Raw genomic sequence first — 200,965 nt, forward strand, 5'->3', positions numbered from 1 at the left:
GGCTTCCCCGCCTGGACGACCGTGCCCAGCTACCGCGACCTGGCGAGCGGCCGTCGGTGGCACTTCTTCTTCGCCTGGCTGTTCGTCATCAACGGCCTGGTCTACCTCGGCTCCGGGCTCCTCGGCGGCCACCTGCGGCGCGACCTCCTGCCGACGCGGGACCAGCTCGCGCCGCGCAGCATCCGGCAGGACATCGTCGATCACCTGAAGCTGCGCTTCCCGAAGGGGGAGGCGGCCCGCACCTACAATCTCCTGCAGAAGCTCACCTACCTGGCCATGATCCTCGTGGTCCTGCCGCTCATGCTGCTCACAGGGCTCTCCATGTCGCCGGGGTTCAACGCCGCCGCGCCCTGGCTCGTCGACCTGTTCGGCGGCCGGCAGTCGGCCCGCTCGATCCACTTCATCTGCGCCGGGCTCGTCGTGCTCTTCGTGCTCGTCCACGTGGCGCTGGTGGTGCTGTCGGGCTTCTGGAACAACATGCGCGGCATGATCACCGGCCGCTACGCCATCGAGACCGAGGGAGGCCGCCCGTGAGCGACGCCAACCGCCGGGGCTGGCTGCGCGGTGCAGGCGCGGCGCTGGGCGGGCTGATGCTGGGGGCCTGCGATCGGCTGAACGCCGATCCGCGTTTCACCGCCATGCTGCAGGGCGCCGAGGGCCTGACGCGGCGGGCCCAGCGGCTGGTCACCGACCGCAAGGCCCTGGCCCGGGAGTTCTCGGCCGCCGACATCTCCCCGGACTTCCGCGCCAACGGCACGCGCCACCCGGGCGGGCCCGACTATGCCCGCCACCTGGCCTCGAACTTCGCCGACTGGCGGATCCAGGTGGATGGGCTGGTGGAACGGCCGCTGTCCCTTAGCCTGCCGGAGCTGCGCGCCCTGCCGGCCCGGACCCAGATCACCCGGCACGACTGCGTGGAGGGCTGGTCCTCGATCGGCAAGTGGACGGGGGCGAGGCTGGGGCCGCTGCTCGACCGCGCCGGGCTCAAGCCCGAGGCGCGCTACATCGTCTTCCACTGCGCCGACCAACTCGGGGTCGGGCCGGACGGCATGTACTACGAGAGCATCGACCTCATCGACGCCTACCACCCGCAGACCCTGCTGGCCTACGAGATGAACGACCAGGTCCTGCCGGTGGCGCACGGCGCGCCGGTGCGGCTGCGGGTCGAGCGGCAGCTCGGCTACAAGCACGCCAAGTACGTTCACCGGCTCGAGGCCGTGGCCGACTTCGCCCACCTGGACGGCGGCAAGGGCGGGTTCTGGGAAGACCGCGGCTACGAGTGGTACGCGGGAATCTGACCTAGTTGTCGCCGCCCTGGCCGAGCGCGCCGGCCAGCAGGGCGCCGATGCGGTCGCTGGAGTCGGCGGCCTGGCCCAGCATGGCGAGGGGGCCGGCGCCGGGGCGCATGGCGGCCGACACCTGGCTGGCGGCGGATTGCGCCATGGCCAGCGCCGTGGCGCCCGCGTTGTTCCAGTTGGAGGCCGCGATCTTCTGGGCGTTGGCGTCCTGATAGATGAAGCCGTAGGTGGGATAGGTGGAGCCGCCGAGATCTCGGCTCGGGTCGTACCAGACCTTCACCTGGCTCCAGTCGCCCTGCGGCGAGACGTCGATCAGGGTGACGTCCTTCTCGACCTTGCCGCGCGAGCCGCCGATCGGCGACCAGTTGGCGTGGGTGATCTGGACCACGCGGTCGGTGAGCACCTGGCTCACCACGGCCACGTGGCCGAGACGCATGCGGTCGGTGGGCTTGAAGCAGAGGACGGCGCCGGCCTTCGGCTGGAAGCCGGTCTCGTACTTGCCGATCGCCTGCTGCCACCAGGTGCGCGCGTCGCCGAAGATCTGGATGCCCGAGAGCAGGCGCGCGAACGGCACGCACTGCCAGTAGGTGTCGGCGGCGGCGCTGACGGGGGCCATGCCGACGAAGGCGGCGACGGCCAGGGAACCCAGAAGGGTCCGCATCCGTTTACGCATACTTGGGCACTCCCCACGCAACAGCGAAAGGGATAACCCTAGCCTGCCTCCAGTGAAAAGAGGGTTTACGCGGCTGCGGCCGTGGCGTGGCGCACGTCATCGCGGGGCTGAGCCCCTGGACGATCGACAATATCCCCCGGCACCAAGAGCTTAGAAGAAAAATATGTTAATGCGAGCGCCGGCGTTAAGGCAACTATGCCACCCGGGGGCGGGATCTCGTCGTTCATAAGCTCATCTATGCTGTAACCGGGCGCGGTGACGTCTCGACGGCCCGGAGCGGTCATTCGGGCTCACGCGCCTGCAATGATCTGAAACAAGTCCTCGGCTCCGCTCGAGGCGCTGCGGCCAAGTGCTCGCGCCGGCAAACTCGCCTCATTCACGAAAACGAGAGGGCAGCAATCGCCTGTGGATAAACGCCCGGCCGCGGCTGCGGACTAGGCAGGACCGCCACGGCCACTAGATATGGCCGAGCCACAAGCGACGGAGAGAGACAGCCCCCCGATGGACAGCATTCCGGCCCTCTTGAGCGACCCCGCCGCCTGGGCGGCGCTGATCACCCTGATCGTCATGGAAGTGGTCCTCGGGATCGACAACCTGATCTTCATCTCGATTCTCTCGAACAAGCTGCCCGAGCACCAGCGCAGCAAGGCCCGCCGGGTCGGCATCTCGCTCGCACTGATCATGCGGCTGGGCCTGCTCTCCACCATCGCCTTCATCGTCACCCTGACCCAGCCGGTGTTCTCGCTGCCCTGGCAGGGGCCGCTGAACGCCCACGGCGAGCCCGCCTTCGAGCTGCAGTTCTCCTGGCGCGACCTGATCCTGATCGCCGGGGGCCTGTTCCTCGTGTGGAAGGCCACCACCGAGATCCACGAGAAGACCGCGCCGGCCGACGGCCACGGGGTGATGGACACCACCGGCCCGGTGGCCCGCAACTTCGCCTCGGCCATCGTCCAGATCCTGCTGCTGGACCTGGTGTTCTCGGTGGACTCCATCCTGACCGCCGTCGGCATGACCGAGCACCTGCCGATCATGGTGGTGGCCGTGGTCTTCGCGGTCACCGTCATGATGTTCGCCGCCGATCCGCTGGCGAACTTCATCAACCGCAACCCCACCGTGGTGATGCTGGCCCTGGGCTTCCTCCTGATGATCGGGGCGGTGCTGATCGCCGACGGTTTCGGGGTGCACGTGCCCAAGGGCTACATCTATGCGGCCATGGCCTTCTCGGCGCTGGTAGAGGCCCTCAACATGGCCGCCCGCCGGGCGTCGAGCCGCAAGGCCGGGAGCGGCGGCGGGGACACGCTACACTAGGCCGCGAGGCGCTCGGACGCAGGCGGAAGGGCAGGTTTCGTTAAGCCCGTCCTTCCGCCTTATCTTAAGCTTGCCGTGCGAATCACCTGGCGCGCCGACGACGCGGCGCCCGGGGCCGTGCGCCAAGGGTCAGCATGCCGATCAACTACCTCTCGGCCGCTCAGATCTCAGGACTTACCGAGACGCGCCTGCGCAGCCTCAACGAGACCCAGCTGGGCTCGCTGCGCTCCACCCAGGTGGGCGCGATCAGCACGTCCGGCATCGAGGCGCTCACCACCACCCAGGTGAACGCGCTCTCCAGCACGGGGGTGAGGGGCCTCTCCACCACCCAGATCCAGCATTTCGCGCCGGCGGTGGTGTTCGACACCGACCAACTCATGGCGCTCTCCGGCGCCCAGATCAGCGCCTTCAGCACGACCCACATCGGCGCGCTCGACGAGACCAGGCTCGACGTGCTGACCGCCACCCAGCTCGGCGGCCTGTCAGGGGTGAAGTTCTCGCACCTCAACGCCACCCAGGTGGCCTCCCTGACGACGACCCAGCTGCGCGGCCTCTCGTCGGTGCAGCTCTCGTTGCTGTCGACCACCGATATGGGCGAGCTGAGCGCAACCCAGCTCGGCGGCTTCACCACCACCCAGATGGCCGGCCTGGCGGCCGGCGCCGTGGCGGCCATGAGCGTGACCCAGGCGGCGGCGCTGGCCTCGACCCAGGTCGGCGCCCTGTCGGCGACCGCCTTCTCGGCGCTGAGCGAGACCCAGGTCGCGGGGCTCACCACGACGCAGTTGGCCGGGCTCACCGCCACCGTCCTGCGGACCCTCTCCGCCACCGACTTCGCCGAACTGACCGAGACCCAGATCGGTGCGCTGTCGTCCACCCAGCTCGGGGCGCTGGCGGCGACCCACCTGGGCTCGCTCTCCACGACGCAGATCCAGGGCCTGACCACCACCCAGGTCGCAGGGCTGAGCGCGACCCAGCTTGGCGGCCTCTCGTCGACCGACTTCGGCAAGTTCAGCGACACGCAGGTGGCCGGCCTCTCGGCGGCCCAGCTCAGCGGCCTGTCGGTGGAGAACCTGTTCAGCCTCTCCGACACCCAGATCCAGGCGCTCTCGACCACCAAGATCCAGGGCCTGGCGGCCTGGCAGATCAGCGCGCTGACGCCCACCGACTTCAGCCGGCTCGCCGACACCCAGGTGCGGGCGCTGACCGCCACCCAGATCGGGGCGCTGTCGACCACCAACTTCTCGTCGATGGACGCCACCATGATCCGGTCCTTCGGGACCGCCCAGATCAAGGGCCTGTCGGCCTACCAGGCGTGGAGCCTGAACGCGACCGACGCCGGGGAATTCACCGCCACCCAGCTGGCGGCCCTGTCGGCCGACCAGATCGGGGCCTTTTCGGTGACGGCGCTCACCTCGCTCTCCACCACCCAGATGGCGGCCCTGTCCTCGTCCCAGGTGGGCGCGATCTCGGCGACCAAGTTCTACCAGCTCTCCACCACCCAGATCGGCGGCCTCTCCGCCGCCCAGGTGAAGGGCCTGACCTCACCGGTGCTGAGCGGCATGTCGGCGGCGGACTTCAGCAAGTTCAGCGCCCTGCAGATCGCCGCCCTGACCACCGGCCAGGTGGGCGCGCTCTCGACGACGGTGGTCGGCGCGCTCGAGGCGACCCAGATCTCGGCGCTCACCACCCTGCAGATCCCGGCCCTGACGGTGACCCAGATCCGGTCCCTCTCGACCACGCAGGTGGGCTACATGAGCGCCTCGCAGCTTAACGCGCTCACCGCCACCCAGGTCGCCAACCTGCCGACCTGACGCCCTACAGGAAGCTGTAGGGGTCGATGTCGATGGCGACGCGGACGGAGGCCGGCGGGCGGACGCGCGCGCGCCAGGTGGCCATGTAGGCCGAGAGGTCGACGTTGCGGTCGGCGCGCACCAGGAAGCGCTTGCGGCGGCGGCCTCGCACCAGGCCGAGCGGCGCGTCGGCGGGACCGTAGACCTCCACCCCCTCGGCGTTCGGCGCGGCCTCGGCCATGGCGCGCACGAAGGCGTCGAGCTGGCCGGGATCGGTCCCGGAGGCGATCACCGCCGCCAGCCGCCCGAACGGCGGCAGCTTGGCGAAGGCGCGCTCCTCCATCTCGGCGGAGACGAAGGCGTCGCGGTCCTGGGCTGCGAGCGCCTGCATGACCGCGTGGTCCGGCGCATAGGTCTGCAGCAGCGCCTTGCCGGGCCGGTCGCGTCGCCCCGCCCGGCCCGTGGCCTGGGCGAGGAGCTGGTAGGTGCGCTCGGCCGCCCGCAGGTCGCCGCCGCGCAGCCCGAGGTCGGCGTCGACCACGCCCACCAGGGTGAGCTTGGGGAAGTTGTGGCCCTTGGCGGCGGCCTGGGTGGCCACCAGGATGTCGATCTCGCCGGCCGCCATGCTCTCCACCAGGCGCCTGGCCTCGCGGGCGTCGAAAACGGTGTCGGACGAGAAGACCGCGACCCGCGCGTCGGGGAACAGCAGCCGCGCCTCCTCCTCCACCCGCTCCACGCCGGGGCCGATGGAGACCAGGCTGTCCTTCGCCCCGCAGTGCGGGCAGGCCTGCGGCTTGGGCATGGAAAAGCCGGTCAGGTGGCAGACCAGGCGGCCTGAGTAGCGGTGCTCCACCAGCCAGGAATCGGTGTCGGGCGCGGTCATCCGCTCGCCGCAGGCCCGGCAGAGCACCAGCGGCGCGTAGCCCCGGCGGTTGAGGAACAGCAGGGTCTGCTCGCCCCGGTCCAGGGTCTCGCGCATAGCCGCCACCAGCGGGGGCGAGAGCCAGCGGCCCGGCTCCGGCGGTGTCTGGCGCAGGTCGATGAGCTCGATGTCCGGCAGGCGCGCGATCCCGTGGCGGGCGGAGAGGCGCAGCCAGCGATAGCGGCCGGTCTCGGCGTTGCGCAGGCTTTCCAGCGAGGGGGTCGCCGAGGCGAGGACGACGGCGGCGTTCTCGATCTTGCCGCGCACCACGGCGAGGTCGCGGGCGTGGTAGATGAAGCCCTCTTCCTGCTTGAAGGAGCTGTCGTGCTCCTCGTCCACCACGATGAGCCGCAGGTTGCGGAACGGCAGGAACAGGGCCGAGCGGGCGCCCACGACGATGCGGCAGCGGCCGGTGGCCACCGCCTCCCAGACGCGCCGGCGGGCGGGCGGGGCGACGTCGGAGTGCCACTCGCCGGGCCCGGCGCCGAAGCGGGCCGCGACGCGGCCGATCACCGCCTGGGTGAGCGCGATCTCCGGCAGCAGGATCAGGACCTGGGCCGCAGGATCCGAGGCCAGCGCGGCGGCGGCCGCCTCCAGGTAGACCTCGGTCTTGCCGGAGCCCGTGACCCCGTCGAGCAGGGCGGCCTTGTACCCGCCCTCGGCCAACATGGCCTTCAGCGCCTCGGCCGCGGCGGCTTGGCTGGGGTTGAGCTCGGAGCCCCGACGGGAGAGGTCGGGTTCGTCGAACCGGGCGACCGCCTCGACGAGGCGGACCGCCAGGACGCCTTCCTCCACCAGCCCCTTCACCACGCCCGACGACACCCCGGCGGCGCGCGCGAGGTCGGCCGGGCTCATGGGGGTGGCCTTTGCCGTCTCGATGACCTTCAGGCGCGCGGGCGTCGGTCTGGCCGGCTGAACGCCGGTGGGCTCCACCACCTTGACCGGCCGGGGCTTCGGGCAGCGGGCGCCGCGCAGCGCGATGGCCAGCGGTCCGCCCGGCGCGTCCACGGCGTAGCGGGCCGCCCATTCCACGAACGCGATCGTGCCGGGCGGCAGGGGCGGCTCGTCCAGCCGCTCGGCGACCGGCTTCAGCGGACGGTTGCCGCCGGCCCCTTCGCGCAGGGCCACGACCACGCCGCGCAGCAGGCGAGGTCCGAGCGGCGCGGCCACCTGGTCCCCCACGGCGAGCGCCATGCCCTCCGGCTCCGCATAGTCGAAGGCCTCGGGCAGGGGCATGGGCAGGAGGACGGAAGCGATGCGGCTCATCGGGAGCCTTTTGCGCTTTCCCGCAAGGCGGCTACAAGCGTCTCCCTCACTCGTAAGGTCTTATCGATGCAGCTCTTCCTCGACACCACCGACGTGGCCGTGCTGAAGGACCTGGCCGCCACCGGCCTGGTCGACGGCGTCACCACCAATCCCTCCCTGATCGCCAAGTCCGGCCGCAAGATGCTGGACGTCATCGCCGAGATCTGCGGGGTGGTCGAGGGGCCGGTCAGCGCCGAAGTCGCCGCGGCCGACACCGCCGGCATGCTGGACGAGGGCCGCAAGCTCTCCACCATCGCGCCCAATGTGGTGGTGAAGGTGCCGCTGACCCGTGACGGCCTGATCGCCACCCGCGAGTTCGCCCGCGAGGGCATCCTGACCAACGTCACCCTCTGCTTCTCCGCCGCCCAGGCGCTGCTCGCCGCCAAGGCGGGGGCCAGCTACATCAGCCCGTTCATCGGCCGCCTGGACGACCATGGCGCCGACGGCATGGACCTGATCACCGAGATCCGGACGATCTACGACAACTACGGCTTCGACACCGAAATCCTCGCCGCCTCGATCCGCAGCCCGGGCCACGTCACCCAGGCGGCCATGGCCGGGGCCGACTGCGCGACCATCCCCCCCGACGTCTTCCAGGCGCTCTTCAAGCACCCGTTAACCGAGAAGGGGCTTGATCAATTCCTCAAGGACTGGGCGAACACGGGCCAGTCCATCCTGTAATCTTCGAGGGCGACATGGACGGGGCCGAGGCCAGGGCGGACGACATCACGCTGGAGGCCGAGGTCCGGCGCTTCCTGGTGGAGCACCCTGGGCTGGTGCGGGACGATCCCTCCCTGCTTTCGGAGCTGGGCCTGAAGCCCGCCGACAATGTGGTGGAGTTCGGCCACGCCGCGCTCGCCCGCGTCCACGCCGCCCACAAGCACGAGGCCTCGATCCGCCAGCAGCTGGAGGCGACGGCGCGGGAGAACTACGCCGCCCAGGGGCAGACCCACGGGGCGGTGATCGACCTCCTGGAGAGCCGCAACCACGCCGACCTGGCCCGCCGGGTGGACGACCTGGCCCAGCTGCGCTTCGGCCTGCTGGCCGGGGTCGTCGCGCTGGAGGGCCCGGAGAACACGCCGGCCGGCTGGCGCGTGCTGGTCGAGGGCCAGGTGGACATGATCCTGGGCGGCCACCAGCGGCTGCACGCCATGGGCTTCTCGCCCACGGCGCTGGGCCTGTTCGGCGAGCGGGCGGAGCTGGTCAGGTCCATGGCGATGGTCCGGCTGGCGATCTGGGAGCCGGCGCGCCAGGGGCTGATCGCCTTCGCCTCGGCCGACCCGGAGGGCTTCACGCCGGACATGGGCGCCGAACTGGTCGTCTTCCTCGCCCGCGTGGTCGAACGCACCGCCGAGCGCTGGCCGGTCCTGTGACGGGCTTCGTCCCGTGACTGCCGCCGAGGCCCGGGCGCTGTGGCTGGAGCACCTGGCCCACGAGCGCCGGGCCTCGCCGCGAACGCTGGAGGCCTACGGCTTCGCCGCCCAGCGCTACATCGCCTTCCTGGAGCAGCACCGGGGCGAAAGCCTGACGGTGAAGGGCCTCTCCGAGGTCACCGCCGGCGAGGTGCGCGCCTGGCTGGCGCACCTGCGGCAGGGCGATCATCCCCTGTCGCCGCGCTCGCTCTCCCAGGCGCTCAGCGCCATCCGCACCTTCCACCGCTTCCTGGACCGCCGGCTCGATGCGCCCAACGCTGCCATCGCCCTGGTGCGCGGGCCGCGGGTGAAGCCCGGCGCGCCGCGACCCATGACCGAGGACCAGGCGCGCGGGATAATCGCCGAACCGGCGCTCGACCCCGACCGGGAAGACTGGGAGGTCGCCCGCGACCAGGCGGTGCTGACCCTGCTCTACGGCTGCGGCCTGCGGATCTCCGAGGCCCTGTCGCTGACGCGGGCCGACGCCCCGCTGGGCGACAGCCTGCGGATCACCGGCAAGGGCTCCAAAACCCGCATCGTGCCGGTGCTGCCGGCGGTGCGCGAGGCGGTGGACGTCTATGTGGCCGAGGCGCCGTTCGCGCTCGCGCCCGATTGGCCGCTGTTCCGGGCCAAGCGCGGCGGGGCGCTGTCCCCGCGCCACGTCCAGGCGACGGTGCAGACGCTCCGGAGCCGGCTGGGCCTGCCGGCCAGCGCCACGCCGCATGCGCTACGCCATTCGTTCGCGACCCACCTGCTGGGCGCGGGCGCCGACCTGCGCTCGATCCAGGAGCTCCTGGGCCACGCCTCGCTGTCGACCACCCAGCGCTACACCGAGGTGGACGCCGCCGCCCTGCTCAGCGCCTACGCGAGCGCCCATCCGCGGGCATAGGGGCTAGCGCCGCGGCGCCGGGAAGCGGCCGTCGCCCTGCACGTTGCGCCGCACGATGACCGGTTTCGAACAGCCGTTCTCGTCCAGCCGGAGCACCGTCAGCTCCATGTGGGCGGGCGGCAGTTCGCCGAGCGACTGGATCCGTGGCGGCTGGGGCGCGCGGCGATTCACCGGCTGGGCGTCCCACAGGCCGCAGTTCACCGCCTCGCGCATGACCATCCTGGCGCCGAGCTGGACGGGACGGTCGGCCGGAGGCGCGGCGACGGCCTGGGCGGCCAGGAGTAGGGCGATCATGACAGCCTCCTCGTGCGAGGCGCAAAGGTGCCGGATCAACCGGCCCGGGTCACGTTAAGTTTCCGCCACCCGGGCGTGCGAGCCGCAGCCAGCTCACGTCGGCGCCCGGGTCGCGGCCGCGCTCGACGCAGGTGAAGCCCTCGCGGGCGTAGAAGGCCTGGGCCCGGCGGTTGGGCTCCTGGACCTTCAGCGACAGCGGCCCGTCGGCGACGCTCGCCAGATGGTCGACCAGGACCTTGCCGATCCCCCGGCCGCGCTCGTCGACGTACAGGGAGTGGATGAAGTTCTGCGGCCGGTAGAAGCCGGCGAGGCCGAGGATGCGGCCGTCCTCGACGGCGACGTAGATCTCCTCCTCGCGAGCCGCGCGCAGGAACTCGTCGCGCCGGTGCCGCTCGGGCGGCAGCCAGGTGAAGGTCTCGCGCAGGACGCGCACATAGAGGTCCGCACAGGCGGCCAGCTCTTCCGGCCGGGCCCGGCGGACCTCCAGCGCCATGGTCAGGCCTGCATCGTCCAGCCTTCGACGCCCATGGCCGCCTGGCGAAGGGCTTCGGAGCGGGTCGGGTGCGGGTGGCAGGTGCGGGCGACGTCCTCGGACGCGGCGCGGAAGGCCATGGCCACGCAGTACTCGCCGACCATCTCGGAGACCTGCGGCCCGATCATGTGGACGCCCAGGACCGCGTCGGTGGCCGCATCGGCCAGCACCTTCACGAAGCCCTCGGTCTCGTGATTAATCTTGGCGCGGCTGTTGGCGCTGAACGGGAACTTGCCGGCCTTGTAGGCGCGGCCCTCTTCCTTCAGCTGCTCCTCGGTCTTGCCGACCCAGGCCACTTCGGGGCTCGTGTAGACCACGCTCGGGACCAGGTTGTAGTCCACGTGGCCGTACTTGCCGGCGATCAGCTCGATGCAGGCGACCGCGTCCTCTTCGGCCTTGTGGGCGAGCATGGGGCCCAGGATCACGTCGCCGGTCGCCCAAACGCCGGCGGCCGAGGTCTTGAAATGGTCGGTCGGGATGAAGCCGCGCTTGTCGGTCTCGATCCCCACGGTCTCCAGGCCCAGGCCCTCCGTGAAGGGCCGGCGGCCGATGGCCACGAGGACGTAGTCGGCCTCCAGGGTCTGGGCGGCGCCGCCGGCGACCGGTTCCATGGTGAGGCTGACGCCCTTCTTCGACGCGGTCGCGCCGGTGACCTTGGTCCCAAGCCGGAACTCCATGCCCTGCTTGGTGAGCGATCGCTGGAAGGTCTTGGCGACCTCGGCGTCCATGCCGGGCGTGATGCGGTCGAGGAACTCCACGACGGTGACCTTCGCGCCCAGGCGTCGCCAGACCGAGCCCAGCTCCAGGCCGATGATGCCGGCGCCGATGACGACGAGGCTCCTGGGCACTTCCGGCAGGGAGAGCGCGCCGGTGGAATCGAGGATGCGCTCGTTGTCGACGGTGACGCCGGGCAGCGGGGTGGGCTCCGAGCCGGTGGCGATGACGATGTTCTTGGCCTCCAGGGTCTGGACCGCCCCGTCCTCGCCGGTGACCTCGACCTTGCCGGGCCCCGCGATCCGGCCGCGGCCCTTCACCCAGTCGACCTTGTTCTTCTTGAACAGGAACTCGATGCCCTTGGTGAGCGCGGCCACGGACTCGGCCTTCTGCTTCATCATCTGCACGAGGTTGAGCTTCGGCTTCACCTCGATGCCGAGGGTCGCGAACTCGGTGTTGGCCGCGTCGTAGAGTTCCGAGGCGTGCAGCAGGGCCTTGGAGGGCATGCAGCCGACGTTCAGGCAGGTGCCGCCCAGGGTCCCGCGCATCTCGACGCAGGCGGCCTTCAGGCCGAGCTGGCCGGCGCGGATCGCCGCGTTGTAGCCGCCGGGGCCGCCCCCGATGATGACGACGTCGTACTGGGCCATGGATCCTGCCTGCCTGGGAGTTGCAGCGGCCCAGATACAGGTTTGCGGTCGCCGGGGCGAGGCTTCGCGGGCCGCGTCGGGCCTCGCCCCTGCGTCGGATCAGACGTCCAGAAGCAGGCGCTGCGGGTCCTCGATGGCGTCCTTGACGTGGACCAGGAAGGTCACTGCGCCCTTGCCGTCGACGATGCGGTGATCGTAGCTCAGCGCCAGGTACATCATCGGCCGGACCACGATCTGGCCGTTCACCACCATCGGCCGCTCCTGGATCTTGTGCATGCCCAGGATGCCCGACTGCGGGGCGTTGAGGATCGGCGTCGACATCAGCGAGCCGTAGACCCCGCCGTTCGAGATGGTGAAGGTGCCGCCCTGCAGGTCTTCCAGCGCCAGCTGGCCGTCGCGGGCCTTCTTGCCGAGCGCGCCGATCTCCTTCTCGATCTCGGCCAGGCTCATCAGGTCGGCGTCGCGGACAACCGGTGTCACCAGGCCGCGCTCGGTGCCGACGGCGACCGAGATGTCGTAGTGGTTCTTGTAGATGATGTCCTGGCCGTCGATCTCGGCGTTGACCTCGGGCACCTGCTTCAGGCCGTAGATCACCGCGCGGACGAAGAAGCTCATGAAGCCGAGCTTCACGCCGTGCTTCTTCTCGAACACGTCCTTGTACTGGTTGCGCAGGGCCATGACGCCGGACATGTCCACCTCGTTGAAGGTGGTCAGCATGGCCGCGGCGTTCTGGGCCTCCTTCAGGCGGCGCGCGATGGTCTGGCGCAGGCGGGTCATGCGGACCCGCTCCTCGCGCTCGTCGACGGCGCGCGGCGCGGCCGGAGCCGGGGCGGGCGCGGGCGCCTTCGCGCGGGCTTCCAGGGCGGCCAGGGCGTCGCCCTTGGTGATGCGGCCATCCCTGCCGGTGCCGGAAATGGCGGCGGGGTCGAGCTGGTTCTCGGCGGCGATGCGCTGGGCGGAGGGCGCAAGCACCGCCTCGGATTTCGCCTTGGCGGACGGGCTGGTGTCGGGCACCGGGGCCGAGGTCGGCGGAGCCTTGCCGGGCGTGGCCTCGGGCTGCAGCTCGCCGGCCGGGACCGGGGTGGGCGTCGAGGACGGGGCGGCCGCCTTCGGCGCAGCGGCGGGCTTGGCGGCCCCGGCCGAAGCGCCCTCGGCGATGCGGCCCAGGATGGCGCCGGGCTCGACGGTGGCGCCCTCGTCAGCGGAGATGCTTTCCAGCACGCCGTCGGCGGGGGCGGCCACTTCCAGGCTCACCTTGTCGGTTTCCAGCTCGACGAGGATCTCGTCCTTGCGGACGGCGTCGCCGGCCTTCTTGGTCCAGCGCGCCACCGTGGCTTCCGTGACGGACTCGCCCAGGGCGGGAGTCATGATGTCGGCCATTCGGGGTGCGCTCCTCAGTCTCTCAACACAAACACAAGTCGGATCGGATCGTTTACGTCTAGGCGAAGGCTTCGGTGAGGAAGGCTTCGAGTTCCTTCAGGTGGCGGCTCATCAGGCCCGCGGCGGTGGACGCCGAGGCCGGGCGGCCCACGTAGCGGGCGCGCTTGGCCTTGATGTTCAGGCGCTCCAGCGTCAGCTCCAGCCAGGGGTCGACGAACTGCCAGCCGCCCATGTTCTTGGGCTCCTCCTGGCACCACACCAGCTCGGCGTTCTTGAACCGCTTCAGCTCGTTCGAGAGCGACTTCAGCGGCCACGGATAGAACTGCTCGAGGCGCAGCAGGTAGATGTCGTCGCGGCCGGTCTTCGCCCGCTGTTCCAGGAGGTCGAAGTAGACCTTGCCCGAGCAGAGGATGACGCGGCTGATCTCGGCGTCCGGCTTCAGGGTCACGCCGCCCACGTCGCAGCCGGCCTCGGCGCCGTCCACCATCACCCGGTGGAAGCTGGAGCCGCCGGCCATGTCGGAGAGGTTCGACACCGCCCGCTTGTGGCGCAGCAGGCTCTTGGGGGTCATGACGATCAGCGGCTTGCGGAACTCCCGCAGCACCTGGCGGCGCAGGGCGTGGAAGTAGTTGGCCGGGGTCGTCGGGTTGATGACCTGCAGGTTGTCCTCGGCGCAGAGCTGCAGGAAGCGCTCGAGGCGGGCGGAGGAGTGCTCCGGACCCTGGCCCTCGTAGCCGTGCGGCAGCAGCATCACGAGGCCGCTCATCCGCAGCCACTTGCGCTCGCCCGAGGAGATGAACTGGTCGATGACCACCTGGGCGCCGTTCACGAAGTCGCCGAACTGGGCTTCCCACATGGTCAGCGTGTTGGGGTCGGTCAGCGAGAAGCCGTACTCGAAGCCGAGCACCGCCTCTTCCGACAGAGCCGAATCCAGCACCTCGAAGTGCGCCTGGCCGGGGCCCAGGTTGCGGAGGGGGAAGTAAACCTCCTCGCTCTTCTGGTCGATGATCCCCGAGTGGCGCTGGGTGAAGGTGCCGCGCACGCTGTCCTGGCCGGACAGGCGCACGGGATAGCCCTGGTCGAGCAGGGTGGCGAAGGCCAGGTGCTCGCCCGTGGCCCAGTCGATCCCCTCGCCCTTCTCGATCGCCTCGCGACGGCCCTGGATCACCCGCTCCACGGTCTTGTGGACGGTGATCCGCTCCGGGATGGTGGTGATCTTGCGGCCGAGGTCGAGCAGCTTCTGCTTGGCCACGCCCGTGGTGTGGCGGTCGTCGCCGGCCGGCAGGGTCAGGCCCGACCACTTGCCGTCCAGCCAGTCGGCCTTGTTGGGCTTGTAGCCCTTGCCCGCGTCGAACTCGCGGTCGAGGAAGTCGTTGAATTCCTTCACCCAGCCGTCGACCTCGGCCTGGGTGGCGACGCCCTCGGCGACGAGGCGCGTGGCGTAGAGGTCGCGCACCGACGGGTGGTCCTTGATCTTCGCGTACATCAAGGGCTGCGTCATCGTCGGATCGTCGCCCTCGTTGTGGCCGAACCGGCGGTAGCAGAACATGTCGACGACGACGTCCTTGCCGAACAGCTGCCGGTACTCGGTGGCCACCTTGGCGGCGAAGGTCACGGCCTCGGGGTCGTCCCCGTTCACGTGGAAGATCGGCGCCTCGACCATCAGCGCCACGTCGGACGGATAGGGCGAGGAGCGGGAGTTCTTCGGGCTGGTGGTGAAGCCGATCTGGTTGTTGACCACGAAGTGCATGGTGCCGCCGACGCCGTAGCCCTTCAGGCCGGACAAGGCGAAGCACTCGGCCACCACGCCCTGGCCCGCGAAGGCGGCGTCGCCGTGCAGCAGCAGCGGCAGGACGTGGCCGCGGCCGGCGGTGGGCTGCTCGCGCAGGGTGAAGGCCTGTTTGGCGCGGGCCTTGCCGATCACCACCGGGTTGACGATCTCCAGGTGCGACGGGTTGGCGGTGAGCGACAGGTGCACCGAGTTGCCGTCGAACTCGCGGTCCGACGAGGCGCCCAGGTGGTACTTCACGTCGCCCGAGCCTTCGATGTCGGAGGGCACCGACGAGCCGCCCTGGAACTCGTGGAAGATCACCTGGTAGGGCTTGCCCATCACGGCGGCGAGCACGTTCAGTCGGCCGCGGTGCGGCATGCCGACGACGATGTCCTTCACGCCCATGGCGCCGCCGCGCTTGATGATCTGCTCGAGCGCCGGGACCATGCTCTCGCCGCCGTCGAGGCCGAAGCGCTTGGTGCCGGGGAAGCGGCGGTGCAGGAACTGCTCGAAACCCTGGGCTTCGATCAGCTTCTTGAGGATGGCGATCTTGCCTTCCTTGGTGAAGGCGATCTCCTTGTCGCGGCCCTCGATGCGCTCCTGCAGCCAGGCCTTCTCCTTGGGATCGGAGATGTGCATGTACTGCACGCCGACATTGCCGCAGTAGGTGCGCCGCAGGATCTCCAGGATCTCGCGCAGGGTGGCCGTCTCCAGCCCGAGGACGAAGTCGAGGAAGATCGGCCGGTCGAAGTCCGCCTCGGAGAAGCCGTAGGTGGCCGGATCGAGCTCAGAGGCGTCGCCCGGCGTGGTGGCGATGCCGAGCGGATCGAGGTTGGCCTTCAGGTGGCCGCGCATCCGGTAGGCGCGGATCATCATGATGGCGCGCAGGCTGTCGAGGGTGGCGGCGCGGACCTCGTCCTGGCTGGCGGCAGGCTTGCGCTCGGCGACCTTGGAGCCGAGCTTGGCCTCGACCGCGGGCCACATGCCATCGATCGCCGAGAGCCAGTCGGGGCGGGCCTGCGGGGCCGCGGGCCGGGTCCAGGCGGGCTTCTGGGCCGCGCGCTTCACCTCGTCGGCGCGGTCGGCGAGCGAGGCGAAGAAGGCCTGCCACGAGGGCTCGACCGAGCCGGGGTCGGCGGCCCATTTCGCGTAGAGGTCCTCCACGAAAGCCGCATTGCCGCCGTAGAGGAATGAGGTCTCGGCGAGCACCTCGTTGATCAGACCTGCGTCGTCCGCCATTTCGTCCGCTTCCCGGATGGACCGCGGAGCTTCTGATCAAGGAGCCGAGCGCGGACCGCCCATACGCTTAAACAGTGTTGTGTCAGGCGCCCTTGAGCACCTCGACCAGGGTTTCGCCGAGCTTCGCCGGAGACGGCGACACGCGGATGCCCGCGGCCTCCATCGCGGCGATCTTGTCCTCGGCCCCGCCCTTGCCGCCGGAGATGATCGCGCCCGCGTGGCCCATGCGGCGGCCCGGAGGCGCCGTACGGCCCGCGATGAAGCCGACCATAGGCTTCTTGATTGCTGAATTCTTGATGAACTCGGCCGCGTCTTCCTCGGCCGAGCCGCCGATCTCGCCGATCATGATGATCGACTCGGTCTCCGGGTCCTTCAGGAACATGTCGAGCACGTCGATGAACTCGGTGCCCTTCACCGGGTCGCCGCCAATGCCCACGGCCGTCGTCTGGCCGAGGCCCACCTGAGAGGTCTGGAACACGGCCTCGTAGGTAAGCGTCCCTGACCGCGACACAACACCCACAGAGCCCTTCCGGAAGATGTTGCCCGGCATGATGCCGATCTTGCACTCACCGGGCGTGAGGACGCCCGGGCAGTTCGGGCCGATCAGGCGGGACTTCGAGCCGGAAAGCGCGCGCTTCACCTTGATCATGTCGGTCACCGGGATGCCCTCGGTGATGCAGACGATGAGCGGAACCTGGGCGTCGATGGCCTCCAGGATGGAGTCCGCGGCGAACGGCGGCGGCACGTAGATCACGCTGGCCTCGGCGCCGGTCTCCTTCACCGCCTCGCCGACGGTGTCGAACACGGGCAGGTCCAGGTGCTTCTGGCCGCCTTTGCCGGGGGTCACGCCGCCGACCATCTTGGTGCCGTAGGCGATGGCCTGCTCGGTGTGGAAGGTGCCCTGGGCGCCGGTGATGCCCTGGCAGATGACGCGGGTGTCTTTGCCGATGAGGATGGACATGTCTCTTACGCGGCCCCTCGCACGGCCTTGACGATCTTTTCCGCGCCGTCCGACAGGTCGTTGGCCGCGATGACGTTCAGTCCGCTCTCGTTGATGATCTTCTTGCCGAGCTCGACGTTGGTGCCTTCCAGGCGGACCACGAGCGGCACCTGCAGGCCGACCTCCTTCACCGCGGCGACCACGCCCTCGGCGATGATGTCGCAGCGCATGATGCCGCCGAAGATGTTCACCAGGATGCCCTTCACGTTGGGATCCGCGGTGATGATCTTGAAGGCCGCCGTCACCTTCTCCTTCGAGGCGCCGCCGCCCACGTCGAGGAAGTTGGCGGGCTCGGCGCCGTAGAGCTTGATGATGTCCATGGTGGCCATGGCCAGGCCCGCGCCGTTGACCATGCAGCCGATCTCGCCGTCCAGGGCGATGTAGGACAGGTCGTACTTGGAGGCCTCGATCTCCTTCGGGTCCTCCTCGCTCTCGTCGCGGAGCGCCACCACGTCCTTGTGGCGGAAGAGCGCGTTGGAATCGAAGCTGACCTTGGCGTCGAGGACGCGCAGCTGGTCGTCGGCGGTGACGATCAGCGGGTTGACCTCCAGCATGCTCATGTCCTTGGCCATGAAGGCCGCGTAGAGCTGCGTGAGGAGCTTGCCGGCCTGCTTGGCGAGGTCGCCCTTCAGGCCCAGGGCCGAGGCCAGCATCAGGCCGTGGTGCGGCCACACGCCGGTGACCGGATCGACGGAGAAGGTGGTGATCTTCTCGGGCGTGGCGTGCGCCACTTCCTCGATGTCCATGCCGCCTTCGGTGGAGGCCACGACCGAGACCCAGCTCGTCTCGCGGTCGACCAGCAGCGACAGGTAGAATTCCTTGGCGATGGCGGCGCCTTCCTCGATGTAGAGGCGGTTCACCTGCTTGCCCGCGGCGCCGGTCTGGTGGGTCACCAGCACCCGGCCGAGCATCTCCTCGGCGTTGGCGCGGACCTCGTCAACCGACTTCACCACGCGCACGCCGCCCTTGGCGTCGGGGCCGAGGCCCTCGAACTTGCCCTTGCCGCGCCCGCCGGCGTGGATCTGGGACTTCACGACGAAGACGGGACCGCCGAGCTGCTCGGCCGCCTTGACCGCCTCGTCGACGGAAAAGGCCGGATAGCCGCGCGGGACCGCGACGCCGAACTCTGCGAGGACGGCTTTGGCTTGGTGTTCGTGGATGTTCATGAGGCCGTGGCGCTGAAATCGCCTCGCCCGGGGCGGCGAGTGGGCGCGGTTATAGGCGCCCCCCTCCGCGATGACAACCGCGTGAGGGGGTCAAAACCACCCTCTTTTCCGCTAGGTGAGCCCGGTCATCGAGCCGCTCAGGGTCGGGCCATAGAGGGGGTCTATTCCGGGCCTAGCCGAGGAACATGGCCCAGAGGGTGCGGCCGGGGATCAGGGCCACGAACAGGTTGATGGCGAAGCCGCCGTAGAACAGGCCCATCATCCGCCGCCGGTGCTGGGCCACCGACCGGCGCCGCGCCGCGATCACCGCCAGCGGCAGGATGATCAGCACCCAGCCGGTCAGCAGGTGGAGGAGCGACCAGCGGCCCGGCGTCAGGCTGGTGATGAACAGCGTCGACCCGGCGGTCACGGCGACCAGCGCCACCCAGGTCCAGCCGGCCACCCGGTGGAAGCGGCGGCCCTTGCGGAACGCCATCAGCAGGGCGCCGAGAACCAGGGCGGCGAGCGCCGCGAACAGGTGCACCTTGATGGCCGGGGAGAGTTCGGCGAACAGCGCCAGGTCCGGCGCGTGCGGGCGCGCCTGGCCGATGGCGCGGACGATCGGCCCCCAGAGCGGCCCGAGCGCCAGGACGACCACCAGGGCCGCGGCCGCCATGCTCAGGGCGAAGCGCGGCCCGAAGCCCCAGCGCAGCGGCGCGCGGGTCCTGGGCTGCGTTTGCGATTGAAGCGACATCCTTTATCTCCGACGCATGGGCGCGGCCTTCCACCGGCCGCGCTTCCTTCAGGCCGCAGCAGTCGGGGCGGACGCAGCGATGGTCGAGCGCGGATGCGCCGGATGACGTCGGGGGTTCGCGAAACGCCGGGCGGCGCCGTTCGCGCTTCGCGGACGGCGGGGCGGACGTGGGCCCTGCTGCGCACGACGCTGCTGCCGGGCGTGCTGGTGGGCGCCTTCCTGGGCTTCACCGGGGCCTTCGACACTGACGACATGCCGCTGGCCCTGCGGATCCCCTTCATGGTTGCCATCTCCTGGATCGCCACCTTGATGGGCGTGGCCGCCTTCCGCGCAACCTCGAGGTTCGGTTTGTCGCGGACGCTCTACTGGCGGCGGGGACTGGCGGCGGGGCTTCTGATGTTCGCGCCGATGGGCCTCGTCGTCTGGGTCGCAGTGCGACTGGTGGCGGGCCCGTACGGGCCGCGGGCGGAGGCGATCCCCGGCTACCTGCTCGTCTCCCTGGTGACCTCCCTGTTCTTCTGTCTGCTGGTGGCGTGGATGCGGCGGGACACGGACAGGCCGCCAGCGACGTCGCCGGCTCCCCCGAAGTTCCTCGAGCGGCTGCCGCTGAAGCTGCGCGGGGCGGAGGTCTGGGCCGTCGAGGCCGAGGACCACTACCTGCGGCTCCACACCTCCAAGGGCCAGGACCTGATCCTCCTGCGCCTGGCGGACGCCGTGGCCGAGCTGGAGGGCGTCGAGGGCATGCAGGTGCACCGATCCTGGTGGGTGGCCCGCGACGCGATCACCCACGCCCGCCGCGGCGACGGCCGCGCCACCCTGACCCTGAAGGACGGCGCCGAGGTCCCGGTCAGCCGCACCTACGCCGGCCAGCTGCGCGAGAAGGGCTGGATCTAGCCGTTCCGCCGCCGGGCCAGCCACTGCTCGCGGGACTGACCCCACACGTCGAGCACCTTGTCCTGGAACGGCGCGGGCATGCGGGCCTGGCGCAGGATGGTGGAGCCGAGCCGCTCGGCCACCTTCTGCGAGTCCACGTTGGCGGGCTCGATGGTGTGGATCACCTCACGCCAGCCGAGGGTGTCGAAGGCCCAGTCGATGGCGGCGGTCGCGCCCTCCGTGGCGTAGCCCTTGCCCCAGCAGTCGCGGGAAAGCCCCCAGCCGACCTCCGTGCCGGGCCAGCCCTCCGGCTCCCAGGGCCCCAGCCGGCCCACCCACCGTCCGCTGGCCTTCTCGACCACCGAGAACATGGAGAAGCCGCGGATCGTCCAGGCCCCGGTCACGGTGCAGATGCCCCGCCAGGCCATCGCCCGGTCCTGCACGCCGCCCAGGTGACGGGCGGCCTCCTCGTCGGCGGCGAAGGCCGCCCACGGCTCGAAATCCTCCGCACGCGGCGCACGCAGGATGAGGCGATCTGTCTCAAGCACGGGTGTTGGCGAAGTCACGGTTATGGCCTCATTGTGGCGGTGGGAGAGACGTCGGGGTGGGCTCCAGCTTAGCCGTGGGCGCGGCGGGCTGCGACATGCCTCGACTTTCGAGGGGCTGAACCTGGTGAAGGACAGGCCCCCGATGGCGAAAGACTCGTCTGAAGACATGTCCACGCAGCTCGTGGCGCAGCCCGGCTTCCTCGGCCGGCACGTGCTGCTGGCCGGCGTGGTGGGCGCCTGCGCGCTGGGGGTTGGCGCGGGGCTCTGGGCCCGGCCGGCCGCCGACGAGCGCCGGATGACGCCGGTCCAGGCCCGGCCGACGGCCGCGCCCAAACCAGCCGGCCGGCTGGAGATCGTCCTCGACGACAGCCCTGCCCCGATTGGCGCGCCCATCGAGGTCCTGCCCGCCCTGGTCGGCCAGGCGCCGTCGGCCCCGTTGCTGGCCGCCCCCCTGCCCCCGGTGGAGGCGACCCCGCTCGCCCCCGTCCGCCCGCCTGCCGGTCTCGTCCGCGTGCAGGCGGTGGAGCCGCTCGTGGTCGAGCCCGAACCGCTTCCGCCGCCGCCGAAGCCGGTGGTGAAGGCGGCTCCGAAGCCCGAGACCAAGCCTGTGAAGAAGGCGGTCGCCGCGAAGACGCCGCACCCGGCCGAAGCGACCGCCAAGGCGAAGAAGCCCACCTCCGAACGCAGGGTCGCCAAGGCGGAGGCGGCTGCGAAGAAGGCCCGGAAGGCCGCGAAGGTCCGCGACGAGAAGCCCGCAACGTCGAAGCTCGCGCAGGCCAGGCCTGCCAAGGAGAGGACCGGCAAGGCCGCGAAGGCGGCCGAGGCGAAGAAGACCGGCAAGCTGGGCAAGGCGCTGGCCAAGGTCGCGCCCAAGAAGGTCCAGGACGCGGCGAAGACCACGAAGGTCAAGCTCGCCGAGAGCCGCAAGGCTCGCGCCGAGAAGACCCGGCTCGAGAAGGCCAAGATCGAGAAGGCCAGGGTCGAGAAGGCTCGCGTGGAGAAGGCGAAGCTCGAGAAGGCGCGGCTCGAGAAGGCCCGCGTCCAGAAGGCCAAGGCCGCCAAGGCCCGGTCCGACCGGGCGAAGGTGGTGAAGGCCGCCGCGCCCAGGCCCGCTCCGCCCGCCGCCCGTCCCAAGGTCCCGAAACCCACCCGCGACAACCCCATCCGCAAGGCGTCGAACCGCTGCGCATCGGCCGATCCGGGCGAGGCCATCGTCTGCGCCGACCCGTCGCTGGGCGCTGCCGACCGGCAGCTCGCCCGCGCCTACCGCCAGGCGGAGGCCGCCGGCGTCTCGGCCGGGCAACTGGCCCGTCAGCAGCAGCGGTGGCTGGCGGCCCGCGCCCAGGCGGCGCGCGAGGCGCCGTGGGCGGTGCGCGACGTCTACGAGGCCCGCATCGCCGAGCTCAACGACATGACCCGCGGAGCGCGCAGCGAGTACTGAGGCGAGCTGCGCCGTTGCAACTGCCAGGGCGGCGAAGGGGTTAGCCGGCGCGAGGGACGCGCTGGAGACCACTGACCATGCCGAAGGACCCCATCGGGGAGCCCTGGGCGGGAACCACCTACAACGGCTTCGCCGGCCAGGCCGCCGTTTCCCCGCCGGCCGCTTCCCGACCGCCGCAGGACCGCATCCCCCGCAAGCTCGTGATCGGCGGGGTGGCTGGAGCCGTGGCGCTCGGCCTGGTCTTCGGCCTCTGGGCCCGCCCTGACTTCGGCGACGACGGCCGCGCCCGCGAGCCGATGAAGGCGGTGACCCAGGCGGAGGCGGTCTCGCCGCCGGTGCCCGTCGAGGTGGCCGCCCCGGTTCCGCCGCCGACGCCCCGGGCCGACGGCCCGCTGGAGGTCCTGCCGCCCGAGCTCGCCCGCGCCGCGCCCGCGCCGGCGGCAGGGCCGGCCCCGATGGTCCGGGCGGAGGCGCCGCGCCCGCCGGTGGTGGTCGCCCCCTCGGCCAGCGAGAGCTCGGCCCCCGTCGTGGCGCGCGCGCCGGAGCCTGCGCCCTTCGTCCCGCCGCGCCGCCGGGCGGACGCCAACCCGAGCTTCAACTGCCGCTACGCGCGCTCCACCTCGGAAGAGATGGTCTGCGCCGATCCGCAGCTGGCCGCCGCCGACCGCCGGCTGAACCGGGCCTACGAGCGGGCCATCGCCTCGGGAATCCCGGCCCGCGAGCTGCGCGCCGAGCAGGACGACTGGCTGGGCATCCGCGAGGACGCCGCGCGCCGCTCCCCGCGCGCCGTGGCCAGCGTCTACGAGCAGCGCATCCGCGAGCTGAACGCCCTGGCCGAGGACGGGGAGTACTAGGGCCCGGAACGGCGAAGGGGCCTCGCGGCGACGCCGGGAGACCCCTCATCCGGCCCGTCCAGGCCACCTTCTCCCGCGAGGGGGAAGGACGATGTTGCCGGACCTTAGCCCAGCATATCCTTCACGGTGTCCCGCTCGCCGACCAGCTCGTCGTTGGTGATGGCGATCTTGGACTTGGCGAACTCGTCCATCTCGTAGCTGGTCACGACCTCGTAGGCGCCGGGCGCCGTGGTCTTCACCGGCATGCCGGCCCAGACGCCTTCGGCGAAGCCGTAGCGGCCTTCCGAATTGACGGCCACGGAGTGGATCGCGCCCGGCGTGACCAGGTCGCGGACGTGGTCGATCAGGGCGTTGGCCGCCGAGGCCGCCGAGCTCTGGCCGCGGGCCTCGATGATCACCGCGCCGCGCTTGCCGACCGCCGGCAGGTAGTCGTTCTGCAGCCAGGCCTGGTCGCCCACCACCTCGGCCGCCGGCTTGCCGCCGATCTTGGCGTGGGTGAAGTCGGCGAACATGGTCGGCGAGTGGTTGCCGTAGATGAACAGGTCGGAGACGTCGTTGATCGACACGCCGGCCTTCTTGGCGAGCTGAGCGCGGCCGCGGTTCTGGTCCAGGCGGACCATGGCGGTGAACCGGTCCGGCGTCAGGCGCTTGGCCTGGCTGGCGGCGATCATGCAGTTTGTGTTGCAGGGGTTGCCCACCACCGCCACGCGAGCGTCGTCGGCGGCCACCGCGTCGATGGCCTTGCCCTGGGCGATGAAGATCTTGCCGTTGTCCTTCAGCAGGTCGGCGCGCTCCATGCCGGGGCCGCGGGGCTTGGAGCCCACCAGCAGGCACCAGTTGGCGTCCTTGAAGGCGACGTTGGCGTCGTCCGTCAGCACCATGTCCTGCAGCAGCGGGAAGGCGCAGTCCTCCAGCTCCATGGCCACGCCCTTGAGCGCCTTCTGCGGGCCCTCGGCCGGGATCTCCAGCAGCTGCAGGATGACCGGCTGGTCCTTGCCCAGCATTTCGCCGGAGGCGATGCGGAAGAGGAGGGCGTAGCCGATGTTGCCGGCCGCGCCGGTCACCGCCACGCGGATGGGGGACTTCGCCATGGGTCACTCTCCAGAAGGGCGTTTACGGCCGCCGGCCGTGGTCGGCGGGTGGCGTAGCCAATTGACGGGCATGCTGCAATGCCGCAGACGGCCTTGATCCGCATGGCCGACCTCGACCCCGCCTTCGTTTCGACCTCCGAACCCCTCGGCGAGCTGGCCCTGAGCCACGTGCGCCTGCACCGCGACGCCCGCTATCCCTGGATCGTGCTGATCCCCAAGGTCGGCCGCGCCGTCGAGCTGGAGGACCTGACGCACGGCGAGCGCGACGTGCTGATGGAGGAGATCGTCCGCGCCGGCCATTCGGTCCGGGCGATCGGTCAGGCGCTCGGCCGCCCGGTCGCCAAGCTCAACGTCGGCCAGCTCGGCAACGTCACCCCGCAGCTGCACGTGCACGTCGTGGGGCGCCGGTCGGACGACGCGGCCTGGCCCGGTCCGGTCTGGGGCGTCGGCGCGGCGGAAACCTACGAGCCCGAGGCGCTGAAGGCCGCGCTGGCCGTCGCCCGCCGGGCGCTGGGACTTTAGCCGCTCAGGGCTGCGGCGGGTCCTTGCGCAGGGTCGCGGGGCGGCGCTGGCCGGCCTCCTGCAACTCGCCGGACCACTGGCCGCCGTAGCCGCCGGTGAAGGTGGCGACCGCCGGCCCGAAGCGCAGGGTCAGCGAGCCCGCGTCGCGGCGGATCTCCTCCACGAACCCCGAGGCCGCGGGCGCGCCGGGGCGGCGCAGGTCGCGCCACGCGCCCTCGGGCGGCGCGCTGCTGCGGTCGACCAGCTTCAGGGCGTAGAGGGCGGCGCCGTCGGCGCCGGTCAGGGTCCAGCTGCCGTCGAGCGGGCCCTGGAACGCCTGGGCCGAGGCGAAGGAGGCCCGCAGCCGGGATTCGTAGGCCAGGTCGTTCACGGTCGGCGGCGCGTCCGGCGTCTTGCCGGTCTCGTCCACGAACACCGGGGCGGTGAGCTGCGGGCGGGCGACGCGCGGCGTGTAGGGGATCGGCGCCGACGGCAGGGCCACGGCGGGCTCCGGTTCGGGCGCGACGGGCTGGCCGGCGGTGTCCGGCTCCTCCGGATCGGGTTCGGCGGCCGGCGCGGGAGCCCGCTCGAGCAGCGCGCCGATCGGATCGGCCGGCTGGGCGGCGGCGGGCGCGGACGCCCAGCGCAAGAGCAGCGGGGCGGCGAGGAGCGCGGCGGCGGTTCTGACCCTCATCTGGCCTTCTGGTTTCCTTCCGATCCTTCGTGGGCGGCGATGGCGTCTGCGACGGCGATCAGACGCCGCGCCTGCCCCAGATGCAACCGCTCCACCATCCGCCCCTCCACCTTCAGAACGCCCTTGCCGGCGTTCTCGCTCCGGTCGAAGGCCTCGCAGACGGTCCGCGCCCAGGCGACGTCCCCCGGGTCCGGGCTGAAGGCGGCGTTGGCGGCGTCGAGATGGCTGGGATGGATCAGGGTCTTGCCGTCGAAGCCGAAGTCGGCGCCCTGGCGGCACTCCCGCGCCAGGCCCTCGATGTCCTGGATGGCGTTGTAGACCCCGTCCAGGACGGACAGGCCGTGGGCCCGGGCGGCCATCACGGCCATGGCCAGCGCCGGCTGCAGCGGGGCGCGGTCGGCGACCGGCCGGCAGCGCATCTCCTTCACCAGGTCGTTGGCGCCGATCACCCAGACGTCGCAGCGGTTGGCGAGGCTGGCTGCGCCGATCGCCTCCAGCCGGAACATGGCCGCGCAGGTCTCGATCATCGCCCACAGCCGGGTGTCGCCCTCCAGCGCCCGGGCGTAGCGCGGCAGGTCGTCGGGCCCGGCGATCTTCGGGACCAGGATGGCGTCTGGCCCCGCCTCGGCGGCGGCGGCGAGGTCGGCTTCGCCCCAGGGGGTGTCGAGGCCGTTGACCCGCACCACCACCTCGCGCCCGCCGAAGCCGCCGTCGCGCACGGCGTCCACGGCCAGGCCGCGGGCCTCGTCCTTGGCGTCCGGGCCGACGGAGTCCTCCAGGTCGAGGATCACCACGTCGCAGGGCAGGGTGCGGGCCTTGTCGAGGGCGCGCGGGTTCGAGGCGGGCAGGTAGAGGGCGCTGCGGCGGGGACGGACCATCGGGGCTCCAGATCGCGACATGGGGCGCATGGCGGAGGCCCAGTCTTAGCGGTTAGGATGGGGCCATGACCACACGCTACGACCCGCGCGCGAGGAACGTCCTGGGCGGCGAGCTGAAGCCCTGTTCCACACAGCCGCTGACCGGCTTCTTCCGCAACGGCTGCTGCGAGACGGACCACAACGACTTCGGCATGCACACGGTCTGCGCGGTGATGACGGCGGAGTTCCTGGCCTTCTCCCGTTCGGTCGGCAACGACCTCTCGACCCCCGTGCCGGAGGCCATGTTCCCGGGCCTCAAGCCGGGGGACCGCTGGTGCCTCTGCGCGCCCCGCTGGAAGGAGGCGCTGGACGCCGGCGCCGCGCCGAAGGTGGTGCTGGAGGCCACCCACGAGGAGACGCTGGCGATCGTGCCGCTCGGCGTCCTCAAGGACCACGCGGTGGAGGCCTAGGTCAGCCCAGCGGGTATTCCGCCTCCAGGCGGTAGGCGGAGCCGTCCTTGGTCTGGTGGCTGGAATAGAGGCCGAAGCGGTCGACCCAGAGACCGGGCGACTTCAGCAGGTTGTTCGACTGGATCCAGGCGGCGACCTCGGCGGGATCGGGCCGGCGCAGGTAGGCGAGCGTCACGTGCGGCCGGTAGTGGCGGCTCTCGGCCTTCAGGCCGGCCCGCCGGGCCGCGGTCTCGCAGGCCCGGGCCAGGTGGCGGAGCTCGGCGCTCTCGCCGACGCCTGCCCAGACGGCGTGAATGTCGGGGCCGTCGCCGAAAGAGCCGGCGCCCTCCAGCACGATCTCGAAGGGGCGGCCGCCGACGGTGGAGAGCTCGGTGTCGAGGTCGCGGGCGACGTCCTCGCGCAGCTCGCCGAAGAAGCGCAGGGTGATATGCAGCGCCTCCAGCGGACGCCAGCGGGCGGCCTCGATGCCCTGCTGGCGGCGGACGAGCGCCTGGGCGATGTCGTCGGGGATGGCGATGGCGGCGAACAGGCGGACCATGCCCTTCCCTTAGCCCGCCCGCAGCCCCCGCGCCACGAGGGGCGCCAGCCGCCGGGCGATCAGGGAGACGCCGGCGGCGTTGGGGTGGATGCCGTCGCGCTGATTGAGGTTCGGATTGAGCGCCACGCCTTCCAGGAGGTCCGGCAGGAAGAGCACGCCGTGGGTCTTGGCCACGCTGGCGAAGGCGCCGTTGAACTCGCGCGCATAGGTTCCGCCCAGCAGGGCCGGCACGCGCACGCCGGCCAGCACGACGGTGACGCCGCGCCCCTTCAGCCGGCGCACGATACGGTCGAGGTTGGCCCGCACCGCCTTGGGCTCGGCCCCCAGCAGGAGGTCGTTGCCGCCGAGGGCCACGACGCAGACGTCCACGTCCCTCGGCACGGCGCGATCGACGCGCGCGGCGCCGCCGGCGGTGGTGTCGCCGGTGACCCCCGCCGGGATGACCCGCACCGGCTGGCCCATGCGCGCCAACTCGGCCTGCAGGCGCGCAGGCAGCGCCTGGCTGGCGGGCAGGCCGTAGCCGGCGGTTATGGAATCGCCCAGCACGGCCACGCGCCGCGCCGGCGCGGCCCGGGCCTGCGGGTTGAGGGCGGGCGTCATGGCGAGCACGGCCCCGGCCGCCAGCAGTCCGCGACGGGTCAGGAGAGAAGAAACCATGAGGGGCATGTAAGTCCGCCCGGAATTACGCCAAGCCCCTGCGTCAATTGGGTTTTGCTGCACCCGCGAAGAGCAGAGTTGCTGCTGGATTTTTCGGAACGCTTTACGTTCCAAGGCCTTGCTTAGACCTCCCGCGACCCCGATATTCCGGACTGCGTCCAATCCGGACGGACTAGACAAGGGCTTTGCCTCTCATGAGCGACTTCAACCGCGGCTACGCGCGCACGATCCCCGCGGATCGCGCCGACATGTCGGTGGACGCGGGTCTTCGCAGCTTCATGCTCGGCGTCTACAACAAGATGGCGCTGGGCCTGGTGCTTTCCGCCGCCCTCGCGTGGATCACCAGCTCGTTCCCGCCCGTGCGGGACGCCATGTTCACCGTGGCCAATGGCCGGGTCGGCTACAGCATCCTGGGCATGGTCGTGGCCTTCGCGCCTCTGGCGGTGCTGCTGTTCTCGGGCTTTGCGCTCAAGAACCAGAGCCCGCGCACGGCCAGCATCACCTACTGGTCGGTGGTCAGCCTGATCGGCGCCTCGCTGGGCGTCCTGGCGCTGCGCTACACGGGCACCTCGATCGCCTCGACCTTCCTGATCACGGCCACCGCCTTCGGCGCGCTCAGCCTGTTCGGCTACACGACCAAGAAGAACCTGACCGGCTTCGGCAGCTTCCTGATCATGGGCCTGATCGGCCTGATCGTGGCCAGCATCGTGAACATCTTCCTGCAGTCCTCGATGATGGCCTTCATCATCAGCCTGTTGGGCGTGGGCATCTTCGCGGGCCTGACGGCCTACGACACCCAGCGTCTGAAGATGCAGTACTACGAACTCGGCGGCGACCAGGCGGCGATGGGCGTGGCGACCAGCTACGGCGCGCTCAGCCTCTACCTGGACTTCATCAACATGTTCCAGTTCCTGCTCGCGCTGTTCGGCGACCGCCGCTAAGCCCCAGCAGGATCCAAGTATCCTCGGACCCCGGCGGGAGACCGCCGGGGTTTTTCTTTGCGCTGCGGCGGCCTAGAGCTTGGCCATGGTCGAGCTGGTCACCGAGAGGCTGAGGCTGCGCCGGGCGCGCCCCGACGATCTGCACGCCCTGCATGCGGTGCTGAGCCATCCGGCCGCGATGCGCTACTGGTCCACGCCGCCGCACACCGAGCTCGCGCAGACCGAGGCCTGGCTGGCCGACATGATCGAGGCCACCGACGAGGACTTCGTGGTCGAGCATCGGGGTTCGGTCATCGGCAAGGCCGGGGCCTACCGCCTGCCGAGCGTCGGCTACATCCTGCATCCGGAAAGCTGGGGGTCCGGCCTCGCGTCGGAGGCGCTCTCGGCGGTGATCGCCCACGTCTTCGCCACCCGCGCCGTCGACCGGCTGACGGCGGACGTCGATCCGCGGAACGCCGCCTCGATCCGGCTGCTGCAGAAGCTCGGCTTCGTGGAGACGCACCGGGCGCCGCGGACCTGGCTGGTGGGCGAGGAGTGGTGCGACAGCGTCTACCTGGCGCTGGACCGGCCCGCGGCTATTCCACCACCTTGAAGCGGCCCTTGTCGAAGAAGCGCAGCACCTGCTCCAAGTCCTGTCCGCGGCGCAGGATCATGCCGCCCTCGCCGATGATCGCCCAGGCGCCCTGCCGCCGGGCGAGCGCCGGACGCTTCTCCACGCGGTAGAGCGGCTGTTCGGAGGCCCGGCGGAAGACGGAGAAGACGGCGGCGTCGGACAGGCCGTCGATGGCGTAGTCGCGCCACTCGCCCGCGGCCACCATGCGCCCGTAGAGGCGGAGCAGCCGTTCCAGCTCCGGTCGTTCGAAGAAAACCCGCCCCTGGCGGGGCGCCGCGTAGGGCGGATCGAAAGCCATCGGGTCGAAGCCTAGACTGAATCTTCCACGAAATGCGAGCGCAAGCCGTGGCCGATGGGTTCCCGACGCCCCAGGTCCCGGATGGCGCGCCCCGAAATGACCTTATTTCGGTCCCGCGAGAGCCTGATGCCCCCCGTTTATTGGGGGTGTCGGTTGGACAGAGCCCGGTGGTCCCGGATCCTGAACAGCCCCCCCAGCCCCCCTGGATCGGCGGACCTGGCCAACCGACACACTACATCCCATCCCAACGTGAACCCGCGCGGGCCTCTCCAGCCGCGCGGGTTTTCGTTTGCGTATCAGGTCAGGTCTTCGGCTGGCCCACGGCGATGACGCGGCCGCCCTTGGCCGCCTGGACGACGAGCGCGGTGGCCAGGCCGTCGTCCTCGGTGGCGGGGATCCGGTAGGCGGTGGGCCGGCCGCGCCAGGCGCCCAGCCTGTGGATCTCCCGCACCACGTTGCGGTGGGTGATCGTCTGGCCGCGGTTGTCGCCGCTTTTGACGGCGACGTCCTGCTCGCGCGGATCGTAGCGGATCAGCCAGACCTCGGCGCCGCCCCGCGGCACGCGGCCGGAGCCGACGTCAACCCGGCGCGGGCTCATGAACTGGATGTCCGGCGGATCGCGCGGCGCGCGGGCCGCCTCGCGCAGGAGCTGCTCGACCCGCTCGGTGCGCAGGCCGGCCGCCTGGGCGCGGCCGTCGACCACTACCTGCGGCGTATAGGGCTCGCGAAGCTTCAGCTTGGCGACATAGGCCTTCTGCCGTTCGGCGAACTCGGGCTCGGCGAAGGTGTCCTCCCAGCCGAGGTAGTCCCAGTAGTCCACGGGGAAGGTGAGCGCGAGCACGCCCGGCCGCTCGGCGAGCTTGGCGACATATTCGTTGGCCTCCCCGCAGGAGGCGCAGCCCTGGGCCGTGAACAGCTCCACGACCACCGGCGGCCTTGCGGACGCGGCGACGGGTACGGCGAGGAGCGAGAGGGCGACGAGCGCGGCGATCCGCATCGGGGGGAACTTACCCGGAGTTGAGCGGCGGCCTGGGTTCAACAAGGCGTGAGGAGCGGCGGGCGGCCTGCGCATGTGCTGACCGCCCGCCATTCCCCTTAGGCCTGCGGCCGCGCCAGGCTGCGCAGGACGTAGTTCAGGACGCCGCCGTGCTTGAAGTACTCGAGCTCGGTGGGCGTATCGATCCGGCAGCGGACCGGGAAACGGGCGATGCGGCCGTCGCTCGGACGGTACATCTCCACGATCAGCTGCTTGCGCGGCGCGAGATCGGTGAGGCCGCGGATGGTGACGATCTCCTCGCCCGTGAGGCCGAGCTTGTGCCAGCCTTCCTGGGTGAACTGCAGCGGCAGCACGCCCATGCCGACCAGGTTCGAGCGATGGATGCGCTCGAAGCTCTCGGCGACCACGGCGCGGACGCCGAGCAGCTTGGTGCCCTTGGCCGCCCAGTCGCGCGACGAGCCGGTGCCGTATTCCTTGCCCGCGAAGACCACCAGCGGCCGGCCCTCGCCCTGGTAGCGCATGGCCGCGTCGTAGATCGACATGGTGTCGCCGGAGGGGAAGTGCTTGGTCACCCCGCCCTCGATGTCGGGCGTGATCTTGTTGCGGATGCGGATGTTGGCGAAGGTGCCGCGCATCATCACTTCGTGGTTGCCGCGGCGCGCGCCGTAGGAGTTGAACTCCGAGGTCGGCACCTGGCGCTCACGCAGGTAGACGCCCGCCGGCGAGGTGGCCTTGATCGAACCGGCCGGCGAGATGTGGTCGGTGGTGATCGAGTCGCCGAAGACGCCCAGGACGCGGGCCTCGACGATGTCCGTCACCGGCGACGGCTCCATCTGCATGTCCTGGAAGTAGGGCGGGTTCTGCACATAGGTGGAGCCCATGTCCCAGGCGTAGGTCTGGCCGCCCGCGACCTTGATGCCCTGCCAGTTCTTGTCGCCCTTGAAGACGTCGGCGTAGCGCGTGGCGAACATCTTGTTGGTCACGTGCTTGCGCTGCAGGGCGGCGATCTCAGCCGAGGTCGGCCAGATGTCGCGCAGGTAGACCGGCTTGCCGTCCTTGCCCTCGCCCAGCGGCTCGTTCGCGAGGTCGAGCTTCATGGAGCCGGCCAGGGCGTAGGCCACCACCAGCGGCGGCGAGGCCAGGTAGTTGGCCCTGACGTCCGGGTTCACGCGGCCTTCGAAGTTGCGGTTGCCCGACAGCACGCTCACGGCCACCAGGTCGTTCTTGGCGATCGTCTCGGAGATCGCCTCCGGCAGTGGGCCGGAGTTGCCGATGCAGGTCGTGCAGCCGTAGCCGACCAGGTTGAAGCCGAGCGCGTCGAGGTGCTTGGTCAGGCCCGCGGCCTTCAGGTAGTCGGTGACCACCTGCGAGCCGGGCGCCAGGGACGTCTTCACCCAGGGCTTCACCTGCAGGCCCTTCTCCACCGCCTTCTTTGCCACCAGGCCGGCGGCGATCAGGACCGAGGGGTTGGAGGTGTTGGTGCAGGAGGTGATCGCGGCGATCACCACGTCGCCGTTGCCGAGGTCGAAGTTCTCGCCCTCCACCCGATAGCGCTCGGCCAGGCCATCGGCCTTGCCGAAGTCGCCGGCCAGGGCGGCCTTGAACTCGGCGGCCGCGTCGGTCAGCACCACGCGGTCCTGCGGACGCTTCGGGCCGGCCAGCGAGGCGGTCACCGCGCCGAGGTCGAGCTCCAGGGTGTCGGTGAACACCGGATCGGGATCGGTCGGGTCGCGCCAGATGCCCTGTTCCCTGGCGTAGGCCTCGACGAGGGCCACGCGGTCGGGATCGCGGCCGGTGGCCGTCAGGTAGGCGATGGTCGCCTGGGTGACCGGGAAGAAGCCGCAGGTGGCGCCGTATTCCGGGGCCATGTTGGCGATCGTCGCCTGGTCTTCCAGGGTCAGGCTCGCCAGGCCCGGGCCGTAGAACTCGACGAACTTGCCGACCACGCCCTTCTTGCGGAGCATCTGGGTGACGGTGAGCACGAGGTCGGTGGCGGTGGCGCCTTCCGGCAGCGCACCGTCCAGACGGAAGCCGATGACTTCCGGGATCAGCATCGGGATCGGCTGGCCCAGCATGGCCGCCTCGGCCTCGATGCCGCCGACGCCCCAGCCCAGCACGGCCAGGCCGTTGACCATGGTGGTATGGCTGTCGGTGCCGACCACGGTGTCGGGATAGGCGACGGTCATGCCCTCGTTGTCATTGGTCCAGACGGTCTGGGCCAGGTACTCGAGGTTCACCTGGTGGCAGATGCCGGTGCCGGGCGGCACGACGCGGAAGTTGTTGAAGGCCGAGGAGCCCCAGCGCAGGAAGCGGTAGCGCTCCATGTTGCGCTCGTACTCGCGCTCGACGTTCTGCTGGAACGACTTGGCGCCGCCGAAGTAGTCGACCATCACCGAGTGGTCGATGACGAGGTCGACCGGGTTCAGCGGGTTGATCTTCTCGGGGTTGGCGCCGAGGTGGGTCATGGCGTCGCGCATGGCGGCCAGGTCCACGACCGCCGGCACGCCGGTGAAGTCCTGCATCAGCACGCGGGCCGGGCGGAAGCTGATCTCGTGCTCGACCGCGCCCTTGTTCTCGAGCCAGGCGGCCACCGCCTTCAGGTCGTCCGCGCCGACGGACTGGCCGTCCTCGTTGCGCAGCAGGTTCTCCAGCAGCACCTTCATCGAGATGGGCAGGCGGGAGACGCCCGAAAGTCCCGCTTCCTCCGCCGCGCGGAGGCTGTAGTAAGCATAGGTCTTGTCGCCCACCACGAGCTCGCGGCGGGTTTTCAGGCTGTCTACTGACGCCATATGGGAGATCCTCTCTCTGTTCCCGGCCGCCCCACGTCTGACCCAGGGATCGCGCGTCTTTGAAGGCGGACACACAGGTTCCGCCCCCGCGCGGCGTACGTCCCCCGAGGCGACGGCGGCCGGGCGCTTCATATGCCGAACCGTCTTGCGCGTCCATGCAGCGGAGGGTTGCGAGTGATTCGCACCTTGGAGCTGCGCGGGGTGTCGGTGCGCCGCGGCGGCCGGCTGCTGTTCGAGGGCGTGGAGCTGGCGCTCGCCGCCGGCGAGGCCTGCGCGCTGACGGGCGCCAACGGAGTGGGCAAGACCAGTCTCCTCAGGGCCGTGGCCGGGCTCGTCCGGATCGAGGTCGGCGAGGTGGCCTTCGGCGGGACGGACCCCTCCGAGGCGCGCGGCGCGGGCCTGCACTTCGTCGGCCATCACGACGGGCTGAAGCCGGCCCGCACGGCGCGCGAGGAACTGGACTTCTGGACCCGCTGGTGCGGCGGGACCGACGGCGATGCGGCCGGCGCCGCCGAGGCCCTGGAGCTCGGTCCCCTGCTCGACCTCGAGATCCGCAGGCTGTCCGCCGGCCAGCGGCGGCGCGTCGCGCTCGCCCGGGCGCTGGCCGCGCCCAGGCCGCTGTGGCTGCTGGACGAGCCCCTGAGCCCGCTGGACGCCGGCTGGCGCGCCCGTTTCGGCGCCCTGATGCAGCGCCACCTGGACGGCGGCGGCCTGATCCTGGCGGCCGTCCACGATCCCCTGCCGATCCCGGCCCGCAGCCTTGAGCTCACCGCGTGAGCCGGCTCTTTACCCTGCTCGCCCGGGAGACCGCGCTGGCCTGGGGCCGCGGCGGCGGGCCGCTGGTGGCCGTGGGCTTCTACGCAGGCGTCGCCACCCTCCTGCCGCTGGCCATCGGGCCGGAGCCCGACCGGCTGGCCGCCGTCGCTCCGGGGCTCGCCTGGGTGGCCCTGGCGCTCGCCTCCCTGCTGTCGCTCGAGCGGCTGTTCGAGCGCGACTACGAGGACGGGGCGCTGGACCTGCTGGTCCTCTCGCCGGTCCCGCTGGAGCTGACCTGCGCGGCCAAGTGCCTGGGGCAGTGGCTGGCGACGGGCGCGCCGCTCGCCCTGGCCTCGCCGGTGGCCGCCATCGCCCTCGGCGCCGCGCCGGCCATGGCGCCGCTGATCTTCGCCTGCGCCCTGCTGGGCGGGATCGCCTTCGCCTTCGTAGGCGGCATCGGGGCGGCGCTCAGCCTAGGCGCCCGGCGGGGCGGACTGCTCACCGCCGTCATCGTCCTGCCGCTGTTCACGCCGCCGGTGATCTTCGGCGGCGGGGCGCTGGACGCCTTCGCCACCGGCGTGCCCTGGCAGGCGGGCTTCGCGCTGTTGGGCGCCTATGCGCTCGCCGCGCTGGCCTTGGGCCCCCTGGCCATGGCCGCGGCCTGCCGCAACGCCCTCAGCTAGCCGGCGCCGGCCGGGGCTTCGGGTACCAGAGCGCGTTGACGATCACCCACCGCTCCCCGAACCGGCCGAGGTGGAAATAGTCCACGAACCAGGGCGTCTCGACCCGGGCCACCGCCGCGTTGCCGGTGACGTCCAGGACCTTCACGGAGCGGCTCCACTGGGCCTTCGGCGTCTTCAGCACGCCCTGGCGGGTGAGGTCGACCAGCTCCTCCTTGGTCATCCGGCGCAGGCCGAGCGGCTCGTCGGGGTCGCCCATCTCCACCGCGCGCTTGGCGAGATCAGGGTGCAGGGCGCGGGCGACCCGGGCGGCGTCGCCCTCCAGCTGGCCGTCCACATAGTCGTAGGCGACCGCCTCGATGGCGCCGACGTCGGATGGGGCAGGGGCGGGCTGGGCCGCGGCGAGGGCCGCGGCGGCGGCGAGGGCGCTGAACAATCGGACCTCCTGATCTCGAAGCGGGGCCGTATCGTCGCCTCCGCCGCGGCCGGCAAGCCCCGTTCGCCGAACATGAACAAAGCTTCACGCGAAGCGGCGCCGTTTCGCCCACTTTGCTCAGGAGCTTGAGCGTGGGGACTGCCCCACCACGATCACGGAGGACGGGATGTCACGCGTTTCGAGAACAGCTCTGGCGGCCGCCCTGGCCGTTTCCCTGGCCGGCGGCGCGGCCGTCGTGGCCGCCCACGCGCAGCCTGGAGCGGACGAGGCCGTGCGGCAGGCCCGGCAGGACGCGCGCAAGGCCGAGCGCAACGCCCGCGACGCCCAGATGGAGGCCCGCAGGGCCCAGCGGGAGGCGCATCAGGCGCGGCAGAAGGCGCACCGGGTGATCGTCCACCGCTTGGGCCATGACGGCGATCATTCGGAGCACCTGCGCAACCTCCTGCAGCTGCGGCCGAACCAGGAAGCGGCGCTTACCGCCTACCTCGACGCGATGAAGCCGAAGCACGATCATCTGGTCAGCTTCGAGGAGGGCGGCGGCCGCAAGTCGACGCCGGAGCGGCTGGCCGAGATGGAGAAGCAGATCGCCGAGCGCGAGGCCGCCGGCCGCGCGCGGATCGAGGCGACGCGCCGCTTCTACGCCCAGCTCGACGACAAGCAGAAGAAGGCGTTCGACGAGTTGCCGCTGATGATGGGGCCGGGTCATTTCGGCCCGATCCCGATGCGGCCCATGAAGATCATTCACGACGGCGGGCCCATGCCGGAGCCTTTCCGCTTCCCGGCCGAGATCATGCCGCCGCCGCCCGCGCCCCCGGCTCCGCCGGCCCCTCCCGCGCCGCCGGCCCCGCCGTCGCCGCCGGCCGGAGTGTAGGCCCGCTTGCAGGGCGGGCCGCCGGGCTCTAAGCGAGGACCATGATCCCGGCGCCCGCCTTCCTGGCGAATCCTGAGCGGTTCATGGCCTTCTCGCGGTGGGCCGCCCCGCTGTTCGGGGCGCTCGCCGTGGCGCTGGCCGCCGCCGGCCTGTGGCTGACCTTCTCCGTGCCGGAGGACTACCAGCAGGGCGACACGGTACGGATCATGTTCATCCACGCGCCGGCCGCCCAGCTCGGCCTGTTCGTCTACGCCTGCCTCGGCGCGGCGAGCTTCCTGGCGCTGGTCTTCCGCCACGTGTTGGCCGACGCCGCGGCCCAGGCCGCCGCGCCGCTGGGCGCGGCCTTCACCCTGCTGGCGCTGATCACCGGTTCGCTGTGGGGCCAGCCGATGTGGGGGACCTGGTGGGTGTGGGACGCGCGCCTGACCTCGGTGCTCGTGCTGTTCCTCTTCTATGTCGCCTACATGGCGCTCCGCGCCTCCCTGGACGACGAGACCAAGGCCGCCCGGGCCGCGGCGATCCTCGCCCTGGTGGGGCTGATCAACCTGCCGGTGGTCTATTTCTCGGTGGAATGGTGGAACACCCTGCACCAGGGCTCCTCCACCTTCGCCGGCGAAGGGCAGGGCCTGGCGCCCGTCTACCGCCCCCCCTTCTACCTGATGAGCCTGGCCTACATGTCGGCGTTCGGCTCGCTCTGGCTCGTGCGCATCCGCGGCGAGGTCTGGCGCCGCCGCGCCGAGGCCGCCGCCCTGCGCGCGGCGCGGGCTTAGAGGCGCGCCATGCTCGACCTCGACGCCAGCCCCTACGCCGCCTACGTCTGGCCCGCCTTCGCCATCACCGCCCTGGTGTTCGCCTGGATGGTGGCGGGCGCGCTCACCCACTCGCGCCGGTGGAAGCGCCGCGCGCAGCAGGGGGACCGCAAGTGAGCCGCTGGCTGGCGCTCGCCCCGCTGATCGTCCTGGTGGCTCTGGGGGCGCTGTTCGGCCTCTATGCGCTGAACCGCAACCCGCAGGTCCAGCCCGAGGCCATGGTCGGCAAGCCCTTGCCGAACCTCACGCTGCCGACGCTCGCCGAGGGCCAGCCCGTGCCGCTGCGGGAGGCGGCCGCGGAAGGGCCGATGCTGGTCAACTTCTTCGCCTCCTGGTGCGCGCCCTGCGAGATCGAGCACCCGGTGCTCATGCAGATGAAGGCGGAGCGCGTGCGGCTGGTGGGCATCGCCTACAAGGACGCGCCGCAGAACACCGAGGCGTTCCTGACCCGCCTGGGCAATCCGTTCTCGGAGATCCTGGTCGACCGCGACGGCCGCGCCGGCATCGAGTTCGGCGTCACGGGCGTGCCGGAAACCTATGTGGTCGGCCGCGACGGCGTGATCATCGCCAAGCACACCGGGCCGCTCACCCTCGAGGCGGCCCGCGCGCTCGCCGCCCGCGCCCGCTGAGCGGGTATGGTTAGCGCGCCGTTAACCATGACGCGGCGAGGTTGTCGGCTGTGAACCCGATCCGTCCCTCCGGCGTGCCGGCCGCACCCACGGCCTCCCAGGTCCAGCGTCCCGACGCCGCCCGGCTGGAAGCCCAGAAGGCCTTCTTCGAACTGGCGTTCGGCCGCACTTCGGCGCCCGCCGCCGCGCAGACCGCTCCTGCAGATTCGGCCCAGGTCGCCGCGCGTCCGCAGCGAACGCCGCAGGCGAGCGCCGAACCGCCCGCGAAAATCCTGCGCCCCGGGTCGCTGCTCGACATCCGCGTCTGATCGACGAACGGCGTTCTGCCGTTAAGCTATTCCAAAAATTGCCTTATTTGAATCCGGAACGGCTCGCGCATCACGCGAGTTAGCCCCGCCGTGATGGCAAATGTTACCCAGGACAGGGAAGAACGGCTCCAGGCCGAGGCCACCGCGCTCTGGCGCGAGCTGTTCGGCGAACCGCCCCCGATCCGCGCGGACGGGGCGATGATGCTGGACGCCATCATGAAGAGCCTGCCGGAGAAGTCCTACGACCGGCTGGCCTCGCCCTACTTGCGGCCCTCGCTGATCGCGGGGCCGGGCGGCGACGGTGGTTCGGCTCGGGCCTAGTCGGCCTTCCGCACCTTCTTCTTCTTTCCGGTGTCTGTCTTCGCCGGCTTAGCGGCCTTGGCCTTGCGCGGCGCGGGCGGCGGCGCGAGCGCCGCCTCCTGCGCCTTCAGGAGATCGCGGAGCAGGCCCACGAACGCGCTGCGGCGGCCGCCACCCGACAGGAGCTTCAGGAGACGGGAGTCGGCCTCGGCCATCTTCGGCCGCACGGCCTCCAGCGTCTCGCGGCCGAGATCGGTCAGGCGCACGGCGTTGGCCCGCGCGTCCGCCGCCGAGCGCTCACGCTCCAGCAGGCCCTTGCGGATCATCCGCGCGGCCATGTCGGCCAGGGTGGAGCGGTCGATGCCGGTGATCCGCACCAGGTCGGTCTGGGTCGCGCCGGCGTGGGTCGCGGCGGCCTCCAGCACGGCGTACTGGCGCTGGGTCACTCCGGCCGGTCCGAGCTCCTCGGCATAGATGTCGAGCGCGACCTGCTGTGCGCGGTGGAGGAGGTGGCTGGGCGAGCGGTCGAGCGCCGCGACACCCTTCGTCACTGACTTTGTCCTGGCCATGATTTTCCGTAGACGCCCCACACATACAGAGTAACGGCGTTATACGAGAAACTATGTCGGCTTTACGATATAAATTACACGGGACTTGGGTATTCGCTCACTCGGTGGGCGGCGGCGGCAGGTCTTCGGCCTTCATGTACCGCATCAGCAGCGGCAGCTGGCTGAAGGTGAACAGCACCATCAGGATCGACAGGCCCGGGAAGCGGAACAGCACCCACACCGAATCGGACTGGGTGCGCCAGACCGCCTCGTTGAGCGCCGCCAGCGCCAGGAACATGAGGGCGTAGCGGACCGTCAGCCGCCGCCAGATCTCGTCGGGCATCCGCAGGCTGTCGCCGAGGATCAGCTTCAGCGGGTTCTTGCGCATCGCCAGGCCGACCAGCAGCGCCAGGCCGAAGATCCCGTTCATCACCGTGGGCTTGATCTTCAGGAAGCGCGGGTCGTCGAAGACCAGCGTCAGGCCGCCGAACACCAGGGCCGCGCCGCCGGCGATGGCCGGGAAGGGCGCCACCCGGCGCTCCACGGCGATCCCCACGACCAGCGCCAGCGCCGAGCCGGCCACCAGCGCCCAGGTCGCCTTGGTCAGGTCCCGGCCGGTGACGAAAAACGCCACGAGGAAGATCGCCAGGGCCGAATAGTCGACAAACCAGCGGACCCAGTGGCGGCGGGATTCGGCGCTCATCGGACCGGCTCCGCGAGACCGACCAGCGAGCGGGCGAAGGCCCGGGCGTCGAACGGCTGCAGGTCGTCGATCCCTTCGCCGACGCCGACCAGCTTGATCGGGCTGTCCGACGCCTGGGCCACCGGCACCAGCACCCCGCCGCGGGCGGTGCCGTCCAGCTTGGTCATCACGATGCCGGAGACGCCGATCTGGTTGCCGAAGATGTTCTCCTGGGCGAGCGCGTTGCGGCCCACGGTGGCGTCGAGCACCAGCAGGGTCTCGTGCGGCGCGTCGGGATCGACCTTCTTGACGACCCGGATGATCTTCAGGAGCTCGTCCATCAGGCCCTGCTTGTTCTGCAGCCGGCCCGCGGTGTCGATCAGCACGACGTCGTAGCCCTCGGCGCGGGCCTTCTCTACGGCGTCGAAGGCGAGGCCCGCCGCGTCGGAGCCGGTCGGGCGTGACATGAAGTCGGCCTTGGCCCGGTCGGCCCAGACGTGCAGCTGCTCGACGGCGGCGGCGCGGAAGGTGTCGCCGGCGACGATCAGCACCTTGGCCCCGCGCGCGGTGAGGTCGGCGGCGATCTTGCCCAGCGTGGTCGTCTTGCCCGAGCCGTTCACGCCGATGAACAGCACGATGTAGGGCCGGGGGCCCGACAGCGGGTCGAAGTCGCCCTGCCGCGTGGCCAGTTCGTCGCCTATCGCCTGGGCCAGCGCCTCCTTGATCTCCTCCTCGGAGACCGTCTTGCCGAACTTCTCGTCGGAGAAGCGCTGGGTGATCCGGGCGGCCGAGTGCGGACCGAGGTCCGCCTCGATCAGCATCTCCTCAAGCTCGTCGAGCTTGGCCTGGTCGAGCGGGGCTCGCTGGACGAAGGCCTGGGTGATCTGGTCGCCCATCTGCTTGGACGAGCGCGAGAGGCCTTCGGTGAGCCGCTGGAACCAGCCGCGTTTGGGTTCTGCCATGGGGCGGGGTTCTAGCGGCAGGCTTGCGCCCCGTCACCTGCGACCGCAGAAGGAGGCATGGACGGGCTCCCCGCGACCCTGGTCATCCTCGACTACGCCGCCGTGGCGGTGTTCGGCGCGTCCGGCGCGCTGGCCGCCGCGCGGCGCAAGCACGACATCGTCACCTTCGGCTTCTTCGCCGCCATCACCGGCGTCGGCGGCGGCACCCTGCGCGACCTGCTGATCGGGGCGCCGGTCTTCTGGGTGGGGCGACCGGGCTACATCCTCGTCTGCCTGGCCGCGGCTGCGGCGGTCTGGTCGTTCGGCTGGGGCCGGCGGCGCGAGGTCTCGCTGCTCTGGCTCGATGCGGTGGGGATGGCCGCCTACGCCGTGGTCGGGGCCCTGAAGGCGCTGTCGCTCGGCGTGCCGCCCTTCTCGTCCGTGGTGATGGGGGTGCTGACCGCCACCTTCGGCGGCGTGCTGCGCGACGTGCTCGCCGACGAGCCCTCGGTCCTGCTCAGGCGCGAACTCTATGTGACGCCGGCCCTGGTCGGGGCCGCGGGGTTCGTCTTCCTGCGCTGGATCGAGGTTCCCGTGATGGTGGCGGGGCTGGCGGGCTTCGCCGCCGCCTTCGCGCTGCGCGCCGCCGCGATCCTGTTCAACTGGAGCCTGCCGGGCTTCCCCGGCCGCGGCCCGCCCGAGGACGAGCGCGCCTAGGTGTCGTGATCCGGGTGCTGCCGGGAGACGACGCTGGAATAGTAGGCCGCCAGGTGCGGCTCGCTCGCCGCCTCGCGAACCGGCAGGTCGCCAATGTGGCGCACCCAGTCGGCGGCGTTGTGGGCCTCGAGCTGCACCGTGGGAACGATCTCGCCCGCCCGGTCGAAGGTGTAGAAGGCGAAGTCGATGACGTCCTCGCTCCACTCGAACGTGAGCGGCGTGCCGCAGTCGCCACAGAAGCCGCGGTGGACCTTGTTGGAGCTGGCGAACCGCTTCCGCTCCCCACGCGTCCAGGTGATCTGGTCCACCTTCGCCGAGACGAAGGGACCGAACGGGCCGCCCATAGCCTTCTGGCACATCCGGCAGTGGCAGAGGCTGGCCCGGCCGAGCTCGCCCTCGATGCGGTAGCGCACGGCCCCGCACTGGCACCCACCCGACCAGCTCATTCCGCGGCCTCCAGCATGGGCAGGCAGGCCAGGACCCGCTTGCCGTCATGGCCTGTGACCTCCAGGGCGACCACGCCGCCCACGGCCGCCTCGCCTGCGAAGGCGATCTCGGTGAAGTCCTCCGCGCGGGCGACGCCCGGCCGCTCCACGAGCGCCGAGAGGGTGCGACCCGCCTGGCGCTCCAGGTGGCGGACCAGCGCGGCCTCGCCGGCGGCGCGCAGGCGGGCGGCGCGGTCCTTCACGACCGGGCGGGGAAGCTGCGGCATCCGCGCCGCCGGCGTGCCGGGCCTGGGGCTGAACGGGAAGACATGCAGGAAGGCGAGCTCCGCCTGCTCCACGAGCCGCAGCGTGTTCTCGAACATCTCGTCGGTCTCGGTCGGGAAGCCGGCGATCAGGTCGGCCCCGAAAGCCGTGTCCGGCCGCACCGCGCGCACCTCGGCCACCAGCTTCAGCGCGTCCGCCCGGCTGTGCCGGCGCTTCATGCGCTTCAGGATCATGTCGTCGCCGGCCTGCAGGGACAGGTGCAGGTACGGCATCAGCCGCGGCTCCTCGGCCAGGCAGCGCAACAGGTCCGGGTCGATCTCGGCGGCGTCGATGGAGGAGAGCCGCAGCCTGGGGAGCTCGGGGACCAGCCTGAGGATCCGGGCCACCAGCTGACCGAGGGTCGGCTGGCCGGGCAGGTCGGCGCCCCAGCTGGTGATGTCCACCCCGGTGAGCACCACCTCGCGGTAGCCCTGGGCGGTGAGCCGGCGCACCTGCTCCACCACCTCGCCCGCCGCGGCCGAGCGGGAGTTCCCGCGGCCGTGGGGGATGACGCAGAAGGTGCAGCGGTGGTCGCAGCCGTTCTGCACCTCCACATAGGCCCGCGCGCGGTCCTTCAGCCCATCGATCAGGTGACCGGCGGTCTCCCGCACGCTCATGATGTCGTTGACCCGCACCCGCAGGGGCTCGGCGGTCGGAGCATAGGCGCCGGCCTGCGCCTTCTCGGCATTGCCGAGCACGAGGTCGACCTCGGCCATGCCGGCGAAGGCGGCGGGGTCGATCTGGGCCGCGCAGCCGGTGACGATCAGCTTGGCGCCCGGCCGCTCGCGACGCGCCTTGCGGATCGCCTGCCGCGCCTGGCGCACCGCCTCGCCCGTCACCGCGCAAGTGTTGAACACCACCGCATCCGTCAGCCCGTCCTCCGCCGCCCGTTTGCGGATGACCTCGCTCTCGTAGGCGTTCAGCCGGCAGCCGAAGGTGACGATGTCGACGTCACCGCCGCCCGGTCCTTCCGGCGGCGGGGTCGAGGGGAAGTCGAGCGCCTTGCCGCTCACGGCAGCTCCCCCACGAAGTCCACGGCGGCGGGGCCGGTCATGATCACGTGGCCGTCGTCGCGCCACTCGATGAACAGCTCGCCGCCATCCAGCTCGAGGGTGGCGGCGCGATCGGTGAGGTCGCGGCGGGCCGCCGCCACCAGGGCGGCGCAGGCGCCGGTGCCGCACGCCTTGGTCAGGCCCGCGCCGCGCTCCCAGACGCGCAGCCGGATGCGGTCGCGGCCCCGGATCTCGGCGAAGCCCACGTTGACGTGCTCCGGGAACAGCGGGTGGCGCTCGATCACTGGTCCGGCCTTGCGGATCGGCGCGGCGTCCACCTCCGGCACGAAGAACACCACGTGCGGATTGCCCATGGACACGCAGCCCGGCGGGGCCATCAGGGAGGCGTCGTCACAGAGCACGACGCCGAGCTCGCGGGTGTCCTGCTCCGACGCCAGCGGGATCTCGTTCCACGCCAGGCCAGGCTCGCCCATGTCCACGCTGACCAGCCGCTCGCCGGCGCGGGTGGCGACCAGCCGGCCGGCCTTGGTCTCGATGACGGCCTCGTCCTTGCCGCTCGACTGCATCAGCAGCCAGCCCACGCAGCGGGTGCCGTTCCCGCAGGCCGAGACCTCCTCGCCATCGGCGTTCCAGAAGCGGACGCGCGCGTCCACGCCCGGCTGGTCGGCGGCCGGCGGCTCGATGAGGATCAGCTGGTCGCAGCCGACGCCGCCTTCGCGATCGGCGATCGCGCGCACCTCCGCGGCCGTGGGCGCGAAGGGGGCGGAGCGGGCCTCGACCACGACGAAGTCGTTGCCGAGCCCGTTCATCTTGAGGAACGGACGGCTCATGGGGGCGGACATATAGGCGAGAACGGCCTTGCGCGCACGTCGGGCGAGACAGGGCCGTTCCGGGCTCGCTAGAAAAGCGGCATGAAATCCCTCGCCGCCGCGCTCCTCGCGCTCGCCGTCGCCCTGCCCGCCGCGTCCCAGACCCCGCCGGGCGCGACCCCCGACAACGATCCCTACATCTGGCTGGAGGACGTCGACGGCGCCCGGGCCATGCAGTGGGTGGAGGGCCAGAACGCCAAGTCGGCCGCCCGGCTGGAGAAGGACCCGAGGTTCGAGACCTTCCTGGCGGAGGCCCGCGGCATCTTCACCGCTAAGGACCGGATCCCGACGCCGCGCTTCCGGGCCGGCGGGATCGACAACCTCTGGCAGGACGACGCCCATCCGCACGGCCTGTGGCGGCACACCAGCGTCGAGAGCTACCGCACGGCGAGCCCCGCCTGGACGACGATCCTCGACGTGGACGCCCTGGCCAAGGCCGAAGGCAAGCGCTGGTTCTACAAGGGCGCGGTCTGCCTGAAGCCGGCCGAGACCACCTGCCTGGTGCGGCTCTCCAACGGCGGCGGCGATGCGGTCGAGCTCCGCGAGTTCGACACGCGCTCCAGGGCCTTCACGGCCGGTGGCTTCCGCTTCGCCGAGGGCAAGCAGTACGTCGAGTGGCTCGATCCCCAGACGCTGATCGTCGGCCGCGAGTGGGCGCCGGGGGAGCTCACGGAGTCGGGCTATCCGATGGTGCTGAAGACCGTCTCGCGCACTGGCGAGACGAAGGAGGTGTTCCGCAGCCAGAAGAGCGACGTGTGGGCGCAGCCGGTGGTCCTGCGCGGCGAGGGCGGCCGCACCGACGGCGTCATCGTCCAGCGCGGCCTGACCTTCTACGAGAGCGAATACAGCCTGCTCACCGACCGCGGGCTCGTCCGCATCCCGCTGCCCGCGAAGGCCCAGCAGCAGGACTACGTCGACGGCCAGGTGATCTTCACCCTGCAGGAGGCCTGGGGCGGCTTCCAGCCGGGGGCCCTGATCGCCTACGAGCTCGCCGCGCTGAAGGCCGGGACCGCGAAGCCGCAGCTGATCTTCGCGCCGGGCCCGCGCCAGGCGATCCAGCAGGTGGCCGCCACCGACGGCCAGCTGGTCGTGGCCCTGCTGGAGGACGTAAAGGGCGCCGTGGACGTGTGGGACTACGCTGGCGGCCGCTGGACGTCGAAGCGCCTGCCGCTGCCGAAGGACGCCAACGTCACCCTCGTCGACACCTCGCCCAAGGACGACCGGCTGTTCGTCAACGTGGAGAGCTTCCTCGAGCCCAACAGCCTGTGGCTCGCCGACGGCGCGGCCGGGACGGCGGCCCAGGTGAAGGCCCTGCCCGCCCGCTTCGCCGCGAAGACCCACCTGGTGGAGCAGTTCTGGGCGACCTCCTCGGACGGGACGAAGATCCCCTACTTCGTGGTTCGGCCGAAGGCGGCGAAGCTCGACGGCTCCATCCCCACCCTGATGTACGGCTACGGCGGCTTCGAGGTCGCCAAGCCGCCGATCTACATGCCCGAGGCCGGCAAGCTCTGGATGGAGCGCGGCGGCGCCTACGTCATCGCCAACATCCGCGGCGGCGGCGAGTTCGGCCCGGCCTGGCACCAGTCCGTGCTGCGCGAGAAACGCCAGCTCGCCTTCGACGACTTCGCCGCCGTGGCCCGCGACCTCTTCGCCCGCAAGATCACCTCGGCGCGCCGCCTGGGCATCTACGGCCGCTCGAACGGGGGGGTGCTGACCACCGTCTCCATGACCCAGCATCCGGAGCTGTGGAACGCGGTGGTGGTGGAAAGCCCGCTGATCGACATGCTGCGCTACCACAAGCTCTCGGCCGGGGCGTCCTGGGTGGGCGAGTACGGCAACCCCGACGTGGCCGAGGACCGCGCCTTCATCGCCAGATACTCCGGCTACCAGAACCTGAAGCCGGGCGTGCGCTACCCCGAGGCCTACATCACCACCAACACCCGCGACGACCGGGTGCATCCGGGCCATGCGCGGAAGTTCGCCGCGCGGCTGGAGGAGATGGGCGTCCCCTACCTCTATTACGAGCAGACCTTCGGCGGTCACGCCAACGACGCCGACCCCGAACTCAACGCCCGCCGCTGGGCGCGGCACTACGTCTACCTGGCCCAGAAGCTGATGGACTGACCGTCAGGCGACGGCCGCCGCGTCGCTGTCGTCGGCTGCGGCCAGCACCTGCTGGATGGTGGCGAGGAGCTGGGGGAGCTGGATCGGCTTGGGCGACAGGGCGTCCATGCCGGCGGCGGTGTACTCGGCCACCTGGTGGGCCATGGCGTTGGCGGTGAGCGCCACGATCGGCGTGCGGGGCCGGCCCTGCTCCCCCTCTAGCCGGCGGATCTGGCGGGTCGCCTCGACGCCGTCCATCTCCGGCATCTGGATGTCCATCAGCACCAGGTCCCAGCGGCCGGTGCTCCAGGCCTCCACCGCCTCGCGGCCGTTCTCCACGAAGCTGGCGGAGAGGCCGACCTGCTCCAGCAGGGTCTTCAGCACCAGGCGGTTGGTGGCGTTGTCCTCGGCGGCCAGGATGCGGACCTGGCCCTCGGCCGGCTCCTCCGCCGGGGCCTGGGCCCGCAAGGGCGGCGCGGACGGGACCGGCGGCGGCGGGATGACCGGCGCGGCGACTTCGTCGGTCTGCGGCAGCACCATGCGGGCCGTGAAGGTGGAGCCGTGGCCCACCGCCGAATGCACGGTGATGTCGCCGCCCATGATCCGGGTCAGACCGCGGGCGATGGAGAGGCCCAGCCCCGAGCCGCCGTAGCGTCTGGCGTCAGAGGCGTCGGCCTGGGTGAAGCGCTCGAACAGGGTGGAGAGCACGTCGGGGGCGATGCCCGGCCCGGTGTCGGCCACCTCCACGACGAGCTCGGGGCCGGTGGCGGTGATCCGGGCGGTGACGCGGCCCTGCTCGGTGAACTTCACCGCATTGCTCATCAGGTTGTAGATCACCTGGCGCACGCGCATGGGATCGCCGCGCCGCACGCCGCGGGCGCTGTCGGCGACCCAGACCTTGACGCCGACGCCCTTGGCCTCGGCCAGCGGCGCGAAGGCCGCCTGGGCCTGGGCGGCGAGCTCGGCCACGTCCACGAGCCCGTCCTCGAGCTGCAGGCGGGCGGCCTCGATCTTGGAGAGGTCAAGGAGGTCGTTCAGAAGGGTCAGCAGCACCTCGCCGGACTGCCGGATGACCTCCAGGCGCTCGCGCTGCTCGTCCTCCAGCCGCCCGGCGGCCATGGCCTGGGCCATCCCCAGCACCCCGTTGAGCGGCGTGCGGATCTCGTGGCTCATGACGGTCAGGAATTCGCTCTTCGCGCGGTTCGCCCGTTCGGCCCTCAGGCGCTCGACCTTGGAGGCCCTGAGCGCCCGTTTCAGGCCGTGCTCGTTGGTCTCCCACTTGCGCACGGCGATCGCCAGGTGGGCGACGAACAGGCCGATGCCGAGCGTCAGGAAGGCCATGCCGCCGATGGAGGTCCCGGGCTCCACCAAGAAGGTCAGCGCGGGCAGGGCGAAGATCGCCAGGATCACCGGCGCGAGGCCCGTGATCACGAACTTCAGGGAGGCGTTGCCAAGCACGGCGAGGTTCAGCACCCCGCCCAGCAGGATGACCAGGGCCGCGAGCCGCCCGGCCTCGCCACCTGCGAACCAGCAGAACGGCGCGATGCTGGCGAACACCATACCGTTCAGCACCTGGGTGCCGAGGTAGCCGAGCTCCAGCGCCCGGGTGACCGGCCGGTCGGGATCGCGGCGCAGCGGGGCGGCCACGACGTGGTGCAGGTATTGGCTGCCGACCTGCAGCACGAACCACAGCGCCGGCCACAGGGTGTGGCTGACATAGGCCGCGCCTAAGGCGATCACCACGGCGAAGGCCACCCGGCTGGGGAACTCGCGGGCCCGGGAGACGGCCAGCGCATGGTAGGTGTTCTTGACCATGGCGGGCCTCAGGCGGCCTCGTCCGCCGCGCCGGCCTGGGCCTGCGCCAGCACCTGTTCCAGGGTGGCGATCAGCTGCGGCAGCTGGATGGGCTTGGGCGACAGCGCGTCCATGCCGGCGGCGGTGTATTCGGCGAGCTGGTGGGCCATGGCGTTGGCGGTCAGGGCGACGATCGGCGTGCGGGCCAGGCCCAGGTCCGCCTCGAGGCGGCGGATCTCGCGCGTGGCGGCGACGCCGTCCATCTGCGGCATCTGGATGTCCATCAGGATCACGTCCCAACGCGCCGTGCGCCAGGCCTCCAGGGCCTGCTCGCCGTCCTCGACGAAATCGGCGGCCAGGCCGACCTGCTCCAGCAGGGTCTTCAGCACCAGCCGGTTCGTGGCGTTGTCCTCGGCCGCCAGGATCCGCAGCACGCCGGGCTCGGCGACGGGGGCCTCGCAGCTCACCCCCGTGGCGGGCGAGGCGGCGGCGCCTTCGCCGGTCTCCGGGAGCCGCAGGCGGGCCGTGAACGTGGAGCCGTGCCCCACCACCGAGTGGACGGCGATGTCGCCGCCCATCAGCCGGGTCAGCCCCCGGGAGATGGAAAGCCCGAGTCCCGAGCCGCCGTAGCGCCGGGCGTTGGAGGCGTCGCCCTGGTTGAACCGCTCGAACAGCGTGGCCAGCCGGTCGGGGGAGATGCCCGGCCCGGTGTCGGCCACCTCGATCACCACCTCCTCGCCGCTGGCGGTGATGCGCGCCGCCACGCGGCCCTGGTCGGTGAACTTCACCGCATTGCCGATGAGGTTGTAGAGCACCTGGCGCACCCGCATGGGATCGCCCCGGCGCAGGCCGACCGCCCCCTCGGACACCCAGACCTTGAGGGTCACGCCCTTGCCGCCGGCCAGGCCCTGGAAGGCCGCATCGGCCTGGGCGCCCAGTTCGGTCAGGTCGACCCGGCCGTCCTCCAGCTCCAGCTTGGCGGCCTCGATCTTCGACAGGTCGAGCAGGTCGTTCAGCAGGGTGAGCAGCACCTCGCCCGACTGGCGGACGACCTCCAGCCGCTGGCGCTGGCGCTCGGGCAGCTCGTCGGCCGCCATGGCCTGGGCCATGCCCAGCACGCCGTTCAGCGGCGTGCGGATCTCATGGCTCATCACGGTGAGGAATTCGCTCTTGGCGGCGTTGGCGCTCTCGGCGCGCAGGCGCTCGGTCTTGGCGCCGCGCAGCGCCTTGCGCAGCGCCTGCGAGGTCTGCTGGGTGCGGCGCACCATCATGATCAGGTGGCCCACATAGGTGAGCGCCCCGACCACCAGGAAGCCCATCGCCCCCAACCGCACGTTCGGCTCGGTGAGCGCGCTGACCAGCGGCAGGCCGGCGAGCAGCAGGGCGAAGGGCCCGCATCCGGCCACCAGCAGGCGCGGCGCCACCTGGCCCTGGATGGTCACGTTGAGCATCCCGCCCATCAGGATCACCAGGGCGAACAGCCGCCCCTCCATCCCGCCGTCGAACCAGCAGAGCGGGGCGATCGCGCCGAAGGCGGCGGCGTTCAGCACCACCGTGGCGAGGTAGAAGGCCTCTCGGCCGGCGGTCAGCTCCAGGTCCGGGCTGCGGCGCAGCGGCCCCCCGGCCCAGTGGTTGAGGGCCTGGGTGGCGACCACGGCCGCCATCCAGGCGGCCGGCCACAGCGGCCCGACCACATAGGCGGCGGCCACGGCGATGAGCGCGGAGAAGCTCAGCCGGCTCACGAACTGCCGCGCCCGCGCGGCCGCCACCTCGTGATAGTTCAGGTTCCTGGGCACACGGCTCCCCCCAGGGAACCCTGCACCCGGCGCAGTTAATAGAACGCTGATACTGCTGGATTTTTTCGGCGGGCGGCCGCGCATACGAAAACGGCCGGGGATCGCTCCCCGGCCGTTCCGTGTCGGTCCCCGCGCGGGCGCGGGCGCTAGGCGGCGCTCTTGGCGAAGAGGCTGTTCCAGTTGCGCTTGCGGCGGGCCTTGTGGGCGCCGTGGTGGAAGGCGTTGGAGGCGATCAGCGGCACCACGGTGGTGGCTTCCGCGAACACCATCTGCTCCCAGGTCACGTCCACCTTGCCCCAGGAGCAGGCCTCCTTGAGGGTCGAGGACGAGCAGGCGCCGTCGCGCACGTCGGCCACCGTGATCTGGATGGCGTACTTGTGCATGTCCACCTCGTGGCCGAGGATCTCGGCGCAGACGACGGTGTCCTGGGCGAAGTTCTTCGGCACCCCGCCGCCGACCATGAAGAGGCCGGTGGCGCCCGCCTTCAGCTTGATCTCGGTGAGCTCGCGGAAGTCGGCCACGGCGTCGATGGTGAGGTAGGGCTTGCCCGCCTTCATCCGCTCCACCTGGTGCTTCACGAGGCCGAAGCCGGCCGAACTATCCACGAAGGCCGGGCAGAAGATCGGCACGCCCTCGCGGTAGGCCACCTCGACCAGGCTGTTCGGCTTCTTGGCGTTACCCGCCGCCAGCCACTTGCCCATTTCCCAGATGAACTCGCGGCTGGAGTACGGACGCGGCTCCAGGATCTCGCAGAGGTCGTAGATCGTGGCGTCGCAGGCCTGCAGCTCTTCCTCGTCGATGTAGGTGTCGTAGATGCGGTCGATGTACATCTCCCGCAGCTCGCGATCGTCGACGCTGGAATCGGCCTGGTAGTGCTTGAAGCCCAGGGCCTCGAAGAAATCCATGTCGACGATCGAGGCGCCGGTGGCGACGATCGCGTCGATCATCCCGTGCTGGACCATGTCGCGGTAGATGTGCATGCAGCCGGCCGCGGAGGTGGAGCCCGCGAGCGTCAGCCAGGTGGAGCAGTCGGCGTCCTCCAGGCTCATCTTCCAGATGTCGGCGGCACGGGCCGTGTCGCGGCTCGTGAAGCTCATCTTGCGCATGGAATCGATGATCGGGCGGGCGTCGTACTGGTCGATCGCCACGTGCTCGACGGTGTTGGCGAGCAGCTCGGCCTTGCGGTTGGTGTTCTGAACGGGAGCGTTCATCGTCGGAAGTTCCCTTCTGAGGGTGATCGCCCGTCCATAGGAAAGGCGCGACCGGGACGGAGCGACCGGCCGCGCCTATAACATTTCACCGGGTGCGGTGGTTACCGCCGGCGGCCCTTCTTGCCCGCCGCGCCCTTGGGACGCGACAGGCGGACCACCTTGCGATCCTCCGACTGCTGCTCGCGCGGCAGACGGATGTGCCGTCCGGCGAGGCCATACATGGAGGCCATGGGCGCATCTTCAACTGCGACAGTCTCGGCGTCGCCGAAGCCGTTGAAGCGCGTGTTCATGGCGATCCCGTAGGCGCCCAGCATGCCGATCTCGATGTAGTCGCCCTCGCGGACGTCCTCCGGCAGCCAGAACGGCCCCGGCATCTGATCGATGGAGTCGCAGGTCGGTCCGTAGAAACGAAAGGGCCGCAGGGGTCCTTCCAGCTCGCGGGGCTCGCCGTTCTCCTGGCCGCGGTACAGCTTCACCGGGAAGGGCCACTTGGCGTGGGCCGCATCGAACAGGCTGCCGTAGCTGCCGTCGTTGAGGTACAGCGCGTCGCCCTTCTTCAGCTCCACCTTGGTGAGCACCGAGGAGGCTTCGGCCACCAGCGCCCGGCCGGGCTCGGCCCACAGCTCGGTGTCCTTGTGGACGCTCATCTCCGCGAAGCCGCGGTGGATGGAGTCCACGTAGTCGGCGAGGTCCGGCGGCACCATGCCCGGATAGACCGAGGGGAAGCCGCCGCCCACGTCCACGACGTCGACCATGACGCCGGCGCGCAGGATGGCGCGGTTGGCCTGGGCCATGGCCGCCTGGAAGGCGGTCGGCCGCATGCACTGGCTGCCCACGTGGAAGGAGACGCCCATCCGGTCCTGGGTGGCGCGCCGGGCGGCCAGCATCAGCGCCGGCGCCTGGTGGCTCTCCACCCCGAACTTGCCCGACAGCGAGTAGGCCGCGCCTTCCGCCGAAACGCCCAGGCGGACGATCAGCGACAGGTCGTCAGCGCCGCCCGTGGCGTCGAGGATCTTCTGCAGCTCCTCGTGCGTGTCGAAGGAGAAGGTCTTCACGCCGTGATCGAAGTAGGCCTGCGCGATCGCGCGGCGGCTCTTCACCGGGTGCATGAAGGCCATGCGGGAGCCCGGCGCGTGCTGCGCGACCAGCTCGATCTCGGGGATCGAGGCCACATCGAAGGACGCCACACCGTTCGCCGCGAGGGTTTCGATCACCCACGGCGAAGGGTTCGCTTTGACAGCGTAGAAGACGTCGCCTTGAAAACTATCCTGGAACCAGCGCGCCGCTACGGCCACCACGCCCGGCCGCGCAAAGGCGACAGGACGCTCCGGGGACCGCTCGCGGACCAGGTCCAGGGGCGTATGGTACGTATGCACCTCACGCAACCCCCAACGGATTGTTGAACCCAGACCGGCGTTAGCAGCGCTTTTGAGGACATCGGGTCCGCCGGAAGCCGCGCAAATAGGGGCATACGCCCGGGATGTAAAGGGCGTTGGACGTGCGACGACACGTCTCTACTCGCCAGAGCCCGTGATTATTCTTCGAGCTGTGGCGCTTGTGGCGCGGTAACGGCGTTCGCCGCCCGGCGGTTCCGCACCGCGCCTGCCGGCTGGACCGACCGCGGGAAGGCGTGTCATGAAGCCGTCGCAACGGCCGGCGAGTTTCGTCCGCTTGCGCGCGCAACTTGAGGAAATTTCGCCGTCCATGCCTGACGCCGCCGTTCTGTCGATACGGAACGTGTCCAAGACCTTTGGCGCGCGACGCGCCCTCGAAGGGGTCTCCCTCGACGTCTCGAAGGGCGAGATGATCGCCCTGATCGGGCCCTCGGGTTCGGGCAAGTCCACGCTCCTGCGCTCCATCAGCGCCCTGCAGACCATCGATTCCGGCGCCGGCCGGATCGAGGCGTTCGGCGGACCCGTGCAGGAGAACGGCCGGATCGCCGCCAATGTGCGCAAGACGCGCACCCGGATCGGCATGATCTTCCAGCAGTTCAACCTGGTGGGCCGCCTGTCGCTGTTCTCCAACGTGGCGCTGGGCTCGCTCGGCCGGATCGACCCGCTGCGGGGTCTGTTCGGCCTCTGGCCCGCCGAGACCAAGCAGGCGGCGATGGCCGCGCTCGCCCGCATGGGCGTGGCCGACTACGCCGCCCAGCGGGCCAACACCCTGTCCGGCGGCCAGCAGCAGCGCGGCGCCATCGCCCGGGCGCTGGTCCAGAAGGCCAAGATCATCCTCGCCGACGAGCCGGTGGCCTCGCTTGATCCGGTCTCCGCGCGCCGGGTGATGGACGCGTTGCGGACCCTGAACAGGGAAGACGGCCTCACCGTCGTCGTGACCCTGCACCAGGTCGACTATGCGCTGCGCTACTGCGACCGCGTGGTCGCGCTGAAAGCGGGCAAGGTGGTCTATGACGGCCCGTCCACGGGCCTGAAGCGCGAACAGCTCATCGACATCTACGGGCCGGAGTTCGAGGACGTGTTCTGGGAAGGAGCCCCGCAATGATCGGTCGCCGCCTACTGACCGGACTTGGGCTGGCCGCCCTGCTAGGCCTCTCCGCCTGCGGGGGCGAGCCCTCGAACCAGAAGGGCGAGACGCCCAAGGAGCTGACCTTCTCGATCCTGTCGGCCGAGAACCAGCAATCCATGGGCCCGCTCTGGCAGCCCCTGCTGGACGACATGTCCAAGCAGATCGGCGTGCCGGTGAAGCCCTACTTCGCCACCAACTACACCTCCCTGATCGAGGCCATGCGCTTCAACCAGGTGCAGGTGGGCTGGTTCTCGGCCCTGCCGGCGCTGGAGGCCACGCGCCGCGCCGACGCCCAGGTGCTGGGTCGGGTGGTGGACGCCGGCGGCGAGGATTCCTACCGCTCGGTGCTCATCGTGCAGAAGGGCTCGGGGATCACCCTCGACAAGGTGCTGGCCTGCGACAAGAGCCTCACCTTCGGCCTGGGCGACGCCAAGTCCACGTCGGGCACGCTGGCGCCGATGACCTACCTGTTCACGCCGCGCAACATCGAGCCGGCCAACTGCTTCAAGGCGGTGCGCTCGGCCAACCACCAGGCGAACGTCTTCTCCGTGGCCAACGGCCTGGTGGACGTGGCGACCAACAACACCGTGGGCCTGCTGTTCGCCGGCCGCCAGAACCCGCAGATCGCCGCCAAGGTCGAGGTGATCTGGCGCTCCCCGCCGATCCCGGAATCCTCCATCGTCGCCCGCCGCGACCTGGATCCGGCGATCAAGGAGAAGATGCGCCAGTTCTTCCTGACCTACGGGACGGGGACGGGGCCCGAGGCCGACCGCCAGCGCGAGGTGCTCAAGGGCCTGGCCTACGGCGGCTTCCGCGCCGCCGACGACAGCTACCTCGATCCGATCCGGGAGATGGAGGCCGCCGAGGCGCTCGCCAACGCCCGCCGCAGCGGCGACCAGGCCGCCGTCCGGAAGGCCCAGGCCGAGTTCGACAAGGTCCGCGCCGCCGCGGCCCAGAAGCGCGCCGTGGAGCCGGACGTCTGATGTCGCCGGTCGACACGGTTCCGCCCGCGGCGCAGCTGACGCCGCCCACCCGTTCCATGGCCCAGCGCGCGCCCGACGCCCTGGTCTGGGGCGCGGTGATCGTGCTCCTCATCCTGGCGTTCGGGCCGGTGGAGATGCGCAACTTCGGCCGGCTGTTCACCAACGCCGAGAACATGCGGATCTACGGCCGGCAGCTCCTCGATCCGGAGTGGGGCAACCTCGGCATCTACGTCCGGCAGATGTGGCTGACGATCCAGATCGCCATCTGGGGCACCTTCCTGGCGATCATCGTGGCCGTCCCGTTCGGCCTGGCTTGCTCGCGCAACATCGCGCCCGCGTGGCTTCAGCAGCCGATGCGGCTCCTGATGAACCTGCTGCGCTCGATCCCGGACCTCGTGATCGGCACCATCTTCCTGGTGGCCGTGGGCCTGGGGCCGTTCGCCGGCGTCATGGCGCTGGCCATCTCCACCGCCGGCGTGCTGGCCAAGCTGTTCTCCGAGGCCGTGGAGTCCATCGACAAGGGCCCGGTCGAGGGCGTCCGGGCGACGGGCGCCAGCCGGCTGCAGGAGATCGTCTGGGGGGTGATCCCCCAGGTGGCGCCGCTGTGGACCTCCTACGCCCTCTACAGGTTCGAATCGAACTCCCGCTCGGCCACCGTGCTCGGCCTGATCGGCGCCGGCGGCATCGGCCAGGTGCTGTTCGAGAGCCTCAACGCCTTCAACTACGGCGAACTGTCGGCGATCGTCATCGTCATCGTCGTGGCGGTGTCGCTCATCGATCTCCTGTCGCAGGCGATGCGCAGCCGGCTCCTGTAGCGGCGTCGCGCAAGCTTCACCGCAACGACGTCGCAACGTCGCAGAACTGTCGCGCGCCTGTCATCGAGCCCGTCTACCTCCTCGCGCCCACAGGCACAGGAGAACGGACATGGACGGCAGGCAGATGGCGGCGGCGGCGGGCGTTCTCCTGGCGGCCCTGGGCGCGGCCTCGAGCGCCGCGGCGGTCGAGCCGCCGAAGGTGTTCGGCCGCATCTACCTCGACTACGTGGGCCAGGACGTGGACCGCGCGACCGGCCTCGACTTCGACGCCGACGACCGGCGCGTGCGCACCGCGCGGATCGGCGCCGAGGGCAAGCTGTCGTCGAAGTGGAGCTACAAGGGCGAGCTCTCGATGACGGACGACAGCGCTCCGCAGTGGGAGGACATCCTGATCGAGTACCGGCCGGTCGCCTCGACCGCGATCACGGCGGGCAACTTCAAGTCGCTGGGCCTGGAGAACATTACCTCCTCCCGCTACTCGACCTTCCTCGAGAAGGGGCCCTACACCGACGCGCTCGACATCGGCCGGGTGCTCGGCGTGCGGGTGAAGACCGGCGGTCCCGACTGGACGCTGGCGGCGACGGTCGTGGCGGACTCGATCAACGCCTCGGACCCGGTGCAGGTGGCCGAGGGCGACTCGGCGATGACCGGCCTTGCGGTGCGCGGCACCTGGGCTCCGGTGAACACCGCCCAGACCAAGGCGCACCTCGGCGCCTGGGCCCGGGTGCGCGAGCGCCAGGACGGGCGGGCCTTCACCTACCGGACCCGCAACAACACCAACTTCGGCGACCGCTACACCTCCTCCGGCGCCATCGGCGACGGCGACACCATGGTGGGCCTGGAGGGCCTGGTGATCCGCGACCGCTTCTCGCTGCAGGGCGAGTGGGCGCGCGCCGAGGTGGATCGCGTCACCGGCGGAAACGAGGACTTCTCCACCTGGTACGTGGCCGCGGCCTGGTACCTGACCGGCGAGATGCGGGTGCTGGACGCCAAGAAGGGGGAGCTCGGCCGGACCAAGGTGCTGCGCCCGGTCACCGAGGGCGGCGGCGGCGCCTGGGAGCTGGCGGCCCGCTACGACAACCTGGACCTCACCGGGATCAGCGGCGCGCCGCGCACGGCCGGCGAGTACTCGGCCTGGACGCTCGGGGCCAACTGGCACCTGACGTCGCACATGCGGGTGATGGCCAACTACACGACCTCGAAGAACGACAACCCGGCGGTGGGCGCCGACGTGGACGTCGACACCTGGCAGTTCCGCTTCCAGTACGACTTCTAGGCGGCTTCCGGCCGGCGGCGGCGGACGCGTGCCAGCCTGCGCAGCCGCCGCCAGAAGCGGGTCTTCTCCGGCTCCGGATAGGGCTGCAGGTTCTTCAGGAAGTCCTCGGCGCAGGCGCGCCAGGAGAACTTTTCGGCGAAGGCGCGGACCTGCTTGCGGTCCAGCTTCAGACAGTCGAGGCAGGCCTCGCGCAGCCCCTCGGTGGCGCTGGCGGCGAGCACGCCGGCGCCGGAGTTCGGGATGATGTCGATGGGCCCAGGCGCCGGATAGGCCGCCACCGGCGTCCCCGAGGCCATGGCCTCCAGGATCACAAGGCCGAAGGTGTCGGTGAGCGAGGGGAAGACGAAGACGTCGGCGCAGGCGTAGGCCGCGGCGAGGTCGTCGCCCGACTTCGAGCCGGTGAACACCGCCCTGGGGTACTTGGCCTTCAGCTCCTCGAGCTGCGGGCCCGGCCCGACCACGACCTTCGTGCCCGGCAGGTCGAGGCCCAGGAAGGCCTCGATGTTCTTCTCCACCGCGACGCGGCCGACATAGAGGAAGACGGGGCGCGCCAGGCCCTCGAACATGTCGGGCTCGCCGTCCCTGCGCGGGCGGAAGACCTCGGTGTCGACGCCGCGCGACCAGGACGAGATGTTGCGGAAGCCGTGCTGGGTCAGCTCGTCGCGCATGGTGGGGGTGGCCACCATCAGCCGGCCCGACGGCTTGTGGAACCACTTCATGTAGGCGTAGCCGGCGGCCAGCGGCAAAGGCAGGCGGGCCGAGACGTACTCCGGGAAGCGGGTGTGGTAGCTGGTGGTGAACGGCAGCTTCCACTCCACGCAGATGCGCCGCGCCGCGAGGCCGATAGGGCCCTCGGTGGCGATGTGGATGGCCTCGGGTTCGAAGGCCTTGAAGCGCTCCTGCACCGGCTCGTAGACGCCGATCGCCACCTTGATCTCGGAATAGGTGGGCAGCGGGAAGGTCTTGAACTGGTTGGGGTGGATCACCTCCACCGTGTGGCCCATCTCGCCCAGCTCCTTGACCACCCGGGTCAGGGTGCGGACCACGCCGTTGACCTGCGGCTCCCAGGCGTCGGTGGCCAGCAGGATGCGCATCGGCCGCTGGGTGTCGCGAGCCGCGGTGATCGCCTCGCGCACGCGCGGCATGGCCCGGGGCTTCGGCTTGTCGGGGGCGGAGGCCACCGCCTGGTTCTGCATCCAGGCCCAGAAGGCGCCGAGCAGCGCCTCCTTGGTGGGGAAGTAGCGGTAAACCGTGCGTTCGCCGAGGCCCGCGTCGCGCGCGATCTCCGCAAAGCTCAGGTCTTCCAGGGAATGACCGCCCTCCAGCTGCCGGCCCACGGCCTGGAGGATCTGCTCGCGGGTTTCCGCCCGCTGCCGGTCACGCAGGCTGGGGGGCATGGGCGGTTTCATGGCAGCCGCACTGTCATCAATTCGCCCGGGGTGTCAAACTGAACCGCGTTACGCCGCGATCGCCTCCGGCTCCGCCGGGGCTGGCGGAAGAAGCACGCGGTCCAGCGCCGACCAGTGGCGGAGCTTCGCCCACTCCAGGATCTCCAGCCGCCCGTCCGGATGCTCCACGAGCGCGGTGCAGCTTTCCACCCAGTCGCCGTCGTTCACATAGGTGATCCCGTCGATCTCGCGCATCTCGGCCTTGTGGATGTGGCCGCAGATCACCCCGTCGACGCCGCGCCGGCGGGCCTCCTCGGCCACCGCCGCCTCGAAGTTCTCGATGAAGTGGAGCGCGTTCTTCACCCGCGTCTTGAGGAAGGCGGAGAAGCTCCAGTAGCCGAAGCCGAGCCTGCGCCTCGCCCGGTTCATCAGGGTGTTGGCCGAGAGCAGGGCGCGGTAGGCCCAGTCGCCCAGGAAGGCCAGCCACTTGGCGTGCTGCACCACCCCGTCGAACTCGTCGCCGTGGGTGACCAGGAAGCGCCGCCCGTCGGCCGTCTCGTGGATCGCGTCGCGCGCCACGACCACGCCGCCGAAGTGGACGCCGCAGAAGTCGCGCACCCGGTCGTCGTGGTTGCCGGGGACGTAGGTGACCGTCACGCCCTTGCGGGCCAGCCGCAGGATCTTCTGGACCACGTCGTTGTGGCTCTGCGGCCAGTACCAGCCGCCCTTCATCTTCCAGCCGTCGACGATGTCGCCGACCAAATAGAGCTGGTCGCACTCCATGTGCCGGATGAAATCGAGCAGCAGCTCGGCCTGGCAGCCGCGCGTGCCCAGGTGGATGTCGGACAGGAAGACCGTACGGTAACGCCGGATTCCAGGATCGCCCACGATGCGCTCCCAACGCCTGGATTTTGAACAGCCGCTAGGCTGATTGCATGTCGGTTTCGTGAAACCTCGCAGGTGCGGCCTTGAAGCTCTGGTTCGAACTCCCCTTCTCCTGGTAGGTATTCAGCTAGAGCAGACCCTCCCCAGGTCGCCGAAACATTGGTCCCGATGGACGCCAGAACCTATCCGGCGAAGGCGACGCCCAAGTCGCTGCGCACGCGCGCGCGCATCCTCGATGCGGCGATGCGGCTGTTCGCGGAGGTGGGCTACCACGCCGCCACCAACGCCATGATCGCCGACGCCGCCAAGCTGACCCGTGGCGCGATGCTCTACCACTTCGCCAGCCGCGAGGAGCTGGTGGAGGCCGCCGTGGCCCATATCGAGCTGGAGCGCGCCCGCCTGTTCGAGGAGGCGGGCTCCAGGCCCCATCCGCCGGGCGTCGACGCCGCCGAGCACGCCATCGACGCCTACTGGTCCCTGCTGCACGAGACGCCGTTCGTGGCGTTCGCCGAGCTGGAGGCGGCGGCCCGCACCGACCCCATGCTGCGCGAGCGCCTGGCGGCGGCCCAGAGCGCCTTCGACCACGCCCAGGTGGGCGCCCGCTTTGGGGCCATGGTGCAGGCCGGCGCCGACCCCCGCTTCCAGACCAGCCGCGATCTCGGCCGCTTCCTGCTGGAAGGCCTGGCCAAGGGCGCGATGACCTACGACGAGGAGGCCCGCCGCGAGCGTCTGCTGGCCGTCGTCAAGCGCGCCGTGCGCATCCTCAACCGCAAGGGCGACGGCCAGGATCTCTGGGCGGAGTAGGGCCTAGCGCCCCGCCAGCACGTCCCTCGGGTCCGCGGCGTTCAGCAGCGGCCCGCCGCGGACGAACCGGCCCAGGTTTTCCAGGAACAGGGCGTCGTTGCGGGTCCCCTGGCCCGAGGTGATCCCGGAGGCGTGGGGGGTCAGCATCACCCGCGGGTGATCCCAGAAGGGGTTCTCGGGCGGCAGGGGCTCGGTCTCGAAGACGTCGAGCAGGGCGTGCTCCGGCTTGCCGGCGTCGAGGACCGCGAGCAGGGCCGGCTCGTCTACCAGGCCGCCCCGGCCCACGTTCACCAGCACCGATCCGTCCTTCATGGCCGAGAGGAAACGCGCGTCGACCAGGTGGCGGCTCTCCGCGGTCAGAGGGATCGACAGCACCACCACGTCGGCCTGCGGCAGGAGCCGCGGCAGGTCGGAGAGCGCGGCGATGGCGTCGGCGTCCGGATGCGGCGCCTGGCTGCGGCGGACGCCGGTCACGCGGGCGCCGAAGGCCCGCGCCCGCTGGGCGACGCCCTGGCCGATGGCGCCGAAGCCTATGACCAGCCAGTGGGAGCCGGTGATCTCGCGGAAGGCCAGCCGGTTCCAGGCGCGGTTCGCTTGGGAGGCCCGGCGCTCGGCGCCCCGCTGGAAGTGGTCGAGCACGCCCCACAGCACGTACTCCGCCATGCCCACCGCCTGGCCGTGGCTGGTGGTGAGCGTGACGCCCTTCTCGATCAGCTTGCCGAAGACGGGGTTGTCGAAGCCCGCGGCGCCGCTCTGCACCCAGCGCAGCTTCGGCGACTTCAGTAGGGCCACCGCGTACTCCCGCCCGGGGCCGCCGGCCCACAGGTCGGCGTTCATCCAGCCGGCCTCGACGCCCGCGTCCTCGACGGTCACCGCCCGCCCGGCGAGCGTGAGCTCTCCCGCGTCGCTCATGAGAACGGGCTCGACCTCGGAGGAGATCGAGCCCGCCAGCCTCCGGTAGGAGGGTTCGTAGATCAGCAGTCGCATCCCGGCCGACTATGGCCGGGCGGACGCCGCGTGGCTAGCGCCCGCCCGGGTTCGGCTGGGCCGGCGGCATGGCCGCATTCTCGGAGCCGCCGCGACGCCCGCGGCCCATCATGGCCTGGGCCGCCGCCATCTCGGTCTTGTCGAGCGAGGCGTCGGCGTTCTTGTCGAGCATGGCCCAGTACTTGCCGAGCATCTCGCCGGCCCGCCCGCGCAGCTCGGCCTTCTGCAGCTTGCCGTCGATGTTGTCGTCCATCATGCCGACCATGCGGGTCTGGTTCATCAGCTCGTCGTAGTTGACCTGCTTGACGGCCGTCTCGTCGGTCCAGCGGAAGCGGAGCGCGGTGTAGAACATCTCCTCCCAGGACTGGTCGCCCCAGACGATCTCCTTACTGGGATCGGGGTTGGCCGGGTTCCGCTTGGAGTTGTCGTACCAGTAGTGGGCGATGACCTTGGAGCCCGCCGGGACCTTCAGCGGCTCGGCGAAGGTGTACTCGCGCTGCCAGTTGAAGTCGTACCGCGGCATGGCCAGCAGCAGCTTCTTCTCGCCGTTCGGGTACTCGATCCACAGGTCCGAGGCGTAGCCGCGGTAGTGGGCGTGCGGGAAGGCCGAGTAGAGCAGGGCTTCCTTCGGGAACTCGACGTAGGCGGTTTCCTTGTGACGCGCCGCGCCGGGCGGGATGACGATGGAATTGTCCACCACCACCGTGCTGCGCATCATCAGGTCGGGCTTCTCGTTGTCCTTGTAGAAGTAGAGCCCGATCTGGGACTTCTCGGTCACTTCCTTGCCGTAGGGCGTGTAGTGCGCCTGGAAGCCGACCGCGCCGCCGGGCGGCAGGTAGGTGCCGACGTTCTTCGGCCAGAAGGTGGACTCGGCGCCCACCGCATAGCCGCCGACGCCCGCGCCCCAGCGGCTCTCGTTGGCCTGGGCCCCCGGAGCCGGCACGTCCTTCAGGTAGCCCGACAGGTAGTGGTGCACCGCCTGGCGCGCCCCGATCTTGTAGGTCGACGCCTTGATCCACTTGCCCTCGGTCAGCGGGTTGGCGACGAACGGCCGCTGGTACTCGACCACGCCGGAAGCGGGGATCTTATAGGCCGGGATGTCGAGGATCAGGTCGGGCTTGCCGAGCGGCCATTCCGCCGCCTGGTGACGGGTCATGGCCAGCGGGTCGGGGCCGTCGCCGCGCTGGGCGCCGGCCTCGATCCAGTGGACCAGGGTCTTGATCTCGGCCTTGGTCAGGCTCTTGTCGTCGGCGAACTTGCTGACGTGCGGGTCAGCGTTCCACGGCGGCATCCGGTCGGTGCGGATCACCTCGCGGATCATCGGCGAGAAGCCCTTGACCATCTCGTAGCTGGTCATGGCGAAGGGGCCGATGGAGCCCGGCTGGTGGCAGCCGACGCACTTCGCCTCGAGGATCGGGGCCACGTCCCTGGCGTAGGAGATCTGCGCGTGCTGCGCCTTCTTAGCCCGCTCGGGGAAGTCGATGAGGCAGCCCTTGGTGGACAGGCTGGCGTGCTGCACGGTCGGCTTGCCGGCCAGGAGGCCGTCGAGCGCGTTGGCGGCGAAGGGCGTGACCTTGGCCTTCTGGGCGCCGCCGTAGTCGATGCGGTCGTCGAGCGGCCCGCGGTAGATCACCTTCCAGGTCTTCGGATCGATCACGAAGACCTCGGCGGTGCGGGTCACGCCGAGCTGCTCGCCGACCAGCTGGTTGGAGTCCATCAGCACCGGGATGTCGAGGCCGAACTCGGCGGTCTCGGCCTTCACCGCGGCGTGGTTGTCCTGCAGGGCGGAGTTCAGCATCAGGAACTCGACGCCCTTGTCCTTGTAGGCGTCCCGCAGCTGCTTCAGCGCCGGCGTCATCGAGCGCACGATCGGGCAGCCGTTCATGTGCGAGACGATCACGATCGCCTTGGCGTCGGCCATCCGGTACAGCTCGTGGCCCATGAAATCGGCGTCCGACAGCATGAAGTTGTCGACCTGCGCCGGCAGGGCCGCGGCAACGACGCTTTCAGTGGCGGAAGCGGCCTCGCCGCTGGCGAGCGCGCTGGGCGCGCCGTCGGTGGTGCAGCCGAACAGGAGCGCCGAGCTCCCCAGGGCCGCGAGCACGGAAATGCGTGCAGCGTTCATCCCATAGTCCTCCCAATATCCCCGGAGCATTTCTCGTCGCGAAAATCGTCGCGTCGGCGCGCCTGCCCCAAACTTAACGCCGGTTAGCAGCGATTTCCAGCATACCGACGTTTCAGGAATGTTTCCGTGACGGGGGCGTCACCGAGCCTGTTCGGCGGCGATCCAATCCGTGATCCGGCGGTCGAGGACGTCCATCGGCAGGGGGCCGGCGAGCAGGACGGCGTCGTGGAACCGGCGCACGTCGAAGCGGGGACCGAGCGCCTTCGTCGCCCGCTCGCGCAGCTCCACGTACTTGCGCTCGCCCACCTTGTAGGCCAGCGCCTGGCCGGGCCAGGAGACGTAGCGGGCGAGCTCCACCTCGATGTTCAGGGGACTGAGCGCCGTGTTCTCGGTGAAGCACGCCCGCGCCTGGTCCAGGCTCCAGCCCTTCCAGTGGATGCCGGTGTCGGCCACCAGCCGGCAGGCGCGCCACATCTCGTAGGAGAGCTGGCCGAACCGCTCGTAGGGCGTCCGGTAGATGCCCATCTCCCCGGCCACCCGTTCGGAATAGAGCCCCCAGCCCTCGACGAAGGCGGTGAACGCCGGCGCCTCCCGGCGGAAGGCGGGCTTGCCCTCCAGCTCCTGGGCGAGCGCGATCTGCAGGTGGTGGCCCGGCACCGCCTCGTGGGCGGTGAGCGCCGGCAGCTCGTAGAGCGCCCGCTGGTCGAGGGCGTAGGTGTTGACCATGTAGCCGCCGGCGACGCCCTGGGCCGGCGAGCCCTGGAAGTAGCGGCCGGTGGTGTAGGCCTGCTCGATCTCCTGCGGCACCGGGCGCACCCCGTAGGTCAGGCGCGGCAGGGTCCCGAACCAGCCCGGCAGCCGGTCGTCGATCCGCTTGGCGATCTCGGAGGCCTTCTCGAGCAGGTCCTCGCGGCTGGTGGCGTAGAACCGCGGGTCCTTGCGCAGCATCGCGATGAAGCCGGCGAGGTCGCCGGTCCAGCCGGCCGCCTTCATCACCCCGTCCATCTCCGCGCGGATGCGGGCCACCTCGGCGCGGCCAAGCTCGTGGATCTGGTCGGGGGAGAGGTCCGTGGTGGTGTGGTCGCGGACCAGCCAGCGGTAGTAGCGCTCCCCGTCGGGCAGGGTGCGGGCGCCGAGCTGCGGCCGAGCGGCGGGCAGGTACTCCCGCTCCAGGAAGGTGATGAACTCCCGCTGGATCGGCCGCAGCGCCGCGACGGCGGCCCGGCCGCGCGCCCGCAGCGCGGCCTGCTCGGCGGCCGGGACCGAGTCCGGCAGCCTGGCCAGCGGCTGCAGCAGCGGGTCCTGGTCCACGGGCGTGGCCACGGTCTCGCGCATCTGCTTCAGGACCACCTCGACGCTGGAGCGCGGCTGGGTGAAGCGGGTCTTCACGCCGCGGCGGGTGTTCTCGATGTTGTCGCGCCAACTCTTCGGCGCCGCCTCCAGGCGGTCCACCCAGGCGCGCGCGTCGCCGGCCGAGCGGATCGGGGTGGTCTGCGCCAGGTAGCCCAGGGTGTCGTAGAAGCCGCCGTCGGAGGAGAGCGGCATGCGGGCCGTGTCGAAGGCCAGCCCCTGCAGCTGGCTGTCGACGATCCAGGCCAGGAGGTCCCGGTTGAGCTTCGCCTCCGCCGAAAGCCCGGCGTCGGGGATCGCCTTCAGCCGGCCCTGGAAGCCTTCGAGCGCGGCCTTGCGCCTCGCGTCCGCGGCGGGGGTGACGTCCGGCAGCTTCGACAGCGCCGCCCGGTCGCCGAGCCGGCCGGCGGTGATCGGATCGTCGGCGAGCCAGAAGGCCTCGTAGTCGGCGATCACCCGCGTGACGGCGGACTCCTGGGCGAAGGCGGGCCCCGCCAGCAGCACGAGGACTAAGGCCAGGACCAGGCGACGCATGCGGAACACTCCCCCACCGATTGCGCGGCCAAGCTGGCGCCCGCCGGCCCCGGCGCCAAGGCTTGTCTGGGGGTGAGGACCCGGGCAAAGGTGGCGCTTCGCCGGGGAGGGCCTCCATGAGCTTCGTCACGCGCCGCAAGGCCATCGAGGCGCCGCAGCATCACGCGGACGGCCACCGGCTGAAGCGGACGCTGGGCTGGCCGCATCTCGTGGCGCTCGGTGTGGGCGCCATCATCGGCACGGGCATCTACACCCTGATTGGCGTCGGGGCCGGCCAGGCGGGGCCCGCCGTGATCCTCTCGTTCGCGATCGCCGGCGCCGTCTGCGCCTTCGCGGCGCTCTGCTACGCCGAGATGGCGAGTCTGATGCCCCAGGCGGGCTCTGCCTACACCTACTCTTACGCCGGCATGGGCGAGTTGGTCGGCTGGATCATCGGCTGGAGTCTGATCCTGGAGTACACCGTCGTGTGCTCCACGGTCGCTGTGGGCTGGTCAGGGTACGCGCAAGGCTTTCTGGTCAGCCGCGGATGGGGGTTGCCAGAGATGCTGGCGGCAGGCCCCTGGGGCGAGCCCGCCGGTGCGGTGAACCTGCCGGCCGTCTTCATCACCCTGGTGGTGACCGGCATGCTCCTCGTGGGCACTCGCGAGAGCGCGACCCTCAACTTCTATCTGGTGATCTTCAAGGTGCTCGCCTTGGGCGCGTTCGTTGTCCTGACGCTGCCGGAGTTCAACGCCGCCAATTTCCAGCCCTTCATGCCCTACGGATTCAGCGCTCACGTAGACGCCGATGGGGTGAAGCGGGGCGTCATGGCGGCGGCTGCGGTCATCTTCTTCGCATTCTACGGCTTCGATGCGATCTCCACCGCCGCCGAGGAGGCCAAGAACCCAGGTCGTGACCTCACCATCGGCATCGTCGGCTCCATGATGGCTTGCGCGGCCATCTACATGCTGGTCGCGGCCGCCGCCCTCGGCGCATTCCCTTTCCAGGCCTTCGCCAAGAGCGGTGAGCCTCTCGCCTTCATCCTGCGCGAACTGGGTCATCCGCTCGTCGCGACCCTGATCGCGGCCGCCGCGGTGATCGCGCTGCCGACGGTCATCATGGCTTTCATGTACGGCCAAAGCCGGGTGTTCTTCGCGATGTCTCGGGACGGGCTTCTGCCGCGGCGCCTGTCGGCGGTGAACCCGCGGGGGGTGCCGGCCGCCGTCACCCTCCTGACCGGGCTGTGTGCTGCGGCGATGGCGGGATTCCTCCCGCTAAGGTTCATCGCCGAGGTCGCCAACGCGGGCACTCTGGCGGCGTTTGTCGCGACCGCCATCGCCATGATGATCCTGCGTGTTCAGCGGCCCGACCTTGAAAGGCCCTTCAGGACGCCCCTCTGGTGGCTGGTGGGTCCGGCCGCCGTGGCAGGCTGCATCTACCTCTTCGCCAGCTTGGCCCAGGTGACCCAGATCATGTTCTTCGTCTGGAACGCCGTGGGGGTGGCCGTCTACCTGCTCTACGGCCGGGTGAAGAGCCGGCTGGCCTAGGCCCTACTCCGCCTCGTCGAAGCCGGGCGGGCGGTCGGCGAGTTGGCGCAGGTAGCGGCCGTACTCGCTCTTGGCCAGGCGGTCGGCCAGCGCGATCAGCTGCCCACGGTCTATCCAGCCCTGGTGGAAGGCGATCTCCTCGAGGCAGCCGATGCGCAGGCCCTGGCGCTGCTCGAAGGTGCGGATCAGCTCGCCCGCCTGGATCAGGCTGTCGTGGGTCCCGGCGTCCTCCCAGGCGAAGCCGCGGCCGAGCAGCTCGACGTGCATCTCCCCGGCCTCCAGGTAGAGCTGGTTCAGCGCGGTGATCTCGAGCTCCCCGCGGGCGGAGCGGGTCAGCGTCTTGGCGAGCTCGCTGGCCCGGCCGTCGTAGAAGTAGAGGCCGGTCACCGCGAGGTTCGACTTCGGGGCGGCAGGCTTCTCCTCGATGGAGACCGCCCGGCCGTCGGGCCCGAGCTCCACCACGCCGTAGCGCTCGGGATCATGCACGGGGTAGCCGAAGACGGTGGCCCCGCGCTCGCGGGCGTGGGCGTTCTTCAACATCTGGCTGAAGTTCTGGCCGAAGAAGATGTTGTCGCCGAGGATCATGACGCTGGGCTCGCCGGCCACGAACTCCTCGCCGAGCAGGTAGGCCTCGGCCAGGCCGCCCGGGTGCGGCTGCACGACGTACTCGAACCGCACGCCGAGCTGCGAGCCGTCGCCCAGCAGGCGCTTGAAGCCGGCCTGGTCCTCGGGCGTGGTGATGATCAGGATCTCGCGCACGCCGGCCAGCAACAGGACCGACAGCGGATAGTAGATCATCGGCTTGTCGTAGACGGGCAGCAGCTGCTTGGAGACCGCGAGCGTCAGAGGGTGCAGCCTGGTGCCGGATCCGCCGGCGAGCACGATCCCGCGCCTCATGCGGCGGCTCCTTCGGTCTTCAGGTCGGCGACGATCTCGGCGAGCGCCGCGCGCCAGGGGCGGGGCGTGACTCCGAAGACCCGCTCCAGCTTGCCGGTGTCCAGCGTGCCGCGCAGGGGGCGGCGGGCTGGCGCGGGGCGGTCGGCGGTGGCGATGGCCTCCACCTTCGGCGCCCGCTCGCCGAGCGCCTCGGCGAAGATCCCCTCGGCGAAGCCCTTCCAGCTGGTCTCGCCGTCGTTGGCGAAGTGGAAGAGGCCGAACACCGGGTCGCCGGCTTTCGCGGCAGCCAGCCGGGAAGCCTGGGAGAGCACGAAACCCGCGAGGTCGGCCGCGGCGGTGGGGCGGCCGAACTGGTCGTCCACCACGCGGATCGGGTTCCCCTCGCCGGCCAGCCTGAGCATGGTCTTCACGAAATTCCTGCCGTGCGAGGACACCACCCAGGAGGTCCGCAGCACCAGCGCCCGCGGACAGGCGCTCAGCACGTTGTTCTCGCCCGACAGCTTCATCTCGCCATAGACGTTGATCGGGTGCGGCCGGTCCTCCTCCACGTACGGGAACCCCTTGTCGCCGTCGAACACATAGTCGGTGGAGAAGTGGACGATCGCCGGCCCGTTCAGGCCGCACACGCCGGCTATGGCCCCGGGCGTCTCGGCGTTGATCTCATAAACCCGCTCCGGCTCCTCCTCGGCCTTGTCGACGGCCGTGTAGGCGGCGGCGATGACCACCAGGTCGGGGTGGTGGTGGTTCACCAGGCGGGCGGCCTTCTCCGGATCCTCGAAGTCGCAGTCCTCGCGGGAGAGGGCGGTGAGCGCCACGTCGTGCGCGGGCGCCTGGCGGATCATCTCGCGGGCGACCTGGCCGGTGGTCCCGAACTGCAGGATGCGGACGGTCATGACGCCTTGACGAGGCCCAGCCGCTCGGAGTGGAAGCCGCGCTCGCGGATGCGCTCCACCCAGCCGCGGTTCTCCACATACCAGCGCACCGTGTCCTCGAGCCCCGCCTCCAGCGGCATCTTCGCCTGCCAGCCGAGCTCGGCGCGCAGCTTGCTGTCGTCGATGGAGTAGCGGAAGTCGTGGCCCGGCCGGTCGGTCACGAAGGTGATCTTCTCGGCGTGGTGGGTGTTGGCGGGGGCGAGCCGGTCGAGGTGCTCGCAGAGCATGCGGATCACCTCGATGTTGCGCTTCGAGCTGTCCCCGCCGATGCAGTAGGTCTCGCCGAGGCGGCCCTTGGCCAGCACCAGCAGCAGGGCGTCGGCGTGGTCGTCCACGTGCAGCCAGTCGCGCACCTGGCGGCCGTCGCCGTACACCGGGATGGTCTTGCCCTCCAGCGCCCGGGTGATCACGGTCGGGATCAGCTTCTCCGGGAATTGGAACGGGCCGTAGTTGTTGGCGCAGTTGGTGATCACCACCGGCAGGCCGTAGGTGCGGCCCCAGGCGCGCACCAGGTGGTCGGCCCCGGCCTTCGACGCCGAATAGGGCGAGTTGGGGTCGTAGGGGGTCTCCTCGGTGAAGTCGCCCTCGTCGCCGAGCGCGCCGAACACCTCGTCGGTGGAGACGTGGTGGAACCGGAAGGCGGCCTTCTGCGGCTCCGGAAGGCCCGCCCAGTGTTCGCGGGCGGCCTCCAGCAGCACGGCGGTGCCCACGACATTGGTGCGCACGAAGTCCAGCGGGCCCTCGATGGCGCGGTCGTTGTGGCTCTCGGCGGCCAGGTGCATCACCGCGTCGGGCCGATGCTTCGCGAAAATGCCGCGCACCCGGACCTGGTCGCAGATGTCGGCCTGCTCGAAGGCGTAGCCGGGCTGGCCGGCGACGCTCGCGACGTTTTCCAGGTTAGCGGAGTAGGTCAGGGCGTCGAGGTTGACCACCTCATGGCCGTCGGCGACGGCCCGGCGCACCACGGCCGATCCGATGAAGCCGGCGCCGCCCGTAATCAGGATCTTCATGCGGTCTTTCTAGTCTCGTTGCGGCCCCAGCCGCCGCGGCGGTCGACCATCCCCCGCGCCCTCTTACAACGAAAAGTCGCCGGCTCAACCCTCGCGCGGCGGCGCGCGAGGGCCCAGTGCGCCGGGCTCAGCGCCGCCAGCGGCCGGTGCGCTCGTCCCAGTAGCCGTAGCGGCGGTCGATGGGATAGCCGCCGAAGCCATAGCCGCAGGGATCGTCGCGCCGGGCGAGCTGGTTGGCGATCAGCCCGCCGGCCGCCGCCCCGATGGCCGCGCCGGCCGCGTCGTCCCGGGCGATGGCCGCGCCCGCCGCGCCGCCCAGCACAGCGCCGGCCGCGGTCGCGGCGGCGCGGTTGCGCTCATAGTCCCGCTGGCAGGCGGAGGCGTAGCTGTCCGTCGTCGCGCAGCCCGCCAGGGACGCCGCCGCGACGGCGGCCCCCGCCAGGATGATCATCTGTCGCATCTGGATCTCCTCGTGTCGGTCTCCCGACCGAACGGCTGCGTCGTAACGCCGTTCCGTTCCGCAGCGGCGCCGCTTGAACGCCCCGAGCGCCGCCCCCTACAATCGGCCGAATCCCCGCGGAGACAGGGGGCGGGGGACGGGGACGTGACAGCCAGGACGAACACCGCCGCGGGCCGTGACCTGACCACGGGCCCGATCGGCAAGACCCTGCTGCTGTTCGCCCTGCCCGTGATGGGCTCCAACATCCTGCAGTCGGTGAACGGCTCAGCCAACGCCATCTGGGTCAGCCACGTGCTGGGCGAGGCGGCGCTGACCGCCATCTCCAACTCCAACCAGATCTATTTCCTGATGCTGGGCGCGGTGTTCGGCATGAGCATGGCGGCCAACATCATGATCGGCCAGGCGGTGGGCGCCGCCGACCGGGCGCTCGCCACCCGCGTGGTGGGCACGGCCACCCTGTTCTTCATCGCCATCTCGGTCGTGGTGGGCGTCGCCGGTTTCACCCTGACGCCGGCGATCCTCGGCGGCATGGGGACGCCGATGGACGCGCGGCCCGACGCCATCGCCTACCTCCGGGTGATCTTCGCGGCCCTGCCGGTGCTCTACTTCTTCGCCTTCATGATGATGGCCCAGCGCGGGGCGGGGGACTCGCGCACGCCCTTCCTGTTCTCGCTGGGAGCCGTGGGCCTGGAAGTGACCCTGAACCCGCTCCTGATCATGGGCGTCGGCCCGCTGCCCCGGCTCGACATCGTGGGCTCGGCCACCGCCACCCTGATCGCCCAGACCACGGCGCTCACCGTGATGCTCGTCCACCTCTACCGGAAGAAGAGCCTGCTGGTGCTGACGCCGGCGGAATGGCGGACCTTCCGGCCGGACTTCACCGTCGTGCGGACGCTGGTCTTCAAGGGCACGCCCATGGCCTTCCAGATGATGGTGGTGAGCCTGGCGGCCGTGACCATGATGAGCCTGGTCAACGGCTACGGCTCCCAGACGGCGGCGGCCTACGGCGCGGCGGTGCAGGTCTGGACCTATGTGCAGATGCCGGCCATGGCGCTGGGCGCGGCGGTCTCCTCCATGGCCGCCCAGAACGTTGGGGCGGGCCGCATGGACCGGGTGGACAAGATCGCGCGGGTGGGCGTGCTCTACGCCTTCCTGTTCTCCGCCGGGCCCATCGCCCTGATCTACTGGCTGGACCCGATCATCCTGAAGGCCTTCCTGCCGGCCGGCAGCCCGTCGCTGCCGATCGCGGTGCACATCAACGCCGTGGTGCTCTGGGGCTTCGTGCCGTTCGGCGTGGCCTTCATCTTCAACGGCCTGGTGCGGGCCACGGGTGCGGTCTGGCCGCCGCTGCTGGCCATGGTCATCGCGCTGTGGGTGGTGCGGATCCCGCTGGCCAACGCCCTGACGCCGATGCTGGGCGCCGACGCCATCTGGGTCAGCTTCCCGGCCGGCAGCGTGGTGATGGTCCTGCTGGCGGGCGGGTACTACCTCTGGGGCGGCTGGCGGACGGCCAAGATGCTGCCCACCGCCACCCCGCACGGCGAGGCGCTCGACACCGGCATGGGCCCGCCCGCCGGCCTGGAGGAGACGGAAGCCGCCGCCGACGCCCTCAGCCGTACGACTGCGTCAGGGCCGCGTAGGTCAGGGTCCTGAGCTCGCGCCGGATGGCGTAGGTCGATGAGGGGATGAGCTGGGTCATGAACACCGCCGTGACCCTCTCCACCGGGTCCACCCAGAAGGCCGTCGAGGCCATGCCGCCCCAGTAGAACTCGCCCGTGGAGCAGGGGATCAGGGTCTTCGGCGGATCGAAGACCACGGCGAAGCCCAGGCCGAAGCCGATGCCGGCGTTGGTGCTCTCCGAGAACAGCGAGCGCGACATCTGAGTGAGGTCGCCGCCGCCGGGCAGGTGGTTGGCGGCCATCAGCCGGACGGTCTTGGGCGACAGGATGCGCGCGCCGTCCAGCTCGCCGCCGTTCAGCAGCATGTTGGAAAAGCGCAGGTAGTCCGCCGCGGTGGAGACCAGGCCGCCGCCGCCGGAGACGAGTTTCGGGGCGCGCAGGAACGGGCTCTTCGCCGGATCGTCCTGCAGCTTCATGCCGCCGCCGAGCTTGGCCTCGTAGCAGGCGGCGAAGCGGGCCTGCTGGTCCTCTCGCACCGAGAAGCCGGTGTCGGCCATCTTCAACGGCTGGAAGATCCGCTCGGCGAGCACCTGGTCCAGCGGCTTGCCGGCCACCTTCTGCACCAGGTAGCCGACCACGTCGGTGGCCACCGAGTAGTTCCAGGCCTCGCCGGGCGAGAACTCCAGCGGCACGCGGGAGAGCTGGTCGATCATGCCCTCCAGGTCGGTCCCGCCCCAGGTCGCCTCGATCTTCAGCTCGCGATAGGCGGCGTCGACGTTGGTGCGGTTCTGAAAGCCGTAGGTCAGGCCCGCGGTGTGGCGCATCAGGTCCACCACCTGCATGGGGCGGGCCGGCGCCGTGGTGGCGAACACCGGCCAGACGCCGGCCGAGAACACGCCCAGGTCCTTCCACTCCGGGATGTGCCGGGACACCGGATCGTCCAGCGCGATCAGCCCCTCCTCGACAAGGGTCATCAGGGCGACCGAGGTGACCGGCTTGGTCATGGAGTAGATGCGGAAGACCGTGTCCTCGCCGAGGGGGACGTTCCGCTCCGGGTCCTGCTGGCCGACCACGCTCTGGTGGACCACCTCGCCATCGCGGGCCAGGACGAACTGCGCCATCGGAAGCCGGCCCGGGCCGACGTACTTCTCCTGCAGGAAGCGGTCGATCCGCTGCAGGCGCTCGGGCGAGAATCCCTGGGACGTGGCCTTGCTCATGCGCGCTCCTTCCGGCTCGGGCCATCTCTTTGCCCTTGCCTTCCTGCGCGTCGCAAGCGCGACGATGCCCAGAAGGAGGAGGGCCCATGAGCACCGTCAGCTATCAGACCGACGGCCGGACGGCCGTGGTCACCATCGAGCGGCCAGAGCGCCGCAACGCCGTGGACGGCGAGACCGCCCACGCGCTCTACGAGGCGTTCAAGCGCTTCGACGCCGACGCGGATCTCGACGTGGCCGTCCTGCAGGGCCGCGACGGCCACTTCTGCGCCGGAGCCGATCTGAAAGGTGTGGCCGGCGGCCGGGGCAATCCCGGCCATGCGGAGGGCGACCTCGGCCCCATGGGCTGCACGCGCCTGCGGCTGGGCAAGCCGGTGATCGCCGCCGTCGAGGGCTACGCCGTGGCCGGCGGCCTGGAGGTGGCCTGCTGGGCGGACCTGCGGGTGGCCGCCGAGGGCGCGGTGTTCGGGGTCTTCTGCCGCCGGTTCGGGGTGCCGCTGATCGACCTCGGCACCGTGCGCCTGCCCCGGCTGATCGGCCACTCGCGCGCCATGGACCTGATCCTCACCGGACGACCGGTGTCCGCCGAGGAGGCGCTCCAGATCGGGCTCGCCAACCGGCTGGTTCCCAAAGGGACGGCGCTCGACGCCGCCCTGGAGCTGGCCCGGCAGCTGTCGGTGTTTCCGCAGGCCTGCCTGCGCGGGGACCGGCTCTCGGCCATCGACCAGTGGGGGATGGATTGGGACGCCGCCCAGGCCAACGAGTTCCGCATCGGCTGGGAGACCGTGCGCTCCGGCTCGAGCCGCGAGGGCGCCGCCCGCTTCGCCGCCGGCGAGGGCCGCGGCGGGGCGTTCTGACCTAAGTTCCTGTTTGTTCCACTCGATGAAGGGCTGAGGCCATCGCCTCCTCCCCCCCGCGAAGCGGAAAGGGAGAGGGTCTACTTGCCCAACGCTTCGAAGCTGACGTTGCCGATCCCGTACTCGCGCCAGTCCTTGTGGTCGAAGTGCCACCACTCCTGCGGATAGACGCTGAAGCCCTGCGCCTCCATCTCGCGGCGCAGGAGGTCGCGCAGGGCGCGCTGGCGCGGGGTTCCGCCGGCGTAGTCGGGATAGGCCCGCTCGCTGAAGTCGTCGTAGGCTGAGGGCATCTCCACGGCCCTGCCGGTCTTCAGCTCGTAGAGCGTGAGGTCCACGGCGGCGCCGCGGTTGTGCCGCGAGCCCTGGGCCGGATCGGCGACGAACCCGCGCTTCTCCGGCGGGGTCGCCTCCCAGAACATCCAGGTCACGAACCAGGGCCGGTAGGCGTCGTGGATGAGCAGGCCGTAGCCCTGCGGCCGAAGCGATGCCGCCACCCGTCCCAACGCGGCCGCGGCCGGCCGCTGCAGCCAGGCCCCCGCGCGTTCGTAGAGCGGGAAGCCCATGAAGTTGTTCGCCGTGGCGTAGCGGATGTCGAGGCGGACGCCGGGGTCCACGGTGCGCAGGTCCACGAGGTCGAAGGGCCGCTTCGGCTCCTCGGCGGGCGGCGTGGCGGCCATGGCCGCGGCCCGCCGCGCCGTCGCATCGGGCTGCGCGGCCAGGCCGGCCGCGGGCGCGGCCCAGAGCAACAGCAGCACGGCGACGGCGGCGGCGAGCGGTCTCATGCGTAGAGCTTAGGCGGGCGGAGATCGCTGGCAAGCCGCCAACAGGTGTTTGACAATGGGCCGGGGACGCGAAATCGTACCGAAGATACGAAAATCGGGCGCCCGCCGGGAGGACCAGATGGCCTGGGATTTTGAGACCGATCCGGAGTTCCAGAAGAAGCTGGACTGGATCGAGGACTTCATGCGCGAGGAGGTCGAGCCCCTCTCGCACCTGGGCCTCGTGGCGCACAGCACCCAGGGGCGGGAGAAGTTCATCCGGCCGCTGCAGCAGAAGGTGAAGGACGAGGGCCTGTGGGCCTGCCACCTGGGCCCCGAGCTCGGCGGCCAGGGCTTCGGACAGCTGAAGCTCGCCCTGATGAACGAGAAGCTGGGACGCAACAGCCTGGCCCCCACCATCTTCGGCTGCCAGGCGCCCGACACCGGCAACGCCGAGATCATCGCCCACTACGGCACCGAGGCGCAGAAGGCGCGCTGGCTCCAGCCGCTGCTGAACGGCGAGATCCGCTCGGCCTTCTCCATGAGCGAGCCCACCGGCGGCTCGGACCCGCTGACCTTCCAGACGCGCGCCGTGCTGGACGGAAAGGAGTGGGTGATCAACGGCGAGAAGTGGTTCTCGACCAACGCCAAGTACTCGAAGCTGCTGGTGGTCTATGCGATCACCGACCCGGACGCGAAGGACCCCTACCGGCGCACGTCGATCTTCCTGGTGCCGACCGACACCCCCGGAGTGGAGATCGTTCGCAACGTCGCGGTCGGCGGCGGCGGAGAGATCGGCGGCGGCAACGAGGGCTACGTCCGCTACACCGACGTGCGCGTGCCCTACGAGGCCCTCCTGGGCGATCGCGGCGCGGCCTTCGTCATCGCCCAGACCCGGCTGGGCGGCGGACGCGTCCACCACGCCATGCGCACCGTCGGGGCCTGCAAGCACGCGCTCGACCTGATGTGCCAGCGGGCCGTGTCACGCACCACCCGCGACGGCCGGCTCGCCGACCTGCAGATGGTGCAGGAGCAGATCGCCGACTCCTGGATCCAGCTCGAGATGTTCCGCCTGCTGGTGCTGCGCACCGCCTGGCTGATCGACAAGCACAAGGACTACCAGAAGGTCCGCAAGGACATAGCCGCCATCAAGGTGGCCATGCCCAAGGTCTATCACGACATCGCCACCAAGGCCGCGCACCTGCACGGGGCGCTGGGCGTCTCCAACGAGATGCCGTTCATGCACATGGTGACGTCGAGCCTTGTCATGGGCATCGCCGACGGCCCGACCGAGGTGCACAAGGTCACCGTCGCCAAGCAGGTCCTGAAGGACTACCGGCCCGACAACGACCTCTTCCCCGGCTACCATATCCCGAAGCTGCGGGAGGAGGCGGAGAAGCGCTACGCCAAGGAGCTGGGCGAGATCCGCGAGCACTACGCGGGCCGGCGCGAGAAGAAGTCCGAGCCCGTCTAGACCTATCGGCTATAACACCCGTCATCCCGGACGGCGGCCGGCCGGCCCGGGACCCGTGGCGCAACGCCCGGGTCCCGGCTCGCGCCGCGCCGCAGCCGGGATGACCTGTCTTCTGGAGCATCCCCTTGGCTGACACCTGGCCGGTCATGTCCATCGCCGAGGCGCACGCGCAGCTCACCGCGCCGGGCGCCCGTTTCGAGATCACGGAGACCGTCATCCGCGGGATTCCGACGCGGGTCTGGAAGAACGCCCCGCCCACGCTGCGCGACGTGTTCCTGAACGGCCGCGCCTTCGGGGGCCGCGAGTTCATGGTCTACGAGGACGACCGGGTCACCTACGAGGCCTTCGCCCGGGCGACCATCACCCTGGCCCGCCAGCTGCAGGCCGATGGGGTGCGCAAGGGCGACCGGGTGGCGGTGATCATGCGCAACCTTCCGGAATGGCCGGTGGCCTTCTTCGCCGGGATCCTCGCCGGCGCCATCGTCACCCCGCTGAACGCCTGGTGGACGGGCGCGGAGCTGGAGTACGGCCTGGCCGATTCCGGGACCAAGGTCGCCCTGGTGGACGACGAGCGGCTGGAGCGCATCCTGCCGCACCTGGACGCCTGCCCCGAGCTGAAGCGGGTCTATGTGGCCCGGCTGAAGGGCGGGCCCGCCGACCCGCGGGTGCGCCCGCTGGACGACGTGGTGGGGCCGGTGGGCGGCTGGGGCGCCCTCGAGGATCTTCCGCTCCCCGACGTTCCGCTCGACCCCGACGACGACGCCACCATCCTCTACACCTCCGGCACCACGGGAAAGCCGAAGGGCGCGCTGGGGACCCACCGCAACATGACCTCGAACATCGGGGCCGGCGGCATCTCGGCGGCGCGGAACTTCCTGCGGGCGGGCGAGCCCCTGCCGGAGAGCGACCCGCACAAGCTGCCCCAGCGCTGCACCCTCCTGGTCGTGCCGCTGTTCCACGCCACCGGCCTGTCGGCGACGCTCGGCCCATCCATGAACGCCGGCGGCAAGCTGGTCTTCATGCGCCGCTTCGAGGCCGAGGCGGCCATGCAGCTGATCGAACGGGAGAAGGTCAACGCCACCGGCGGGGTGCCGACCATCGCCTGGCAGATCATCGAACATCCGAACCGGACCAAGTACGACCTGTCGTCCCTGCAGGCGGTGACCTACGGCGGCGCGCCGTCGGCCCCGGAGCTGGTGCGCAAGATCGCCGAGGTTTTCCCCGGCTCCCAGCCCGGCAACGGCTGGGGCATGACCGAGACCACGGCCACCTTCACCTCGCACATGGGTCGCGACTATCTGAACCGGCCCGACAGCGCCGGCCCCGCAGCCCCCGTGGGCGAGATGCAGATCCGCGACCCCGCGGACGGGAGGACGGTGCTCCCGACCGACGCGGTGGGCGAGCTCTGGGTGAAGGGTCCGCAGGTGGTGAAGGGCTACTGGAACAAGCCCGAAGCGACCGCCGAGACCTTCGTCGACGGCTGGCTGCGCACGGGGGACCTGGCGCGCCTCGACGAGGAGGGATTCCTGTTCATCATCGACCGCGCCAAGGACATGCTGATCCGCGGCGGCGAGAACATCTATTGCGTGGAGGTGGAGAACGTCCTCTACGATCACCCCGACGTGATGGACGCAGCGATCGTGGGCGCGCCCCACAAGACCCTGGGCGAGGAGCCCGCCGCGGTGGTTCACCTGCGGCCCGGCGGCTCGGCCACCGAGGCCGAGCTGCGCGACTTCGTGCGCGCCCGGCTGGCTGCGTTCAAGGTCCCGGTGAAGGTCGCCTTCTGGCCCGAGCCCCTGCCGCGCAACGCCAACGGCAAGATCCTCAAGACCGAGCTGAAGAAGGTGTTCGCCGCCGAGACGGAGAGCGCATGACCGCTGCGGCGAAGCGCCCGCTGATCGTGGGCCTGGGCGGCACCATCCGTCCGGGCTCGTCCAGCGAGAAGGCGCTCGCCTGCTGCCTGCGCGCCGCCGAGGCGGCCGGCGCCGAGACCCGCCTGCTGGGCGGCGAGTTCCTGAGCCAGCTGCCGGTGTTCGACCCGCGGCCGGGCGAGTCCAGCGAGCCGCAGCGGGCGCTGGCCGACGCCATGCGGGCGGCCGACGGGGTGGTCATCGCCACGCCGGGCTACCACGGCTCCATGTCGGGCCTGGTGAAGAACGCCCTGGACACCCTGGAGCTGACCCGCGAGGACCCCGCGCCCTATTTCCAGGGCCGTCCCGTGGGCGTCATCGTCACCGCCGACGGCTGGCAGGCCGCGGGCACGACTTTGATGGCGGTGCGTGCGATCATACATGCCATGCGGGGCTGGCCGACGCCGTTCGGCGCAGCCCTGAACGCGACGACCGGCCTGTTCGACGAGGCGGGCGCGTGCCGCGAGGCGAAGGACGCCTGGCAGCTCACGACCGTGGCCGAGCAGGTGATGGACTTCGCCACCATGCGAGTTACCCGATGAAGCGCCCGTACCTGGTCACCCCTTCCGACGCCGCCAAGGAGGATGACTCCGTGTCGTCCGCCATCAGCCCCATCGAGGACATCATCGAGGACGCCCGCAACGGGCGGCCCTACATCCTGGTGGACGCCGAGGACCGGGAGAACGAGGGCGACGTCATCATCCCGGCGCAGTTCGCCACGCCCGACCAGATCAACTTCATGGCCAAGCACGCGCGCGGCCTGATCTGCCTGTCGATCACCGCCGAGCGGGCCCGGCAGCTTCGCTTGCCGCCGATGGCCACCGACAACCAGTCGGGCCACGGCACGGCCTTCACGGTCTCGATCGAGGCCAGCGAGGGCGTCACCACCGGCATCTCGGCCCACGACCGGGCGCACACCATCGCCGTGGCCGTCGACCCCACCAAGGGCTGCGACGACATCGTCTCGCCCGGGCACGTGTTCCCGCTGGTGGCCAAGGACGGCGGCGTGCTGGTCCGCGCCGGCCACACCGAGGCGGCCGTCGACATCTCGCGCATGGCCGGCCTCAACCCGGCGGGCGTGATCTGCGAGATCATGAAGGACGACGGGTCCATGGCGCGCCTGCCGGACCTCGTGGCCTTCGCCCAGCTGCACGGCCTGAAGATCGGCACCATCGCCGACCTGATCGCCTACCGCCGCCGCACGGAGCGGCAGGTGGAGCGGGTGCTGGAGACGCCGTTCGACAGCGCCTACGGCGGCCGCTTCCGGATGGTCATCTACCGCAACGTGATCGACCAGACCGAGCACGTGGTGCTGACCCGCGGGCGCATCGACCCGGACAAGCCGACCCTGGTGCGCATGCACCGGGTGGACATGGCCTCCGACATGCTGGGCGCGGACGAGGCCCGGCGCGAGTACGTGCCCAAGGCCCTGAAGGCGCTCACGGAATACGACGGGGCCGGCGTGGCCGTGTTCATCCGCGATTCCAACCCCCACTGGCTCTCCGAACGCTACGGCCAGGCCCAGGCCGACCACAGCCAGAACGTCCTGCGCGACTACGGCATCGGGGCCCAGATCCTGATCGACCTGGGGGTGCGCGACATGCTGCTGCTGACGTCCTCGAAGACCATCCTTCCGGGCTCGGCCGGCTACGGCCTGCGGATCGTCGGCCGCGTCCCGCTGGAGTAAGGCCGCCCTGAACCGCTTTTGCCCTGCCGCATTCCGTCGGCATGAGCCAACTGCGCATCGGCTGCTCGGGGTGGGTGTACAAGGACTGGACCGGCCCCTTCTATCCGGCGGGGACGAAGGACCGGGAGCGGCTCGAATACTACGCCACCCGCTTCGACACCGCCGAGATCAACGCCAGCTTCTACCGCCTGCCGTCCGAGAAGATGGTGGAGGGCTGGCGTGAGCGGGCGCCCGAGGGCTTCCTCTACGCCTGGAAGGTCAGCCGCTTCATCACCCACAACAAGAAGCTGAACGACTGCGGCGACAGCGTCGCCCTGGTGTTCGGGCGCATGGCGCCGCTGGCCGAGCACTACGGCCCGGCGCTGATCCAGCTGCCGCCGCAGCTGCGCCGCAACGACGAGCGGCTGGCGGGTTTCCTGAAGCTGCTGCCGAAGGGCCGCCGGCACACCGTCGAGTTCCGCCACCCCTCCTGGTACGACCCGACGGTCTTCCGGATCCTTTCGGATTTCGACGCCAGCCTGTGCATCTCCGACCACCACCATGCGCCGGCGCCCTGGGAGGTCACCGCCTCGTGGGTCTATGTGCGCGGCCATGGCCCCGGTGGGCGCTATCACGGCCGCTATCCGGACGACGAGCTCGCCATGTGGGCCCAGCACATCGCCCGCTTCCGGGCGGAGGGCCGCGACGTCTACGCCTACTTCGACAACGACATCAAAAGCGCCGCGCCGTTCGACGCCGAGACGCTGAAGCGGATCACGGGTACGGCGGCCTACCGCTTCGCGGCCTAGCCTTCCCCTGCGTCAACCGGCCGCGACGGGCGCGGGGTGAAACCCGGGACGTCCACCACATCTAGGGCTGCGCGTATTCGCCGCTGGCCCGGGCGCTTGCCGGGCGGGCCCATGTCCCGTAAGTCTTTGATGGGGATGGGTTTTGTAGCAGAGCTTGCTTGCCCATGTCCGAGTCCCTGCTGGCGGTCGCCGGCGATCCGTCCCTGACCTACGCCCACGAGCCGATGACCCTGCGCTGCGCCTGCCCGGTGTGCGCCGGCCAAGCCGTCGTCGTGGACGAGCCCATCGCGGCGCTCACCGACGCCGACGACGTCTTCGGCCCGCAGGCCTACCTCAACGCCGACCAGCGCGACGGCATCGCCACCAACGGCAAGACCAGCTTCTCCATCGACGAGGCGGCCTGGCAGATCGTTCGCGGGGATCCGGGCTGGTCGGGCGCCCTGCGCACGCCTTTCACCGTCAGCTACGGCTTCCGCTCGACCGCGCCCACGACGATGCCGGACGACGCGGGCGGCTTCCAGCGGTTCAACGCCGCCCAGATCACTCAGGCCGAACTGGCTCTGCAGGGGTGGTCCGACGTGGCCAACATCACCTTCGTCCGGGTAGGCGCCGGCGCGGTGGGCGAGGGAGCCTATTCCAACAGCGCCGCCATCCTGTTCGCCAACTACACGACGGGCGTCTCCGGCGCGTCGGCCTTCGCCTCGTACCCGGGCTCCACCAGCCCGACCGCGCGGGCCGGCGACGTCTGGGTCAATTCCTCGATCGCCTACAACGCCAGCCCGATGGTCGGGAACTACGGCGGCACGGTGCTGGTGCACGAGATCGGCCACGCGATAGGCCTGGCCCATCCCGCCGACTACGACGCCGGCGATGGTGTGACCATCACCTATTCGGCGAACGCCACCTATTACGAGGATTCCCGCCAGTACACGGTGATGAGCTACTTCGGGGAGTCCAACACGGGGGCGAACTTCGCCGGGACCTATTCCGCCGCGCCGCTGCTGGACGACATCGCCGCGGCCCAGCTCGAGTACGGCGCCAACATGGCCACCCGGACGGGCGACACGGTCTACGGCTTCAACGCCACGGCCGACCGCCCCTGGTTCGTCGCGGGCTCCAGCGGCGCCAAGCTGGTGTTCGCCGCCTGGGACGCCGGCGGCACGGACACCTTCGACTTCTCGGGCTTCTCCAACAGCCAGGTGATCGACCTGCGCGCGGGCTTCTTCTCCGACGTCGGCGGGCTACGCGGCAATGTCGCCGTGGCCCAGGGCGTGGTCATCGAGAACGCGAAGGGCGGGCTGGGCTCGGACCGCATCACCGGCAACGAGGCGCACAACAGCCTGCAGGGAGGCTCCGGGAACGACACCCTGGGCGGCGCGGGCGGGCGCGACTACCTGCGCGGCGACGACGGGACGGACTCGATCTCCGGCGGCGCGGAGTTCGACGACATCAACGGCAACCGCGGGAACGACACGGCGGCGGGCGGCGCGGGCGACGATTGGGTGGTCGGCGGGCAGGACCAGGACGTCCTGATGGGCGACGACGGCGCCGACATCGTCTACGGCAATATGGGCGACGACGTGCTCTACGGCGGCCTCGGCGCCGACCTGATGCGCGGCGGCCAGGGCGCCGACACCGTGCGCGGCGAGGACGGCGCCGACTGGCTCTCCGGAGACCGCGGCGACGACACCCTCATCGGCGGCGCCGGGGCGGACATCTTCCACGGCTCCCAGGACGCCGGCATCGACCGGGTGCTGGACTTCAACCTCGCCGAGGGCGACCGGGTGCAGCTCGATCCGGGCACGACCTACGTCCTGCGCCAGGTGGGCGCCGACGCGGTGCTCGACATGGGCGGCGGCCACCAGATGATCCTGGCCGGCGTACAGGTCTCCTCCCTCGCCGCCGGCTGGGTGCTTTAGGCGCATTGCCGGCCCACGGCGGCCCGCCTAACAATCTCCCCCGGGTTGTGTCGGGGGCGGAGCATGGACGGGTCGCAAGCGGCTCTGGATAGGGCGGGCCACGAGCTCCACCGCTATGTGGCCGGCCTCGATGAGGGCCTCGGCGGGCGCTATCTCAACGCCGAGCAGCGCGGCGTGGGCCAGGTCGGCGGCAAGGAGAACTTCTCCATCGACCGGGCGGCCCTGCAGATGACGGGCTTCACCGAGGTCACCAACCCGGACGGTACGGTGAGCCTGCAGGCCGCTCCCGGCTGGTCGGCCGCGGCGGGCCTTCCCTACACCGTCACCTACGCCTTCCGCGCCAGCGCGCCGCCGGTGATGCCGGACGACGCGGCGGGCTTCGAGCGCTTCAACGCCGCCCAGATGGCGCAGGCCGAGCTCGCCATGCAGGCCTGGGCCGACGCCGGCCGCATCACCTTCGTGCGCGTGGGGACGGGGACGGCGGGGGAGGAGGCCTATTCGGACGCCGCCTCCATCCTGTTCGGCAACTACACGAGCGGCGTGGACGGCGCCTCGGCCTTCGCCTCCTATCCGGGAAACCCGGCGCATTCCTCCTCGTCGGGGGACGTCTGGATCAACAGCTCGATCGGCTACAACGCCGCGGCCTCGGCGGCCAATCGCGGCGGACTGGTGCTGGTCCACGAAATCGGCCACGCCATCGGCATGGCCCACCCGGGCGACTACGACGCCGGCGATGAGGGCGGGCGTCAGATCACCTATGTGGCCGACGCCGAGTACTACCAGGACACCGTCCAGTACACGGTGATGAGCTATTTCGGGGAGGGGAACACCGGGGCCAGCTTCGGCGGCCGCTACCCGTCCGCCCCCATGCTCGACGACATCGCCGCCATCCAGGTGGAGTACGGGGCCAACATGACCACCCGCACCGGGGACACGGTCTACGGCTTCAATTCCAACGCGGCCCGACCCTGGTTCGAAGCGACGTCGAACTTCACCAAGGTGATCTTCGCGGTCTGGGACGCCGGGGGGACGGACACCTTCGACTTCTCCGGCTATTCCAACAGCCAGGTCATCGACCTGCGGGCCGGGTTCTTCTCGGACGTGGGCGGGCTGGTCGGTAATGTGGCCATCGCCCAGGGCGTCACGATCGAGAACGCCAGGGGCGGGCTGGGATCGGACCGGATCACCGGAAACGCGTCGGACAACGCCATCCACGGCGGGTCAGGCAATGACACCCTCGACGCCGGCGCAGGCGGACGGGACTACCTGCGCGGGGACGACGGCTGGGACTCCCTGTCGGGCGGGGCGGAGTTCGACGACCTCAACGGCAACCGCGGCAACGACACCGTCGCCGGCGGCGCGGACGGCGACTGGGTGGTGGGCGGCCAGGACAACGACCTGCTGATGGGCGACGACGGCGACGACATCGTCTACGGCAACCTCGGCGACGATGTCCTCTGGGGCGGCCCCGGCGCGGACCTGATGCGCGGCGGCCAGGGTGGCGACCATCTCAGGGGCGAGGCGGGCGGCGACTGGCTGTCGGGGGACCGCGGCGACGACACCCTGGCCGGCGGCGCGGGGGCCGACGTCTTCCACGGCTCCCAGGACGCGGGGGTCGACCGGGTGCTGGACTTCAGCTTCGCCGAGGGCGACCGCGTGCAGCTCGACCCGGGCACGACCTACGCCCTCTCGCAGGCGGGCGCGGACACGGTCATCGACATGGGCGGCGGCCACCAGATGGTGCTCGTGGGCGTGCAGCTTTCCGCGCTGGGGTCGGGCTGGATCTTCGGGGCGTGACGCGGAATCCCGTTCCCTCGACGGCGGATCCGGCCTATATGGGAACCCTCACCGCCCGGCCGAAAGGCCGGGCGCCTTCATTTCCGGACGACCCCCCAGGATACCACCATGACGACTGACATCCTGATGCCGAAGGCGACCGCGGTCTGGCTGGTGGACAACACCTCGCTGACCTTCGACCAGATCGCCGACTTCTGCGGCCTGCACCCGCTCGAGGTGAAGGGCATCGCCGACGGCGAGGTGGCGCGCGACATCCGCGGAGCCGACCCGATCGCCAACGGCCAGCTCTCCCGTGACGAGCTCGACAAGGCCGAGAAGAACGACAAGTACCGCATGGTGGCCCAGAAGAGCCGCCACGCCGAGCTTCTGAAGCCGGTCAAGAAGGCCCCGCGCTACACGCCGGTGTCGCGCCGCCAGGATCGCCCGGACGCGATCGCCTGGTTCATCCGCAACCATCCGGAAGTGGCCGACAGCCAGGTCGCCCGCCTGCTGGGCACCACCAAGGCCACGATCGAGCAGGTCCGCAACCGCCAGCACTGGAACTCGGCCAACATCAAGCCGGTCGATCCGGTGACCCTCGGCCTCGCGACCCAGCTGGAGCTGGATGCGGTGGTGAAGAAGGCGGCCGAGAAGAAGGCCAAGGACGACGCCCGCAAGGGCATCACCGAGCCCGAGGGCCCGACGCTCCGCCCGGCCTCGGAGACCGGCGTCGTCGAGGACGAGGCCCCGGCGCGCGCCGACCTTACCGCCGCCGACGTGTGGGCGGACCAGGACGACGGCGACGAGGACTAGACACACCGCTCACCCCGGCGAGAGCCGGGGATGAGCGGCCGTGGCCCTAGTGGAGATGGCCCCGCAGGGCCTCCATCTCCTCCTTGAGCCTGAGCTTCTGTCGCTTGAGTTCCTTCAGCTTGAGATCGTCGGTGGCGGGCCTGCGCAGCTCTTCCTGGATCGCGAGCTCCAGGGACTGATGGCGAGATCCGAGTTCACGGATCCTGGCTTCCACGGCCATGACGTTACGTCTCCTCGCTGTTGAGCATCCGAAAGGAAACACCCGCTTTCCGCGGCTGTCAGATCACATATGTTTGCAGGCGGCGAAGCTGGAGCGGCGCCTCCCGCTGGGCGTTGGGGACCTTCCGCATGACCAAGAGCGAGCGCCCGAGACTGGTCGTGGGCCTCTCCGGAGCGTCCGGGATCGTCTACGGCCTGCGTGTCCTGGACGCCTGCCGCGAGCTGGGCGTCGAGAGCCACCTGATCGTCAGCAAGGCCGCGGCGCTGACGCTGACCCAGGAGACCGGCCTTTCCGTGGCCGAGGCCGCGACCCGGGCCGACGTGGTCCATAAGGTCTCGGACATCGGGGCGTCCGTGGCGTCGGGCTCCTTTCCGACGCTCGGCATGATCGTGGCGCCCTGCTCGGTGCGCACCATGAGCGAGGTCGCCACCGGCGTGACCTCCTCCCTGCTCACCCGCGCCGCCGACGTGGTGCTGAAGGAGCGCCGCCCCCTGGTGCTGATGGTTCGCGAGACGCCGCTGCACCTGGGCCACCTGCGCACCATGGTCCGGCTGGCCGAGATGGGTGCGGTGATCGCCCCGCCGCTGCCGGCGTTCTACGCCCGGCCGGCGACCATCGAGGAGATGGTGGACCAGTCGGTGGGCCGTGCGCTCGACCTCTTCGGCCTCGCCTGGGAGCCGGTGAAGCGCTGGGGCCGGGACGTCGGTCCAACGCCGGCCGAGGCCTGAGCGATGGGGCTCTGGGAGTGGGCGCTCGAGGCCTATGCGCGCCCTGGCGTCCCCGACGCCTGCCTCGAGTTGCAGGACCGCTACGGCCAGAACACCTGCCTGCTGCTCTGGGCCGTGTGGGCCGAGACGGCCGACGCCGCCCTCCTGGCCCGCGCCGCGGAGGCCGCCTACCGCTGGGACCGTACGGCGCTCCTGCCGTTGCGCCAGGCGCGCCGGGCGCTGAAACCGGCCTGTCCGCCGGTGGACGACGGGGCCCGCGAGGCGCTGCGCGAGGACGTGAAGGCCGCCGAGCTGCGGGCCGAGCGCCTGCTGCTCGAGACGCTTGCCAGCCTCTCCGGCGACACGAGGGGCGGAACACCCGCGCTGCCGGCCCTGAAGGCCGCCTCGAAGGCCTGGGGCCCGCCGGCGCCCGACCCGGCCCTGGCTGCGCTCGCGGCGGCCTTAGGCTAGGATCGGACGCGTATGGACGACCTCGATTACACTTCCGAAGAAGCGCTGGAGGCGAGGCTCGCCGAGTTGCGCCAGGACCATGCCGACTTCGACGCGGCGATCCAGGCGCTCGCCCTGTCGCCGCTGCCCGACATGATGCTGATCGGCCGCCTGAAGCGGAAGAAGCTCGCCCTCAAGGACGAGATCGCGCGGCTCGAGGACATGCTCACCCCCGACATCATCGCCTGAGGCTCAGGGCAGGGCGCGGCGGGCCCGCTTGCGCGCGTACATCACCGCGTCGGCGCGGGCGACGATCTCCTCGGGCTCCAGGTCCTCGGTGATCTCGCAGACCCCGTAGGCGACGCGCAGCACCGCCTGGCCCGCGCCGATGTCAACCGGTCCGGCCTCGACCGCCCTGGCCAGCGCCTGGGCCTTGGCCTCCGCCGTCTTGGCGTCGGCCTGCACCAGGATCACCGCGAACTCGTCGCCGCCCATGCGGCCGACGACGTCGCTCTCCCGGACATTGGCGGCGAGCCGATCGGCCGCCGCCTTCAGCGCCGCGTCCCCCGCCCCGTGGCCGAAGCGGTCGTTGACGTCCTTCAGCTCGTCCAGGTCGAAGTAGACGAGGCTCGCGGCGCTCCCATAGCGCAAGGCGAAGGTGCGGATGCGCGAGAGCTCCCGCATCAGGGCGCGCCGGTTCAGCACCGGGGTGAGGACGTCGCGGTCCGCCAGACCCTCGGTCTCGGCCAGCTTGGCCTTCAGCCGGCCGACCTCGGCCCGCAGCTCGTCCATCTCGGCCAGCAGGGTGTCCATCGCGCCCTTCACCTGGGGCGTCAGGTCGGCTTCGCGGAGGCCGAGGAAATCGGTGCTGTCCGCACCCCGTGTCGCGGGGGTGCGGACCCGGGCCGCGGCGGCCTTCTCCGTCGCCCGCGGACGCGGGGCGGCGAAGGGCTCGGGACGCGCGCCGAAGATCTTCATGGGGTCCGCCGTTCGTTGACGTGCAGGAATCCTATGCCACTCGGTTGCGGGCGCAAAGCCGGCGCCTATACTCCGCCGCCTTCCGGGCCGGGGCCCGCTTACGGAAACGCCAGCACATGAGCGCCGCCGCCGCGCCCGTCGCCATCATCATGGGCAGCCGTTCCGACTGGCCGGTGCTGCGCCACGCCGCCGAGATGCTGGAGAGCCTTGGGGTCGGTTACGACGCCAAGGTGGTCTCCGCCCACCGCACCCCGGAGCGGATGTACAGCTTCGCCAAGGGCGCCAAGGCCGCGGGCCACAAGGTGATCATCGCCGCCGCCGGCGGGGCCGCCCACCTGCCGGGGATGACCGCTTCGCTCACCGAGCTGCCGGTGCTGGGCGTGCCGATCGAATCCAAGGCGCTGAAGGGCATGGATTCCCTGCTCTCCATCGTCCAGATGCCGGCCGGCATCCCGGTGGGGACCCTGGCGATCGGCGAGGCGGGCGCGAAGAACGCCGCCCTGATGGCGGCCAAGATCCTGGCGCTCTCCGATCCCGCGCTCGCCGAGCGCATGGCCGCCTTCACGGCGCGCCAGACGGCGAGCGTCGCCGAGACCGTCGAGGACGCGTAAGAGCCGCCATGCCCAGCTTCCCGCTCGCGCCGGGCTCCACCATCGGCATCCTCGGCGGCGGCCAGCTCGGCCGCATGCTGGCGCTCGCCGCCGCCCGGCTCGGCTTCGACGTCGCCATCCTCGAGCGCGACGCCGACAGTCCCGCCGGCCGCTCGGCCACCCACCTGATCGTCGGCGGCTATGACGACGAAGCCGCGCTGGCCAGGCTCGCCGAGCTCACCGACGTGGTCACCTACGAGTTCGAGAACGTGCCCGCCGCCTCGGTGGAGCGGCTGGCCGCCCGCGGCGTCGACGTGGCCCCGGGCCCCCGCGCCCTGGCCGTCGCCCAGGACCGGGTGAACGAGAAGACTTTCCTCAACGGCCGCGGCGTGGCGACGGTCGCCTTCGCGGCCGCCGAAAGCCCCGCCTCCGCCATCGAAGCCGTCGAACGGATCGGCGCGCCGGCGCTGATGAAGACCCGCCGCGAGGGCTACGACGGCAAGGGCCAGAAGTGGGTGGAGCACGCCGCCGACGCCGGACGCATCTTCGAGGCGCTGGGCTCGGTCCCGGTGATCGTCGAGGCGCCGGCCGACTTCGTGCGCGAGCTGTCGGTCATCGCGGTCCGCGGCCGCGACGGCGCCATCGCCGTCTATCCGCTCGGCGAGAACCACCACGAGAACGGCGTCCTGCGCCGCACGCTCGCGCCCGCCCAGGCGCCGCAGGCCCTGAAGGACCAGGCCGAGAAGATCGCCCGCCAGGTGCTCGACGGGCTGCAGTACGTGGGCGTGATCGGCATCGAGCTGTTCGAGATGAAGGACGGCCGCCTGCTGGTGAACGAGATCGCGCCGCGGGTGCACAACACCGGCCACTGGACCCAGGACGGCTGCGAGGTCGACCAGTTCGAGCAGCACATCCGCGCCGTCGCCGGCTGGCCGCTCGGCCCCACCGATGCGCGCTCGCGGGTCGAGATGCTCAATCTCCTGGGCGACGAGGCCGGCCAGTGGCGCAAGCTCGCCGCCGAGCCCGACACCCGCATCCACCTCTACGGCAAGCGCGACGCCAAGCCCGGCCGCAAGATGGGTCACGTGAACCGGGTGAAGCCGCTCTGAGATCGAGATGTCAGGTTGACCTGACGCGCGGCTCATGTAAGGTTTACCTGACTCATCGTCAGGAGGCCGACCCATGGCCTGGGACATCGCCCACCGTCGCTATCTTTTCCGCACCCTGGCCTTCATGGCGGGCTACGTCGCGATCAACATGGCCGCCATCCGCGGCGCCTTCGATGACCGCACCGCCCCGGGCTCCTATGCGCTCGGCCTTGCCGTCGCCGCCCCGGTCGCCGGCCAGATCTGGGCGACGCTGGCGCTGATGAGGGACGCCGACGAGTTCGTCCGGGCGGTGACCGCCAAGCGGTTCATCATCGCCTCGGGTCTGACGATGGCAGTGGCCAGCGCCTGGGGCTTCCTGGAGCTCTACGCCCACGCCATGCACATCTCGGCGGCGATGGTCTATCCGCTGTTCTGGGGGATCTACGGCCTGGTGACGCCCTTCGTGCGCACCGCGCGGGTATGAAGAACCGGCTGCGCGAGCTGCGCACCGGCCGTGGCTGGACCCAGGAGGAGCTCGGCAAGCGGCTCGGCGTCTCGCGCCAGGCGGTGATCGCGCTCGAGACCGACAAGCACGACCCGTCGCTGGACCTCGCATACCGGATCGCGGCCCTGTTCGGCGAGCCGGTGGAGGCGATCTTCGAGAACCCTCACGCCTGAGGGCGGGACCCGTAGCGCATGCGACCCAGCGCCTGGGCCACGCCGGTGACGAAGTCAGACGGCCGGAGCCTCGTCGTGGCCTTCCACTTCTCGAAGCGCATGACGTCCTCGATACGCCGGTCGACGTACTTCAGCGCCTCGGCGCGGCCCTCGGCCATGCGGATGGCCAGCGCCGAGGTGAGGATGCCGGCGAGGATCGCCCGCTTGGAATAGTGGTTCTCGTCGGTGGCCACGTCGCCGGCCCACCGCCACAGGACGTCGGCGCTCTCCCAGGCAAGTTTGCCGCCGAGCCCGAGGTTGAGCGGCAGGGCCAGATAGCCCGCCCACCGCCGCGTCGCGGGCTCGTCGGCGGCGGCCGCGTCCAGCCTCGCCTCGACGGCGCGGGCGATGCGCTCGCGGATCTTGAGCGCGGCCGGGTCGAGCGGCTCGAGCGCGAGGAGCGCCCGCTGGTCGTGGCGGCGGGAGAAGAGGGCGGCGAGGTCGGCCGGGCCGTGCGGGACCAGCAGCTCGGTCTCGCCCTCGGAGAAGCCGCAGGCGCGGCCGGCGTGTTTCGCCATCCGCCAGGTCCAGCCCTCGCGCGCCGCTAGGCGGATCGCCTGCTCCAGAAGCTGCTGCTCGGCCCCTCGGGCCCAGTCCTCGGCGGTGTCGGCGGTCGCGGTCATGGAACCCATCTTAGCGCCCAGGCTTTCGGCCGTCTCGGCGTGGACACAGCCTATCTCTTCTGATATCTGCCCGCGCTCAAACCCGAAGGCCGTTCGCCTCCGGGCCCAATGTTTTTGTTCGCTCGCCGCCGCCCCATGCCGGGTCACGGGCGCCGGGCGGTGTAGCGACCGACAGGAGAGAGACCCCTGGTTCAGATTTTCGTCCGCGACAACAACGTCGATCAGGCCCTCAAGGCGCTGAAGAAGAAGATGCAGCGCGAGGGCTCGTTCCGCGAAATGAAGCGGCACGTGCACTACGAAAAGCCGTCGGAAAAGCGCGCCCGCCAGAAGGCGGAAGCCGTGCGCCGGGCCCGCAAGCTGGCCCGCAAGCGCGCCCAGCGCGAAGGCCTGATCGCGGCCCCGAAGAAGCCCGCCCGGTAACGGCTACTTTCGGCCACATCGGTCACTATGTTGAAGGGCCGCGCCACCTGGCGCGGCCCTTTGCATTTGCGGTCAAGGCGCGGTCTTCGGTCGCGTGCGGGACGGCCTCGCTGGTGGAACGCCGGTCGACCCCCTATCTTGAACGAAAGCCAATAGCTCTTTGCGAGACGGTCCCTAGTCCATGAACCTGCGCAATCTCGTCATCTGGGGCGTGATCATCGTCGTCCTGGTCGGTCTCTACAGCATGATGACCGGAGGCGCCGGGCGCGCCGCCGGCCAGGGCGAGATCACCTATTCCCAGCTCCTCGCCAAGGTGAACTCGGGCGAGGTGCGCCAGGCGGTCATCCAGGGCGCCACGGTCCAGATCAAGGACCAGGCGAACAAGACCTACACGGCGGTCACGCCGGCCAGCCAGGAAGACCTCATCAAGCGGCTGGAGAGCCAGGGCGCGGATATCGCCGTGAAGCCGGCCGGCGGCCCGGGCCTCCTGGGCTTCTTCCTGAACGCCCTGCCCATCCTGCTGCTGATCGGCGTCTGGATCTTCTTCATGCGCCAGATGCAGGGGGGCGCGCGCGGCGCCATGGGCTTCGGCAAGTCCAAGGCCCGGCTGCTGACCGAGAACAAGAACCGCGTCACCTTCGACGACGTGGCCGGCGTGGACGAGGCCAAGGAGGAGCTGCAGGAGGTCGTCGACTTCCTGAAGGATCCCCAGAAGTTCCAGCGCCTCGGCGGCAAGATCCCCAAGGGCGCCCTGCTGATCGGTCCTCCGGGCACGGGTAAGACCCTGATCGCCCGCGCGGTCGCCGGCGAGGCGGGCGTGCCGTTCTTCACCATCTCGGGCTCCGACTTCGTGGAGATGTTCGTGGGCGTCGGCGCGAGCCGCGTGCGCGACATGTTCGAGCAGGCGAAGAAGAACGCGCCCTGCATCATCTTCATCGACGAGATCGACGCCGTGGGCCGCCATCGTGGCGCAGGCCTCGGCGGCGGCAACGACGAGCGCGAGCAGACCCTCAACCAGCTGCTGGTCGAGATGGACGGCTTCGAGGCGAACGAGGGCATCATCCTGATCGCCGCCACCAACCGTCCCGACGTCCTGGACCCGGCCCTGCTGCGTCCCGGCCGCTTCGACCGCCAGGTCGTCGTGCCGAACCCGGACATCAACGGCCGCGAGCGTATCCTGCGCGTGCACATGAAGAACGTGCCGCTGGCCGCCGACGTCGAGGTGAAGGTCATCGCCCGCGGCACGCCGGGCTTCTCGGGCGCGGACCTGGCCAACCTGGTCAACGAGGCCGCCCTGATGGCCGCCCGGAAGAACCGCCGCATGGTCACCATGCGCGACTTCGAGGACGCCAAGGACAAGGTCATGATGGGCGCCGAGCGCCGGTCCATGGTCATGACCGAGGACGAGAAGAAGCTCACCGCCTACCACGAGGGCGGCCACGCCCTGGTGGCGCTGAACGTCCCGGCCACCGACCCGGTGCACAAGGCGACGATCATCCCGCGCGGCCGTGCGCTCGGCATGGTCATGCAGCTGCCCGAGCGGGACAAGTTCTCGATGTCCTACGAGCAGATGACCTCGCGCATCGCGATCCTGTTCGGCGGCCGCGTGGCCGAAGAGCTGATCTTCGGCAAGGACAAGGTGACCTCGGGCGCCTCCTCGGACATCAGCCAGGCGACCAAGCTCGCCCGGGCCATGGTCACCAAGTGGGGCTTCTCCGACCGCCTGGGCGCGGTGGAATACGGCGAGAACCAGGAGGAGGTCTTCCTGGGCCACTCCGTCGCCCGCAACCAGAACGTCTCGGAAGAGACCGCCAAGATCATCGACGAGGAAGTCCGCCGCCTGGTGGAATCCGGCGAGAAGGAAGCGCGGCGGATCCTGACCGAGAAGATGGAAGACCTGCACACCCTGGCCCGGTCCCTGCTCGAGTACGAGACCCTGACCGGCGAGGAGATCACCAATGCGCTGAAGGGCGTCCCGCCCGTGCGCGAGGAGGCGGACGCCAGGCGGCCCACGGGTCCCGCGGTCTCCGTGCCGATCTCGCCCCGGCCCGATCCGGAGCCGGCGTGAGCCTGGTCTGATCTGACGGAGGGGCGGTCGCAGCGATGCGGCCGCCCTTTTTCTATGCCCCGAAGATCCAGTCGCCGGTGAGCTGGCTCATCTGCACGCCGACCAGGATCATCCGCCCGCCGCCCGGCATGTCGATGACCACGCCTTCGCCGGTCTCGCTGAGCACATAGGTCTGGCCCGGCAGGAGCTGGACGCGGTCGCCCTGAGCGCGGCTGAAGTCGGTCACCCGGTCGACGCCGGCCTCGCCGAAGGTGTGGAAGGTGTCGGCGCCCGGGCCGCCCGCCAGGGTGTCGTCGCCGCGGTCGCCGCTCATCCAGTCGTCGCCGGCCTGGCCCAGCAGGGTGTCGTCGGCCTGGCCGCCGCGCATCAGGTCGGCCCCGTCGCCGCCGTCCAACCAATCGAGGCCGAGGTTGCCGTAGACGATATCGGCGCCCGCGCCGCCGTCCAGCAGGTCCTGCCCCTGGCCGCCCACAACCCAGTCGTCGCCGTGCCCGCCGACGACGGTGTCCTGGCCCATGTTGCCGTGCAGGTCGTCGAAGAACAAACCGCCGTAGATCAGGTCGTCGCCGTCCTCGCCACGGATGAGGTCGCTGGCGTCGCCCGCCCCCGCGCGTGGCGTCAGGCGGTGCACGTCGCCGTCCAGGCCGATGACGTAGAGCCGGCCGCGCCCGTCCACGGCGAAGGAGGCGATCTGGTCGATGTCGCCGCCGCTCACCGCCAGCTGGGCGTTCCGGTTGAGGAAGTCCTGGGCGGCGCCGTCCTTCAGCGCCACCGTCCAGATGTTGCCGCTGGCGAAGTCGCCGAACCAGTAGAGGCCCTGGCCGCCGCCCGGCCCGTGGTAGACGTAGCCGCCGGTGACGGCCACGCCGGAATAGAGCGGCGTCGTGCGGTCGTAGTCGAGGATGGGCGCGGTCAGCCCGTCGGGCGCCGCGCCGATGTTCGGCCGGTTGCCCTCCATGAACCGCCAGCCGAAGTTGAGGCCGCCCTGGCCGGCGGGCGCCACGTCCACCTCCTCGCGGGCGCCCTGGCCCACGTCGCCGATCCAGAGGTCGCCGGTCGCGGAATCGAAGCTCGCCCGCCAAGGATTGCGCAGGCCCATCAGCCAGACCTCGTCGGCCCCGGCCACGGCGCCCGCGAAGGGGTTGTCCGGCGGGATCGTGTAGTTGCGGTTGGCGTCGGCCGGGAAGGCGTCGCCGTCAACGTCGATGCGCAGAATCTTGCCCAGCAGGCTGTCCCGGTTCTGGGCGTTGTTCTGCGGGTCGTTGCCCGACCCGCCGTCGCCCGAGGCGATGTAGAGGAAGCCGTCCGCGCCGAACGCCATCCAGCCGCCGTTGTGGTTGGCGAACGGCTGGTCGAACGTGAGCACCATTCGGGAAGAGCCGGCGTCGGCGTGGTTGGCGTCCGCCCGGCGGTACTCGCGTATTTCGGTGTCGCCGAGGGCGTTGGTGAGGTTGACGTAGAACAGGCCGTTCGCCGCGTAGTCGGGGTGGAAGGCCAGCCCCAGCAGCCCCTGCTCCCCGCCCGTCGCCAGGCTGTTGTCGGGCAGGTCGAGGAACGGATCGGCCTGCACCTGGCCGGCGTTCAGGTCCAGGATGCGGATCCGCCCGGTGTGCTGCTCCACCAGGAACAGCCGGTCGGGATCGCCCGGCGGCGAGGCGCCGAACAGGGGGGCCGACAGGCCGGAAGCCACCCGGACGGCGTCGATCAGCCCGCTCGCGGCGTCGGTGTCGGACGGGCCATGGCCGTAGAGGGTGTCGTTCCCCGCGCCGCCGAACAGGGTGTCGGCGCCATTCCCGCCTGAGACGGTGTCGGCGCCGCTCGTGCCGGTCAGCGTGTCGCGCGCGCTCGTCCCCGAAAGCTCGGCCATCTCAGGCTCCCACGGCTCAGCTCGCAACCAGAACGCGCAGTCGGCCGCAGCGTTCAACTAGCTCTGCAGAAGCTTGATGGCCTCCTTCAGCACCGCCCGCCCCCAGCTCGTCACGTCGGGGCGGGCGAGCTTCTCCTGCGCGGCGCTGACGGCCGTGTCCCCGTGGCGGAGGCGCAGGAAGCGGGCCTCTTCCGCCGCCTCCTCGCGAAGCCGCCGCCGTCGGCGCCACATTCGCAGCGGATTGAGGCGAAGGCGCCCTCCGGCGGCTGACGGAGGGCTCCCCATGCGGCCCGGCCGCCTGCTACTCATGATCTCGACCATGGTGACACAACCTCCTCACCCCCCAGGAGCGTCGGCGACAAGCCTAAGGGCCGTTCGCGTCATGGCTGTGACGAACGTCACACCGGACAGCTTCTCCGACGGCGGCCGTTTCCTGGATCCCGACCGGGCGCTGGCGCATGCGCGCCGGCTGATCGCCGACGGAGCCGACATCCTTGACGTCGGCGGCGAGTCGACACGGCCGGGCGCCGAGCCGGTCGACGAGGCCGAGGAGATCGCCCGCGTCGTGCCGCTGATCCGGGCCATCCGGGCGGAACGCGACGTGGCGGTGTCGGTGGACACGATGAAGCCCGCCGTGGCCCGCGCCGCAGTCGGGGCGGGCGCCGCCATCTGGAACGACGTCAGCGCCCTGCGCCACGCGCCCGACAGCCTCGACGTGGCCGCCGAACTGGGCTGCGACGTGGTGCTGATGCACATGCAGGGCGAGCCCCGCACCATGCAGGCCGAGCCGCGCTATGCCGACGTGGTCGGCGAGGTGACCGACTTCCTCGCCGGCCGGGCCGAGGCGGCCATGGCCGCAGGCGTGGCGCGCGAGCGCATCTGGCTCGATCCCGGCATCGGCTTCGGCAAGCACATGATGGGGCACAACCTGCCGCTGCTGGCCCACCTCGACCGGATCGTCGCCCTGGGCTTTCCGGTGCTGCTCGGGGCGAGCCGCAAGAGCTTCATCAGCGCCGTGGACGGCGGCGGGCGGGCGCCGTCGGAGCGGCTGGGCGGCTCCATCGCCGCGGCGCTGGCGGGCGCGGCCGCAGGCGTCGCCGCCGTGCGCGTGCACGACGTGCGCGAGACGGCCCAGGCGCTCCGGGTCTGGCGCGCGATCGCGGAGGCGCGTTAGCCCGCCGCCCCCTTCACCCGCGGGTGGTCGCGCCAGGCCGGCAGGGTGGCCATGTAGGCGAGGGTGGCCCGCTCGGCCGCCTCGCGGGCGCCGCCGCGCTCCCGCAGCTGCCAGGCGACCATCCGCTCGAAGCGGGTGTCGAAGTCCTGCAGGGCGCCGGTCTCGTCGACGCAGTACTGGCAGTAGCGGCCCGTCTCGATCGGCATGCCGCAGCTTTCACACCTGTGGGTCATGGCGGGGCTCCTTCGCGCCTATCCACAACCCTGCGCCGGCGGTCGGCATGATGGAACGCAAAACCGATGCAATTCCCCGCCGCCCGCGCTATCGCCAGCGCATGCAGCCCCTCGGCCGAGTCCTGATCATCGCCGGCTCCGATTCCGGCGGCGGGGCCGGGATCCAGGCCGACATCAAGACGGTGACGGCGCTCGGAGGATACGCCGCCACGGCCGTCACCGCGATCACGGTGCAGAACACCCTGGGCGTCACCGGCGTCCACCCGATCCCGCTGGACATTGTCGAGGCGCAGGCCCGGGCGGTGCTGGACGACATCGGCGCCGATGCCCTGAAGACCGGCATGCTGGGCGACTCCGCCGCGGTGGAGACGGTGGCCGGCATCCTCGACCTCAGCCCCGCGCCGGCGGTGGTGGACCCGGTGATGATCGCCAAGGGCGGCGCGGCGCTGCTGACCCCCGGCGCGGTGGGCGCGGTGCAGCGGCTGATGGTCCCGCGCGCGGCGCTGCTGACCCCCAACGCGCCGGAGGCGGAGGCGCTCACCGGCCATGCGATCGCCACCGCCGACGACCTGCGGCGGGCCGGCGAGGCGCTGCTGGCCATGGGGGCGAAGGCGGTGCTGATGAAGGGCGGCCATCTGGACGGCGAGCGGGTCACCGACGTGCTCATGACCGCGGCCGGCGAGACCGTGTTCGAGGCCGAGCGGCAGCACACCCGCCACACCCACGGGACCGGCTGCACCCTGGCCTCGGCCTGCGCCGCGGGCCTGGCGCAGGGCCTGCCGCTCACCGAGGCGGTGGCCCGCGCCTGGGCCTATGTGCAGGAGGCCATGGCCCGCGCGCCCGGCCTCGGCCGCGGCCACGGGCCGCTCGACCATGCCTGGACGCTGAGGGGGCGCCCATGAGCCTGGAAGCCCGCCTCGAAGCCATCGTGCGCGAGACCCCCGACCTCATGCGGGTGCTGGGCGTCGCCCGCGAGCTCGACCTTCCCGACTGGCTGATCTTCTCCGGCGCCGTCTACCAGCCGGTGCTGAACCGCCTGACCGGCCGCTCCGCCAGCTACGGAATCAAGGACTATGACCTCGGCTATTTCGACGCCTCCGACACCTCCTACGAGGCCGAGGACGTGGTGATCCGCCGGGTGGCGGAGGCCTTCGCGCCGCCGCTGCGGGAAATGGTCGAGGTGAGGAACCAGGCCCGGGTGCACCTCTGGTTCGAGGGCAAGTTCGGCGAGCCCTACGCCCCGCTCACCCACTCCTCCGAGGCCCTGACCCGCTTCGTGAGCCCGCTGTTCGCGGTGGGCGTGCGCCTGGAGGCGGACGACCGCCTGACCATCGTCGCGCCGTTCGGCCTGGAGGATCTCTTCGCCATGCGGCTGCGGCCCAATCCCTCGCGGGTCACCGGCGGCTTCGAGCGCACGGCGACCTCGGTGACCGCCCGCTGGCCGGAGGTGGAGGTTCAGCGCCGATAGACGTCCGGGTCGCGGATCTCCATCCAGCCCTCGACGCCGGTCAGCGGCGTGAAGCCGAACTGGGCGTAGAGCCCGTGGGCGTCGCGGGTGGCCAGGTGCATCCTGCGGAAGCCCTGCAGGTCGGGGTGGCCCTTGAGATAGGCCATCAGCAGCTTGCCCACGCCCGCCCCGCGGTGGGTCTCGTCCACGAAGACGTCGCAGATCCAGCCGAACGTCGCCCGGTCGGTGACCACCCTGGCCATGCCCGCCATGCTCCCGTCCGGCCCATAGGCGCCGACGGTCAGGCTGCCGGCGCAGGCTTTCGCGAAGATCTCGAGCGGAATCCCCTCGGCCCAGTAGCTCGCGCCCCCGATCCACTGATGCGCGCGGGCAACATCGAACCTCGTAACGTCGTCGCTGACGACATAACCATCCTCGCGGCGGGTTTCGTGGGGCATTGCGGCTCCTATCTCGAAGCTTCGCCATAGGAGACCTTGCCGTGATGCGCCAGTGGACCGTCGACGCCTTTGCGCCCGAGCCCTTCAAGGGCAACCCCGCCTGTGTGGTGGAGCCGATGGACGCATGGCCGGACGCCGCCTGGATGCAGAGGCTGGCCGCCGAGAACAACCAGGCCGAGACGGCCTTCCTCCTGAAGACCGCCGATCCGGCGCGCTTTGGCCTGCGCTGGTTCACCCCCGCGCTGGAGGTGCCGCTCTGCGGCCACGCCACCTTGGCGTCGGGCCATGTGCTGCTTGCGGAACTGGGGCTGGACGTCACGCAGGTCATCTTCGACACGCAGTCGGGCCCGCTCACCGTCCGCCGTTCCGGCGGGCTCTACGAGATGGACTTCCCCGCCCAGCCGCCGAAGCGCTGCGAAGTGGCCGGCCTCGCGGAGGCGCTGGGCGTGCAGCCGGTGGAGGTCTGGGCCTCCAACTATGTGATCGCGGTGCTGGCCGACGAGGCGGCGGTCCGGGCGGTGACGCCCGACCTCGTGGCGCTGGAGAAGGTCGCCGGCGAGCACACGGGCAGCCGGGGCAACGTCGGGGTCGCGGCCCTGGCCGACGCCGGACGCCCCTACGATGTCGTGGACCGCTTCTTCGCGCCGGGCTCCGGCATCCCGGAGGATCCGGCCACCGGCTCCTTGCACTGCATCCTGGCCCCGCTGTTCGCCGACAAGCTCGGACGGCCGACGGTCACCTTCCACCAAGCCTATCCCGGCCGCGGAGGCGACCTGGAGTGCGAGCACCGCGGCGACCGCGTCCTCCTGCGCGGCCGTGCGGCGACGGTGGTGGACGGCCGGCTGCGTGTCGCGCCCTGAGGGCAGGACGCCCCCGGATCGCTCCGGGGGCGTCCCGCGTCGACGTCTGTTGTCCTAGCGGCGGTAGCCCCAGGCGTAGGGTGGGGCGTAGGGAACGGCCGCATAGCGGTTCACCGCCGCTTCCACCCGGTTCACCGTCCGGCTGAGGCGGGCGAACTCCATGTTGCTGGCGCGCCCGGTCTCGACCCGCCAGGTGAGCGGCTGCACCCGGCGCAGCTCCACGTGCAGGCGGCGCGCCTCCATGGGCGACATGCGTCCGTCCCGAACCGCGTCGTCGATGCGCCAGTGGAGGCTGTCCACATAGGACGTGGTGAGCGGCGCGTCATAGGCCGGCGGGTAGTTCCAGGGCTGCGCCATGGCCGGGGCGGCCGCGGCGGCCGTCAGGCTCAGCGCCGAGGCGCCGATCAGGGCCAGAGTGTTGAGCGTCTTCATGGTCAGTACCTCTGCTTTGGTGTCCCTCTGCTTCGGTCCCTCTGAACACGGCAGGCAAAACCCGCCTGCGGCGCGATGGTTTCTTCAAAAATACACGAACGCCGCCCCGGGGGTCGGGGCGGCGCGTGCCGTTCAGGCGGTGGTGCTAGCGACGGTAGCCGTCGCCGTAGCCATAGCCGTAGTCGCGGTCGCGGCGCTCGAAGCGGATCTGGGCCGCGAGCCGGTCGAACCGGCGGTCGAGGTCCGCCCGCTCCCAGCGGGTCAGGCCGTTCACTCGATAGCGATGCTCCAGGCGCGCCAGCTGGTTAAACTCGCCGCGCAGGCGACGGGCCTCGGTGCGGGTCAGGTCGCCGCGCTGGACACCGCGCTCGATGCGCCGGTCGAGCTGCTGCTGGCGCTGGTTGATCGACTGCCAGTCGTTGCCCGGATGGTGGTAGGGCTGGGCCGAGGCGGCCGTCGCGGACAGGGCGAGCGCCGAGGCGGCGCCGGCCAGGGTGAGGATGGTGAGCTTCTTCATCTGTCAGAGTCCTTGGCTAAGGGTCGTCCCTCTGAGTGGCGCTCCCGCCCACGGGGCGTCTGAACCCCCTGGGCGGGAATGGGTTGCTAGCGGCGGCGGCCGTAGCCGTAGCCGTAATCGCGGTCGTCACGGTCGTAGCGGTCATCCCGGTCGTACCGGTCGGCGCGGCGATAGCTGTTCACGGCCCGCTCGATGCGGTTCACCGCCTGGTTGAGACGCTGGCGCTCCCAGCGGCTCGCCTGGCCGGTCTCCACGCGCCACGCCAGCGGTTGCACGGCGCGCAGCTCGCCCATCAGCTCCCGGGCTTCGCCGCGGGTGATGCGGCCCTCGTTGGCGGCGTTGCGGATCTTCCATTCCAGGCCGTCGACCTCGCCGCTGGTGTGGCGGGCGCCCGCATAGCTGCGGTCGTGGTCACGGTCCCAGGACTGGGCGGCGGCGGGGGCTGCGGCCGTGGCCAGCGCGGCGGCGGCGGCGACCGAAAGCAGGATCTTCTTCATCTGGTCCTCCAGACCATTCGAGCGCCGGGGGGCCCGGCGTTGATGGACCGAAGAAACCACACCGCCCCTGACGCGCGTCTGAGCCGGGCGTTGTGCAAGGTTCAGGTTGCTGACGCGGCGTTCAGGCCGCGTTCGTCTGGCTCCCGCCAGCCTGGCTGCAGCCGGTCGCGGCGGCGTTCAGCGCGGCCGAGATCGCCTCGTAGAGCTTGGCGATCTCAATGGGCTTGGCGACGTGCCCGTCCATGCCCACGGCCATGTATTCGGCGACCTGGTGGGAGAGCGCGTTGGCCGTCAGGGCGACGATCGGCGTGCGTGTCCGGCCCTGCTTCTTCTCGGCGGCGCGGATCGCCTTGGCGGCCTGGATGCCGTCCATGACCGGCATCTGGATGTCCATGAGGATCAGGTCGTAGCCGCCAACCCGCCAGGCCTCCACCGCCTCCTTCCCGTCGGGCACGATGTCGATGTCGATACCCAGGGAGTTCATCACCGCCGTCAGCACCTGGCGGTTGGTGGGGTTGTCCTCGGCCGCCAGCAGGCGGATGCCCGCGTCGTGGCTGGGCGCGGCGGCCACGGCGTCGCTCGCCTCGCCGTGCTGGAGCGGGAGCTCGACGGTGAACACCGAGCCCTTGCCCTCCCGACTCTCCACGTCGATCGAGCCGCCCATCATCTGGGTCAACTCCCGGCAGATGGCGAGCCCCAGGCCCGTGCCGCCGAACCGGCGCGTCGCCGAGTTGTCGGCCTGGGTGAACTTCTCGAACAGCGACGGCAGCTTCTCCGGGGCGATGCCGACGCCGGTGTCGCGGACCACCATGCGCAGGGCGCCGGTGTCGGGATTGACGTCGATGACCGCGGCCACCGAGCCCTGCGGGGTGAACTTCACGGCATTGGACAGGAGGTTGCCGAGGATCTGGCGAAGGCGGTCCGGGTCGCCGCGCCACCAGCCGGCGGCGGTGGCGTCCACCTCCACCTGGAAGCCGAGGCCCTTGTCGCGCGCCTGCACCGCATAGTTCTCGCGAGTGGCTGCGATGGTCGGCTCGAGCTCGAAGTCGTCCTTGGCGAGCGTCAGCTTGCCGGCCTCGATCTTGGAGAGGTCGAGCACGTCGTTCAGCACCGCCAGCAGCAGGTTGCCCGACTGCCGGATGATGTCGAGGCGGCCGCGCTGGGTGGGGGCGAGCTCGCCCATGGCCATCACCTCGGCCATCGCCAGCACGCCGTTCAGCGGCGTGCGGATCTCGTGGCTCATGTTGGCCAGGAACTGGGTCTTCAGCACATTGGCCGCGTTGGCCGCGTCGCGGGCGCTCTCCAGCTCGCGCATGGCCCGCTTGAGGTCCTCCTCGCGCTCGCCGAGCTTGCCCAGGAGGTGGTTGAAGCTGTCGTTGAGGCTGCGGAAGAGCTCGTCCTGCGCCTTGGCCTCGACCGGTGCGAAGCTGCCGCCGGCGGCGACCTCGTGCATCGCCTCCGACAGGCTCTGCACCGGCGCGATCACCCGCCGCGCCAGGCTGCGGGCCAGGAACAGGGCCACGCCGATCCCGCCGAACAGCAGGGCGAAGGTGAGGGCGATGAATTGCGGCAGGAGCGGGGTGAGCGCCGGGCTCTCCACCGTCATGTCCAGGCGTCCGACGAGGCGGCCCTTGTCCACCACCTCGGCCTGCACCTTCTCGGCGGCGGTCTTGGGATGGCCGCCCGGCCGGCGATAGGCCGCGAGCGGCCGGCCCTGCGGATCGCTGAGCGTCGCCGAGACGACCCGCTGGCTGGCGGACAGGGCGGCGAGGGGCGCGCCGAGGCCGGCCGGATCGCCCTCGGCCACGGCGGCGGCGGCGGTCTGGGCGGTGATCTGGGCGAGGGACTGGTGGATCTGGTGCGACTGCGTCTTCGCCACCGCCCACTGCTGCAGCATGAAGGTCAGGCAGGCGGCCAGCAGCACGACCAAGGTCGTGATCAGCCCCACGCTCGCCACTCGCGCGTGGAAACTGGCGACGGGAACCCGGTCTGTATCGCCGGTGGGCTGGGTCATGATGCTCGCGGAGGTCGCACGAGATTCCGCCTTAAGCCGATAATCCTAACGCTTCGCTTCCGAAGAGCCCGCACGTCCAAGTTGTTCGCCCTGGGCGGGCAATGGCTCGCCCCCGACGCGAAACTGTGCCCGCACAGCCACGCCACAACCCCCAGCCGAGCAAAACATGCTTAACAACTGATGAATCGTTTGCGTGAAGCTTCACCTTTCATTTACCGTGAATGCGTGGGTTTCCTTCGTGGAGGGGTGTGTGATGGAAAAGATCTTTGTGGCCCGTAAGGTCGCGAACAAGCTGTTCGAGACGGAAGCGGCCGTGGACAGCGCGCTGGTGGAAGCCGCCGAGCTGATGAGCGTCATGCTCGCGGCCCGGAAGGACGTGAACACGTCCCTGGTCTTCGCCGACGACTGCCAGGTGAAGCTGATGGAGGCCATGAAGGCCCTCAGCGAAGCGCGCACCGCCATGGTGGGCGTGCACAACGAGCTGAACGAAGCCAAGCTTCGCCTCGGCATCCGCACGAAGATGGAAGTGATCAAGCCGTCCCTGCTGACGGACGCCGAGAAGACCGCCCTGCTGCGCGACGCCGGCTGATCAAGGTTTCCAGAGTTTAACTGTTGCTGCACCCCTTAGTCGCACTAAGGGGTGCAGTACATGACCGCCGCCTATCTCCTCGCGACCCTCCTGCTGGTCTTCGCCGCCGCCACCTGCCTCTTCGGACTGGTGAAGGGCGGAGCGGCCGAGCGCTTCGGGGCCGGCGTCATCCTCGCTAATCTGCTCGTGGGCGTGCTCAACGGCTGGGTCATCCACCAGCCGCTGCTGTCGCTGGCCGTGAACGGGCTGACGGCGCTCCTTCTGCTCCCGCTCACCGTCTACTACGCCAGCTTCTGGCTCGGCGGGGTTATGCTGCTGTATGGCCTGCTGTTCACCCTGCACGCCTATTACACGGTGGTGGGCCGGCCGCAGGACGATCTGTTCGCGAACCTCAACAACCTGAACTTCTTCGCCGTCAGCCTCTGCCTGCTGAGCGGCACCGCCCTGGCCTGGCGCCGCCGTCGGCGCGCGGCGGCTAGCGCGGCCGCGGACTGATCGTCACCAGGCCCACGCCGCCCAGGATCAGGGCCAGGGCCGCGATCGCCGACCAGCCGGGCCGCTCGCCCAGCGCCGCCACACCGAGAGCCGTGGCGAACACCGGCGCCAGATAGATGCCCATGCTCATGAACAGCGGTCCCCGGCGGTGGATCAGGAAGACATAGCCGATGGTGGCGATGGCGGTGGAGATCACCCCGAGCGCGGTCATGGCCAGGAGCGACGACAGCGGCGGCCAGGGCGGCAGGGGCTCCATCAGGATCGCGGCGGCGAGCGACACCGGCGCCGCCCACAGGCACATCATCAGGGCCCCGGCGGCGGCCGGGGCAGGGGGCGCGGTCCGGGTCAGCACATTGGACACGGCGTAGAGCACCGCCCCCACCAGGGCGGCGATCAGGCCTGCGGTCTCGATCGTCATGCCCTCCGCCAGCCGGGGCGCCACCAGCACGACAAGGCCGGCGAAGCCCAGCAGCACGCCCCCGGTCTTGCGTCCGGTCAGCCGGTCCGATGCGAGGAAGGCGTGGGCGAGCACGCCCGTGAAGATCGGCGAGGCGCCGTTGCAGATGGCGTTGACGGCGCTGGGCAGCCGCTGGGCGGAGTAGGCGTAGAGCGAAAAGGGCACGGCCATGCCCAGGAACCCGATCAGGGCGTAGACCCGCCAGACCGGATCGCGCCACGGCGGCAGAGGCTGACGGCGCGCCGCCATGACCAGCGCCAGCACCGGGATGGCCACCACCAGCCGGCCGGCGGTGTTCCACAGGGGCGGGATGTGGGCCGTGGCGATCTTCAGGACGGCGAAAGACGAGCCCCACCACAGCACCAGGAAGGCCAGCACCACCCAGTCGAAGGCCTTGGAGGTCGTCATGGGGCGCCCTTGAATCACGGTCCGGCCGCCGCGCCAACCGGGCTGCGCCACAGCGTCGCTCACGACAGGTTTCAGAACATTTCTCTTGCGCTGCAGCAAGAACCCGGATTTCTGGCCAGCGGGCCACGCCCTCCCAACGGGGCGCTGCTCATCTGCAAGGATGGGAGACATCGCTATGACTACCCCGCCGAAGCCGGCCATGCGTCCGGCTCGCCCCGAGTTCTCTTCCGGCCCGTGCGCCAAGCGCCCCGGATGGACCCCCGAAAACCTATCCGGCGCAGTGCTCGGGCGGTCGCACCGTTCGAAGCTCGGCAAGGCGCGCCTGAAGGAAGCCATCGACCGCACCCGGGAGGTGCTGGAGGTGCCAGACGAGTTCCTGATCGGCATCGTCCCCGGCTCCGACACCGGCGCCGTCGAGATGGCCATGTGGTCGATGCTGGGCCCCCGCCCCGTGCAGCTCCTGGCCTTCGAGAGCTTCGGTAAGGACTGGGTCACCGACGTGACCAAGCAGCTCAAGCTGGAGGCCGAGGTGCTCTCGGCCGATTACGGGCAGCTCCCGGACCTGACCAAGGTCCGCAAGGACGCCGACCTGATCTTCACCTGGAACGGCACGACCTCGGGCGTGCGCGTGCCGAACGCCGACTTCATCGCCGCCGACCGCGAGGGGATCGTCATCTGCGACGCCACCTCGGCCGCGTTTGCCCAGACGCTCGACTGGGAGAAGCTCGATGTGGTCACCTTCTCCTGGCAGAAGGCGCTGGGCGGCGAGGGCGCGCACGGCGTCCTGATCCTCGGCCCCCGCGCCGTGGCCCGCCTCGAGAGCTACAGCCCGCCGTGGCCCATGCCGAAGCTCTTCCGCATGACCAAGGGCGGCAAGGTGAACCTCGAGATCTTCGAGGGATCCACCATCAACACGCCCTCCATGCTCTGCGTGGAGGACTACCTCGACGCCCTGAAGTGGGCGGCGAACATCGGCGGCCTCGCCGAGATGAAGCGCCGGGCCGACGCCAACCTCGCCGTGCTGGAGGCTTGGACGCAGCGCGCGCCCTGGGCCGCCTTCTTGGCGGAAGACCCGGCCACCCGGTCCAACACCTCGGTGTGCGTGAAGGTCATCGACCCGCGGGTCACCGGCCTCTCCCCCGACGCCCAGGCGGACTTCGCCAAGAAGCTCGCGTCCGTGCTGGAGAAGGAGGGCGTGGCCCTCGACGTCGGCGGCTACCGCGACGCCCCTCCGGGCCTCCGGATCTGGTGCGGCGCCACGGTCGACACCTCCGACCTCGACGCCCTGACGCCTTGGCTCGACTGGGCCTTCGCCACCGTCGCCGCCGACCTGCAGGCCGCGGCCTAACCGGCCGCCCGCTCATCCCCTGACACGAGCCTCCCGTGACCGCACGGGAGGACTCCCTCTCCCGAAAGGAGACCTCCCAATGCCCCGCGTGCTCATCGCCGACTCGCTCTCGCCCGCCGCCCTCAACATCTTCAAGGAGCGCGGCGTCGACGCCGACGTGAAGACCGGCCTTCCGAAGGAAGAGCTGCTCAAGATCATCGGCGACTACGACGGCCTGGCCGTCCGCTCGGCCACCAAGGCCGACAAGGAGGTCATCGCCGCCGCCAAGAAGCTGAAGGTCATCGGCCGCGCCGGCATCGGCGTGGACAACGTCGACATCCCCGCCGCCACGGCCGCCGGGATCGTCGTGATGAACACCCCGTTCGGCAACTCGATCACCACCGCCGAGCACGCCATCGCCATGATGTTCGCCCTGGCCCGCCAGCTCCCCGCCGCCGACGCCTCCACCCAGGCCGGCAAGTGGGAGAAGAACCGCTTCATGGGCGTCGAGCTCTACGGCAAGACGCTCGGCCTGATCGGCGCCGGCAACATCGGCGGCATCGTCGCCGACCGCGCCAACGGCCTGAAGATGCACGTGGTCGCCTACGACCCGTTCCTCTCGGAGGAGCGCGCGGTGGAGATCGGCGTGGAGAAGGTCGAGCTCGAGGACCTGCTGAAGCGGGCCGACGTCATCACCCTGCACACCCCGCTCACCGACAAGACCAAGAACATCCTGTCGGCCGCCAACCTGAAGAAGACCAAGAAGGGCGTGATGATCGTCAACTGCGCCCGCGGTGGGCTGGTGGACGAGGCGGCCCTACGCAAGCTGCTGGACGAGGGCCACGTCGGCGGCGCGGCCTTCGACGTCTTCGTGCAGGAGCCGGCCAAGGAGAACCCGCTGTTCGGCGCGCCGAACTTCATTGCCACCCCGCACCTGGGCGCCTCCACCGTCGAGGCCCAGGAGAACGTCGCCCTGCAGGTGGCCGAGCAGATGAGCGACTACCTGCTCACCGGCGCCGTCACCAACGCCCTGAACAGCCCCTCGGTCACCGCCGAGGAGGCTCCGCGCCTGAAGCCCTTCATCGCGCTGGCCGAGAAGCTGGGGGCGCTGGCGGGCCAGATGGTCGACTACGGGATCAAGGGCATCGACATCGCCTACGAGGGCCAGGTCGCCAGCCTGAACACCAAGCCGATGACCGCCGCGGCCCTGTCGGGCGTGATGCGGCCCATGCTCGCCGACATCAACATGGTCTCGGCCCCGGCGGTGGCGAAGGAGCGCGGCATCTCGGTGTCGGAGTCCAAGCAGGAGGACTCGCCGATCTACGAGAGCCTGATGCGGATCGTCATCGAGACGGAGAAGGGCCGCCGTGGCTTCGCCGGCTCCGTGCTCGCCGGCGCCCCGCGGATCGTCGAGGTGAAGGGCATGGACCTCGACGCGCCGTTCTCGCCGCGGATGCTCTATGTGAACAACCTCGACAAGCCGGGCTTCATCGGCGCGATCGGGGCGCTGCTGTCGGAGGCGAACGTCAACATCGCCACCTTCAACCTGGGCCGCGTGACCGTGGGCCAGGACGCCATCGCCATGATCGGCGTGGACCAGGATCCCGCGGACGACCTCCTGAAGAAGATCCAGGCCCTTCCCCACGTGAAGGAAGCCCGCCTGCTGAAGTTCTGAGGCCCCGAAATCCTCCCCCCACAGGGGGGGGCACGAAGTGGTGGAGGGGGTTTCACCCGCTGAGGCGGTGGTGGAACCCCCACAGTCCCTTCGGGACAGCTCCCCCTCAGGGAGCATCGGGCGTTTCTACCCTCCGCTCAGCGCGCCGAAGATCAGCAACTCGTCGCCGTCCCGCAGGGGCCGGCGGACGTCGCGGGTCTCGTCCATGCCGACGAACAGACGCATGTGCCGGCGCACCCGGTCCTGCTCGTCGATCACCCGGAACTTCAGGCCGGGGAAGCGCCGGTCGACGTCGTCCAGCACGGCGTCGACCGTGCCGCCCTGCGCCTCCAGCCGGGTCTCGCCGCCGGTGTAGGAGGTGAGCTGGGAGGGGATCAGCACCCGGATCATCAGAGCCGCGCCGCGGTCACCGAATAGATCTCCGGCAGGTGGGCGGCGATCTGGCGCCAGCTCTCGCCCGCGTCGGCGCTCATCCAGAGCTCCCCGCCGGTGGTGCCGAGATAGAGGCCGACCGGCGCGCCGTCGTCGCGGCAGAAGGCCTGGCGCTTGACCGTGAACCAGCCCTGCTCGGCCGGGAAGCCGCGGTCCTGGCGCGTCCAGCTCCTGCCGGCGTCCGCCGTGCGGTAGACGGCCGGCTTTCCGCCGGGGCTCACCCTCGGCCACACCTCCGTGCCGTCCATGGGAAAGACCCAGGCGGTGTCGGCGTCGCGCGGATGCGGCACGATGGAGAAGCCGATGTCGCCCACCTCCTTCGGCATGGCCTCGCCGATCCGCTCCCAGCGCTCGCCGGGGCGGTCGAGGCGGTAGATGCCGCAGTGGTTCTGCTGCCAGATGCGGTCGGGGTTGGTGGGGGCGAGCGCGATCTGGTGGCTGTCCTGGCCGTACTCCGGATAGGGGTCGGGCAGGAAGTTCGCCTCCACATTCTGGTTCAGCGGCCGCCAGTCCGCGCCATAGTCGGTGGTCTCCAGCACGCCGGCCGAGCAGGTGGCCAGGTACATGTGCCGGGCGTCGCGCGGGTCGATGCAGATCCCGGCGACGATCGCCCCGTCGGGCGTGCCCCCGTCCGGCGGCAGCCAGTCCATGATCTTCGGGTGTTCGTTGAGGCCTGCGACGCTCTCCCAGGTCGCGCCGCCGTCGGCGCTTCGGAACAGGCCCGGCGGCGAGGTGGCGGCCCACCAGACGCCCGGCTCGCTCGCGTGCCCCGGCTCCAGCCAGAAGGTGTGGTTGACCGAGCGGCCGTGCGGCTCGCCCTTCGGGAAGGCCGGCGGCGTCTGCGCCTCCTGCCAGCTTTCTCCGCCGTCCGTGGACCGGAAGATCGTCGGTCCCAGATGGCCGGTGGACGCGGCCATGAGCAGGGTCTTCCCGTCACGCGGGTCGAGGACCAGGTGGTTGACGATACAGCCCAGCAGGATCGGTCCCTGGACCTTCCAGTCCAGCCGGTCGCCGTCGCTGCGGTAGATCCAGGCCCCCTTGCGGGTGCCGACGAGCAGTTGGGTCGCTTGCCCCATGGATGAACCTCCTCCTCCCCGCAAAGGACGTTCCAGCCGCGCCAGTCCCGACACGCAGCCGCAAAAAGGTCAAGCAGGGGAGGGGCCTTGCCAAGCCGTCCGGCGCAGCTTCATATTACAACTGTAATATCTACGGGAGGAGCCGTTGCGTCCTGTCTGTGTCGCCCTGGCCGCCCCGGCCCTGCTGCTCGCCGGCCAGGCCGCCGCCCAGGGGCCCGCGCCGCCGACCAAGCCGCCCGCCGCCGCGAAACCCGAGCCGAAGACGGTGGGCGAGGTGGTGGTCTCGGGCGCCGCGCAGGACGTCCGCACCTCCATCGACCGCACGAGCTACGACGTGGCCAAGGACCTGCAGTCCGTCACCGGCTCGATCGGCGACGCCCTGCGCAACGTGCCCTCGGTGGAGGTGGACGTCCAGGGGAACGTCAGCCTGCGCGGCGATCCCAACGTGACCATCATGATCGACGGCAAGCCCTCGGGGATGTTCCGCGGCGAGGGCCGGGCGGCGGCCCTGCAAAACCTGCCCGCGGACCAGATCGAGCGGGTGGAGGTGATCACCAACCCCACCGCCGCCTTCAACCCGGAGCGGGCCGCGGGGGTCATCAACCTGGTCACCAAGAAGACCCGCAAGGCGGGCTGGTCGGGATCGGTACGGGCCATGCGCGGCAGCGAGGGGCGGGCGAACGGCGGCCTCAGCGGCGGCTTCAATTCCCGCAAGCTCACCCTCTCCGGTGACGTGAGCTTCCGCAGCGACCCGCAGAAATACAACTTCGTCGAGGAGCGGGAGCGGCTCGATCCGGCGAGCGGCGCCCTGGCGAAGAGCCGCGACGGGACGGCGCAGATCGGCGAGGGCCGAATCTGGAACCTGCGCGGCAGCGCCGACTACGACCCCGACCCGGCCAATCGGATCGGGGTCGAGGTCCGCCGCTTCGACATGAAGATCGGCCTCGACATGTACCAGCACTACGAGGGGTTGGACGCGGGCGGGAGCCCGGTCCGGGTGTTCGACCGGTTCGGCCGGTCGGACCCCAGGCGCATCAACACCGAGGGCTCGGTGAGCTGGCGGCGCAAGTTCACGGGGGAGGACCACGAGCTCGTCACCCACCTCAGCCGGGAGGAGACCGAGGTGGACGGCGGTGGCCGCCGCGGCTTCATCTCCGGCCGGCTGCCGCCGGCGCCGGACCTGTTCGAGGACTACCGGCAGGACAATCTGCTGGCCGAGACCGAGCTGAAGATCGACTACACCCGCCCCATGCCGGCCGAGGGCAAGCTGAAGGCCGGCTATGCCCTGGAGCGTGACGACAACCGCTACGACGACCGCGGCTCCCGCGGTCCGTCCTCCGACGCCCTGGTCCTCGAGCCCGCGCTCACCAACCTGTTCCGCTTCGAACAGGCCATCCAGGCCGCCTACGTCACCTACGAGCAGCCGTTCGGCGACCTCACCCTGCTGGGGGGCCTGAGGCTCGAACAGGTGGAGATCGACGTCGACCAGGTCACCCAGGACGTCCGGGCTTCCCAGGACTACGTCCGCCTCTATCCCAGCCTTCACGCCAGCTGGCGGCTCAGCGACGCGCGGCGGCTCAGCGCCAGCTACAGCCGCCGCGTCCAGCGGCCATCGGCCTTCGAGCTGAACCCGTTCCTGCAGTTCATCGACCCGTTCAACTACTGGCAGGGCAACCCCTTCCTGAAGCCGCAGGTGACCGATTCCTTCGAGGCCGCCTTCCAGCACCGGGACGGGGGGACGCTCTATCTGGCCACCGTCTACTGGCGGCAGAGCCGGGATGGGGTGACCGAGGTGGTCCGCGACCTGGGCGGCGGCGTGCTGTTGCGCACGCGAGAGAACCTGGGCGAGAGCCGGGCCGCGGGGCTGGAGCTGGTCGCCAACGGCAAGCTGACCAACCGGCTGAGCTACAACCTCTCCGGCAACGTCTCCTGGAACGAGATCGAGGCGTCGCGCCTGGGCTTCCCGGAGCCGCGGGACGGTGTCTCGGTCGGCGGGCGGGGTAACCTCAACTGGCAGGTGACGCCGAAGGACTTCATCCAGCTGAACGGCCACATGAACGGCGAGCGCCTGACGCCCCAGGGCTACCGCAAGCCGTTCGGGATGCTGAACCTCGGCTACCGCCGCAAGCTCAACGACCGGCTGTCGCTGATGGTCACCGGCCAGGACCTGCTCTCGACCTTCAAAGACGTGCAGGTGCTGGACACGCCGGCGCTGCGCTCGCGCGTGGTGCGCAAGGGCAACGTCCGCGGCGTGTTCGTCGGCTTCAACTGGACCTTCGGCGGCCAGGGCCAGAAGCCGCGGGAGCCGGCCTTCGAGTTCGGCGGCCCGTCCGACTGATTGCGACAAACCGGGGAGCTTGACTCCCCCCGTTCCGGGTTTAGAACAAAACTGGAACGAAAGGAGTCCGCAAAGCCATGTCCGGATCTCGCGCTCGGGAGCTCGCCGCTCTCAAGGCGAAGGTCGCCGCACTCGAAGCGGGCGGGCGGGCGGACTCTGAATCCCTGCCGTTCGGCGCCCCTTCGATTGACGCCTGCCTGCCCGGCGGCGGCCTGCCGCTCGGCCGCTGGCACGAACTGGTCGCCGACGGGATGGAGACCGAGACCGCCGCCGCCCCGGCCGCCGTCGCCGCCCTGATGGCCGCGCCCCTGGCGAAGCGCGGGGAGGCGGTCTGGGTGGTGCGCCGCGACGACCTCTGGGCGCCCGGCCTCGCGGGCCTCGGCTTCCCGCCCGAGCGGCTGATCCAGGTCTGCGCCCGCGACGAGGCCGAGGTCCTGGCGGTGATGGAGGACGCGCTCGCCACCGTCGGCGTGGCGGCGGTGTTCGGCGAGGCGGAGGCCGTCGACCTCACCGCCGGCCGGCGGCTGCAGCTCGCCTGCGAGAAGCTGGGCTCGACCGGCTTCGTGATCCGCCGCCGGCCGTTCGGGGGCGCGGCGAAGCGCGAGGCGACGGGCTCGGCCGCCGCCACCCGCTGGCGCGTGGCCCCGGCGCCGTCCGAGCCGGCGGCCGGCGAGTTCGGCCTCGGCGCGCCCCGTTGGACGGTGACGCTGGAGCGCTGCCGCGGCGGGCGCACCGGGGCGTGGCTGATGGAGGCCGCGGGAGCCTATTCGCCGGACGCTTTCTTTGTGGAGACGACGGATGTCGCGCATCCTCTGCGCCTGGTCGCCGATCTGGGCGATCGCGACCTGGCGCCGGCGCAATCCGACCGCCGCGCCGCCTGAGGCGGTCCCCTTCGCCCTGCTGGCCACCGCCCGCGGCGTGCGTAAGCTGGCGGCCGTCAACGAGGCGGGGCTGAAGCTCGGCCTGCGTCCCGACCAGAAGGCCACCGACGCGCGGGCCCTGGTCCCCGACCTGGCTGTCGCGGACGCCGAGCCCGAGACTGACGCCGCGGCGCTCGCCGCGCTCGTGGACTGGTGCGTGCGCTTCTCCCCGGCGGTGGCGGCCGACGCCCCCGACGGCCTTTTCCTGGACATCTCGGGCGCCTCGCACCTGTGGGGCGGGGAGCGGGAGATGGTGGCCGACTTCCAGGCCCGCCTGGCGGCCAACGGCCTGCCGTTCCGCTGCGCCATCGCCGACACCCCGGGGGCCGCCTGGGCGCTCGCCCACTACGGGAGCGACGGCGCGATCGCGCCGCCGGGCGGCCAGCGGGATCTGATCGCCCCCCTGCCGCCCGCCGCGCTCAGGCTCGATCCCGAGGCCGCCGCCCAGATCGAGCGGCTGGGCCTGAAGCGGCTCGGCCAGGTGATGGACCTGCCGCGCGGCCCCTTCGCCCGCCGCTTCGGCCAGCCGGCCCTCGACCGCCTGGACCAGGCCTTGGGCCGCACGAAGGAGGCGCTCACCTTCCGCCGGCCGCCGACGCCCTGGTTCGCGAGGCTCGCCTTCTTCGAGCCGATCAGCGCGCCGGAGGACATGGCCCGCGTCGCCCACGACGTGACGGCGAAGCTCTGCGCCCGGCTGGAGGCCGAGGGCCAGGGCGCCCGCCGCTTCGAGCTCTGCTTCCACCGCCTGGACGGCAAGGCGCTGCCGGTGGCCGTGGGCCTGTCGCTGCCCGGCCGCGACCCGGGGCGGATCGCGAAGCTGTTCGTCCCCAAGCTCGAGGTGATCGACCCCGGCTTCGGGATCGAGGTGGTCACCCTGGAGGCCCACGAGGTGGAGCCGACCGGCGGACGGCAGGTGACCCTCGACACCCGCGCCCAGCCCTCGGTGGAGGACGGCCTCGCGCCGCTCGTCGACCGGCTGGCCAACCGGCTGGGCGAGGACCGCGTCTGGCGCGCCGCGCCGGTGGAGAGCCATGTGCCCGAGCTCGCCGCCGCCCGCGCCCGCCCGCTTGCCCCCGCGCCCGAAGCCCGGCCCTGGGATCCCGAGACGCCCCGGCCGGTGCGCCTGTTCCGCCGGCCCGAGCCGCTGGAGGGCGTCATCGCGCTCACCCCCGACGATCCGCCCAACCAGTTCCGCTGGCGGGGCCGCACCCACCGCGTCCGCCGCGCCGAGGGCCCCGAGCGGGTCGGCGAGGAGTGGTGGAAGCGCGACATCGGCGAGGTCTCGGTGACCCACGTGCGCGACTACTACCGGGTGGAGGACCAGGACGGCGCCCGCTTCTGGGTGTTCCGCGCCGGCCTCTACGCCCCCGGTCAGCCCGCCCAATGGTGGCTGCACGGGCTGTTCGGATGACCCGATACGCCGAGCTGCAGGCGACCACCAACTTCTCCTTCCTGAGGGGGGCGTCGCATCCGCACGAGCTGGTGGTCGGGGCCGCGGCCCTGCGGATGGAGGCGGTGGGCGTCTGCGACCGCAATACCCTGGCCGGCGTGGTCCGCGCCTGGTCGGCCATGCAGGACCTGCGCGACGGCGGCTCGCCGGTCCGCGCCCTCACCGGCTGCCGGCTCGACTTCGTGGACGGCTCGCCCAGCCTGCTGGTCTACCCCTCCGACCGCGAGGCCTACGGCCGGCTTTCCCGGCTGCTGACGCTCGGCCAGCGGCGGGCGGAGAAGGGCGAGTGCCTGCTGAACTGGGCGGACTTCCTGGACCACGCCGAGGGCCAGCTCGTCCTGGTGGTCCCGCCCGAGCGGCTGGACGCCGGCTTCGAGGCCGACCTGAGGCGGATCGCCGGCGAGCTGCCCGACGTCTGGCTGGCGGCGGCCCGCCGCTACGGCGCGCGCGACCTGCAGCGGCTCTCGCGGCTGGCGGCCCTGGCGCAGGGCGCCGGCGCGCCGATGGTCGCCACCAACGACGTCCTCTACCACGGGCCTGAGCGGCGGCCGCTGCAGGACGTGCTCACCTGCATCCGCGAGACCTGCACCATCGCCGAGGCCGGGCTGCGGCTCGAGGCCAACGCCGAGCGGCACCTGAAGACCCCGGCCGAGATGGCCCGCCTGTTCGCGAAGTACCCCGGGGCGGTGGAGCGTAGCGTCGAGATCGTCGAGCGGATCGGCTTCGACCTCTCCCAGCTCCGCTACGAATACCCCGACGAGCCGGTGCCGCCCGGCAAGACCGCCATCCAGCACCTGCGCGACCTGACCTGGGCCGGGGCGGCCTGGCGCTTCCCGGACGGCGTGCCGGAGAAGGAACGCCGGGTCATCGCCCACGAGCTGGACCTGATCGAGAAGCTCAACTTCCCCAACTACTTCCTGACCGTCCACGACATCGTCCGCTGGGCGCGCGAGCAGGGCATCCTCTGCCAGGGGCGCGGCTCGGCGGCCAATTCCTGCGTCTGCTTCTGCCTGGGCATCACGGCGGTGGATCCCACCAAGCCCGACCAGGACCTGCTGTTCTCCCGCTTCATCTCCGAGAAGCGCGGCGAGCCGCCCGACATCGACGTCGACTTCGAGCACGAGCGGCGCGAGGAGGTGATGCAGTACGTCTACGCACGCTACGGGCGGGAGAAGGCGGCCATCGTCGCCACCGTGATCCACTACCGCCCGCGCATGGCCATCCGCCAGGTGGGCAAGGCGCTGGGCCTGACCGAGGACATCACCGCGGCGCTCGCCAACACCGTCTGGGGCTCCTACGGCGACGGGGTGCCGGACGCCCACATCCGCCAGGCGGGCCTCGACCCCGACGCCCCCGAGATCCGCCGCGCCACCGCGCTCGCCCAGGAGCTGCTGGGCTTCCCCCGCCACCTGTCTCAGCACGTGGGCGGCTATGTGCTGACCAAGCGCCGGCTCGACGAGACCGTGCCGATCGGCAACGCCGCCATGGCCGACCGCACCTTCATCGAGTGGGACAAGGACGACATCGACGCGCTCGGCCTGATGAAGGTGGACATCCTGGCGCTCGGCATGCTGACCGCGCTCCGCAAGAGCTTCGAGATGCTGCCGCGCCTCACCGACGGCACGCAGATCACCGACATCGCCCACATCCCGCAGGAGGACGCCGGCGTCTACGAGATGCTCTCGCGCGCCGATTCCGTGGGCGTCTTCCAGGTGGAGAGCCGGGCGCAGATGTCGATGCTGCCCAGGCTGAAGCCCGCCAAGTTCTACGACCTGGTGATCGAGGTGGCGATCGTCCGGCCGGGGCCGATCCAGGGCGACATGGTCCACCCCTACCTGCGCCGCCGCGAGGGCCGCGAGGCGGCGGAGTTTCCCGCGCCCGCGCCCGAGCACGGCCCGTCGGACGAGCTGCGCCAGGTGCTCGGCAAGACGCTGGGCGTGCCGCTCTTCCAGGAACAGGCCATGCGGCTCGCCATCGAGGCGGCGAAGTTCACCGACGACGAGGCCGATGGCCTGCGCCGCTCCATGGCCACCTTCCGGGCCAACGGCCGGCTGTGGGAGTACCGGGAGAAGTTCATCGAGGGCATGGCGGCCCGCGGCTACGACGTCGAGTTCGCCCAGCGCTGCTTCAAGCAGATCGAGGGCTTCGGCTCCTACGGCTTCCCGGAGAGCCACGCGATCAGCTTCGCGCTGCTGGTCTACGCCTCGGCCTGGGTGAAGAAGCACCATCCCGAGGCCTTCTGCGCGGCGTTGCTGAACGCCCAGCCGATGGGCTTCTACCAGCCGGCCCAGCTGGTCCGGGACGCGCGCGAGCACGGGGTGGAGGTGCGCCCGCCCGACGTCGGCTTCTCCAACTGGGATTGCACCCTGGAGGAGAAGGACGACGAGCGCCTGCCCTACCGGCCGCTGCGCCTGGGCCTGCGCCAGATCCGCGGGCTCAAGAAGGAGGACGGCGAGCGGATCGCGCTCGCCCGGGCCGCCGGCGCGGCCAGCCTCGAGGACTTCGCCCTGCGCGCCGGCCTGTCGCGCCGGTCGCTGGAGCTGCTGGCCGAGGCCGACGCCTTCCGCTCCCTGGGGCTCGACCGCCGCGCGGCGCTCTGGGCGGTGAAGGGTCTGGCCGACGAAGTGGGCGCCGAGAAGTCCGCGCCCCTGGTCGCCCGCCAGAGCCTGAAGGAGGCCCAGGTGCAGCTGCCCTTCATGAGCCTGCCCAAGCAGGTGGCCGAGGACTACCGCACCACCAGCCTGTCGCTGAAGGCCCATCCCGTGGCCTTCTACCGCGAGGAGCTCGCCGCCCAGAAGGTCGTGCCCTGCCAGGCGCTGAAGGGGATGCGTGACCGCCGCCGCCTGGCCGTGGGCGGCCTCGTCCTGGTGCGCCAGCGGCCGGGCACGGCCAAGGGAGTGGTCTTCCTGACGCTCGAGGACGAGACCGGCATCGCCAACATCGTGGTCTGGAAGGACGCCTTCGAGGCCAACCGCCGCCTGGTCATGGGGGCCTCCTTCCTGGTCGTCCACGGCCAGCTGCAGAAGGAGGGCGAGGTCATCCACCTGGTGGCCGAGCGCTTCACCGACCTTTCCTGGAAGCTGGGCGCCATGCGCGACGAGGAGGAACCCCCGCCGGAGGTGCGCAGCCGCGTCACCGGCCGCCTGATCCGCAGCCGGGATTTCCATTGACCGGGCGCCTGCGCCGCCGAATGCTCGCGGCGGTCACCAGGGAGGGGATGTCCATGCTGCGGGTCTTCGGGGCGATCGCCTGCGTGTTCCTGATGTCCGGCGCCGCCCAGGCTCAGCCCACGGAAGCGCAGCCGGTGAAGGTCCGCACGGAGGCCGGCGTAGTCGCCGGCCAGGCCGACGACCGGGCCAACGTCTTCCTGAACATCCCCTACGCGGCCCCGCCGGTGGGGCCACTGCGCTGGGCGCCGCCAAAGCGGGCTGCGGCCTGGAGCGGCGAGCGCGACGCCACCAAGGCCGGCCCGTCCTGTCCGCAGCTGATGAACGCCAATGGGACGCCCAACAGCGGCGGCGCCAATGGCCCGGTCTCCGAGGACTGCCTGCAGCTCAACGTCTATGCCCCGAAGGGGGCGAAGGCCGCACCGGTCATGGTCTGGATCCACGGCGGCTCGCACCGCACGGGCGCCGGCTGGGTCTATGACGGCTCAAACTTCGCCCGCGACGGGGTGGTGCTGGTCTCCATCAACTACCGCCTGGGCGCGCTGGGCTACCTGGCCCACCCGGCGCTGACCAAGGCCGCGGGGGCCCGTGAGCCGCTCGGAAACTACGGCCTGATGGACCAGGTCGCGGCCCTGGAATGGGTGCAGCGGAACATCCGCGCCTTCGGCGGCGACCCGTCGAACGTCACCGTCTTCGGCGAGAGCGCCGGGGGGATGTCGACGCTCGCGATCCTCGCCACGCCCAAGGCCCGTGGCCTCTACCGCAAGGCGGTGGTTCAGTCCGGCCTGGGCTGGTTCGCGCCGACGACGCTGGGCCAGAAGGAGGCGGACGGAGCGAAGCTGCTGGCGCCGCTAGGCGTGGCGGCCACCGCCACGGCGGCCGAGCTGCGCGCACTTCCCGCCGAGCGGCTGGCCGCCCTCGACGGCGGCTACGGCCCGTTCCCCGACGGGCGGCTGATGCCCGAGACCCCGACCCAGGCCCTGGCCGCCGGCCGGTTCGACGACGTGCCGCTGATCATCGGCTGGAACTCGGGCGAGGACTCGCTGATGGGTCCCGGGCCGCTGCGGCCCGAGCAGACGGCGAACATCCCGCCGGCCGCCCGGCTGGTCTGGCGTGAGGAGGCCGCCGCCGGTGACGAACCCCTGGCCCGCGCCCTGTTCACCGACCGGGTGTTCGGCGGCCCCGCCCGCTGGGTGGCGGCGAAGGCCGCCGACGGAAAGCCCGCTTGGCTCTACCACTTCTCCTACGTGGGCTCGCGCTTTCGACCGGCCATGACCCGGGCGGGCCACGCTGCCGAGATCCAGTACGTCTTCGAGTACTGGGGCCGCCGCACGCCGATGAGCCTGGTCTCCGACGAGGACCGGGCCATAGCCGCCCTGATGCACGCCTGCTGGGTCGCCTTCGCGAAGGCGGACGCGCCGTCGTGCGGCGCCGAAGCCTGGCCGGCCTACCGGCCCGCGGCGGACCAGCTCATGGAGTTCGGCCCCGCGCCGGGCGTGCGCGCCGGCTTCCGCAAGGCCCGGCTGGACGCTGTCCAGGCCATTGCCCTGCCGACCCTGGGGCTGACCGCGAACACGCCAACGAACTGATTCGCCAAGCGGAGCGTTTCCGGAGTCTCGACCCTGGGGATCCGGAGACCGGCATGGCCACCCGTCCGACATGGCAAGGCTACCTGCGCCTTAGCCTCGTGAGCTGCCCGGTGGCGCTCTACACCGCCACCTCGCGCACGGGCGAGGTGCACTTCAACATGCTGCACAAGGACACCCACAACCGCATCCGGATGATCCCCACGGACCCGGAGACCGGCCCGGTCGACCGATCGGAGATCGTCAAGGGCTACGAAATCGAGAAGGGCCGCTACGTCGTCATCACCGACGAGGAGATCAAGGCGGTCCGTCTGTCCACCACCCGCACTCTCGATATCGAGCGCTTCGTGGGCGAGGACGAGATCGACCGGCTGTACTGGAACGACCCCTACTTCCTGGCGCCCGACGGCGACATGGCGGTGGAGGCCTTCACCGTGATCCGCGAGGCGATGAAGAAGGAGGGGCGCGTGGCCCTCGGCCGGCTGGTCATGCACCAGCGCGAGCGGCTGATGGCCCTGGAGGCGCGTGACAAGGGAATCCTCGCCTACACCATCCGGAACAAGCGCGAGGTGAAGCAGCCGGAGGAGATATTCGGCGCCATCCCCGAGGTGAAGCCGCCGGCCCAGATGGTGGAGATCGCCGCCAAGATCATCGACCAGCTGGAGGGTCCCTTCGACCCCAGCCAGTTCAACGACCGCTACGAGGACGCGCTCCGGGCCCTGATCAAGGAGAAGGAGAAGGGCGCCTCGGTCACCGCGCCGCAGCAGCCGCAGGAAGCCGAGGTCATCGACCTCATGGAGGCGCTCCGCCGCAGCCTCGGCCAGACCGCCGGCGGCGGCGAGCGGCGCAAGCCCGCCGCCAAGTCCGCCGCGGGCCGCACGGCGGCGAAGAAGGACGCCAAGCCGGCCGCCAAGAAGGCGCCGGCCAAGAAGCGCGCCTGACCAGTTTACACACGGGAGAGACGACGATGCTGAAGACCCTGCTGACCACGGCCGCCGCCGTGGCCGCCTCGGCCCTGGTGGTGGGCTGCGACCGCTCGGCCCAGAACGCCGACGGGACCACCAAGGCCGGAGATCCCGGCGTGGCCGCCGCGCCGGGCACGGTGGGCGGCGCCGACACCGGGCGCGACACCGGCCAGGGCGGCGAGGCGGGCGGCGCGGGCGAGGTCGGCGTGTCGGCCGAGACCGGCTCGCTCGGCCCCGGCTCCACGGGCGCGAACGCCAGCGACTCGCCCACCTCGGGCGCGCCGAACACCACCAACAACGCGGCGTCGGGCGCGCCGCCGCAATAGCTCAGCCGGCCTCGGCGCGGCGGTCGTGGATCCGGCCCAGGCGGAAGCCCAGGGCCGCCCAGGCCGCCGCGAAGGCCGCGCCCAGCAGGGCCACCGCCCCGCCCGAGCCCATGGCCCCGATGACGGCGTTCAGCCAGCCGCTGACCGCGTCGCCGCCGCGGTAGACCACCGTGTCGATGACGTTCTTGGCCTTGTACTTGGTCTCGTTGTCGACGGTGGTGAACAGCATTTCGCGGCCGGGCCGGACCAGGGCGTATTCGCCGACCCTGCGCAGGATCATCACGCCCGCCAGCACGGGGAAGGTGGCGATGGCGGCGAGCAGGCCGAAACCCGCGACCATGGCCACTGGCACGGCGGTCAGCAGGGCGGTGACGCCCAGCCGGCGGGTCAGGCGGCCGGTGAGGAAGACTTGCACGAAGATGGTCAGGCTCTGCACCGCCACGTCGATGGCGCTGAACACCTGGGTCTGGCGGGTCCTGTCCGGGAAGGTCGCCTCCACCAGCCTCGCCTGCTCGAAGTAGAGGAAGGTGGTCACCGTCGCGAGCAGCACCACGAAGACCGAGAGGCCGATCAGGTAAGGCGAGCGGGCGATCAGCGTCAGGCCCGCCAGGATGTTCCCGCCGATAGGGCGGCCGGAGCTTTCCGCGGCGCGCGCCTCGCCGGGCTGGCCGTCGCGCCAGCGCAGCAGGAACATCACCGGCAGCAGGCTCGCCATCAGCAGGCCGGCCGAGATCAGCAGCAGCCCCGCGTGGCCCACCGAGGCGACCAGCAGGCCGCTGGTCAGCGGGCCCATCAGGCCGCCGAGGCTCGCGCCGGCGGCGATCTGGCCGAACAGCCGCTTCGCCTGGCCGGGGTGGAAGACGTCGGCCATCAGGCTCCAGGCGATGGAGACGACGAACAGGTTGAACACCGACAGCCAGATGTAGAAGGCGCGGCCGAGCCAGAGGTCGTCGCTGGCCCGCCAGATGCCGAAGGCGAAGGCTGCGAAGCTGGCGGCGAAGAAGCTGTAGGTGACCGGCAGCAGCCGGCGGCGCGGCATCTTCGTGCTGACCCAGCCGTAGAACGGCACCACCAGCAGGGTGACGACGAAGGTGCCGGTGAACAGCCACTGGAGATTGTCCACCCCGCCGGCGACGCCCATGGTCTCCCGCACCGGCCGCAGCATGAAGTAGCCGGTGAACAGCAGGAAGAAGACCAGGAAGCCCGCCACTACGGCGGCGACCTCCTGCGGCTCGGCGACGATCAGGCGGGAGAGGGCGGCGGCCGGGCCCCGGCGCCGCTGGCCCTCAGAGGCCGTCAATGAACTGCTCCATGCGGGTGCGCAGCGCGGCGTCCGGCATCCGCCCGCGCGCCGCGCCCAGGTTGTCGTCCACGTAGCGGGCCTGGGCCATGCCGGGCACCGCGCAGGTCACCGCCGGGTGCGAGACGACGTACTTCAGGAACACCTGGGCCCAGGTCGCACAGTCGATCTCCCTGGCCCAGTCCGGCAGCGGGCGGCCCTGGGTGGCCTGGAACAGCCGGCCCCGGCCGAACGGCAGGTTGATCATCACCGCCATGCCGCGGTCGCGGGCCAGCGGCAGGATGCGCTCGGCGGAGCCCCGGTTGTCGAGCGCGTAGTCCACCTGGATCACGTCCAGGGTCTCCCGCCGCATCATGGCTTCGAAGTCGGCGTACTGGTTGTCGAAGGAGGTGGTGGCGCCGAGGTAGCGGATCCGGCCCGCCTGCTTCAGCTCGCGCAGGGTGGCGAGCTGGTTGGTGATGTCGCGCAGGTTATGGACGGCGATGAGGTCCAGGCGCTCGGTCTTCAGCTTCTGGAACGAGGCCTCGATCTGCGCCCGGCCGGCCTCCTTGCTGTCGGCGCCGACCTTGGTGGCCAGGAACAGGCCGGGCCGGATCTTCAGCTCGCCGACCAGCTCGCCCACGATGGTTTCGGCCTGGCCGTAGGACGGGGCGGTGTCGATCACCTTGCCGCCCAGCTCGTGGAAGCGCTTCAGCGTCGCCCGGAGCGGCGCCCGCTCGGCTTCGCTCGGCGCGGCGTCGTAGCGGCGGGCGGTGCCGACGCCCACCACCGGCAGGGCCTCGCCGCTGGACGGGATGGGCTTGGTGATCAGGCCCGGCGCCTGGGCCAGCGCCGGGGCCGGCAGGGCGGCGGCCGCGCCGGCGGCGATGAGGCTGCGTCTCGTGAGATCCATGGGCTCGCTCCCTCGTCTGGTCCGCCAGAGCGAAGCCGCCGGACGTCGCCACAATGTGTCGAGGGATTGCGCCGGCGCAACGCCGGCGCGGCCTAGGTCTTCTTCCGGGTCAGCACCTGGAAGGCCAGGACGATGCCCAGCACCACCACCGCGGCCCAGGCGAGCGCCCGGATGGCGTCCACCACGAAGCCCAGCACCGCGCAGGCGACGATCACCGCCAGCAGGATCGCGATCCACTTGCCCATCAGCCCCTCAGCTTCCTGATCGCGGGCTCCAGCGGCCGCTCGCTGTCGAAATAGTCAGCCCAGGCCTTGGTCTTCTTCAAGAGGCCCGGCGCCGTGCGGATCGTGTATTTCTTCGGATCGAGGCCCGGCTTCACTTGGTCCCAGGTCACGGGGAAGGACACCGGCGCGCCCGGACGGCCGCGCGGCGACAGCGGCGCCACCGCCGTGCTCATCCGGTCGTTGCGCAGGTAGTCGAGGAAGATCCGACCCACCCGCTTGGCCTTGGCCATGTTGACCACGTACTTCGCCGGCTCCTCGGCGGCGATCGCCAGGCAGACGTCCTGGGCGAATTTCTTGGCGGTCGGCCAGTCCATCTTGCCCTTGCCGCCCTTCAGCGGGGTGACCACGTGCAGGCCCTTGCCGCCGGTGGTCTTGCAGAAGGAGACCAGCCCCAGCTCGTCGAGCTTGTCCTTCACCCGGAGCGCGCCTTCGATCACCCGGTCGAAGGAGATGTCCTCGTCCGGATCGAGGTCGAACACCAGCCGCCCCGGCGTCTCGGGCGAGAAGGGCTGGTTGTTCCACGGGTGGTATTCCAGCGCCCCGATCTGCGCCATGGCGGCCAGCGCCTCGATCCGGTCGAGCTGCAGGTAGGGCTTGTGGTCGCCGAACACCTGGACCTCGGTGATCAGGGCGGAAGATCCCTTGCCGGCGTGGCGCTGGAAGAACCTCTGGTCGCCGTTGATCCCGTCCGGCATGCGGATGATCGAGCAGGGCCGGCCCTTGATGTGCGGCATCATCCAGGGCCCGACGGTCTCCAGGTAGCGGGCGAGGTCCAGCTTGGTCACCGGCTTGCCGTCGCCGCCGTCCGGCCAGAGCGCCTTGTTCGGGTTGGAGAGCAGGACGCCCATCACCACCGGGTCGGGGCCCCTCGCGGCGGCGGTCTTCGGCTTCGGGGCGGGCTTGGCCGGCTTCGCTTCGGGTTCGGCGAGTTCGGTGGACAGCGGCGCCGGCGTCTCGGCCTCGACCTCGGCGGCGGGCTTGTCCTCGCGCAGCGCCTTGAACGCCCCCTGGCGGACCATGCCCGACCCGGTGAAGCCGGCGAACTCGATCTCCGCCACCAGCTCGGGCCTCGCCCAGTGGACGTTGGCCTCCTTGCGCGGGGCGCCGGGGCCGGTGAACGGGCTCTTGTCGCTCTCGGCCTTCTGCAGGCGGGGCAGGACGCGGGCGACCTTGTCGCGGCCGAACCCTGTGCCGACCCGACCGACGTAGACCAGCTTGTCGTCGCGGTGGACGCCGACCAGCAGGGAGCGCAACTGGCCAGCCTCACCCGTCCAGCCGCCGATCACCACCTCGTGGCCAGCCCGACACTTGGACTTCACCCAGTCCTCGCCGCGGCCTGAGCGATAGGGGGCGTCCAGCTTCTTGGAGACGATGCCTTCCAGCGACATGCGGCAGGCCGACTGCAGCACCGCCTCGCCGGCCGTCTCGAAGTGGTCCACGTAGCGGATCCGCTTCTCGACCTTCTTGCCGCCGGCCTTGAGCGCAGCCTGGAGCCTCACCTTGCGGTCGCGCAGGGGGAGGTTACGCAGGTCCTCGCCGTCCACGAACAGAGCGTCGAAGGCGAAGAAGATCAGGTTTGCCGTCTTGCCGTCCGACAGGGCGGCCTGCAGGGCGGGGAAGTCCGGCGAGCCGTTGTGGTCGAGCGCGCAGGCCTCGCCGTCGTAGAGGCCGTCCGGCAGGGCGGCGGCGTCGGCGGCGATCTCCTTGAACTTCGGCGTCCAGTCGAGACCCGAGCGGGTCTTGATCTGCGCCTTGCCCTTCTCCACCCGCAGCTGCAGCCGATAGCCGTCGAACTTGATCTCGTGCGCCCAGCCGGCGCCCAGCGGCGGCCGGTCCACCGGCTTGGCCAGCACCGGCGGCACGAAGCCCGGCAGGGCGGCGGCCTTCAGCTTCGGCGGCGGCGCAGCCTTCAGCGCGGCGGCCTTGGCCGACTCCTGCTCCGCCCGGTTCGACTGCCAGACGCTGCTGGCGGAGGCCCGGGCGCGGCCGCCCTTCATGAACGGCTTGGGCCCCTTGCCCTTGCCGGCGGCGATCTCCTCCATGGTGCGGCCGGAGGCCACCGAGGTGACGGCCTCCTGCACCAGCTTGTCCCCGTGATCCTCGAGCTCGTGGCCATCGCGGTGCTTGATCAGCAGCCAGTTGTCCTTCTTCTCGCCGGGCCGGCGCTTCATCCGGACCAGGACGAAGCTGCCCTTCAGGCGCTCGCCGTCCATGGTGAACTTGAAGTCGCCCTTGCGGAGCATGGCGTGGGGGTCGCCCTCCGGTTCCCAGTAGCCGCGGTCCCAGAGCATCACCGTGCCGCCGCCGTACTGGCCCTTGGGGATGGTCCCCTCGAAGTCGCCGTAGTCGAGCGGGTGGTCCTCGACCTCCACGGCGAGGCGCCGGTCGGCGGGGTCGAGCGACGGGCCCTTGGTCACAGCCCAGGACCTGAAGACGCCGTCCAGCTCCAGCCGGAAGTCGTAGTGCAGGCGCGTGGCCGCATGCTTCTGGATGACGAAGCGCAGTCGGTTGGACGGCTTGACCGGCTCTTCCCCGCTGGGCTCCGCCGTCTTGGAGAAGTCCCGCATCGACTGGTAGCGGGCGAGCTTCGTGTCGGCCATCCGGGCTCCTTCAGCTGGCCAGCGCCGTCACCCTCGGCTGGACGCCCGCCAGCGCGGTGACGAAGGCGTCGCGCCAGGCGGTGACGTCCTCGCGCTCCACGTTGTCGAAGAGAGCGCGCCAGCGGCGGATTCGCTCCGGCTTCTCCATGACAAGCGCCCGCTTGAGCGCGTCGGCGACCTCTTCGGGGCTGTTCGGATTGACCAGCAGGGCCTCCTGCATCTGCCGCGCGGCGCCCGCGAACCGGGAGAGGATCAGGACGCCGGGGTCCTCCGGATTCTGCGACGCCACGAACTCCTTGGCCACCAGGTTCATGCCGTCGCGCAGCGGCGTCACCAGCCCCACCCGGGCGGCCGAATAGATGCCGGCCAACTCGTCGCGGCGGTAGTTCTTGTTCACATAGCGGAACGGCTGCCAGTCGACGTCGGCGAACTCGCCGTTGATCCGGCCCGAGAGCGCGTCCAGCCGGCCGCGGATCTCCTGGTAGGCCTCCACGCCCTCACGGCTGACGGGGGCGATCTGCAGCATCAGGACCTCCCGCCGCAGGTCCGGGTTGTCGGCCAGCAGCCGCTCGAAGCCGAGGAACCGCTCCTCCAGGCCCTTGGAATAGTCCAGCCGGTCGACACCCACGATCAGCCGGCGGAACACGGTGCAGGCAATCATGATGTCGCGCATCCGCCTGGCTTTCGGCGAGGTCACCATCCGCGCGAAATCGGCCGCGTCGATGCCGATCGGATAGGCGCCGACCTGCAGGGTCCGGCCGAACGCCTTCAGGCAACCCGGCGAGAGCTGTTCGCCCTCCGCCTCGGCCAGCACATATTCCTCGAACGCCTGCCGGTACTCGGCGGTCTGGAAGCCCACCAGGTCGTAGTCGAACATCGCCTGCACGAGCTGCCGGTGGCCGGGCAGGGTGGTGACCAGTTGGTGGGCCGGCCAGGGCACGTGCAGGAAGAAGCCCATCCGGTTCTTCACGCCCAGCCGCCGCAGTTCCCGGCCGAGCGGGATCAGGTGGTAGTCGTGGACCCAGATAAGGTCGTCCGGCTCGATGAGCGGCCGCAGCGTCTCGGCGAAGCGGCGGTTCACCCGCTCGTAACCCTCGCCATAGGCCCGGTCGTAGGCCGTCAGGTCGGAGCGGTAGTGGAACAGCGGCCACAGCGTCTTGTTGGCGTAGCCGTTGTAGTACTCGTCGTAGTCCGCCTCCTCGAGGTCGATGGTGGCGGCGGTGACCCCGTCGATCTTCTGCATCGACAGCTGGCCGGTGAACTTGGGCGTGGTCTTCCCGCTCCAGCCGAACCACAGGCCGGAGTACTCGCGCAGCGCCGCGGCCAGCGCCATGGCCAGGCCGCCGACGCTCTCGTCGCCCTTGCCGCCGGGCGGCTGGACCCGGTTGGAGATGACGATCAGGCGGCTCAAAGCGCCGCCTCCAGCCAGGCCAGGACCTGCTCCACGCCAGCCAGGCGGAAACGGGCCGCGGTCTCCCGCGGCGGGCCCACCAGGATGCCGAGGCCGCCGGCGCCCGCCACCGCCTCGAAGCCGTGCTCGTCGGTGGCGTCGTCGCCGATGAAGATCGGTCGGGCGCCGGCGAAGGGGGGCTGGTCCAGGAAGTCGCGGACGCTGTCGCCCTTGGTGGGGCCCGGCGTGCGCAGTTCCTCCACCATGTCGCCGTGCTGCAGGGTGAGGCCGGTCCCAGCGGCGATCTCGTCGGCGAGCAGGCGCGCCGGTCCGCCGTGGGCCTTCGCCAGCCTGTAATGGAGGGCGACGCTCAGCCCCTTCTCCTCGACGATCAGGCCGGAGTCCCGGCTGGCGAACTCGCGGAAGCGCCTGGAGGCCTCGGGCAGGGCCGGGTGCGGCGCGGCCTCGTGCACCGTGCCGTCCGGTTCCCGGCGGACGAGACCGTGCACCGCGGCGACCGAGATCACGCGGCCCTCCAGGATGCGGTCCACGTCGGCGAGGGTTCGCCCGCTGATCACCGCCAGACGACCGTCCATGGCGCGGGCGAGGTTCTCCACGAGCCGGGTTCGGCGCGGCTCCGCGCGCACGTCCTGCGGCCGTGAGGCGATGGGGGCGAGCGTGCCGTCCAGGTCGAGGAACAGGGCCGCCTCGGCCAGCAGCAAGGGCTTGGGCGCCGGCAGTCCGATGGTCAGCTCCTCGAAGGTCATGAAGTACGGCGCCCCCGCTCCCACGCGCAAAGCCGCCGCCCGGCCCAGGCGGCGCCATATCAACACTGGAAGAACTCGCGAAGCCCCTTGACGTTGCATTATCCAGCCGCCGCTATGCGCGCCGTCCAATCCCGACTCAGAAGAGGTGAAGCCGATGGCTGAGACGCCGCAGGCCGACGTGATCGTGCTGTTCGGCGGCGCCGGCGACCTCGCCCGGCGCATGCTTCTGCCATCGCTCTACTTCCTGGATTCCGACGGCTTCCTGCCCGAGGGCTTCCGGCTGGTGGCCACCGCCCGCTCGGACATGACCCGCGAGGCGTTCCTCGACATGGTGCATGGCGACCTCGCCGCCCGCCCCGAAGGCCTGGACGAGACGGTCTGGAAGCGGTTCTCCGACCGCGTGCAGTACGTGGCCGCCGACGCCACCTCGGCCGAGGGCGTCGCCGCCCTGAAGCCGCACCTGGAGGGCGCCCGGGCGCCGATCTTCTACCTGGCGCTCTCGCCCAGCCTCTATGGCCGCGTCTGCGTGGCCCTGGCCGCGGCCGGTCTGGCCATCGACGAGAGCCGCATCGTGCTGGAGAAGCCGATCGGCCGCGACCTGGAATCCTCCCGCGTGATCAACGTCTCGGTCGGGGCGGTCTTCGACGAGGACCGGATCTTCCGGATCGACCACTACCTGGGCAAGGAGACGGTCCAGAACCTGATCGCCCTGCGCTTCGCCAACACCCTGTTCGAGCCGCTCTGGAACAACCTCACCGTCGACCACGTGCAGATCACCGTGGCGGAGACGGAGGGCGTCGGCGAGCGCTGGCCCTACTACGACGAGTACGGCGCGCTGCGCGACATGCTGCAGAACCACATGCTGCAGCTCCTCTGCCTGGTCGCCATGGAGCCGCCGGCGGACATGGAGCCGGACTCGGTGCGCAACGAGAAGGTGAAGGTGCTGCGCTCGCTCCGCCGTTTCACCCGAGCCGACGCGCAGGCGGCCTCGATCCGCGGCCAGTACACGCCGGGCGTCGTGGGCGGAAAGGCGGCGAAGGGCTACGAGGAGGAGCGGGGCGAGGCTTCCGACATCGACACCTTTGTGGCGCTCCGGGCCGACATCGACAACTGGCGCTGGGCGGGCGTGCCCTTCTTCCTGCGCACCGGCAAGCGCCTGCCCGAGCGGCGCACCCAGATCGCCATCCAGTTCAAGGGCGTGCCCCACTCGATCTTCGGCAACGCCGCCAAGGACGACCTCACGCCCAACCGGCTGGTCATCGACCTGCAGCCGGACGAGGACATCGAGCTCCTCCTCATGAACAAGGCGCCCGGCATCACCCAGGGCGGCATCCGCCTGCAGTCCCTGCCGCTGTCGCTGTCGCTGCTGAAGGCCTACGAGGGGCCCGGCGCGCGCCGCCGGATCGCCTACGAGCGGCTCCTGCTGGACGTCATCCTCGGCAACTCCACCCTGTTCGTCCGCCGCGACGAGGTGGAGGAGGCCTGGCGCTGGGTGGACGGGGTGGCCGACGCCTGGAAGGAAGCCGGCCTCACGCCCAAGCCCTACGCCGCCGGCTCCTGGGGCCCCGCGGGCGCCTTTGCCCTGATCGAGCGGGCCGGCCGGGCCTGGTACGACTGAGGCCTAGCCCGTGTGGCTGGCCCGGCTCAGCGGCGTGGGCTCGCCGAAACGGTGCGGGTCGCGCCCGAGCGCCATGCGCAGGACGGTGATCTCCTGCGAGGTCTCCAGCATCTCGACGATGTCGTAGAAGGCCTGCTTCTCGTCGAAGTCGTCGGGCCTGGAGAGGCGGTCGGCGACCTTCTCCTGGATGCGGCTGATGAAGGCGTCGGCGGCCTCGGCCGCGGCGCGCAGCTCCTCGGGGCTCCCGTGGCCCTTGGTGAAGTCCTCGCTCATAGGACCTCTACCGCTGAGGAGCGCGAAGGTTCCCCGCGCCTCCTCACCGCACGCTCGACCAGGGCCGCGACAGCAGGGTCGCGCAGTTGATCAGGCCGACGAGCGAGTAGGTCTGCGGATAGTTGCCCCACAGCTCCCCGTCGCCGGAGAAGGAGATGTCCTCCGACAGCAGGCCCGCGGCCGTGCGCCGGCCCAGCATCTCCTCGAACAGCTCGCGCGCCTCCTCCGAGCGGCCCGACAGGTGCAGGGCCTCGATTAGCCAGAAGGTGCAGAAGTTGAAGGCCGTCTTCGGCTCCCCGAAGTCGTCGGGGATGGCGTAGCGCAGCATGAAGGGGCCTCGGCGCAGACCCTCCTCCACGGCCTTCATGGTCGCCACCATGCGCGGATGGTCCGGCGGGCAGAACCGCACGTCCACGAGCTGGAGCAGGGAGGCGTCCAGCTCGTCGCCGCCGAAGGTGGCGGCGTAGCGGCCGAGCTCCGCGTTCCAGGCGCGGGTCTCGATGGTCTCGCGCACCCGCGCCGCGCGGCCGTCCCAGTATTTGGCCCGGTCCGAGAGGCCGAGCTTCTCGGCGGCGTTGGCGAGCCTGTCGCAGGCGGCCCAGCACATCACCGACGAATAGGTGTGCACCGCCTCCCGGCCGCGGAACTCCCAGAGACTGGCGTCCGGCTTGTCGTGCAGCTCGAAGGCCCGCTCGCCGATAGGCTCCAGCGCGCGGAAGTCGTCCACGGTGGCGGGGCGGAGCAGGCGCTGGTCGAAGAAGGCCTGGACGGTGGAGAGCACGATCTGGCCGTAGACGTCGTGCTGCAGGTGCTCGTGGGCCTGGTTGCCCACCCGCACGGGCCCCATCCGGCGATAGCCCGGCAGGTGCGGCGCCACCCACTCGGTGAGCACGGGCTCGAGCCCCACGCCGTAGACCGGCTGGACGTGTCCCGCGCGGCTCTTGTCCACCACCGTGGCGGGCCCCAGCCCGCCCGCGCCCGCCGCCCCATAGACCGGCGCCTCGTCCCCCTTGCGGGCCTGGTCCACCAGGTTGCGCAGGTAGACGAGGTAGTTCTCCAGCATGTCGGCCGCGCCCAGCCGGTTCAGCGCCTGAACCACGTAGTAGGCGTCCCGGAGCCAGCAGTAGCGATAGTCCCAGTTGCGGGCCTGCCCGCTCTCGTCGGCGTGCTCGGGGATGGAGGTGGTCAGCGCCGCGACGATGGCCCCGGTCTCCTCGTAGGCGCAGAGCTTCAGGGTGATCGCCGCGCGGATCACCGCCTCCTGCCACTCCAGCGGCGTGGACAGGGTGCGGACCCAGCTGCGCCAGTAGTCGGTGGTCTCGCGCAGCATCCGGGCGGTGGTGGTGGCGACGTCGGAATCGAAGCCTTCGTCGGGACCAAGGAACATGGCGATCGGCTCTTCCAGCCGGAATGTCCGTTCCTCGCCGATGTGGCTGATGGGAGCGTCGGTAGTGAGCCGCAGCGTCATCTCCGGCCCGACGAAGCGCATGTGGTTGGAGCCCGCCGTCGTGGCGGTGGCGTGCTCGCCGTAGTTGGCCGTCGGCCGCAGGCGGATGCGGATTCTCGGCGTGCCCGCCAGCGGCCGGATCAGCCGGATGAAGGCCAGGGGCCGATAGACCCGGCCGAGCTGGCGATACCGGGGGCAGAAGTCGATGATCTCGAGGCGGGCGCCCGAGCGGTCGGCGATCTCGGTGCGCAGGATCGGCGTGTTGCGCAGGTAGCCTTGCCGAACCTCCGCCTGGTCCTCGGCCTGGATGTCCCACACCCCCTGGGCGATCTCGTCGCCCGGGTCGCCGCCGCCGAGCAGGGCGGAGAAGAACGGGTCGCCGTCCACCCGAGGCACGCAGGCCCAGACGAAACGGCCGGCGCGGTCGATGAGGGCGCTGGCGGTGCAGTTTCCAATGGGGAACAGGTCGAGTGTCTGGCCCAAGCCTTGGGATCCCTTCTCTTTGGTATCGATACCGGGCGGAGCCCCGTTTCCGCTCGACGCGGGCTAAACGTGCCTTGATAACCTTGGCTCCGGAAGCCGGACGAGTCGCTCGCGCGTTCTCGACGGCTGACCCCACCAGAGCAGACGGAAGTTAGCCGGATGATCCGAGCCCGACGCGCCCGCATCGTCGCGACCTTAGGACCCGCCAGCCGCGAGGCCGGCAAGATCCGCGAGCTCGCCCAGGCGGGCGCGGACGTCTTCCGGGTCAACTTCAGCCACGGCAGCCACGCCGACCACGCCCGGGCGATCCAGTCCGTGCGCAAGGCCGAGGCGGCGGTGGGCCGGCCGCTGGCCGTGCTGGCCGACCTGCAGGGGCCGAAGCTGCGGCTCGGCGAGTTCGCCGACGGCGTGATCCGGCTGAAGGCGGGGCAGAGCCTGCGGCTCGACCTCAAGGCCGCCGCCGGCGACGCCGCACGCATCGGCGTGCCGCATCCGGAGGTGTTCGCGGCCCTGCGCTCCGGCGCCGTGGTGCTGCTGGACGACGGCAAGGTCCGGCTGCGGGTGACCAAGCACGGCCCCGACTTCGCGGACACCATCGTCGAGGCGGGCGAGCAGCTCTCCAACCACAAGGGCCTGAACCTGCCGGGCCTGGCCATCCCGATCCCGGCGCTCACCGAGAAGGACCGCAAGGACCTGGCCTTCGCCCTCGACCAGGGCGTGGACTGGGTGGCGCTCTCCTTCGTCCAGCGGGCCTCCGACATGGCCGAGCTGCGCCGCCTGGTGCAGGGCCGCGCGGGCGTCCTGGCCAAGATCGAGAAGCCGGCGGCCCTGGAGGTGCTGGACGAGATCCTCGACCTCTCCGAGGCGATCATGGTCGCCCGCGGCGACCTCGGCGTGGAGCTCGCGCCCGAGGACGTGCCGGTGGTCCAGAAGCAGCTCGTCCGCGCCGCCCGCCTGCGCGGCATCCCGGTGATCGTGGCCACCCAGATGCTGGAATCCATGACCAAGTCGCCGACCCCCACCCGGGCGGAGGCCTCCGACGTCGCCGGGGCGGTGTACGAGGGCGCCGACGCCCTGATGCTGTCGGCCGAGAGCGCGGTGGGCGACTATCCGATCGAGGCGGTGTCGATCATGGACCGCATCATCACCCGGGTGGAGCACGACCCCCGCTGGCCCGAGCTGATGCGCGCCGAATATCCCGTGGAGGACGCAGACGCCGACGCCCTGGTGGCCGCCGCCCGCCGGGCCGCGGAAGCCGCCTCCACCGCCTGCCTGGCGGCCTTCACCACCACCGGCCAGACGGCGCTGCGCCTGTCGCGGGAACGGCCGCTGCAGCCGACCCTCGCCCTGACCCCCAGCCTCAACACCGCGCGCCGCCTGGCGCTCGCCTGGGGCGTGGAGCCGCGCATCGTCCCCGAGCTGTTCGACCCGGAGGATCTGGCCCGGGTGGCGGTGGAGCAGGCGGTCGCCACCGAACTCGCCCCGCCCGGCCAGCGGGTGCTGATCCTCGCCGGCCTGCCCATGGGCTCGCCCGGGGCGGCCAACATCCTGCGGCTCGCCCACACTCCGCGGCGCTAGCGGCCGGCTGGCGCGTTGAGCAGGGGCATGCTGGAAACCTATCCCTCCGCCGGCGCCCTGGCCGAGGCCGCCGCGCACGGCGTCGAGGCCGCCCTGGCGCAGGGCCTGCGCACCCGCGGCCGGGCAAGCCTCGTCGCCACCGGCGGCCGCTCGCCCGGCGCGGTCTACGACGCCCTGCAGGGGGCGAAGGTCGACTGGGCGCGGATCATCGTGACCCTCTCCGACGAGCGCTGCGTGGAGCCCGACGCGCCGGAGGCGAACACCCGCCTCGTGCGGGAGCGCCTGCTCAGGGGCGAGCCGGCCAAGGCCCACTTCATCCCGCTGTGGCCGGAGTCCGCCGAAGCCGCGCTGCGGGCCCTGCTGCCGTTCGACGCCGTCCTGCTGGGCATGGGCGAGGACGGGCACGTGGCCTCCCTGATCCCGGGTGACCCCGGCCTCGCCGCGGGCCTGGATCCCGCGGGCCAGGCGCTCACCCGCCCCGTTCCCGCGGGCCTCGGCTCGCCGCCCCTGCCGCGCATCACGCTCACGCTGGCAGCCCTGCTGCAGGCGCGCGCCATCTTCCTCTTGATCGCCGGGGACGCTAAGCGCGAGGTGGTCGCCCGCGCCCAGGCCGGAGCCGATCTGCCGGTGAGGGCGCTCCTCGCCCAGGACCGGGTTCCCGTCCGCGTCCTCTGGGCGCCCGAGCATTCGTGAAACGGATGCGTTTAGGTGTTTTCGAGTACGCCGCGTCCGCCTTGCGGGACACGGCAAGCCACGAGAGGTAGCGCCATGCATCCGGTCACGGCCGAGGTCACCGAACGCATCGTCGAGCGCAGCCGCGCCACCCGGGCTGACTACCTGGAGCGGATGAACGCCGCCCGGCACGCCGGTCCCGGCCGGGCGAAGCTGTCCTGCGCCAACTTCGCCCACGCCTTCGCCGCCGTGGGCGAGGGCGACAAGCAGCGGATGCGCGACCCCACCGCCCCGAACGTGGCCATCGTCTCCAGCTACAACGACATGCTCTCGGCCCACCAGCCGCTGGAGCGCTTCCCGGCGATCATCAAGCACGCGGCCCGCGAGGTGGGCGCCACGGCGCAGTTCGCCGGCGGCGTGCCCGCCATGTGCGACGGTGTCACCCAGGGGCGGCCGGGCATGGAGCTGTCGCTGTTCTCCCGGGACGTCATCGCCATGTCGACGGCGGTGGCCCTGACCCACGACGCCTTCGACGCGGCCCTGATGCTGGGCATCTGCGACAAGATCGTGCCCGGCCTGACCATGGGCGGCCTGGCCTTCGGCCACCTGCCGACCATCTTCGTCCCCGGCGGGCCGATGACCTCGGGCATCTCCAACGCCGAGAAGGCCCGGACGCGGGCGCTCTACGCCGAGGGCAAGGCGACCCGCGAGGAGCTGCTGGACTCGGAGATGAAGTCCTACCACGGCCCCGGCACCTGCACCTTCTACGGCACCGCCAACTCCAACCAGATGATGATGGAGATGACCGGCCTGCACCTGCCAAACTCCGCCTTCATCCAGCCCAACACTCCGTTGCGCGATGCGCTGGTGGCCGCCGCCGCCCGCCGGGCGGTGGAGATCCGCGACGGGACCAACGACTACACGCCGATGTCGGCCGTGTTCGACGAGAAGAGCGTCGTCAATGCCCTGGCGGGGCTGCTGGCCACCGGCGGCTCGACCAACCACACCCTGCATCTGGTGGCGATGGCGCGGGCCGCCGGCGTCGTGATCACCTGGGAGGACTTCGACGACCTCTCCCGCATCACCCCGCTGATCGCCCGGGTCTACCCCAACGGCTCGGAGGACGTGAACGCCTTCCACGCCGCCGGCGGCATGGCCTATGTGATCCGCCAGCTCCTCGAGGCCGGTCTCGTCCACGAGGACGTCATGACCGTCGCGGGCCCCGGCCTGCGGCGCTACACGGCCGAGCCCTTCCTCGACGGCGACCGGCTGGTCTGGCGCGAGGGGACGGCGGCGTCCCTCGACCGCGACCTGCTCAGGCCCGTGGACGACCCCTTCCAGGCCGAGGGCGGCCTGCGCCTGCTGAGGGGCCCGCTCGGCCGGGGCGTCATCAAGACCTCTGCGGTGAAGCCGCAGCACCTGGTGATCGAGGCGCCGGCCCTGGTGTTCGACGACCAGGACGACCTTCTCGCCGCCCACAGGCGGGGCGAGCTCAACCGCGACTTCGTGGCCGTGGTCCGCTTCCAGGGACCGCGGGCCAACGGCATGCCGGAGCTGCACTCGCTCACGCCGGCTCTGGGCGTCCAGCTCGACAAGGGCTATCAGGTCGCCCTTGTCACGGACGGCCGGATGTCGGGCGCCTCGGGCAAGGTGCCGGCCGCCATCCACATGACGCCGGAGGCCGCCGATGGCGGTCCGCTGGCCTACGTCCGCGACGGCGACATCATCCGGCTGGACGCGGTCACCGGGGAGCTGACGATCAAGGTGGAAGCGAACGAATTGATGAGCCGCACCCCTGCCGCCGCCCGGCCGTCCGGCTTCGGCTACGGCCGTGAGCTGTTCGGCTGGATGCGCCGCGCCGCCGGTCCCGCCGACGCCGGCGCCTGCGCCCTGTTCGAGGCCGCCTAGTGAAGCCCAGCTATGTCGGACTGGTGGGCGATGTCGGCGGCACCAACGCCCGCTTCGCCGTGGTGGACGCCCAGGGCCACATCCGCAATCCGCGCATCTTCCCGGCCAAGGACTACACGACCATCACCGAGGTGATCGGCGAGTACCTGGAGACCACCTGCGGCCGAAAGCGCCCGCCCCGCGCGGTGATCGCCGTCGCAGGGCCCGTGGTCGACGGCGAGATCGAGTTCACGAACCTCGACTGGCAGATCTCCGAGGGCGACCTGATCGCCGACTTCGGCTTCGAGGCGGTGAAGCTGCTCAACGACTTCGCGGCTCAGGCGCTGGCCTGCCCGACGCTCGACCCGGAGGAGCTGAAGCCCATCGGGCCGAAGCTGAAGGGCGGCTCGGACTGCCCGATGGTGGTCCTGGGCGCCGGCACCGGCTTCGGCGTCGCCGGCCTCGCCCGCGCCGACCGCGGCGACGTCTCGGTGGCCACCGAGGGGGGCCACGCCGCCTTCGCGCCCACCGACGAGGTGGAGGTGGAGGTCTGGCGGCGGCTGCAGGCGCGCTACGGCCGGGTGTCGGTCGAGCGGCTGCTGTCGGGCCCGGGACTCTTCGACCTCTACCGTGCGCTCGGCGACATCGAGGGCACGCCCGCGCCGCTCGCCGACCAGCGCGAGGTGACCGAGGCCGGCAACGGCGGGGACCCCCTGGCCGACCGCACCCTCGACCGGTTCTGCGGCATCCTGGGCTCGGTGGCCGGCGACCTGGCGCTGACCTTCGGCGCCCGCGGCGGCGTGTTCATCTCCGGCGGCATCGCGCCCCGGCTGGGCGACCGGCTCGACCGCGGCGGCTTCCGCGCCCGGTTCGAGGACAAGGGCCGCCTGGCCGACTACGTGCGGCAGATCCCCACCTCGCTCGTGCTGCACCCCTATCCGGCGATCGTCGGGTCGGCGCGCGAGCTGGCGCAGATGGAGCGGCTATGAAGATCCAGGACATCCTCATCCGTGCGCCGGTCATCCCCGTCCTGATCATCGACGATGTCGCCCACGCCGTGCCGCTCGGCCGCGCCCTGGTGGAGGGCGGTCTGTCGGTGCTCGAGATCACCATGCGCACCCCCGTCGCCGCCGAATGCATCGCCCGCGTGGCCGGCGAGATCGAGGGGGCGGTGGTGGGCGCGGGCACGGTGCTGACGGCGTCCATGCGCCAGGCCGCCGCCGACGTCGGGGCCCAGTTCGTGGTCAGCCCCGGCCTGATCGAGGGCGAGGCGGCCGACGGCCCCGTTCCCCTGCTGCCCGGGATCGCCACCGCCACGGAAATGATGGCCGGGCTCGCCGCCGGCTTCGAATGCTTCAAGCTGTTCCCGGCCAATGTGGTCGGCGGCCCGGGGGCCCTGAAGGCCTACGCCAGTCCCTTCCCGCAGGCGAAGTTCTGTCCCACGGGCGGGGTCAGCGCGGCCAATGCGGCGGAGTACCTGGCGCTCCCCAATGTGCTCTGCGTGGGCGGGAGCTGGGTCGCGCCGACCGAGGCCGTCCGCGCCGGCGACTGGGGCCGGATCACCGCCCTGGCGCGCGAGGCCGCGGCCCTTGCCCCCCGTCCGCCGGCTCCGGTGGAGGGCTGATGACCCACACCAACGAACAGCTCCGCTGGCTGGTGACCGCCCGCGCCAAGCCGGGCGATCCGGGCGCGGCGACGGTCAGCGTGCTGGCCCGCAACGCGCTCGTCCCCGAGCTCGCGTTCGACATGGTGGTCGACTGGCATCCGGGCGCCGAGGCCCCCGACGTGGAGGGCCGCGCGCTCGTCATCCTCTCCCTGCTGTTTCGGGAGCTGGCCGCGGAGTGTGAGCGCGCCGCCGGCACGAGGTTCAGCGAGGGCTAGCGCCCCGTGAAGTTCCCCGCCCGCCGCTCGTTCACGGCGCGCACCCCCTCGGCGAAGTCCTCCGTGGCCCGCAGGATCGTCTGCTGCTCGTGCTCGTGGGCCATCTGCGCCCGGGCGGCCTCCAGCAGGCCGGCGCGCGAGGTCTTCCGCGTGGCGGCCACCGCCAGCGGGGCGTTCTCGGCGATCTCCCGGGCCAGCGCGAGGGCCGCGCCGCGCAGGTCTTCGGCCGCCACGAGCTGGTCCACCAGCCCCCAGGCCAGGGCCTCGTCGGCCTTGATCCGCCGCCCGGTGAGGAACATCAGGTGCGCCCGCTGCTCGCCGATCAGGCGCGGCAGGGTGTGGGTCAGCGCGAAGCCCGGGTGGAAGCCCAGCTTGACGAAGTTGGCCGCGAAACGCGCCTCCGGCGCGGCGATCCGGAAGTCGCAGCAGACCGCCAGGCCCAGGCCCGCGCCCACCGCCGCGCCCTGGACCGCCGCCACGATCGGGGTCTCGATGGCGAACAGCCGGGCCGCCTGCTGGTAGAGCGCCGAGACGCCCTCCATGCCGATCGCCACCCGGTCGTCGGAGCGGGCCAGGTCGGCGCCGGCGCAGAAGGCCTTGCCCTCCGCCTGCAGCACGATCGCCCGCACCTGGTCGGCGGCGTCGGCCGCCTCCAGCGCCTCGGCAAGGTCGCGGACCAGGTCGACGGAGACGAAGTTGGTGGGCGGCCGGTCGATGGTGACGATGGCGACGTGCCCGTCCGTGGCCGTGGTGACGTTCTCGCCGTAGGAGGGCTTCATTTGCGGGTCCCCAGAAGGTTGCGGGCCACCACCCACTTATGGATCTCGGTGGGGCCGTCGTAGATGCGCATGGTCCGCAGCTTGGCCTGCATCAGCGCCAGCGGCAGTTCCTTGGTGACGCCCATGGCGCCGAACGCCTGCATGGCGCGGTCCACCGTCTCATAGGCCATCTCGGTCGCGTACCACTTGATCATGCTGATCTCGTTGCGCACGTCGCGGCCCTGGTCGAGCTTCCAGGCACAGTCGTAGGTCATCAGCCGGGCCGCGTGGATCTTGGTGGCCGCCTCGGCCACCCAGAACTGGATCGCCTGCCGTTCCGACAGGGGTGCGCCGAAGGTCTTCCGCTGCGGGGCGTACTCCACCAGCATGTCCAGCGCCCGCTGGGCCATGCCCACCGACCAGGCCGCCATCTGGATGCGCCGGGTGCCGAGCCTGGTCTGCATCGGCGCGAAGCCCGCGCCCTCCTGGCCCAGCAGCTTCCAGCCCTCGACCCGGCAGTCCTCCAGCGCGATTTCGTACGTATACTGACCGCCCACCATGGGGATCCGGCGCAGTACGTTGAAGCCCGGCGTCCCCTTGTCCACCAGGAAGGCGGTGATCCCGCCGCGGGCCTTCTTCTCCGGATCGGTCACCGCCATCAGGATGGTGAAGTCGGCGTCCTGCGCTCGGGTGATCCAGATCTTGCGGCCGTTGATCACCCAGTGGTCGCCGTCTCGCACCGCCCGCGTGGTCATGGCCGCCGGGTCCGAGCCTGCGCCCGGCTCGGAGATGCCGATGGCCGAGACCGTCTCGCCGGCCACATAGGGGGCGAGGTAGGCCGCCCGCTGCCGCTCGTTCACCGTCTGCATCAGCATGCGCAGGTTGGGGCTGTCCGGCGGCAGGGTGTAGGGCGTCACGCAGCGCCCGATCTCCTCCTCGACGCCCACCATGGCGGTCATCGGCAGGTCGGAGCCGCCCACGTCCGCCGGCGCGTCCAGGCCGAAGAGGCCCAGCTCGCCGGCGACCTTGTCCAGGCGGGCGTGTTCCTCTGGGGCGAGGTAGGCGCCTTGGCCTTCGGCCTCGCGGGCCATGACTCCGGCCTCCAGCGGCATCAGCTCGTCGCGCACGAAACGGGCGACGAGGTCCTTGAGCATGCGGTGCTCTTCGGAGAGTTCGAAGTCCACTGGCCTCCCCCGGGGTCACTCTGGTCTATTGGCCGATCATAACCGGCGATGGCGGAGAGGGGAGGGCGGACGTGGCGGAAGGCAAGGTTCTGGCGAAGGAGGCCACCGGCCCGCTCAAGGGAATCCGGGTCCTGGACCTGACCAGCGTGGTCAACGGCGCCTACGCCACCCAGATCCTGGCCGATCAGGGCGCGGACGTGATCAAGATCGAGGACCCGGGCTCGGGCCGCGGCTCCGGCGGCGACATCATGCGCTGGGCCGGCCACGTGCCGGACGGGACGCCCCGGGACATGGGCCCCATCTTCCTGACCATCAACCGCAACAAGCGCTCGGTGGTGGTCGACCTGAAGCAGGAGAGCGCGCGGCGCGCGATCCGCCGGCTGATCAAGTCCTGCGACGTGTTCGCCGCCTCCGTCCGCTACGAGGGGCTGAAGCGCCTGGGCCTGGGTTACGAGGACGTCGCCGCCATCAAGCCCGACATCGTCTACGTCCACGCCGCCGGCTACGGTTCGGACGGACCCTATGCGGGGGAGCCTGCCTACGACGACCTGATCCAGTCCGCCTCGGGCCTCGCTGACGTCCTTCCGCGCACGGATGGCAACCCGACGCCGCGCATCCTGCCGACCCTGGTGGCCGACAAGGTCTCGGGCCTGTTCATGGCCCAGGCGGTCACCGCGGCCCTGCTGCACCGCGCCCGCACCGGTGAGGGTCAGTTCGTCGAGGTGCCGATGCTGGAGTGCGTGACCAGCTTCCTGCTCGTGGAGCACCTCTACGACCACACCTGGGAGCCGCCGATCGGCCAGTGGGGCTATCAGCGGGTGATCAATCCCTATCGCAAGCCATTCGCCACGAAGGACGGCTACATCGGCCTGCTGCCGTACACCGACAAGCAGTGGGACCAGTTCTTCGACGCCGCCGGCTTCGGCGAGCAGATCAAGAGCGACCCGCGCTTCGCCGATTACGCCACGCGGGCCAAGCACACCCACGAGCTCTATGCCCTGGTGGAAGAGGCGGCGGCGACCAAGACCACCCAGGAGTGGCTGGACCTCCTGAAGCCGCTCTCCATCCCGGTGGTGAAGACCAACCGCCTGGACGACCTGCACGACGAGCCGCACCTGAAGGCGGTGGGTTTCTTCGAGGTCTACGAGCACCCGGAGGCCGGCCGCTACCGCTCGATGAAGCCGCCGGTGAAGTTCTCGAAGAGCCCCGCCAACATCCGCCGCCACCCACCGAGGCTCGGGGAGCACACCGACGAGGTCCTGGCCGAGGTGAGCGAGGGCGAGGAGGCGTGAGGTGCGCGCCGTCGTCATCGGCAGCTCGGGTGCCGGAAAGTCGACCTTCGCCGCCCGGCTCGCCGCGGCCTGCGACTTGACGCGGATCGAGCTCGACGCCCTGAACTGGGGCCCGAACTGGACCAACCGCTCGGCCGTGGAGCCCGGCGACTTCGAGCGCCGCGTGGACGAGGCGATCCGCGCCGAGCGCTGGGTGACGGACGGCAACTACCGCGCCGCGCTCGGCCGCACCTTGCCCAAGGCGACGCACCTGATCTGGCTCGACTACCCGCGGCGCCTCGTGATGGCGCGGGTGATCCGCCGCTCCTTCGTCCGCGCCGCCGGCGGCCGGGAGCTGTGGCCCGGCACCGGCAACCGCGAGGACTTCCGCCGCTGGCTGGACCGCGAGCATCCCATCCGCTGGGCGTGGGACACCTTCCAGCGCCGCCGCCTGCAGTACCAGGCCCTGTTCGCCGATCCCCGCCTCGCGCACCTCGAGAAGCACCGGATCAGCCGCCCCCACCAGGCCGAGCGGCTGATCGCGAAGATGGCGGCCGACGCCTGCCTGGAGCCCTAGGCCGGCACGAACACCGGCACGGGCGGACCACCCTCGGTGTCCTGGAACTTCACCTTCACCCGCATGCCGATCTTCAGGTCCTCGGGCGTCACGTCGACGAAGTTGGTGAGCACCGCCGGACCCTCGTCGAGGGTGACGTAGCCCAGTGCGTAGGGACCGGTCGGCGACTTCCGCATGATCGAGAAGGTGTAGACCACCCCCTCACCCGGACTCTCCTCCCACACCGTCTCGGCGGAGAGGCAGTGGGGGCAGATGTTGCGCGGGTACCAGTGCGCCTTGCCACAGGGAACGCAGCGCTTGATCAGGAACCGGCCTTCGCGGGCCGCGTCCCAGAAGGGCTTGGACTCGATGGTCACCGGCGGGGCGGGGACGGGGCGGGTCATCACTTCGGACATCTCTTACGCCTCCCGTTCCAGGATCACGGTCGCCGAGCCGTGGCGCAGGCCGAGGGAGCCGCCCGTGCCGTGGGCGATGGCCAGGTCGCAGTTGGGCACCTGCACCTTCGGATGGGCCTCGCCGCGGAGCTGGCGCACCGCCTCGATCACCTTGGTGATCCCGCCGCGGTTGGTGGGGTGGTTGTTGCAGAGGCCGCCGCCGTCGGTGTTGAACGGCAGCTTGCCGACGCCAGAGATCAGGTTGCCGTCGGCCACGAACTTGCCGCCCTCGCCCTTCTTGCAGAAGCCGAGGTCCTCCAGCTGCATCAGCACGGTGATGGTGAAGCTGTCGTAGATCGAGGCGTACTTGATGTCGGCCGGCGTCACGCCCGCCTCCTCGAACGCCCGCGGGCCCGACCAGACGGCGCCGGAATGGGTGAGGTCGAGGTCGTGGCCGCCCATGGGGCCCTTCGGCGCCTCGCCCGCGCCCAGCACCCGCACCTTCGGCCGGTTGAGCGATCTGGCGATCTCCGGCGAGGTGACGATCAGGGCGCCGCCGCCGTCGGTGACCACGCAGCAGTCCAGCAGGTGCAGCGGGTCGGAGATCATCCGCGAGTTCACCACCTCCTCGACGGTGACCACGTTCTTCAGGAAGGCGTGCTCGTTCCACTGGGCGTGGTGGGACGCAGCGACCTTGATCCAGGCCAGCTGCTCGGAGGTGGTGCCGTACTCGTACATGTGCCGCATGGCGCACATGCCGTAGGTGTTGTGCGTCGAGCCGCCGTAGATGTTCTCGAAGCCGGCTTCGGGCGGGCCATCGGTCAGGGCGCCGCCGCCGGCCGGGCCGCCGCGCATGCTGGCGCCGGGCCGGTTGCCGCCGTTGCGCGGCCGGCCGGCCAGGGTGATCAGCGCCACCTTGCACTTGCCCGCGGCGATCGCCTGGGCGGCGTGGCCGACGTGCACGATGTAGGAGGAGCCGCCGGTCTCGGTGGAGTCCAGGTGCCGGACGTTCCGAAGGCCCATGTAGTCGATCATCGACAGGCCGCCGAAGCCCGGCGCGTCGCCGGCGCAGAAGTAGCCGTCCACGTCGTCGTGGCTGAGTCCCGCGTCCTTCAGGGCGCCGATGGCGCACTCGGCGTGCAGCTGCGGGGTGGAGGTGTCGGGCGCGTCGCGGAGCGGATGCTCGTACGCGCCCATCACATAGGCCTGGCCCTTGATGCTCATGAACTCCCCAAACAATCGTTCGAAGTTATGCGCGCGGGCTTAGCAGGCCTGACGCGGCGGCAGGAAGTCCGGCCTGCTCAGGCCGGCTCCGCCGTCTTCAGCCGCGCCTCGCGGAGGGCCGAGCGCCGGACCTTTCCGGCGTCGTCACGCAGGGCCTCGTCCACGAACTCGTAGGTGCGGGGCTGCTTGTAGGTGACCAGACGCTCCTTCAGGTGCGCGCGCAGCTCCTCCTCCGAGACGGGTGACCGCGCCTGGATGATCGCGTGCACCGTCGCGCCCAGATCCTCGTCGGGCAGGCCGATCACCGCCACCGACTGCACGGCCGGATGCTCCTCCAGGGCCGCCTCGATCTCCGCCGGATAGACATTGGAGCCGCCCACCAGGATCATGTCGGCGCGGCGGTCGGCCAGGTAGAGGTAGCCGTCGGCGTCGAACCAGCCGATGTCGCCCAGGCTCTCCCAGCCGTCGGGCAGGGTCTTGGGCGTCGCGCCGACGTAGCGATAGGTGGCCGGGGAGCCCGGCGGCCGGCGCATGTAGATCTCGCCCGTCTCGCCGGCCGGCAGCGGCCGGCCGTCCTCGCCGAAGATCGCCATCTCGCCGATCGCGACCCGCCCCACCGAGCCGCGGTGCTCCAGCCACTCGGAGCCGGTGATGATGGTGACGGCCTGGGCCTCGGTGCCGGCGTAGAGCTCCATCACCTCGCCGGGCGCGATCCAGTGGATGAAGGCCTCCTTCAGCCAGGGCGGGCAGGGCGCGGCCATGTGCCAGAGGGTCTCCACCGAGGAGAGGTCGTACTTCGCGCGCACCTCTTCCGGCAGCCGCCAGATGCGGCTCATCATGGTCGGCACGAGGTAGACCCAGGTCGCGCGCCGCGCCTGGATCTCCGCCAGGGTCGCCTCGGGATCGAACCGGGGCATGACCACCACGTGGGCGCCGAGCGCCGTGGCCTGCATCATCATGCCGAAGGGGGCGTTGTGGTACATCGGCGCCGGGATCAGGGCGGTCTCGATCGGCCGCAGCCGGAAGCCGCCAACCTCCGGCGTTTCGCGGAAGGTGAGACCCGGCTGCCCGGCCAGGATCAGCTTCGGCCGGCCGGTGGAGCCGCCGCTGGTCGGCGCCTTGGAGATCGGCGGAATGGCGTCGGGCAGGTCGCCGTCGTCCTCGGACTTGGCCGCCAGGTCCGCGACGCTGAGGATCGGGCGGTCGATGGCATGGTCGAAGGCCGCGATCACCACCGGCGAGTTCGCCAGTTCGACGATCGCCTGCAGCTCGGCCTTCGGCAGCCGGAAGGAGATCGGCTGCGGCGTCGCGCCCAGCTTCCAGATGGCGTGGGCGGCCTCCACGAAGCCGACGCTGTTCGGCAGGCCGAGCGTCACGAGGTCGCCCTGCTTCACCCCGTAGGCCTGCAGACCGCGGGCGATGCGGTTCGAGCGCCGGTCCAGCTCCGCATAGGTCAGGGTCTCGGGCCCGCAGCTCACCGCGGGCGCGTTCGGCTGGAAGCGCGCGTGCTGGCGCAGCTTCGCCCCAAAGGAGATCATCTCGTCGTCGGCCATACGTCCCTCCCGCCGGCGGGTTCGTCCCGCGCTTGGTTGGCTCTACTGAACCCCCCTGACGCTGGGTCCGCAAGGCGCTATGACGTCAAATTGAAACGTCTGTTTGAGGAGCCGCCATGTCCGTCGAGGAACTGCTCGCCCAGGATTTCGGGACGATCGCCGATGTCATCCGTGAGCAGGCGAAGGCGCTGAAGGACCAGCCGGCCCTCGTCGACGCCAAGCGCACGGTCAGCTACGCCGAGCTGGACGCGCTTATGGACCGCATCGCTGCGGCCCTGCAGCGGGATGGCGTGGGCAAGGCCGACGTGGCGGCGATCTGCGCCTCCTCCTCGGTGGAATACGGCGCGACCTTCTTCGGCATCCTGCGGGCCGCGGCCATCGTGGCGCCGCTCGCGCCCTCCTCGACGCCCGAGAGCCTGATCGTCCAGCTGGAGGACAGCGGGGCCAAGGTCTTCTTCCTGGACAAGCAGCTCGCCGATCACATGGCGGGCGTCATCGACCAGGTGAAGGCCAGGCGCGTCAGTCTCGACGGCTCGGACTGCGGCACGCCCTTCGAGGACTGGCTGGCGCCAGAGGGGGCCAAGCCCGTGCTGCACGAGGTCGATCCCGACCAGGGCTTCAACATCATCTATTCGTCGGGCACCACGGGCGCGCCCAAGGGCATCGTCCAGCCGCACCGGATGCGCTGGGGCCAGATCCGCCGCGGGGTCTATCCGCCGGGCGCCGTGACCATGGTCTCCACGCCGCTCTATTCGAACACCACTCTGGTCTCCTTCCTGCCGACCATCTCGAATGGCGGCACGGCGGTGCTGATGCCGAAGTTCGACGTGAAGCAGTTCCTGGAGCTGTCGGAGAAGCACCGCGCCACCCACGCCATGCTGGTGCCCGTGCAGTACCGCCGGCTGATGGAGTATCCCGACTTCGACCGCTACGACCTCAGCTCGTTCCAGATGAAGTTCTCCACCTCGGCGCCGTTCTCGGCGGCGCTGAAGCGCCAGGTGCTGGACCGCTGGCCGGGCGGGCTCGTCGAGTACTACGGCATGACGGAGGGCGGCGGCTCCTGCGGGCTACTCTGCCACGAATTCCCCGACAAGCTGCACACCGTCGGCCGCCCGCTGCCCGGCCACGACATCCGGCTGATCGACGAGGAGGGCAAGGAGGTCCCGCAGGGCCAGATCGGCGAGGTCGTCGGTCGCTCCGGGGCGATGATGGTCGGCTACCACAACCAGCCGGGGAAGACCTCGGAGGCGGAGTGGTGGTCGCCGGAGGGCCTGCGCTACATCCGCACCGGCGACGTGGGCCGCTTCGACGAGGACGGCTTCCTCACCCTGATGGACCGCAAGAAGGACATGATCATCTCGGGCGGGTTCAACATCTACCCGAGCGACCTGGAGGCCGAACTCGTGAAGCACGAGGCGGTGCTCGAGGCGGCGGTGGTGGGGGTCCCGTCGGACAAGTGGGGCGAGACGCCGGTGGCCTATGTGGCGCTGAAGCCCGGCCAGACGGTGTCGGCCGACGAGCTGAAGGCCTGGCTGAACGGCCGGGTCGGCAAGACCCAGCGCCTCGCCGACCTGCAGTTCGTGGACAGCCTGCCGCGCAGCCACATCGGCAAGATCCTGAAGCGCGAGCTGCGCGACGCCTACCAGGGCCCGGCGACCGCAGCGTGAGGAAGTTCGGGCCGCCGGCTTGTCTTCCCCGACGTCCGCCTCCCAAGTCCGGTCGAGCACGGAGAGCAGGACCATGATGGACGGCAACCAGGCGGCGGCGTTCGCCGAGCGGCAGAAGGGAACGCTTCCCGGCAACCTCGCCATCGAGTGGGAGGAGGTGGCCAACGGCGCCGCCCGCGGCCGCTTCACGGTCACCCAGGGCCACATGGCGCCCAACGGCTTCGTCCACGCCGCCTCGGTGATCGCCCTGGTGGACAGCGCCTGCGGCTACGCCTGCGTGGCCTCCCTGCCGGAGGGCGCCAGCGGGTTCACGACGGTGGAGCTGAAGTCCAACTTCCTGGCCACGGCCAAGGTCGGCGAGGTCGTGGCCTGCCGCGCCTGGCTGGTGCACGGCGGCCGCATGACCCAGGTCTGGGACGCCGAGGCGGTCAACGAGACCACCGGCAAGACCATGGCGGTGTTCCGCTGCACCCAGATGGTGCTTTACCCGCGCTAATCAGCCGCTTGCGCGAGCCGGGTCGGATGAGTAGGTTCCGCCGCTCACTCGGCGGGCCCCTCTGCGGCGGCCCGAAGACGGCCTGGAGAGGTGGCTGAGTGGTCGAAAGCACCGCACTCGAAATGCGGCGTACTCGCGAGGGTACCGTGGGTTCGAATCCCACCCTCTCCGCCATTCGCCACGGTCGCGCCGCCCGCGCCGCTGACCTGGCCGGCCGACCGCATCGGACCCTGACCTGATCGACGTCGTCCTTCCCTTCCCGGGCTCCGAAGCCCAGGCCCAGGCGCTGGCGAGCGCCCTTGGCGCCGAGATGGCCGTGCTGGAGACCCGGCGCTTTCCCGATGGCGAGAGCTATGTGCGCATCGGGTCCGACGTGGCCGGCCGGCGCGTCCTGGCGGTCTGCAGCCTGGCCGGGCCCGACGAGCAGTTCCTGCCGCTGGTGTTCGCCGCCGGCGTCGCGCGCGAGCTCGGCGCGGCGCGGGTGGACCTGGTCGCGCCCTACCTCGCCTATATGCGGCAGGACGCGCGGTTCCGGCCCGGGGAAGCGGTCACCTCGCGGCATTTCGCGAAGCTGGTCTCGCGGGAGTTCGACGGGCTGGTGACGGTCGATCCCCACCTGCATCGCCACGCGACCCTGGACGAGATCTACGCGATCCCCGCCATCGCCGCGCGCGCTGCGCCGCTGCTCGCCGCCTGGATCGCCCAGAACGTCGAGCATCCCTTGATCGTCGGCCCGGACTCCGAGAGCGAACAGTGGGCGGCCGAGGTCGCGGCGCTGGCCGGCGCGCCGCACGTGGTGCTGGAGAAGGCGCGGCACGGCGACCGCGACGTGTCCATCGAGGTTCCGGACCTCGGAGCCTGGCGCAACCGCCAGCCGGTGCTGATCGACGACATCGTCTCGTCCGGCCAGACGGTGATCGAGGCCGCCGCGGGGATCGTGCGCCAGCGCCTGTCCCCGCCGGTCTGCCTGGCTGTCCACGCCCTGTTCGATGGAGAGGTGGGCCGGCGGCTCGCCCGCGCCACGCGCGCCGTCGTCTCCACCGACACCGTGCCTCACCCGAGCAACGGCATCCCCGTTGCCGCCCTCCTGGCGGAGGCGGTGCGCAGCGTGACGACCTGAGCTCTTATCGCCTGAGGGACGGCGACGGCCGCTGCGTATATCGTCGTGGGCGAACGGACTTGGAGTCACCGGTGGCCGACAGGCTCGAAACCACGCTTCTGGCGCTGAAGGGCCAGCCCGCCGACCGTCCGCTCGACCAGCTCGAGCCTGTGGTGTGGCGTCGGCTGGACGAAGTGCGGGAGACGCGCAGCGGCGCCGGGGCAGCCTTCGCCGTCCGGGTCGCGGCGGTCATGGGCTCGCTGTTCCTCGGCCTCGCCGCCGGCGGGCTCGGGGCGGCGTCGGCCGGCGCCCGCGACAACGAGATCTCGGTCTTCTCCCTCGGACCCCAGCTCGCCCCCTCGACCCTGCTCGAGGGGCGCGGATGAAGGGCGTCAGCCGCGGGCTGCTGCTGACCCTGATGCTGACCATGCTGGCGGGCGCCCTCGGCGCCTGGGGGGCGGCCCGCTACATCGACTCTCGCCGAGCCCAGCCGTCGCTCCACGAGTTCGTCCACCACGAGATGGACCTCACGGCCCAGCAGGAGGCCAGGCTCGACCAGCTCGAGCAGGCGTTCGCCGTCCGCCGCCGCGTCCGCGAGGCGGAGCTCAGGTCGGCCAACGCCGAACTGGCCGCCGCCATCCAGGCCCGCCATGAATACTCCCCCGAGGTGCAGGCGTCGGTGGAGCGCTTCCACCACGCCATGGGCGAGCTCCAGAAGGAGACGATCGTCCACGTCCTGGAGATGCGGCGGGTGCTGACGCCGGAGCAGGCGGCGAAGTTCGATGCGCGTGTGGCAGAGGCCCTGACCGAACCCGCGCCGTGAGCGGAGACGACCGCGACGACCTCGATCTCGCCCGGGAGGCGGCCGCCGGCGAGGATCGGGCCTTCACCCTGCTGATGCGGCGGCACAAGGAGGGCCTCTACCGCTTCGTGCGCCGCTATGTCGGCGAGCCGGACGCCGCCTACGAGGTGGTCCAGGAGACCTTCGTGGCCGCCTGGCAGGCCATGGGCCGGTTCGACGCGCGCAGGCCGTTCCCCACCTGGCTGCGGGCGATCGCGCTGAACAAGTGCCGCGACCGCGGCCGCCGGCTGGCGGTGCGCCGGGCGATCCTCGGGGAGCGGGACCTCGACAGTCCCGAGGCGCAGGCCCAGCCGGATCCCGGCGCCACGCCCGAGGCGGCGCTCGGCCGCGCGCAGGACGCCGCGCGGCTCGACCGCGCCATCGCCCGCTTGCCCGCCAAGCTGAAGGAGCCCCTGCTGCTCACCTGGTTTGAGGACATGAGCCAGCAGGAAGCCGGCGCCCTCCTGGGCGTCAGCGCCAAGACCATCGAGATGCGGGTCTACCGCGCGCGCCAGCGGTTGGCGGTTCTGCTGTCGGAGCGCCCCCGCCGTTGAGGGATCGCCGCCTGGCCCGCGTATCAGACATGCGACGGGACGCTTGACCTTCCCACCATGGGAAGCCGTATCGACCCCCTCCTGATTTGTGGAACGACACCGGAGACGGCATGGCCGCGGGACTCCCCAACCTCCATCGACGCCAAATCCTGGCGGGCGGCGCCGGCCTGGCCGCGGCGGGCCTGCTGCCCGGCTGGGCGCGCAGCCAGACGCCGGGCCTGAGCCCCAGGCCCACGGCGCTGGAAGGCGAGGACATCCGGCTCAGCATCGGCCACGCGCCCTTCCAGGTGGATGGGCGTCGCGGCCACGCGGTGGCGATCAACGGGACCGTGCCCGGGCCGCTGATCCGGCTCAGGGAAGGCCAGAACGTCCGGCTGCACGTCACCAACACCCTGACCGACGAGGAGACCTCGATCCACTGGCACGGCCTGCTGCTGCCGTTCCAGATGGACGGGGTGCCGGGCGTCAGTTTCCCGGGCATCAAGCCGGGCGAGACCTTCACCTACGAGTTCCCGGTGAAGCACGCGGGCACCTACTGGTACCACAGCCACTCCGGGCTCCAGGAGATGATCGGCCACTACGCTCCGATCGTCATCGATCCGGCGGGCGCGGAGCCGAACCCTTACGACCGCGAGCACGTGATCGTGCTGTCGGATTACACCTTCATGCATCCGCACCACCTGCTGGTGAAGCTGAAGCAGCAGCCGGGTTACTCGAACCGTCAGAAGCAGACGGTGGCGGGCCTGCTGGCCGGGAAGGACCAGCCGCTGAAGGACCGTATCGAGTGGGCCAAGATGCGCATGGATCCCACCGACATCGCCGACGTGACGGCCGCCAACTTCAGCTACCTGGTCAACGGCCACGGGCCGAAGGACAACTGGACCGGCCTCTTCCGCCCGGGCGAGCGGGTGCGCCTGCGGTTCGTCAACGCCGCTTCCATGACCATCTTCAACGTGCGGATCCCCGGCCTGAAGATGACGGTGGTGCAGGCCGACGGCATGGACGTGCGCCCCGTTGAGGTGGACGAGTTCCAGATCGCCAACGCCGAGACCTACGACGTCATCGTCCAGCCGACCGAGGACCGGGCCTTCACCCTGGTGGCCGAGACCTCCGACCGGTCGGGCATGGCGCGCGGCACGCTGGCGCCGCGGGCCGGCATGGTCGCCGAGGTCCCGCCGCTGCGCGAACGCCCGATCCTCACCATGAAGGACATGGGCATGGGGAGCATGGACCACGGGGCCCACGGCGGGCAGCAGATGGACCACGGCTCCATGGGCATGCGCGATCCCGCCAACGCGCCGCAGGTGAAGCTGACGCCCGGGGTGCAGATGATTTCGCCCATGCCGGTGGACCGGGTGGGCGACCGCGGCACGGGCCTGGAGGGCGTGCCGCACAAGGTGCTGACCTACACCGACCTCGTGGCGACCCGGCCCAATCCGGACACCCGCACGCCCTCGCGCAGCCTGGACATCCACCTGACCGGCAACATGGAGCGGTTCATCTGGGGGTTCGACGGGGAGAAGTACTCTGAGACCACCAAGCCGATCCCGTTCCGCCTGAACGAGAAGGTGCGCGTGACCCTCGTGAACGACACCATGATGGCCCACCCGATCCACCTGCACGGCCACTTCATGGCCCTGGTGAACGGCCACGGCGACCACCAGCCGCTGAAGCACACCCTGAACGTCCTGCCCGGAGGCAAGCTGTCGTTCGACCTGGTCGCCGACGCGCCCGGGGACTGGGCCTTCCACTGCCACATGCTGCTGCACATGCACGCGGGCATGTTCCGCGTGGTGACGGTGCGTCCGATGGAAGGAGCCGCAGCATGAAGCGCCTGCTGCTGATCGCCGCCGCCCCGCTCGCCGCGGCCGGGCCCGCCTTCGCCGAGCCCGCCGACCCGCACGCCGGTCACCACATGCCGGCTCAGGCTCCGGCGCCCGCCGCCGTTGACCCGCACGCGGGCCACAACATGCGCGCCGCGCCGGCTCCCGCTGATCCGCACGCCGGTCACCACATGCCGGCTCAGGCTCCGGCGCCCGCCGCCGCGGACCCGCATGCGGGCCACGACATGCCCGCCGCGCCGGCTCCCGCCGATCCTCACGCCGGCCACCACATGCCCGCGCAGGCTCCGGCGCCCGCCGCCGTTGACCCGCATGCGGGCCACAACATGCCCGCCGCGCCGGCGCCCGCCGATCCGCACGCCGGCCACCACATGCCGGCGCAGGCTCCGGCGGCCGCCGCGGACCCGCACGCAGGGCACAACATGCCCGCTGCGCCGGCCCAACCGGCCGTTCCTCATGCGGGCCACGTCACGCCGGCCCCGGCGGACCCGCACGCCGGGCACAACATGGCGCCGAGCGACGTCGGCTCCGAACCTGCGCCCGCGCCGCCCACGGACCACGCTGCGGAACGCTTCTTCGGCGCGCGCCAGATGGCGGAGGCCCGCGCCCTGCTCCGCAAGGAACACGGCGACATCCGCTGGTCGCGGGTGCTGCTGGAGACCGCCGAGGTCCGGCCCTCAGACGACGGCGACGCCTACGCCTGGGAAGGCGAGGCCTCGTTCGGCGGGGACATCAACCGCTTCGTCCTCTCTACCGAAGGCGAGGGCGAGGACGGCGACCTGCACGAGGCGGAGGTCCAGGCGCTCTATTCCCGGGCGATCGGGTCCTACTTCAACCTGCAGGCCGGCGTCCGACAGGACTTCGAGCCGCGGCCGCGCCCGACCTATGCCACGGTGGGCGTAGAGGGCCTGGCCCCCTACTGGTTCGAGGTGGGCGGCGCGCTCTTCCTCTCGGACGAAGGGGACCTCTCGGCGAGGCTCGAGGGCTCCTACGACCTGCGGCTGACCCAGAAGCTGATCCTCGAGCCGCGGGCGGAGGTAAACCTCGCCGCCAGCGCCGATCGCGCCCTGGAGGAGGGCTCGGGCGTTCGCGACGTCGAGCTCGGCCTTCGCCTGCGTTACGCCATCAAGCCCGAGTTCGCGCCCTATGTGGGCGTGAACTGGGAGCGGAAGTTCGGCGACACCGCCGACTTCGCCCGCGCCGCCGGGGAGGGGGTGGAGGACACCCGCTTCGTCGTCGGCCTCAGGGCCTGGTTCTGATCCTTTCCCGTTCTCAGGAGTACGAGATGAAGCTTATCGCCGCCGCGGCCGTCGCCGCCTTCGCCCTGGCCGGGACCGCCGTCGCCCAGCCGCATGACCACGCCGCCCATGCGGCTCCCGCTGCGGCCGCGGCTGTCACCGGGGTGGGGGTGGTCAAGGCGGTCGACGCCCGCGCGGGCACGGTGACCATCGCTCACGAGCCGATCAAGGCGCTGGGCTGGCCGGCCATGACCATGCCGTTCAAGGTCTCCGACCCCGCCCTGCTCAAGGCGGCCGCGGTCGGCGACAAGGTCACCTTCCAGTTGAACGGCCAGCAGATCGTCGCCCTCAAAAAGGGCTGAGACGGCGCGGCGCCCGGCAGAAGCCCGGGCGCCGCCACTTTTTTTGAGGGCGCCCGCCCGAGCGGCGCGTATCCCGGATGACGGCGCCGCGTTCGAGCGGGCGAGCATCCATGGCGTGGCTATGGGTGTGTGTATTCGCGCCGTAATTGTCCGTCTGTCGGAATTTTCGGTCATCGCGGGCGAGGCCACGGCAAGTCCTGCCGCCGCCAAGATCGTCTCCGGGTTGTGAGGCGGTGGAAATCTACTTCCGATTTTCTGGCGCGTTGCCGCGCTTCGGCGTGGGTCCCGCGCATAACTTGGGCGCCGGGGCGCCTGGAATCTTGGCCTGTGCCTTTGCCGTGGTATCCAAAGGCTTGATAAAAAATAACCAGGGAATTGCTTTTTGCCGGCCTGGCCGGGGCAGATTCTTTCGCTCCGCGGGGCCTCACGCCCATAACTCGGCCCGACGCGGGCGCTGTCGCGAAACTTTCATCCGGCCTAAGCCGCGGCTAAATGTATAGACAATATTGACACGGGAAGGGTGGGCCGCCGAGTTGGGCGCCGAAGTCCAGTCCGACAAGAAGCGGATGACTTCATCGCGGGATACGAGGGGGTCGTTATGAAAAGGTTCACGAAGCAGCTGCTGTTCGCCAGCGCGTGCGTCTCCATGGGCATGGTCGGCACGGCCGCCGCGGCCCAGCAGGCCGCGGGGAGCGACGTCGAGGAGGTGATCGTCACCGGCAGTCGCATCAAGCGCGCCGACATCACCGGCGTCGGCCCGGCCACAGTGGTCAGCGAGGCGGAGATCGCACGCACCGGGGTGATGAACGTCGAGACCCTGCTGCAGCGCCTGCCGGCCTCGGCGGGCAACGCCGGCAACCAGACCAACGCCTACTGGACCGGCAACGGCTGGGGCACGGCGCAGGTGAACCTGCGCGGCCTGGGCATCAACCGCACCCTGGTGCTGCTGAATGGCCGCCGGGTGGTCTACGGCGGCACTGGCGCCAACAGCGCCGTCGACCTGAACACCATCCCCACCGGCATGATCGCGCGGATGGACGTCCTGAAAGACGGCGCCTCGGCGATCTACGGCGCCGACGCCGTCGCGGGCGTGGTCAACATCATCACCCGCACCGACTTCGAAGGCGTGCAGCTCACGGGCAAGTACGGGGTCACCGACGAGGGCGACGGCCAGGAGTACGCCGCCGATCTGCTGTGGGGCGTCCGCGGCGAGCGCGGCGGCTTCGTCGCCGGCGTCAGCTACCAGAAGATGGACCCGGTCAACATGGCCGACCGCGAGCCCTGCGGCCTCGGCGAGGTCGGCGGCCGGCTGGTCTGCGTGGGCAGCGCCGCGACGATCGGCGGGCGCGCGGTCCTGCCGAACGGCCAGCAGATCAACTTCAACCAGACGCCGGGCGGCAACGGCAACTTCTTCGAGCCGTACAGCGCGGCCAAGCACAACTTCAACTCCAACCCCTTCCTGAACGCGGTCAGCGCGCTCGAGCGGGTGAGCGTCGGCGTGTTCGGGGACTACGAGCTGACCGACAGCGTCGAGATGTTCGGCGAGTTCCTGTTCACCCACCGCGAGACGAGCCAGATCGCCACGCCCGGTTCGCTGCGCAACCTGACGATCACGGCCAACAACCGGAACAACCCCACCGGCCAGGACATCCTCCTGATCCAGCGCCGCCTGGCTGAGCCCGGCCCGCGCCAGTTCTTCCAGGAGACGGACACCTGGCGCGGCGTCGCCGGCCTGCGCGGCGCCTTCGGGGCCGGCTGGAGCTGGGAAGCCGCAGCCAACTTCGGCCGCACCACCGGCATCGACGGCTCGACCAACATCGCCAACCTGGAGCGGGTGCGCGCGACCATCGCCGCCTGCGTCCCCGGCTCCACCTCCACCGCGCCCTGCGCCGACTACCTGGGCTTCGGCGACCTGACGCCGGAGGTGCTCGACTACATCCTCTTCACCATGCGCGACACCGGCGGCAACGAGCAGAAGAGCGTCACCGCCGACGTCACCGGCTCGCTGTTCGACCTGCCGGCCGGCCCGGTAGGCGTGGCCGCGGGCGTGGTCTACCGCGAGGAGAAGGGCTGGCGTAACCCCGACGCCCTGACCGTGCTGGGTGTCGCCAACACCAACCAGCAGGACCCGATCTCCGGCTCGGTGAACACCAAGGAAGCCTATCTGGAGCTCTCCGCTCCGTTGCTGGCGGACATGCCGTTCGCCCAGCGGGTCGAGCTGAACGGCGCGGTGCGCTACTCCGACTACAACCTGTTCGGCGACAACATCACCTACAAGCTCGGCCTCGACTGGACGGTGATGGACGGCCTGCGCCTGCGGGCCACCTACGGCACCGGCTTCCGCATCCCGAGCGTGCCGGAGCTGTTCGGCGGCGTCGCCGAGGGCAACCTGACGACCACCGACCCCTGCAGCCGCTACTCCACCAGCGGCAACCCGATCCTGATCGCCAACTGCCAGGCCTCCGGCGTGCCCGCCGGCTACGTCCAGCTCGGCAACACCGTCCTGACCACGGTGGGCGGCAACCAGAACCTGCAGCCGGAGGAGTCGGAGAACCTGACGCTGGGCGTGGTTGTCCAGCCGACCTTCACGCCGGGTCTGTCGGTGACGGTCGATTACTTCGACATCCAGATCAAGGACGCGATCCGCAACATCCCGGGCTCGACGAAGCTGGCGGTCTGCTACGCCAGCGCCAACCTCTCGCACCCGTTCTGCAGCCCGGAGCACTTCACCCGCAGCAGCCGCACGGGCGAGGTGAACTTCCTGTCCTCCCAGCCGACCAACGCGGGCAAGGAGACGATGAAGGGCGTCGACGTGGGCGTGCGCTACGCCTTCGACATCTCGCGCTTCCGCGCGGACTTCGACTGGAACACCACCTACCTCGCCAAGTACGAGGTCATCCCGTTCCAGGGCGCGGCGCCGATCATCTTCGACGGCTTCATCGGCGGCGGGAACGGCGGCTATCCGCACTGGCGCTCCAACGCCAGCCTGACGGTCTCCGACGTGAACTGGAACGCCACCTGGTCGGTGCAGTGGATCGGCAAGGCGAAGGACTTCAACGCCGCCCCGACCGCCATCGGATCGCGCACCCCGAACGTCTTCTACCACAACGCCCAGGTCGCCTACCGGCTGAGCGAGAAGGCCAACGTCGCCGTCGGCGTCGACAACCTGTTCGACAAGGACGCGCCGTTCATCGCCAGCTGGACGGACGCCAACACGGACACCATGACGTACGACCTGCTCGGCCGTCGCGGCTACGTGCGCCTGCAGTACGCGTTCTAAGGACGCAAGTCCGGGGCCGGAGGGGCCCGCACCCTCCGGCGCCTCCTATTGCGAGATGCCCATGCGCTGGCCAGCCCTGGCCCGTAAGACCCACAAGTGGCTCGCCCTGGTCGTGGCGATCCAGGCGGTCTTCTGGACCCTGAGCGGCGTCTACATGACCGCCGTCCACATCGACATCATCCACGGCGACCGGCTGGTGAAGGCGCAGGCGGCCCAGCCGATCGCGCTCGCCGGCCTCGTGGAGCCGGCGCATCTCGCCCACCTCGCGCCGGGCATGAAGAGCGCCCGGCTGGAGACCCAGCTCGGCCAGCCCGTCTATGTGGTGCAGGCCGAGGGCGGCCCCGCGCTGTTCGACGCCCGCACGGGGCAGAAGCTCTCGCCGCTGAACGCCGACCAGGCGAAGGCGCGGGCCCAGGCGCTGTTCGCCGAGGACGGCCGGGTGGTCAGCGTGGAGTACCTTACGAAGGCGCCGCTGGAGATCCAGACGCGTCCGGTCCCGGTCTGGCGCGTGGAGTTCGAGGGCGCCTGGCGGCCCACCTTCTACATCTCGCCCGTCACGGGTGAGCTGGTGTCGCGCCGCCACGACCTGTGGCGGACCTTCGACTTCGTGTGGATGTTCCACATCATGGACTACGACGACCGGCAGGACGTGAACAACGTGCTGATCCGTGTCTTCACCTGGCTCGCGGTGGCCACCGCCGCCTCCGGGGCCTGGCTCCTGCTCTACAGCTTCCGCCGCAAGCGGCGGGTCCGAAAGGCCGCGGCATGACCTGGTCGCCCATGTTCCTGATCCGCTGGCTCCACAAGTGGTTCGGCCTGGTGCTCGGCCTGCAGTTCCTGCTGTGGTCGGTTAGCGGCGCCACCATGGCGCTGCTTGACCACCACAAGGTGGCCGCCGAGGACGCGGTCCTGCCGGTGGCCCAGTCAGCCGCGCCCGCCGACCCGCTGCCGCTGGCCCGCGTCGCCGAGGCCGTGGGCGCGCCGATCCTGAAGCTGCAGCTCAAGCCGCTGTACGACGCCTGGGTGTACGAGGCGACGACGCCGCAGGGCGTGCGGCTGGTGGACGCGACGCGGGGCGAGGTCCTGCAGATCGACGCGGCCAAGGGCCGCGAGCTCGCCGTCGCCCGCTTCAGCGGCAGCGCTCCGGTGCGCTCCGTGGAGCGGGTGGAGAAGACGACGCTGGAGACCCGCGACATCGCCCTGCCGGTCTGGCGGGTGGAGTTCGCCGATCCCGACCGGACGACGCTCCTGGTCTCCGCCGACACGGGCGAGGTGCTGGCGGCCAAGAACGACACCTGGCGGCTGTGGGACATCGCCTGGATGCTCCACATCATGGATTACCGCGACCGGCAGAGCTTCAACCACCCGCTCATCGTCACGGTCGGCACGGGTGCGGCGTGGCTGGCGCTGAGCGGCCTGATCCTGCTGTTCCGCAGCTTCCGCCGCGCCGACTTCGCCTGGGTCCTCGCCCCGCTGGAGGCGGCGTCCGCCCGTCGCCGTTCGGACCCCAAGCTCAAGGCCGCACCCGAGGCCGCCGCGAAGGACGCGCACTGACCCGCCTCACGATGGCCCGGCCGACTTGCCCCGCCTGCGGCGCATGAGCAGGTAGCCGGCCGGAATCACCAGCATCGAGAGCAGCGGCGCGGTGAGCATGCCGCCGATCATCGGCGCGGCGATCCGGCTCATCACCTCCGAGCCCGCCCCGTGACCCACCACCACCGGGGCGAGGCCGGCCAGGATCACGGCCACGGTCATGGCCTTGGGCCGCACCCGCAGCAGCGCCCCCTCGCGGATCGCCGCGCTCACCCCTTCGGGATCCGGGTCCTCCCCGCGCTCCGCCAGCGCCTGCCGCAGGTAGATCAGCATGATCACCCCGAACTCGGCCGCGAGGCCGGCGAGCGCGATGAAGCCCACGCCCGTGGCCACCGACTGGTCGTAGCCCAGCAGGTAGATCGTCCAGATCCCGCCGGTCAGCGCGAACGGCAGGGTCAGCATGATCAGGGCGGCCTCGTCCAGGCGGCCGAAGGTCAGGTAGAGCAGGAAGAAGATGATCGCCAGGGTGGCCGGAACCACCAGCTTCAGCCGGTCGGCGGCCCGCTCGAGGTACTCGAACTGGCCGGAGTAGGCGATCGAAACGCCAGGCGGGGTCTTCACCTCGCGCGCCACCGCCGCCTGCAGGTCCTTCACCACCGAACCCAGGTCGCGGCCGCGGACGTCCACATAGACCCAGGTGGAGGGCCGGGCGTTCTCGGTCTTCAGCATGGGCGGGCCGTCGGCGATGCTGATCGCCGCCACGGTCCCGAGCGTGATCTGCTGGCCGGACGGCGTCAGGATCGGCAGGGCGCGGAGCCCCTCCAGGCTGTCGCGAAGCTCCCGCGGATAGCGGACGCTGATCGGATAGCGGGCCACGCCCTCCACCGTCTCGCCGACGGTCTGGCCGCCGATGGCGCCGGAGACGATCTCCTGCACGTCGGCGATGTTGAGGCCGTAGCGGCCCGCCGCGGCCCGATCGATGTCCACGTCCACATAGCGGCCGCCGGTGAGCCGTTCGGCGAGCGCCGAGCTGACGCCCGGCGTGCGCCGCGCCGCGGCCTCCACCTGCGCCGCCACCCGATCCAGCTGGGCGAGGTCGGGTCCGGAAACCTTCACCCCGATCGGGCTCTTGATGCCGGTGGCCAGCATGTCGATCCGATTGCGGATCGGAGGAACCCAGACGTTGGCGAGACCCGGGACCTGGACGATCCGGTCCAGCTCGTCCACCAGCTTCTCCGGCGTCATGCCCGGCCGCCACTCGCTGCGCGGCTTGAACTGGATGGTGGTCTCCAGCATCTCCAGCGGCGCGGGATCGGTGGCGGTCTCGGCGCGCCCGGCCTTGCCGAACACGGTCTTCACCTCCGGCACGGTCTTGATCAGCCGGTCGGTCTGCTGGAGCAGCTCGGCGGCCTTGGCGGCGGAGACGCCCGGAAGCGCCGACGGCATGTAAAGCAGGTCGCCCTCGTCCATCGATGGGATGAATTCCCCGCCCAGCCGGCTGAGCGGCCAGGCCGTCGAGGCGAAGACCACGAGGGCCACCACCAGCACCGTGCGTGGCCGCCGCAGCACCCAGTCGATTGCCGGCCGGTAGGCGCGGGTGAGCCAGCGGTTCAGCGGGTTTGCCGCCTCCGACGGGATCTTCCCGCGGATCAGGTAGCCCATCAGCACGGGCACGAGGGTCACCGACAGGATGGCGGCCCCAGCCATGGCGTAGCTCTTGGTGAAGGCCAGGGGGGCGAACAGCCGCCCCTCCTGCGCCTGCAGGGCGAACACCGGCACGAACGACAGCGTGATGATCACCAGGCTGAGGAAGAGGGCCGGGCCCACCTCGGCGGCGGCCTCCGTGACCAGCCGCCAGCGGGTGGCGGGGATCAGCGTCTCGTCGGGGTGGTCGTGGCTCCACGCCTCCAGCCGCTTGTGGGCGTTTTCCACCATCACGATCGAGGCGTCGACCATGGCGCCCACGGCGATGGCGATGCCGCCCAGCGACATGATGTTGGCGTTCACCCCCTGGATGCGCATGACCAGCAAGGCGAACAGCACGCCGAGCGGCAGGGTGACGATGGCCACCAGGGCCGAGCGCGCGTGCCACAGGAAGAGGCCGCAGACCACGGCCACGACGATGAACTCCTCGAGGAGCTTGCTGCTCAGGTTGGCGATGGCCCGGTCGATCAGCTTGGACCGGTCGTAGGTCGTCACCACCTCCACCCCGGCCGGCAGGCTGCCCTTCAGCTCATCGAGCCTCGCCTGCACGGCGCGGATCGTCTCGCGCGCGTTCTTGCCGGAGCGCAGGATGACGACGCCGCCCGCCACCTCGCCCTGGCCGTTCAGCTCGGCCACGCCGCGGCGCATCTCCGGCCCCAGCTGGATGGTCGCCACGTCGCCCAGGCGCACGGGCACGCCGCCGGCGGCGGTGCGGAGCGGGATGGCCTCGAAGTCCTCGCGGCTCTGCAAGTAGCCACCGGCGCGGACCATGTACTCGGCCTCGCCGAGTTCGAGCACCGAGCCGCCCGCCTCCTGGTTGGCGCGGCGGACGGCTTCTGTGACCTGCTGCTGTGTCACGCCATAGGCGGCCAGCTTCACGGGATCGAGCACCACCTGGTGCTGCTTGACCATGCCGCCGATGCTGGCGACCTCGGCGACGCCGGGGAGGGTCTTCAGTTCGTAGCGCAGGAACCAGTCCTGCAGGCTGCGCAGCTGGGCGAGGTCGTGGCGGCCGGTACGGTCGACCAGCGCGTACTCGTAGACCCAGCCCACGCCCGTGGCGTCGGGGCCGAGCGCGGGCCGCGCCTCGGCCGGCAGTCGCGACTGGGCTTGGTTGAGGTATTCCAGCACCCGCGAGCGGGCCCAGTAGAGGTCCGTCCCATCCTCGAACAGCACATAGACGAAGCTGTCGCCGAAGAAGGAATAGCCGCGCACCGTCTTCGCGCCCGGCACCGACAGCATGGTGGTGGTGAGCGGATAGGTGACCTGGTTCTCGACGATCTGCGGGGCCTGGCCGGGATATGTGGTGCGGATCACCACCTGCACGTCGGAGAGGTCCGGGAGGGCGTCCACCGGGGTGGAGCGTGCGGCCCAGACGCCGGCGACCAGCAGGGCGACGGCCGCGAGTAGGACGAAGAGGCGGCCCCGGACCGAGGCGCGGATAAGGGCGGCGATCATCAGACGCCCCCCTTCGAAAGTTCGCGCACCAGGGGGCCCTGCGCCGTCTCCTCGACGGAGAAGGCGATCCGGTCGCCGGGCTGCAGGCCCGCGGCCAGGCCCGGACGGGCCAGTGGGAAGGCCATGGTCATGGCCGGCCAGCCGAGGCTCGCGATCGGATCGTGGGAGAGGGTGACGCTGCCGGCGGAGACCTGCTCCACCCGGCCCTGCGACCGGTGAAGCACGGCCGGGGTCCTGGCGGGCGCCGGCTCGTGGATGTGGCCGGCCGGCGCCTTCCCGGGCGTCGCCGGGGCCTGCGCCTTCGGCGGCGCTGGTGTTCTCGGCGGCGGTGCGGGTGCGGCTGGCGGCGGATCGACGGCCGCGCGCGGCGTGACCCCGGCGAGGCTGGCTTCGGAGTCGATCAGGAACTGGCCCGAGGCTACGACCTTCTCGCCCTCGGCGAGACCGGAGAGGATTTCGGTCCGGCCGCCGCCCTCCCGGCCGGTGCGAACCTCCGCGGGCAGGTAGCGACCGCCGTCGCGAGCCACCATCACCAGCGTCCTGCGCCCGGTGCGGACCAGGGCCTCGGTCGGCACGAGCAGGGCGGGGCGCTCGGCGCCGCCGAACTGCACGCTGGCGAACATGCCGGGCCGTAGCCGGCCGTCGGTGTTGGGCAGCTCGATCCGTGCCGTGAGGGTGCGCGTCTGGGCCTGGGCCTCAGGAAGCACGACCGACACCCGCCCGTGGAACGTCTCGCCCGGATAGGCGGCCAGGGTGGCGGACGCCGCCTGCCCCGGCTGCAGCTGGCTGGCCTGGGCTTCCGGCACGGCGGCGTCGAGCCAGACGCGGCCCAGGCCGTTCACCTCGGCGAGCGTCTGCCCTGCGGCGACGGTCATGCCCTGGCGCACGCCGAGCGTCCGGATCACCCCGCCGGAGGGCGTGGAGACGGTCACCACATTGCGGACCCTGCCGCTGCGCTCCACCGAGACGATCAGGGACGGCGGCATGCCCAGGAGCTGCAGGCGCTGGCGCGCGGCGGCCACGAGGCCGGCGTCGCCGGTGCGCTTCACCGCGAGGAACTCGCCCTGCGCCCCCGCCCATTCCGGGACCAGGATGTCGGCCAGCGGCGCGCCGGCGCCGATCAGGTCGCCCGGCGCGCGGGCGTAGACCCGCTGCACGAAACCGGCGGTGCGGGCCTGGACCACGGCCACGTCGCGTTCGCTGAAGCCGATCACCCCGGTGGCCGCGAGGCCGCCCGGCAGGGTTCCGCGCTCCACGACGGCCAAGCGCACGCCGAGGTTCTGGGTGCGCTCCGGGTCGATGCGGACGCCTGCGCTCGCAGCCGCCTCGTCGGCGTACTTCGGGATCAGCTCCATGCCCATGGAGGACTTGCCGGGCCCGGGATAGCGCTCGGCCGGCAGCATGGGGTCGTACCAGTAGAGGATCTGGCGGCCCTCGGCGGCGGCGGGGGTCGGTTGCGGGGCCGAGGGGGTGAGGCGGGCGGCGCCGAAGCCGGCGGCTCCGGCGACCAGGGCGATCGCGGCGGCGGCGAGGCCGAGCTGCGCGGGGCGGGACAGGCGTGCGGGGGTCATTGGACGGGGCTTCCGTAGGTGATGGCGAGGCGGGCGGCGGCGCGCGCCAGCTCCGCTTCGCGGGCGATCTCGTCGAGCTTGGTGCGGGCCAGGCCGTCGAAGGCTGAGACGACCTCGGTCATGCCGGCCGAGCCTGCGGCGTAGCTGGCCACCTCCAGGTCGGCGCGCTTGCGGGCCAGCGGCAGCAGGGCGTCGCGCGAGCGGGCGAGCCGTTCGCCCGCCGCCTGGTGCTCGGCGAGGTCCGCCCTGAACTCGGCCTCCAGCCGCCGGCGGGCGGCCTCGGCTTCGGCGCGGGCCTGGGCGAGGCCGGCGGTCCGGGCGGTGATCACCGGATCCTGCCGGCGTGTTGCGAATAGCGGCAGGCTCACCGTCACGCCGACCGAGACCATGTCGCCGAACGCGGGGTCGCGCCGCTGGTAAGCCGCCTCGATCGCCCAGTCGGGGCGCTTCTCCGCGCGCGCGGCGGCGAGGCCCGCGTCGGCGGCGACGCGTCCCGCCTCGGCCTGCCGGATCGCCGGGTGCTGGCGCAGGCCCGCCGACAGGGCGGCCTCGTCGACGGCAAGAGACGGCGCCGGGCCCTGCGGCTCTGGCGCGGGGTCGCCGACCCAGCGGGCCAGCTCGGCCCGGGCCTTGCGCTCGGCGGCGCGCAGCGCGCTGCGCTGATCGCCCAGCTCGGCCCGCCACTGGTCGGCCTCCACCGTCTCGCCCGGGCGGGCGGAGCCGGAGGCGAGCCGCGAGGGCAGGGTCTTCCAGAGCGGCTCCAGCGAGGCCTGCACCTCGTCGAGCGCCGCCAGCCGCCGGCGGGCGTAGTGCAGGTCGAGCCAGGCCAGGGCTGCGCCGAGGCGCGCCTCCAGCGACGCCTGCGCCTGGCCGGCGCGGGCGACGCCGATCTCGGCTTGGGCGGCGGCGGTGCGGGCTCGGCGCTTGGCGCCGTTCGGCACCTCCTGCATGAGGCCGATGCGGGCCATGGTCATGGGCTCGTCGCCGAAGCGGCCCGCCATGGGGCCGCTGATCGGCGCGTTCTCCACGCCGAACGTCAGCCGCGGGTCGGGCAGGGCGGCCGCGGCCGGCGCGGCGGCGGTCGCCGCGCGCACGGCGTGGGCCTGGGCCTGGACCGCGGGCGCGGCCTCGCCGGCCAGGCGCACGGCGTCGTCGAATGTGAGCGGCTCGGCGTGGGCCGACGCCGCGGCCGCGCCGCTGAGGACCAGCGGGCACAGCCACTTCCAGGGAGACATGCTCCGGAACTCCTGAGGTCGTTGGCGCTCGCGCGCCGGGACGGCCGAGCGGGGCTCAGCCGGCGGTCAGCAGGAGACGGAGGCTCTTGGAGGGCGCAGCAGGCCCTCGGGCGGCCGGGAATCGACCAGGTCGTCGGAGGTGTGGCCATAGCTGATCCGCGCCGCGGCGCTGTCCTCGCAGGCGAGCGACGGCATGACGATCGCCGCCGGGCTGGCATGGCAGGCCATGCCCGGCTGGCAGTCGGCGGCGTCGGGGGCCTCGTCCGGGGCCTCATCGGGGCAGCAGTCCATGGAGGCGGAGACGTGATGGTCCATCGCCCCGGTCATGGCGGGCGCGTCGGCCAGGGCGGGCGGCGCCAGCAGCGCGAGCGCAAGCACCGTCGCGAGCGCGACGATCTGCCTGAGAGCGCGAAACCAGTCCATCTGTCTGCGGCGCCTGCCATTGCCCGGCGGACAATGCCGGAAGACGCACCGTAGGGTCGGAGCGGCGACGACGCCTTGACGCGCATCAAGCGCGGAACTCAGGAACGCCGTCGGCCGAGATCCTGCAGCAGGTTGCCGCACAAGGCCAGCAGCGCGCCCGCCATCGCTCCGAAGGCGATCGCCCAGGCGACGCCCTGCAGTAGCACCCGCGGGGCCAGCGCCCCGTCGGGGCCGAAGAAGGAAACCACCGCCCGGGTCGGCGGCGTGCCGCCCATGGCCTCGCCGGCCCAGCTCAGCAGGAAGATCACCGCCAGCACCAGCGCCCCCAGTAGGGAGGCGTGGAAGACGCTGTGGCGCGTGGGCGTGGGGTGGAGACGGCTCATGCGGCGACGATGCCGCCTACGGCCGAGCTCCGCGTTGACCGAGGTCAAGCTCAGCGGCGTCGGCGGCCGAAGTCGGATTCGGTGCGGCTCACGCCCACCGTGACGCTGCCGCAGTCGCCCAGCGGCTGGGTGACCACCCCGCCGACGGTGCGGTAGCCACGCGTGCCGATGCCCGCCCAGACCTGGCCGTGCGGCTTGCCGTCGGATGGCGGACAGCGCGCGGAGGCGGCGTCCGCGGTCTCCTCGGAGGGGCGGCCCTCGAGCACGCCGCGGGCCCAGTCGCCGATCTCGCGGGCCCTGCGGTCCTCGGCGGCGGTGGCGTCGGCAATGGGCGCCGGCGCGGACTCCGCGGCGGGCGGCGAGGCGCTCGCGCCCGCGGTGGTCATCGGCTCCTGCGCCCAGGCGGCCGTGCCGAAAGCGAGCGCCAGGCCAGCGAGCGCGAAGAGGCGAAGCGTCATGGGAGACTCCAGAGACCGGGATGACCCTGGAGGTCAACCGCGTTCGGAAGATGGCGGCGGTCGGACGGCTTCCTCCGCTCACGCGCGCCGCGCCGGGCCCGCAGGGCGGTTAGCGGCGTCCATGTATTCCCAAGAAGATGTCCCAGATCAGGACGTCGACGGAGCTAAGGGCGACCATTTCGACCATGCAGCATGGAGTGCCGGTCGGGCTGTCATCACGGACCCGCCCCGATGGGAACGCTCACACCATGGCGAACACCTAAAATGGGTAGGTGGATTGTCGCAGGTCGGGATTCGTTAACGATTGGGCGACCGGAAATCCGCGATAGGCGGCGGGCTGTACGCGATCTTCGCGACGGCCAAGGAACGACCGAATGGACAAGCTCACTCCCACCGACCGCCACGAGTTCGCCCGTGAGCTGGTGATCGTCGCCCGCCGCTGGCGGGCCCGCCTCGACGACCGGCTCAAGGTGCTCGGCATGAGCCAGGCGCGCTGGTCGGCGCTTTACTGGCTGTCGCAGTCGCCGGAGGGCGCGAGCCAGACCGCGCTGGCCGACCGCACGGGCGTCGAGGCCGCCACCCTCGTCCGCGTGATCGACGCCCTGGAGGCCCAGGGCCTGGTGGAGCGCAAGGCATGCCCCGGCGACCGCCGCGTGAAGGTGGTGCACCTGAAGGAGGCGGCCCGGCCGCTGCTGGCGCAGATCGACGCCCTGGGCGAGGAGCTCCGGCAGGAGGTGATGGAGGACGTCACCCGCGAGGAGGTGGATCAGGCCTTGGCGCTTCTGCGCCGCATCCGTGCCCGGCTGGACGGAGAGACGACGTTCGCCTTCCCCGAGCTGCTGGTCGCCAACGGCTGAGCAGGACGCCGCCGGCGGCCGCGGCGGCCAGGGTCATCTAGCGCTTGCCGCGCCAAGCCGCCGCCTGGTCCGAGGCCAGCTCCACGAGGTCGCCCATCGCCACCGGCACGTCGAGCGAGTGCAGCCCCCAGTCGGGCAGCACCACGCCGTTCGCCAGGTGGTCGCCGGAGATTTCGTCGGTGCGCGGGTCGGCCGGATCGCCGTCCACGCGGACCGCCAGGTAGGCGCCGTTGTCGTCGGACATGCAGATGCCGCTGATCAGGCCCGGAACCTTCACGAAGGGCGTGTCGATCGGCTTCTGCGGCGTGGTCCACGGCAGCGGCGGCGCGGCGGTGGGATGCATGCTCTTTGCGCCGAACACCGGGTTGAGCGTCGCGCGCCCGCCGCCCAGGGCGGCGGGGTTGGCGCAGGCGACCTGCATGCCCTCGGCCGTGGTGCGGCCGAACCGGCTGTTGGCGGGCGGCGGGGCGCGTTCGCGGAAGGTCACATAGCTGACCACGCAGCCGAGCTGGTCGCGGCTGCGGCACAGGGGCATGGCCTTGAAGTCGCCGCCCACGTCCTTGCCCTTGGGCACGAGGATGTTGGCGCCGGGGAGGTAGGCGGCGACGACGCGGGCCTGGGCCGGCTTGCCGTCGATCTCCTCCTGGATCAGCCGCTTCAGCACGCTGGCCCCCTGGCTGTGGCCGAAGAGGATGACGCCGCGGCCATGGTTCTCGCGGGCGAGGTAGTGGCGCCACGCGTCGCGGATGTCGCCGTAGGCGAGGTCGCGATCCACCGGAACGGTCTCGCCCGCCGTCATCCGCCGCAGCGCCGGGATGGTGATCTGCCGGTAGAGCGGCGCGAAGATCCGGCACACCTGGCCGAAGCGGGCGAGCTGGCGCGAGGCGACCGCGCGCTCCTCCGGGCCCGGGACCATGTCGCTGTTCGGCGACGTGTCGGCCGAGACCGTGGGATAGACGTAGAAGCAGTCGACCTCGGGGGCCGGATGGCGCGTCCAGGTCTCGCGTGTCAGGGCGCCGTTGGCGGCGACCACCGTCGCCGTCAGGTCGATGTCGCAGGCGTCGCTGCGGCCGGGCCGGCACAGCCAGGCCTCCTCGCGGCCGTAGTCGTTGGCCGGCGGCCGCGGCGCCTCGGCCGCCGCTGATCCGCCCACGACGAGCAGGCCCAGGACCAGGCCCGCGAACAAGGCTCCGCGCATCGGATGCTCCTCCCCCGGCCCCTCTCGCACAAGCCGGAGGCCCTGCGCTCAGTCGAACACCCGCGCCGGTCCGGACGCAAGGCCGCTATGCCGCCGCCTCCGAATGCGGTTCTCTCGCTGAAACGACTGGCGAAACAGCTCAGCAATACGCTAGACACTTTTCGGAAGAACGGTACGGCGGGGTGACCCGCACGGGGCCGCGAGAGTCCGGGGGAGGGCTTCTGTGATACGAGATTTCCTGGTCTGGCTTCAGACCGAGCTGGGCAAGGGTCCCGGCGAATATCCGATGTCCTGGAGCGAGGCGCTCCTCGGCTCGCTGAACTTCTGGGGCCTCCTGGAAGGCACCCATCTCCTGTCGCTGATGTTGTTCGCTGGGACCATCTTCGTGGTCGACCTGCGGCTGCTGGGCGTCACCTTCAAGCGCACCCCGGTTTCGGTGCTCAGCGACAAGGTCCTGCCGCTCACGGTCTTCGGCTTCGTGCTGGTGGTGCTGACGGGGCTCGCGCTGTTCTACGCAAAGCCGCTCGTCTACTTCCACAACATCTGGTTCCGGGCGAAGCTGGTGTTCATCGCGCTGGCCCTGATCAACATCGTGATCTTCCACCGCCGGGTGCAGCGCAACCGCCACGAATGGGACACCGCCCCCAGGCCGCCCGCGGCCGCGCGGACCTCGGCGGTCCTGTCGCTGGCCTCCTGGGTCGTCGTCATCACCCTCGGCCGCTTCATCGCCTACGACTGGTACGAGTGCGGCAAGCCGATCCCGGAGTGGGCCAACACGCTTCAGCAGTGCGCCGCCTCGGAGAAGGGCGCCGCCAGCCTTTCGGAGGCCGCCCAATGACCCCGGCGCATTTCCTTCCGGGGCTGCGGCCCTGGGTCGAGAACCTGGTCAACGTCTGGCCGGCCTACATCATCAAGCCGCAGTTCGCCTCCTGGGAGGTGCTGCACATCGTGTCCCTGGTGATCCTGGGCGGCACGAGCATCCTCCTGAACCTGCGTCTGATCGGCGTGGGCCTGACAGAGGAGACCCCGTCCGAGATCCGCCGCAACCTGCGGCCCTGGATCCACGTGGGCGTGGTCGGCATCATCCTCAGCGGCGTGCTGATCGGCATGGCCAACGCCGAGCGGCTCTACGACAGCGCCGCATTCACGGTGAAGATGGCCGCCCTGCTGGCGGGGATCATCCTGACCTACGGGGCGAGCGGGCTGACCGCCAAGGCCGACGGCCAGGTCCCGCCGGCGGCCAAGGTCTTCTTCCTGCTGGGCATGGCGGTCTTCGCCTTCGCCCTGTGGGTGTTCGTCACCTCGGAGCTGATCAATCCGGGCGTGTTCCACATGCTGACCGCCGCGGCCCTGATCGTGCTCTTCGCCACCCGCGGCCCCATCCGCTGGGTTTATCTGGTGGGCCTGGTGCTCCTGATCGTCGCGCAGTTCGTCGCCACGCACGTCATCATCAAACCCGACGACTACGCCCGGCTGGACCCGGTGAACATCGGCTTTGGTTGGGCCTTCGCGGCGTGGATCTTCGGCCTGGCCGGCTTCCAGCTGTTCGCCGCCGGCCGCGGGCCGGAGGGCGGTCCGCTGAGCAAGACCATCGGCTACGCGACCATCCTGGTCTGGGTGACCGCCGCCGCCGCCGGCCGCTGGATCGCCTTCGCTTAGCTCTCCTGCGCCGGGGCGGAGGCGCCGGCCAGCGCCCGGGCGGCCCAGGCGAGGTTGCGCGCACAGTTGCGGCCGACCCGGTCGGAATATTCGTGCGCCTGCCGGGTCTCGGTGTAGTCGGGGCCCGGCCCCGGCCCCAGGTGCCAGTAGGTCCAGGCCTGGCCGGGGACGGTGAAGCCCACGTCGATCAGCGCCTGGGCCACGGTCGCCACTATGTGGTGGGCGCCGTCCTCGTTGCCGGTGACCACCACGCCGGCCACCTTGCCCATGGCCGGGGAGCGGCCCTGATCGTCCACCTCGTAGAGCAGGGCGTTGAGGCGCTCGAGCGCGCGCTTGGCGACGCTGGACATCTGGCCCATCCACGTCGGGGTGGCGATGATCAGGATCTCGGCGTTCGCGAGCTTCTCGCGCACCTTCGGCCACTCGTCCCCGCCGCCCTGGTCGGACTTCACCCCCGGCTTGATGTCGAGGTCGACCAGCCGGACCATCTCCGCGGCGATCCCGTCCTTCTCCAACTGGTCCATCACCACCCGCGCCAGCGCTTCGGTGTTGGAGAGCTCCGGCGACGGCTTCAGGGTGCAGTTCAGGACAAGCGCCTTCATGCGTCGGCTCCTCGACAGACGGACGGGGAGCTAACGGCCTGGCTTGGTGGGCGTTCCTAGAGGATCGGCTTGCCGCCGGTCACCGCCACCGTCGCGCCGGAGACGTAGGACGCCTCGTCGGAAGCCAGCATCACGTAGACCGGAGCGCACTCCTTAGGCTGGCCCGGCCGCTGCATGGGGACCTGCTCGCCGAACGACTTCACCTTCTCCGGCGGCATGGTGGCCGGGATCAGCGGCGTCCAGATGGGGCCCGGCGCCACGCAGTTCACGCGGATTCCCTTGTCGGCCAGCATCTGGGCGAGTCCGGCCGTGAAGTTCTGGATCGCGCCCTTGGTGGTGGCGTAGGCCAGAAGCTGCGGCGAGGGCGTGTCAGCCTGCACGGAGGTGGTGTTGATGATCGCGCCACCGCGCGGCATGTGCGCGACCGCCGCCTTGGCCAGCCAGAACATGGCGTGGATGTTGGTGCGGAAGGTGTAGTCCCACTCCTCGTCCGACACCTCGTCGATCGCCTCGTAGGTCATCTGATGGGCGGCGTTGTTGACCAGCACGTCCACCCGGCCGAACGCGTCGACCGCCCGCCGCACGATGGTCCGGCAGTGGTCGGCCTCGGAGATGTCGCCGGCCACCACCACCGCCTTGCGACCGGCCGCCTCCACCAGGCGGCGGGTCTCCTCGGCGTCCTCGTGCTCGTTCAGATAGCTGATCAGCACGTCGGCGCCCTCGCGCGCGTAGGCCAGCGCCACCGCCCGGCCGATGCCGGAGTCCGCGCCGGTGATGATCGCCGCCTTTCCCTCCAGGCGTCCGGAGCCGCGGTAGGTCTCCTCGCCGTGGTCGGGGCGGGGATGCATCTCGCGGGTGAGGCCGGGCGGGGCGATCTTCTCCTGCGCCTCGAACGGCGGCTGCGGCGGGTCGCGGTCGTCGGCCATCAGTCATCGTCCCGGTCGGCGGCGGCGTCCGCATTCGGCTCGCTCTCGCCGTCCATGGCGGTGCGCGGGCCGTCGGTGGAGGAGCCGGTGCGATGGCCTTCCGAGGTAACGCCCGGGGCGTCCCAGGCGCGGGCGTCCGGTGACCCCCCGCCGTGGTGGGCGCGGTCGCCGCCCGCCCCCAGGCCACCGGCTCCATAGCCGGTGCGCTGGGCGGCGCCGTCGCCGGTTGCGGTCTGCGGGCCGGAGCGCTGCTCGGTCTTTCGGATGTCTTCAGGCATGGCGGGTCTCCCTGCGTCGCAGAGCCAACCCGTGGGCGGCGGCGGCGTTCCCGCTCCGCCGTCAGGCGCGCCGGTTGGCGATCGCGTGGTAGACGAGCAGGACGACCACCGCCCCGATGATGGCGACGAGGATGGAGTAGGGGCTGACGCCCTCGCCGCCCTCCGCGCCGAAGCGGGTGAACAGGAAGCCGCCCACGAAGGAGCCGACGACGCCCAGCAGGAGGTCTACGACCAGCTTGCCGCGCCGCCGGTTCACCAGCTTGCTGGCGATGAAGCCGGCGATCAGGCCGAGCATGATCCAGGCCAGGATGGACATGGCGTCTCCGAAGGTCGCGCCCGCCTCCGTCTTGGCAGGCGCCGCGAAAAAGCCTGCAAGGCATAGTTAGTTCCCCCTCCTCCGCGCGCGGAGCCGCTCGCAACCTCGAGCGCCGGCGGGGGTTTAGGCCTTTCGCGTGTCGCCGGGACTGAAGGAGACCAACCCTTGACCAAGAAGCTTTTCGCCGCCGCCGCCATGGCCGCCTCGGCCCTGTCGCTGGCCGCCGCCCCCATGGTCGCCGAAGCCCAGACCCGCGAGCGGGTGCTGGTCTGCGACGGCAAGGTGAAGAAGAAGGCGAACACCGGCACCATCGTCGGCGCGGTGGCCGGGGGCGTGCTCGGCAACGCCGTGGCCGGCAACGGGGCCAAGACGGAAGGCACCGTGCTGGGCGCCGGCGTCGGCGCCGTGGTGGGCCACCAGGTGGCCAAGAAGAACGCCAAGAAGAAGAACTGCCACTACGAGTACGTGCGGCGCTAGGGGCTCAGCCCTTCACGCACATCCACCTCGCCCGGTGGAAGTTGAGGGCGTTGTCCGTCCACCCGGTGACGCGCGGGTTCACCAGCGCGCGCGTCACCTGGTAGAACAGCGGCGCCGTCCCCTCCTCGCTCAGCATGATCTGCTCCGCGCGTGACAGGATCTGCGCGCGCTTGGCCGCGTCCGGCTCCTGGTCGGCCTGGGCGAGCAGCGCGTCGTACGCCGGGTTCCGGTAGTCGCCGTAGTTCTGCGCGCCGGTGGTAGACTGCATCAGCGCCAGGAAGGTCACCGGGTCGTTGAAATCCGCGTACCAGCTCATCGAGCCCACCTGGAAATCGCGCTCGCGATAGGCGGCGAAGGCGATCGCGCCCTCGTTCTGCACCAGGCTCACCTCGACCCCGATCGAACGCCAGTCGGCCTGGATAGCCTCCATCAGGAGCAGGGAGTCCGTGTTGTTGGCCGTCTTGATCTCGATCTTCAGCGGCCGTTCGGGCGTGTAGCCGGCCTGGGCAAGGAGGGCGCGGGCCTCCGCCTGCCGGGCCTCGAACGGCTTGTCCGCCCAGACCACCTTCGGCCCCGGCGCATAGCCGGCGGTGATCGGCGGCACGAAACTGTAGGCGGAGAGCTGCCCGGCGCGGAGCAGCTTCTTGGTGATGAAGTCACGGTCGATGCTCTCCGACAGGGCGCGCCGCACCCGCACGTCCTTCAGCGGGGCGACGTCGCGGGTGTTGAAGGAGAGGTAGGAGGTGGCCAGCGCCACATGGGTGCGGGCGTAGCCGGGCAGGGTCTTCTGCAGTCGCTCGTAGCGGTTCGACTGGAAGCTGGTGTTGACGTCCAGCTCGCCACGCTCGATGCGCCGCTCCGCGGCTACCGCGTCAGGGGTGGGGTAGTAGTTGATGCGGTCGAGGCAGACCTTGTCGGCCTCGAAGAAGTGGGGGTTCTTGACCGCCTGGATCCGGTCGCCGAGCCGCCAGGAGACCAGCTTGTAGGGGCCGTTGGAGACGTACTTGCCGGGCTGCACCCAGGCGTCGCCGTGCTTTTCCACCACGTGCTTCGGCGCCGGATAGAAGCTCTGGTGCATCAGGAGCTGCGGCAGGTAGGGCGCGGGATGCTCCAGGGTGAGCTGCAGCGTCCGCGGACCGAGCGCCCGGGCCCCGAGGGTCTCGGGCCGGGCCTTGCCCTCGTTCACCGCCTGGCCGTTCTTCAGGATGTAGACCATGTAGGCGTAGATCGAGGCGGTCTCGGGCGCGAGCACGCGCCGGAAGCCGAAGACGAAGTCGTCCGCCGTCACGGGCGCGCCGTCCGACCACTTCGCCTCCCGCAGCTGGAAGGTCCAGGTGAGGCCGTCGGGGCTGGTGGTCCAGGACTGCGCCATGCCCGGCGACGGGCTGGCGTCGGGCGTCTCGGTGGTCAGCCCCATCATCAGGTCGCCGATGACGCGGCTTTCGGAGAGCAGGTTGGCCTTCTGCGGATCGAGCGTCAGGGGCTCGATCTCGATGCCGTATTCCAGGCAGGTCTGGCCGGCGGGGCAGGCGGGTCGCTGCACCCTGCCCTGGCAGCCGGCGAGCGCCAGGGCGGCGGCGGCGATGGCCGCGGCGGTTACGAACGGACTCTTCACGGCGACCCCTGCGCGGCAACGGCCGCCATCACGCCACGGTCTCGGGGCCGTTGTCGAGCCGGGTCAGTGCAGCCGGAACTCGCCCGCCACGGCCTTCAGTTCGGCCGGCTTGATCAGCTTGCAGTGGCCGATGGTGACCTTGAACAGCGGCCCTTCCAGCGTCCGCTCCCAGAAATCCAGGAACTTCTTCAGCACGGGGAATTCCGGGAAGATGTCGTAGTCCTGCCAGATGTAGCTCTGCAGCAGGGCGGGGTGGTCCGGCATCCGGTAGAGGATCTCGGCCGTGGTCAGGCTGTAGCCTTCCAGCTGCTTCCGGAACTCGGGCGACGCCAGCATGTGCAACCTCGACGCTGTTGGTCCAGGCGCGGCGGGCAAGCGCGTCGCCGCGCACCTAGAGCTACGCGCGATTCGTCTGAATGTTCCATGAATTCCGCAAGTTAGCACTCGGCAAGCGGAACTGCTGCCAGAAGGTCAGCCGATGGCGCCGTAGGCCTTGGGCTCCAGCCGCACGGGGATCGGCTCGGGGAACGGCCGCCAGCCCTTCTCGCGGATGACGTCGTTGCTCTCCTTGGCCCTGCGGCCCGGGCCCAGGGACCAAGTGATGTGGTAGGTGGAGCCGTCCGGCCGGTCCGTCGTCCCGGAAATCCGCACGACCATCGCCTGCACGCCCTCGCCGTCGTCCGTCTCGCCAACGATCTCGCCCGCCCGCTCGGTGGGCAGCTTCATCCGGCCGGGCCCGAACTTCAGGGTCACATGGTCGGCCACCGCCTCGGCGTAACGTGCCGGAAAGCGGGCCAGCAGCTGGCGGCGGTCCTCGCGGTCGAGCGACCAGCCGATGAAGACACCCTTGGTCGTCACGATCGTCTCCCTGGGTTGGCGGCCGCCGACCAACCGGCGGTCGGAGGGCGGGGTTCCTCAAACCTCCACGGCCCGCCGCGCCTGGCCCTCGCCGCCGAAGACGCGGAGATAGCGGGCGATCTCGGCGGGGTCGCCGGTGGCCTTCTCGGGGTTGTCGGAGAGCTTCACGGCCGGCCGGCCTCCCGCCTCCGTGACCTTGCAGACCAGGGAGATCGGCCGAAGCGACGGGGCTTCGGCGCAGCCCTCCAGGTCGTTGGTGAGCTTGGTGCCCCAGCCGAAGCCGACCCCCACGCGTCCCTGGAAGTGGCGCTGGATGGCCTCGATCCGTTCCAGGTCCAGCCCGTCGGAGAAGACCAGGGTGCGTTCGCGCGGATTCCGCCCCTTCGACCGCCACCAGGCGATCACCGCCTCGCCGCCCTCGATGGGCGGGGCGGAGTCGGGCCGCAGCGCCGGCCAGTCGGCGACCCAGTCCGGCGCGTCGCGCAGGAACGCCGCGGTGCCGAAGGTGTCGGGCAGGATCACCTTCAGGCCGTCGTCGTAGAGCGCCTGCCACTCCGCCAGCACCTGGTAGGGCGCGGCCCGCAGCGCTGCGTCGTCGGGGGCCAGCGCCGCCAACACCATGGGCAGCTCATGGCCGTTGGTGCCGACGGGCGGGACGCCGATCTCGCGGGCGAGCAGGACATTGCTCGTGCCGCGGAAGGCCGGCCCCAGCCGGTCGCGCAGGGTCCGCACCGCCAGCCGCTGCCAGGGCAGGCTGTGGCGCCGGCGCGTCCCGAAGTCGGTGAGCGCCAGGTCGGCAAGCGCCGCGAGCCGCCGGGCCTTCGCCTCCAGGCGCGAGCGCGCGCAGCCGTAGAGGGTCTCCACCTCGTCGGCGGTCATGGTCGAGACGGCGCGGCGGGCGCGCAGGCCGGTGACCACGGTCAGCGCCGGGATCTCCCACAGGGTCACCTCGGCCCAGGGGCCGCTGAAGGTCAGCGCCAGCTGGCCGTCCGCCACCGTCAGTCCGTAAGGCGGCAGCGCCAGCCCCTCCAGCCAGTCGAGGAAGTCCGGCGCGAACCGGTCCGTCCGGCCGTAGATCGGCGCGGTCTGCAGCCAGGCGCGCTCGTCCGCCGTCAGCCGCAGGGCGCGCACCGCGTCGAGCTCGGCGCGCAGCGTGTCCAGGTCCACCTCCTCGGCCAGCCGCACGCTGCGGGTGCGGTTGACGAGGCTGAAGCTGACTGGGACCTCGGCATGCCTGCGCCAGATCAGCTGCAGCATCAGGAGCTTGTAGAGGTCCGTGTCCAGCAGGCTGGGGACCAGGGGTTCGCCGCGGCCGGAGAAGTCCATGTTCAGGCCGGGAACAGGTCGGGGCGGCGCACCCGCAGCGCCAGCACCAGGGCGAGGGTTTTGAGGTCCTCGATGCGCCGCTGCGCCACCCAGTCCCAGAGCTGAGCCAGCGGGACCTCCATGACCGTGATGTCCTCCCGCTCGCCCTCGACCCCCCCGCCGTCGGCGACGCGGTCCGCGGCCGCATAGGCGGCGAGGAACAGGTCGATCCGCTCGGATGAGACACCCGGGGTGGAGAAGGGCGAGCCCACGTGCTCCAGCCGGTCGAGGCGGACGCCTACCTCCTCCAGGGCCTCGCGACGGGCGGTGTCCTCCGGGTCCTCGTCCTCGACCATGCCGGCGGGCGCCTCGGCCAGTTCCGGCGGTCCGCCGGCCCAGATCACCGGCGGCCGGGGCAGGCTGGCGAGCAGCGCCACCTTCCGCTCTGGGTCGTAGGGCAGGACGCACACCGCGCGGCCGTGGTGCTCGATCTCCCGGCGGAAGGTCTCCCCGTCCGCGGCGGCCAGGGTGGCCACCATGATCGTGGAATACCCCTGGTAGATCGTCTCCACCTTGCGCAGTTCGACCGGCATCCCGCCTCCTGGTTTGAGGTTCGTCAGATACAGGAACCCCGCCTCCTGTGCTTCAGTTCAGGCTCGGGCACGGAGGATCGCCGATGACCGCTTCCGAACGGCCGGGTGAGGCGCCCGGCGGATCGTCCGCCGCGCGGCCAGCGGGTCGCCGCGAGGCGCGGGCCTTCGATGAGAGCCGCGAGATCGCCAGGCTCATCGCCGACGCGGCCACGCCCCTGCCCGAGGTGGACGACGTGGCGTTCGGCCGCTGCTTCGACGCCTTCGCCGACGCCCGGGTGGTGCTGCTGGGCGAGGCCAGCCACGGCACCTCGGAGTTCTACCGCGCCCGCGCGGCCATCACCCGCTGGCTGATCGAGCAGCACGGCTTCTCCATCGTGGCCGTGGAGGCCGACTGGCCGGATGCGGCGGTGATCGACCGCTACGTACGCCACCGCGGCCGCGCGGCCGGCGACGCCGAGGCCTTCGCCCGCTTCCCCACCTGGATGTGGCGCAACCGCGAGGTCCAGCAGTTCACCGAGTGGCTGCGCGACCACAACCGCATGCGCCGTGAGGCCAGCCGGGCCGGCTTCTACGGCCTCGACCTCTACAACATGTCGGGCTCGATCCGGGCGGTGATCGACTACCTGGACCGGGTCGACCCCGAGGCCGCCCAGGTCGCCCGCGCGCGCTACGGCTGCATCCTCCCCTGGAGCCAGGAGCCCGCCGTCTATGGCCGGGTCGCCCTGACCCGCGGCTATGCTCCGTGCGAGGCGGAGGTCGCGGACATGCTGAAGGACATGCTCGCGCGCGAACTCGCCGCCCGCGACGGCGACGAGGTAATGGACGCCGCGATGAACGCCCGCCTGGTGCAGAACGCCGAGGCCTACTACCGGGTGATGTACTACGGGTCGGAGGAGAGCTGGAATCTCCGCGACACCCACATGTTCGACACCCTGGAGGCGCTACTGGAGGCGAAGGGGCCGGACGCCCGCGCCGTGGTGTGGGCCCACAACTCCCACATCGGGGACGCCCGGGCGACCGGCATGGGCCGCGAGCGCGGCGAGCTGAACCTCGGCCAGCTCTGCCGCCAGCGGTGGGGAGAGGAGGCGCGCCTGATCGGCTTCGGCACGCACACCGGCCGGGTGGCCTGCGCCTCCGACTGGGACGAGCCGATGGAGGTCAAGGCGGTCGTTCCGTCCCGCGCCGACAGCTATGAGCGCCTGGCCCACGACGCCGGCTGCGCACGCGCCCTGATCGACCTGAGGCCCGGCCAGCACGACGAGCTGCGCGCCCGGCTCATGGCGCCGCGCCTGGAGCGGTTCATCGGGGTGATCTACCGGCCCGAGACCGAGCGCTGGAGCCACTACGTCGAGTGCGTGCTGCCCGAGCAGTTCGACGCCTACGTCTGGTTCGACGAGACCTCGCCGGTCACGCCGCTGGAGACCCGCCCGCTCCCCGACCACGAAACCGGCGCGGAGGAGACCTGGCCGTTCGGGCTCTAGCCCCGGCTAGCCGGGACGCGGCCGTCTGGTGTTAAGGTCGCCTCGCCGGCGGCCAGCGCCCGGCGCGGGACGTGAGAACCGATGGGCGCGATCCTCTTCCTGGTGCTGCTGATCTGGGCCGTCTGGCTGACTCTGCGAACCGGCGAGCTGCGCAACCGGGTGCAGGTGCTGGAACGCCGGCTGGCCCAGTCCGCCGCCCAGTCCGCCGCCCAGTCCGCCGCCCCGGCCGGCCGCCAGGCGCTCGAGGAGGTCGAGGCCGCCCTGGCGCCGCGTGCGGAGCCCGCGGCGCCCGCGCCTGAGCTCGATCCGGCGGCGGCCTGGCCCGACGTTCCGGCGCCTGCGATCCGGCCGGCGCCGGCGCTCGCCGCGCAGCCACGCGCGGCGCGTTCGCCGGCCGCGGCCGAGGCGTCGCGGGCGGCCGTCGCCCAGTGGCTCTCCGAGAACGGCCTCGCCTGGGTCGGCGGCGCCGTCCTGGCGCTCGGCGGCCTGTTCCTGGTCAGCTATGCGGCCCAGCGCGGCGTCTTCACCCCGGCCCTGCGCATCGCCGCGGCCGTGGCGGTGGGTTTCCTCCTCCTGGGCGTCAGCGAGTGGCTCCGGCGGCAGGCCGAGCGCGAGACGCGCGGTCACCGGCTGGCCGCGGCCGCCGCGGCCGGCGCCGGCGCCGCGACCCTCTACGCCGCCGTCTGGGCGTCCTACTGGCTGTACGACTTCATCGGCCTGGGCGCGGCGGCCGCCCTGCTGGGCGTGGTCTCCTTCGGCCTGCTCGCCCTCGCCTTCCGGCACGGGGAGCCGCTGGCCATCCTGGCGATCGGCGGCGCGCTGGCGGCCCCCGTGGTGACCGGCCCGCAGGAATGGGCCGCGCCGGCGCTGACCGGCTACCTCGCCCTGGTGGTCGCGACCGGCTTCGCGACCGCGGGCGAGCGGCGATGGGGCATGGCGGGCTTCACCACCCTGGTCGGCGCGGCGCTGTGGGCGGGCGCCGGCTATGCCGCCCAGGGCTATGTCCGCGTGGCCGCCCTCGCCGTGGGCCCGCTCGCCCTCGCCATCCTGGCGGCGGAGTGGCGCCGTCGGGTGGGCGATCCGCCGGTGCGGGAGGACCGATCGGACCCCTTCAGCTGGCTGCCCACCGGCGCGCTGGCCGCGGCGGCCCTGCTGCTGGCGCCGCTCTGGGCTCTGCCGCTGCGCGGGCTGGAGCTTGCGGCCGCCGGCGTCGGCGCGATCCTGCTGATGGGACTCGCGGCGGTGGCGGCGGAGCGGCGGCTCACCGTCGGCTGGGCGCAGCTCGCCGCCTGGGTCTCGGCGGCCGCCGTGGGCCTGACCTTCGGCGCGGCGCTCGGCCGGCCGGGCTCGGTGGAGCTGTGGGCCGGCGCGGTGGCGCTCGCCACGGCCGCCGGCGGCGGCTGGGTGGCCGTGCGCGGCCGCGACGAGGCCGAGCGGCTGTTCGCCGGGGCGGCGGCCCTGGCCGTGCTGGTCATCGCCTTCTCTGCGCGGGGCGCGCTGACCGCCGACGCGCCGTGGGCGCCGCCGGCTCTGGCCGCCCTCCTCCTCGGCCTGGCCGCCGCCGTGGTCGCCCGCCGCTCGGCCGACCCGCGCATCGACCTCGCCCTGGCGGTGTGGATCTGGTGCGCCGCCGCCGGGCTGCTGTGGGCGCTCCGGCTGGCCGGCGAGGCGCGGTTCCTGCCGGTGGCGACGGCGGTGGTCTCCGCGGTCTTCGCCCTGCTGCACGCCCGGATCGGCTGGCGCGGCTTCGCGGCCTCGGCCGTCGCGGCGGCCCTGGCGACCCTGGCGGCGCTGCTGACGCCGGGCGTCCTCGGCCCGCTCTTCGCCGGCCGCCTGCCGGCCCTGGTGCTGGGCCCGGTCGTCGCCGTGGCCGCGGCGCTGGTGTTCGGCGGTTCGCGCCTGGCGCGGGAGAAGGAGCCGGCCTCGCCCACCGCGGACGCGCTGAGCACCGCCGCCGTGCTGGTGGCGCTCACCGGCGCCTTCCTGCTGCTGAGGCTGTGGGCGGACGGGCCCGGGCGGGGCGGGCTCGACCCCTTCCTGGAGGCGGGTCTTCGCACCCTGCTGCTGCTGGTCGCCGGCCTCGTGATGGCCCAGGGGGTGCGCCCGGACTCCCATCCCATCGGCCGCTGGCGGGGCCATGCCTTCCTGCTGGCCGGCGCCCTGCACGCGGTGCTCGTCCAGGCGATGGCGCTCAATCCGCTGGCCGCCTACTGGGAGCCCCCGGTCAGCGGGCCGCCGCTGCTGGATTCGCTGGCCGTGGGCTTCCTCGCGCCGGCCCTCCTGCTGGCGCTGGCCACCCGGCGGCGGGTGACCGATCGCCGTCAGCTCCTGGCGGTCTATGCCGGCGTGGCGGCGCTGTTCGCGGCCTTGTGGGGCTTCGAGGAGATCCGATCGTCGATCAGGGTCTCGATCCCAGCCCGGGCGCTGTCGAAGTTCAGCACCGGGTCGAGGTGTGGATCGTAGGCCCACGTCTTCTTTTCGCCGTCGGGATCGGTGCCGGCGTGCACCATCCCGACCTCGGGGTTGTTCACCCGGGTTTCGCCGTGGCGATAGCTCAGGACCTGCACCGGACCCTCGGATCGCCGAGAGGCCTTCTTCTTCCCCGTGACCGCCCGTCGCCGGGGCGTGGGCTCCTCGGTCGGAGCCAGTTCGAACCCTTCCTCTTCGCCGTTGTCGCCCTCCTGCCAGGCTTGCTCGTCTTCCTCCTCTTCAGCGTCGCTCATGAGGCGCATGATCGATCCGCCCCTACCGCGGCCACGGGTCAGAAGGCCGTCTTCGACAAGCGCATCCCGCGCGGCGAAATAGTCGTCGTCGGTGAGGCTCGGAACACGCTCACGCAGCAGCGCCATCATGGCGCTGTTGCCGATGGACGACCCGTCTTCGGGCGTCAGAGACAGGATCAGTTCGGCGATCGACAACGCCCGTTGGTTCATACGCATACTCCCCCTGGGTCGAAACCTAGCACCGATCGTGTGCCCACTGACAACCACGGGCTGCGTCAGGTCCGGTCGTATCGCTGACTGACGCCCCACTGCGACCCCCCGCCGCGCCGCTATCCCTCGGCCCTCCGCGCCCCCCGGCCCTACCCTCGGGCCCATGAACCCGCGCACCCGTCCCACCTACTCCCGCGCCCAGGCGCAGGCCCGCCTGCTCGCCCGCGTCGAGGCCGGGTGGACGGCGGAGGTCCTGGCGGCGGAGCCGGGGATGCCGGGGCGGAGCACGGTCAAGCGCTGGGCGCAGGCGGATCCCGACGGCTTCGGGGCCCGGCTGAAGGAGGCCCAGGCGCAGGGCCGGGCGGTGCGGCGGGCGGCCCGGCGGGTCGCCTGGCCGTTCCATGAGGCCCGCGCCGAGGCCCTGCTCGCAGCCGTGCGCCGGGGCGGGCGGCTGGCCGACCTCCTGCGCGATCCCGGCGGGCCCGACCGGGCCTCGCTCAGGGCCTGGACGATCGAGCGGCCGGACTTCGCCGCCCGGCTCGCCGAGGCCAAGGCCTTCGCCCGCGCGCACGGGCCCGCGCCCTGGCCCTATGACGAGGCGACGGCCGACCGGGTCGTGCTGCGGGCCATGCGCGGCGCGCGGCTGGCGGAGATCGCCGCCGACCCGGCCCTGCCGGGGCTGCGCGCGCTCCGCGGCTGGCGGCGGCGCCATCCCGAGTTCGACGGGGCGCTGCGCGCGGCGCTGAAGGCGGGGGCCAGGCTGCGCGGGGCGCGGCGCAGCGCCTGCACGCCCGAGCTCACCGAGCGGGTGGCGGCGCTGGTCCTGGCCGGCCATTCCCTGGCCGCCGTCGCCCGCCTGCCCGGCATGCCGCATCCGGTGACGCTCAACGTCTGGTTCGCCCGCCGCCCGGCGTTCCGCCACGCCGTGGAGACCGCCCGGCGCGTGCGCGACGAGGCGCTGATGGAGGAGGCGCTGGCGACGGCCCTGGCCTGCGGGCCGCTCGGGGTTCCGGCCGCGCGGGCGCGGGTCGCCGCCCTGAACCGGCGCCTGGGCCAGCTCAGCAGCGGCTACCGGCGGGACGACCGCCGGGCCGGCGGGGGCGGCGGGCCGTGAGCGCCGCCGCCGCCCGGCCGCCTCGGCGGCGCCTGGCCGCCGGTCACCTAGCAGGCCGCCCGGCCCGCGCGCGCCCCGAAGCTGATCCGGCGCTGCGGGGACCGCGCCCGGAGCCCCGCCAGGACGGTCACCGGTTCCGACGGCGTCGCATAATAGTCGTCCAGGCGGGCATCCGCCGCGTCCGCGTTCGGCCCGATCACCGCGATCCGCCCCGCAGCCGGCTTCAGCGGAGGGATCCCGTCGTTGTTGGCGAGCGCCATCGCGGCCTCGGCCATCTCCTGCCGTCCAAGACTGCCGGGGAGCCGACCGTTGCCGGCTTGCTCCGCAGGCGCCATCGTCGCGTCGGCAACCGTCAGGGGAGGGACGAATGAGACCATGGATGGCCGCAGCCGCCGGCCTGGTGCTGGCCGGGGCCGGTGCGGGCGCGGCGCAGGGGCAGACGCCGCCGCCGGCGATGAGCGCCTTCTACGCCGCGTGCCTGGCTTCGGGCGGCGCGCCGGGGCTGTTCGCCGAGGCCGGCAGCGACACCCGCGACTTTGTCGTCGGGCTCGCGCCCCGCACGGTGGTGCTGGTGATCTCGCCCGAGGCCGCGACCAACGCCCGGGTCGTGGTGACCCGCCGCAACGGCTCGGCCAGCGGGACGCTCAGCCTGGAGCCCGGCCAGTCGGCGGCCTTCCTCGCCACCGACGTGACGGTGAAGCACAACTTCCGGCGCGCCGAGTACTGCCTGCGGCTGCTCTGAGGCTCAGCAGTCGAGCTTCGGGCGCCAGTCGGCCGGCCGGCCCTCCGGCGTCCTGTCGAGTAGGGTCCACAGCGGGGCGGCGTCGGGGGCGCGGTCGGCGGCGCTCTCGCCGGGGATGCGGGCCTGTTCAGACCCCCAGGCTGAGCTCCGGCTGGGCGGCGGCGGCGTGGGCCTCCTCCGGCAGGTGGCAGGTGAAGGTGGCGCCGGCGCCGGGCTCGCTCTCCAGGGCCACCCAGCCGCCGTGTAGCTCCGTGAGCGCCTTGACCAGCGCGAGGCCCAGGCCCGGACCGCCGCGCTCGCGGCCGATGAAGCGGTCGAAGATGTGCGCCTGGACGTGGAAGGGGATGCCGCGCCCGGTGTCGGAGACCTGCAGCTGGATCTCGCCCAGCGCCTTGCGCGCGGCGATGGTCACCGTGCCGTCGGCGGGCGTCTGGCCGAGCGCGTTCTCCACCAGGTGGTCGAGGATCTGGCCCAGCCGCTTGGCGTCGCCGCGGATCAGGCCGAGGTCGGGCGAGGGCTCGACGATGATCGACACGCGGGCGGCCTCGGCGTCCTTCTGCCAGCGGCTCGCCACCGAGATCAGCAGGTCGGAGACGCGGACGTCCTCCAGGTCCAGCGCCATCTCGTCGGCGTCGATCTGGGCCATGTCGAGCACGTCGTCGATGGAGCGGGCGAGCTGGGTGGCGGCCGACTTCACCGCCGCCGCGTGGGCCCGGCCGCGCTCGGACAGGCCCTCGCCGGAGCGCTCCAGCAGCTCGGAATAGCCGATGATGGTGGTGAGCGGGGTGCGCAGCTCGTAGGAGACGTTGCCCACGAAGTCGCGCTTCAGCCGCTCGGCCTCGGCCAGCGCCGCCTCGCGGGCGGCCAGCGCGCTCTCCAGCTTGCGCGCGTCGGTGACGTCGGTGAAGGCGATCAGCGTCGCCCCGTCCGGCAGCGGCCGCGACTGGTAGGCGACGATGCGGCTGTCGGAGGTCTTCACCTCGCCGGTCATCGGGGCGCGGGCCGACGGGTCGGGATCGGCCACCCGGCCCTTCAGCTCCCGCCAGAAGCCCATGTCGTGCAGCTTGGGCACGCAGAGCTCGACCACACCCTCGAAGTCGCCGGCCGCCTCCAGCTGCGGCGGGGTGATGTGCCAGAAGCGCTCGAAGGCCTCGTTGTGCAGCCGCAGCCGCCCGTCCGAGCCGAACACGGCGACGGCGTCGTTGAGCTTGTCGAGCGTCGCCTGCTGGACCTGGATCAGGGCGTTGTACTGGGCCTTCAGCTTCAGCTCGCCGGTGATGTCGGAGAACAGCAGCAACAGGCCGCCCATCGGGTGGGGCTGGCGCACGACCTTCAGGGTGCGGCCGTCCGGCAGGCTCCAGAGGTCGTCGGGCGTGGGGGCGAGCTGCTCGTAGCGGTCGAGCTCGGCGGCCTTCCACTTGCCGTAGTCGGCGGTCTCCGGCAGCCGGCGGCGCTGGCGCAGGCGGTCGAGGATCTCGCCGTGGGTGGGCTGCTCGCCGAGCCAGGCGGGCTCCAGGCCCCACAGGTCGGCGAAGGCGGTGTTGTGGAAGATCAGCTTCTTGCCCTGGCTGAACACCGCCACCGCCTCGGCGATGTGGTTCAGAGTCTCGTCATGGGCCTCGACGTTGCGCTTCAGGACCTCGCGCATCTCCTCGATCTCGGTGACGTCGTCGGTCCAGACGCCGACGCCGCCGCCTTCGAGGGGCTGGGCGGTGATGCGGAAGGCGCGGCGGCGGCCGCCGACGGTCGCCCAGCGGACGGCCTCGCGCCGCTGGCCGAGGTTGGCGGCCTCGCTGGCCAGGGCGTCGGCGCCCTTGTCGAAGGCCGCCCCGCGGGAGGCGGCCTCGTCGAGGCTCTGGGCGTCGGCGGCGGCCAGCCAGGCGGCGTTGACCCACACCGGCGAGCCGTCGGCGGCGGCGATCCAGGCGGGGCAGGCCCGCGCATGCAGGAAGGCGGCGAAGCGCGGGGCGGTCGGCAGGCCGGCGTCCTCGCCGATGATCCCGGACAGCCGCAGCCAGGCGAGCGCGCCGGCCGCGCGGCCCTCGACGGTGACCGCGCCGTTCGGGCCCTGGATGTCGAAGGCGCAGGCCTCGCCGCGCTCGAACAGGGCGCGCAGGCGCCGCGCGTGATCGGGGTCGGCGCGCATCAGGGCGTTGACCAGCCCCTGCGGATCGGCCTCCGGCAGGCCCAGCGCCTCGGCGCAGGTGACCAGGCTCTCCTCGCCCGACGCCAGCATGGCGCGGCCGTCCTCGACCGCCAGCAGGGCGGAATCGAAGGCCTCGGCGGAGGCCTGGGCGGCCTCGGCGCGGGCTTCCACCCCGGCCAGCCGCTCGGCCAGCGCGTCGACGCGGGCCTGGGCGTGCCGGCGCTGCGCCAGGGCCCAGAGGACCGCGCAGATGGCCAGCGACACCGCACCCGCCGCCGCGGCCAGGATCAGTTGGTCGGCGCTCATCGAAACTCCAGGCGGCGCTCCGCCGCCCCAACGGCGAATCACCCCGTTCGGAGATTACGGCGACCCGGCGGCCGCCGCACGGCCCTTGCCTTCCGTTCGACGCGTTTCGTGCCTAGGTGTTTTGCCGCATGATCAGCCACATGACCGCCATCCTCTACCCGGTGGCCGCCAACGCCGAGCTGGCGCTCTCCAGCCCCCTCGGCCGCGCGGCGCGCGAACGGGAGGCCCGCGCCGCGGCCCGCGAGGACGTGGTCTTCACCACCGATCCCGTGGGGCCGGCCTTCGCCACCCGCGAGGCGGCGCTGGACGCCTACAGGGGGCGGGTGGACGACGACCGCACCGGCGCCTCGCCCGCGCCGGAGGACCGCTTCTGCCGCCTGGCCGAGCAGATCGTCGTCGAGCCGGGGAAGACGGCGAGGCTGGCGCCCGTCGCGCCCAGCTTCGAGGATGGCCGCCGGTGGCCTCAGCCCCCGGCCGAGCGGCCGCGCACCGCCTGGCGGCTGATGGTCAGCTACTGGCGGATCGCCACCGCCGAGCGGCCGATTGAGGCGCCCCAGGCCCGCAAGGCCCGCCGCACGCGCCAGAACCTGGACAGCGAGACCCTGCGCGCCATCGCCCGCCAGCCGCTGCGGCCCGTCGAGCCGCAGCAGCCGCTGGACATCGGCCTCTTCGAGACGAGGCTGCCCGAGAACCCGAGCATCGTGGTCCCCGATGAGTGAGCGTCAGATCGGCAAGGCGCCGTCGCTCGACGATATCGCCGCCCTCGCCGAGGCCGCCTTCCAGGCCCTCCCCGAGGGCTTCCGGAGGATGACCGGCGAGGTGGTCTTCCAGGTGCAGGACTTCGCCGCCGAGGACGTGCTGGCCGACCTCGGCATGGAGGATCCGTTCGAGCTCACCGGCCTCTACCACGGGGTCGACCTCGCCCGCCGCTCGGTGTTCGACCCGGCCCCGCAGGCCTCGATGATCTTCCTCTACCGCCGGCCGATCCTCGACGAATGGGCGGAGAACGGCGAGGTGACGCTCGAGGAGCTCGTCGCCCACGTCCTGGTCCACGAGATCGGCCACCATTTCGGCCTCTCCGACGCCGACATCGACTCCATCGAGGCGGCGGCGGGGTAGCGCCAAAGTTGACGCTCCCGTCATCTTCCTTGACGCAGCCGGGTTCGTGCGCCAAGGTCCCGCCCCTCTGGACGGGCCGAAAGAACGCCCGGCGAGGTGAGGAGAACGGGTTCATGGCCGCTGACGGCAACATCACCAAGGACATCATCTACGACGCGGTGGCGCCGGACGACTTCGAGTCCATGCTCGAGCTCGACCGCTACAACGCGCGCTCGACGGCGTTCGACAAGATCATCTCGGCGACCCACGACCACTTCTGGGATCCGCTGGACGCCAAGTACATCGACTTCGACGAGCCGTTCGACATCGAGAACGAGTACATCCTGCCCGAGGACATGATCGTCTCGATGCAGACGGAGTACGTGTCCAGCCGGCTGAAGACCCACAAGGACCGCGTCCGCTTCGCCAACCTGTCGACGCTGCGCACCTTCTCCTCGATCCTGCACGGCGAACAGGGCGCGCTGAACCTGTCGGCCTCGCTCTGCCACGTCCTTAAGGACCAGGGCGCCCAGGAGTACGCCGCCAACCAGACCCGCGAGGAAGCCCGCCACGTCACGGCCTTCGCCAAGTACATCAAGGCCCGCTGGGGCCGCCCGGTGGAATGCGGCCCGACGCTGAAGGCGCTGCTCGTCGAGATCATCGGCAGCCCCGAGGTCTACAAGAAGATCATCGGCATGCAGATGCTGGTCGAGGGCCTGGCCATGGGCGCCTTCGCCACCATCTTCTCCAAGACCAACGACCCGCTGGCGAAGAAGCTGACCCAGCTGGTGATGACCGACGAGGCCTTCCACCACAAGTTCGGGAAGATCTGGGCCGACCGGACCATCCCGCACCTGACGGAGAAAGAGCACGAGATCATCGAGCTGTGGGCCGCCCACTGCTTCCAGACCCTGCTCTTCAACCTCGTGGCGCCGAGCCAGCAGCGCGACCTCTACGAGGAGTTCGGGCTCGACCCGGACCTGGTGATCGCCGAGATGGCCCAGATGGTCACCGACGAGACCCGCCGCGAGAACATGAAGGAGCAGTCCAACATCTTCCGCGTCCTGGTGAAGACCCTGCTGAACGCCGGCATCATCACCGACCGCACCAAGGCCTTCTACGCCACCTACGTGGACCTCGAGGAGCTGAAGGGCGAGGGCGAGAAGATGGTCGGCGACGACATCGCCGAGGAGGGCATCAAGTACCTCCAGGAGATCAACTTCAAGGACAAGGCCAAGCAGATCCTGATCGCCGCCGAATAGGCCGCGTCGGAGGCCTGGCCTCACAGCGCCCGCCGGGGAGACCCGGCGGGCGTTTTGCTGCGTGGGGCGCGGCGGGGGCGCCGGGAAATTGACGGGGGCGTCAGAGAGGCCGACACTCTCCCGGCGCCACGAGACCCGCGGCAGACGGGCCGGGCGCGGGAGGACAGCGCATGGCCGACGGCAACATCACCAAGGACATCATGTACGGCGCGGTGGCGCCGGACGACTTCGAGTCCATGCTGGAGCTGGACCGCTACGGCGCCCGCTCCACGGCCTTCGACAAGATCATCTCGGCGACCCACGACCACTTCTGGGACCCGCTGGACGCCAAGTACATCGACTTCGACGAGCCGTTCGACCTGGAGGCCGAGGCCCTGATGCCGGAGGACCAGGTGCCGTTCCTGCGCCTGGCCTATGTGGACGAGAGCCTGAGGGACCCGAAGATGCGGGTCGCCTTCATCAACCACCTGCAGCTGCGCAACTTCTCCTCGATCCTGCACGGGGAGCAGGGGGCGCTGAACCTCTCGGCCAGCCTCTGCCACGTGCTGAAGGACCAGGGGGCGCAGGAGTACGCGGCCAACCAGACCCGCGAAGAAGCCCGGCACGTCACCGCCTTCGCCAGGTACGTGAAGGCCCGCTGGGGGCGGCCGGTGGAGTGCGGCGCGGCGCTGAAGGCCCTGCTCGTGGAGATCATCGAGGCGCCGGAGGTCTACAAGAAGATCGTCGGCATGCAGATGCTGGTGGAGGGCCTGGCCATGGGCGCCTTCGCCCACGGCTTCCGCCACAACCGCGATCCCCTGGCCCGCAAGCTCTTCCAGCTGGTGATGACCGACGAGGCCTTCCACCACAAGTTCGGGAAGATCTGGGCCGACCGCACCATCCCGCACCTCACCGAGGCCGAGCGGAACCTGGTGGAGGACTGGACCGCCCACTGCGCCCAGAAGCTCCTGTTCGACCGCGGCGCGCCCAACCAGATGGCCGAGATCTTCGGCGCCTTCGGCATGGACCCCGAGCGGGTGACCGCCGAGATCATCGAGCGTCGGAAGACCCGCGACCCGGCCCGCCGCTACCGCAGCGACACCAACGTCTTCCGGGTGCTGATCAAGACCCTGCTGAAGGCCGGGCTGATCACCGAGCGGACGCGGTCGTTCTACGCCATGTACGTGGACCTGGACGAACTGGACGCCGAGGGCGACCGGATGGTCGGCGACGACATCGCCGAGGACGGCATCCGCTACCTGCAGGAGATCAACTTCAAGGACCGCGCCCGGGTGGCGGTGGCGGCGGAGTAGCCCCGCGACCATTGGCGGCAGCTTGGCCGCGGACCGCCGGTGTTTGAATTGTCACGCGCCCACGGTATTTGCGTCATCCATGCTCAAGCGCCTGACCCTCGCGGCCGCCGCCGCCATGTGTCTCGCCGCCGGCCCGGCCGGCCCGGCCGGCGCGCAGCCGCAGCCCGTGGAGCGCATCGAGCTCACCAAGATGATGGGCCGCTGGTACGAGGTGGCGCGCCTGCCCAACAAGATCCAGTCCGGCTGCCAGGCCGGCGCCTCGGACTGGGTGCGCGTCTCCGACGGCTTCGCGGTGACCCAGACCTGCCGCAAGGGCGCGCCGGACGGCCCGGTGGCCCAGTGGAAGGCCAAGGCCAAGGTCGCCGACCCGGCCTCCAACGCCAAGTTCAGGATGACCTTCTTCGGCGGCCTGGTCTCGCAGGAGTACTGGGTGCTGGAGCACAAGGCCGACCAGGGCTGGATCATCCTGTCCACCCGCGACGGCAAGTACCTGTGGCTGATGAGCCAGAAGCCCACCCTGCCGGCGGCCGTGAAGGCGCAGGCGGTGAGCCGCATCCGCCAGCTCGGCTTCGACCCCGGCAGGCTGGAGTTCCCGCTGCCGTCGCGCGGCTGAGGCCTTGGCCGTCGTCCTTCTCATCCTGGGCGCGGGCGCGCTCTACCTCGCCGTCTCCGCCCTGCGCACCGCCTTCAGCCGCGGCGAGATCGGCTGGCTGACCACCGTGCGCCGGGCCGACAACCCGCGTCTGTTCGCCGTCCACGTGGCGCTCGCCGTCCTGCTGCTCCTGGCCGGCATCTGGTCGGTGGGCCGGGCCGCCATGGGTCTCGGCTGACGGCGCCGCTTGGTGATTGTATACTTTGCAAACCCAAGCGGAGCAATGATATGAAGACGGGATGGGGAAGAGCTGGAAAATTGCTGTCGGGGTGGCCAGCAGCGCTGGCGGCCTCGTCGCGGTAGCGTCGCAAGTGTCCGTCGAGCAAGCCTCCAGCAACCTTGCCGGATGGCTTCACCTCTTGGGCCTGGCCAACCTACCGACCGCGCTTCTTCAGCCGGGCGCGGACAAGGTCGCGCTCGTAGCGGGCGGTGTCGCGCTTGTGGCGCCAGTCGCGATAGCGTTGCTGCGGCGGCGAGCGAGGGTGTCGCCATCGGAACCGGCGCAGCGAGGCATTAGGGGCGGCTACACTCTGAAGGCCGACACGCCTCTAGCGGAAGCCCTCCACTTCGCGGCAACGGGAGCCTGGGATGCGCCAGCGGGCGATCCTGACCGCTACATGGTGCAGATGCAGCGCGCGATAGACGACTTTACCCAACTCGCCGCCAACAACAGCATCCGCGTCTTCTATCGAAACTTCCGGGACGCGCCGTTTCAGATCCTCGGCGGCACGAGTTGGCACGCCCACCGGATCGACCCGCTCGACGTGCTTGAGGGCGAGGCGCTGCTGCGGCGTCGGAAAGATGGCTCCCGAGTGGAGACGGCGCATGACCTACGCGTCAGCCGGGACCAGTGGGACGCCAACTGGGCCTACCTCCGCTCAACGCTTCACTAGTCGCTCATAGGCCTCGGCGTTCTCCGGCCTCTTCCGCCACTCCCGGAACGCTAGCAGTTCGTCTGCTGTGATGCTGCGTCGCCCTAGGCGCTCCCACCACTCCCGCGCCTCCTTGGCGGCTATGGCTGGCGCGAGCGGGACGACTGTCATTCCGGCGCGGGCTCTTCCGCTGGCGGAGTCTTCACGATCCGCTTCACCGCGTCCTCAAAGTGAGCCTCGTCCTCGTCCGCCTCTAGCTCGCGGGCCAGGTCGCGGAACTTGTCGACTTGGGGTTTGGGCGTCTCAGACAATGCGGAGCTGCTGCGCTGTGGGGCTGATGATCTTCAACTCGTACTTCCCGCACAGTTTCCCGCCGGGAGACGAAGAATCCAAGCCAAGGAGAGGGACGTTGCCGCCCCGCCTCTTGCCATCGCGGGTGTGGAACTCTGCGGCCCCGTTGAGAATGGCCGCGGCAAGGTGCAGAGCGTCTGGTGTGCCCATAAGGCGGTAGCCGCCTGAGTCCTCTGGTGGACGATAGTAGTAATCCCGAATCTCGCGGGCCAGTAAGATCGCGCTTCGGTCTACCTCGACGTCGTAAAAGAACGTGCTCCCGAAGCAATCCCAGTATCGTTGCTCGGCATTTCCTCCGATTTTCTTCGGAACGACCTCAGAGTGAGTTATAACGGAGGTGCAGATGCGGTTTCGCCGCTGCTTATTCTCATCGAGAATATCGGTGACGGCCTGGGCTTTGTGAGCATCGGGCTGATCTTCCATGAGGTATTCATAGAAGATGCAGGCATCCCAATAGTACAGATCGAGGGCGGCCACTTAAGCCCAATCCTCCAGCGGGGGCGGTGGCTCCATATCCCGGAAAATGCCTCGAATATCAGAGAGGTGACTGGCTGGCTCGGGGACACTTTCCAATGTAGTGGCCTCCAGGAGCACCGGGTAAGGGCTGTTGCCGTCGTAGTGGAGGAACCCAGCCGCTCGCACAGTCTTGAACAGATTGTCCCCGACGCGGGCGCGCAGATCCTCAGTAAAAACGCACTGAACTCGGCTAGGCCCGCTGGGCGGTAAGATGAAAAACTGCCGCTCGCCGTCAAAATCCATTACGCCCCGCAACTCGCCGAACAGACTCCCGCGAGATACGCCGGGGCGCCACGGTGGCCTGTCGTCCGCCACTAGGGCGGCTCGCGCGGCTAGGGCTCGCGCCTCCAGAACCTTGTCGATGCTGATGACGGTCTGGCCAAAGCTGGCCCGCATGAGGCCGAGTTGTGGAAGGCGCGCGGTGCGGACGGCGGCCAGATCCACGACGGTGTCGATCGCTGTTTGCGGAACGGCGGGATCAACCGGCCTGCCGGCATAGATCCTGTCAAACTGCTCGAATGTCCACGCCATCGCTTCCTGAGCGGGAAAACCCGGCGCTAGCGTCCGGACGCGCATCGCCACTTTGCCGGGGCTGCGCCGGCTCAAATCAACGATCTCTAGCTCGGTTTGCCGCTTTTCCTTTTTGCTGAAGGCGCGCTCAAAAGCATAGACGGCTGTAATAAAGGCTCGCAGCTTAGCGAGAAAAGCGTCGGCGGGAATCGCCCCCCGACGCTCTTCGCTACCGTCGATCTCAAAACTGACCAGTTCATCCGTCATCGGAAGTGCCCCTTAGAGGGCGAATCTTCCTCTATGCGGGCGCGCGGATCAAGTTAAATCCTTTCCGTCAAGCCATTTATTTCTGGCGTTTCTCGCCCTCCAAAAGATGTCGGCCCTACGCCTCCGCCCCAGCGCCTTAGGCTTGGGGCCGCTCGTCAGCTGACCGGTAGGTGAGGCGCTTGCCAACCACACCCTCAAGCGCCTTCACGGCCCGTTGGGTGTCGTCGTAGCCGTTGGCGATGCGGTGGCTGTAGCGGAAGTCGAACTCCGCCGCGTAGCGGTGCAGGTGCTTCTTGGCGCAGTGCTGGTACACGCCCTTCATGCCGCGCTTGAAGATGCTGTAGAAGCCTTCGACCGTCTGGGTGTGGACCGTGTAGTCCTGCCGGGAGACGTACTCGCCGCGACCGTGGGTGACTTGGCCGTGGTCGGCGAACGGGTAGCTGAGGAACTTGTACATCGGGGCTTCGTCCGTCATCAGCCGGGCCTCAGTGCTGATGTTCTCGCTCAGGATGGCGCCCACGGTCGCCGCGTCGAAACGGTCGATCACGAAGCACTTGGAAGCGCCGGTGTCGCGGTCCACGAGGGTCATGACGCAGTTCATGTTCGGCGTGCGGAACTTCTTGCCTTCCTTCGGCTGGTTGTCCGGGTTGCGGCCGATGTAGGTTTCATCGACTTCCACGGCGCCACCGCCGGAGCCGAACGGAACCGCCAGTTCGCCAGAGCGCATGGCCTCGCGGATGCGGTGGGCCAGGAACCACGCCGTCTTGTAGGTGATCTCAAGCGTGCGGTGCAGCTGGTGGGCGCTCACGCCCTTCTTGGAGGCAGTCATCAGGAAGATGGCTTGCAGCCACTTCGTCATCGGCAGCTTGGACTCTTCGAAGATCGTGCCCATGCGGACGGTGAACTGGCTGCGGCACTGGCCGCACTTCTTCAGGCCGTAGCGGACGCGCGTGGCCTTGTTCGGCGCGATCTTGGAGATCCGCTCGACGCCACCGCACTTCGGGCACACCGGACCCTGCGGCCAAATGATGCTCTCGACGAAATCGAAGGCGGCTTGTTCGTCGTGGAAGTAGGGGCGGCTGAGAACGGACATGCTTGATTCCTCTTGGGAATCTTATGCCACAGCTTCGGTGGGTTTGCAAAGTATATAATCGCCCGCCGCTTGCATCTGGAACGAAGGCGGAACACAGTCTGGCCATGGACGTCCAGGTCACCGTCGTCTCGGTCAGCCGGCCGGAGACCACAGCCCAGGTCACCCGCGGGGCCGCCCGGCTGCTCAGCGCGCTGGGCTATGCGCCGCTGGCCGAAGTGACCCTGCCCAACGGACGGCGCGCCGACCTGATGGCGCTGGGGCCCAAGGGGCAGATCTTCATCGTCGAGGTGAAGAGCTCCATCGAGGACTTCCGCACCGACCAGAAGTGGCACGAGTACCGGCCCTACTGCGACGCCTTCGCCTTCGCCGTCGGGCCGGAGTTCCCGCGCGAGGTGCTGCCGGACGAGCCCGGACTGATCGTCGCCGACGGCTTCGGCGGGGCGGTGCTGCGCGAGGCGCCGGCCGCGCCCCTGGCCGGCGCGCGGCGCAAGGCGCTCACCCTGGCGTTCGGCCGGCTGGCGGCGATGCGCGCGGCCGGGGTCCAGGCGCTGGCGCTGGCGCTGGAGTAGGGCTCAGCCTCGCGCCATCGTCACGGCCTTGAGGCCGGCGAGGTGGCGGCGGGAGACGGGGACCTCGGCGCCCGTGGAGAGCACCACCGAGGTCCGGCCGCCGGCCCGGCGGACGCGGACGATGCGGTCGACCCGCACCAGGCTGGAGCGGTGGACGCGGACGAACTGGCGCGGGTCGAGCCGGCCCTCCAGCGCGCCCAGCGGCAGGCGGACGAGGAAGCTGCGGGCGCCGGCGTGCAGGCGGACGTAGTCCCGCTCGGCGGCGACCCAGTCGATGGCGGCCACCGGCAGGCTGAGCCGGTCGCCGCGCTCCTGGACCCAGATCTCCCGGTCATGGGCGGCGGGCTCGGGCGGGCCGCCGCGCAGGTTGGCGACGATCTCCTCCAGCTCGCGCACCCGCTCGGCGGCGCCGCGGCGGGCCAGCGCCTCGCGGGCGCGGCCGATCGCCTGGGCCAGCCGCTCCGGCTCCACCGGCTTCAGCAGATAGTCGAAGGCCGCCCGGTCGAAGGCCTCCACGGCGAAACGGTCGAAGGCGGTGACGAAGATGACCATCGGGGCCGCCTCGCCGGCCCGGGCGACGCCGTCCAGCACCTCGAAGCCCGACAGGCCGGGCATCTTGATGTCGAGGAGGACGAGGTCGGGCCGCAGCTCGTCGATCAGCCGGCGGGCCTGCGCGCCCTCGGCGGCGACGCCGGCCACCTCCACCCCGTCCACCTCGCGCAGCAGGATGTCCAGGCGCCGGCGCGCCAGCGGCTCGTCGTCGACGATCAGGATGCGCAGCGGCGGCGTCATCGGCGCTCCAGCGGCAGTTCGATCTGGGCCATGAAGCCGCCGCCGGGCCGCGGGCCCACGACCAGGTCGCCGGCCTCGCCGTAGAGGGCGGCGAGCCTGCGGCGCACGTTCTCCAGCCCGACGCCCAGCCTCGGCGGGTCGCCGCAGAGGTCGGGCCGGGCGTCGTCGCGGACGGTGACGCGCAGGCGGCCGTCGCGGGCCTGCGCGTCGATCTCGATGGCCACCGGCTCGCTGGACCGGGCGACGCCGTACTTCACGGCGTTCTCCACCAGCGGCTGGAGGATCAGGCTGGGCAGGAGGGCGCCGTCGAGGTCGTCGGGCACCTCCTCCGCAAACCGCAGCCGGTCGCCGAAGCGGATCTGCTCGATGGCCAGGTACTGGCGCTGGGCCTCGATCTCGTCGGCGAGCGTGCTCTTCTCGCCCGTCGGCTTCTCCAGCGAGGCGCGCAGGAAGCGGGAGAGCGACAGCACCACCTGCTCGGCCCGGGCGTAGTCCTTCTGCAGGATCAGGGCGGACAGGGCGTTGAGGGTGTTGAACAGGAAGTGCGGGTTGATCTGGTAGCGGAGCATCTGGTTCTGGCTTTCCGCCGCCAGGGCCTGGGCCTGCACCAGCCTGAGCGTCTTCTCCCGGACCTCCTGGTCGTAGTCGAGGGCGAAGACGATCGCGCACCAGGCGATGAACGACCAGATCAGCACGGTGAAGTTCATGAACTGGCCGAGCAGGATCTCGCTCGCCGGCCCCTGCCAGGCGATGATCGGGTCGATGACGTAGAAGGCCAGGTGGTTGACCACGCCCCAGACGGCGCCCCCCAGGATCGACAGGCCGAGCGCCAGCAGCGCGCGGCGTCCGAGGCTCCAGGGCCGGGCGGCGAACAGGGCCTTCTGGATCAGCACGCAGAGGCCGACGCCCACCAGGCAGACGATCAGCCGCCGCCAGGCCATCTCCCAGAAATAGGGCATGGCCTCGCCGCCCAGCATCCGGGCCGTGATCAGGGCGTAGGCGACCATCCAGAGCAGGATGTTGGCGGCCAGGTAGCGGTCCGGGCGCAGCGCCCGGCGCCGGACGCCCGGCGCGCCCGCGGGTTCGGTCATGTCCGGCGAGGCCCTCCCGGCCCGATCATAGCCGCTTTGCGGAACGGCGCGCCTGCAAGCCTGACTGTTCGTCGCGCCGCATCGACCGCTCGCCGCAGCGACTGCAGTTCACAGCGCGCCGCGCAGCGCCGGTCGAATTGAAGCTGCTTGCGCGGTCGACTGCGCCGATGCTGCCGGTGACGGTTTTGCGGGAGGCGGCCATGAAGCTCTGCGGTCAGATCTCGGTCGAGCTCAGCGTCGACGACTTCATCGAGGCCGCCGACCACCAGCGTCGGCTGGAGGATATCCTGCGGCTGGTGCGCGACAGCTATCCGGAGGCCACCCTGGCCATGCGCGAGCGCCGCCAGCGCAAGCCGCTCTCCCTGGCCCGCGCGCCGGAGCCGCCGGCCTCGGGCGCGCTGCGCCGCTACGCGGACGAGTAACGGGCCATGCCGGCGCGCAACGCCATCCTGCAGGCCATCCACCTGTTCAAGGGCCTCGACGCCCGGGTCAGCGTCAACGAGGTGATCGCCTTCCTCTATGTCTGCGAGAACGAGGGCCTGACCGTGCAGGACCTGGCCGACGTGGCCGGGCTGACCCAGTCCACCGCCTCGCGCAGCCTGCGCGCGCTCGGGCCGGAGGGCTCGGAATGGTCCCAGGCGCCGGCGCTGGGGCTGGTGGAGGCCTTCCTCAATCCCGCCGACGCGCGCAGCCACGTGATCCACCTCACCGACCGCGGCCGCGACCTGCGCCGGCGACTGGACGCGGTGATCCGCCAGGCGACGCCCATCGAGGCGGCGGAGGAGCTGCGGGCGGCGGTGTAGCTAGCGCGGCGCGCGTTTCGCCAGGATCCGCTGGAGGGTGCGGCGGTGCATGTTCAGCCGCCGGGCGGTCTCCGAGACGTTGTGGTTGCAGAGCTCGTAAACCCGCTGGATGTGCTCCCAGCGCACCCGGTCGGCGCTCATCGGGTTCTCCGGCGGCGCGGCCGACATGTCGCCCTTGGCCAGGAGGGCGCGGGCGACGTCGTCGGCGTCCGCGGGCTTGGAGAGGTAGTCGACCGCCCCGGCCTTCACCGCCTGCACGGCCGTGGCGATGTTGCCGTAGCCGGTGAGCATGATGATCCGGGCGTCGGGGCGGGCGTCGCGCACCGCCTCCACGACCTTCAGCCCCGAGCCGTCTTCCAGCCGCATGTCCAGCACGGCGAAGGCGGGCGGGTGGTTCTTCACCGCGGCGATCGCCTCCGACACGCTGCCCACGAGGGTCGGCTCGAAGCCGCGCTGCTCCAGCGCCCGCCCGAGACGGGTGCGCAGCGGCGCGTCGTCATCGAGCACCAGGAGCGACTTGTCTGGCAGGGCGGCGACATCGGCGGACAGATCGGTCATTCAGTCACCCCAGCCCGGGGCCTCCCTCTACGCGGGTATGCGGCATGCTGTCGCAGCATCGTACCTTTCGGCAAGCGGTCTGCGTCGTCAACCGGCTCCCACCTCAATCCTCGAACGAGGCCAGCGGGCAGATACAACCGCACCGCGAGGCCTTCCGTTCTGAAACGTCACGACAGCCCCAGTTCGTTCCAGCAGCGTCTTCGAGATGAAGAAGCCGAGGCCCATCCCGATGTGGCCGGTGCGGCCGCCCTCCACCCCTGGTCGTGAGGTGACGTAGGGCTCGCCCAGCTTGGCCAGGATCTCCGGCGCGAAGCCCGGCCCGTCGTCGCGCACCTCGATGGACACGCTGTCGGCGTCGAAACGGGCGGTGACCAGCACCTCGGCGGCGGCGAAATCCACGGCGTTCTCCACGAAGGAGGTCATGGCGTGGGTGATCTCGGGCAGGCGCCAGACGTCGGGGGTCTTCACGCCCGGCGCGCCGGTGACGATCGCCTCCACGCGCACGTCCTTCACCCCGGCGTGGGGCTCGATCACCTCCTGCACGAGCTGGCGCAGGCTCATCCGCTCGTGCACCTCGTCGGAGGCCGTTTCGGGGGTCTCGGACAGGCGCTTGAGGATCTCCCGACAGCGCTCGGCCTGGGCGATCAGCAGTTCGGCGTCCTCCTTCACCTGCGGCGTGGTCGCCTCGCGGGCCATCTCCTTCGACACGATGGAGATGGTGGCCAGCGGCGTGCCGAGCTCGTGGGCGGCGGCGGCGGCCAGCGCCCCCAGGGCCGACAGCCGCTGCTCGCGCGCCAGCACCGCCTGGGTCATGTCCAGCGCCAGCGCCATGCGGGCGGATTCCTCGGCCGCCTGCCGGACGTAGCCGGCGATCAGGGCGATCCCGGCCATGTTGGCGATGGCCGCGCCGATCCGGTAGCTCTCGGGGATCTGGTACTGGTGTCCCGGCGCGTCGGGCAGCGGCAGGGAGAAGAAGGCCAGCGCCACCGACAGCGCGCCGGCGAGCACGCCCAACGCCGTCACCGGCCGGGCGGGCAGGGTGGCCGCCGCCAGCGTCACCGGCGCGATCAGCAGCAGGATGAAGGGGTTGGCCGTGCCGCCGGTCAGGTAGAGCAGGGCGCCGATCTGCAGCAGATCGACCGAGAGCTGGCCGGTGGCCTCGAGGTCGCCGAACACCCGCTGGCCCGGCGAGGCGACACCGGTCAGGAGGTTGATCCAGGCGCCGGCGCCGATCACCGCGAAGCACAGCGGATAGGGCGCCTGGAAGCCGAGCCCCAGGCCCATCACCAGGAGCAGCAGCACCTCCCCGGCGATCACCAGCCAGCGCAGGGTGACCAGGGTGCGCACGCGCAGCTGGCTGCGCCGGACGCCGAAGCTGTCGGGCTCCGGCTCGCCTTGCGCGGTATGGAGGCCCGTCCTATCGAGGCTCACGGGCTTCAGCGCCGAGGAGGCTGGGGTCCGCACGTTCGCCATGGCTCAGGGCCGCGCCCCGCGGACCCGCCACGCCGCAAGGGATCCCCGAATGGGCCGCCGCACGCTCGCCATCATCGCACTCCTGGCCCTGGCGTTCGCCATTCTCACCGGTCTCGCCGTCCGCTCCGGGATCCTGAGCCCGACGCCGAAGCAAACCGCCGCCGTCGGCGGGCCGTTCCAACTGACGGACCAAACCGGCCGCACCGTCGACCAGCGGCTGCTGAAGGGCAAGTGGAGCGCGGTGTTCTTCGGCTTCACCCACTGCCCCGACGTCTGCCCCACGACCATGTTCGCGCTCGGCGGCGCCGAACAGGCCCTGGGCGGCCAGGCCAAGGACTTCCAGACCGTGCTGATCTCGGTGGACCCGGGCCGCGACACCCCGCAGCAGATGGCCGCCTACCTGGCCAACCCCGCCTTCCCGAAGCAGGTCTGGGGCCTGACCGGCACGCAGGCCCAGGTGGACGCGGTGGCCAAGGCCTACCACGTCTTCCACCAGAAGGCGGGCGAGGGGCCGGACTACACGATCAACCACTCCTCGATCACCTATCTGATGAACCCGCGCGGCGAGTTCGCCTGCGTCATCCCCTACGGGACCGCGCCTGAGGCCATCGCCGCCAAGGTCCGGGCCGCCATGAAGCAGGGCCCCCGCGCCACGAGCTGCTAGGCGGCGCCGCCTGCTCCAGCCGACTTCGCAGGTGCGACAGGTCCTGCGACAAGCTTCACCTTGTGCATCCGATTAACCGCTCGCATGTTATGTTGCGGCGCAAAAAGGATCGGGCATGCTCTACACGCTCTACGAGGCCGGCTACTACGCGACGACGCCGATGCGTTTCGCCGCCCGGCTGACGCGGGAGTTCTGGAACTCGCCCCTCAACCACCTCGGCGACACCGACCTGGGCCGCCGCCTGTTCGCCGGCGCGGACCTGTTCGCCAACCTCACCCGGCGCTACGGCAAGCCCGCCTGGGGCATCGACCATGTGGAGATCGAGGGCCAGCCGGTGCGCGTGCGCACGACGGAGGTGTGGTCGAGCCCCTGGGTGAAGCTCACCCACTTCACGCGCGACATGGCCGACATGCGCAAGGCCGGGCGCCGAGAGCTGGAGCCGGCGGTGCTGATCGTGGCGCCGCTGTCGGGCCACTACGCCACCCTGCTGCGCGGCACCGTGCAGGCCTTCCTGCAGGACCACGAGGTGTTCATCACGGAGTGGTCGAACGCCCGCGACGTGCCGGTGATGGAGGGCCGCTTCGACTTCCACGACTACATCGACCACGTCCGCGAGATGCTGCGCCAGCTCGGCCCGCGGCCGCACGTGGTCGCCGTCTGCCAGCCGGGCCCGCCGGTGCTGGCCGCCGCCGCCCTGATGGCCGAGGACGGCGAGGAGTGCCGGCCTGCCACCATGACCTTCATGGGCTCGCCGATCGACGCGCGGCTGTCGCCGACGGTGACCAACAAGCTGGCCGAGGAGAAGCCGTTCGCCTGGTTCCAGTCGAACATGGTCTACACCGTCCCGGGGCCCTACCCGGGCGCGGGGCGGCGGGTCTATCCGGGCTTCGTCCAGCTCGCCAGCTTCATGTCCATGAACCTGGAGAAGCACCAGGAAGCCCACCTGCGCTACCTGCAGCACATGATGGACGGCGACGGCGACAGCGCCGACAAGCACCTGGAGTTCTACGACGAGTACCTCTCGGTGCTCGACCTCTCGGAGGAGTTCTACCTCCAGACCGTGGACGTGGTCTTCCAGCGCTACCTGCTGCCCAGGGGCGAGCTGGTCCACCGCGGCCGGCTCGTGCGCCCCGACCTGATCACCGACGTGGGCCTGCTCACCGTCGAGGGGGAGAACGACGACATCTCCGGCATCGGCCAGACCCAGGCCGCCCACGACCTCTGCTCCGGCCTGCCGGCCGAGCTGAAGGAGGACTACGTCCAGCCCAAGGTCGGCCACTACGGCGTGTTCAACGGCAAGCGGTTCCGCGAGGAGATCTACCCCCGCGTCCGCGCGTTCATCCGCCGCGCCGAGGCCGGCTTCGACAAGCAGCGGCAGGCCGCCTAGATTCCCTGCCGATGAGTCTCCTCGGCCGCCAGCTCGCCGACGGCGACCGGCTGGAGGTGGCCGGCGCGGTCGTGACCCTGAAGGTGCACCGCCGCGCCCGCCGGGTGTCCCTGCGGCTCGACCGCACCCGCCGCGAGATCGTCGCCACCGCGCCGTCCGTGCGCCGCCTGCCGGAGGCCGCCGCCTTCGCCCGCGAGCGCGCCTCCTGGATCGTCGAGCGCCTGGCCGAGCTGCCCGCCGCCGCCCCTGTCTCGCCTGGCATGACGCTGCACGTCTTCGGCGAGGCCGTGCGGCTGGAGGCGGGCTCCGGCCGCGCCCGCTGGATCGAGGCGGAAGGCGGCGCGCCGCACCGGATCACCGCCATGGGGGAGGGGGAGGGCTACGCCCGCGCCGTGATCCTCCTGATCCGCAAGCGGGCGCTCACCGTGCTCACCGAGCGCACCGCCCACTACGCCGCCCGCTTGGGCGCGCCGATGCCCAAGGTGAGCGTCGCCGACGCCAAGTCGCGCTGGGGCTCCTGCCGGCCGGGGCCGCGGGGGACGGCGGGCTCGATCCGCTATTCCTGGCGGCTGGCGCTGGCCCCCTTCGAGGTCGCCGACTACGTCGCCGCCCACGAGTGCGCCCACCTCCTCGAGCTAAACCACGGTCCGAGGTTCTGGGCCCATGTGAAGGCCCTGGTCGGCGACGAACGCCGCCACCGCGCCTGGCTCCGCGCCGAGGGCGCAAGGCTCCACGCGTTCGGGCGGTAGCAGAACCCTCCCCCCGGGGGAGGGGTTTTGCTCAGAACGGGACCTCTTCGCGCCGCGGGCGGTCGAACTCGGAGGGGGGCGGCTCGCGGTCGCCGCCGCCGAACAGGTCGCCGATGCCGTCGATCACGTCGCCGATCGGGTCCGGCTCGGGAGGCTCGGGCTCGATGACGCCGCCGGGGATCGGCTGGACCTTCAGGCGCGGCAGGGCCGCGGCCATGTAGGCCTTCCAGATGCCCGCGGGCGCGCCGCCGCCGGTCACCCGGCGCATGGGGGTGTTGTTGTCCTTGCCGACCCAGACGGCGGTGACGAAGCCGCCGGTGTAGCCGACGAACCAGGCGTCCCGGTAGTCGCTGGTGGTGCCGGTCTTGCCGGCCAGGTCATAGCCCGGGACGTTGGCCCGCGTGCCGGTGCCGGCCACCACCACCTGGCGCATCATCTGGTTCATGTACTGCAGGGCCGGCGTGCCGATCACCGCCTGGCGGGGCGGCTTGTCGACGCCGTGGTCGTAGAGCACCCGGCCGCTGGCCGTGCGGATGCGTTCCACCCCGTAGCCGCGGGCCATGAAGCCGCCGTTGGCGAACGGCGCATAGGCCTGGGCCATCTCCAGCGGGCTCACCTCCACGGCGCCCAGCGCCATGGAGGGGTCGAGCTGGATCTGGGAGGTGATCCCCAGCCGCCGCGCGGTCGCGGCGACGTTGGAGGTGCCGACCTCGTTGGCCAGCCGGGCGGCGACGGTGTTCACCGACTCCTCCAGCGCCTTCTCGAGCGTGATCGGGCCCAGGTACTCCTGGGTGTAGTTGCGCGGCTCCCAGTTGCCGATCTTCACCGGCTCGTCGACCACCGGGGTGGCGGGCGTGCGGCCGGCCTCCATGGCGGTGAGGTAGACGAAGGGCTTGAACGCCGAGCCCGCCTGGCGCCTCGCCTGGGTGGCGCGGTCGAACTGGCTCTGCAGGTAGTTGGTCCCGCCGACGTAGGCGCGGATGCGGCCCTCGCCGTCGATGGAGACCAGCGCCCCCTGTTCCACGCCCTGGCTCTTGGCGGCGGCGACGCCGGCCTGCAGCGCCTGTTCGGCCGAGGCCTGCAGCGGCAGGTCGAGCGTGGTCTCCACCACCAGGTCCTCGGTGGGCTCGCCCACCAGGCTGCGGACCTGGTCGTCCACCCAGTCGGTGAAGTACTGCGCCCGCTGGTTGGCGAGCACCGGGTTCACCCGCACCTTGGTGCGGAAGGCGGCCTCGCGCTCTTCGGGGGTGATGAACTTCGCCTCCACCATCTCGTCGAGCACGATCGTGGCCCGGCGCGCGGCGCGGTCGGTGGCGGCCACCGGCGAATAGCGCGAGGGGCCCTTCATCATCCCGGCCAGGAGCGCGCTCTCGCCGAGCGTCAGCTGCGAGGCGGGCTTGCCGAAGTAGCGCTGCGAGGCGGCCTCGATGCCGTAGGCCCCGGCCCCGAAGTAGACCCGGTTGAGGTAGAGCTCGAGGATCTGCTTCTTGGAGAACCTGGCCTCCAGCCAGACCGCCAGGATCAGCTCCTGGGCCTTGCGGCGGTAGTTCTGCTTGGGCGTCAGGAACAGGTTGCGGGCGAGCTGCTGGGTGATCGTCGAGCCGCCGCGCAGCGGGCCCTCGCCGCGGTGCGTCCAGTTGTAGATCTGCGAGCGCGCGATGCCCCAGGGGTTGAACCCGAAGTGGTAGTAGTACCAGCGGTCCTCGATGGCGATGAACGCCTTGGGCACGTAGGCGGGCAGGGTGTCGAGGTCGACCGGCGGCGCGTACTGGCTGCCGCGCACCGCCACCAGCGCGCCCGAGCGGTCCAGGTAGGAGATCGAGGGCTGGCGCTTCACGTCGTAGAGCTTGGACGTGTCCGGCAGGTCGACGGCGAACACGGCGAAGAAGGCGACGATGAAGATCAGGCCCCAGACGCCCAGCACCATCGTCCAGTAGAGGAGCGCCTGCAGGGGCGATCGCCGGGCTTTGGGCGGGCGCGGGCCGCGTCCGCCCGGGCCTGGCGACTGCGCGTTGGCCATGTCGTCGTCCTAAGAAGTGGCCGCCCCCCGGCCGAGGGCGATCCTTATCATCGCCACCTGAGGCCAAACAATGTTGACGAGATATGAACGCGCGCCGCGCGGGGGCCGCTCTGCATCCGCGCATAGCCGCAGTGCGAAAAAAGCGGTTGCCCTCGATCTTAACACTGTTATCTTAGCGTTGCTTAGTTCGCTTCGCGTCGTGGGTGGGGATACCCGCGGCGGTCCACGGAGAGTTCAAAGCCGGCGTCTTCGAGCAGGGACGCCGCCACTCCCCGAAACGCTGGAGGGCTCTCGTGAAGCTCCAATTCCTCGCGGCCTGCGCCGCCCTGTCCACCCTCGCCGCCGGTTCCGCTCTCGCGGCCGAACCCGTCACCGCCAAGCTGCAGTCGCCGGTCGCCGAGAAGACCAAGTTCATCGCCGGCGGCGCCATGTTCGTCTGTGAAGCCGACGCCTGCGTCGCGCAGGCCCCGACCTCGCAGACCTTCTCGGCCCAGGCCTGCAAGACCATCGCCACCAAGGTCGGCCCCGTGGCCGCCTTCTCCGGCCGCAAGGCCATGGACGACGCCCGCATCGCCGACTGCAACGCCACCGCGCTCGCCAAGGCCGGCGGCCAGCAGCTCGCCAAGCAGTAGATCTCCCAGCAGCTCAACTCTCGAGCTCTGTCACTGGAAGGGCGCCGGCGTCAGCCGGCGCCCCTTTTCGTTTCAGGCGATCCAGTCGCCCGCGCCGATGCGGCTGGCGGTCACGCCGTCGAGGGTGGTGATCAGGAACGGCCAGTCGCCGCCGGCCCCGTCCACGTCCACATAGACCTGGGTGTTGCCCGCCCCGTCGCTGCGGAACTCCACCTGGCTGGCGGCGTCCGCGATCGCCGACAGGTCCAGCTTGTCGACGCCCGGGGTGAAGTCGGTGACGTGACCGGCGTTCCAGGGCAGGGCGCCGAACACGAACCGGTCGGCCCCGCCGGCCCCGGTGAGCTGGTCCGGCCCCTGGCCGGCGTTCAGGGTGTCGTTCCCGGCCCCGCCCGCGAGCGTGTCGCCGTACTGGTCGGAGGTCAGC

203 protein-coding genes, 1 tRNA gene and 1 pseudogene (1 of these 205 cut by a window edge) are annotated in these 200,965 nt (G+C 71.0%); 108 read left to right on the forward strand and 97 right to left on the reverse strand.

Annotated elements, in window-relative coordinates:
• Positions 1-534, forward strand: partial view of a cytochrome b/b6 domain-containing protein gene (locus VM685_RS07215; RefSeq protein ID WP_325459444.1) — the 3' portion only. 300 nt of this gene lie to the left of the window's left edge; 534 of the gene's 834 nt are visible here — the last part of the coding sequence; its start codon lies off the left edge, out of view; the stop codon is at positions 532-534.
• Positions 531-1,298, forward strand: coding sequence for a molybdopterin-binding protein (locus VM685_RS07220; protein ID WP_325459445.1), 768 nt, complete (start codon positions 531-533; stop codon positions 1,296-1,298). The genes VM685_RS07215 and VM685_RS07220 overlap by 4 nt, the downstream gene beginning before the upstream one ends.
• 1 nt (position 1,299) lies before the next feature.
• Here the strand turns inward: VM685_RS07220 and VM685_RS07225 are convergent, their stop codons facing one another.
• Positions 1,300-1,971 carry a CHAP domain-containing protein gene (locus tag VM685_RS07225; RefSeq protein ID WP_325459446.1) on the reverse strand — a complete coding sequence of 224 codons (672 nt, stop codon included), beginning with the start codon at positions 1,969-1,971 and terminating at the stop codon, positions 1,300-1,302.
• Between the two features lie 501 nt (positions 1,972-2,472).
• Here VM685_RS07225 and VM685_RS07230 point away from each other — a divergent pair.
• Both VM685_RS07230 and VM685_RS07235 read left to right on the forward strand, forming a co-directional pair.
• Positions 2,473-3,279 carry a TerC family protein gene (locus tag VM685_RS07230; protein WP_325459447.1) on the forward strand — a complete coding sequence of 269 codons (807 nt, stop codon included), beginning with the start codon at positions 2,473-2,475 and terminating at the stop codon, positions 3,277-3,279.
• 134 nt (positions 3,280-3,413) lie between these two features.
• The gene (locus VM685_RS07235; RefSeq protein WP_325459448.1) at positions 3,414-5,090 is read left to right on the forward strand and encodes an ice nucleation protein; all 1,677 of its coding nucleotides are present in this window, start codon (positions 3,414-3,416) and stop codon (positions 5,088-5,090) included.
• A gap of 4 nt (positions 5,091-5,094) precedes the next feature.
• Here VM685_RS07235 and VM685_RS07240 read toward each other — a convergent pair whose 3' ends face one another.
• Positions 5,095-7,257 carry a primosomal protein N' gene (locus tag VM685_RS07240; protein ID WP_325459449.1) on the reverse strand — a complete coding sequence of 721 codons (2,163 nt, stop codon included), beginning with the start codon at positions 7,255-7,257 and terminating at the stop codon, positions 5,095-5,097.
• A gap of 66 nt (positions 7,258-7,323) precedes the next feature.
• Here VM685_RS07240 and fsa point away from each other — a divergent pair, with 66 nt between their 5' ends.
• The 3 genes from fsa to VM685_RS07255 are packed head-to-tail and all read left to right on the forward strand — an operon-like array spanning position 7,324 to position 9,597.
• Positions 7,324-7,977, forward strand: a complete 654-nt coding sequence (gene fsa, locus VM685_RS07245; RefSeq protein WP_325459450.1) for a fructose-6-phosphate aldolase — start codon at positions 7,324-7,326, stop codon at positions 7,975-7,977.
• A gap of 14 nt (positions 7,978-7,991) precedes the next feature.
• Complete coding sequence (locus tag VM685_RS07250) at positions 7,992-8,669, forward strand: DUF484 family protein (protein ID WP_325459451.1); 678 nt, start codon at positions 7,992-7,994, stop codon at positions 8,667-8,669.
• Between the two features lie 13 nt (positions 8,670-8,682).
• Positions 8,683-9,597 carry a tyrosine recombinase XerC gene (locus tag VM685_RS07255; protein WP_325459452.1) on the forward strand — a complete coding sequence of 305 codons (915 nt, stop codon included), beginning with the start codon at positions 8,683-8,685 and terminating at the stop codon, positions 9,595-9,597.
• A 3-nt stretch (positions 9,598-9,600) separates the two neighbouring features.
• Here the strand turns inward: VM685_RS07255 and VM685_RS07260 are convergent, their stop codons facing one another.
• The 8 genes from VM685_RS07260 to VM685_RS07295 all read right to left on the reverse strand — a co-directional run bounded on the left by VM685_RS07260 (position 9,601) and on the right by VM685_RS07295 (position 19,073).
• Entirely contained in the window at positions 9,601-9,891 is a 291-nt protein-coding gene (locus VM685_RS07260; RefSeq protein ID WP_325459453.1) for a hypothetical protein, read from the reverse strand.
• Between the two features lie 49 nt (positions 9,892-9,940).
• The gene (locus VM685_RS07265) at positions 9,941-10,384 is read right to left on the reverse strand and encodes a GNAT family N-acetyltransferase (RefSeq protein WP_325459454.1); all 444 of its coding nucleotides are present in this window, start codon (positions 10,382-10,384) and stop codon (positions 9,941-9,943) included.
• Between the two features lie 2 nt (positions 10,385-10,386).
• A complete protein-coding gene (lpdA, locus tag VM685_RS07270) occupies positions 10,387-11,784 on the reverse strand; it encodes a dihydrolipoyl dehydrogenase (protein ID WP_325459455.1) in 1,398 nt (465 codons plus the stop codon).
• 99 nt (positions 11,785-11,883) lie between these two features.
• Positions 11,884-13,164, reverse strand: a complete 1,281-nt coding sequence (odhB, locus tag VM685_RS07275) for a 2-oxoglutarate dehydrogenase complex dihydrolipoyllysine-residue succinyltransferase (RefSeq protein ID WP_325459456.1) — start codon at positions 13,162-13,164, stop codon at positions 11,884-11,886.
• Between the two features lie 58 nt (positions 13,165-13,222).
• Positions 13,223-16,174, reverse strand: coding sequence for a 2-oxoglutarate dehydrogenase E1 component (locus tag VM685_RS07280; protein ID WP_325459457.1), 2,952 nt, complete (start codon positions 16,172-16,174; stop codon positions 13,223-13,225).
• Positions 16,175-16,256: 82 nt separating this feature from the next.
• Positions 16,257-17,135 (reverse strand): succinate--CoA ligase subunit alpha, encoded by an 879-nt coding sequence (gene sucD, locus VM685_RS07285; RefSeq protein ID WP_325459458.1) that lies wholly within the window; start codon positions 17,133-17,135, stop codon positions 16,257-16,259.
• Between the two features lie 5 nt (positions 17,136-17,140).
• Positions 17,141-18,340, reverse strand: coding sequence for an ADP-forming succinate--CoA ligase subunit beta (gene sucC, locus VM685_RS07290; RefSeq protein WP_325459459.1), 1,200 nt, complete (start codon positions 18,338-18,340; stop codon positions 17,141-17,143).
• 172 nt (positions 18,341-18,512) lie between these two features.
• On the reverse strand, positions 18,513-19,073 hold the full coding sequence (locus VM685_RS07295; protein ID WP_325459460.1) for a DUF2306 domain-containing protein: 561 nt from the start codon (positions 19,071-19,073) through the stop codon (positions 18,513-18,515).
• Positions 19,074-19,175: 102 nt separating this feature from the next.
• On the opposite strand from VM685_RS07295, the gene VM685_RS07300 reads away from it, so the two are divergent.
• Positions 19,176-19,967 (forward strand): LytTR family DNA-binding domain-containing protein, encoded by a 792-nt coding sequence (locus tag VM685_RS07300; RefSeq protein ID WP_325459461.1) that lies wholly within the window; start codon positions 19,176-19,178, stop codon positions 19,965-19,967.
• Here VM685_RS07300 and VM685_RS07305 read toward each other — a convergent pair.
• Positions 19,964-20,494: a GNAT family N-acetyltransferase gene (locus VM685_RS07305; RefSeq protein ID WP_325459462.1), complete on the reverse strand. Its 531-nt coding sequence runs from the start codon at positions 20,492-20,494 to the stop codon at positions 19,964-19,966. The two genes, VM685_RS07300 and VM685_RS07305, sit on opposite strands and share 4 nt — an antisense overlap.
• Before the next feature lie 166 nt (positions 20,495-20,660).
• On the opposite strand from VM685_RS07305, the gene VM685_RS07310 reads away from it, so the two are divergent.
• Positions 20,661-21,935 carry a hypothetical protein gene (locus tag VM685_RS07310; RefSeq protein WP_325459463.1) on the forward strand — a complete coding sequence of 425 codons (1,275 nt, stop codon included), beginning with the start codon at positions 20,661-20,663 and terminating at the stop codon, positions 21,933-21,935.
• A gap of 77 nt (positions 21,936-22,012) precedes the next feature.
• On the forward strand, positions 22,013-22,789 hold the full coding sequence (locus VM685_RS07315; protein WP_325459464.1) for a lysozyme inhibitor LprI family protein: 777 nt from the start codon (positions 22,013-22,015) through the stop codon (positions 22,787-22,789).
• A gap of 104 nt (positions 22,790-22,893) precedes the next feature.
• Here the strand turns inward: VM685_RS07315 and VM685_RS07320 are convergent, their stop codons facing one another.
• Positions 22,894-23,880 (reverse strand): malate dehydrogenase, encoded by a 987-nt coding sequence (locus tag VM685_RS07320; RefSeq protein ID WP_325459465.1) that lies wholly within the window; start codon positions 23,878-23,880, stop codon positions 22,894-22,896.
• Between the two features lie 102 nt (positions 23,881-23,982).
• Between VM685_RS07320 and VM685_RS07325 the strand changes: the two genes are divergently transcribed.
• Positions 23,983-24,402 carry an HIT family protein gene (locus VM685_RS07325; protein WP_325459466.1) on the forward strand — a complete coding sequence of 140 codons (420 nt, stop codon included), beginning with the start codon at positions 23,983-23,985 and terminating at the stop codon, positions 24,400-24,402.
• 4 nt (positions 24,403-24,406) lie between these two features.
• Here VM685_RS07325 and VM685_RS07330 read toward each other — a convergent pair whose 3' ends face one another.
• Both VM685_RS07330 and VM685_RS07335 read right to left on the reverse strand, forming a co-directional pair.
• A complete protein-coding gene (locus VM685_RS07330) occupies positions 24,407-25,075 on the reverse strand; it encodes a hypothetical protein (protein WP_325459467.1) in 669 nt (222 codons plus the stop codon).
• Entirely contained in the window at positions 25,072-25,953 is an 882-nt protein-coding gene (locus VM685_RS07335) for a CoA ester lyase (RefSeq protein ID WP_325459468.1), read from the reverse strand. Before VM685_RS07335 ends, VM685_RS07330 begins: the two co-directional genes overlap by 4 nt.
• Before the next feature lie 65 nt (positions 25,954-26,018).
• On the opposite strand from VM685_RS07335, the gene VM685_RS07340 reads away from it, so the two are divergent.
• Positions 26,019-26,402, forward strand: a complete 384-nt coding sequence (locus VM685_RS07340) for a DUF2237 domain-containing protein (protein ID WP_325459469.1) — start codon at positions 26,019-26,021, stop codon at positions 26,400-26,402.
• Between the two features lies 1 nt (position 26,403).
• On the opposite strand, the gene thpR is transcribed toward VM685_RS07340, so the two are convergent.
• Entirely contained in the window at positions 26,404-26,940 is a 537-nt protein-coding gene (thpR, locus tag VM685_RS07345; RefSeq protein ID WP_325459470.1) for an RNA 2',3'-cyclic phosphodiesterase, read from the reverse strand.
• Between the two features lie 9 nt (positions 26,941-26,949).
• The gene (locus VM685_RS07350; RefSeq protein ID WP_325459471.1) at positions 26,950-27,597 is read right to left on the reverse strand and encodes an arylesterase; all 648 of its coding nucleotides are present in this window, start codon (positions 27,595-27,597) and stop codon (positions 26,950-26,952) included.
• Positions 27,598-27,791: 194 nt separating this feature from the next.
• On the opposite strand from VM685_RS07350, the gene VM685_RS07355 reads away from it, so the two are divergent.
• Positions 27,792-28,538, forward strand: coding sequence for a Bax inhibitor-1/YccA family protein (locus VM685_RS07355; protein ID WP_325459472.1), 747 nt, complete (start codon positions 27,792-27,794; stop codon positions 28,536-28,538).
• Between the two features lie 85 nt (positions 28,539-28,623).
• The gene (locus tag VM685_RS07360; RefSeq protein ID WP_325459473.1) at positions 28,624-29,130 is read left to right on the forward strand and encodes a GNAT family N-acetyltransferase; all 507 of its coding nucleotides are present in this window, start codon (positions 28,624-28,626) and stop codon (positions 29,128-29,130) included.
• On the opposite strand, the gene VM685_RS07365 is transcribed toward VM685_RS07360, so the two are convergent.
• From VM685_RS07365 to acnA, 3 genes are all read right to left on the reverse strand, one after another.
• The gene (locus VM685_RS07365) at positions 29,114-29,449 is read right to left on the reverse strand and encodes a DUF2794 domain-containing protein (RefSeq protein ID WP_325459474.1); all 336 of its coding nucleotides are present in this window, start codon (positions 29,447-29,449) and stop codon (positions 29,114-29,116) included. The genes VM685_RS07360 and VM685_RS07365 overlap by 17 nt on opposite strands.
• Before the next feature lie 301 nt (positions 29,450-29,750).
• Positions 29,751-30,446 carry a DUF1223 domain-containing protein gene (locus tag VM685_RS07370; protein WP_325459475.1) on the reverse strand — a complete coding sequence of 232 codons (696 nt, stop codon included), beginning with the start codon at positions 30,444-30,446 and terminating at the stop codon, positions 29,751-29,753.
• A gap of 98 nt (positions 30,447-30,544) precedes the next feature.
• On the reverse strand, positions 30,545-33,235 hold the full coding sequence (acnA, locus tag VM685_RS07375; protein ID WP_325459476.1) for an aconitate hydratase AcnA: 2,691 nt from the start codon (positions 33,233-33,235) through the stop codon (positions 30,545-30,547).
• A 174-nt stretch (positions 33,236-33,409) separates the two neighbouring features.
• Here acnA and ccmA point away from each other — a divergent pair, with 174 nt between their 5' ends.
• Positions 33,410-34,012: a heme ABC exporter ATP-binding protein CcmA gene (gene ccmA, locus VM685_RS07380; RefSeq protein ID WP_325459477.1), complete on the forward strand. Its 603-nt coding sequence runs from the start codon at positions 33,410-33,412 to the stop codon at positions 34,010-34,012.
• Positions 34,009-34,674: a heme exporter protein CcmB gene (ccmB, locus tag VM685_RS07385; protein WP_325459478.1), complete on the forward strand. Its 666-nt coding sequence runs from the start codon at positions 34,009-34,011 to the stop codon at positions 34,672-34,674. Before ccmA ends, ccmB begins: the two co-directional genes overlap by 4 nt.
• Here the strand turns inward: ccmB and VM685_RS07390 are convergent.
• Positions 34,667-35,107 carry a nuclear transport factor 2 family protein gene (locus VM685_RS07390; RefSeq protein ID WP_325459479.1) on the reverse strand — a complete coding sequence of 147 codons (441 nt, stop codon included), beginning with the start codon at positions 35,105-35,107 and terminating at the stop codon, positions 34,667-34,669. The genes ccmB and VM685_RS07390 overlap by 8 nt on opposite strands.
• A gap of 166 nt (positions 35,108-35,273) precedes the next feature.
• Here VM685_RS07390 and VM685_RS07395 point away from each other — a divergent pair, with 166 nt between their 5' ends.
• The 6 genes from VM685_RS07395 (at position 35,274) to VM685_RS07420 (ending at position 38,045) form a co-directional block, all read left to right on the forward strand.
• Positions 35,274-35,978: a Spy/CpxP family protein refolding chaperone gene (locus VM685_RS07395; RefSeq protein WP_325459480.1), complete on the forward strand. Its 705-nt coding sequence runs from the start codon at positions 35,274-35,276 to the stop codon at positions 35,976-35,978.
• A 41-nt stretch (positions 35,979-36,019) separates the two neighbouring features.
• Positions 36,020-36,748: a heme ABC transporter permease CcmC gene (ccmC, locus tag VM685_RS07400; protein ID WP_325459481.1), complete on the forward strand. Its 729-nt coding sequence runs from the start codon at positions 36,020-36,022 to the stop codon at positions 36,746-36,748.
• 9 nt (positions 36,749-36,757) lie between these two features.
• Positions 36,758-36,904: a heme exporter protein CcmD gene (ccmD, locus tag VM685_RS07405; protein WP_325459482.1), complete on the forward strand. Its 147-nt coding sequence runs from the start codon at positions 36,758-36,760 to the stop codon at positions 36,902-36,904.
• Positions 36,901-37,416: a DsbE family thiol:disulfide interchange protein gene (locus tag VM685_RS07410; RefSeq protein ID WP_325459483.1), complete on the forward strand. Its 516-nt coding sequence runs from the start codon at positions 36,901-36,903 to the stop codon at positions 37,414-37,416. The genes ccmD and VM685_RS07410 overlap by 4 nt, the downstream gene beginning before the upstream one ends.
• A 50-nt stretch (positions 37,417-37,466) precedes the next feature.
• Positions 37,467-37,724 carry a hypothetical protein gene (locus VM685_RS07415; protein WP_325459484.1) on the forward strand — a complete coding sequence of 86 codons (258 nt, stop codon included), beginning with the start codon at positions 37,467-37,469 and terminating at the stop codon, positions 37,722-37,724.
• A gap of 93 nt (positions 37,725-37,817) precedes the next feature.
• The gene (locus tag VM685_RS07420; protein ID WP_325459485.1) at positions 37,818-38,045 is read left to right on the forward strand and encodes a hypothetical protein; all 228 of its coding nucleotides are present in this window, start codon (positions 37,818-37,820) and stop codon (positions 38,043-38,045) included.
• Here the strand turns inward: VM685_RS07420 and VM685_RS07425 are convergent.
• The 3 genes from VM685_RS07425 to ftsY all read right to left on the reverse strand — a co-directional run bounded on the left by VM685_RS07425 (position 38,042) and on the right by ftsY (position 40,216).
• On the reverse strand, positions 38,042-38,575 hold the full coding sequence (locus tag VM685_RS07425) for a MarR family winged helix-turn-helix transcriptional regulator (RefSeq protein ID WP_414693347.1): 534 nt from the start codon (positions 38,573-38,575) through the stop codon (positions 38,042-38,044). The two genes, VM685_RS07420 and VM685_RS07425, sit on opposite strands and share 4 nt — an antisense overlap.
• Positions 38,576-38,690: 115 nt before the next feature.
• Positions 38,691-39,275 (reverse strand): inner membrane-spanning protein YciB, encoded by a 585-nt coding sequence (locus VM685_RS07430; RefSeq protein WP_325459487.1) that lies wholly within the window; start codon positions 39,273-39,275, stop codon positions 38,691-38,693.
• On the reverse strand, positions 39,272-40,216 hold the full coding sequence (ftsY, locus tag VM685_RS07435) for a signal recognition particle-docking protein FtsY (RefSeq protein WP_325459488.1): 945 nt from the start codon (positions 40,214-40,216) through the stop codon (positions 39,272-39,274). Before ftsY ends, VM685_RS07430 begins: the two co-directional genes overlap by 4 nt.
• Positions 40,217-40,273: 57 nt before the next feature.
• Between ftsY and VM685_RS07440 the strand changes: the two genes are divergently transcribed.
• On the forward strand, positions 40,274-40,912 hold the full coding sequence (locus VM685_RS07440; protein WP_325459489.1) for a trimeric intracellular cation channel family protein: 639 nt from the start codon (positions 40,274-40,276) through the stop codon (positions 40,910-40,912).
• Here the strand turns inward: VM685_RS07440 and VM685_RS07445 are convergent.
• The 3 genes from VM685_RS07445 to dapF are packed head-to-tail and all read right to left on the reverse strand — an operon-like array spanning position 40,909 to position 43,504.
• The gene (locus VM685_RS07445) at positions 40,909-41,358 is read right to left on the reverse strand and encodes a GFA family protein (protein ID WP_325459490.1); all 450 of its coding nucleotides are present in this window, start codon (positions 41,356-41,358) and stop codon (positions 40,909-40,911) included. The genes VM685_RS07440 and VM685_RS07445 overlap by 4 nt on opposite strands.
• Positions 41,355-42,674: a tRNA (N(6)-L-threonylcarbamoyladenosine(37)-C(2))-methylthiotransferase MtaB gene (mtaB, locus tag VM685_RS07450; protein WP_325459491.1), complete on the reverse strand. Its 1,320-nt coding sequence runs from the start codon at positions 42,672-42,674 to the stop codon at positions 41,355-41,357. The genes VM685_RS07445 and mtaB overlap by 4 nt, the downstream gene beginning before the upstream one ends.
• Complete coding sequence (gene dapF, locus VM685_RS07455) at positions 42,671-43,504, reverse strand: diaminopimelate epimerase (protein ID WP_325459492.1); 834 nt, start codon at positions 43,502-43,504, stop codon at positions 42,671-42,673. Before dapF ends, mtaB begins: the two co-directional genes overlap by 4 nt.
• Before the next feature lie 81 nt (positions 43,505-43,585).
• Here dapF and VM685_RS07460 point away from each other — a divergent pair, with 81 nt between their 5' ends.
• Entirely contained in the window at positions 43,586-45,667 is a 2,082-nt protein-coding gene (locus VM685_RS07460; protein ID WP_325459493.1) for a prolyl oligopeptidase family serine peptidase, read from the forward strand.
• Between the two features lie 3 nt (positions 45,668-45,670).
• Here the strand turns inward: VM685_RS07460 and VM685_RS07465 are convergent, their stop codons facing one another.
• The 4 genes from VM685_RS07465 to VM685_RS07480 form a co-directional block, all read right to left on the reverse strand.
• Positions 45,671-47,461 carry an ATP-binding protein gene (locus tag VM685_RS07465; RefSeq protein WP_325459494.1) on the reverse strand — a complete coding sequence of 597 codons (1,791 nt, stop codon included), beginning with the start codon at positions 47,459-47,461 and terminating at the stop codon, positions 45,671-45,673.
• 8 nt (positions 47,462-47,469) lie between these two features.
• Complete coding sequence (locus VM685_RS07470) at positions 47,470-49,236, reverse strand: ATP-binding protein (protein ID WP_325459495.1); 1,767 nt, start codon at positions 49,234-49,236, stop codon at positions 47,470-47,472.
• Positions 49,237-49,382: 146 nt separating this feature from the next.
• Complete coding sequence (locus VM685_RS07475) at positions 49,383-50,447, reverse strand: 1,9-bis(guanidino)-5-aza-nonane synthase (protein ID WP_325459496.1); 1,065 nt, start codon at positions 50,445-50,447, stop codon at positions 49,383-49,385.
• Positions 50,448-50,548: 101 nt separating this feature from the next.
• A complete protein-coding gene (locus VM685_RS07480) occupies positions 50,549-51,823 on the reverse strand; it encodes a type III PLP-dependent enzyme (protein WP_325459497.1) in 1,275 nt (424 codons plus the stop codon).
• A 328-nt stretch (positions 51,824-52,151) separates the two neighbouring features.
• Here VM685_RS07480 and phnC point away from each other — a divergent pair, with 328 nt between their 5' ends.
• The 4 genes from phnC to VM685_RS07500 all read left to right on the forward strand — a co-directional run bounded on the left by phnC (position 52,152) and on the right by VM685_RS07500 (position 56,044).
• Complete coding sequence (gene phnC / locus VM685_RS07485) at positions 52,152-52,946, forward strand: phosphonate ABC transporter ATP-binding protein (RefSeq protein WP_325459498.1); 795 nt, start codon at positions 52,152-52,154, stop codon at positions 52,944-52,946.
• Positions 52,943-53,953, forward strand: a complete 1,011-nt coding sequence (gene phnD / locus VM685_RS07490; protein ID WP_325459499.1) for a phosphate/phosphite/phosphonate ABC transporter substrate-binding protein — start codon at positions 52,943-52,945, stop codon at positions 53,951-53,953. The genes phnC and phnD overlap by 4 nt, the downstream gene beginning before the upstream one ends.
• A complete protein-coding gene (gene phnE / locus VM685_RS07495; protein ID WP_325459500.1) occupies positions 53,953-54,768 on the forward strand; it encodes a phosphonate ABC transporter, permease protein PhnE in 816 nt (271 codons plus the stop codon). The genes phnD and phnE overlap by 1 nt, the downstream gene beginning before the upstream one ends.
• A gap of 109 nt (positions 54,769-54,877) precedes the next feature.
• Positions 54,878-56,044, forward strand: a complete 1,167-nt coding sequence (locus VM685_RS07500; protein ID WP_325459501.1) for an OprO/OprP family phosphate-selective porin — start codon at positions 54,878-54,880, stop codon at positions 56,042-56,044.
• Here the strand turns inward: VM685_RS07500 and VM685_RS07505 are convergent.
• The 3 genes and pseudogenes from VM685_RS07505 to VM685_RS07515 all read right to left on the reverse strand — a co-directional run bounded on the left by VM685_RS07505 (position 56,041) and on the right by VM685_RS07515 (position 58,320).
• Positions 56,041-57,138 carry a glycosyltransferase family 1 protein gene (locus VM685_RS07505; RefSeq protein WP_325459655.1) on the reverse strand — a complete coding sequence of 366 codons (1,098 nt, stop codon included), beginning with the start codon at positions 57,136-57,138 and terminating at the stop codon, positions 56,041-56,043. The genes VM685_RS07500 and VM685_RS07505 overlap by 4 nt on opposite strands.
• A gap of 126 nt (positions 57,139-57,264) precedes the next feature.
• Positions 57,265-57,453: pseudogene (locus VM685_RS07510) on the reverse strand (TetR/AcrR family transcriptional regulator); the annotation flags it as partial.
• A gap of 48 nt (positions 57,454-57,501) precedes the next feature.
• Entirely contained in the window at positions 57,502-58,320 is an 819-nt protein-coding gene (locus VM685_RS07515; RefSeq protein WP_325459502.1) for a UDP-2,3-diacylglucosamine diphosphatase, read from the reverse strand.
• 165 nt (positions 58,321-58,485) lie between these two features.
• Here VM685_RS07515 and VM685_RS07520 point away from each other — a divergent pair, with 165 nt between their 5' ends.
• Positions 58,486-59,121, forward strand: a complete 636-nt coding sequence (locus VM685_RS07520) for a helix-turn-helix domain-containing protein (RefSeq protein ID WP_325459503.1) — start codon at positions 58,486-58,488, stop codon at positions 59,119-59,121.
• 3 nt (positions 59,122-59,124) lie between these two features.
• Here VM685_RS07520 and VM685_RS07525 read toward each other — a convergent pair whose 3' ends face one another.
• From VM685_RS07525 to VM685_RS07535, 3 genes are all read right to left on the reverse strand, one after another.
• Positions 59,125-60,108, reverse strand: a complete 984-nt coding sequence (locus VM685_RS07525) for a D-2-hydroxyacid dehydrogenase (protein WP_325459504.1) — start codon at positions 60,106-60,108, stop codon at positions 59,125-59,127.
• A gap of 34 nt (positions 60,109-60,142) precedes the next feature.
• Entirely contained in the window at positions 60,143-62,233 is a 2,091-nt protein-coding gene (locus VM685_RS07530) for a redoxin family protein (protein WP_325459505.1), read from the reverse strand.
• 138 nt (positions 62,234-62,371) lie between these two features.
• Complete coding sequence (locus tag VM685_RS07535; RefSeq protein WP_325459506.1) at positions 62,372-64,117, reverse strand: DUF885 domain-containing protein; 1,746 nt, start codon at positions 64,115-64,117, stop codon at positions 62,372-62,374.
• 116 nt (positions 64,118-64,233) lie between these two features.
• On the opposite strand from VM685_RS07535, the gene VM685_RS07540 reads away from it, so the two are divergent.
• Positions 64,234-65,643, forward strand: coding sequence for an amino acid permease (locus VM685_RS07540; protein WP_325459507.1), 1,410 nt, complete (start codon positions 64,234-64,236; stop codon positions 65,641-65,643).
• A 3-nt stretch (positions 65,644-65,646) separates the two neighbouring features.
• Here VM685_RS07540 and rfbA read toward each other — a convergent pair whose 3' ends face one another.
• The 4 genes from rfbA to VM685_RS07560 form a co-directional block, all read right to left on the reverse strand.
• Positions 65,647-66,540, reverse strand: coding sequence for a glucose-1-phosphate thymidylyltransferase RfbA (gene rfbA / locus VM685_RS07545; RefSeq protein WP_325459508.1), 894 nt, complete (start codon positions 66,538-66,540; stop codon positions 65,647-65,649).
• The gene (gene rfbD / locus VM685_RS07550; RefSeq protein WP_325459509.1) at positions 66,537-67,433 is read right to left on the reverse strand and encodes a dTDP-4-dehydrorhamnose reductase; all 897 of its coding nucleotides are present in this window, start codon (positions 67,431-67,433) and stop codon (positions 66,537-66,539) included. Before rfbD ends, rfbA begins: the two co-directional genes overlap by 4 nt.
• Positions 67,430-68,482 carry a dTDP-glucose 4,6-dehydratase gene (gene rfbB / locus VM685_RS07555; RefSeq protein ID WP_325459510.1) on the reverse strand — a complete coding sequence of 351 codons (1,053 nt, stop codon included), beginning with the start codon at positions 68,480-68,482 and terminating at the stop codon, positions 67,430-67,432. The genes rfbD and rfbB overlap by 4 nt, the downstream gene beginning before the upstream one ends.
• A 127-nt stretch (positions 68,483-68,609) precedes the next feature.
• Positions 68,610-68,942, reverse strand: a complete 333-nt coding sequence (locus tag VM685_RS07560) for a hypothetical protein (protein WP_325459511.1) — start codon at positions 68,940-68,942, stop codon at positions 68,610-68,612.
• Between the two features lie 144 nt (positions 68,943-69,086).
• On the opposite strand from VM685_RS07560, the gene VM685_RS07565 reads away from it, so the two are divergent.
• A complete protein-coding gene (locus VM685_RS07565; protein ID WP_325459512.1) occupies positions 69,087-70,595 on the forward strand; it encodes an MATE family efflux transporter in 1,509 nt (502 codons plus the stop codon).
• Here VM685_RS07565 and VM685_RS07570 read toward each other — a convergent pair.
• Positions 70,552-71,778, reverse strand: a complete 1,227-nt coding sequence (locus tag VM685_RS07570) for a serine hydrolase (protein ID WP_325459513.1) — start codon at positions 71,776-71,778, stop codon at positions 70,552-70,554. The two genes, VM685_RS07565 and VM685_RS07570, sit on opposite strands and share 44 nt — an antisense overlap.
• Before the next feature lie 86 nt (positions 71,779-71,864).
• On the opposite strand from VM685_RS07570, the gene VM685_RS07575 reads away from it, so the two are divergent.
• On the forward strand, positions 71,865-72,632 hold the full coding sequence (locus VM685_RS07575) for a crotonase/enoyl-CoA hydratase family protein (protein ID WP_325459514.1): 768 nt from the start codon (positions 71,865-71,867) through the stop codon (positions 72,630-72,632).
• 80 nt (positions 72,633-72,712) lie between these two features.
• Here the strand turns inward: VM685_RS07575 and VM685_RS07580 are convergent, their stop codons facing one another.
• Positions 72,713-73,414 (reverse strand): M15 family metallopeptidase, encoded by a 702-nt coding sequence (locus VM685_RS07580; protein ID WP_325459515.1) that lies wholly within the window; start codon positions 73,412-73,414, stop codon positions 72,713-72,715.
• Positions 73,415-73,532: 118 nt separating this feature from the next.
• Here VM685_RS07580 and VM685_RS07585 point away from each other — a divergent pair, with 118 nt between their 5' ends.
• The 8 genes from VM685_RS07585 to VM685_RS07620 all read left to right on the forward strand — a co-directional run bounded on the left by VM685_RS07585 (position 73,533) and on the right by VM685_RS07620 (position 83,757).
• On the forward strand, positions 73,533-74,864 hold the full coding sequence (locus VM685_RS07585) for an acyl-CoA dehydrogenase family protein (RefSeq protein ID WP_325459516.1): 1,332 nt from the start codon (positions 73,533-73,535) through the stop codon (positions 74,862-74,864).
• Between the two features lie 146 nt (positions 74,865-75,010).
• On the forward strand, positions 75,011-76,738 hold the full coding sequence (locus tag VM685_RS07590) for a class I adenylate-forming enzyme family protein (protein WP_325459656.1): 1,728 nt from the start codon (positions 75,011-75,013) through the stop codon (positions 76,736-76,738).
• A complete protein-coding gene (locus tag VM685_RS07595) occupies positions 76,735-77,316 on the forward strand; it encodes an NAD(P)H-dependent oxidoreductase (RefSeq protein ID WP_325459517.1) in 582 nt (193 codons plus the stop codon). The genes VM685_RS07590 and VM685_RS07595 overlap by 4 nt, the downstream gene beginning before the upstream one ends.
• A complete protein-coding gene (gene ribB / locus VM685_RS07600) occupies positions 77,313-78,461 on the forward strand; it encodes a 3,4-dihydroxy-2-butanone-4-phosphate synthase (protein WP_325459518.1) in 1,149 nt (382 codons plus the stop codon). The genes VM685_RS07595 and ribB overlap by 4 nt, the downstream gene beginning before the upstream one ends.
• 41 nt (positions 78,462-78,502) lie before the next feature.
• Positions 78,503-79,249, forward strand: coding sequence for a DUF72 domain-containing protein (locus VM685_RS07605; RefSeq protein ID WP_325459519.1), 747 nt, complete (start codon positions 78,503-78,505; stop codon positions 79,247-79,249).
• A 164-nt stretch (positions 79,250-79,413) separates the two neighbouring features.
• On the forward strand, positions 79,414-81,168 hold the full coding sequence (locus tag VM685_RS07610) for a M10 family metallopeptidase C-terminal domain-containing protein (RefSeq protein WP_325459520.1): 1,755 nt from the start codon (positions 79,414-79,416) through the stop codon (positions 81,166-81,168).
• Positions 81,169-81,231: 63 nt separating this feature from the next.
• Positions 81,232-82,965 carry a M10 family metallopeptidase C-terminal domain-containing protein gene (locus VM685_RS07615; RefSeq protein ID WP_325459521.1) on the forward strand — a complete coding sequence of 578 codons (1,734 nt, stop codon included), beginning with the start codon at positions 81,232-81,234 and terminating at the stop codon, positions 82,963-82,965.
• Between the two features lie 108 nt (positions 82,966-83,073).
• Positions 83,074-83,757, forward strand: coding sequence for a DUF1013 domain-containing protein (locus VM685_RS07620; RefSeq protein WP_325459522.1), 684 nt, complete (start codon positions 83,074-83,076; stop codon positions 83,755-83,757).
• A gap of 46 nt (positions 83,758-83,803) precedes the next feature.
• Here VM685_RS07620 and VM685_RS07625 read toward each other — a convergent pair whose 3' ends face one another.
• On the reverse strand, positions 83,804-83,977 hold the full coding sequence (locus VM685_RS07625) for a YdcH family protein (RefSeq protein ID WP_325459523.1): 174 nt from the start codon (positions 83,975-83,977) through the stop codon (positions 83,804-83,806).
• 128 nt (positions 83,978-84,105) lie between these two features.
• Here VM685_RS07625 and VM685_RS07630 point away from each other — a divergent pair, with 128 nt between their 5' ends.
• From VM685_RS07630 to VM685_RS07640, 3 genes are read left to right on the forward strand one after another with little or no spacing between them, the layout of a single operon-like run.
• Complete coding sequence (locus VM685_RS07630; RefSeq protein ID WP_325459524.1) at positions 84,106-84,705, forward strand: UbiX family flavin prenyltransferase; 600 nt, start codon at positions 84,106-84,108, stop codon at positions 84,703-84,705.
• Between the two features lie 3 nt (positions 84,706-84,708).
• On the forward strand, positions 84,709-85,155 hold the full coding sequence (locus tag VM685_RS07635; RefSeq protein ID WP_325459525.1) for a TIGR02444 family protein: 447 nt from the start codon (positions 84,709-84,711) through the stop codon (positions 85,153-85,155).
• Between the two features lie 12 nt (positions 85,156-85,167).
• Entirely contained in the window at positions 85,168-85,383 is a 216-nt protein-coding gene (locus VM685_RS07640; protein WP_325459526.1) for a YdcH family protein, read from the forward strand.
• 3 nt (positions 85,384-85,386) lie between these two features.
• Here the strand turns inward: VM685_RS07640 and VM685_RS07645 are convergent, their stop codons facing one another.
• Complete coding sequence (locus VM685_RS07645; RefSeq protein ID WP_325459527.1) at positions 85,387-86,112, reverse strand: GGDEF domain-containing protein; 726 nt, start codon at positions 86,110-86,112, stop codon at positions 85,387-85,389.
• A 116-nt stretch (positions 86,113-86,228) separates the two neighbouring features.
• Here VM685_RS07645 and purE point away from each other — a divergent pair, with 116 nt between their 5' ends.
• From purE to VM685_RS07665, 4 genes are all read left to right on the forward strand, one after another.
• A complete protein-coding gene (gene purE / locus VM685_RS07650) occupies positions 86,229-86,723 on the forward strand; it encodes a 5-(carboxyamino)imidazole ribonucleotide mutase (protein WP_325459528.1) in 495 nt (164 codons plus the stop codon).
• A gap of 8 nt (positions 86,724-86,731) precedes the next feature.
• Entirely contained in the window at positions 86,732-87,811 is a 1,080-nt protein-coding gene (locus tag VM685_RS07655; protein WP_325459529.1) for a 5-(carboxyamino)imidazole ribonucleotide synthase, read from the forward strand.
• Between the two features lie 73 nt (positions 87,812-87,884).
• Positions 87,885-88,274, forward strand: coding sequence for a hypothetical protein (locus tag VM685_RS07660; protein ID WP_325459530.1), 390 nt, complete (start codon positions 87,885-87,887; stop codon positions 88,272-88,274).
• On the forward strand, positions 88,271-88,468 hold the full coding sequence (locus VM685_RS07665; RefSeq protein ID WP_325459531.1) for a helix-turn-helix transcriptional regulator: 198 nt from the start codon (positions 88,271-88,273) through the stop codon (positions 88,466-88,468). Before VM685_RS07660 ends, VM685_RS07665 begins: the two co-directional genes overlap by 4 nt.
• Here the strand turns inward: VM685_RS07665 and VM685_RS07670 are convergent.
• On the reverse strand, positions 88,459-89,130 hold the full coding sequence (locus VM685_RS07670) for a COQ9 family protein (protein WP_325459532.1): 672 nt from the start codon (positions 89,128-89,130) through the stop codon (positions 88,459-88,461). The genes VM685_RS07665 and VM685_RS07670 overlap by 10 nt on opposite strands.
• Positions 89,131-89,316: 186 nt before the next feature.
• On the opposite strand from VM685_RS07670, the gene rpsU reads away from it, so the two are divergent.
• Both rpsU and ftsH read left to right on the forward strand, forming a co-directional pair.
• Positions 89,317-89,550 (forward strand): 30S ribosomal protein S21, encoded by a 234-nt coding sequence (rpsU, locus tag VM685_RS07675; RefSeq protein ID WP_091735317.1) that lies wholly within the window; start codon positions 89,317-89,319, stop codon positions 89,548-89,550.
• A gap of 181 nt (positions 89,551-89,731) precedes the next feature.
• Complete coding sequence (gene ftsH / locus VM685_RS07680) at positions 89,732-91,618, forward strand: ATP-dependent zinc metalloprotease FtsH (RefSeq protein ID WP_325459533.1); 1,887 nt, start codon at positions 89,732-89,734, stop codon at positions 91,616-91,618.
• Positions 91,619-91,670: 52 nt separating this feature from the next.
• On the opposite strand, the gene VM685_RS07685 is transcribed toward ftsH, so the two are convergent.
• Positions 91,671-93,485: a PQQ-dependent sugar dehydrogenase gene (locus VM685_RS07685; RefSeq protein WP_325459534.1), complete on the reverse strand. Its 1,815-nt coding sequence runs from the start codon at positions 93,483-93,485 to the stop codon at positions 91,671-91,673.
• Positions 93,486-93,542: 57 nt separating this feature from the next.
• Positions 93,543-93,716 (reverse strand): hypothetical protein, encoded by a 174-nt coding sequence (locus tag VM685_RS07690; RefSeq protein ID WP_325459535.1) that lies wholly within the window; start codon positions 93,714-93,716, stop codon positions 93,543-93,545.
• A gap of 151 nt (positions 93,717-93,867) precedes the next feature.
• Between VM685_RS07690 and folP the strand changes: the two genes are divergently transcribed.
• Positions 93,868-94,659 carry a dihydropteroate synthase gene (gene folP, locus VM685_RS07695; protein ID WP_325459536.1) on the forward strand — a complete coding sequence of 264 codons (792 nt, stop codon included), beginning with the start codon at positions 93,868-93,870 and terminating at the stop codon, positions 94,657-94,659.
• Here the strand turns inward: folP and VM685_RS07700 are convergent.
• Complete coding sequence (locus VM685_RS07700; protein WP_325459537.1) at positions 94,656-94,892, reverse strand: hypothetical protein; 237 nt, start codon at positions 94,890-94,892, stop codon at positions 94,656-94,658. The two genes, folP and VM685_RS07700, sit on opposite strands and share 4 nt — an antisense overlap.
• A 101-nt stretch (positions 94,893-94,993) precedes the next feature.
• Here VM685_RS07700 and thiD point away from each other — a divergent pair, with 101 nt between their 5' ends.
• Positions 94,994-95,794 carry a bifunctional hydroxymethylpyrimidine kinase/phosphomethylpyrimidine kinase gene (gene thiD / locus VM685_RS07705; protein ID WP_325459538.1) on the forward strand — a complete coding sequence of 267 codons (801 nt, stop codon included), beginning with the start codon at positions 94,994-94,996 and terminating at the stop codon, positions 95,792-95,794.
• On the forward strand, positions 95,791-96,360 hold the full coding sequence (locus VM685_RS07710) for a nucleotidyltransferase family protein (protein ID WP_325459539.1): 570 nt from the start codon (positions 95,791-95,793) through the stop codon (positions 96,358-96,360). Before thiD ends, VM685_RS07710 begins: the two co-directional genes overlap by 4 nt.
• Here VM685_RS07710 and VM685_RS07715 read toward each other — a convergent pair.
• Positions 96,348-96,797 carry a GNAT family N-acetyltransferase gene (locus tag VM685_RS07715; protein WP_325459540.1) on the reverse strand — a complete coding sequence of 150 codons (450 nt, stop codon included), beginning with the start codon at positions 96,795-96,797 and terminating at the stop codon, positions 96,348-96,350. The two genes, VM685_RS07710 and VM685_RS07715, sit on opposite strands and share 13 nt — an antisense overlap.
• Positions 96,798-96,841: 44 nt before the next feature.
• Between VM685_RS07715 and VM685_RS07720 the strand changes: the two genes are divergently transcribed.
• The gene (locus VM685_RS07720; RefSeq protein ID WP_325459541.1) at positions 96,842-97,657 is read left to right on the forward strand and encodes a PhzF family phenazine biosynthesis protein; all 816 of its coding nucleotides are present in this window, start codon (positions 96,842-96,844) and stop codon (positions 97,655-97,657) included.
• 54 nt (positions 97,658-97,711) lie between these two features.
• Here the strand turns inward: VM685_RS07720 and VM685_RS07725 are convergent, their stop codons facing one another.
• The 4 genes from VM685_RS07725 to VM685_RS07740 form a co-directional block, all read right to left on the reverse strand.
• The gene (locus VM685_RS07725; protein ID WP_325459542.1) at positions 97,712-98,089 is read right to left on the reverse strand and encodes a hypothetical protein; all 378 of its coding nucleotides are present in this window, start codon (positions 98,087-98,089) and stop codon (positions 97,712-97,714) included.
• A 145-nt stretch (positions 98,090-98,234) separates the two neighbouring features.
• Positions 98,235-98,606 (reverse strand): hypothetical protein, encoded by a 372-nt coding sequence (locus VM685_RS07730; RefSeq protein WP_325459543.1) that lies wholly within the window; start codon positions 98,604-98,606, stop codon positions 98,235-98,237.
• A gap of 86 nt (positions 98,607-98,692) precedes the next feature.
• Complete coding sequence (locus VM685_RS07735; RefSeq protein WP_325459544.1) at positions 98,693-99,103, reverse strand: hypothetical protein; 411 nt, start codon at positions 99,101-99,103, stop codon at positions 98,693-98,695.
• Between the two features lie 121 nt (positions 99,104-99,224).
• Entirely contained in the window at positions 99,225-101,117 is a 1,893-nt protein-coding gene (locus tag VM685_RS07740; RefSeq protein ID WP_325459545.1) for an ATP-binding protein, read from the reverse strand.
• Positions 101,118-101,370: 253 nt separating this feature from the next.
• Here VM685_RS07740 and VM685_RS07745 point away from each other — a divergent pair, with 253 nt between their 5' ends.
• Both VM685_RS07745 and VM685_RS07750 read left to right on the forward strand, forming a co-directional pair.
• On the forward strand, positions 101,371-101,706 hold the full coding sequence (locus tag VM685_RS07745; RefSeq protein WP_325459546.1) for a hypothetical protein: 336 nt from the start codon (positions 101,371-101,373) through the stop codon (positions 101,704-101,706).
• A 60-nt stretch (positions 101,707-101,766) separates the two neighbouring features.
• Positions 101,767-102,201 (forward strand): hypothetical protein, encoded by a 435-nt coding sequence (locus tag VM685_RS07750; RefSeq protein ID WP_325459547.1) that lies wholly within the window; start codon positions 101,767-101,769, stop codon positions 102,199-102,201.
• On the opposite strand, the gene VM685_RS07755 is transcribed toward VM685_RS07750, so the two are convergent.
• On the reverse strand, positions 102,182-103,066 hold the full coding sequence (locus VM685_RS07755) for a DMT family transporter (protein ID WP_325459548.1): 885 nt from the start codon (positions 103,064-103,066) through the stop codon (positions 102,182-102,184). The genes VM685_RS07750 and VM685_RS07755 overlap by 20 nt on opposite strands.
• 175 nt (positions 103,067-103,241) lie before the next feature.
• Here VM685_RS07755 and VM685_RS07760 point away from each other — a divergent pair, with 175 nt between their 5' ends.
• Positions 103,242-104,414 (forward strand): phosphoserine transaminase, encoded by a 1,173-nt coding sequence (locus tag VM685_RS07760; protein ID WP_325459549.1) that lies wholly within the window; start codon positions 103,242-103,244, stop codon positions 104,412-104,414.
• Between the two features lie 79 nt (positions 104,415-104,493).
• Positions 104,494-106,068: a phosphoglycerate dehydrogenase gene (gene serA / locus VM685_RS07765; protein ID WP_325459550.1), complete on the forward strand. Its 1,575-nt coding sequence runs from the start codon at positions 104,494-104,496 to the stop codon at positions 106,066-106,068.
• Between the two features lie 126 nt (positions 106,069-106,194).
• On the opposite strand, the gene VM685_RS07770 is transcribed toward serA, so the two are convergent.
• Both VM685_RS07770 and VM685_RS07775 read right to left on the reverse strand, forming a co-directional pair.
• Positions 106,195-106,458: a MoaD/ThiS family protein gene (locus VM685_RS07770; RefSeq protein WP_325459551.1), complete on the reverse strand. Its 264-nt coding sequence runs from the start codon at positions 106,456-106,458 to the stop codon at positions 106,195-106,197.
• Positions 106,458-107,576, reverse strand: a complete 1,119-nt coding sequence (locus tag VM685_RS07775; RefSeq protein ID WP_325459552.1) for a glycosyl hydrolase — start codon at positions 107,574-107,576, stop codon at positions 106,458-106,460. The genes VM685_RS07770 and VM685_RS07775 overlap by 1 nt, the downstream gene beginning before the upstream one ends.
• 145 nt (positions 107,577-107,721) lie before the next feature.
• Between VM685_RS07775 and VM685_RS07780 the strand changes: the two genes are divergently transcribed.
• From VM685_RS07780 to VM685_RS07810, 7 genes are all read left to right on the forward strand, one after another.
• Positions 107,722-109,914, forward strand: coding sequence for a TonB-dependent receptor domain-containing protein (locus VM685_RS07780; RefSeq protein WP_325459553.1), 2,193 nt, complete (start codon positions 107,722-107,724; stop codon positions 109,912-109,914).
• A 77-nt stretch (positions 109,915-109,991) separates the two neighbouring features.
• Positions 109,992-110,795, forward strand: a complete 804-nt coding sequence (locus VM685_RS07785; protein WP_325459554.1) for a protein imuA — start codon at positions 109,992-109,994, stop codon at positions 110,793-110,795.
• Positions 110,713-112,245: a DUF6504 family protein gene (locus tag VM685_RS07790; protein ID WP_325459555.1), complete on the forward strand. Its 1,533-nt coding sequence runs from the start codon at positions 110,713-110,715 to the stop codon at positions 112,243-112,245. The genes VM685_RS07785 and VM685_RS07790 overlap by 83 nt, the downstream gene beginning before the upstream one ends.
• Positions 112,242-115,454, forward strand: coding sequence for an error-prone DNA polymerase (locus VM685_RS07795; RefSeq protein ID WP_414693348.1), 3,213 nt, complete (start codon positions 112,242-112,244; stop codon positions 115,452-115,454). The genes VM685_RS07790 and VM685_RS07795 overlap by 4 nt, the downstream gene beginning before the upstream one ends.
• Positions 115,455-115,507: 53 nt before the next feature.
• A complete protein-coding gene (locus tag VM685_RS07800) occupies positions 115,508-117,040 on the forward strand; it encodes a carboxylesterase/lipase family protein (protein WP_325459557.1) in 1,533 nt (510 codons plus the stop codon).
• 53 nt (positions 117,041-117,093) lie between these two features.
• Positions 117,094-117,978 (forward strand): Ku protein, encoded by an 885-nt coding sequence (locus VM685_RS07805; protein WP_325459558.1) that lies wholly within the window; start codon positions 117,094-117,096, stop codon positions 117,976-117,978.
• 26 nt (positions 117,979-118,004) lie between these two features.
• Entirely contained in the window at positions 118,005-118,328 is a 324-nt protein-coding gene (locus VM685_RS07810; RefSeq protein WP_325459559.1) for a hypothetical protein, read from the forward strand.
• A 1-nt stretch (position 118,329) separates the two neighbouring features.
• On the opposite strand, the gene VM685_RS07815 is transcribed toward VM685_RS07810, so the two are convergent.
• The 6 genes from VM685_RS07815 to otsB form a co-directional block, all read right to left on the reverse strand.
• A complete protein-coding gene (locus tag VM685_RS07815; protein WP_325459560.1) occupies positions 118,330-119,628 on the reverse strand; it encodes an NTP/NDP exchange transporter in 1,299 nt (432 codons plus the stop codon).
• On the reverse strand, positions 119,615-120,520 hold the full coding sequence (locus VM685_RS07820; RefSeq protein WP_325459561.1) for an aldo/keto reductase: 906 nt from the start codon (positions 120,518-120,520) through the stop codon (positions 119,615-119,617). The genes VM685_RS07815 and VM685_RS07820 overlap by 14 nt, the downstream gene beginning before the upstream one ends.
• A gap of 92 nt (positions 120,521-120,612) precedes the next feature.
• Complete coding sequence (locus VM685_RS07825; protein WP_325459562.1) at positions 120,613-120,765, reverse strand: hypothetical protein; 153 nt, start codon at positions 120,763-120,765, stop codon at positions 120,613-120,615.
• Complete coding sequence (gene ligD / locus VM685_RS07830) at positions 120,765-123,404, reverse strand: DNA ligase D (protein WP_325459563.1); 2,640 nt, start codon at positions 123,402-123,404, stop codon at positions 120,765-120,767. The genes VM685_RS07825 and ligD overlap by 1 nt, the downstream gene beginning before the upstream one ends.
• A gap of 10 nt (positions 123,405-123,414) precedes the next feature.
• Positions 123,415-124,815, reverse strand: coding sequence for an alpha,alpha-trehalose-phosphate synthase (UDP-forming) (locus VM685_RS07835; protein ID WP_325459564.1), 1,401 nt, complete (start codon positions 124,813-124,815; stop codon positions 123,415-123,417).
• A complete protein-coding gene (otsB, locus tag VM685_RS07840; protein WP_325459565.1) occupies positions 124,812-125,561 on the reverse strand; it encodes a trehalose-phosphatase in 750 nt (249 codons plus the stop codon). The genes VM685_RS07835 and otsB overlap by 4 nt, the downstream gene beginning before the upstream one ends.
• A gap of 154 nt (positions 125,562-125,715) precedes the next feature.
• On the opposite strand from otsB, the gene zwf reads away from it, so the two are divergent.
• Complete coding sequence (zwf, locus tag VM685_RS07845) at positions 125,716-127,179, forward strand: glucose-6-phosphate dehydrogenase (protein ID WP_325459566.1); 1,464 nt, start codon at positions 125,716-125,718, stop codon at positions 127,177-127,179.
• A 3-nt stretch (positions 127,180-127,182) separates the two neighbouring features.
• Here zwf and VM685_RS07850 read toward each other — a convergent pair whose 3' ends face one another.
• Positions 127,183-127,452 carry a hypothetical protein gene (locus tag VM685_RS07850; RefSeq protein ID WP_325459567.1) on the reverse strand — a complete coding sequence of 90 codons (270 nt, stop codon included), beginning with the start codon at positions 127,450-127,452 and terminating at the stop codon, positions 127,183-127,185.
• A 43-nt stretch (positions 127,453-127,495) separates the two neighbouring features.
• On the reverse strand, positions 127,496-129,382 hold the full coding sequence (locus VM685_RS07855; protein WP_325459568.1) for a glycoside hydrolase family 15 protein: 1,887 nt from the start codon (positions 129,380-129,382) through the stop codon (positions 127,496-127,498).
• A gap of 159 nt (positions 129,383-129,541) precedes the next feature.
• Here VM685_RS07855 and pyk point away from each other — a divergent pair, with 159 nt between their 5' ends.
• From pyk to VM685_RS07885, 6 genes are all read left to right on the forward strand, one after another.
• Positions 129,542-130,960 carry a pyruvate kinase gene (pyk, locus tag VM685_RS07860; protein ID WP_325459569.1) on the forward strand — a complete coding sequence of 473 codons (1,419 nt, stop codon included), beginning with the start codon at positions 129,542-129,544 and terminating at the stop codon, positions 130,958-130,960.
• A 27-nt stretch (positions 130,961-130,987) separates the two neighbouring features.
• On the forward strand, positions 130,988-131,653 hold the full coding sequence (pgl, locus tag VM685_RS07865) for a 6-phosphogluconolactonase (RefSeq protein WP_325459570.1): 666 nt from the start codon (positions 130,988-130,990) through the stop codon (positions 131,651-131,653).
• Positions 131,654-131,728: 75 nt separating this feature from the next.
• Entirely contained in the window at positions 131,729-133,540 is a 1,812-nt protein-coding gene (gene edd, locus VM685_RS07870; protein WP_325459571.1) for a phosphogluconate dehydratase, read from the forward strand.
• Positions 133,540-134,508, forward strand: a complete 969-nt coding sequence (glk, locus tag VM685_RS07875) for a glucokinase (RefSeq protein ID WP_325459572.1) — start codon at positions 133,540-133,542, stop codon at positions 134,506-134,508. Before edd ends, glk begins: the two co-directional genes overlap by 1 nt.
• Entirely contained in the window at positions 134,505-135,143 is a 639-nt protein-coding gene (gene eda, locus VM685_RS07880) for a bifunctional 4-hydroxy-2-oxoglutarate aldolase/2-dehydro-3-deoxy-phosphogluconate aldolase (RefSeq protein ID WP_325459573.1), read from the forward strand. The genes glk and eda overlap by 4 nt, the downstream gene beginning before the upstream one ends.
• A complete protein-coding gene (locus VM685_RS07885) occupies positions 135,143-135,400 on the forward strand; it encodes a hypothetical protein (RefSeq protein WP_325459574.1) in 258 nt (85 codons plus the stop codon). The genes eda and VM685_RS07885 overlap by 1 nt, the downstream gene beginning before the upstream one ends.
• Here the strand turns inward: VM685_RS07885 and VM685_RS07890 are convergent.
• Together VM685_RS07890 and VM685_RS07895 are read right to left on the reverse strand one after the other, a co-directional pair.
• Positions 135,397-136,179: an enoyl-CoA hydratase/isomerase family protein gene (locus tag VM685_RS07890; RefSeq protein WP_325459575.1), complete on the reverse strand. Its 783-nt coding sequence runs from the start codon at positions 136,177-136,179 to the stop codon at positions 135,397-135,399. The two genes, VM685_RS07885 and VM685_RS07890, sit on opposite strands and share 4 nt — an antisense overlap.
• Positions 136,176-137,342 carry an acyl-CoA dehydrogenase family protein gene (locus VM685_RS07895; RefSeq protein WP_325459576.1) on the reverse strand — a complete coding sequence of 389 codons (1,167 nt, stop codon included), beginning with the start codon at positions 137,340-137,342 and terminating at the stop codon, positions 136,176-136,178. Before VM685_RS07895 ends, VM685_RS07890 begins: the two co-directional genes overlap by 4 nt.
• Positions 137,343-137,413: 71 nt before the next feature.
• Here VM685_RS07895 and VM685_RS07900 point away from each other — a divergent pair, with 71 nt between their 5' ends.
• Together VM685_RS07900 and VM685_RS07905 are read left to right on the forward strand one after the other, a co-directional pair.
• Positions 137,414-138,634, forward strand: a complete 1,221-nt coding sequence (locus VM685_RS07900; RefSeq protein WP_325459577.1) for a CoA transferase — start codon at positions 137,414-137,416, stop codon at positions 138,632-138,634.
• A gap of 1 nt (position 138,635) precedes the next feature.
• Positions 138,636-139,190 carry a hypothetical protein gene (locus VM685_RS07905; RefSeq protein WP_325459578.1) on the forward strand — a complete coding sequence of 185 codons (555 nt, stop codon included), beginning with the start codon at positions 138,636-138,638 and terminating at the stop codon, positions 139,188-139,190.
• Here the strand turns inward: VM685_RS07905 and VM685_RS07910 are convergent.
• From VM685_RS07910 to VM685_RS07920, 3 genes are all read right to left on the reverse strand, one after another.
• Positions 139,187-139,585 carry a Zn-ribbon domain-containing OB-fold protein gene (locus tag VM685_RS07910; protein WP_325459579.1) on the reverse strand — a complete coding sequence of 133 codons (399 nt, stop codon included), beginning with the start codon at positions 139,583-139,585 and terminating at the stop codon, positions 139,187-139,189. The two genes, VM685_RS07905 and VM685_RS07910, sit on opposite strands and share 4 nt — an antisense overlap.
• A gap of 3 nt (positions 139,586-139,588) precedes the next feature.
• Positions 139,589-140,788 (reverse strand): thiolase domain-containing protein, encoded by a 1,200-nt coding sequence (locus VM685_RS07915; protein ID WP_325459580.1) that lies wholly within the window; start codon positions 140,786-140,788, stop codon positions 139,589-139,591.
• Between the two features lie 77 nt (positions 140,789-140,865).
• Positions 140,866-142,341, reverse strand: a complete 1,476-nt coding sequence (locus VM685_RS07920) for an AMP-binding protein (protein WP_325459581.1) — start codon at positions 142,339-142,341, stop codon at positions 140,866-140,868.
• A gap of 116 nt (positions 142,342-142,457) precedes the next feature.
• Here VM685_RS07920 and VM685_RS07925 point away from each other — a divergent pair, with 116 nt between their 5' ends.
• The 13 genes from VM685_RS07925 (at position 142,458) to VM685_RS07985 (ending at position 155,273) form a co-directional block, all read left to right on the forward strand.
• Entirely contained in the window at positions 142,458-144,008 is a 1,551-nt protein-coding gene (locus tag VM685_RS07925; RefSeq protein WP_325459582.1) for a class I adenylate-forming enzyme family protein, read from the forward strand.
• Between the two features lie 73 nt (positions 144,009-144,081).
• Positions 144,082-144,504, forward strand: a complete 423-nt coding sequence (locus VM685_RS07930; RefSeq protein WP_325459583.1) for a PaaI family thioesterase — start codon at positions 144,082-144,084, stop codon at positions 144,502-144,504.
• Between the two features lie 84 nt (positions 144,505-144,588).
• Positions 144,589-144,678, forward strand: a tRNA-Ser gene (locus VM685_RS07935).
• Between the two features lie 64 nt (positions 144,679-144,742).
• Positions 144,743-145,624: a ribose-phosphate diphosphokinase gene (locus VM685_RS07940; protein ID WP_325459657.1), complete on the forward strand. Its 882-nt coding sequence runs from the start codon at positions 144,743-144,745 to the stop codon at positions 145,622-145,624.
• A gap of 71 nt (positions 145,625-145,695) precedes the next feature.
• Positions 145,696-145,989 carry a hypothetical protein gene (locus tag VM685_RS07945; RefSeq protein ID WP_325459584.1) on the forward strand — a complete coding sequence of 98 codons (294 nt, stop codon included), beginning with the start codon at positions 145,696-145,698 and terminating at the stop codon, positions 145,987-145,989.
• Complete coding sequence (locus tag VM685_RS07950) at positions 145,986-146,426, forward strand: Spy/CpxP family protein refolding chaperone (RefSeq protein WP_325459585.1); 441 nt, start codon at positions 145,986-145,988, stop codon at positions 146,424-146,426. Before VM685_RS07945 ends, VM685_RS07950 begins: the two co-directional genes overlap by 4 nt.
• The gene (locus tag VM685_RS07955) at positions 146,423-146,998 is read left to right on the forward strand and encodes a sigma-70 family RNA polymerase sigma factor (RefSeq protein ID WP_325459586.1); all 576 of its coding nucleotides are present in this window, start codon (positions 146,423-146,425) and stop codon (positions 146,996-146,998) included. The genes VM685_RS07950 and VM685_RS07955 overlap by 4 nt, the downstream gene beginning before the upstream one ends.
• 110 nt (positions 146,999-147,108) lie before the next feature.
• Positions 147,109-148,827 (forward strand): copper resistance system multicopper oxidase, encoded by a 1,719-nt coding sequence (locus tag VM685_RS07960; RefSeq protein WP_325459587.1) that lies wholly within the window; start codon positions 147,109-147,111, stop codon positions 148,825-148,827.
• A complete protein-coding gene (locus VM685_RS07965; protein ID WP_325459588.1) occupies positions 148,824-150,098 on the forward strand; it encodes a copper resistance protein B in 1,275 nt (424 codons plus the stop codon). Before VM685_RS07960 ends, VM685_RS07965 begins: the two co-directional genes overlap by 4 nt.
• Before the next feature lie 26 nt (positions 150,099-150,124).
• Positions 150,125-150,439: a copper-binding protein gene (locus VM685_RS07970; RefSeq protein WP_325459589.1), complete on the forward strand. Its 315-nt coding sequence runs from the start codon at positions 150,125-150,127 to the stop codon at positions 150,437-150,439.
• Between the two features lie 598 nt (positions 150,440-151,037).
• Positions 151,038-153,719, forward strand: coding sequence for a TonB-dependent receptor (locus tag VM685_RS07975; RefSeq protein ID WP_325459590.1), 2,682 nt, complete (start codon positions 151,038-151,040; stop codon positions 153,717-153,719).
• A 61-nt stretch (positions 153,720-153,780) separates the two neighbouring features.
• A complete protein-coding gene (locus VM685_RS07980) occupies positions 153,781-154,488 on the forward strand; it encodes a PepSY domain-containing protein (protein WP_325459591.1) in 708 nt (235 codons plus the stop codon).
• Positions 154,485-155,273 carry a PepSY domain-containing protein gene (locus tag VM685_RS07985; protein ID WP_325459592.1) on the forward strand — a complete coding sequence of 263 codons (789 nt, stop codon included), beginning with the start codon at positions 154,485-154,487 and terminating at the stop codon, positions 155,271-155,273. Before VM685_RS07980 ends, VM685_RS07985 begins: the two co-directional genes overlap by 4 nt.
• Positions 155,274-155,279: 6 nt before the next feature.
• Here the strand turns inward: VM685_RS07985 and VM685_RS07990 are convergent, their stop codons facing one another.
• The 6 genes from VM685_RS07990 to VM685_RS08015 form a co-directional block, all read right to left on the reverse strand.
• Positions 155,280-158,414, reverse strand: coding sequence for an efflux RND transporter permease subunit (locus VM685_RS07990; protein ID WP_325459593.1), 3,135 nt, complete (start codon positions 158,412-158,414; stop codon positions 155,280-155,282).
• The gene (locus tag VM685_RS07995) at positions 158,414-159,985 is read right to left on the reverse strand and encodes an efflux RND transporter periplasmic adaptor subunit (protein WP_325459594.1); all 1,572 of its coding nucleotides are present in this window, start codon (positions 159,983-159,985) and stop codon (positions 158,414-158,416) included. The genes VM685_RS07990 and VM685_RS07995 overlap by 1 nt, the downstream gene beginning before the upstream one ends.
• A complete protein-coding gene (locus VM685_RS08000) occupies positions 159,982-161,220 on the reverse strand; it encodes a TolC family protein (protein WP_325459595.1) in 1,239 nt (412 codons plus the stop codon). Before VM685_RS08000 ends, VM685_RS07995 begins: the two co-directional genes overlap by 4 nt.
• A gap of 66 nt (positions 161,221-161,286) precedes the next feature.
• On the reverse strand, positions 161,287-161,643 hold the full coding sequence (locus tag VM685_RS08005; protein ID WP_325459596.1) for a hypothetical protein: 357 nt from the start codon (positions 161,641-161,643) through the stop codon (positions 161,287-161,289).
• Positions 161,644-161,741: 98 nt separating this feature from the next.
• Positions 161,742-162,026, reverse strand: coding sequence for a hypothetical protein (locus VM685_RS08010; RefSeq protein ID WP_325459597.1), 285 nt, complete (start codon positions 162,024-162,026; stop codon positions 161,742-161,744).
• Positions 162,027-162,076: 50 nt separating this feature from the next.
• Complete coding sequence (locus VM685_RS08015) at positions 162,077-162,484, reverse strand: hypothetical protein (protein ID WP_325459598.1); 408 nt, start codon at positions 162,482-162,484, stop codon at positions 162,077-162,079.
• Positions 162,485-162,858: 374 nt separating this feature from the next.
• On the opposite strand from VM685_RS08015, the gene VM685_RS08020 reads away from it, so the two are divergent.
• Positions 162,859-163,341 carry a MarR family transcriptional regulator gene (locus VM685_RS08020; protein WP_325459599.1) on the forward strand — a complete coding sequence of 161 codons (483 nt, stop codon included), beginning with the start codon at positions 162,859-162,861 and terminating at the stop codon, positions 163,339-163,341.
• A gap of 37 nt (positions 163,342-163,378) precedes the next feature.
• Here VM685_RS08020 and VM685_RS08025 read toward each other — a convergent pair whose 3' ends face one another.
• The gene (locus tag VM685_RS08025; RefSeq protein WP_325459600.1) at positions 163,379-164,539 is read right to left on the reverse strand and encodes a DUF3089 domain-containing protein; all 1,161 of its coding nucleotides are present in this window, start codon (positions 164,537-164,539) and stop codon (positions 163,379-163,381) included.
• Positions 164,540-164,762: 223 nt separating this feature from the next.
• On the opposite strand from VM685_RS08025, the gene VM685_RS08030 reads away from it, so the two are divergent.
• Positions 164,763-165,377, forward strand: a complete 615-nt coding sequence (locus VM685_RS08030) for a DUF6644 family protein (protein WP_325459601.1) — start codon at positions 164,763-164,765, stop codon at positions 165,375-165,377.
• Positions 165,374-166,198: a DUF6644 family protein gene (locus VM685_RS08035; protein WP_325459602.1), complete on the forward strand. Its 825-nt coding sequence runs from the start codon at positions 165,374-165,376 to the stop codon at positions 166,196-166,198. Before VM685_RS08030 ends, VM685_RS08035 begins: the two co-directional genes overlap by 4 nt.
• Here VM685_RS08035 and VM685_RS08040 read toward each other — a convergent pair.
• From VM685_RS08040 to VM685_RS08055, 4 genes are all read right to left on the reverse strand, one after another.
• Positions 166,195-166,800: a flavodoxin family protein gene (locus tag VM685_RS08040; RefSeq protein ID WP_325459603.1), complete on the reverse strand. Its 606-nt coding sequence runs from the start codon at positions 166,798-166,800 to the stop codon at positions 166,195-166,197. The genes VM685_RS08035 and VM685_RS08040 overlap by 4 nt on opposite strands.
• 56 nt (positions 166,801-166,856) lie before the next feature.
• Positions 166,857-167,726, reverse strand: coding sequence for an SDR family oxidoreductase (locus tag VM685_RS08045; protein WP_325459604.1), 870 nt, complete (start codon positions 167,724-167,726; stop codon positions 166,857-166,859).
• Entirely contained in the window at positions 167,726-168,004 is a 279-nt protein-coding gene (locus tag VM685_RS08050; RefSeq protein ID WP_325459605.1) for a hypothetical protein, read from the reverse strand. Before VM685_RS08050 ends, VM685_RS08045 begins: the two co-directional genes overlap by 1 nt.
• Before the next feature lie 61 nt (positions 168,005-168,065).
• Positions 168,066-168,320, reverse strand: a complete 255-nt coding sequence (locus VM685_RS08055; RefSeq protein ID WP_325459606.1) for a GlsB/YeaQ/YmgE family stress response membrane protein — start codon at positions 168,318-168,320, stop codon at positions 168,066-168,068.
• Between the two features lie 165 nt (positions 168,321-168,485).
• Between VM685_RS08055 and VM685_RS08060 the strand changes: the two genes are divergently transcribed.
• Positions 168,486-168,797: a glycine zipper 2TM domain-containing protein gene (locus tag VM685_RS08060; RefSeq protein WP_325459607.1), complete on the forward strand. Its 312-nt coding sequence runs from the start codon at positions 168,486-168,488 to the stop codon at positions 168,795-168,797.
• A 4-nt stretch (positions 168,798-168,801) separates the two neighbouring features.
• Here VM685_RS08060 and VM685_RS08065 read toward each other — a convergent pair whose 3' ends face one another.
• The 5 genes from VM685_RS08065 to VM685_RS08085 form a co-directional block, all read right to left on the reverse strand.
• On the reverse strand, positions 168,802-170,412 hold the full coding sequence (locus VM685_RS08065; RefSeq protein WP_325459608.1) for a peptide ABC transporter substrate-binding protein: 1,611 nt from the start codon (positions 170,410-170,412) through the stop codon (positions 168,802-168,804).
• Positions 170,413-170,475: 63 nt separating this feature from the next.
• Positions 170,476-170,748, reverse strand: a complete 273-nt coding sequence (locus tag VM685_RS08070) for an usg protein (protein ID WP_325459609.1) — start codon at positions 170,746-170,748, stop codon at positions 170,476-170,478.
• A gap of 135 nt (positions 170,749-170,883) precedes the next feature.
• On the reverse strand, positions 170,884-171,270 hold the full coding sequence (locus VM685_RS08075) for a hypothetical protein (protein ID WP_325459610.1): 387 nt from the start codon (positions 171,268-171,270) through the stop codon (positions 170,884-170,886).
• A 57-nt stretch (positions 171,271-171,327) separates the two neighbouring features.
• Positions 171,328-172,596 carry a nicotinate phosphoribosyltransferase gene (gene pncB, locus VM685_RS08080; protein ID WP_325459611.1) on the reverse strand — a complete coding sequence of 423 codons (1,269 nt, stop codon included), beginning with the start codon at positions 172,594-172,596 and terminating at the stop codon, positions 171,328-171,330.
• 2 nt (positions 172,597-172,598) lie between these two features.
• Entirely contained in the window at positions 172,599-173,168 is a 570-nt protein-coding gene (locus tag VM685_RS08085) for an NUDIX hydrolase (RefSeq protein ID WP_325459612.1), read from the reverse strand.
• Between the two features lie 83 nt (positions 173,169-173,251).
• On the opposite strand from VM685_RS08085, the gene VM685_RS08090 reads away from it, so the two are divergent.
• From VM685_RS08090 to VM685_RS08100, 3 genes are all read left to right on the forward strand, one after another.
• Positions 173,252-174,649, forward strand: coding sequence for an erythromycin esterase family protein (locus tag VM685_RS08090; RefSeq protein WP_325459613.1), 1,398 nt, complete (start codon positions 173,252-173,254; stop codon positions 174,647-174,649).
• Positions 174,650-174,730: 81 nt separating this feature from the next.
• On the forward strand, positions 174,731-177,112 hold the full coding sequence (locus tag VM685_RS08095; protein ID WP_325459614.1) for a DUF2339 domain-containing protein: 2,382 nt from the start codon (positions 174,731-174,733) through the stop codon (positions 177,110-177,112).
• A 633-nt stretch (positions 177,113-177,745) separates the two neighbouring features.
• Positions 177,746-178,696: a hypothetical protein gene (locus VM685_RS08100; protein ID WP_325459615.1), complete on the forward strand. Its 951-nt coding sequence runs from the start codon at positions 177,746-177,748 to the stop codon at positions 178,694-178,696.
• 47 nt (positions 178,697-178,743) lie between these two features.
• Here the strand turns inward: VM685_RS08100 and VM685_RS08105 are convergent, their stop codons facing one another.
• Positions 178,744-178,971 carry a hypothetical protein gene (locus VM685_RS08105; RefSeq protein WP_325459616.1) on the reverse strand — a complete coding sequence of 76 codons (228 nt, stop codon included), beginning with the start codon at positions 178,969-178,971 and terminating at the stop codon, positions 178,744-178,746.
• A 104-nt stretch (positions 178,972-179,075) separates the two neighbouring features.
• Here VM685_RS08105 and VM685_RS08110 point away from each other — a divergent pair, with 104 nt between their 5' ends.
• Positions 179,076-179,438 (forward strand): hypothetical protein, encoded by a 363-nt coding sequence (locus VM685_RS08110; RefSeq protein WP_325459617.1) that lies wholly within the window; start codon positions 179,076-179,078, stop codon positions 179,436-179,438.
• A gap of 127 nt (positions 179,439-179,565) precedes the next feature.
• Here VM685_RS08110 and VM685_RS08115 read toward each other — a convergent pair whose 3' ends face one another.
• A complete protein-coding gene (locus VM685_RS08115) occupies positions 179,566-181,890 on the reverse strand; it encodes a sensor histidine kinase (RefSeq protein WP_325459618.1) in 2,325 nt (774 codons plus the stop codon).
• Positions 181,891-182,018: 128 nt separating this feature from the next.
• Here VM685_RS08115 and VM685_RS08120 point away from each other — a divergent pair, with 128 nt between their 5' ends.
• From VM685_RS08120 to VM685_RS08150, 7 genes are all read left to right on the forward strand, one after another.
• A complete protein-coding gene (locus VM685_RS08120; protein ID WP_325459619.1) occupies positions 182,019-182,609 on the forward strand; it encodes a hypothetical protein in 591 nt (196 codons plus the stop codon).
• Positions 182,602-183,009: a metallopeptidase family protein gene (locus VM685_RS08125; protein WP_325459620.1), complete on the forward strand. Its 408-nt coding sequence runs from the start codon at positions 182,602-182,604 to the stop codon at positions 183,007-183,009. Before VM685_RS08120 ends, VM685_RS08125 begins: the two co-directional genes overlap by 8 nt.
• Positions 183,010-183,122: 113 nt before the next feature.
• On the forward strand, positions 183,123-184,250 hold the full coding sequence (locus VM685_RS08130) for a ferritin-like domain-containing protein (RefSeq protein ID WP_325459621.1): 1,128 nt from the start codon (positions 183,123-183,125) through the stop codon (positions 184,248-184,250).
• Positions 184,251-184,420: 170 nt separating this feature from the next.
• The gene (locus VM685_RS08135; RefSeq protein WP_325459622.1) at positions 184,421-185,542 is read left to right on the forward strand and encodes a ferritin-like domain-containing protein; all 1,122 of its coding nucleotides are present in this window, start codon (positions 184,421-184,423) and stop codon (positions 185,540-185,542) included.
• Positions 185,543-185,621: 79 nt separating this feature from the next.
• A complete protein-coding gene (locus tag VM685_RS08140; protein ID WP_325459623.1) occupies positions 185,622-186,155 on the forward strand; it encodes a lipocalin family protein in 534 nt (177 codons plus the stop codon).
• A gap of 4 nt (positions 186,156-186,159) precedes the next feature.
• Positions 186,160-186,372 (forward strand): hypothetical protein, encoded by a 213-nt coding sequence (locus tag VM685_RS08145; protein WP_325459624.1) that lies wholly within the window; start codon positions 186,160-186,162, stop codon positions 186,370-186,372.
• Between the two features lie 61 nt (positions 186,373-186,433).
• A complete protein-coding gene (locus VM685_RS08150; RefSeq protein WP_325459625.1) occupies positions 186,434-187,087 on the forward strand; it encodes a hypothetical protein in 654 nt (217 codons plus the stop codon).
• Here VM685_RS08150 and VM685_RS21025 read toward each other — a convergent pair.
• The 4 genes from VM685_RS21025 to VM685_RS08165 all read right to left on the reverse strand — a co-directional run bounded on the left by VM685_RS21025 (position 187,073) and on the right by VM685_RS08165 (position 189,803).
• A complete protein-coding gene (locus VM685_RS21025; protein WP_414693349.1) occupies positions 187,073-187,237 on the reverse strand; it encodes a DUF4880 domain-containing protein in 165 nt (54 codons plus the stop codon). The two genes, VM685_RS08150 and VM685_RS21025, sit on opposite strands and share 15 nt — an antisense overlap.
• Positions 187,238-187,369: 132 nt before the next feature.
• Positions 187,370-187,894, reverse strand: coding sequence for a type II toxin-antitoxin system VapC family toxin (locus tag VM685_RS08155; protein ID WP_325459626.1), 525 nt, complete (start codon positions 187,892-187,894; stop codon positions 187,370-187,372).
• Complete coding sequence (locus VM685_RS08160; protein WP_325459627.1) at positions 187,895-188,710, reverse strand: hypothetical protein; 816 nt, start codon at positions 188,708-188,710, stop codon at positions 187,895-187,897. It abuts the gene before it with no gap.
• Positions 188,711-188,846: 136 nt separating this feature from the next.
• On the reverse strand, positions 188,847-189,803 hold the full coding sequence (locus VM685_RS08165) for an IS1595 family transposase (protein WP_325459628.1): 957 nt from the start codon (positions 189,801-189,803) through the stop codon (positions 188,847-188,849).
• Between the two features lie 104 nt (positions 189,804-189,907).
• Here VM685_RS08165 and mmcB point away from each other — a divergent pair, with 104 nt between their 5' ends.
• Positions 189,908-190,372 (forward strand): DNA repair putative endonuclease MmcB, encoded by a 465-nt coding sequence (mmcB, locus tag VM685_RS08170; RefSeq protein ID WP_325459629.1) that lies wholly within the window; start codon positions 189,908-189,910, stop codon positions 190,370-190,372.
• Positions 190,373-190,375: 3 nt separating this feature from the next.
• Here mmcB and VM685_RS08175 read toward each other — a convergent pair whose 3' ends face one another.
• Together VM685_RS08175 and VM685_RS08180 are read right to left on the reverse strand one after the other, a co-directional pair.
• Complete coding sequence (locus VM685_RS08175) at positions 190,376-191,164, reverse strand: LytTR family DNA-binding domain-containing protein (protein ID WP_325459630.1); 789 nt, start codon at positions 191,162-191,164, stop codon at positions 190,376-190,378.
• Positions 191,161-192,255 (reverse strand): sensor histidine kinase, encoded by a 1,095-nt coding sequence (locus VM685_RS08180; RefSeq protein WP_325459631.1) that lies wholly within the window; start codon positions 192,253-192,255, stop codon positions 191,161-191,163. Before VM685_RS08180 ends, VM685_RS08175 begins: the two co-directional genes overlap by 4 nt.
• 200 nt (positions 192,256-192,455) lie before the next feature.
• Between VM685_RS08180 and VM685_RS08185 the strand changes: the two genes are divergently transcribed.
• Positions 192,456-192,677 (forward strand): hypothetical protein, encoded by a 222-nt coding sequence (locus VM685_RS08185; RefSeq protein WP_325459632.1) that lies wholly within the window; start codon positions 192,456-192,458, stop codon positions 192,675-192,677.
• A gap of 6 nt (positions 192,678-192,683) precedes the next feature.
• Positions 192,684-193,058: a MarR family winged helix-turn-helix transcriptional regulator gene (locus tag VM685_RS08190; RefSeq protein WP_325459633.1), complete on the forward strand. Its 375-nt coding sequence runs from the start codon at positions 192,684-192,686 to the stop codon at positions 193,056-193,058.
• On the opposite strand, the gene VM685_RS08195 is transcribed toward VM685_RS08190, so the two are convergent.
• Both VM685_RS08195 and VM685_RS08200 read right to left on the reverse strand, forming a co-directional pair.
• Positions 193,059-193,616: an ActR/PrrA/RegA family redox response regulator transcription factor gene (locus tag VM685_RS08195; RefSeq protein ID WP_325459634.1), complete on the reverse strand. Its 558-nt coding sequence runs from the start codon at positions 193,614-193,616 to the stop codon at positions 193,059-193,061.
• Positions 193,617-193,703: 87 nt separating this feature from the next.
• The gene (locus VM685_RS08200; RefSeq protein ID WP_325459635.1) at positions 193,704-195,047 is read right to left on the reverse strand and encodes an ActS/PrrB/RegB family redox-sensitive histidine kinase; all 1,344 of its coding nucleotides are present in this window, start codon (positions 195,045-195,047) and stop codon (positions 193,704-193,706) included.
• Positions 195,048-195,138: 91 nt separating this feature from the next.
• Here VM685_RS08200 and VM685_RS08205 point away from each other — a divergent pair, with 91 nt between their 5' ends.
• The 3 genes from VM685_RS08205 (at position 195,139) to VM685_RS08215 (ending at position 197,889) form a co-directional block, all read left to right on the forward strand.
• Positions 195,139-195,753 carry an SCO family protein gene (locus VM685_RS08205; protein ID WP_325459636.1) on the forward strand — a complete coding sequence of 205 codons (615 nt, stop codon included), beginning with the start codon at positions 195,139-195,141 and terminating at the stop codon, positions 195,751-195,753.
• 115 nt (positions 195,754-195,868) lie between these two features.
• Positions 195,869-197,140, forward strand: a complete 1,272-nt coding sequence (locus VM685_RS08210) for a polyhydroxyalkanoate depolymerase (RefSeq protein ID WP_325459637.1) — start codon at positions 195,869-195,871, stop codon at positions 197,138-197,140.
• A gap of 11 nt (positions 197,141-197,151) precedes the next feature.
• Positions 197,152-197,889: a SprT family zinc-dependent metalloprotease gene (locus VM685_RS08215; protein WP_325459638.1), complete on the forward strand. Its 738-nt coding sequence runs from the start codon at positions 197,152-197,154 to the stop codon at positions 197,887-197,889.
• 31 nt (positions 197,890-197,920) lie between these two features.
• Here VM685_RS08215 and VM685_RS08220 read toward each other — a convergent pair whose 3' ends face one another.
• A complete protein-coding gene (locus tag VM685_RS08220) occupies positions 197,921-199,909 on the reverse strand; it encodes a penicillin-binding protein 1A (protein WP_325459639.1) in 1,989 nt (662 codons plus the stop codon).
• A gap of 293 nt (positions 199,910-200,202) precedes the next feature.
• On the opposite strand from VM685_RS08220, the gene VM685_RS08225 reads away from it, so the two are divergent.
• Entirely contained in the window at positions 200,203-200,541 is a 339-nt protein-coding gene (locus VM685_RS08225; protein ID WP_325459640.1) for a CC_3452 family protein, read from the forward strand.
• 72 nt (positions 200,542-200,613) lie between these two features.
• Here VM685_RS08225 and VM685_RS08230 read toward each other — a convergent pair.
• Positions 200,614-200,965, reverse strand: a 352-nt coding sequence (locus VM685_RS08230; RefSeq protein ID WP_325459641.1) for a M10 family metallopeptidase C-terminal domain-containing protein, incomplete at its 5' end; no start/stop codon positions are given.

It is taken from the genome of Phenylobacterium sp. (genome assembly GCF_035539035.1).
Lineage (GTDB): Bacteria > Pseudomonadota > Alphaproteobacteria > Caulobacterales > Caulobacteraceae > Phenylobacterium.

Bases quoted from the DNA above. Each gene is read 5' to 3' on its own strand.
- VM685_RS07225 (WP_325459446.1), bottom strand. From the start codon at position 1,971: ATGCGTAAACGGATGCGGACCCTTCTGGGTTCCCTGGCCGTCGCCGCC.
- VM685_RS07230 (WP_325459447.1), top strand. From the start codon at position 2,473: ATGGACAGCATTCCGGCCCTCTTGAGCGACCCCGCCGCCTGGGCGGCG.
- VM685_RS07235 (WP_325459448.1), top strand. From the start codon at position 3,414: ATGCCGATCAACTACCTCTCGGCCGCTCAGATCTCAGGACTTACCGAG.
- VM685_RS07240 (WP_325459449.1), bottom strand. From the start codon at position 7,257: ATGAGCCGCATCGCTTCCGTCCTCCTGCCCATGCCCCTGCCCGAGGCC.
- fsa (WP_325459450.1), top strand. From the start codon at position 7,324: ATGCAGCTCTTCCTCGACACCACCGACGTGGCCGTGCTGAAGGACCTG.
- VM685_RS07250 (WP_325459451.1), top strand. From the start codon at position 7,992: ATGGACGGGGCCGAGGCCAGGGCGGACGACATCACGCTGGAGGCCGAG.
- VM685_RS07260 (WP_325459453.1), bottom strand. From the start codon at position 9,891: ATGATCGCCCTACTCCTGGCCGCCCAGGCCGTCGCCGCGCCTCCGGCC.
- VM685_RS07265 (WP_325459454.1), bottom strand. From the start codon at position 10,384: ATGGCGCTGGAGGTCCGCCGGGCCCGGCCGGAAGAGCTGGCCGCCTGT.
- lpdA (WP_325459455.1), bottom strand. From the start codon at position 11,784: ATGGCCCAGTACGACGTCGTCATCATCGGGGGCGGCCCCGGCGGCTAC.
- odhB (WP_325459456.1), bottom strand. From the start codon at position 13,164: ATGGCCGACATCATGACTCCCGCCCTGGGCGAGTCCGTCACGGAAGCC.
- VM685_RS07280 (WP_325459457.1), bottom strand. From the start codon at position 16,174: ATGGCGGACGACGCAGGTCTGATCAACGAGGTGCTCGCCGAGACCTCA.
- sucD (WP_325459458.1), bottom strand. From the start codon at position 17,135: ATGTCCATCCTCATCGGCAAAGACACCCGCGTCATCTGCCAGGGCATC.
- sucC (WP_325459459.1), bottom strand. From the start codon at position 18,340: ATGAACATCCACGAACACCAAGCCAAAGCCGTCCTCGCAGAGTTCGGC.
- VM685_RS07295 (WP_325459460.1), bottom strand. From the start codon at position 19,073: ATGTCGCTTCAATCGCAAACGCAGCCCAGGACCCGCGCGCCGCTGCGC.
- VM685_RS07300 (WP_325459461.1), top strand. From the start codon at position 19,176: ATGACGTCGGGGGTTCGCGAAACGCCGGGCGGCGCCGTTCGCGCTTCG.
- VM685_RS07310 (WP_325459463.1), top strand. From the start codon at position 20,661: ATGTCCACGCAGCTCGTGGCGCAGCCCGGCTTCCTCGGCCGGCACGTG.
- VM685_RS07315 (WP_325459464.1), top strand. From the start codon at position 22,013: ATGCCGAAGGACCCCATCGGGGAGCCCTGGGCGGGAACCACCTACAAC.
- VM685_RS07320 (WP_325459465.1), bottom strand. From the start codon at position 23,880: ATGGCGAAGTCCCCCATCCGCGTGGCGGTGACCGGCGCGGCCGGCAAC.
- VM685_RS07325 (WP_325459466.1), top strand. From the start codon at position 23,983: ATGGCCGACCTCGACCCCGCCTTCGTTTCGACCTCCGAACCCCTCGGC.
- VM685_RS07330 (WP_325459467.1), bottom strand. From the start codon at position 25,075: ATGAGGGTCAGAACCGCCGCCGCGCTCCTCGCCGCCCCGCTGCTCTTG.
- VM685_RS07335 (WP_325459468.1), bottom strand. From the start codon at position 25,953: ATGGTCCGTCCCCGCCGCAGCGCCCTCTACCTGCCCGCCTCGAACCCG.
- VM685_RS07340 (WP_325459469.1), top strand. From the start codon at position 26,019: ATGACCACACGCTACGACCCGCGCGCGAGGAACGTCCTGGGCGGCGAG.
- thpR (WP_325459470.1), bottom strand. From the start codon at position 26,940: ATGGTCCGCCTGTTCGCCGCCATCGCCATCCCCGACGACATCGCCCAG.
- VM685_RS07350 (WP_325459471.1), bottom strand. From the start codon at position 27,597: ATGGTTTCTTCTCTCCTGACCCGTCGCGGACTGCTGGCGGCCGGGGCC.
- VM685_RS07355 (WP_325459472.1), top strand. From the start codon at position 27,792: ATGAGCGACTTCAACCGCGGCTACGCGCGCACGATCCCCGCGGATCGC.
- VM685_RS07360 (WP_325459473.1), top strand. From the start codon at position 28,624: ATGGTCGAGCTGGTCACCGAGAGGCTGAGGCTGCGCCGGGCGCGCCCC.
- VM685_RS07365 (WP_325459474.1), bottom strand. From the start codon at position 29,449: ATGGCTTTCGATCCGCCCTACGCGGCGCCCCGCCAGGGGCGGGTTTTC.
- VM685_RS07370 (WP_325459475.1), bottom strand. From the start codon at position 30,446: ATGCGGATCGCCGCGCTCGTCGCCCTCTCGCTCCTCGCCGTACCCGTC.
- acnA (WP_325459476.1), bottom strand. From the start codon at position 33,235: ATGGCGTCAGTAGACAGCCTGAAAACCCGCCGCGAGCTCGTGGTGGGC.
- VM685_RS07395 (WP_325459480.1), top strand. From the start codon at position 35,274: ATGTCACGCGTTTCGAGAACAGCTCTGGCGGCCGCCCTGGCCGTTTCC.
- ccmC (WP_325459481.1), top strand. From the start codon at position 36,020: ATGATCCCGGCGCCCGCCTTCCTGGCGAATCCTGAGCGGTTCATGGCC.
- ccmD (WP_325459482.1), top strand. From the start codon at position 36,758: ATGCTCGACCTCGACGCCAGCCCCTACGCCGCCTACGTCTGGCCCGCC.
- VM685_RS07420 (WP_325459485.1), top strand. From the start codon at position 37,818: ATGGCAAATGTTACCCAGGACAGGGAAGAACGGCTCCAGGCCGAGGCC.
- VM685_RS07430 (WP_325459487.1), bottom strand. From the start codon at position 39,275: ATGAGCGCCGAATCCCGCCGCCACTGGGTCCGCTGGTTTGTCGACTAT.
- ftsY (WP_325459488.1), bottom strand. From the start codon at position 40,216: ATGGCAGAACCCAAACGCGGCTGGTTCCAGCGGCTCACCGAAGGCCTC.
- VM685_RS07440 (WP_325459489.1), top strand. From the start codon at position 40,274: ATGGACGGGCTCCCCGCGACCCTGGTCATCCTCGACTACGCCGCCGTG.
- VM685_RS07445 (WP_325459490.1), bottom strand. From the start codon at position 41,358: ATGAGCTGGTCGGGTGGGTGCCAGTGCGGGGCCGTGCGCTACCGCATC.
- dapF (WP_325459492.1), bottom strand. From the start codon at position 43,504: ATGAGCCGTCCGTTCCTCAAGATGAACGGGCTCGGCAACGACTTCGTC.
- VM685_RS07460 (WP_325459493.1), top strand. From the start codon at position 43,586: ATGAAATCCCTCGCCGCCGCGCTCCTCGCGCTCGCCGTCGCCCTGCCC.
- VM685_RS07465 (WP_325459494.1), bottom strand. From the start codon at position 47,461: ATGGTCAAGAACACCTACCATGCGCTGGCCGTCTCCCGGGCCCGCGAG.
- VM685_RS07475 (WP_325459496.1), bottom strand. From the start codon at position 50,447: ATGAACGCTCCCGTTCAGAACACCAACCGCAAGGCCGAGCTGCTCGCC.
- phnC (WP_325459498.1), top strand. From the start codon at position 52,152: ATGCCTGACGCCGCCGTTCTGTCGATACGGAACGTGTCCAAGACCTTT.
- phnD (WP_325459499.1), top strand. From the start codon at position 52,943: ATGATCGGTCGCCGCCTACTGACCGGACTTGGGCTGGCCGCCCTGCTA.
- phnE (WP_325459500.1), top strand. From the start codon at position 53,953: ATGTCGCCGGTCGACACGGTTCCGCCCGCGGCGCAGCTGACGCCGCCC.
- VM685_RS07500 (WP_325459501.1), top strand. From the start codon at position 54,878: ATGGACGGCAGGCAGATGGCGGCGGCGGCGGGCGTTCTCCTGGCGGCC.
- VM685_RS07505 (WP_325459655.1), bottom strand. From the start codon at position 57,138: ATGCGCATCCTGCTGGCCACCGACGCCTGGGAGCCGCAGGTCAACGGC.
- VM685_RS07520 (WP_325459503.1), top strand. From the start codon at position 58,486: ATGGACGCCAGAACCTATCCGGCGAAGGCGACGCCCAAGTCGCTGCGC.
- VM685_RS07525 (WP_325459504.1), bottom strand. From the start codon at position 60,108: ATGCGACTGCTGATCTACGAACCCTCCTACCGGAGGCTGGCGGGCTCG.
- VM685_RS07530 (WP_325459505.1), bottom strand. From the start codon at position 62,233: ATGAACGCTGCACGCATTTCCGTGCTCGCGGCCCTGGGGAGCTCGGCG.
- VM685_RS07535 (WP_325459506.1), bottom strand. From the start codon at position 64,117: ATGCGTCGCCTGGTCCTGGCCTTAGTCCTCGTGCTGCTGGCGGGGCCC.
- VM685_RS07540 (WP_325459507.1), top strand. From the start codon at position 64,234: ATGAGCTTCGTCACGCGCCGCAAGGCCATCGAGGCGCCGCAGCATCAC.
- rfbA (WP_325459508.1), bottom strand. From the start codon at position 66,540: ATGAGGCGCGGGATCGTGCTCGCCGGCGGATCCGGCACCAGGCTGCAC.
- rfbD (WP_325459509.1), bottom strand. From the start codon at position 67,433: ATGACCGTCCGCATCCTGCAGTTCGGGACCACCGGCCAGGTCGCCCGC.
- rfbB (WP_325459510.1), bottom strand. From the start codon at position 68,482: ATGAAGATCCTGATTACGGGCGGCGCCGGCTTCATCGGATCGGCCGTG.
- VM685_RS07560 (WP_325459511.1), bottom strand. From the start codon at position 68,942: ATGCGACAGATGATCATCCTGGCGGGGGCCGCCGTCGCGGCGGCGTCC.
- VM685_RS07570 (WP_325459513.1), bottom strand. From the start codon at position 71,778: ATGAGCAAGGCCACGTCCCAGGGATTCTCGCCCGAGCGCCTGCAGCGG.
- VM685_RS07575 (WP_325459514.1), top strand. From the start codon at position 71,865: ATGAGCACCGTCAGCTATCAGACCGACGGCCGGACGGCCGTGGTCACC.
- VM685_RS07580 (WP_325459515.1), bottom strand. From the start codon at position 73,414: ATGAGACCGCTCGCCGCCGCCGTCGCCGTGCTGCTGTTGCTCTGGGCC.
- VM685_RS07585 (WP_325459516.1), top strand. From the start codon at position 73,533: ATGGCCTGGGATTTTGAGACCGATCCGGAGTTCCAGAAGAAGCTGGAC.
- VM685_RS07590 (WP_325459656.1), top strand. From the start codon at position 75,011: ATGTCCATCGCCGAGGCGCACGCGCAGCTCACCGCGCCGGGCGCCCGT.
- VM685_RS07595 (WP_325459517.1), top strand. From the start codon at position 76,735: ATGACCGCTGCGGCGAAGCGCCCGCTGATCGTGGGCCTGGGCGGCACC.
- ribB (WP_325459518.1), top strand. From the start codon at position 77,313: ATGAAGCGCCCGTACCTGGTCACCCCTTCCGACGCCGCCAAGGAGGAT.
- VM685_RS07605 (WP_325459519.1), top strand. From the start codon at position 78,503: ATGAGCCAACTGCGCATCGGCTGCTCGGGGTGGGTGTACAAGGACTGG.
- VM685_RS07610 (WP_325459520.1), top strand. From the start codon at position 79,414: ATGTCCGAGTCCCTGCTGGCGGTCGCCGGCGATCCGTCCCTGACCTAC.
- VM685_RS07615 (WP_325459521.1), top strand. From the start codon at position 81,232: ATGGACGGGTCGCAAGCGGCTCTGGATAGGGCGGGCCACGAGCTCCAC.
- VM685_RS07620 (WP_325459522.1), top strand. From the start codon at position 83,074: ATGACGACTGACATCCTGATGCCGAAGGCGACCGCGGTCTGGCTGGTG.
- VM685_RS07625 (WP_325459523.1), bottom strand. From the start codon at position 83,977: ATGGCCGTGGAAGCCAGGATCCGTGAACTCGGATCTCGCCATCAGTCC.
- VM685_RS07630 (WP_325459524.1), top strand. From the start codon at position 84,106: ATGACCAAGAGCGAGCGCCCGAGACTGGTCGTGGGCCTCTCCGGAGCG.
- VM685_RS07635 (WP_325459525.1), top strand. From the start codon at position 84,709: ATGGGGCTCTGGGAGTGGGCGCTCGAGGCCTATGCGCGCCCTGGCGTC.
- VM685_RS07640 (WP_325459526.1), top strand. From the start codon at position 85,168: ATGGACGACCTCGATTACACTTCCGAAGAAGCGCTGGAGGCGAGGCTC.
- VM685_RS07645 (WP_325459527.1), bottom strand. From the start codon at position 86,112: ATGAAGATCTTCGGCGCGCGTCCCGAGCCCTTCGCCGCCCCGCGTCCG.
- purE (WP_325459528.1), top strand. From the start codon at position 86,229: ATGAGCGCCGCCGCCGCGCCCGTCGCCATCATCATGGGCAGCCGTTCC.
- VM685_RS07655 (WP_325459529.1), top strand. From the start codon at position 86,732: ATGCCCAGCTTCCCGCTCGCGCCGGGCTCCACCATCGGCATCCTCGGC.
- VM685_RS07660 (WP_325459530.1), top strand. From the start codon at position 87,885: ATGGCCTGGGACATCGCCCACCGTCGCTATCTTTTCCGCACCCTGGCC.
- VM685_RS07665 (WP_325459531.1), top strand. From the start codon at position 88,271: ATGAAGAACCGGCTGCGCGAGCTGCGCACCGGCCGTGGCTGGACCCAG.
- VM685_RS07670 (WP_325459532.1), bottom strand. From the start codon at position 89,130: ATGACCGCGACCGCCGACACCGCCGAGGACTGGGCCCGAGGGGCCGAG.
- ftsH (WP_325459533.1), top strand. From the start codon at position 89,732: ATGAACCTGCGCAATCTCGTCATCTGGGGCGTGATCATCGTCGTCCTG.
- VM685_RS07685 (WP_325459534.1), bottom strand. From the start codon at position 93,485: ATGGCCGAGCTTTCGGGGACGAGCGCGCGCGACACGCTGACCGGCACG.
- VM685_RS07690 (WP_325459535.1), bottom strand. From the start codon at position 93,716: ATGTGGCGCCGACGGCGGCGGCTTCGCGAGGAGGCGGCGGAAGAGGCC.
- folP (WP_325459536.1), top strand. From the start codon at position 93,868: ATGGCTGTGACGAACGTCACACCGGACAGCTTCTCCGACGGCGGCCGT.
- VM685_RS07700 (WP_325459537.1), bottom strand. From the start codon at position 94,892: ATGACCCACAGGTGTGAAAGCTGCGGCATGCCGATCGAGACGGGCCGC.
- thiD (WP_325459538.1), top strand. From the start codon at position 94,994: ATGCAGCCCCTCGGCCGAGTCCTGATCATCGCCGGCTCCGATTCCGGC.
- VM685_RS07710 (WP_325459539.1), top strand. From the start codon at position 95,791: ATGAGCCTGGAAGCCCGCCTCGAAGCCATCGTGCGCGAGACCCCCGAC.
- VM685_RS07715 (WP_325459540.1), bottom strand. From the start codon at position 96,797: ATGCCCCACGAAACCCGCCGCGAGGATGGTTATGTCGTCAGCGACGAC.
- VM685_RS07720 (WP_325459541.1), top strand. From the start codon at position 96,842: ATGCGCCAGTGGACCGTCGACGCCTTTGCGCCCGAGCCCTTCAAGGGC.
- VM685_RS07725 (WP_325459542.1), bottom strand. From the start codon at position 98,089: ATGAAGACGCTCAACACTCTGGCCCTGATCGGCGCCTCGGCGCTGAGC.
- VM685_RS07730 (WP_325459543.1), bottom strand. From the start codon at position 98,606: ATGAAGAAGCTCACCATCCTCACCCTGGCCGGCGCCGCCTCGGCGCTC.
- VM685_RS07735 (WP_325459544.1), bottom strand. From the start codon at position 99,103: ATGAAGAAGATCCTGCTTTCGGTCGCCGCCGCCGCCGCGCTGGCCACG.
- VM685_RS07740 (WP_325459545.1), bottom strand. From the start codon at position 101,117: ATGACCCAGCCCACCGGCGATACAGACCGGGTTCCCGTCGCCAGTTTC.
- VM685_RS07745 (WP_325459546.1), top strand. From the start codon at position 101,371: ATGGAAAAGATCTTTGTGGCCCGTAAGGTCGCGAACAAGCTGTTCGAG.
- VM685_RS07750 (WP_325459547.1), top strand. From the start codon at position 101,767: ATGACCGCCGCCTATCTCCTCGCGACCCTCCTGCTGGTCTTCGCCGCC.
- VM685_RS07755 (WP_325459548.1), bottom strand. From the start codon at position 103,066: ATGACGACCTCCAAGGCCTTCGACTGGGTGGTGCTGGCCTTCCTGGTG.
- VM685_RS07760 (WP_325459549.1), top strand. From the start codon at position 103,242: ATGACTACCCCGCCGAAGCCGGCCATGCGTCCGGCTCGCCCCGAGTTC.
- serA (WP_325459550.1), top strand. From the start codon at position 104,494: ATGCCCCGCGTGCTCATCGCCGACTCGCTCTCGCCCGCCGCCCTCAAC.
- VM685_RS07770 (WP_325459551.1), bottom strand. From the start codon at position 106,458: ATGATCCGGGTGCTGATCCCCTCCCAGCTCACCTCCTACACCGGCGGC.
- VM685_RS07775 (WP_325459552.1), bottom strand. From the start codon at position 107,576: ATGGGGCAAGCGACCCAACTGCTCGTCGGCACCCGCAAGGGGGCCTGG.
- VM685_RS07785 (WP_325459554.1), top strand. From the start codon at position 109,992: ATGTCCGGATCTCGCGCTCGGGAGCTCGCCGCTCTCAAGGCGAAGGTC.
- VM685_RS07790 (WP_325459555.1), top strand. From the start codon at position 110,713: ATGTCGCGCATCCTCTGCGCCTGGTCGCCGATCTGGGCGATCGCGACC.
- VM685_RS07795 (WP_414693348.1), top strand. From the start codon at position 112,242: ATGACCCGATACGCCGAGCTGCAGGCGACCACCAACTTCTCCTTCCTG.
- VM685_RS07800 (WP_325459557.1), top strand. From the start codon at position 115,508: ATGCTGCGGGTCTTCGGGGCGATCGCCTGCGTGTTCCTGATGTCCGGC.
- VM685_RS07805 (WP_325459558.1), top strand. From the start codon at position 117,094: ATGGCCACCCGTCCGACATGGCAAGGCTACCTGCGCCTTAGCCTCGTG.
- VM685_RS07810 (WP_325459559.1), top strand. From the start codon at position 118,005: ATGCTGAAGACCCTGCTGACCACGGCCGCCGCCGTGGCCGCCTCGGCC.
- VM685_RS07820 (WP_325459561.1), bottom strand. From the start codon at position 120,520: ATGGATCTCACGAGACGCAGCCTCATCGCCGCCGGCGCGGCCGCCGCC.
- VM685_RS07825 (WP_325459562.1), bottom strand. From the start codon at position 120,765: ATGGGCAAGTGGATCGCGATCCTGCTGGCGGTGATCGTCGCCTGCGCG.
- ligD (WP_325459563.1), bottom strand. From the start codon at position 123,404: ATGGCCGACACGAAGCTCGCCCGCTACCAGTCGATGCGGGACTTCTCC.
- otsB (WP_325459565.1), bottom strand. From the start codon at position 125,561: ATGACCTTCGAGGAGCTGACCATCGGACTGCCGGCGCCCAAGCCCTTG.
- zwf (WP_325459566.1), top strand. From the start codon at position 125,716: ATGGCTGAGACGCCGCAGGCCGACGTGATCGTGCTGTTCGGCGGCGCC.
- VM685_RS07850 (WP_325459567.1), bottom strand. From the start codon at position 127,452: ATGAGCGAGGACTTCACCAAGGGCCACGGGAGCCCCGAGGAGCTGCGC.
- pyk (WP_325459569.1), top strand. From the start codon at position 129,542: ATGATCCGAGCCCGACGCGCCCGCATCGTCGCGACCTTAGGACCCGCC.
- pgl (WP_325459570.1), top strand. From the start codon at position 130,988: ATGCTGGAAACCTATCCCTCCGCCGGCGCCCTGGCCGAGGCCGCCGCG.
- edd (WP_325459571.1), top strand. From the start codon at position 131,729: ATGCATCCGGTCACGGCCGAGGTCACCGAACGCATCGTCGAGCGCAGC.
- eda (WP_325459573.1), top strand. From the start codon at position 134,505: ATGAAGATCCAGGACATCCTCATCCGTGCGCCGGTCATCCCCGTCCTG.
- VM685_RS07885 (WP_325459574.1), top strand. From the start codon at position 135,143: ATGACCCACACCAACGAACAGCTCCGCTGGCTGGTGACCGCCCGCGCC.
- VM685_RS07890 (WP_325459575.1), bottom strand. From the start codon at position 136,179: ATGAAGCCCTCCTACGGCGAGAACGTCACCACGGCCACGGACGGGCAC.
- VM685_RS07910 (WP_325459579.1), bottom strand. From the start codon at position 139,585: ATGTCCGAAGTGATGACCCGCCCCGTCCCCGCCCCGCCGGTGACCATC.
- VM685_RS07915 (WP_325459580.1), bottom strand. From the start codon at position 140,788: ATGAGCATCAAGGGCCAGGCCTATGTGATGGGCGCGTACGAGCATCCG.
- VM685_RS07920 (WP_325459581.1), bottom strand. From the start codon at position 142,341: ATGGCCGACGACGAGATGATCTCCTTTGGGGCGAAGCTGCGCCAGCAC.
- VM685_RS07925 (WP_325459582.1), top strand. From the start codon at position 142,458: ATGTCCGTCGAGGAACTGCTCGCCCAGGATTTCGGGACGATCGCCGAT.
- VM685_RS07930 (WP_325459583.1), top strand. From the start codon at position 144,082: ATGATGGACGGCAACCAGGCGGCGGCGTTCGCCGAGCGGCAGAAGGGA.
- VM685_RS07950 (WP_325459585.1), top strand. From the start codon at position 145,986: ATGAAGGGCGTCAGCCGCGGGCTGCTGCTGACCCTGATGCTGACCATG.
- VM685_RS07960 (WP_325459587.1), top strand. From the start codon at position 147,109: ATGGCCGCGGGACTCCCCAACCTCCATCGACGCCAAATCCTGGCGGGC.
- VM685_RS07965 (WP_325459588.1), top strand. From the start codon at position 148,824: ATGAAGCGCCTGCTGCTGATCGCCGCCGCCCCGCTCGCCGCGGCCGGG.
- VM685_RS07970 (WP_325459589.1), top strand. From the start codon at position 150,125: ATGAAGCTTATCGCCGCCGCGGCCGTCGCCGCCTTCGCCCTGGCCGGG.
- VM685_RS07975 (WP_325459590.1), top strand. From the start codon at position 151,038: ATGAAAAGGTTCACGAAGCAGCTGCTGTTCGCCAGCGCGTGCGTCTCC.
- VM685_RS07980 (WP_325459591.1), top strand. From the start codon at position 153,781: ATGCGCTGGCCAGCCCTGGCCCGTAAGACCCACAAGTGGCTCGCCCTG.
- VM685_RS07985 (WP_325459592.1), top strand. From the start codon at position 154,485: ATGACCTGGTCGCCCATGTTCCTGATCCGCTGGCTCCACAAGTGGTTC.
- VM685_RS07990 (WP_325459593.1), bottom strand. From the start codon at position 158,414: ATGATCGCCGCCCTTATCCGCGCCTCGGTCCGGGGCCGCCTCTTCGTC.
- VM685_RS07995 (WP_325459594.1), bottom strand. From the start codon at position 159,985: ATGACCCCCGCACGCCTGTCCCGCCCCGCGCAGCTCGGCCTCGCCGCC.
- VM685_RS08000 (WP_325459595.1), bottom strand. From the start codon at position 161,220: ATGTCTCCCTGGAAGTGGCTGTGCCCGCTGGTCCTCAGCGGCGCGGCC.
- VM685_RS08005 (WP_325459596.1), bottom strand. From the start codon at position 161,643: ATGGACTGGTTTCGCGCTCTCAGGCAGATCGTCGCGCTCGCGACGGTG.
- VM685_RS08010 (WP_325459597.1), bottom strand. From the start codon at position 162,026: ATGAGCCGTCTCCACCCCACGCCCACGCGCCACAGCGTCTTCCACGCC.
- VM685_RS08015 (WP_325459598.1), bottom strand. From the start codon at position 162,484: ATGACGCTTCGCCTCTTCGCGCTCGCTGGCCTGGCGCTCGCTTTCGGC.
- VM685_RS08020 (WP_325459599.1), top strand. From the start codon at position 162,859: ATGGACAAGCTCACTCCCACCGACCGCCACGAGTTCGCCCGTGAGCTG.
- VM685_RS08025 (WP_325459600.1), bottom strand. From the start codon at position 164,539: ATGCGCGGAGCCTTGTTCGCGGGCCTGGTCCTGGGCCTGCTCGTCGTG.
- VM685_RS08035 (WP_325459602.1), top strand. From the start codon at position 165,374: ATGACCCCGGCGCATTTCCTTCCGGGGCTGCGGCCCTGGGTCGAGAAC.
- VM685_RS08040 (WP_325459603.1), bottom strand. From the start codon at position 166,800: ATGAAGGCGCTTGTCCTGAACTGCACCCTGAAGCCGTCGCCGGAGCTC.
- VM685_RS08045 (WP_325459604.1), bottom strand. From the start codon at position 167,726: ATGGCCGACGACCGCGACCCGCCGCAGCCGCCGTTCGAGGCGCAGGAG.
- VM685_RS08050 (WP_325459605.1), bottom strand. From the start codon at position 168,004: ATGCCTGAAGACATCCGAAAGACCGAGCAGCGCTCCGGCCCGCAGACC.
- VM685_RS08055 (WP_325459606.1), bottom strand. From the start codon at position 168,320: ATGTCCATCCTGGCCTGGATCATGCTCGGCCTGATCGCCGGCTTCATC.
- VM685_RS08070 (WP_325459609.1), bottom strand. From the start codon at position 170,748: ATGCTGGCGTCGCCCGAGTTCCGGAAGCAGCTGGAAGGCTACAGCCTG.
- pncB (WP_325459611.1), bottom strand. From the start codon at position 172,596: ATGGACTTCTCCGGCCGCGGCGAACCCCTGGTCCCCAGCCTGCTGGAC.
- VM685_RS08085 (WP_325459612.1), bottom strand. From the start codon at position 173,168: ATGCCGGTCGAACTGCGCAAGGTGGAGACGATCTACCAGGGGTATTCC.
- VM685_RS08090 (WP_325459613.1), top strand. From the start codon at position 173,252: ATGACCGCTTCCGAACGGCCGGGTGAGGCGCCCGGCGGATCGTCCGCC.
- VM685_RS08095 (WP_325459614.1), top strand. From the start codon at position 174,731: ATGGGCGCGATCCTCTTCCTGGTGCTGCTGATCTGGGCCGTCTGGCTG.
- VM685_RS08100 (WP_325459615.1), top strand. From the start codon at position 177,746: ATGAACCCGCGCACCCGTCCCACCTACTCCCGCGCCCAGGCGCAGGCC.
- VM685_RS08105 (WP_325459616.1), bottom strand. From the start codon at position 178,971: ATGGCCGAGGCCGCGATGGCGCTCGCCAACAACGACGGGATCCCTCCG.
- VM685_RS08110 (WP_325459617.1), top strand. From the start codon at position 179,076: ATGGCCGCAGCCGCCGGCCTGGTGCTGGCCGGGGCCGGTGCGGGCGCG.
- VM685_RS08115 (WP_325459618.1), bottom strand. From the start codon at position 181,890: ATGAGCGCCGACCAACTGATCCTGGCCGCGGCGGCGGGTGCGGTGTCG.
- VM685_RS08120 (WP_325459619.1), top strand. From the start codon at position 182,019: ATGATCAGCCACATGACCGCCATCCTCTACCCGGTGGCCGCCAACGCC.
- VM685_RS08125 (WP_325459620.1), top strand. From the start codon at position 182,602: ATGAGTGAGCGTCAGATCGGCAAGGCGCCGTCGCTCGACGATATCGCC.
- VM685_RS08130 (WP_325459621.1), top strand. From the start codon at position 183,123: ATGGCCGCTGACGGCAACATCACCAAGGACATCATCTACGACGCGGTG.
- VM685_RS08135 (WP_325459622.1), top strand. From the start codon at position 184,421: ATGGCCGACGGCAACATCACCAAGGACATCATGTACGGCGCGGTGGCG.
- VM685_RS08140 (WP_325459623.1), top strand. From the start codon at position 185,622: ATGCTCAAGCGCCTGACCCTCGCGGCCGCCGCCGCCATGTGTCTCGCC.
- VM685_RS08150 (WP_325459625.1), top strand. From the start codon at position 186,434: ATGGGGAAGAGCTGGAAAATTGCTGTCGGGGTGGCCAGCAGCGCTGGC.
- VM685_RS21025 (WP_414693349.1), bottom strand. From the start codon at position 187,237: ATGACAGTCGTCCCGCTCGCGCCAGCCATAGCCGCCAAGGAGGCGCGG.
- VM685_RS08160 (WP_325459627.1), bottom strand. From the start codon at position 188,710: ATGACGGATGAACTGGTCAGTTTTGAGATCGACGGTAGCGAAGAGCGT.
- VM685_RS08165 (WP_325459628.1), bottom strand. From the start codon at position 189,803: ATGTCCGTTCTCAGCCGCCCCTACTTCCACGACGAACAAGCCGCCTTC.
- mmcB (WP_325459629.1), top strand. From the start codon at position 189,908: ATGGACGTCCAGGTCACCGTCGTCTCGGTCAGCCGGCCGGAGACCACA.
- VM685_RS08175 (WP_325459630.1), bottom strand. From the start codon at position 191,164: ATGACGCCGCCGCTGCGCATCCTGATCGTCGACGACGAGCCGCTGGCG.
- VM685_RS08180 (WP_325459631.1), bottom strand. From the start codon at position 192,255: ATGACCGAACCCGCGGGCGCGCCGGGCGTCCGGCGCCGGGCGCTGCGC.
- VM685_RS08185 (WP_325459632.1), top strand. From the start codon at position 192,456: ATGAAGCTCTGCGGTCAGATCTCGGTCGAGCTCAGCGTCGACGACTTC.
- VM685_RS08190 (WP_325459633.1), top strand. From the start codon at position 192,684: ATGCCGGCGCGCAACGCCATCCTGCAGGCCATCCACCTGTTCAAGGGC.
- VM685_RS08195 (WP_325459634.1), bottom strand. From the start codon at position 193,616: ATGACCGATCTGTCCGCCGATGTCGCCGCCCTGCCAGACAAGTCGCTC.
- VM685_RS08205 (WP_325459636.1), top strand. From the start codon at position 195,139: ATGGGCCGCCGCACGCTCGCCATCATCGCACTCCTGGCCCTGGCGTTC.
- VM685_RS08210 (WP_325459637.1), top strand. From the start codon at position 195,869: ATGCTCTACACGCTCTACGAGGCCGGCTACTACGCGACGACGCCGATG.
- VM685_RS08215 (WP_325459638.1), top strand. From the start codon at position 197,152: ATGAGTCTCCTCGGCCGCCAGCTCGCCGACGGCGACCGGCTGGAGGTG.
- VM685_RS08220 (WP_325459639.1), bottom strand. From the start codon at position 199,909: ATGGCCAACGCGCAGTCGCCAGGCCCGGGCGGACGCGGCCCGCGCCCG.